The organism is Paenibacillus sp. sgz302164 (genome assembly GCF_056120505.1).
Window position 1 is genome coordinate 1 of the sequence record NZ_JBVYOL010000013.1, and the last position, 230686, is coordinate 230686.

At 52.2% G+C, this 230686-nt stretch carries 190 protein-coding genes, 2 pseudogenes, 10 CRISPR repeat arrays and 1 other annotated feature (1 of these 203 cut by a window edge); of the genes and pseudogenes, 157 read left to right on the forward strand and 35 right to left on the reverse strand.

The genetic code is table 11. The features are described from left to right. Nucleotides 1-428: 428 nt before the first annotated feature. The 7 genes from AC0LWT_RS21205 to AC0LWT_RS21235 are packed head-to-tail and all read left to right on the forward strand — an operon-like array spanning nt 429 to nt 7911. Nucleotides 429-1424 carry a beta-ketoacyl-ACP synthase III gene (locus AC0LWT_RS21205; RefSeq protein WP_474683267.1) on the forward strand — a complete coding sequence of 332 codons (996 nt, stop codon included), beginning with the start codon at nt 429-431 and terminating at the stop codon, nt 1422-1424. Continuing rightward, complete coding sequence (locus AC0LWT_RS21210; protein WP_474683268.1) at nt 1414-2712, forward strand: ATP-grasp domain-containing protein; 1299 nt, start codon at nt 1414-1416, stop codon at nt 2710-2712. Before AC0LWT_RS21205 ends, AC0LWT_RS21210 begins: the two co-directional genes overlap by 11 nt. Further along, on the forward strand, nt 2709-3710 hold the full coding sequence (locus AC0LWT_RS21215; RefSeq protein ID WP_474683269.1) for an NAD-dependent epimerase/dehydratase family protein: 1002 nt from the start codon (nt 2709-2711) through the stop codon (nt 3708-3710). The genes AC0LWT_RS21210 and AC0LWT_RS21215 overlap by 4 nt, the downstream gene beginning before the upstream one ends. After that, complete coding sequence (locus AC0LWT_RS21220; protein WP_474683270.1) at nt 3700-4566, forward strand: MBL fold metallo-hydrolase; 867 nt, start codon at nt 3700-3702, stop codon at nt 4564-4566. The genes AC0LWT_RS21215 and AC0LWT_RS21220 overlap by 11 nt, the downstream gene beginning before the upstream one ends. After that, nucleotides 4566-5915, forward strand: a complete 1350-nt coding sequence (locus AC0LWT_RS21225) for a F390 synthetase-related protein (RefSeq protein WP_474683271.1) — start codon at nt 4566-4568, stop codon at nt 5913-5915. Before AC0LWT_RS21220 ends, AC0LWT_RS21225 begins: the two co-directional genes overlap by 1 nt. After that, complete coding sequence (locus tag AC0LWT_RS21230; protein WP_474683272.1) at nt 5890-7050, forward strand: GNAT family N-acetyltransferase; 1161 nt, start codon at nt 5890-5892, stop codon at nt 7048-7050. The genes AC0LWT_RS21225 and AC0LWT_RS21230 overlap by 26 nt, the downstream gene beginning before the upstream one ends. A gap of 15 nt (nt 7051-7065) precedes the next feature. Then, on the forward strand, nt 7066-7911 hold the full coding sequence (locus tag AC0LWT_RS21235; protein WP_474683273.1) for an SDR family oxidoreductase: 846 nt from the start codon (nt 7066-7068) through the stop codon (nt 7909-7911). Between the two features lie 43 nt (nt 7912-7954). Here AC0LWT_RS21235 and AC0LWT_RS21240 read toward each other — a convergent pair whose 3' ends face one another. Continuing rightward, the gene (locus AC0LWT_RS21240) at nt 7955-8944 is read right to left on the reverse strand and encodes an ABC transporter substrate-binding protein (protein ID WP_474683274.1); all 990 of its coding nucleotides are present in this window, start codon (nt 8942-8944) and stop codon (nt 7955-7957) included. Nucleotides 8945-9097: 153 nt separating this feature from the next. On the opposite strand from AC0LWT_RS21240, the gene AC0LWT_RS21245 reads away from it, so the two are divergent. Further along, on the forward strand, nt 9098-10654 hold the full coding sequence (locus tag AC0LWT_RS21245; RefSeq protein ID WP_474683275.1) for an AraC family transcriptional regulator: 1557 nt from the start codon (nt 9098-9100) through the stop codon (nt 10652-10654). A 385-nt stretch (nt 10655-11039) separates the two neighbouring features. Then, nucleotides 11040-12059, forward strand: coding sequence for an S-layer homology domain-containing protein (locus AC0LWT_RS21250; protein ID WP_474683276.1), 1020 nt, complete (start codon nt 11040-11042; stop codon nt 12057-12059). A gap of 311 nt (nt 12060-12370) precedes the next feature. Here the strand turns inward: AC0LWT_RS21250 and AC0LWT_RS21255 are convergent, their stop codons facing one another. Beyond that, complete coding sequence (locus AC0LWT_RS21255; protein WP_474683277.1) at nt 12371-12529, reverse strand: hypothetical protein; 159 nt, start codon at nt 12527-12529, stop codon at nt 12371-12373. A 551-nt stretch (nt 12530-13080) separates the two neighbouring features. Next, nucleotides 13081-14136 carry a glycoside hydrolase family 53 protein gene (locus AC0LWT_RS21260; RefSeq protein WP_474683278.1) on the reverse strand — a complete coding sequence of 352 codons (1056 nt, stop codon included), beginning with the start codon at nt 14134-14136 and terminating at the stop codon, nt 13081-13083. Between the two features lie 247 nt (nt 14137-14383). Here AC0LWT_RS21260 and AC0LWT_RS21265 point away from each other — a divergent pair, with 247 nt between their 5' ends. After that, nucleotides 14384-18028, forward strand: coding sequence for a glycosyl hydrolase 53 family protein (locus tag AC0LWT_RS21265; RefSeq protein WP_474683279.1), 3645 nt, complete (start codon nt 14384-14386; stop codon nt 18026-18028). A gap of 21 nt (nt 18029-18049) precedes the next feature. Next, complete coding sequence (locus AC0LWT_RS21270) at nt 18050-19018, forward strand: Ig-like domain-containing protein (protein WP_474683280.1); 969 nt, start codon at nt 18050-18052, stop codon at nt 19016-19018. Between the two features lie 147 nt (nt 19019-19165). On the opposite strand, the gene AC0LWT_RS21275 is transcribed toward AC0LWT_RS21270, so the two are convergent. From AC0LWT_RS21275 to AC0LWT_RS21285, 3 genes are all read right to left on the reverse strand, one after another. Continuing rightward, nucleotides 19166-19501, reverse strand: a complete 336-nt coding sequence (locus AC0LWT_RS21275) for a hypothetical protein (RefSeq protein WP_474683281.1) — start codon at nt 19499-19501, stop codon at nt 19166-19168. Nucleotides 19502-19715: 214 nt separating this feature from the next. After that, entirely contained in the window at nt 19716-21527 is a 1812-nt protein-coding gene (locus AC0LWT_RS21280; protein ID WP_474683282.1) for a cache domain-containing sensor histidine kinase, read from the reverse strand. After that, on the reverse strand, nt 21524-23125 hold the full coding sequence (locus AC0LWT_RS21285; protein ID WP_474683283.1) for a response regulator: 1602 nt from the start codon (nt 23123-23125) through the stop codon (nt 21524-21526). The genes AC0LWT_RS21280 and AC0LWT_RS21285 overlap by 4 nt, the downstream gene beginning before the upstream one ends. 207 nt (nt 23126-23332) lie before the next feature. On the opposite strand from AC0LWT_RS21285, the gene AC0LWT_RS21290 reads away from it, so the two are divergent. The 7 genes and pseudogenes from AC0LWT_RS21290 (at nt 23333) to AC0LWT_RS21320 (ending at nt 31418) form a co-directional block, all read left to right on the forward strand. Further along, nucleotides 23333-24259, forward strand: coding sequence for an ABC transporter permease (locus AC0LWT_RS21290; protein ID WP_474683284.1), 927 nt, complete (start codon nt 23333-23335; stop codon nt 24257-24259). A gap of 11 nt (nt 24260-24270) precedes the next feature. Next, nucleotides 24271-25155 (forward strand): carbohydrate ABC transporter permease, encoded by an 885-nt coding sequence (locus AC0LWT_RS21295; RefSeq protein ID WP_474683285.1) that lies wholly within the window; start codon nt 24271-24273, stop codon nt 25153-25155. Nucleotides 25156-25209: 54 nt separating this feature from the next. Next, complete coding sequence (locus AC0LWT_RS21300) at nt 25210-26808, forward strand: ABC transporter substrate-binding protein (protein WP_474683286.1); 1599 nt, start codon at nt 25210-25212, stop codon at nt 26806-26808. Nucleotides 26809-27035: 227 nt separating this feature from the next. Further along, nucleotides 27036-27902 (forward strand): annotated as a pseudogene (locus AC0LWT_RS21305) (extracellular solute-binding protein); the annotation flags it as partial. Between the two features lie 199 nt (nt 27903-28101). Further along, nucleotides 28102-28920, forward strand: a complete 819-nt coding sequence (locus AC0LWT_RS21310) for a polysaccharide deacetylase family protein (protein ID WP_474683287.1) — start codon at nt 28102-28104, stop codon at nt 28918-28920. A gap of 23 nt (nt 28921-28943) precedes the next feature. Continuing rightward, the gene (gene bglB / locus AC0LWT_RS21315; protein ID WP_474683288.1) at nt 28944-29996 is read left to right on the forward strand and encodes a beta-galactosidase BglB; all 1053 of its coding nucleotides are present in this window, start codon (nt 28944-28946) and stop codon (nt 29994-29996) included. Between the two features lie 315 nt (nt 29997-30311). Continuing rightward, nucleotides 30312-31418, forward strand: a complete 1107-nt coding sequence (locus tag AC0LWT_RS21320; protein WP_474683289.1) for a helix-turn-helix domain-containing protein — start codon at nt 30312-30314, stop codon at nt 31416-31418. Nucleotides 31419-31719: 301 nt separating this feature from the next. On the opposite strand, the gene AC0LWT_RS21325 is transcribed toward AC0LWT_RS21320, so the two are convergent. Further along, nucleotides 31720-32604 carry an IS1595 family transposase gene (locus tag AC0LWT_RS21325; protein WP_474683290.1) on the reverse strand — a complete coding sequence of 295 codons (885 nt, stop codon included), beginning with the start codon at nt 32602-32604 and terminating at the stop codon, nt 31720-31722. 593 nt (nt 32605-33197) lie between these two features. After that, complete coding sequence (locus AC0LWT_RS21330) at nt 33198-34064, reverse strand: RraA family protein (RefSeq protein ID WP_474683291.1); 867 nt, start codon at nt 34062-34064, stop codon at nt 33198-33200. Between the two features lie 204 nt (nt 34065-34268). Between AC0LWT_RS21330 and AC0LWT_RS21335 the strand changes: the two genes are divergently transcribed. After that, nucleotides 34269-35243: a mannonate dehydratase gene (locus AC0LWT_RS21335; RefSeq protein ID WP_474683456.1), complete on the forward strand. Its 975-nt coding sequence runs from the start codon at nt 34269-34271 to the stop codon at nt 35241-35243. Nucleotides 35244-35308: 65 nt separating this feature from the next. Here the strand turns inward: AC0LWT_RS21335 and AC0LWT_RS21340 are convergent, their stop codons facing one another. Further along, entirely contained in the window at nt 35309-36205 is an 897-nt protein-coding gene (locus AC0LWT_RS21340) for an AraC family transcriptional regulator (protein WP_474683292.1), read from the reverse strand. Between the two features lie 119 nt (nt 36206-36324). On the opposite strand from AC0LWT_RS21340, the gene AC0LWT_RS21345 reads away from it, so the two are divergent. The 17 genes from AC0LWT_RS21345 (at nt 36325) to AC0LWT_RS21425 (ending at nt 61144) form a co-directional block, all read left to right on the forward strand. Then, nucleotides 36325-38250 carry a glycoside hydrolase family 127 protein gene (locus AC0LWT_RS21345; RefSeq protein ID WP_474683293.1) on the forward strand — a complete coding sequence of 642 codons (1926 nt, stop codon included), beginning with the start codon at nt 36325-36327 and terminating at the stop codon, nt 38248-38250. Between the two features lie 88 nt (nt 38251-38338). Next, nucleotides 38339-39766 (forward strand): ABC transporter substrate-binding protein, encoded by a 1428-nt coding sequence (locus AC0LWT_RS21350; protein ID WP_474683294.1) that lies wholly within the window; start codon nt 38339-38341, stop codon nt 39764-39766. A gap of 144 nt (nt 39767-39910) precedes the next feature. After that, the gene (locus tag AC0LWT_RS21355; RefSeq protein WP_474683295.1) at nt 39911-40825 is read left to right on the forward strand and encodes a carbohydrate ABC transporter permease; all 915 of its coding nucleotides are present in this window, start codon (nt 39911-39913) and stop codon (nt 40823-40825) included. Then, on the forward strand, nt 40825-41655 hold the full coding sequence (locus AC0LWT_RS21360) for a carbohydrate ABC transporter permease (RefSeq protein WP_474683296.1): 831 nt from the start codon (nt 40825-40827) through the stop codon (nt 41653-41655). Before AC0LWT_RS21355 ends, AC0LWT_RS21360 begins: the two co-directional genes overlap by 1 nt. A gap of 256 nt (nt 41656-41911) precedes the next feature. Further along, nucleotides 41912-42676: direct repeats of the CRISPR family, unit length 30 nt; unit sequence GTTTCAATTCCTCATAGGTACGATAAAAAC. Between the two features lie 369 nt (nt 42677-43045). Then, nucleotides 43046-43792, forward strand: a complete 747-nt coding sequence (cas6, locus tag AC0LWT_RS21365; RefSeq protein ID WP_474683297.1) for a CRISPR-associated endoribonuclease Cas6 — start codon at nt 43046-43048, stop codon at nt 43790-43792. Between the two features lie 39 nt (nt 43793-43831). Next, nucleotides 43832-45619 (forward strand): TIGR02556 family CRISPR-associated protein, encoded by a 1788-nt coding sequence (locus AC0LWT_RS21370; protein WP_474683298.1) that lies wholly within the window; start codon nt 43832-43834, stop codon nt 45617-45619. Further along, entirely contained in the window at nt 45609-46589 is a 981-nt protein-coding gene (gene cas7b, locus AC0LWT_RS21375; protein WP_474683299.1) for a type I-B CRISPR-associated protein Cas7/Csh2, read from the forward strand. The genes AC0LWT_RS21370 and cas7b overlap by 11 nt, the downstream gene beginning before the upstream one ends. A gap of 12 nt (nt 46590-46601) precedes the next feature. Next, a complete protein-coding gene (gene cas5b / locus AC0LWT_RS21380) occupies nt 46602-47330 on the forward strand; it encodes a type I-B CRISPR-associated protein Cas5b (RefSeq protein ID WP_474683300.1) in 729 nt (242 codons plus the stop codon). 27 nt (nt 47331-47357) lie between these two features. Beyond that, nucleotides 47358-49784, forward strand: a complete 2427-nt coding sequence (gene cas3, locus AC0LWT_RS21385) for a CRISPR-associated helicase Cas3' (RefSeq protein WP_474683301.1) — start codon at nt 47358-47360, stop codon at nt 49782-49784. 14 nt (nt 49785-49798) lie between these two features. Further along, nucleotides 49799-50323, forward strand: coding sequence for a CRISPR-associated protein Cas4 (gene cas4, locus AC0LWT_RS21390; RefSeq protein ID WP_474683302.1), 525 nt, complete (start codon nt 49799-49801; stop codon nt 50321-50323). A gap of 37 nt (nt 50324-50360) precedes the next feature. After that, nucleotides 50361-51353 carry a type I-B CRISPR-associated endonuclease Cas1b gene (cas1b, locus tag AC0LWT_RS21395; RefSeq protein WP_474683303.1) on the forward strand — a complete coding sequence of 331 codons (993 nt, stop codon included), beginning with the start codon at nt 50361-50363 and terminating at the stop codon, nt 51351-51353. 15 nt (nt 51354-51368) lie between these two features. After that, on the forward strand, nt 51369-51632 hold the full coding sequence (gene cas2 / locus AC0LWT_RS21400; RefSeq protein WP_474683304.1) for a CRISPR-associated endonuclease Cas2: 264 nt from the start codon (nt 51369-51371) through the stop codon (nt 51630-51632). 182 nt (nt 51633-51814) lie between these two features. Next, nucleotides 51815-54582: a CRISPR direct-repeat array (repeat unit 30 nt; unit sequence GTTTATATCGTACCTATGAGGAATTGAAAC). Between the two features lie 569 nt (nt 54583-55151). Continuing rightward, a complete protein-coding gene (locus AC0LWT_RS21405) occupies nt 55152-55418 on the forward strand; it encodes a dsDNA nuclease domain-containing protein (RefSeq protein WP_474683457.1) in 267 nt (88 codons plus the stop codon). Further along, on the forward strand, nt 55399-56892 hold the full coding sequence (locus tag AC0LWT_RS21410) for a PIN-like domain-containing protein (protein ID WP_474683305.1): 1494 nt from the start codon (nt 55399-55401) through the stop codon (nt 56890-56892). The genes AC0LWT_RS21405 and AC0LWT_RS21410 overlap by 20 nt, the downstream gene beginning before the upstream one ends. A 217-nt stretch (nt 56893-57109) precedes the next feature. Continuing rightward, nucleotides 57110-58117: a DUF4238 domain-containing protein gene (locus AC0LWT_RS21415; RefSeq protein ID WP_474683306.1), complete on the forward strand. Its 1008-nt coding sequence runs from the start codon at nt 57110-57112 to the stop codon at nt 58115-58117. 102 nt (nt 58118-58219) lie between these two features. Next, nucleotides 58220-58930 (forward strand): P-loop NTPase family protein, encoded by a 711-nt coding sequence (locus AC0LWT_RS21420; protein WP_474683307.1) that lies wholly within the window; start codon nt 58220-58222, stop codon nt 58928-58930. 533 nt (nt 58931-59463) lie between these two features. Then, a CRISPR array of direct repeats spans nt 59464-60032; the repeat unit is 30 nt; unit sequence GTTTATATCGTACCTATGAGGAATTGAAAC. A gap of 200 nt (nt 60033-60232) precedes the next feature. Continuing rightward, a complete protein-coding gene (locus tag AC0LWT_RS21425; protein WP_474683308.1) occupies nt 60233-61144 on the forward strand; it encodes a restriction endonuclease in 912 nt (303 codons plus the stop codon). A gap of 492 nt (nt 61145-61636) precedes the next feature. Next, a CRISPR array of direct repeats spans nt 61637-62866; the repeat unit is 30 nt; unit sequence GTTTTTATTGTACCTATGAGGAATTGAAAC. Nucleotides 62867-63226: 360 nt separating this feature from the next. On the opposite strand, the gene AC0LWT_RS21430 is transcribed toward AC0LWT_RS21425, so the two are convergent. The 3 genes from AC0LWT_RS21430 to AC0LWT_RS21440 are packed head-to-tail and all read right to left on the reverse strand — an operon-like array spanning nt 63227 to nt 65413. Continuing rightward, the gene (locus AC0LWT_RS21430) at nt 63227-63781 is read right to left on the reverse strand and encodes a DedA family protein (RefSeq protein ID WP_474683458.1); all 555 of its coding nucleotides are present in this window, start codon (nt 63779-63781) and stop codon (nt 63227-63229) included. 59 nt (nt 63782-63840) lie between these two features. Then, nucleotides 63841-64371: a CDP-diacylglycerol--serine O-phosphatidyltransferase gene (gene pssA, locus AC0LWT_RS21435; RefSeq protein WP_474683309.1), complete on the reverse strand. Its 531-nt coding sequence runs from the start codon at nt 64369-64371 to the stop codon at nt 63841-63843. Between the two features lie 16 nt (nt 64372-64387). Further along, nucleotides 64388-65413 (reverse strand): AI-2E family transporter, encoded by a 1026-nt coding sequence (locus AC0LWT_RS21440; protein ID WP_474683310.1) that lies wholly within the window; start codon nt 65411-65413, stop codon nt 64388-64390. 190 nt (nt 65414-65603) lie between these two features. On the opposite strand from AC0LWT_RS21440, the gene AC0LWT_RS21445 reads away from it, so the two are divergent. Then, nucleotides 65604-66284 (forward strand): response regulator transcription factor, encoded by a 681-nt coding sequence (locus AC0LWT_RS21445; protein ID WP_474683311.1) that lies wholly within the window; start codon nt 65604-65606, stop codon nt 66282-66284. Continuing rightward, nucleotides 66281-68032 carry a sensor histidine kinase gene (locus AC0LWT_RS21450; protein WP_474683312.1) on the forward strand — a complete coding sequence of 584 codons (1752 nt, stop codon included), beginning with the start codon at nt 66281-66283 and terminating at the stop codon, nt 68030-68032. Before AC0LWT_RS21445 ends, AC0LWT_RS21450 begins: the two co-directional genes overlap by 4 nt. Nucleotides 68033-68370: 338 nt before the next feature. Further along, nucleotides 68371-69934: a CRISPR direct-repeat array (repeat unit 30 nt; unit sequence GTTTTTATCGTACCTATGAGGAATTGAAAC). A gap of 404 nt (nt 69935-70338) precedes the next feature. After that, nucleotides 70339-71102: direct repeats of the CRISPR family, unit length 30 nt. Between the two features lie 419 nt (nt 71103-71521). Here AC0LWT_RS21450 and AC0LWT_RS21455 read toward each other — a convergent pair. The 3 genes from AC0LWT_RS21455 to AC0LWT_RS21465 all read right to left on the reverse strand — a co-directional run bounded on the left by AC0LWT_RS21455 (nt 71522) and on the right by AC0LWT_RS21465 (nt 75258). After that, nucleotides 71522-71932 (reverse strand): hypothetical protein, encoded by a 411-nt coding sequence (locus tag AC0LWT_RS21455; protein WP_474683313.1) that lies wholly within the window; start codon nt 71930-71932, stop codon nt 71522-71524. A gap of 567 nt (nt 71933-72499) precedes the next feature. Next, nucleotides 72500-74000: direct repeats of the CRISPR family, unit length 30 nt. A 551-nt stretch (nt 74001-74551) separates the two neighbouring features. Continuing rightward, entirely contained in the window at nt 74552-74785 is a 234-nt protein-coding gene (locus AC0LWT_RS21460; RefSeq protein WP_474683314.1) for a hypothetical protein, read from the reverse strand. Between the two features lie 26 nt (nt 74786-74811). After that, nucleotides 74812-75258, reverse strand: coding sequence for a hypothetical protein (locus tag AC0LWT_RS21465; RefSeq protein ID WP_474683315.1), 447 nt, complete (start codon nt 75256-75258; stop codon nt 74812-74814). Between the two features lie 523 nt (nt 75259-75781). Here AC0LWT_RS21465 and AC0LWT_RS21470 point away from each other — a divergent pair. Further along, complete coding sequence (locus AC0LWT_RS21470) at nt 75782-76027, forward strand: hypothetical protein (RefSeq protein WP_474683316.1); 246 nt, start codon at nt 75782-75784, stop codon at nt 76025-76027. A gap of 227 nt (nt 76028-76254) precedes the next feature. Continuing rightward, the gene (locus AC0LWT_RS21475) at nt 76255-77859 is read left to right on the forward strand and encodes a cohesin domain-containing protein (RefSeq protein ID WP_474683317.1); all 1605 of its coding nucleotides are present in this window, start codon (nt 76255-76257) and stop codon (nt 77857-77859) included. A 398-nt stretch (nt 77860-78257) separates the two neighbouring features. On the opposite strand, the gene AC0LWT_RS21480 is transcribed toward AC0LWT_RS21475, so the two are convergent. Continuing rightward, the gene (locus tag AC0LWT_RS21480) at nt 78258-78371 is read right to left on the reverse strand and encodes a putative holin-like toxin (RefSeq protein ID WP_474683459.1); all 114 of its coding nucleotides are present in this window, start codon (nt 78369-78371) and stop codon (nt 78258-78260) included. Nucleotides 78372-79065: 694 nt separating this feature from the next. Then, a CRISPR array of direct repeats spans nt 79066-80635; the repeat unit is 30 nt. 41 nt (nt 80636-80676) lie between these two features. Here AC0LWT_RS21480 and AC0LWT_RS21485 point away from each other — a divergent pair. The 6 genes from AC0LWT_RS21485 (at nt 80677) to AC0LWT_RS21510 (ending at nt 90457) form a co-directional block, all read left to right on the forward strand. Continuing rightward, nucleotides 80677-81192, forward strand: a complete 516-nt coding sequence (locus tag AC0LWT_RS21485; protein WP_474683318.1) for a hypothetical protein — start codon at nt 80677-80679, stop codon at nt 81190-81192. Between the two features lie 581 nt (nt 81193-81773). Then, nucleotides 81774-83264: a CRISPR direct-repeat array (repeat unit 30 nt; unit sequence GTTTATATCGTACCTATGAGGAATTGAAAC). Between the two features lie 640 nt (nt 83265-83904). Then, nucleotides 83905-84340: a CRISPR direct-repeat array (repeat unit 30 nt). A 227-nt stretch (nt 84341-84567) separates the two neighbouring features. Continuing rightward, the gene (locus AC0LWT_RS21490; RefSeq protein WP_474683319.1) at nt 84568-86226 is read left to right on the forward strand and encodes a hypothetical protein; all 1659 of its coding nucleotides are present in this window, start codon (nt 84568-84570) and stop codon (nt 86224-86226) included. A 33-nt stretch (nt 86227-86259) separates the two neighbouring features. Then, entirely contained in the window at nt 86260-87219 is a 960-nt protein-coding gene (locus AC0LWT_RS21495) for an acetylxylan esterase (protein WP_474683320.1), read from the forward strand. A gap of 18 nt (nt 87220-87237) precedes the next feature. Continuing rightward, nucleotides 87238-88191 (forward strand): acetylxylan esterase, encoded by a 954-nt coding sequence (locus AC0LWT_RS21500; protein WP_474683321.1) that lies wholly within the window; start codon nt 87238-87240, stop codon nt 88189-88191. 141 nt (nt 88192-88332) lie between these two features. Then, the gene (locus tag AC0LWT_RS21505; protein ID WP_474683322.1) at nt 88333-89091 is read left to right on the forward strand and encodes a hypothetical protein; all 759 of its coding nucleotides are present in this window, start codon (nt 88333-88335) and stop codon (nt 89089-89091) included. Between the two features lie 724 nt (nt 89092-89815). Further along, nucleotides 89816-90457 carry a hypothetical protein gene (locus AC0LWT_RS21510; RefSeq protein WP_474683323.1) on the forward strand — a complete coding sequence of 214 codons (642 nt, stop codon included), beginning with the start codon at nt 89816-89818 and terminating at the stop codon, nt 90455-90457. Here the strand turns inward: AC0LWT_RS21510 and AC0LWT_RS21515 are convergent. After that, a complete protein-coding gene (locus AC0LWT_RS21515) occupies nt 90404-91081 on the reverse strand; it encodes a DUF1232 domain-containing protein (protein WP_474683324.1) in 678 nt (225 codons plus the stop codon). The two genes, AC0LWT_RS21510 and AC0LWT_RS21515, sit on opposite strands and share 54 nt — an antisense overlap. A 123-nt stretch (nt 91082-91204) precedes the next feature. Between AC0LWT_RS21515 and ytaF the strand changes: the two genes are divergently transcribed. The 6 genes from ytaF to AC0LWT_RS21545 all read left to right on the forward strand — a co-directional run bounded on the left by ytaF (nt 91205) and on the right by AC0LWT_RS21545 (nt 96834). Further along, nucleotides 91205-91846 carry a sporulation membrane protein YtaF gene (ytaF, locus tag AC0LWT_RS21520; RefSeq protein ID WP_474683325.1) on the forward strand — a complete coding sequence of 214 codons (642 nt, stop codon included), beginning with the start codon at nt 91205-91207 and terminating at the stop codon, nt 91844-91846. A gap of 232 nt (nt 91847-92078) precedes the next feature. Continuing rightward, nucleotides 92079-92786: a response regulator transcription factor gene (locus AC0LWT_RS21525; RefSeq protein WP_474683326.1), complete on the forward strand. Its 708-nt coding sequence runs from the start codon at nt 92079-92081 to the stop codon at nt 92784-92786. 4 nt (nt 92787-92790) lie between these two features. Then, a complete protein-coding gene (locus tag AC0LWT_RS21530) occupies nt 92791-94173 on the forward strand; it encodes a sensor histidine kinase (protein ID WP_474683327.1) in 1383 nt (460 codons plus the stop codon). 90 nt (nt 94174-94263) lie between these two features. Beyond that, nucleotides 94264-94818: a hypothetical protein gene (locus AC0LWT_RS21535; RefSeq protein ID WP_474683328.1), complete on the forward strand. Its 555-nt coding sequence runs from the start codon at nt 94264-94266 to the stop codon at nt 94816-94818. A gap of 31 nt (nt 94819-94849) precedes the next feature. Next, nucleotides 94850-95989, forward strand: a complete 1140-nt coding sequence (gene ftsW / locus AC0LWT_RS21540) for a putative lipid II flippase FtsW (protein ID WP_474683329.1) — start codon at nt 94850-94852, stop codon at nt 95987-95989. A 23-nt stretch (nt 95990-96012) separates the two neighbouring features. After that, on the forward strand, nt 96013-96834 hold the full coding sequence (locus AC0LWT_RS21545) for an undecaprenyl-diphosphate phosphatase (protein WP_474683330.1): 822 nt from the start codon (nt 96013-96015) through the stop codon (nt 96832-96834). 92 nt (nt 96835-96926) lie between these two features. Here AC0LWT_RS21545 and AC0LWT_RS21550 read toward each other — a convergent pair whose 3' ends face one another. Beyond that, a complete protein-coding gene (locus tag AC0LWT_RS21550; RefSeq protein WP_474683331.1) occupies nt 96927-97937 on the reverse strand; it encodes a LacI family DNA-binding transcriptional regulator in 1011 nt (336 codons plus the stop codon). Nucleotides 97938-98060: 123 nt separating this feature from the next. Between AC0LWT_RS21550 and fucU the strand changes: the two genes are divergently transcribed. Genes fucU through AC0LWT_RS21570 form a run of 4 tightly spaced genes read left to right on the forward strand, consistent with a single transcriptional unit; the run spans nt 98061 to nt 102502 of the window. Beyond that, a complete protein-coding gene (fucU, locus tag AC0LWT_RS21555; RefSeq protein ID WP_474683332.1) occupies nt 98061-98486 on the forward strand; it encodes an L-fucose mutarotase in 426 nt (141 codons plus the stop codon). A 36-nt stretch (nt 98487-98522) separates the two neighbouring features. After that, on the forward strand, nt 98523-100319 hold the full coding sequence (locus tag AC0LWT_RS21560; protein ID WP_474683333.1) for an L-fucose isomerase: 1797 nt from the start codon (nt 98523-98525) through the stop codon (nt 100317-100319). 14 nt (nt 100320-100333) lie between these two features. Next, entirely contained in the window at nt 100334-101836 is a 1503-nt protein-coding gene (locus tag AC0LWT_RS21565) for a rhamnulokinase (protein ID WP_474683334.1), read from the forward strand. 6 nt (nt 101837-101842) lie between these two features. Continuing rightward, nucleotides 101843-102502 carry a class II aldolase/adducin family protein gene (locus AC0LWT_RS21570; RefSeq protein ID WP_474683335.1) on the forward strand — a complete coding sequence of 220 codons (660 nt, stop codon included), beginning with the start codon at nt 101843-101845 and terminating at the stop codon, nt 102500-102502. A 623-nt stretch (nt 102503-103125) separates the two neighbouring features. Here AC0LWT_RS21570 and AC0LWT_RS21575 read toward each other — a convergent pair. Continuing rightward, entirely contained in the window at nt 103126-103986 is an 861-nt protein-coding gene (locus tag AC0LWT_RS21575) for an AraC family transcriptional regulator (protein ID WP_474683336.1), read from the reverse strand. A 290-nt stretch (nt 103987-104276) separates the two neighbouring features. On the opposite strand from AC0LWT_RS21575, the gene AC0LWT_RS21580 reads away from it, so the two are divergent. The 4 genes and pseudogenes from AC0LWT_RS21580 (at nt 104277) to AC0LWT_RS21595 (ending at nt 108522) form a co-directional block, all read left to right on the forward strand. After that, nucleotides 104277-105461 (forward strand): LLM class flavin-dependent oxidoreductase, encoded by a 1185-nt coding sequence (locus AC0LWT_RS21580; protein ID WP_474683337.1) that lies wholly within the window; start codon nt 104277-104279, stop codon nt 105459-105461. A gap of 36 nt (nt 105462-105497) precedes the next feature. Next, nucleotides 105498-106809: pseudogene (locus AC0LWT_RS21585) on the forward strand (ABC transporter substrate-binding protein). A gap of 1 nt (nt 106810) precedes the next feature. Beyond that, nucleotides 106811-107686: a carbohydrate ABC transporter permease gene (locus AC0LWT_RS21590; RefSeq protein WP_474683460.1), complete on the forward strand. Its 876-nt coding sequence runs from the start codon at nt 106811-106813 to the stop codon at nt 107684-107686. 20 nt (nt 107687-107706) lie between these two features. After that, nucleotides 107707-108522, forward strand: coding sequence for a carbohydrate ABC transporter permease (locus AC0LWT_RS21595; RefSeq protein ID WP_474683338.1), 816 nt, complete (start codon nt 107707-107709; stop codon nt 108520-108522). Between the two features lie 218 nt (nt 108523-108740). Here AC0LWT_RS21595 and AC0LWT_RS21600 read toward each other — a convergent pair whose 3' ends face one another. Next, on the reverse strand, nt 108741-109223 hold the full coding sequence (locus AC0LWT_RS21600; RefSeq protein WP_474683339.1) for a hypothetical protein: 483 nt from the start codon (nt 109221-109223) through the stop codon (nt 108741-108743). Nucleotides 109224-109858: 635 nt separating this feature from the next. On the opposite strand from AC0LWT_RS21600, the gene AC0LWT_RS21605 reads away from it, so the two are divergent. From AC0LWT_RS21605 to AC0LWT_RS21705, 21 genes are all read left to right on the forward strand, one after another. Continuing rightward, complete coding sequence (locus AC0LWT_RS21605) at nt 109859-111187, forward strand: DRTGG domain-containing protein (RefSeq protein ID WP_474683340.1); 1329 nt, start codon at nt 109859-109861, stop codon at nt 111185-111187. Between the two features lie 263 nt (nt 111188-111450). Next, entirely contained in the window at nt 111451-111744 is a 294-nt protein-coding gene (locus AC0LWT_RS21610; RefSeq protein WP_474683341.1) for an HPr family phosphocarrier protein, read from the forward strand. A 31-nt stretch (nt 111745-111775) separates the two neighbouring features. Beyond that, complete coding sequence (locus AC0LWT_RS21615) at nt 111776-112669, forward strand: LysR family transcriptional regulator (RefSeq protein WP_474683342.1); 894 nt, start codon at nt 111776-111778, stop codon at nt 112667-112669. A 47-nt stretch (nt 112670-112716) separates the two neighbouring features. Continuing rightward, nucleotides 112717-114051 carry an LLM class flavin-dependent oxidoreductase gene (locus tag AC0LWT_RS21620; RefSeq protein WP_474683343.1) on the forward strand — a complete coding sequence of 445 codons (1335 nt, stop codon included), beginning with the start codon at nt 112717-112719 and terminating at the stop codon, nt 114049-114051. A 47-nt stretch (nt 114052-114098) separates the two neighbouring features. Beyond that, nucleotides 114099-115754, forward strand: a complete 1656-nt coding sequence (locus tag AC0LWT_RS21625) for an ABC transporter substrate-binding protein (RefSeq protein ID WP_474683344.1) — start codon at nt 114099-114101, stop codon at nt 115752-115754. Nucleotides 115755-115775: 21 nt separating this feature from the next. Beyond that, nucleotides 115776-116702 (forward strand): ABC transporter permease, encoded by a 927-nt coding sequence (locus AC0LWT_RS21630; RefSeq protein WP_474683345.1) that lies wholly within the window; start codon nt 115776-115778, stop codon nt 116700-116702. A gap of 52 nt (nt 116703-116754) precedes the next feature. Next, nucleotides 116755-117648 carry an ABC transporter permease gene (locus AC0LWT_RS21635; RefSeq protein ID WP_474683346.1) on the forward strand — a complete coding sequence of 298 codons (894 nt, stop codon included), beginning with the start codon at nt 116755-116757 and terminating at the stop codon, nt 117646-117648. Nucleotides 117649-117664: 16 nt separating this feature from the next. After that, a complete protein-coding gene (locus AC0LWT_RS21640) occupies nt 117665-119698 on the forward strand; it encodes a dipeptide ABC transporter ATP-binding protein (protein WP_474683347.1) in 2034 nt (677 codons plus the stop codon). 117 nt (nt 119699-119815) lie between these two features. After that, complete coding sequence (locus tag AC0LWT_RS21645; protein ID WP_474683348.1) at nt 119816-120685, forward strand: transporter substrate-binding domain-containing protein; 870 nt, start codon at nt 119816-119818, stop codon at nt 120683-120685. Continuing rightward, entirely contained in the window at nt 120686-121384 is a 699-nt protein-coding gene (locus tag AC0LWT_RS21650) for an amino acid ABC transporter permease (RefSeq protein WP_474683349.1), read from the forward strand. It abuts the gene before it with no gap. 10 nt (nt 121385-121394) lie between these two features. After that, the gene (locus AC0LWT_RS21655; RefSeq protein ID WP_474683461.1) at nt 121395-122105 is read left to right on the forward strand and encodes an amino acid ABC transporter permease; all 711 of its coding nucleotides are present in this window, start codon (nt 121395-121397) and stop codon (nt 122103-122105) included. Beyond that, a complete protein-coding gene (gene solA / locus AC0LWT_RS21660) occupies nt 122102-123253 on the forward strand; it encodes an N-methyl-L-tryptophan oxidase (protein ID WP_474683350.1) in 1152 nt (383 codons plus the stop codon). Before AC0LWT_RS21655 ends, solA begins: the two co-directional genes overlap by 4 nt. Nucleotides 123254-123260: 7 nt before the next feature. After that, nucleotides 123261-124046, forward strand: a complete 786-nt coding sequence (locus tag AC0LWT_RS21665) for a methionine ABC transporter ATP-binding protein (protein ID WP_474683351.1) — start codon at nt 123261-123263, stop codon at nt 124044-124046. Beyond that, complete coding sequence (locus AC0LWT_RS21670) at nt 124043-124711, forward strand: methionine ABC transporter permease (RefSeq protein WP_474683352.1); 669 nt, start codon at nt 124043-124045, stop codon at nt 124709-124711. The genes AC0LWT_RS21665 and AC0LWT_RS21670 overlap by 4 nt, the downstream gene beginning before the upstream one ends. A 31-nt stretch (nt 124712-124742) precedes the next feature. Continuing rightward, the gene (locus tag AC0LWT_RS21675; protein WP_474683353.1) at nt 124743-125636 is read left to right on the forward strand and encodes a MetQ/NlpA family ABC transporter substrate-binding protein; all 894 of its coding nucleotides are present in this window, start codon (nt 124743-124745) and stop codon (nt 125634-125636) included. 21 nt (nt 125637-125657) lie between these two features. Then, the gene (locus tag AC0LWT_RS21680) at nt 125658-126995 is read left to right on the forward strand and encodes an LLM class flavin-dependent oxidoreductase (protein WP_474683354.1); all 1338 of its coding nucleotides are present in this window, start codon (nt 125658-125660) and stop codon (nt 126993-126995) included. Nucleotides 126996-127000: 5 nt separating this feature from the next. Continuing rightward, nucleotides 127001-127219, forward strand: a complete 219-nt coding sequence (locus AC0LWT_RS21685) for a hypothetical protein (protein WP_474683355.1) — start codon at nt 127001-127003, stop codon at nt 127217-127219. A gap of 433 nt (nt 127220-127652) precedes the next feature. Beyond that, nucleotides 127653-127994 carry an ArsR/SmtB family transcription factor gene (locus tag AC0LWT_RS21690; protein WP_474683356.1) on the forward strand — a complete coding sequence of 114 codons (342 nt, stop codon included), beginning with the start codon at nt 127653-127655 and terminating at the stop codon, nt 127992-127994. Continuing rightward, complete coding sequence (locus tag AC0LWT_RS21695) at nt 127972-128610, forward strand: MIP/aquaporin family protein (protein ID WP_474683357.1); 639 nt, start codon at nt 127972-127974, stop codon at nt 128608-128610. The genes AC0LWT_RS21690 and AC0LWT_RS21695 overlap by 23 nt, the downstream gene beginning before the upstream one ends. A 13-nt stretch (nt 128611-128623) precedes the next feature. After that, nucleotides 128624-129046, forward strand: coding sequence for an arsenate reductase (thioredoxin) (gene arsC / locus AC0LWT_RS21700; protein WP_474683358.1), 423 nt, complete (start codon nt 128624-128626; stop codon nt 129044-129046). Nucleotides 129047-129203: 157 nt separating this feature from the next. After that, entirely contained in the window at nt 129204-130364 is a 1161-nt protein-coding gene (locus tag AC0LWT_RS21705) for a DUF2264 domain-containing protein (RefSeq protein ID WP_474683359.1), read from the forward strand. A gap of 224 nt (nt 130365-130588) precedes the next feature. Here the strand turns inward: AC0LWT_RS21705 and AC0LWT_RS21710 are convergent, their stop codons facing one another. The 4 genes from AC0LWT_RS21710 to kduI are packed head-to-tail and all read right to left on the reverse strand — an operon-like array spanning nt 130589 to nt 133829. Then, nucleotides 130589-131428, reverse strand: a complete 840-nt coding sequence (locus AC0LWT_RS21710) for a sugar phosphate isomerase/epimerase family protein (protein ID WP_474683360.1) — start codon at nt 131426-131428, stop codon at nt 130589-130591. Then, complete coding sequence (gene kduD / locus AC0LWT_RS21715) at nt 131429-132181, reverse strand: 2-dehydro-3-deoxy-D-gluconate 5-dehydrogenase KduD (protein WP_474683361.1); 753 nt, start codon at nt 132179-132181, stop codon at nt 131429-131431. 24 nt (nt 132182-132205) lie between these two features. Beyond that, nucleotides 132206-132961, reverse strand: a complete 756-nt coding sequence (locus tag AC0LWT_RS21720; RefSeq protein WP_474683362.1) for a DeoR/GlpR family DNA-binding transcription regulator — start codon at nt 132959-132961, stop codon at nt 132206-132208. A gap of 34 nt (nt 132962-132995) precedes the next feature. Next, nucleotides 132996-133829, reverse strand: coding sequence for a 5-dehydro-4-deoxy-D-glucuronate isomerase (gene kduI / locus AC0LWT_RS21725; protein WP_474683462.1), 834 nt, complete (start codon nt 133827-133829; stop codon nt 132996-132998). A gap of 249 nt (nt 133830-134078) precedes the next feature. On the opposite strand from kduI, the gene AC0LWT_RS21730 reads away from it, so the two are divergent. Further along, nucleotides 134079-134246, forward strand: coding sequence for a hypothetical protein (locus AC0LWT_RS21730; protein ID WP_474683363.1), 168 nt, complete (start codon nt 134079-134081; stop codon nt 134244-134246). A gap of 73 nt (nt 134247-134319) precedes the next feature. Here AC0LWT_RS21730 and AC0LWT_RS21735 read toward each other — a convergent pair whose 3' ends face one another. After that, on the reverse strand, nt 134320-134667 hold the full coding sequence (locus AC0LWT_RS21735) for a YkgJ family cysteine cluster protein (RefSeq protein WP_474683364.1): 348 nt from the start codon (nt 134665-134667) through the stop codon (nt 134320-134322). Nucleotides 134668-134939: 272 nt separating this feature from the next. On the opposite strand from AC0LWT_RS21735, the gene AC0LWT_RS21740 reads away from it, so the two are divergent. The 21 genes from AC0LWT_RS21740 (at nt 134940) to AC0LWT_RS21840 (ending at nt 161969) form a co-directional block, all read left to right on the forward strand. Further along, entirely contained in the window at nt 134940-136148 is a 1209-nt protein-coding gene (locus AC0LWT_RS21740) for an aspartate aminotransferase family protein (RefSeq protein ID WP_474683365.1), read from the forward strand. A 235-nt stretch (nt 136149-136383) separates the two neighbouring features. Beyond that, nucleotides 136384-137280, forward strand: coding sequence for a sugar phosphate isomerase/epimerase family protein (locus AC0LWT_RS21745; protein WP_474683366.1), 897 nt, complete (start codon nt 136384-136386; stop codon nt 137278-137280). Further along, nucleotides 137277-138191, forward strand: a complete 915-nt coding sequence (locus tag AC0LWT_RS21750) for an AraC family transcriptional regulator (RefSeq protein WP_474683367.1) — start codon at nt 137277-137279, stop codon at nt 138189-138191. Before AC0LWT_RS21745 ends, AC0LWT_RS21750 begins: the two co-directional genes overlap by 4 nt. 108 nt (nt 138192-138299) lie before the next feature. Beyond that, the gene (gene melA, locus AC0LWT_RS21755; protein ID WP_474683368.1) at nt 138300-139805 is read left to right on the forward strand and encodes an alpha-glucosidase/alpha-galactosidase; all 1506 of its coding nucleotides are present in this window, start codon (nt 138300-138302) and stop codon (nt 139803-139805) included. Between the two features lie 995 nt (nt 139806-140800). Beyond that, complete coding sequence (locus AC0LWT_RS21760) at nt 140801-141121, forward strand: cupin domain-containing protein (protein WP_474683369.1); 321 nt, start codon at nt 140801-140803, stop codon at nt 141119-141121. Between the two features lie 446 nt (nt 141122-141567). Continuing rightward, complete coding sequence (locus AC0LWT_RS21765; RefSeq protein ID WP_474683370.1) at nt 141568-142344, forward strand: DeoR/GlpR family DNA-binding transcription regulator; 777 nt, start codon at nt 141568-141570, stop codon at nt 142342-142344. A 43-nt stretch (nt 142345-142387) separates the two neighbouring features. Further along, entirely contained in the window at nt 142388-143875 is a 1488-nt protein-coding gene (locus AC0LWT_RS21770) for a sugar ABC transporter ATP-binding protein (protein ID WP_474683371.1), read from the forward strand. A 1083-nt stretch (nt 143876-144958) separates the two neighbouring features. After that, nucleotides 144959-146485, forward strand: coding sequence for a sugar ABC transporter ATP-binding protein (locus AC0LWT_RS21775; RefSeq protein WP_474683372.1), 1527 nt, complete (start codon nt 144959-144961; stop codon nt 146483-146485). A gap of 21 nt (nt 146486-146506) precedes the next feature. Next, nucleotides 146507-147544: an ABC transporter permease gene (locus AC0LWT_RS21780; protein ID WP_474683373.1), complete on the forward strand. Its 1038-nt coding sequence runs from the start codon at nt 146507-146509 to the stop codon at nt 147542-147544. A 1-nt stretch (nt 147545) separates the two neighbouring features. Then, entirely contained in the window at nt 147546-148541 is a 996-nt protein-coding gene (locus AC0LWT_RS21785) for an ABC transporter permease (protein ID WP_474683374.1), read from the forward strand. A gap of 180 nt (nt 148542-148721) precedes the next feature. Continuing rightward, nucleotides 148722-149768: a rhamnose ABC transporter substrate-binding protein gene (rhaS, locus tag AC0LWT_RS21790; protein WP_474683375.1), complete on the forward strand. Its 1047-nt coding sequence runs from the start codon at nt 148722-148724 to the stop codon at nt 149766-149768. A 58-nt stretch (nt 149769-149826) separates the two neighbouring features. Beyond that, nucleotides 149827-150144, forward strand: a complete 318-nt coding sequence (locus tag AC0LWT_RS21795; RefSeq protein ID WP_474683376.1) for a hypothetical protein — start codon at nt 149827-149829, stop codon at nt 150142-150144. Between the two features lie 312 nt (nt 150145-150456). Next, entirely contained in the window at nt 150457-152529 is a 2073-nt protein-coding gene (locus AC0LWT_RS21800) for a beta-galactosidase (protein WP_474683377.1), read from the forward strand. Between the two features lie 151 nt (nt 152530-152680). Further along, entirely contained in the window at nt 152681-152905 is a 225-nt protein-coding gene (locus AC0LWT_RS21805; protein WP_474683378.1) for a hypothetical protein, read from the forward strand. A gap of 281 nt (nt 152906-153186) precedes the next feature. Then, the gene (locus AC0LWT_RS21810; protein ID WP_474683379.1) at nt 153187-154950 is read left to right on the forward strand and encodes a cache domain-containing sensor histidine kinase; all 1764 of its coding nucleotides are present in this window, start codon (nt 153187-153189) and stop codon (nt 154948-154950) included. Nucleotides 154951-154956: 6 nt separating this feature from the next. Next, entirely contained in the window at nt 154957-156504 is a 1548-nt protein-coding gene (locus AC0LWT_RS21815) for a response regulator (protein WP_474683380.1), read from the forward strand. A 116-nt stretch (nt 156505-156620) separates the two neighbouring features. Then, a complete protein-coding gene (locus AC0LWT_RS21820) occupies nt 156621-157958 on the forward strand; it encodes an ABC transporter substrate-binding protein (protein WP_474683381.1) in 1338 nt (445 codons plus the stop codon). Nucleotides 157959-158049: 91 nt separating this feature from the next. Then, nucleotides 158050-158943 (forward strand): carbohydrate ABC transporter permease, encoded by an 894-nt coding sequence (locus tag AC0LWT_RS21825; RefSeq protein ID WP_474683382.1) that lies wholly within the window; start codon nt 158050-158052, stop codon nt 158941-158943. 12 nt (nt 158944-158955) lie between these two features. Next, nucleotides 158956-159801, forward strand: a complete 846-nt coding sequence (locus tag AC0LWT_RS21830; RefSeq protein ID WP_474683383.1) for a carbohydrate ABC transporter permease — start codon at nt 158956-158958, stop codon at nt 159799-159801. A 27-nt stretch (nt 159802-159828) separates the two neighbouring features. After that, nucleotides 159829-160854 (forward strand): glycoside hydrolase family 88/105 protein, encoded by a 1026-nt coding sequence (locus tag AC0LWT_RS21835; RefSeq protein ID WP_474683384.1) that lies wholly within the window; start codon nt 159829-159831, stop codon nt 160852-160854. 8 nt (nt 160855-160862) lie between these two features. Next, nucleotides 160863-161969: a rhamnogalacturonan acetylesterase gene (locus tag AC0LWT_RS21840; RefSeq protein WP_474683385.1), complete on the forward strand. Its 1107-nt coding sequence runs from the start codon at nt 160863-160865 to the stop codon at nt 161967-161969. 101 nt (nt 161970-162070) lie between these two features. On the opposite strand, the gene AC0LWT_RS21845 is transcribed toward AC0LWT_RS21840, so the two are convergent. The 3 genes from AC0LWT_RS21845 to AC0LWT_RS21855 form a co-directional block, all read right to left on the reverse strand. Further along, complete coding sequence (locus tag AC0LWT_RS21845; protein WP_474683386.1) at nt 162071-162424, reverse strand: alpha/beta fold hydrolase; 354 nt, start codon at nt 162422-162424, stop codon at nt 162071-162073. 80 nt (nt 162425-162504) lie between these two features. Then, nucleotides 162505-162843 (reverse strand): alpha/beta hydrolase, encoded by a 339-nt coding sequence (locus AC0LWT_RS21850; protein ID WP_474683387.1) that lies wholly within the window; start codon nt 162841-162843, stop codon nt 162505-162507. Between the two features lie 786 nt (nt 162844-163629). Continuing rightward, the gene (locus AC0LWT_RS21855) at nt 163630-164193 is read right to left on the reverse strand and encodes a nitroreductase family protein (protein WP_474683388.1); all 564 of its coding nucleotides are present in this window, start codon (nt 164191-164193) and stop codon (nt 163630-163632) included. Between the two features lie 159 nt (nt 164194-164352). Between AC0LWT_RS21855 and AC0LWT_RS21860 the strand changes: the two genes are divergently transcribed. After that, entirely contained in the window at nt 164353-164790 is a 438-nt protein-coding gene (locus AC0LWT_RS21860; RefSeq protein WP_474683389.1) for a MarR family winged helix-turn-helix transcriptional regulator, read from the forward strand. Nucleotides 164791-165108: 318 nt separating this feature from the next. On the opposite strand, the gene AC0LWT_RS21865 is transcribed toward AC0LWT_RS21860, so the two are convergent. Then, nucleotides 165109-165315 (reverse strand): DUF1657 domain-containing protein, encoded by a 207-nt coding sequence (locus AC0LWT_RS21865; RefSeq protein WP_474683390.1) that lies wholly within the window; start codon nt 165313-165315, stop codon nt 165109-165111. A gap of 104 nt (nt 165316-165419) precedes the next feature. On the opposite strand from AC0LWT_RS21865, the gene AC0LWT_RS21870 reads away from it, so the two are divergent. The 17 genes from AC0LWT_RS21870 (at nt 165420) to leuS (ending at nt 182801) form a co-directional block, all read left to right on the forward strand. After that, the gene (locus tag AC0LWT_RS21870; RefSeq protein WP_474683391.1) at nt 165420-166322 is read left to right on the forward strand and encodes a DUF421 domain-containing protein; all 903 of its coding nucleotides are present in this window, start codon (nt 165420-165422) and stop codon (nt 166320-166322) included. 27 nt (nt 166323-166349) lie between these two features. Then, nucleotides 166350-166820, forward strand: coding sequence for a stage V sporulation protein AC (gene spoVAC, locus AC0LWT_RS21875; protein ID WP_474683392.1), 471 nt, complete (start codon nt 166350-166352; stop codon nt 166818-166820). A gap of 3 nt (nt 166821-166823) precedes the next feature. Next, complete coding sequence (gene spoVAD, locus AC0LWT_RS21880) at nt 166824-167837, forward strand: stage V sporulation protein AD (RefSeq protein WP_474683393.1); 1014 nt, start codon at nt 166824-166826, stop codon at nt 167835-167837. Between the two features lie 2 nt (nt 167838-167839). After that, complete coding sequence (spoVAE, locus tag AC0LWT_RS21885; RefSeq protein ID WP_474683394.1) at nt 167840-168190, forward strand: stage V sporulation protein AE; 351 nt, start codon at nt 167840-167842, stop codon at nt 168188-168190. Nucleotides 168191-169262: 1072 nt separating this feature from the next. Then, on the forward strand, nt 169263-170222 hold the full coding sequence (locus AC0LWT_RS21890; RefSeq protein ID WP_474683395.1) for an AAA family ATPase: 960 nt from the start codon (nt 169263-169265) through the stop codon (nt 170220-170222). Between the two features lie 5 nt (nt 170223-170227). Further along, on the forward strand, nt 170228-171511 hold the full coding sequence (locus AC0LWT_RS21895; protein WP_474683396.1) for a DUF58 domain-containing protein: 1284 nt from the start codon (nt 170228-170230) through the stop codon (nt 171509-171511). Continuing rightward, nucleotides 171504-173735, forward strand: coding sequence for a DUF4129 domain-containing transglutaminase family protein (locus AC0LWT_RS21900; RefSeq protein ID WP_474683397.1), 2232 nt, complete (start codon nt 171504-171506; stop codon nt 173733-173735). The genes AC0LWT_RS21895 and AC0LWT_RS21900 overlap by 8 nt, the downstream gene beginning before the upstream one ends. Nucleotides 173736-173886: 151 nt before the next feature. Next, a complete protein-coding gene (locus AC0LWT_RS21905) occupies nt 173887-174387 on the forward strand; it encodes a YqeG family HAD IIIA-type phosphatase (RefSeq protein WP_474683398.1) in 501 nt (166 codons plus the stop codon). A gap of 9 nt (nt 174388-174396) precedes the next feature. After that, nucleotides 174397-175512, forward strand: coding sequence for a ribosome biogenesis GTPase YqeH (gene yqeH / locus AC0LWT_RS21910; RefSeq protein ID WP_474683399.1), 1116 nt, complete (start codon nt 174397-174399; stop codon nt 175510-175512). Nucleotides 175513-175537: 25 nt separating this feature from the next. Beyond that, nucleotides 175538-176404 (forward strand): shikimate dehydrogenase, encoded by an 867-nt coding sequence (locus AC0LWT_RS21915; protein WP_474683463.1) that lies wholly within the window; start codon nt 175538-175540, stop codon nt 176402-176404. Between the two features lie 13 nt (nt 176405-176417). Beyond that, nucleotides 176418-176711, forward strand: coding sequence for a ribosome assembly RNA-binding protein YhbY (gene yhbY / locus AC0LWT_RS21920; protein ID WP_474683400.1), 294 nt, complete (start codon nt 176418-176420; stop codon nt 176709-176711). A 12-nt stretch (nt 176712-176723) separates the two neighbouring features. Continuing rightward, nucleotides 176724-177317, forward strand: coding sequence for a nicotinate-nucleotide adenylyltransferase (locus tag AC0LWT_RS21925; protein ID WP_474683401.1), 594 nt, complete (start codon nt 176724-176726; stop codon nt 177315-177317). Beyond that, nucleotides 177301-177879, forward strand: a complete 579-nt coding sequence (gene yqeK, locus AC0LWT_RS21930; protein WP_474683402.1) for a bis(5'-nucleosyl)-tetraphosphatase (symmetrical) YqeK — start codon at nt 177301-177303, stop codon at nt 177877-177879. Before AC0LWT_RS21925 ends, yqeK begins: the two co-directional genes overlap by 17 nt. A gap of 12 nt (nt 177880-177891) precedes the next feature. Next, nucleotides 177892-178239 (forward strand): ribosome silencing factor, encoded by a 348-nt coding sequence (rsfS, locus tag AC0LWT_RS21935; RefSeq protein ID WP_474683403.1) that lies wholly within the window; start codon nt 177892-177894, stop codon nt 178237-178239. Beyond that, a complete protein-coding gene (locus AC0LWT_RS21940; protein ID WP_474683404.1) occupies nt 178236-179123 on the forward strand; it encodes a CvfB family protein in 888 nt (295 codons plus the stop codon). The genes rsfS and AC0LWT_RS21940 overlap by 4 nt, the downstream gene beginning before the upstream one ends. 7 nt (nt 179124-179130) lie before the next feature. Further along, a complete protein-coding gene (locus AC0LWT_RS21945) occupies nt 179131-179892 on the forward strand; it encodes a class I SAM-dependent DNA methyltransferase (RefSeq protein ID WP_474683405.1) in 762 nt (253 codons plus the stop codon). 97 nt (nt 179893-179989) lie between these two features. Next, nucleotides 179990-180242: a binding site (T-box leader), on the forward strand. 99 nt (nt 180243-180341) lie between these two features. Further along, complete coding sequence (leuS, locus tag AC0LWT_RS21950; RefSeq protein WP_474683406.1) at nt 180342-182801, forward strand: leucine--tRNA ligase; 2460 nt, start codon at nt 180342-180344, stop codon at nt 182799-182801. A 40-nt stretch (nt 182802-182841) separates the two neighbouring features. Here the strand turns inward: leuS and comER are convergent, their stop codons facing one another. Beyond that, nucleotides 182842-183672, reverse strand: coding sequence for a late competence protein ComER (gene comER / locus AC0LWT_RS21955; protein WP_474683407.1), 831 nt, complete (start codon nt 183670-183672; stop codon nt 182842-182844). A 155-nt stretch (nt 183673-183827) separates the two neighbouring features. On the opposite strand from comER, the gene AC0LWT_RS21960 reads away from it, so the two are divergent. The 11 genes from AC0LWT_RS21960 to AC0LWT_RS22010 all read left to right on the forward strand — a co-directional run bounded on the left by AC0LWT_RS21960 (nt 183828) and on the right by AC0LWT_RS22010 (nt 196098). After that, nucleotides 183828-184355: a ComEA family DNA-binding protein gene (locus tag AC0LWT_RS21960; protein WP_474683408.1), complete on the forward strand. Its 528-nt coding sequence runs from the start codon at nt 183828-183830 to the stop codon at nt 184353-184355. 69 nt (nt 184356-184424) lie between these two features. Continuing rightward, nucleotides 184425-185717, forward strand: a complete 1293-nt coding sequence (locus AC0LWT_RS21965; RefSeq protein ID WP_474683409.1) for a homocysteine synthase — start codon at nt 184425-184427, stop codon at nt 185715-185717. Between the two features lie 21 nt (nt 185718-185738). Beyond that, nucleotides 185739-186251, forward strand: a complete 513-nt coding sequence (locus AC0LWT_RS21970; protein WP_474683410.1) for a deoxycytidylate deaminase — start codon at nt 185739-185741, stop codon at nt 186249-186251. Between the two features lie 1017 nt (nt 186252-187268). Next, nucleotides 187269-189824: a ComEC/Rec2 family competence protein gene (locus AC0LWT_RS21975; protein WP_474683411.1), complete on the forward strand. Its 2556-nt coding sequence runs from the start codon at nt 187269-187271 to the stop codon at nt 189822-189824. Between the two features lie 115 nt (nt 189825-189939). Continuing rightward, a complete protein-coding gene (gene pxpB, locus AC0LWT_RS21980; RefSeq protein WP_474683412.1) occupies nt 189940-190707 on the forward strand; it encodes a 5-oxoprolinase subunit PxpB in 768 nt (255 codons plus the stop codon). Next, on the forward strand, nt 190704-191714 hold the full coding sequence (locus AC0LWT_RS21985) for a 5-oxoprolinase subunit C family protein (protein WP_474683413.1): 1011 nt from the start codon (nt 190704-190706) through the stop codon (nt 191712-191714). The genes pxpB and AC0LWT_RS21985 overlap by 4 nt, the downstream gene beginning before the upstream one ends. 7 nt (nt 191715-191721) lie before the next feature. Then, complete coding sequence (locus tag AC0LWT_RS21990; protein ID WP_474683414.1) at nt 191722-192495, forward strand: LamB/YcsF family protein; 774 nt, start codon at nt 191722-191724, stop codon at nt 192493-192495. Nucleotides 192496-192685: 190 nt separating this feature from the next. Then, complete coding sequence (locus AC0LWT_RS21995) at nt 192686-193570, forward strand: ABC transporter ATP-binding protein (RefSeq protein WP_474683415.1); 885 nt, start codon at nt 192686-192688, stop codon at nt 193568-193570. 37 nt (nt 193571-193607) lie between these two features. Then, entirely contained in the window at nt 193608-194351 is a 744-nt protein-coding gene (locus tag AC0LWT_RS22000) for an ABC transporter permease (RefSeq protein ID WP_474683416.1), read from the forward strand. A gap of 2 nt (nt 194352-194353) precedes the next feature. Beyond that, nucleotides 194354-195475 carry a sensor histidine kinase gene (locus AC0LWT_RS22005; RefSeq protein WP_474683417.1) on the forward strand — a complete coding sequence of 374 codons (1122 nt, stop codon included), beginning with the start codon at nt 194354-194356 and terminating at the stop codon, nt 195473-195475. Nucleotides 195476-195495: 20 nt separating this feature from the next. Next, on the forward strand, nt 195496-196098 hold the full coding sequence (locus AC0LWT_RS22010) for a response regulator transcription factor (RefSeq protein ID WP_474683418.1): 603 nt from the start codon (nt 195496-195498) through the stop codon (nt 196096-196098). A gap of 2 nt (nt 196099-196100) precedes the next feature. Here AC0LWT_RS22010 and AC0LWT_RS22015 read toward each other — a convergent pair whose 3' ends face one another. From AC0LWT_RS22015 to AC0LWT_RS22025, 3 genes are read right to left on the reverse strand one after another with little or no spacing between them, the layout of a single operon-like run. After that, nucleotides 196101-197222 (reverse strand): Ger(x)C family spore germination protein, encoded by a 1122-nt coding sequence (locus AC0LWT_RS22015; protein ID WP_474683419.1) that lies wholly within the window; start codon nt 197220-197222, stop codon nt 196101-196103. Next, complete coding sequence (locus AC0LWT_RS22020) at nt 197215-198318, reverse strand: GerAB/ArcD/ProY family transporter (RefSeq protein ID WP_474683420.1); 1104 nt, start codon at nt 198316-198318, stop codon at nt 197215-197217. Before AC0LWT_RS22020 ends, AC0LWT_RS22015 begins: the two co-directional genes overlap by 8 nt. Next, nucleotides 198315-199847: a spore germination protein gene (locus AC0LWT_RS22025; protein ID WP_474683421.1), complete on the reverse strand. Its 1533-nt coding sequence runs from the start codon at nt 199845-199847 to the stop codon at nt 198315-198317. The genes AC0LWT_RS22020 and AC0LWT_RS22025 overlap by 4 nt, the downstream gene beginning before the upstream one ends. A gap of 393 nt (nt 199848-200240) precedes the next feature. Between AC0LWT_RS22025 and AC0LWT_RS22030 the strand changes: the two genes are divergently transcribed. The 3 genes from AC0LWT_RS22030 (at nt 200241) to holA (ending at nt 203317) form a co-directional block, all read left to right on the forward strand. Continuing rightward, the gene (locus AC0LWT_RS22030) at nt 200241-200789 is read left to right on the forward strand and encodes an RNA polymerase sigma factor (protein ID WP_474683422.1); all 549 of its coding nucleotides are present in this window, start codon (nt 200241-200243) and stop codon (nt 200787-200789) included. Next, complete coding sequence (locus AC0LWT_RS22035; protein WP_474683423.1) at nt 200786-202033, forward strand: zf-HC2 domain-containing protein; 1248 nt, start codon at nt 200786-200788, stop codon at nt 202031-202033. The genes AC0LWT_RS22030 and AC0LWT_RS22035 overlap by 4 nt, the downstream gene beginning before the upstream one ends. A 264-nt stretch (nt 202034-202297) precedes the next feature. Beyond that, nucleotides 202298-203317, forward strand: a complete 1020-nt coding sequence (gene holA / locus AC0LWT_RS22040; protein WP_474683424.1) for a DNA polymerase III subunit delta — start codon at nt 202298-202300, stop codon at nt 203315-203317. 66 nt (nt 203318-203383) lie between these two features. On the opposite strand, the gene rpsT is transcribed toward holA, so the two are convergent. After that, nucleotides 203384-203656, reverse strand: a complete 273-nt coding sequence (rpsT, locus tag AC0LWT_RS22045; RefSeq protein ID WP_474683425.1) for a 30S ribosomal protein S20 — start codon at nt 203654-203656, stop codon at nt 203384-203386. A gap of 198 nt (nt 203657-203854) precedes the next feature. On the opposite strand from rpsT, the gene gpr reads away from it, so the two are divergent. The 11 genes from gpr to dnaJ all read left to right on the forward strand — a co-directional run bounded on the left by gpr (nt 203855) and on the right by dnaJ (nt 218260). Beyond that, a complete protein-coding gene (gene gpr, locus AC0LWT_RS22050) occupies nt 203855-204853 on the forward strand; it encodes a GPR endopeptidase (protein WP_474683426.1) in 999 nt (332 codons plus the stop codon). A 140-nt stretch (nt 204854-204993) separates the two neighbouring features. Continuing rightward, a complete protein-coding gene (spoIIP, locus tag AC0LWT_RS22055) occupies nt 204994-206214 on the forward strand; it encodes a stage II sporulation protein P (RefSeq protein WP_474683464.1) in 1221 nt (406 codons plus the stop codon). Nucleotides 206215-206247: 33 nt separating this feature from the next. Then, a complete protein-coding gene (locus tag AC0LWT_RS22060) occupies nt 206248-206667 on the forward strand; it encodes a DUF3679 domain-containing protein (protein ID WP_474683427.1) in 420 nt (139 codons plus the stop codon). A gap of 1247 nt (nt 206668-207914) precedes the next feature. Next, a complete protein-coding gene (gene lepA, locus AC0LWT_RS22065; protein WP_474683428.1) occupies nt 207915-209729 on the forward strand; it encodes a translation elongation factor 4 in 1815 nt (604 codons plus the stop codon). A gap of 73 nt (nt 209730-209802) precedes the next feature. Beyond that, entirely contained in the window at nt 209803-210963 is a 1161-nt protein-coding gene (gene hemW, locus AC0LWT_RS22070; RefSeq protein ID WP_474683429.1) for a radical SAM family heme chaperone HemW, read from the forward strand. Between the two features lie 377 nt (nt 210964-211340). Continuing rightward, complete coding sequence (locus AC0LWT_RS22075) at nt 211341-211808, forward strand: N-acetyltransferase (RefSeq protein WP_474683430.1); 468 nt, start codon at nt 211341-211343, stop codon at nt 211806-211808. 105 nt (nt 211809-211913) lie between these two features. Continuing rightward, a complete protein-coding gene (gene hrcA / locus AC0LWT_RS22080) occupies nt 211914-212942 on the forward strand; it encodes a heat-inducible transcriptional repressor HrcA (RefSeq protein WP_474683431.1) in 1029 nt (342 codons plus the stop codon). Nucleotides 212943-212975: 33 nt separating this feature from the next. Then, nucleotides 212976-214517: a TCP-1/cpn60 chaperonin family protein gene (locus AC0LWT_RS22085; RefSeq protein ID WP_474683432.1), complete on the forward strand. Its 1542-nt coding sequence runs from the start codon at nt 212976-212978 to the stop codon at nt 214515-214517. A gap of 50 nt (nt 214518-214567) precedes the next feature. Next, the gene (gene grpE, locus AC0LWT_RS22090; protein WP_474683433.1) at nt 214568-215140 is read left to right on the forward strand and encodes a nucleotide exchange factor GrpE; all 573 of its coding nucleotides are present in this window, start codon (nt 214568-214570) and stop codon (nt 215138-215140) included. A gap of 72 nt (nt 215141-215212) precedes the next feature. Further along, nucleotides 215213-217057: a molecular chaperone DnaK gene (dnaK, locus tag AC0LWT_RS22095; RefSeq protein WP_474683434.1), complete on the forward strand. Its 1845-nt coding sequence runs from the start codon at nt 215213-215215 to the stop codon at nt 217055-217057. Nucleotides 217058-217141: 84 nt separating this feature from the next. Continuing rightward, nucleotides 217142-218260 carry a molecular chaperone DnaJ gene (gene dnaJ, locus AC0LWT_RS22100; RefSeq protein WP_474683435.1) on the forward strand — a complete coding sequence of 373 codons (1119 nt, stop codon included), beginning with the start codon at nt 217142-217144 and terminating at the stop codon, nt 218258-218260. A gap of 786 nt (nt 218261-219046) precedes the next feature. Here the strand turns inward: dnaJ and AC0LWT_RS22105 are convergent. Next, on the reverse strand, nt 219047-219952 hold the full coding sequence (locus AC0LWT_RS22105; RefSeq protein WP_474683436.1) for a cation diffusion facilitator family transporter: 906 nt from the start codon (nt 219950-219952) through the stop codon (nt 219047-219049). Nucleotides 219953-220340: 388 nt separating this feature from the next. Between AC0LWT_RS22105 and AC0LWT_RS22110 the strand changes: the two genes are divergently transcribed. The 11 genes from AC0LWT_RS22110 to AC0LWT_RS22160 all read left to right on the forward strand — a co-directional run. Next, entirely contained in the window at nt 220341-222086 is a 1746-nt protein-coding gene (locus tag AC0LWT_RS22110; RefSeq protein ID WP_474683437.1) for an alkaline phosphatase, read from the forward strand. A 100-nt stretch (nt 222087-222186) separates the two neighbouring features. Next, nucleotides 222187-222864 carry an ABC transporter ATP-binding protein gene (locus AC0LWT_RS22115; RefSeq protein ID WP_474683438.1) on the forward strand — a complete coding sequence of 226 codons (678 nt, stop codon included), beginning with the start codon at nt 222187-222189 and terminating at the stop codon, nt 222862-222864. Next, nucleotides 222861-224066 carry an ABC transporter permease gene (locus tag AC0LWT_RS22120; RefSeq protein WP_474683439.1) on the forward strand — a complete coding sequence of 402 codons (1206 nt, stop codon included), beginning with the start codon at nt 222861-222863 and terminating at the stop codon, nt 224064-224066. The genes AC0LWT_RS22115 and AC0LWT_RS22120 overlap by 4 nt, the downstream gene beginning before the upstream one ends. A 16-nt stretch (nt 224067-224082) precedes the next feature. After that, nucleotides 224083-224889 (forward strand): hypothetical protein, encoded by an 807-nt coding sequence (locus tag AC0LWT_RS22125; RefSeq protein WP_474683440.1) that lies wholly within the window; start codon nt 224083-224085, stop codon nt 224887-224889. A 102-nt stretch (nt 224890-224991) separates the two neighbouring features. Further along, nucleotides 224992-225141 (forward strand): YfhD family protein, encoded by a 150-nt coding sequence (locus tag AC0LWT_RS22130; protein ID WP_474683441.1) that lies wholly within the window; start codon nt 224992-224994, stop codon nt 225139-225141. Continuing rightward, a complete protein-coding gene (locus tag AC0LWT_RS22135; protein ID WP_474683442.1) occupies nt 225141-225512 on the forward strand; it encodes a hypothetical protein in 372 nt (123 codons plus the stop codon). Before AC0LWT_RS22130 ends, AC0LWT_RS22135 begins: the two co-directional genes overlap by 1 nt. Before the next feature lie 145 nt (nt 225513-225657). Next, nucleotides 225658-226632: a 50S ribosomal protein L11 methyltransferase gene (gene prmA, locus AC0LWT_RS22140; protein ID WP_474683443.1), complete on the forward strand. Its 975-nt coding sequence runs from the start codon at nt 225658-225660 to the stop codon at nt 226630-226632. 11 nt (nt 226633-226643) lie between these two features. Then, on the forward strand, nt 226644-227315 hold the full coding sequence (locus AC0LWT_RS22145) for a site-2 protease family protein (RefSeq protein WP_474683444.1): 672 nt from the start codon (nt 226644-226646) through the stop codon (nt 227313-227315). 103 nt (nt 227316-227418) lie between these two features. Beyond that, nucleotides 227419-228186, forward strand: coding sequence for a 16S rRNA (uracil(1498)-N(3))-methyltransferase (locus AC0LWT_RS22150; protein WP_474683445.1), 768 nt, complete (start codon nt 227419-227421; stop codon nt 228184-228186). Between the two features lie 5 nt (nt 228187-228191). Then, nucleotides 228192-229532 carry a tRNA (N(6)-L-threonylcarbamoyladenosine(37)-C(2))-methylthiotransferase MtaB gene (mtaB, locus tag AC0LWT_RS22155; RefSeq protein WP_474683446.1) on the forward strand — a complete coding sequence of 447 codons (1341 nt, stop codon included), beginning with the start codon at nt 228192-228194 and terminating at the stop codon, nt 229530-229532. A gap of 1150 nt (nt 229533-230682) precedes the next feature. Beyond that, nucleotides 230683-230686: the start of an NUDIX hydrolase gene (locus AC0LWT_RS22160; RefSeq protein ID WP_474683465.1), read on the forward strand. The gene runs 425 nt beyond the window's last position; 4 of the gene's 429 nt are visible here — the first part of the coding sequence; it begins with the start codon at nt 230683-230685; its stop codon lies beyond the right edge, outside the window.

Genomic DNA, 230686 nt, shown 5'->3' on the forward strand with positions numbered 1-230686 from the left:
CCATTAGAATAGGTTTTTTTATGCAAAATTTCAACATTAATTTACCTTTTTTGTTAAATAACATTTAAAAAATATGGTTTGTTACATTTGTTTGCAAAGCTAGTGAGCTCAAAGCGGTTTGAGCCGGGAATTCCTGCACAATTGCAGGCTTTTCCTCAAAACGAACCACATATGCGGAAAAAGCCTGCACTTTTGCAGGTTTTTGGCGCATGGCCGGTGACGTATTCGTCATCCGGCTTTTCTGCATCGCTTTTCCTGCAAGTGACTACTCCTGGCGATTATTGCTATGGTACCCGCGGAGGAATTGCCGCCGGTTTTGTCGAAATAAGTTTTGTCGAATTAAGGTACTAGTCGAACTTAGTACTATGAATTATGCTGCGTTCCCTTACAATAGGAACAAGGAGAACGTCACATCGTTGGAGGGCAGCATGATGCTAAAAGTGAAAATAACGGGAACAGGGGTCTATTTGCCGGGGCGCCGGATTACGGCTGCGGAAATGGACCGCAAATTGAACGTTGCACAGGGCTGGGTGAGCAAAAAGACGAATGTGCTGACCCGGCATTTTATCGATAAAGAGACTGCTTCCGAAATGGGAGCGAGGGCGGCGCAGCGGGCGCTTGAAGCTGCCGGACGGGATTTTGCGGAAATCGATTGCCTCGTTTGCGTCAGCGGCACGATGGAACAGCCGATCCCGTGTACGGCTGCTCTGATTCAGAGAGCGATGGGGCAGGAGCAATCGGGTGTGCCTTCGTTCGACATCAATTCCACCTGCCTCAGTTTTGTGGCCGGGCTGGATATCATGTCGTACATGGTTCACGCCGGGCGCTACAAAAGGGTGCTGTTGGTATCGACGGAAGTGGCGTCCAAAGGACTGAACTGGCAGCACAAGGAGAGCGCCGCCCTGTTCGGGGATGGGGCGGCAGCGGCTGTTATCGAACAGGCGGGGTCGGAAGAGCGCTCAGGCATCGTGTTTGCGTCGATGGAGACGTACAGCAGCGGTGCGCATTATTCGGAAATACGCGGCGGCGGAAGCGCCCGGCATGCCAAGGAGTACGGTGAAGAATCCGCAGCGGACTACTTGTTCGACATGAACGGAGAGGCGATTTTCCGGATGGCTTCGAGGCTGCTTCCGGACTTTTTGCGGCGGATTTTGTCCGCAAGCGGCAGCGATATCCGGGATTACCGGCTCGTCATCCCGCACCAGGGCAGCGCGATGGCGATGCGGCTGCTGCGCCGCAAGCTGGGCATAACGGAGGAGCAGCTGATGTACATTACCCCGGACCACGGCAATACGATCGCCGCCTCGATTCCGATGGGGCTGCACGAGGCAATCCGGCAGGGGCGGATCGGGCGCGGCGACCGGGTGCTTTTGCTCGGAACGTCGGCGGGCTTCTCGTTGGGAGGCGTCGATTTTGTGTACTGAAGGGACGCCGGGGCAGCGGCCGGTCCGCAGGGTGCTGATCACGGGGGGCCGGGCTCCGGCCGCCCTGGAACTGGCCCGCTTGCTCGCTGCGGCGGGCTGCGAAGTGTACGCAGCGGAGAGCGCTGCGCATCATTTGTGCCGCGTTTCATCGGCCGTGAAACGAAACTTTGCGGTGCCGAGTCCGGCCCGGCATACGGCCGATTTTATTTCCGCGCTGGAGGACATCGCCCGGCGCGAGGGCATTGATCTGCTGCTTCCGACCTGCGAGGAAGTGTTTTATGTGGCTTCGGCGCGGGAGCGGCTCAGCCGCAGCTGCCGCGTGTTTGCGCCTCCGCTCGGGCAGCTGCGCACCCTGCACAGCAAGTGGGCGTTCATCCGCCGGGCGGAAGCGCTGGGCTTCGCCGTGCCGGAGACACGGCTGCTGCGCACCGCCGGGGAGCTCTCCGATTACGCGGGAGCGGGCGGCGGTGGCGCAGCGGCGGCTTCCGCGTTCCCGGAAGGGTACGTGCTGAAGCCGGAATATTCGCGGTTCGCCGCCAAGGTTCGGATCGTGAAGCCGTCCGGTACCTTCGGCGGTCGTTCGACGTCGGAACAGGCGCAAGCGTCAGCTCGGGCGCAAGCGTCGGCACAAGCACAGATGCCGGCGGCAAACCCGGAGGCGTTCGGCTGCCCCTGGGTGGCGCAGCAGTATATTGCCGGCCGCAGCGTCTGCACGTACAGCGTCGCGCACGAGGGGCGCCTGACCGCCCATGCGGCCTACGGCTCGCAGTACGCTTTCGGCGGCGGCGCGAGCATTTACTTCGAGCCGCTTGCTCATCAGGCGGCGCTGGAGTGGGTTCGCAAGTTTGTGAGCTTGGAAAATTTCAGCGGACAAATCGCTTTTGATTTTATAGAAACGGCGGACGGGCGGTTGTTTCCGATCGAATGCAACCCGCGGACGACCAGCGGCATTCATCTGCTTGCGGCGGAGCCCGGCATGGCGGATGCTTTTGTGCAGCCGGAAGCTTTGCAGGGCCGCATCGTCGAGCCGTCGCCTCACGTGCGGAGGATGCTCGGACTGCCGATGCTGGCTTACGGCTTGTCCGGGCAGAGCGCCTGGCGCAGCCTGCCGGAATGGCTGCGCAAGCTGGCGGCGGCCAAGGACGTCATTTTCAGACGGTCGGATCCGAGGCCGTATCTGGAGCAGCTGCCGATGCTGGCCGATATGCGAAAAATCGCCTCCGCGCAGGGCATTTCGCTCATCGAAGCATCGACATCCGATCTGGAATGGAACGGTGATGAGCTATGAGAGCGTTAGTAACCGGCGGGACCGGTTTTTTGGGGCGGCGTCTGGCTGTCCGGCTTTGCCGGTCGGGTTGGGACGTCACCGCCATGGGAAGAAGGGCGGATGCAGGCCGCGAGCTGGAAGCTCTCGGCATCCGGTTCGCGCAGGCCGATTTGCGCAGCGCAGAGCAGACGGCCGCTGCTTGCGCCGGGCAGGACGCCGTGTTTCACTGCGGCGCTTTATCTGCATCGTGGGGGGCTTACGGGCTTTTTTACGACGCCAACGTCAAAGGGACGGAACATCTGCTTGCCGGCTGCTTCCGGCACGGGGTCGGCCGGTTCATCCACGTATCCACGCCGAGCGTGTACTTCGGCGCGGCTCACAGGATGAACGTCAGCGAGGCCGACCCGCTGCCGGCGCGCCAGGCGAGCGCCTATGCCGCGACGAAGCGGCTTGCGGAAGCCGCCGTGGAACGCGCCTGCGCTGCCGGTCTGCCGGCCGTGATCGTACGGCCGAGGGCGATTTTCGGGCCCGGCGATGCTTCGATCCTGCCCCGGATTATTGCGGCGAACGCCACGAGGGGCGTTCCAATGATTGACGGCGGCCGGGCGCTGATCGACCTCACTTACGTGGACAACGTCGTCGATGCGCTCCTTTTGTGCCAAAGCGCACCGGCCGCCGTGCTTGGCCGTGTCTACAACATCACGAACGGGGAGCCCTTGCCGTTCGCGGAGGCGGCCGCAAGGCTGTTCGCCAAGCTTGGCGTGCCGCTGCGACCGAAAAAGCTGCCGTTCGCAGCCGCCTATGCGGCAGCGGCGGCGATGGAGCTGGCGGCGCTGTGGCTGCCGGGATCGCGCGAGCCGCTGCTGACGCGGGCGATGGCGGGGATGCTCGGCCGCAGCCAGACGCTCGACATCAGCGCGGTGCGCCGCGATTTGGGCTATGTGCCCCGCATCGGCGTGGACGAGGGGCTGGACGCTTTTGCGGCCTGGTGGAAGGAGCGGGAAGGATATGGCAAGTAAGCTGCCGACAACGGCAAAAGTGACGCTGCGGCTGTTCGCTGCCGGCTACTGCAAGCACCCGGAATGGGTGACGATTCGCGGAGGAAAGCCGGGCGTCTGCCGCATTCCGGCGCTGTTCGCGCTGATCGAGCATCCGCGGGCAGGCTTCTTGCTGTGGGACACCGGCTATGCCGAGCGGTTTCTCGCGGAGACGGAACGCCTGCCGAATCGGCTGTACCGGATGACGACGCCGGTCGTGTTTCGCGAGCCGGACAGCGCCGTCAGGCAGCTGCTTGCTTGCGGCGTCCGTCCGGAGCAGGTGAACGGCGTCATCATTTCGCATTTTCATGCCGACCATGTGGCAGGATTGAAAGATTTTCCGCACGCGGCATTTTGGTACGCGCCCGAAGCGTATGATGCCGTGCGGCATCTGCGCGGCATGGCCGCTCTGCGCAGAGCTTTTTTGCCGGGGCTGCTGCCGGACGATTTCTTGCAGCGGTCCCGCTTTATCGAGCGCAGCCGGCAGATCGCGCTGCCGCCCGAGTTCGGATTCCCCAGCGCGATGGACGTGCTCGGCGACGGCAGCTTGCTGGCGGTCGAACTGCCGGGCCACGCCGACGGGCAGCTCGGCCTGTTCCTGTCGACGGAACGGCACGATTATTTGCTCTGCGCGGATGCGGCCTGGTCGAGCCGGGCGTACCGGGAGAACCGCCCGCCGCACCCTTTGACCGGGCTGATCATGCCGGACAAGCGCCAATACGGCGAGAGCTTCGAGCGCTTGGTCCGCCTGCACCGGCAAATTCCCGGGCTTCGCATCGTTCCGTCGCACTGTCCCGAGATTTGGGAAAACTGGATCCAGGGAGGCGTTCCGTTCTAATGCCGACCGATACTCTGCAAATCGCATCTTACTACGCGGCTGCCCGGATGAGACGGCGGTGGACCGACCGCGGCCAGCTCGAACGCTGGCAGGAGGAGAAAGTGCGCCGCCATCTGGAACGGGTGCGGCAAGCGTCGGCGTTTTACCGCGAGCTTTGGGGAGATGCGCCGGTGGCGGAGTGGCGCCGGTTTCCCGTCATCGACAAGCAGATGATGATGGATCATTTCGACGCGCTCAATACGGCGGGCATCCGCAAAGCTTCGGCGTTCGAGCTCGCTCTGGAGGCGGAGCGGACGCGGGAGTTTACGCCGATGATCGGCGGGATTACCGTCGGCCTGTCCTCCGGCACTTCGGGCAGCCGCGGGCTCTTTCTGGTCAGCCGGCGGGAACGGCTGGCATGGGCCGGAACCGTGCTGGCCAAAATCTTGCCCGGCTCGCTGCTCGGCCGTCACCGGATCGCCTTTTTTCTGCGGGCGAACAGCAATTTATACGGCTCGGTGGGCAGCCGCAGGCTGCAGTTCCGGTTTTACGATCTGCTCGATTCCCCGGAAGGGCACCTGGAACGGCTTAACATGCAAAAGCCTACGCTGCTCGTTGCCCCGCCGTCCATGCTGAGGCTGCTCGCCGACGCGAAGCAGGAGGGCCGGCTGCATATCGAGCCGGAGCGTATCGTCTCCGTCGCCGAGGTGCTCGACCCGCTGGACCGGCGAATCATGGAGGCGGCTTTCCGCCAGACGGCGCATCAGGTGTACCAATGCACCGAGGGGTTTTTGGCCGCCACCTGTCCGCATGGAACGCTGCACCTCAACGAAGACGTCGTCTGCGTGCAAAAGGAGTACGTGGACCGCGGACTGCGCAAATTCGTTCCCATCGTGACCGATTTTTCCAGATTCACGCAGCCGATCGTCCGCTATCGTCTTAACGATTTGCTGACGGAGCGGGCGGAGCCGTGTCCTTGCGGCTCGCCCTTGACCGCGATCGAGCGGATCGAGGGCCGGTGCGACGATCTGTTTTATTTGCCCGCCCTGGAGGGGGACCGGCTGGCGCCGGTATTTCCCGATTTTATTTCCCGGAGCATCATCGGTGCATCCGAGCAGGTCAGCGCCTACCGCGCGATTCTCCATGCGCCGGAGCGGCTGGAAATTTCGCTGCAGGTGGACGATGGGCGGGGGGAGACCGAGGCTCGGGTTCAAGCCGCTGTCCGCAGCTCGCTTGAAGCTTTATGCGGCCGCATCGGCTGCCGGATGCCCGAAATCATTTTTTCCAGCTTCCATCATATACCCGGAGACCACAAGCTGCGCCGCGTGGAAAGGAGATTTACGTATGTCGACGGACATCCGCTTTTATGACAAAAACACGATAAAAAGCATGAATTGGCCGGAAACGGAAGACGGCTCATATGCGAAACGGTTTTTGCTCCCGTTCTTCGAGCAGCCGGCTGAAACGCTCATTCCCAACGTGCGGACGAAGCTGCATGCGCTGAAGCTGGACGAACACGTGCTGCCCGTTACCGAGAACGACGGCGAATACGGGAATTCTTACGTATGCTCGCCTTATACGCACTATATCAGCTACGCCAGACAGGAATTGTATTTGCTCAAATCGCGCGCCGCCCGGCTGCTGCTTCCGGCGCTGCTCGGCGGTCTGGGGCTGCTGCTGAAAGCGGGCCGTTTCAACCGGACCGTTCATGTCAACAATTGGCTGCTGTCGACGAACTTATATCCCAACCTGTCCGACAGGCATATCGACGAAGCGGTTGCGCTATTGCTGGACACATTTCCTCGGCATACGCTGGTGTTCCGCTCTTTGAACCGCACGACGAACGGCGCGCTGATGGACGCTTTGCAGTTGCGCGGATTCCGTCTTGTGCCGAGCAGGCAAATTTATTTTCTCCGGCCTTCGGAGGAAGCGGGAACGAACGCGAAAGCGCGCTGGCTCCTGAAGCGGGACTATGGGCTTCTGGAGGCGCATCTCTACGAGGTGTTGGGTCCCGAGCAGTTGTCGGAAAAGGACGTTCCGCGGCTGTCCGCCCTGTACAAGTCGCTTTACCTGGATAAATATTCGTATCATAATCCGCAGTTTGGCGACCGTTTTTTTGCGCTTGCGCTGAAGGAAAAGCTCCTGCAGTTCCATGCGCTGCGCAGCCGGAATACGGGGAGCATCGATGCGGTTTTGGGCTATTTTTGCCGCCATGGCGTCATGACGACTCCGGTGTTCGGCTACGATACGTCGCTGCCGCAGGAGCTCGGGCTGTACCGTATGCTCTCGGCGGTGCTGCTTGACATTGCCCGCCGCAGCGGGCATCTGCTTCATGAAAGCTCCGGCGCGGCGCAGTTCAAACGCAATCGCGGAGCCGTCTCCGACATGGAGTACAGCGCGGTATACGGCGCGCATCTCCCGGCCTACAGGCAGGCCGGATGGGCGTTTCTCCAGAACGTCCTGAACAAAATCGGCGTACCGCTAATGCGAAAATATAAGCTGTAAAGGAGGCTCTGTGCGATGGGAAACGAACCGAAGGTCGCGCTGGTTACCGGAGCGTCAGGGGGCTTCGGGCTGCGAACGTCCGTCGCTCTGGCGGGCAGCGGGTACCGCGTCATCGCGGCCATGCGCAATTTGCAGAAGCGGGAACTGGTGCTTAAGCACGCAGAGCAGGCGGGCATTTCGGCACAAAATCTTGAAATCGTTCGCATGGATGTAACCGATCATGTTGCGGTAGAGGCGGTTGTGGCGGACATTATGCGCACCTATGGGCGCATCGATGTGCTGGTCAACAATGCGGGCTTTGCCGCAGGCGGATTTGTCGAGGATGTGCCGATGGACGTATGGAGGGAGCAAATGGAGACGAATCTGTTCGGTGTCATCGCCGTCGCCAAGTCGGTTCTCCCTTACATGCGGAAGCAGCGATCAGGCGTCATCATCAACGTGAGCAGCGTGAGCGGGCGCTCGGGATATCCGGGCTACGGGCCTTACTGCACGTCCAAATTCGCCGTCGAAGGATTCAGCGAGTCGCTGCGGCTGGAAATGAAGCCTTACGGAGTCGACGTCGTGCTCGTCGAGCCGGGGGCGTACCGGACTGACATTTGGCAAAAAGGGTTTGACGCCATCAGCGCCCCGGAGGAGTCGGCATACCGGAAGCCGCTGCATAAAGTGCTCGAATTTTCGCGCCGGACGGCCGCAACCGCATCCGACCCGGAGGAAGTGGCCGATACGATCGTGCGAATCGCCGGTTCGGCCAAACCGCGGCTGCGGTATCCTCTGGGACGCGGCGTCATCGCCGGCTTGTGGGGCAAAGCGCTGCTGCCGTGGAAATGGTACGAAGCCGTCCTGCTGCGCTTACTCAAATAAAAAACGCGACAGCTGCGCATATCCGCACGGCTGCCGCGTTTCCTCATTTAACCAAATATTTGACGAGATCATCGAGCATGAGATTGGCTGAAATGATGCCGCCGGACGAGTTCCAAATGCCGTCATTCACTTTGTGCACGTTGCCCGCTTTGACCACGTTCAAATTTTTCCAGAGCGCTTCCTCCTGCCATGCTTTCTCGTTCTTCGTCGTTTCGCTTTTGTCGTCTTCCAGCGTGAAGTAGAATAGGACGTCGCCTTCCAGCTCGGGGATGCGCTCTTTCGGAATAATGTCGGCGAACGTATCTTTGTTTTGAACGGCAGGTCGCTTCAGGCCAACGGTTTTCAAAATATTGCCGGCAAACGTATCGTTATAATAAATACGGACTTTATCCCCTACGTAAAAGCGGGCGAGCGAGACTTGCGAGTTCACTTTGTCTCCGAGCTTTTGCTTGACTTCGGCGAGATGCTTGTCAAATTCGGCCAGTTTTTTGCCGCCTTCCTCTTTTTTGTTCAAAGCTTCGGCAAACAGCATGAAGTTGATTTTCCAGTCTGCCTGCAGACGCTCGGACAAGACGGTCGGAGCGATCGCGGACAGCTGATCGTAAATTTTTTCCTGGCGGATCTTGTTGCCGATAATCAGGTCGGGCTTCAGCGATGTGATAAGCTCCAGATTCGGCTGCTGCTCGTCTCCGACGATTTGCACGCCTTGCAGATCGTTTTTCAGGTGCGGGTAGTAGGGCTCAACGCCCCATGCCCGGACCATGCCGACAGGCTTGACGCCGAGAGCCAAAATGTCCTCGACACCGTCGTTGACCAGGACGACGACGCGTTCCGGCTGCTTTTTGATCGTTGTCGTGCCCATGGCATGCTTGACGGTGTATTCCACCGCAGCGGCCGGAGCGGCAGTGGCCGGCGCTGTGGCGGGAGGCGGCGAGCCTGCGGCGGGTTTGCCGCTGCCGCAGCCTGAGAGCGCGAGGGCCAGCGAAAGCAGCAAAGTTGCTGCGATAGATGCAAATTTTGTACGTTGAAACATGGTGTCTGTTCTCCCCTTTTACAATGATAATGAGAATTGTTATCATAAAATAGTGTAAAGTTTGCATGCCGATTCGTCCATGCCTTCAAGTATCCCGGTTTTGCCCGATTGTCACATCGGCTGCCGGATGAATAGAGGAGTTAGCTGCCTGCTATGGAACATACGCTGTATCTGTTTTCATCCGTGCGCACTTACAAAAGGACCGGAGAAGCCGTGGTTCGCCTTCGCCGTGTGCCGTTTCCGATGCTTTGCCTTGTCGTGAGAGGAAAGGCGGAAGTGCTGCTGGACGGCGCCGTCTATGAGGCGGAGCCGTACCGGCTGTTTTTCCTGCATCCGGGCATGTCGGTTGACGCTGCCGTGCTGTCCGACGAGCTGGAGTGCCAGATCGTCTTCATGCGCGCCGTTACGGTTTCCAGGCATAGAGGCGCATGGAATTTAAGCGGCGGCGATGGCGCGGGGCCACCGGAGCATATGCCGCAGGGCTGCATCCCGATCGGCGAAGAGCGGCTGCTGCCGGAGCGGTTTCAGCGGCTGGCCCAATCGGCCATGGAGCGCTCCGGGCTGCGCGATCCGAACTTGCAGCTGCAGGAGCTGCTGCATGTCATCGCGAGGGACGCGGCGGCGCAGAGCGAGGTGCGCACGGGGAACGAAGCAATCGATCGAAGCATCGCTTATATGCACAAGCAATATGAGCGGAAGCTGAGCCGCGATACGCTGGCCCAAATAGCCCGGCTGTCGCCGAATTCCTTTTGCCGCAGCTTCAAAAAAGCGACCGGCGTGTCGCCGACCGACTATGTGAACCAAATCCGGCTGCAGCATGCGAAGCAGCGGCTTAGTTCGGGCGGCTCCGTTAAGGAGGTGTCGGCGTCCGTCGGTTTTGACAGCGAGTATTACTTCAGCCGTCTGTTTAAGCGGCATTCCGGCATTCCGCCTGCCCTTTACATAAAGCGGCATCAGTTGAGAGTCGCCTCCGCTTCACGTTTTGGCTACCATGACAACTTGGCTGCGATTGGCGTCGAGCCTGTTGCAGCGATCGATTGCCATCCATATCCGGGGATGAGCGATGCCGAGCACAGGCGCTTGTGCAGCGTGCAGCTGGAGGAGTTGAAGCGTTCGAAGCCGGAGCTGATCGTGGCGGATTTTTCGCATCAGGCTTTGTACGATACATTCAAAAGTATCGCGCCGACGGTGCTGATGAAGTTCCATATGGATTGGCGCGTCACGCTGCTGAAGCTGGGGGAAATGTTCGACAGGGACAGCGAGGCCCGGCGGACGGTGCGGCAGTTGGAAGAGCGGACCGCCAAGGTGCGGAAAATGCTTGCTCCCGCCTTCCGGGACGAGGGCGTCACCTACATGCAGGTCATTCACTCGCAGTTTCGCGTTCAAGGGACTGCGAACCATCCGCTGAACGATTTGCTGTATGCGGAGCTCGGCTTCAACCCGGGAAGCGGCGTGCCCCGCGGGGCGATGAGGGAGCATTTTACGCCGGAGCATTTTCCCGACCTTGACGCCGATCATTTGTTCATTGAAAAGTTTTCCAGCCATCCGGAGATCGAGGAGACTTTCTCACAAATCCAGCGCCAGTGCCGCTGGCAATCGATCCGCGCTGTCCGGAACGGCCAGGCCCGGTTTATTCCGAATTGGCTGACGATGAGCTGGACGCCGCAGGGCCGGCACCGGATTATCGACGAGCTCGTCTCGGTTTTCTGAAAAAGGGTTGACCCGGCGCCGCCCGACGAGAGTCATGATTCGTTCCCTGCGAAAAGCAGGGAATTGTTTTTTTACAATTATGATGATACAATTTGTATCATCATAAGAGGCGGTTGTGCTGCATTGCGGCAAAAGCAGCACCCAACGCGCGCGAACCCCGGGCGCGCGTTGGGTCGCCGACGCATGGCGGCGGTCAGAACCCCCGGCGTTATTAGGAGCCGCGGAATTAGGAGTTTCGCGCGCGAGGGGCTGTGCGCACGGCTGCCGGCCAGGCGCCGACCGGTCTTTTTGAAAGCGCGTTCAAATCGGACAGGACGCTGCGGGCCTCGCGCTATTTTGATCCGGCAGTATATTTACTTTTACACTCGAAAGGACGGACTAGTACATGTTGAAAAGACTGCTTGTTGTTTGCACCGCGTTGTTTGTATGTATCGTTTTGCTGCCGTTTGCGATTGCGGCCGCAGAAAGTCCCGCGTATTCTTTATCGGTCAGCGGCGATCAGGCCGGTTCCGATATTCGCGTCACGGTTAAAGGGGAGCATATCGAGGATATGTACAGCTATGAAATCAATGTAACATACGATACGAGCAAGCTCCGCTTCAAAAAAGCGGTCAGCTCGGTTACGGGATTTTCCGTTCCGGCGATTGTGAAGGACGGTAAAGTGACTTTTGCGCACACGAAAGTGGGGCCAAAATCGGGCGAAAACGGCTCGGTCGAGTTGGCCGTTTTGACGTTTGAGAGCATCGGCGAGGGGGAAGCGGCCATCAAGCTGACGAGCGTCAAGAACGTCAACAGCCAACTGGCGGCAGCCGACTACACGCCGAAAGTACAGCTAAATGTGAAGCCGCACGTCAGCGACAAGCCGATCACGTTCACCGACATTGCCGGCCATTGGGCAAAGAGCGGCATCGAACGAGCCGCAGGCCTCGGCATTGTGAACGGCTATGCGGACGGCACGTTCCGTCCGGAAGGGCAAGTGACGAGAGCGGAGTTTACGGCGATGCTGGTCAGAGCCGTCGATGTTCCGGTGAACGGCGGGGTAACGCTGGCTTTCGCCGACGTGGACAGCATTCCCGAATGGGGCAAATCGTTCGTGTCGGAAGCGGTGTCGGCGGGCATCGTGACCGGCTACGACGACAACACGTTCCGCTCGGACAAGCTGATTTCCCGCGCCGAAATGGCCGTGATGGTCATGCGCGCAGCCGGCATCCGGGTGCCGGAAGGGGTGAAGTCCTCCTTCGCGGACGCCGATCAAATACCGGATTGGGCCCACGCCTACGTTGCGTCGGCTTTCAAAGAAGGGCTTGTTCACGGCCGTGACGGCAATGCGTTCGTGCCTTTCGATAACGCCACCCGCGCGGAAGCCGTGACGATGATCATCGCGCTGCTCGATCATAAAAAGTAGCCGCGCACCGGCTTCCGCTCCCTGGGGCGTTGCCGACCGGTGCAAAAACCGGCTGCGCCTTCGCACCGCGCTCAGCTCCCAGCGCTGCGCTGCATGACGGCGGTCGGTCAGCCAAGCCGGAACGTGAGCGGCCTAGGAGTCTGGCGGGTGACCCACGTAGAAGGTATATGGATGCAAAATGACAGTCATTATGCCGCGTAAGCGGCAATATATGCAGTCATAATTCACCCGGTATGCACAAAAGTATCTCCGCTCGCCAGACTCCAAGTGCAAAAAACCTGCAAAAGTGCAGTTTTTGCCCGATGGATACGCTAGCCACGACAAATTCCTGCAATTGTGCAGGCTTTACGCCGCAAACATAGGCTCAGACTCATTTTCTCCGAAAATTCCTGCACTTCCGCAGGCTTTTCGCTTAAATGAACCATTTTTAAGGAAAAAGCCTGCACTTTTGCAGGTTTTTTCCTTGCCAAGCCGCCTTGTCCCCCACTTCAACTCCCCAATCCGTGTAGGAGAGGCATAGGTCGGGGAAGAGTGGCTGGCTGTGCCCTACGGTTCCTCTAACCCGGCACTTTATCATTTTTTCGCAGGTTTTCCCACTTCAGCTCCCAAACCAATGTAGGAGAGACATCGATAGGGGAAGAGTAGCTGACTGTGCCTCTCTTGTTCCTCTAACCCGGTACTTTATCAATTTTTCGCAGGTTTCCCCACTTCAGCTCCCCAATCCGATGTAGGAGAGGCATCGGTCGGGGAAGAGCGGCTACGACTCTCCAATGCACGTTGTCTCCACAGCCTGACTTTTGCCGGTTTTTGCGCAGCACGGCCTCGCAACAGCGTAACGCGCGCCGGGGATACGCTCGCGCGTACCACCGAAGCGCCTGAGATACGCTCGCGCGCAGTCGAAGCGCTCGGGGTACGCTTGCATGTACAGCCGAAGCGCCCGAGATTCGCTCGCGCTTGGGCAGCAGAAGCGTGCAAAAAGACTACCCCGAAGCCGGAAACTTCGGGGTAGTCTTTTTTCCGTTCAGTTCTGGAGGAAGCCTTCCAGAGCGGCGGTCGGCTTGCCGTCGCTGCCCCATGCGCCCAATTTGTAGCCGCCGTTGTAATTCGGGAACGCTTCCGGCTCCCAGTAAAAGACGCCCAGCCCTTTGCCGTTTGGCAGCGATTTCGTTTTGCTGACCATATCGGCGACAAAGCTTTTGGCCTCGGCGGGACGGTCGTAGCTCATGCCGATTTCGGAGACCATGATTTCTTTGCCGAATTTGGCAATCATGTCGTTCATGGTCGTCAGCGTCTTGCTCGTTTGGGTCGACCAGTCGCTGTAAGAAGGATAAAGTGACATCGCGATCACGTCAAAGTTGGCGCCATTGTTGATAAGCCCGCTGATGTTCCACTGAAAGACGGCGTTGTCGGCGCCGTTCGCCAGATGGACGACCGTTTTCGTCGAGCTGCTGACGGATTTTACCGCATTGTGGCCGGTGTTGACCAGCCATGCATAATTTTTCATGTTTTTGGACGCTCTGCCGTCCTCCCACAGCATCCCGTCATTCGTTTCGTTGCCCACCTGCACCCATTCCGGCGTGACACCTTTGGCTTGCATCGCGAACATCACATCGCGGGTATAGCTGTACACGTTGTCCATCAACTGCTGAAACGTGAAATTTTTCCAGGCGGCAGGTTTGCTCTGCGCTCCGGGGTCCGCCCAGGTGTCGCTGTAGTGCAGGGTCAGCATGATCCGGAATCCCAGCTTTTTGGCGCGCTCAGCGAGCAGGGCGGCCCGTTCCTTGTTCATGTAACCGTTGCCATAATCGGACGACGGATTGACGAACACGCGGATGCGGACGGAATTGATTTGGTAGTCATCTTTCAAAATTTGTAAAATGTCGCGCTGGACGCCTTTTTTATCCTTCCATACGTAGCCTTGGGCTTCCATGCCCGGAACCCAGCTGATGTCCGCGCCTTTTGCGAAGGCGGCAGCCGCCTCCAGACGGGTCGGGCCGGCGAAGTTCCCCGAACCAGCCGCAAGCAAAGTCAGGCAAATGGCCCAGATGAACATGAGACGAAAGCTTTTTCTCAACATTGCGATTCTCCTCCATTTTGTTCAAATGCAATTCATATCCAAACCGCAAGCGCTTGCAAAACTGTGAGTCTCCTTTCCGCGACCGGGATAGTATACATCCTACTTTTTTCCTGGAGAGATAAAACCGTAGAAAACTATAATAACAGGGAAAATACTATCCACTTCGCCGAAATGGATTGAATTCTGTCATGAAGCGCTTACAATGAGGGGGAGTTTGCACAAAGCCGACAAAAAGGAGGAGAAAAACGTGAAAATCAGAAAGAGGCTGGCCATTGTGCTGATGGCTGCGGCTTTGTTCCAGGCGATGCCGGTTCCCGGTTCATATGCCGCGGTTCAGCCGGAGACGCCGATCCGGGTGAATCCGATCCCGGGGATCAGCCCTGATTTTATCAAGGGTGCGGATATTTCGATGTTAAAGCAGATTGAGGATCACGGGGGCGTCTATTACGACAACGGCGTGCGCAAAGACGCTTTGCAAATTTTCAAAGACCATGGGGTAAACTGGGTTCGCCTGCGCATTTGGAACAATCCGGATGACGCCAGCCGCATCGATAGCGGTGGCGGGGAGGCGATCACGCCGGCCGGAGGCCGCAACGACGAAGCGACGACCATAGCGCTTGCCAAAAGAGCGAAAGAACTGGGCCTCAAGGTGCTGCTCGATTTCCATTACAGCGATTATTGGGCGGACCCCGGCAAGCAGTACAAGCCATATGCGTGGAGGGATTTGTCGGGAACGGCTCTAGAGCAGGCCGTATACGATTATACGAAGCGGGTGATGAGCGATCTCACCGCGCAAAATGCGGCGCCGGACATGGTCCAGATCGGCAATGAGACGAACGGCGGCATGATTTGGCCGGACGGGAAGACGTGGCGGCAAAATGCCGGCGAAACGATCGGCGGCTATGACGGTTTTGCCCGCTTGCTGGAGCAGGGGGCGAAAGCGGTGCGGGACAACGATCCGAACCGGAACGATGCCGACCGGAAGATCAAAATCATGATCCATCTCGCCGACGGCGGGGACAATGAGCTGTACCACCGGGTCTTCGACCAGTTGAAGCAAAGAAATGTCGATTATGACGTCATCGGGTTTTCTTTTTATCCTTATTGGCACGGAACGATGGAGCAGCTGCAAAAAAACATGAACGACATTAGCGCCACGTACAACAAGGAAGTGCTTGTCGCCGAAACGGCTTACGCGTACACGCTGGACAATGCCGACAGACAGAACAACAATTTTGGCGAAAACGAGGAAAATACTGGCGGCTACAAAGCTACCGTGCAGGGACAAGCCTCGGCTGTCCGCGATGTCATGAACGTTGTGGCGCAGGTGCCCGGCGGCAAAGGGCTCGGCGTTTTTTATTGGGAGCCGGACTGGATTCCGGTGAAGGGCGCGGGCTGGACGGAAGGAGCGGACAGCGGCTGGGAAAACCAGGCGATGTTTGATTTTCAGGGCAATGTTTTGCCTTCTCTGGACGTGTTCAACCGCGTTTCCGCCGGCGGCGCAGTCGTTCCGCCTGTGTTAACAGGGCTTCGCCCGGTGAATATGACCGTGACTGTAGGCTCCTCCGCAGCGCTTCCGCTTACGGTAAAAGCCGATTATTCGGACGACTCGGTCAGGAAGCTTCCCGTCGAATGGGAAGCCGTAGATGCGGAGCTGCTGAACAAGCCGGGAACTTTCACCGTGTACGGAACGATTGCGGGTGTTTCCGAAAAAGCGTCTGCCATCGTCACGATAGAAGGCTTAACCAACTATGTGAGCAATCCCGGCTTTGAAACGGGGAATTTTGACGGTTGGACGATTACCGGAGATACGTCCAAATTCAGAGTGAAGAACGAGCCGTCCAACGCCCACAGCGGCGATTACTCCGTTCATTACTATGCCGATCAAGCATTTCAATTTACCGTCTCGCAGACGATTACGGGCTTGAAGAACGGAACTTACACGTTGAGCGCCAGAACGCAGGGCGGCGGCGGGGAAAAAAGCATGCGCCTGTTCGCCTCGGGCTTCGGCGGCTCGACGATGACGGCGGACATTCACAATACAAAATGGCACGATTGGCAGGAGCCTGTTTTGTCCGGAATCGAGGTTACGAACGGGCAAATCACGATCGGCGTCGAGACTGATGCCGAGACGGGAAATTGGGGCAATATCGACGATTTTGTCCTTGTGACGGACCATTCGGCGGCAGCTTTGACGGCACCGGCCCAGGTGACGCCGGGTGCCGAATTTACGGTGCAAGCCGGCGTCAGCGGCCTGGCCTACAAGGTGTACGCACAGGATCTGACGATCAACTACGACAGCGACCGGTTCGAATTCGTGAAGGCGGAAGCTGCGGCCGAGGGCACATCGCTTGTCGACATCGACAGCAGCACGCCGGGCGTGATCAAGCTGTTGGCGGCGTCCGGCAGCGGGCTCGCGGAGCCTGCGAATGTGGCGAAGCTCACTTTTAAGGCGAAAGCGGAGGGAGCGGGCAAAATCGCCATCGGGCACGCGGAGTGGGGCACGGCCCCTCAAGGGCTCGTCATCGTGCCGGCCGCGCTCGGAAGCGCGCTGGTCACCGTAAAGAGCGGGGATACCGGAGGTTCCCCGGGGGACGGCGGCAGCAATGGAGGCAGCGGTGGCAATAGCGGTGGTAACGGTAGCGACAATGGCAGCAACGGTAACAACGACGGCAGTAGCGGTAGCGCTGGAAGCAGCAGTAGCGGCGGCTCGGCGAGTTCGGATAAGCCGGAGCGACGCGCCGACGGCTCGATCAAGCTGAAGCAAACGGCGGTGTATGACGCCGTTCAAAAGAAAGCGGCCGCGTCACTGGACCGCGAAACGATGAAGCAGCTGCTGAGCGAAGCCAAGAGCGTCAGCGGCAAGAAGCGTATTGAGCTGGAAATTTCCCAAGCGGAGGGCGCACAGACATACGCGCAGGAACTTCCTGCGGAGCTGTTGACGTCGGCCGCAGCCGACGTATCGGTCGAGCTGGCAACTCCGCTCGGCAGGATGACCTTGCCGGGCAGCATGCTCCAAGGAGCCGGCGTCGGAAGCGGCAATGTCACCGTCCGGATCGGCCTTGCGGACGCTGCAAAATTCGGCGGCAAGCCCGTATGGGAGCTGACGCTGCTGTCCGCGGACGGGAAAATCGTCCCGTGGCACAATCCTGATGCGCCGGTTGCCGTGTCGCTTCCGTATAAGCCGAGCGCTGAGGAAGCCGGCAGCACGGAACATCTGGTCGTCCGGTATTTGAACGCAGACGGCGAGGCGGTTCCCGTGCCGAATGCGAGATACAACCCGCAAACGCAGGAAATCTCATTTACGACGGCTCATTTCAGTTTTTACACCGTGGCACACGTTCGCCAAACTTTCGCCGATCTGGATAGCGTTCAATGGGCAAAACCGGTGATCGACGTTCTCGCGTCCAAAGGTGTCGTCACAGGCACAGGCGCGCAGAGTTTCTCTCCGCAAGCGCAAGTAACCCGGGCGGATTTCCTCGTGATGCTCGTCCGCGCGCTCGGTCTTTGGGCGAAAGCGGACGCCAATTTCAGCGACGTGCGCCAAGCCGATTACTACTTTGAGGCCGTCAGCATCGCCAAAAAACTCGGAATCGCCGGCGGGGCGGGCGATAACGCATTTCATCCCGGTGAGCTTATTACGCGGCAGGACATGATGACGCTGACGCAGAGAGCGCTTCATGCGGCTAGAGCCGTGCAGGCCGGAACATCCGATGCCGCCGTTTTAAGCAAATTCGAAGATCGCTCATCGATCTCCGCGTATGCCGAGGCGCCGATAGCCGAATTGCTGCGGCAGGGCATCGTGCAAGGCGGCGGTGACCGGATAGCGCCGCAGGACGCGGCAACAAGAGCGGAAGCGGCGGTTCTCATATACCGCGCTATGCACCAATAAAACGAAGAGGAGGAAACCATCGTGCAGGTTCATAAAATGATCGGCGCAGCGGCATTGTTCGCAAGCCTGCTGTTCTCCGCCTTCATGCCGGGCTCGGCGGCGTTGGCCGATGCCCCGGCCAACCTCGTGCAAAACCCCGGCTTTGAAGCCGGGTGGAGCCCGGACCCTTGGGAAGTTGCAGGCGATGCGTCCGCCGTATCCGTAAGCGATGAAGGATCGGGCAATGCGCACACAGGTTCCAAATATTTGAAATATTACAAAGGAACCGGCTTTTCTTTTTCCGTTACGCAAACGGTGTACGGCGTGCCTGACGGCATTTATACGCTGACGGCGGCGGTACAGGGCAACGCAGGGGCCAGCTTGTCGCAAATTTTTGCCAAAGATTACGGAGATATCGAGCTGACGCAAAACTTTGCGAATACCGGATGGGGGCACTGGTCCGAGCCGGCCATCGCGAATTTCAAAGTAACCGGCGGCAAAGTGACAATCGGGATGAGAATCCAGTCCCCCGGCGAACTGTGGGGCGTGCTGGACGATGTCGCGCTGGTCAAAGTCGGGGACATCTCCGCGGAGGCGCCTGTGATCGCTGCGATCACTCCGGTTCAGATCACCTCCATCGTCCATGATTTGCCGCTATTGCCGACCGTCGTCACCGCCGTGTACAGCGACAAAACGGCCAAAAGCCTCCCGGTCGTCTGGGAACCGGTCGATCCGGCCAAGCTTCAACAGCCGGGCAGCTTTGAAGTGCGCGGTTCGGTGCAGGGCACGGACGTTCCTGCAACAGCATCGATTACCGTGACGTACAAATCGATCGATGTAAACAACGATCAAGCCGTGAACGTCGGCGACCTTGCAGTAGCCGTGTACTATAAAGGCTTCCGTTCGGACAATGCCGGCTGGGCCCAGGCCAAAGCGGCCGATGTGAACAACGACGGAACAGTCGATGCGGCGGACATCCAACTGATCGCCCGCAAAATCCGCAATCCGTAAGCATCGCACGGATGCGAAAATAAGCCAAGCGAAGAAGCCTCCAAACCCACTGTTCAAGCGGGGTTGGAGGCTTCAGTCTGCCCGGGAAAGCGGCGGCACTCTGCTGGGCTTGGAGGAACTAGAGGACGCGCTTAAAGTAACCGTGTCCTAACGCGCGCGCTTCTCCTGGCGCGGATAACGCCTTGACCGACCGCCATGATGCAGCGCAACACCACGCGCAGGGAGCTGAGCGGGTGTTGCGCTGCATGTCGTGCGATCAAGAGCCGGTTTGGCAAGACAGGACAGGAGAAAACCTGCATAAGTGCAGTTTTTTCCTGCGGAAATGGCTCGTTTTGGCAAAAAGCCTGCGAAAGTGCAGGAATTTTCGGCGATAATGAACCTGAGCCCCTGTGTGCGGCGAAAAGCCTGCACAATTGCAGGAATTGTTCGCGGCCAGCGCATCAAGGGCACAAATTCATGTATTTTTGCAGGTTTTCTTCGCACCCGCAACCACCCCCTGACAGATTATGGCTATCGGCTCAGGTGTGGCGTGGTGCGGCGCGGGGGGCAACAGTTGGTCAGCCTCCAAACCGCTGCTAAAGTGGAGTTGAGGAACAGCTTGCTAAGCAGTTTTCCCGCCACTTGCGGGAAATGCCTGAGCCGCTTCTTGCTCCGGCAAAAGGATCGCCCCTTAGCTGCCAAGCCAGGGGCGATCCTTTTATTTCACCGGCATCGCTTGCGTCTCGTCTTGTGCGAGCGGCACAATCGGCAGCCGAATCTCAACGGTTGTGCCTTGGCCTGGGCTGTTACGGTAATGGAGCCCGTATTGCTCGCCGTAGTACAGCTTAATGCGGCGGTTAATGTTTTTGATGCCGTAGCCGTCTTTTTTATCGTGAACATCGTTCGCGTTCAAGCGGCTCACAAGCTCGTCCGGCATGCCGACGCCATTGTCCTCGACGCACAGCACCATATCCCCATTGTCCGTATAGGAGTGGATGACAATTTCCCCATGCCGTGAATCGCCCTCCATAATCCCGTGCAAAATGGCGTTTTCCACGATAGGCTGTAGCGTGATCTTGAGCATCGTGCAGTCGTACAAGCTTTCGTCGACATCAATGTGGAACGTAATCGCGTTGCCGTAGCGCTTGTTTTGAATCTCGACGTAAAGCTGCACGTGCTTCAGCTCGTTTTCCACCGAAATGATCTCGTCGCCCTTGTTCAGGCTGATTTTGTAAAACTGGCTGAGCGCCTGCACAATTTCCGGAATATCGGGCACGTTGTGGCGGATCGCCGTCCAATTGATCAAATCGAGCGTGTTGTACAAAAAGTGCGGATTGATTTGCGACTGCAGCGCCTTCAGCTCGGCATTTTTCGCCTCCTGCCCCAGCTTGTACTGCTCGCTTATAAAAAACTTCATCCGCCCGACCATAAAGTTGAAGTTCTCCACAAGCTCCCCGACCTCATCGCGGGTCGTTTCCACTTTGACGGTGTCCAGCTCGCCGCTCTGCACTTTGCGCATTTTGCGGATCACGATGCCGATGCGGTTCGTAATGGAGCTGGAGATGAAATACAGACAAATATTGGCCACAATGACCAGCACGGACATGACGATGATCGTCTGCTGCCGCAGCTTCTTGCTGGTCGAGTACATCTCTTCCAGCGGAACGACGGTGACGAGCTGCCAGTCGGTGCCTTTGATCGTTTTCGCGCCGACGAGCACGCTCTCGCCGCTGCGGGTCAGCGTCTGCCAGGGATCGTCCTGATTGGCGATGCTTTGGGTGACGGGGGCTTCGAGCAGCCACCGCTTCAACTGCCGCTCGTTGGAGCTGACGATTATGGAGCCGCTGGAATTTTGCAAATAAGCGACCCCATTTTGCGTCGTATTCGCCCGTTTCACGATATCTTTCAGCATTTCCTCGCGGATATCGATGCTCAGCACGCCGACATTGTCGTCCAGGGCGCTGAAATTTTTGATGTAGCGGATCGAATGAATCGCTTTCTGCTCGGGATCTCGGAGCGCCGGAACCGCTTCCTCGTCGGAAATCCACTTCATTTTGCCCGTAGCTTGTTTAAGCAGCTGTTCCGTCGGGGAGCCGGCAAACAAGCTGATCGGATAAAACATCGTCTGCTCGTTCGAATAAATCAGCCCGTCTTTAATAAAAAGCCGGATTTTGACGATATCGTCCACCTTTTGAAAGGAGGAAAGATTCAGCGACAAGTTCTGAAAATCGCGCAGCTGATCGGATAGCGTATACGTCGCGACCGGGCGCGACAGCATGTCGTTCATATGGCTGTCGACTACGATGCTGTCGGAAATTTCGATAATTTTGCCCAGCTTGTAGTTTAGGAACGAATCGGTTTGCTCCAGCACCTGTTTGGTCGAGAACAGCACTTCCGAATTGACGGTTTCCGAGCTTTGCTTGTAGGACATATAGGATAAAATGCTGAGCGTGATCATGATGAGCAGCGAATTGAAAATCATCAATTTTTGCTTGAGCTTCAAGTTGCGCAGCAGCTGCCACATGCTCATGAGTATTTCTCCTTGTATTCCGTCGGCGTCATACCCGTCAGTTTTTTGAACGTTTTGGCAAAATAATTGGCATCCTGGAAGCCGACGAGGGCGGCGATTTCATAAAGCTTGCGCTTGCGGTCGCGCAGCAGCTCCTGCGCCCGCTCGATGCGCAATTCGGTTATATACTGGTTGATGGTCGAGCCCGTCTCTTTTTTAAACTGCAGGCTCAAATAGTTCGGCGTCAAATACAGCGCATCGGAAATCGATTTAATCGACAAATCCGGCTCGTCGACATGCTTGAGCACATGCTTTTGAATGCTGAGCGCGATGGAGCCGCCCTGTTCCCTTTGCTCCAAATACCGGAAAAACCGCTCCAACTTGCCCAAGACGTACTGCTCTACCTCAGCCAAAGTATTGAGCTGGACGATGATGTTCCACAAAAACTGCTCCCCGGCGCCCTCCTCCGACAGCGGCACATTTTTTTTGTCCCCTGCCCGGTAAATGGCCAACAGCATTTTGAAGAAAAAGTTTTTGGCGCTGTTGACCAGCGTGTCTTCGTTGTCGGCGATTTCTCCGGCTGCCTGCTTGACAACGGACATCGCCTGTTCCTTCTGCTCGGCCGCAAGGTGGGCGGAGAACTGTTCGATCCAGTGATCGTCGAGCGGGTGGGAGCGCTTGTGCGATTCGAACTCCCGGTAAACGGTCACCTGGTTGTAGCCCAGAAAAAATTGGCGCTGCACCGCGACGATCGCCGTTTGGTAAGACTCCAGCGCGCGGTGGGCGCGGTATACGATTTGCCCGATCCCGATGAACGTCTTCACGGGTTCGTTCAACAAGGCCTGCAGCTCTCCGCGGATGCGGCCGAGCGGGATGACGAGCTGGTTGGCGTCGGCCAGCCGCTTGCTGTACGCGTGAATGACGATATGCTGCAAGTCCTTGAAGCCGCAAAAGCATTCCAACTCGTAGTCGGCGCAAACCGCTTCGATCCGCTCGAAGAGCGTTTTCTTGCTGACTTGCAGCAGGTGCAGGGCGGCGTCCTTCAGCCCGAGCAGCTTGACGACGACCGAGGTGAGCGCCGCCCCGGGCGGTATGTCCTTGCCGGTGAGCAGCAGGGCTTCGTCCAGTTCCTCCGGGGTGAGCGGCTTGCTGGCCAGCTGCAGGGCGAACTCCTCCCGGAGCAAAGTCATGCTCATGCTCAGCTTGTGCTCCATCGTCGATTCCTTCAAGCGGCGGGACTGCTCTTCCTGCAGCAGCGCTGCGGCTTCGCGGATATGCTTTTTGATCTCTTCCAGGTTGACCGGCTTTTCCAAATAATCAAGCGCTTGCAGTTGTATCGCCGATTTTAAATACGCTTTGTCCGCGTAGCTGCTCAAAAAGATGATTTTGCAATGAGGAAGCGCCTCTCTAAGCTTCGTCGCGAACTGAATGCCGTCCATCCGCGGCATCTTCACATCGGTAAGCACGATGTCGGGCTTGTACTGCATGCTGAGCTGGAGCGCTTGCAGGCCGTCCTCGGCGTCTTTGACCATATCGATGCCGAGCTCGCGCCAAGGAATGAAATGCATGAGCCCGTCGCGGGTCATTTTTTCATCATCGACAATAAGTAATTTTAACAACGGTGATGCCCCCTAAAACTGCAGAAAATTTCGGATGATGGTATTCATCATATAGGCTGGTTCTTGTTAAATCAAGCCCGTGTGCGTCAGGCAAACCGTGTTGAATATTCCTTACTTTTATAGTTTTATTCTATTTTTTTCGCGTTCCCGCAGCCCTATGATAGAACTATGAAAAGCACAGACAGCCAGAAAGAGGGGACAATAAGGATGAACGCAATCGGACGGGGATTTTTCGGAGAAATACGCAAAAACAAAGTGAAGTTTTTGATGATTTTGCCCGCTGTCCTGTTTTTCTTTGTCATGGCCTACCTGCCGATGGCGGGGATTGTCATTGCATTTAAACAGTATAACTACACGGAAGGCATTTTCGGCAGCCCTTGGGTCGGGCTGGACAATTTCAAGTACTTTTTCGAATCGGGCCAGCTTTACCGGGTGACGATCAACACGGTTTTGTATAATACGGCCTTTATCATCATCAACAACGGGCTGGAGATTTTGTTTGCGATTATACTCGCAGAGATGGCCGGTAAGCGCCTCCGCAAATTGCTGCAGTCGGCCGTATTTTTGCCTTACTTCATCTCGTGGGTTGTGGTAGGCGCGTTTGTCTACAACTTCTTCAACTACGAATTCGGCTCGGTGAACACGTTTCTCAAATCCATCGGCATGGAACCGATCGACGTGTACTCGAACCCGACGGCCTGGGTGTTTATTCTGATCTTCTTCTCAGCGTGGAAATCCGTCGGATACGGCACCGTCTTTTACCTGGCGGCGATTATGAACATCGACAATGAGACGTACGAAGCCGCCGAGATCGACGGCGCGAACATTTTTCAGCGCATCCGCCTTATTACGCTGCCTGCGCTCGTGCCGACGATCATTATTTTGCTGCTGCTTTCGGTCGGCAATATCGTCAGAGGAGACTTCCAGCTGTTCTTCCAGGTTGTCGGCGACAACGGGCTCGTTTTTGACGCAACGGATGTGATCGACACGTTCGTGGTCCGCTCGCTCCTCAACATTCAGGAATTCGGGATGTCGTCCGCTGCAGGCGTATATCAATCCGTAATCTCGTTCATCATCATTATGACCGTCAATACCATCGTGCGAAAAGTGGAAAAAGATTACGCTTTATTTTAGGGGGGAAACCGATGCGAAAAATACAAGCTGACAGACTATGGTTTAACCTTGTCGGTTATGTGCTCATTGGCAGTTTTGCCATTCTCTGTATTCTACCGTTTATCATGGTGGTGACGGGCTCGTTCACCCCGCAGGAATTGATCGTGACCGACGGATACCGGCTCATTCCGCGATCGTTCTCGCTGGCCGCCTACGATATTTTATTCGAGTCGTCGGGCAAATTGTTCAGAGCCTACGGGGTAACGATCTTCGTTACGGCCGTCGGAACGGCTGTCGGGCTCTTATTGACCGCGATGACCGCCTACGTGCTGAACTGCCAGGATTTCAAGTACCGCAACCATTTCGCGTTTTACTTTTATTTCACGACGTTGTTCAGCGGCGGACTCGTTCCGTGGTATATTCTGATCGTCAAATATTTGCATTTGAAAAATAATCTGCTAGCATTAATTATTCCGCTTCTGCTGAACGTGTTCTATATCCTGATCATGCGCAGTTTCGTCAGCGCGATTCCGGAGGCGATCAAGGAATCCGCCAAAATCGACGGCGCCGGCGATTTCACCATTTTCACGCGGCTTATTTTGCCGCTTCTGCAATCGGCGCTGGCGACCATCGGTCTGTTCATCGCGCTGAATTACTGGAACGACTGGTTCAACACGATGCTTTTCATCGACAACGAAAAACTGTACAACCTGCAATATTTCCTGTACCAAATTTTGAGCAAGCTCGATTTCGTCAGCGCGGCGATGACGCAAGCGGGAATCTCTTTGCCTACGATGCCGACCGATTCCTACAAAATGGCGATGACGCTCGTAGCGACAGGCCCGATCGTACTGCTGTACCCGTTCGTGCAGCGGTATTTCGTCAAAGGCATTACGATCGGCGCGGTCAAAGGATAAAATCGGCTTGCCCGATTTATCATATATACACATAATTGAAAGGGGAAAACAAACATGATAAAGAGCTTGAAATGGAAAGGCCTCGTTGCTGTACCGATGGCACTGTCGCTTGCCCTGGCCGGCTGCTCGTCGCCCAAGACAGCGGAGCCTGGCAAATCGCCGGAGGCCAGCGCGGCGCCGACTGCGGCTTCCGCGGCAGGCTCCCAAAAAGCCGATACGTCCAAAGAAGTGAAGCTGAAAATGTATCTGCTTGGGGACAAGCCCAAAGATTTCGATCTCGTCTACGGCGAAGTCAACAAAATGTTGAAGCAGGACATTAACGCTACGGTGGACGTCAGCTTCCTGTCCTGGGGAGACTGGCAGCAAAAGTACCCGCTGCTGTTTGCATCCGGGGAAGATTTCGACCTGATTTATACCGCCAACTGGGCGCAGTACAACACCCAAGCGACGAAAGGCGGATTTTTGGAAATTACGCAGGATATGCTGAAACAATATGCCCCCAAAACCGCGGCAAGCATTTACCCGGAAGCTTGGGAGCAGGCGAAGCTGAACGGTAAAGTGTACATGCTGCCGATGAATTTTAAAGAAATTCAGGGCGTTATCTCGCTGTTCCGCGGTGACCTGGCCGAGAAATACAACGTGGACGTCAAAGACGCGGCGTCGAACTCGATCAATATGGCGAAGTATTACGAGCCAGTCGCAAAAGGCGAAAAAGGGCTGCTACCGATCAACGGAGCCGGTTTGCAATGGGTTGGTTATCCGATCTACTTGCCTAAGGACAAGATGAAAAACTGGTTCGAAATCGGCGGCACCGGCAACTTCTCCATGTGGTACAATGCTTCGGACAAAGATGTGAAGGCGGTTTCTTTATACGACACGGACTTCTTCACGGAAGGCGTCAAAGTATCTTCCGATTGGGCGGGCAAAGGCTACTGGTCCAAAAGCGCGATGGTCAGCAAAACGACCGACAACGACGCGTTCAAAAACGGCAAAGCGGCAATCGTCAGCGGCAACCTCTCCACAATGAACTCTTTGTACACAACTGTGAACAAAGAACATCCGGACTGGAAAGTCATTGCGGCAGACACCAACTACGGCAATCCGGTCGATTTGAAGCCGTACATCCAGAACGGCGTTGCGATCAACAAAAACTCGAAAAATCCGGAGCGCGCTCTGATGATGCTCGATTTGTTCCGCAACGATCCGCGGTATTTCGACCTGACGTTCTACGGCATCAAAGGCAAGCACTATGACATAGGCGCAGACGGCAAAAGCATCAAGCTGCTGGCCGACAGCCCGAACTATGCTCCTGAAGGCGCATGCCCTTGGGGATGGCGCGAAGACAAGCTCGTCCGCCCGATCGAAGGCGGCATTCCGAACTACAACGAGCTGCGCGACAACATGCTCAAAACAGCTGTAACGGCGCCGCTCCAAGCGTTCAACTTCGACGACAGCAAAGTGAAAAACGAGCTTGCGGCCGTGAACAACATTTTGACGCAATACGTGAAACCGCTGACTTTCGGCGTTGTGAAATCCGATGCGGACGCCGAGATCAAAGACGTCAGAAAACGTCTGGAAGATGCGGGAAGCAAAAAAATCGTAGACGAATTCAATCGTCAAATCGGCGAGTTTTTAGCGGCTCAAAAGAAATAGAAATTTGAGGCGTTGACCTTATGCGCGGCGGGTGCCGCTTGCGGGATATGTTTGATCCGCGGGCGGCACCCGCCGTTTTTTTTCGCGCAATAAACACTGTTTTTTAAACAAAAATAACCGATTTCTGAATTCTTTCCGCTTCCCAAAAGATGGATAATGAAAATGTAAGCGCTATCTGTTTGCATTTAAACAGAACCAGGGGAGGAAATAGAGATGAAAAAAACGTTCTGGGCGTGAATGCGCTCGAAACGACGCTGGACGTGAACACACTGAAAAGCTTGAATATCGACCTGCCGGGTAAAGACTGGACTTGGGACGATTTTGAGGCGTTAGCCGCCAAGGCAAAAGCAGGAGGCAAGCAGGTCGGAGGATTTGCGCAGCGTTACGAAGTTTATTTCCCTTATTATTTGAGATCGCTCGATCAAAAAATGTACAATGCCGACGGAACCGCGCTCGGCTACGCGGATGACAAGCCTTTTATCGATTTCTTCAAACGATATCAACAATGGTATGACGCCGGATACGTGTTCTCGCTCGACAAAGAATCGCAAAAGAAAGGCGTAGCGGAGGAAGATGAAATCCTGCTCGGCCACGCCGTCTCGGGCCACGGCTGATCCAACCAGTTCCTGGCGGTTGCCAACCTCATCAAGGACCGCCCGCTCGAGCTGTACCCGATGCCCGGACGCAACGGCAGCAAAGCGCTGTACCTGAAGCCGAGCATGTATTTCTCCGTGACAAACAGTTCGAAGCAAAAGGAGGAAGCAGCCAAATTCATCAGCTTCTTCGTCAACGATATCGAAGCGAACAAATTGATCAAAGGCGACCGGGGCGTGCCGGTATCTTCGAAAGTGAAGGACGCGCTCAAACCGCTTTTAAGCGCCAATGAAGTGAAAATCTTTGATTATGTCGCCTGGGCTGAGCAAAACAGCAGCCCGATGGACCCTCCGAGCCCTGTAGGCTCGATTGAAGTCGAGAAACTGCTGAAAGCCGCAGGGGAGCAAATTTTGTACAAAAAAATATCCGTCGAAGAGGCGGCGGCAAAGTTCCGCAAAGACGCAAACGCCATTTTGGAGAAAAACAAAAGTTCTAAATAAAGCCACCGCGGTATGAAGCATACGGCTTACCCCTGCTCCCCTGTTCCCCCTAAGAACAGGCGGGGTGCGGGGGCTTTTGCCATCATGCGAAAGCCCGCATCCCTGCACTATTCGGCAATCCGGTCTTGCGCGAAAGCCGAATCAATGGAATAATTTGCAGGAGAAACAATCTCTTTAATAAGAAAAGAGGCGGTGCGAGATGCCCAAAATATTGTTATGTTATCCGAACGGAAAACATAAAGCGCTTACGATGAGCTACGATGACGGCAGAGCGGCCGACCGGAGGCTAGTCGGCATATTTAACCGGAACGGGATCAAGGGGACGTTCCACTTGAATTCGGGGATGTTCGGCGAAGGCGACCGCCTCACGGAGGCCGAGGCTCCTTCGCTGTATCAGGGGCACGAGGTTTCCGCCCATACGCTGACCCATCCGACCATTGCGCGCTGCCCCAAAGAGCAGCTCGTCCATGAAATCATGGAAGACCGCAAAAGACTGGAGCAAACTTTCGGATATACGGTGAGAGGCATGTCTTATCCGAATGGTTCGTTCAACAAGCAAATCAAAGACATGCTCCCGCACCTCGGAATCGAGTACGCCCGAGTCGTGCAAACGACGAAAGACTTTGGCATTCCCGACGATTGGCTGGAGTGGAAGCCGACCTGTCACCATAGAGACAACCTGCTGCCGCTTGCCGAAAGCTTCATAGCTCTGCACAAACAGCAGTATCTGTATTTAATGTACGTATGGGGGCACAGCTATGAATTCGATACAGACAACAACTGGGAGCTGATTGAGCAATTTTGCGGGCTTGCCGGTGACAGAGACGATATTTGGTACGCGACGAACATGGAAATCGTGGATTACTTTCAAGCGTTTCATCGGCTTAAGTTTTCGGCTGCACAGGATTTTGTGTGCAATCCGTCCTCGTCATCCGTATGGCTCAGCGTCGATCAACATATTATGGAAGTGAAGGGCGGCAGTCAAACAAGACTTACGGCAATACCGGTACAAACTTAACGAATAGAGGAGGCACCAAACCTATGCAAACCTTGCAGGCGGAAGAACTGCTCAAGCGAGTATTTGAACGAATGATTTCAGCCAATAAAGACAATTCGAACGACCACATGAATTTCGATACTTGGGAATGGCCTGTCGGCGTGGCTCTGTTCGGACTGTACAAATATTACCGGCACACCGGACGCGAAGCGTATTTGACTTTCATGACCGATTGGTTCGACCGTCACATGCAGGAGGGCCTGCCCAGCAAAAATGTGAACACCGTAGCCCCCTTGCTGACGATGGCGCATATTTACGAAATAAGCCGCAATGAATCATACCTGAATACTTGCCTGGAGTGGACGGATTGGATCATGAACGGCATGCCGAGGACGAAAGAAGGCGGCCTTCAGCATATTACGATACTCGATGCGAACGACAGGCAGCTTTGGGACGATACGCTGTTCATGACCGTGCTGTTTTTAGCGAAAATGGGACAAATCACCGGCAAAAAAGAACTGCAGGAAGAAGCCGAATATCAGTTTTTGCTTCATATCAAATACTTGTATGATACGCCGACAGGCCTCTGGTATCACGGCTGGAACTTTATCGGCAGGCACGCGTACGGCAAGTCGCTGTGGGCCCGCGGGAACTGTTGGTTCACATCCAGCGTTGTGGAGTTCCTTGAGCTGACAGGGCTTGAAGGGGCGCTGAAACGATACTTGCTGGAAACGCTGCACGCCCAAGTCGAGCGGCTGAGCGAGCTGCAGGAGCCGGACGGCATGTGGCATACGCTGCTCATGGACCCGGGTTCCTACGTCGAAACCTCGGCCACAGCCGGTTTTGGTTATGGCATTCTTAAGGGGATCCGCCTCGGCTACCTCCCTGAACGCTTTAAAGAAACGGGCCGCAAAGCGCTCGAAGCCGTCGTTAACCGGATCGGCGAAGACGGAACCGTTACCGGAGTATCATATGGCACAGCGATCGGCATGAACGACGATCATTACAAAGCAATTCCGCTTACACCCACAGCGTATGGCCAGGCACTGGCGATCATGCTGCTGTCCGAAGCGATGGAGCTCTATCCCCAATCATAAGTTTACAAAATTACATGGCTGACGCCCGATTGAATTTAGTGAAATCGGCTGCGATCAGCCATGATGCGTTGTACACAGTTCAGCTTCGAATATCAAACCCCGCTATCAACCCCCCGCCCCGATTTCTTCGGATTCCTCTAAAGTAACAATCAATTTTCTTTGAAGAGTAAACATAACTATAAAAAGTAAACATAACAAAACCTATAATTAAGTTGACTGAATTTCAATTCCATAATAAAATAAATCAGAGAGTAACTGAAAACGGTTTCTTTCTCGTTCGTAAAAATCCAGTTTTTTCGAAAGAGGGATTGGGAGATGTTCGTCTATTCAGACTCCATGAGTGAACGCAGCTTGAATGAAAAACTTTCCGCTCGGGATTTGAGCCATTCTTATATATTTCCCGCCATTGCTTTAGTTGAACTGTCAGAACTCCATAACGTCGAGAACGGTTTGTACAAGGAACTGGAAAAGCTTGCACATTTTCTCAAACTAACCTTGTCTGACAGTAACGACGTTTTTGTTTTTATGGACGGCTTGGACCGGATAGGTATACTATTTTCGTGGCATTCAAAGGGAATGGCCGAACTGCTTCAGGAAAAAATCGTTCAATATCCTACCTGCAAGGTAAATATCGGAGTCGGCAAACCGTCCGATCATCTGGATTGCATCTATGAATCTTATCGGCAAGCTTCGCGTGCCCTGCAGCACATGTTCTACCTCGGGCATGGGAAAGTCGCGTATTACGACGACATCAAAGAGAACCGGCAAGCCTGTGAATACCCGGATGCTCTGGAGAAGGCGCTGTTCACTGCGCTGATGTCCGGGTGCAAAAACTCGGAGCTGCATCAAGAAATCGAAGCTTTTTACAAAACCATCCTTCAAAACGGCACCGTTGTAGTCAATGTAATTTACGAAATATCAATTCGCTTATTAATCGGAATCGAAAAGAGAGCCGCATCGGAATTCGGCAGCGATCTTGACTGCCGCCAATTCGATATCGTTTCAATTGTACGGATGAACACGCTTCAGGAAGTAATCACCCATGTCCGAAAATGCCTCGAACAACTCGGCCATGCCATCTCGCAAAAATACAACAGCGCACACTCCAGCATCATTCAAAAAACGATTCAGAACATGGAAAAATACTGCGAACACGCAACCCTGCACAATATGGCGCAAAAAGTCTACATGACGCCAACTTACCTGAGCCTGCTGTTCAAAATGAACACAGGCAAAACCTTTATCGAACAACTGACAGAAATCCGAATGAACAAAGCCAAACAACTGCTCCGCAACACTTACCTCAAAAACTATGAAGTCGCCGAAAAAGTAGGCTATCAAGACTCCCGTTACTTTAGCCAAATCTTCAAAAAGAAAGTCGGCCTATCCCCAAGCGACTACAGAGAATCGTACCACCGATAAATATTTGCCAAAGCAGCCGACGAAACGGCACAAGAAACACAGCACAAACAGCAAGATCAGACCAGGTTAAGAACCTAAGAAACTTAAAAGCATGGTATGTGGAGGGGAGGAGTGAGACGAGATGATATACTTTCAACCACTGCTTATGACCACTATCCCATCAACTCAGATACAACGCACAAACCAATATTAAAAAACACTACCATGATAGTTGACCCATGATAACTGACTCTCGGATTTTGAATCTCTCTTGAAGCTACTCTAAACCAGTCATTAATCCAATCTAAACTCCCTGTAGGGACTATGATGCGATTTTCGCAACTTGTGAAACTGATGGAGAAGTAGCGAAACATATTCGTGTTAAATGGGGGAATGGCGGCTCGGTACGAATGGAGAGATTCAAACGGTAGCTGAATTCGTCCAGATAGTTTTGCAAGTATTTATGTCCAATTCCATGAAAATTTTTATTGATCCACTTGCCGGCTTGAGCGGCAATGGCTAATAAGGAGCGGAAGCGTTTGGGGCTATAGCGGCCGGTTATGATTTGGACATCGCTAGTTTGAGGTTCTACATGCTTCTTAATAAATGTGGCGTCTTCAGACCGTAAAATAACGCTGTTGTGAATGTTTGCCTCTGAAATCAGCTTCATTTTCAAGTAATTGGATTCTCCGTGCTCGTTAAGCGAAGAGCCGATGAGAAAATAGTGCTCCTGCGGATGCTTCCGAATAGAAGGATTGTACGGTTTTCCGTAGATGGCGGAATTAATCCTTACAATGCCGGACAACAGAGCGGATTGGTCGGCCTCACTAATCATTTTGCGTATTTTGTGGAGGATCAGCCAGGCTGTTTTATATGTAACTTGAATGATTTTTGAGAGTTCTACTGCGTTAATGCCCTGATCGGTGGGGCGGGAAACTAGGAACATAGCAATCAACCATTTGCGCAAATCCGTCCGGCTACCTTCCAGGATCGTGCCTGCAGTAAGCGACGTTTGGTGGCGGCAATGCCGGCATTCGTAAAGCGGGAGCCGCCGTGTGCCTGTCACATAGGCATGTTGGTGTCCGCATCGAGGGCAAACAAACCCGATAGGCCATTTCGTCTGAAACAAATACTCCACACATGCTTCTTCAGTAGCAAAATGCTGACAAAACTGCTCTAAAGACACACTACAGTTCATTTCATCCATCGATTTGCCCCCTCCCAACGACAAAAAAAAGCAAACATATGTTCTTTTTACATGTTACCAAACATTTGTTCTTGTTTCAAGTGGTTGGTGAAAATTTTTAAAAAGTAAAGTTGCGCCACTGAGCAAAAGGGATAGTGGTCGAAAGGGACATCGTTGAGATACGGCATCCTGCGTTTGAATAATTGGGGTTAGTGTCTGATAGGTAAGTCTCCAGGATACAGCCTCTTACGTCTGAGTAATTGGGATAGTGACTGAAAGGAAGAACAGCGGGATACGGCCTTCTATATCTGAGTAAAGGGGATAGTGTTAAGAGGGATGACTATTGGGATATAAGCAAGCCGAATCTGAGTAGTAGGAAAGCGGTCGAAAGGGGATGCCACCGGGGAAAGCGTCTTGTATTTACGTAGCGAAATAGTGAGGGGATGAAAACGAAAATTTAGGAGGGGAAATTTTGCATCGGAGTAATAGGGTGAGTGGTTGAAAGGGTATGTCGCCAGGGGAAGTATTTTGTCTCTGTAGGAGGATGGATAAAAGGTGCGCTCGGGGACATCTAAGAAGGACTGGAGGCTTAAACCTCCGGTCCTTTGTTTGTATTATCTGGCTTCCTCCAGTTCGTTGGTCCACTCTAAGTGCCGGTAGGGGGCGGCGTCTTCGGTTGTTTCGAACCATGTGAGAAAGTCGTTCCAAATGGCGGTTGTCCAGGGGGAGTCGATTTGGGCTGTTGTGTAGGCTCCTTCTTTCAGGCGGACGAAGCCGAATATGTCGCGGACCTGGGATTTTTCCGCTTGGATGAGCGCAGGTTCGGCCAGATGCGGCGGAATAAAGATGACCCCGGACGGAGTGCCCAGCACAACGTCGCCGGGCATGCAGATGGCTCGTCCGATTCTGCAAGGCGTATTTAGGCCGACTAACGATACATCGCCAATGGCCGTAGGATCGCTGCCACGGTAATAGACGTTGATGCCTTCTATTTTTTCGACCTGTTGATTGTCGCGAATGCCTCCCCAAATGACGGCGCCGCCTGTTTTGGTTTTCGCCGCGATTGCCGTGGACAGGTTGCCGCCTACGAATGTTCCTTCGTACACTTTATCGAACATGTCGACGACTGCCACATCGCCTTCCTCCAAAATATCGATGACCCACTGATTGAAAAAACCGCTTCTGCCTTCCTGTTGATGACCGTAGTTCAGCAATGTTTCGTGGAGGTCGGGGCGTTTTGGCACGAGTACGGCTGTCACCGCTCTGCCCGCCATTATTTTGTTCGGATGGATGATTTTAAAATCGCCTTCAAACTGGTAGCGGTAGCCGGCGTTCCAAAGGGGCCCCCATGCTTCCTCCAATGTAATTCTTGTCATCCTGTGCAAAATGTCGTCCGGAACCCGCGGCCGTCCGTTCGGAAATCTGTCGCCTTGCCATAGCGGAGTAAGCTGTTTGATGGTTTCAGGATCGTCGTATTTCATGTTCGCATCCCTCTTTTCTCACGGTTATTATGTCTTATGGTAAAGAAAAATAAGGGATTGTCGACAGTGAATTTTTTACGATCCGGGGGAGTATTTTACAGCGATGAAAAATATCAAACATTATCATAAAATCGTCGCCTGTGCAGGCAAAATCCGCTTTGCTAAAATGGCTGTAGAATTTCATTTGGAAGGGTGCGTGCGGTGATGCAATTAGCGGAGTTTTTTACTTCAAAGCCGAATCGGCTGTGGCATTTGGCTAAACAGATGGGTGTCAATTATGCGGTGGGGCCGCTTCCTGAAGCGGAGCACGGTACGAAACCGTGGGATTTTGTCAATCTTATGCATATGAAAAAGCGGTTCGAGGATTTTGGCATTGAACTGCTCGTGATCGAGTCAGCGCCTCCGACGAATAAAATTAAACTGGGGCTGCCGGGCAGAGACGAGGAAATTGAGGTCATGCAGCAGTTGATTACCCATATGGGCGCGTTAGGTATCCCGGTTCTCTGCTATAATTTTATGGCTCAATTCGGTTGGTTTCGCACTTCGACAACGACCCGCACGCGGGGAGGGGCGCTTGTGTCGAGCTATGATCACGCTTTGATGAAGGACGCTCCGCTTACGGAAGCGGGGATCGTCAGCGAGGAGAAGCTGTGGGACAACCTGAAGTATTATCTGGAGCGGATTGTCCCGGTAGCTGAAAAGGCGAAGGTCAAGCTGGCTCTGCATCCGGACGATCCGCCGATCTCCCCGATCCGCGGCGTATCGCGGATATTGACGAGCGCCGATGCTTTGCAGCGCGCTATCGACCTCGTGCCGAGCGCTTACAGCGGGATTACGCTGTGTCAAGGCACGCTGGCTACGGCCGGTGAGGATATTCCCGCTGTTATCCGCCGATTTTCGGCGCAGGGTAAAGTCTTCTTCGTTCATTTTCGCGATGTGCGGGGCAACGCGGAGCGGTTCGAAGAAACGTTCCATGACGACGGCAAAACGAACATGCTGGAAGCGATGAAGCTGTACTACGAGCTGGGTTACGACGGCCCGGCGAGACCCGATCATGTTCCAACGATGGAAGGGGAGGACAACGCCAATCCCGGTTACGAACTGTTAGGCCGTTTGTATGGCGTAGGCTATATCAAAGGCCTCATGGAAGCGGCGGCTTGCCATGCGCGTCGGAACTAAAATTCACCGGCATCTGCGATTAGGCGGATGCCGGTTTTCTTTTGCCTGAAGGGCCGCCGTTTTGTTCATTCTGCGGGCTGCCCGGTGCATTTTTTTCGATAGTTGAGCGGGGACATGCCTTCTTTGCTGGAAAAGCAGTAGGAAAAGTAAGAGCCATGCTGAAATCCGACTTCTTCCGCGATGCGCGTCATGGACCATTTGGTTTGAATCAGCAGCTTCTTGGCTTGCTCGATGCGATACTGCTGCAAGTAATCCATGGGCGTCATTCCGTATACTTTTAGCATGCATTTGGCCAAATAGTTGGGATGGTAGTTCAAATCTTTTTGCAGTTGGGAATTTGTAATTTTTTGCGTATAGTTTTGGCGGAGATAGAGCTCCACTTTTTCGGCCAGATGGAATGCGGTCACATCCGAGGCTGCGGCAAAATCCCTGTCGATGTGCTGGAAAAAAAGCTGAAAAGCCGTCTGTCTTTTCCAGTTTCTCAAAGACCTCGGTTCTTCGTCGAGCTGGAAAAATTGCTCCAGAATGTCCATCGCTTTCGATGACAGTTTCATAAATTTAGGAATGAAAATCGAACAAACCTCGCTGTGGTTCAAATAAGCCATTTTCTTATGATTGTCGATGAGGGCGGCCTGATTTTCCAGGCAAACGTCCATGCAGCTGCATTCGCTCCAGGCTCCGAATGTCTGAAAATGAATCCAGATGATCTCCGTATCGCTCTCGCACGGCAGCGTGCCGTAATGGCTCGAATCGGGTCTGAGAATGAAAGCTTCCCCTTGCCCGATCGCCCATTCGGTATCCCTTTCTCCCAGATGCAAAGTGCCTTTGGTGACCACGATCAAGTCGAACACTCCGATTTGTTTTCTGCTTATATGGTACTCTCCCTTATGGTAAGAAGCTCTGCCGCAATCGATGAAATAGGGGACCGGCGGTGAGATGAAATGAAGAATCGGTGAGCTCATAGCATACCTCCAAAAGGTTGAAATATTTAAAAATATAGTTGTAAAAGGATATATAAATACTATGTTACTACATGTATCATGATAATAAAAGCGCTTACTTAAAAGGTGGTATTTATAAAATGATTAACGTGCAGATTGCGGACGCATTTTGGTCCGAATATATTCGATTGGTTCGGGAAGTTGTCGTCCCTTATCAGTGGGAAGCGTTGAATGACCGGGTGGAGGGGGCGGAGCCCAGCCATGCGATTCAGAATTTCAAAATAGCCGCCGGACTTGAGCATGGGGAGTACTATGGCATGGTTTTTCAGGACAGCGACGTAGCCAAATGGCTGGAAGCCGTCAGCTACTTGCTGGAAACCGGAAAGGACCCGGAATTGGAGCGCTTGGCGGATGAAGTGATCGAGCTGATCGCCAGCGCCCAGCAGAAGGACGGGTACTTGAACACCTACTTTACGTTGAAAGAGCCTGACGGCAGGTGGACGAACCTGGCGGAATGCCACGAGCTGTACTGCGCAGGGCACATGATCGAGGCGGCGGTCGCTTATTATCAGGCGACAAGGAAACGAAAAATTTTGGACGTCGCCTGCCGGCTGGCCGACTGTATCAATGAAGCGTTCGGTCCGGGGGAAGATCAGATCCATGGCTATGATGGCCATGAAGAAATCGAGCTGGCGCTTGTCAAGCTGTATCGCGTGACAGGGAATGAGAAATATTTGACGCTCAGCAAATATTTTTTGGATGAGCGGGGCCGGGAGCCCGGCTTCTACGCGTGGGAGTTCGAGCGCCGGGGCGGCCAGGTGCATTTTCCGCAGCTGGATATGGCGCACGATCTGTCTTACAGCCAGGCCCATCTGCCGGTCAGGCAGCAAACAACGGCGGAAGGCCACGCTGTCCGCGTCGCGTATTTATGCGCCGGGATGGCGGACGTGGCGGCGGAAACCGGGGACCGGGAGCTGCTGCAGGCATGCCGCATTCTTTGGAACAACATCGTAACGAAGCGCATGTACGTTACGGGAGGGATCGGCTCCATGGCGCACGGGGAGTCTTTTACGCTCGACTACGACTTGCCCGGCGATACGGCTTATGCGGAAACATGCGCCTCGATCGGACTCATTTTTTTCGCGCAAAGAATGCTTGCGATCGAACCGAAAAGCGAATACGCCGATGTGATGGAGCTGGCTTTGTACAATACGGTTCTCGGCGGCATGTCCCGCGACGGGAGGCATTTTTTCTACGTCAATCCGCTTGAAGTGTGGCCTGACGCTTGTGACAAGAACCACAACATGCACCATGTAAAACCGGAGCGCCAGGGCTGGTTCGGATGCGCTTGCTGCCCGCCGAATATCGCGAGGTTGCTCGCTTCGCTGGGGCGTTACATTTACTCGGCCAAAGACAAGACGATTTATACGCATCTTTATATAGGTAGCGAGGCGGAAACCGAAATCGACGGTCAACCGGTCCGCTTGACGCAAACGTCCAAGTTTCCTTGGGACGGAGAGGTCCGGTTTGACATCCAGACGGCACGGCCGGTTCATTTTGACCTGTCCTGCAGGGTGCCTCGTTGGTGCAAAGAAGCGAAGCTTCGAATCAACGGGGAGGAGATTCAAACGGGCGGCCGGCTCGCGGACGGATATTTGCACATAAGCCGGGAGTGGCGCCCGGACGATGTGTTGGAGCTAAGCCTGCCGATGTCCGTCAGCCGGGTGAAAGGCCATCCGCTCATTCGGGATACGATGGGCAAAACGGCTCTGCAGCGCGGTCCGATGGTATACTGCCTGGAAGAAGCCGATAACGGAGCGAATTTGCACCAGATAGTGCTGAACAGCGGCTCCGGTGAAGAGGTGCATTTTGACCGGAATTTGCTTGGCGGCGTTCAAACGATTCAAGTGCCCGCATACAGAGTGCAAGCTGAAAATTGGGGCGGATCGTTGTATGAATACGACGTAAATTTTCAAAAGCAGCCTGTTACCGCAGCGTTCATCCCTTATTTTGCCTGGGCGAACCGGGGGCGGGGAGAGATGGCCGTGTGGGTCCGCGAGCAATAAGTCCGGAATTCTGCCGGAGAAGAGGGATTGTGGCTTCAACCTGAAAAGGTTAAGTATATTCATGGAAACTAATAATGGAGGGGTTCATGTGAAATTCAAAGGATTCATGAAAGCGGGAACCGTAACCTTATTGGCGGCTTCCGTCGCCGCCGGCTGCAGCTCGACGACGAATACGCCGTCGGCTTCAGGAACGGGGGCGTCGGCGGCGCCGTCCGCAGGAGCGCAGACGAAAGCGCCCGACAGCGGCGGGGACAAAGTCACCATCCGCTTTACGGACTGGGCCAACAACGAGGAGGCCAAATCGACGCGGGTCAGCCTGGACGCATTCGAGAAAGCGCATCCAAACATCAAAGTCGACTACCAGAACGTGGCGCTGAGCGAATTTGGCGCCAAATTAAGCGCCATGGCTGCTTCGAATACGCTTCCCGACGTCAGCACGATGTTGGAAGCGCAGGCGCTGAAATATGCCGAGTCCGGCATTTTGATGGATTTGTCCCCGTACTACAAGGACGGGTCGGTTACGCCGAAGATCGAAAGCAACAAATTCGTATCGCCCGACGGCAAGCTGCTGGGCTACAGCGTAGCTAACGAAGTTATTATTTTGCACTATAACAAAGATATGTTCGATGAGGCCAAAATCCCTTATCCTCCGGCAGAGACAGAGAAGGCGTGGACCTGGGATCAAATGCTCGACGTCGCGAAAAAATTGACGAAGGACAAAAACGGGAAGCATCCGGGCGAAGCGGGATTTGACCCGAAAAACATCGTTCAATACGGCATCAACATCAGCAAAAGCGCGGACTTTTTCTGGACACCGTTCGCCATCAGCAACGGCGGCGGCGAAGTGAGCCAGGACGGCAAGGAACTGCTGCTCGACAAGCCGGAAACGATCGAGGCTATACAAAAAATCGCCGATCTGTCCAACGTGGAGCACGTCTCCCCGACAGCGGCCCAATCTTCCGGGCTTCCCGGCGACGTAGGCCAACTGCTGCTGTCCAAAAAAGTAGCCATGGTCACTTCCGGCCAATGGGAGCTGGTCAACATCAATCCGCAGCTGAAAAACGGCTTGAAAAACGGCGTCGGCGTGCTTCCGATCTTTAAAAAGCCGGCGACGACCAATACCGGAACGCCGATCGTCATCTACAAAAACACGAAGCATGCGAAAGAAGCGATCGAGCTGTACAAATGGCTGATGGATACGGAGAAAAACTTGGCGAACATCGACAGCGGCGTATGGATGCCGACGGAGATGAGCTGGTATACCGACCCGGACAAAATCAAGCGCTGGACGCAGTCGCCGGTTCATCCGCCGGAGTACAAAACAGCGGTTATCGACTACGCGCTCAAGGCGACTTATCCGACGCCATGGTTCTTCCTGCCGACGTACAGCCGCATCAGCGATGTGCTGAATCCGGGGCTTGATCCGGTATGGCTGGGCACCAAATCGGCGAAGGACGCGATCGCTGAAATGATGCCGAAAATCAAGCCGATCTTCGAAAGCGGCAAAGCGAACTGATCGCAGCCGGAGCTGGTTATATAAAAAAGCGCCTACAGAGGCAGCGGCAGCCCGATTGCCTCTGTAAGCGATTACGTTGACGGCCCGCAATCGTCAGGCTTTACAGTTGCGGGGGTTGCAGGGGAGAAAGAGGAGGTACCCGGAATGTCTACAGTGAAGTCATCCAGTTTCTGGAGTCTTAAGCGGCAGCAGGCGCTTATCGGTTATGTTTGCATACTGCCCGCCATACTTGGGCTGCTGATTTTTACGTTAGGACCGCTGCTGTACAGCTTGTATTTAAGCTTTACCGACTGGACGATCTTGAAGCCGAAGGAATGGGTCGGCTTGGCCAATTACCGCAACATTTTCACAGAAGATTTGTTTTTCTACGACTCGCTCAAAGCGACAGCCTACTATTCTATCGGTTCCGTCATTGCGTCGATCGTTTTTTGCTTCATCATCGCTCTGTTTTTGAACCAGAATATACGGGGAAGAGCCGCTTTTCGGGCTATTTTCTATTTGCCTTCGATTATTCCGGTTTTGGCCAGCAGCATTATTTGGCTGTGGTTGTACAATCCGGATTTCGGGATTATCAATCATATTTTGAGTTTTGCCGGCATTGAGAAACAGATGTGGGTGAACAGCCCGGATACATCCGTTCTTTCGATGATTATTATTGCAGTGTGGGGCTCCGGGAACGTCATCGTCATCTTTCTCGCCGGATTGCAGGATGTTCCTTCGCACTTGCTCGAGGCTGTGGAAATCGATGGTGGGGGCTGGTGGCACAAGCTCAAATCGGTCACAATTCCGCTCATGTCGCCCATTATTTTCTATAATGTGATTCTCGGTTTCGTGAATTCGATCACGGCGTTCACCCAGGCGTACTCGATGACGCAGGGCGGACCGGAAAATACGACGCTGTTCTATGCGTTCTATATTTACCGTGAAGCGTTTCAACGCCAAAATATGGGCTATGCGTGCGCCTTGGCCTGGGTGCTGTTCGTCATTGTCGCCTTCTTCACGTACCTGCTCTTCAGAACCTCGTCCGGTTGGGTGCACTACGAAGGAGGTAAAAAATAATGACTTACCGCTTGCGAGGAAAAATCGTCACTTACTTCATTCTGGGCCTGCTGTCGTTGATCGTCTTTTTCCCGATGTACTGGATTCTTCGCTCTTCGTTATTGAATTTGCAGGAAATTTTGGAATTTCCGCCGATTTGGGTTCCGCATGCATTCCGCATTGAAAACTATTCCGAGGTGATGGACCGGATTAATTTCGGCCAATATTTTTTAAATACGCTGATCATCATCGTGCCCGTTCTCATCGGGGTCGGCTTGACCAGCAGCATTGCGGCTTTCGGCTTTGCCAGACTGGAATTCCCGCTCAAAAACTTCTGGTTCGGCCTCATCGTCATGACGATTTTGTTGCCCAGCATCGTTACGCTGGTGCCGACCTACATCGGCTGGTCCAAGCTGCAGCTGACCAATTCGTATTGGCCCCTGATCATACCCGCGTTTTTCGGCGGTGGCGCTTTCAACATATTTTTGCTCCGGCAGTTTTTGATGACGATTCCGAAGGAACTGGACGAATCCGCGGTCATTGACGGAGCGGGGTATTTTACCATCTACTCGAAAATCATTCTTCCGCTGATCAAGCCCGCTATCGTCGTTGTCCTGCTGTTCACTTTCGTCGGCGTATGGAACGACTTTTTGGGACAGCTCGTCTATTTGAACGATTCCAACAAATATACGGTGTCTCTGGGCTTATCCACCCTGCGGGGAGCGAACAATACGCCTATGAGCCTACTCATGGCAGGAACCGCGATCATGGTCATGCCGGCGATTATCGTGTACCTGCTCGGACAGCGGTATTTTATCGAAGGCATTGCGACTACGGGAATCAAGGGGTGAGGAGATGGGAGGGGGCTGCTGCGGCAGCTTCTTTTTTGTTGGCTTGAATCTACGGAAGCGATAGCATAACGACGATAAAATTGGGCTGCGATGTGTTCGCGTAAAAGTTGCTGGTTGATACGGTGGCGGAGTGCCGGGAAGTCATTCGGACAGCCGGTGAAACGGGCCGCACTTCGGTGGATTCCGGGATGTGAAGGAGAAAACGTAGCTGCTCGATATGGCGATCCATATGTTCTCTGGATCTCGATATGCCGAAGATTCAATTCCTCATAGGTACGATAAAAACGTGCATGTTGATCTTGTTCACTCTGACGGTTCCGCCGTTTCAATTCCTCATAGGTATGATAAAAACATGGCATACAAGATCATGCTACAAATCTCAAATGAGTTGTTTCAATTCCTCATAGGTACGATAAAAACTCTGAATTTGTATTCAAGGCGATAGTTAGCTTTCCGAGTTTCAATTCCTCATAGGTACGATAAAAACTATATCGCAACCCTCATAAGTACTCCTCCTAGAATTGTTTCAATTCCTCATAGGTACGATAAAAACGCGGGAGAGGCGCGCTGGGAACAATCGGCCGCATCCGGTTTCAATTCCTCATAGGTACGATAAAAACGTCGCCAATATACCGACGTTGCTTCTTCTCATTTTCAGTTTCAATTCCTCATAGGTACGATAAAAACGTTCGCCATTTCCTCAGAGGGACGCGGGAAAGGTACGTGTTTCAATTCCTCATAGGTACGATAAAAACCTGTTCGCGCCAGATCAATAGAAAGACCAAGAGTACGTTTCAATTCCTCATAGGTACGATAAAAACTAAATGTCCCTCCTATTGCAATGCACCTCTATACCTGGTTTCAATTCCTCATAGGTACGATAAAAACTAGCAGTCATCCAAGATCCCCTTGCTTATTTGTGAGTTTCAATTCCTCATAGGTACGATAAAAACTGGGGAATGTCGATTCCGAATAATAACCTTTTCGGGATGTTTCAATTCCTCATAGGTACGATAAAAACCCATAAAACCCCAGTGGAATCAGCATTGCTGGATTGTATCTTAGCCAAGATTGAACTTCGTCACTTTAATTTGAATTACTTAATTCCTTGAAAACATTTAAGTTTGTATTCGGAGCATCTGTCGTCGATCCCCGGGCTTTTTTACGCTACTCATGGTCGACGACAACTTTGTACATTAAAATTATACATCTTTCTCTAAATGGAAAAAACATTTTTTGAACAAATCGAGAAAAGCTCTTATTTGAAAAAAATGTTGAATAATTACAAAGATTATATTATTTTAGAAGTGGAAGAAGGAAAAAATAAGGTTCTATAGAACTATTTGTATAATAATGAGGTTATAAAGACCTGAGACTTAAGGGTGGTGCCATGCGAGTCACTTTAACATTTACTTCCGACCGTCACTTACAGTTGAACTTTCATTATCAGAGCGCGATTATGGGTTTGCTGTATCGGCACATTTCGGATCGTGAATTCCAACAGTTCATCCATGATGAAGGCTATGCTCATCAAGGGAGAGTCTATAAGCAATTCTGTTTTTCGAGAATACAAGGCGCTTTTCGTATTCACAAAGAGACCAAGAAGATTGCTTTTGCCTCTCCTTTTTCTTTTGTCGTGTGTTCGCCGGTAGAACAGTTTTTGCACGATTTAATCAGGACTATTATTCAGACGGAATCGCTTCAACTTGCAGGACAGGAGATCCGTTTTGAATCCGCCAATATTTTGCCAGAGCCGAGGATTGGAAATCAACTTCACATTCGCATGCTCAGCCCTCTCGTCACATACAGTACGTTAACGCATCCGAATGGTTTGAAGCATACGCATTATTACAAACCGACGGAATCGCTTTTTTCAAAAATGGTGGGAGACAATTTGAAAAGAAAGTATTTTTCATACCATGGCATGAATGAGGAGATCAATGAATCTCCTTTCTCGATTCAGGCAGCTCATGTTACGGAAAAAGATAAGACAATATCATATTTTCGCGATACGGTTATCGAGGGCTGGATGGGGACGTATAAATTGGAGGGTCATCCGACATTGCTGCAATGGGCTTATGATACCGGACTCGGATCAAAGAATTCGATGGGGTACGGGTGCGTGGAGGTTGTGTAAAATAGGTGAAATTTGACGAGAAGGCAGGCGAGTGACCATATGATCACAGCGATTCAGACCATTGGTGCTGAACTGTTGGCAAAAGGTTCCGGTGGAGCTGATCCAGCTCTTTTATTGGCGCAAGATCCAAATTCGGGCGGGAACTACCCTCAGATGCTGATTATTGAACTGGAATCCGAAGTTTCTCAGCCGAATCGCTTTCAATTTAAAAGGGTTGATTTAGAAGATACCCGATCACAAGGCTATGAGGCTTATCTGTACCGGAGACGGGCACCGCAAGGGGCCAATTACACCCCAACATGCTTGATTACGGAATTGGAAAAAACATGGCGAGGGCGTGTTGTCGCGTGGTTTAAGTGGATTGAAGGCTTGGAAGGTAAAATACCTCCCGAATCCTATACCTTTTTTCGAGGGATTCAGACTGCGCTGGAGAATGCCGATGAACTAATTTTACAGCAGGCGGCAAAAATCCAGAGCAGTTCCAAAACAGGATTTGGCTTAACGCTAACTATAAACAATCAAAAAATAGGGGAAATTGGTCATTTCAAATCTATACTCATTACTTTAGTTGATGAAAAGGATTTGCAAGTATCGGCTACCGGCAAAACATGCTCTGTATGTGGCGCACAGGGCGTGTCTGTGATTGGTAATTTAAATGTTTTTAGGTTTTATACCCTGGACAAGCCGGGATTTATTAGCGGCAAGTTTAGAGAAGAGCTGGCTTGGCGCAACTATCCGGTTTGCCTTGATTGCAAGAGCTCGGTTGAAGAAGGTAGGCATTATTTGGAGAAACGCATGCGTTTCAGTTTTTATGGACTTAGTTATTTGCTGATTCCCAAATTTCTATTTGCCAGAGAAAGCAACACTTATATCACGAAAATGATCGAGAAGTGGCACCATTCGATTTCCTTAGCAGATAAAGAGATTAGTAAAAGGCTTACGAATGATGAAAATGAGATTTTGGAGCTGCTGGCCCAAGAAACCAATCAGTTGCAATTTGACTTGCTATTTCTACTTTCTCCCTCAGGCAGCAGCGCTGAACGAATCTTGCTGCATTTGGAAGACGTAACAACGTTTCGTTTAAAAGCCCTGTTTGATGCAAAGCAAGAGGTAGAGCAATTATTTTCGTTGTCAGATAAGAGCTTTTATAGTTTTGCTACAATTCGCAGTTTTTTTTCAAAATCCGATGAAGGCAAGCGTAACTATGATCTAAACAAATATTTCCTTGAAGTCGTCAGCCACTGCTTTATGCGGCGCGAAATCGATATTCAATTTTTCTTTCCTTTTTTTATGAAAAAAATTCGCAGTGTCATGTACGACGAAGGGCTAACATTTTCTTATACAGTGCGAAATGCGCTGATGAATTTGTACTTTTTTAAACAACTGGGCTTATTCAAGCCAACGAGGGAGGCTATCATGATTGAAGATCGTTATGCAGGCTTGGTAGGAAAGTATGGAGATTTGGACTCGGCTGCGAAACAAGGCATCTTTTTATTGGGCGGGCTGGCGCAATTGCTGCTGGACATTCAAAATAGGCACAGAAAGGCGACGCCGTTCATCAAGCAGTTTCGTGGATTTAAAATGAATCAAACCGAGATGCTTGGACTCCTGCCCAAAATAATTGAAAAGCTGCATGCCTATGATAGCTACAGCCCTCGCATTAGGGAACTTGTTGAAAGTATTTCCGCAAGATTGCTTCAAAAAGCGGAGCACTGGAAAATGAGTATTGATGAAATAAACTTCTATTTTGTATCAGGTATGGCGCTTTCCAAAGAGTTTGAAGAAATTGTTTACAAGAAAAAGGAGGAGCTTGCTCATGCTCAATAACCGGTCTGAAATTGTTTTTCTGTACGATGCCAGCTGGACGAATCCAAACGGAGACCCTGTCGATGAAAATAAACCGAGATTCGATGAAGAATCCGGACGCAACCTGGTGACCGATGTCCGTATCAAACGGACCATTCGGGACTATTTGAATCAAGTGGAGGGCAAGGAGATCTTTGTTCGGGAAATTGCCAATGAGGAGGGAAATATTCAGGATGGCAAAACGCGCGCATTGGATTTTCTTGTTGATGAAAATGGGGTTAAGCTCGCCAAGACTGCCAAGAAGGACAAAAAAAGCAAGGATTCCAGCGAATTAAGTGATAAGGCGATTATTCAGCGCAATGTGCTCAAAGATTGCATTGATGTTCGTTTATTCGGCGCAACGATTCCGCTGGAAGGGGATTCCATTACGTTAACAGGCCCTGTGCAGTTTAAAATGGCCTCTTCGCTACATCGGGCGAAGCTTGAGTATTTAAAGGGTACAGGAGCATTCGCATCCAAAGAAGGAAGCTTGCAAAAGACGTTCAGGGAAGAATACGTTGTGGCTTATTCGCTTCTGAACGTGTATGGCATCATTAATGAGAATTGCGCTAAGGAAACGAACCTTCAGGAAGAGGATGTTCAATTGCTGCTTCGAGGGTTGTGGAACGGAACCAAGAGCCTCCATTCCCGATCCAAGGTAGGGCAAATGCCCCGAGTGCTGTTCAAGGTGGAATATGCTAAGCAGCATTTCCATATCGGCGAGTTGGATAAGGGAATCAAGTTGCTCGCTGACGAGGGAAAGCTGGATGAAGAAATCCGCGATGTGGAAGAGTACAAGCTGGATTTCACAAGCTGGTTGGACAGAGTAGGCAAATATAAGGAGCACATAGCTAAAATCTCATTTGCTATAGATGATCGTGTGCAATTTGTACATAATCCGGTTGAAGAATTACAAAAAAGAGGAATTACCGTTGAGCCTTTGAGCCTGTAGGGAGGCTATTTCATGGACATTTTATCGTTTGATGTGTATGGGGATTACGGACACTTCAGAAAATTTTATACGACATCCTCACCATTAACCTTCTCTACAATTCCGCCTACGGCTGTATACGGGATGCTGGGAGCTATACTTGGATTGTCCAAAGAGGACAACCACTATTTATCAGTCATCAACAACACGACGACCCGTCTTGCCATTCAAGTGTTAAATCCGGTAAAAAAAGTCCACATAGGCATTAACCATATAAATACGAAAAATCATTTTTGGGCGCCCAAAGCAGGAGTAAATGGAGTAAGGACACAAATTCGTACGGAATTTTTAAAAGCGGCTTCTTTTCGTATCTATGTTCAGATGGAATCCGCGAGCTTATTTGGACAACTCGTTGATATGGTTCGCGAGCATCAGAGTGTGTACACGATTTGCTTGGGACTTAGTGAACTTCTGGCGGATTTTTCCTATCATCGTATGCAGCGGGGGATTTTTAAGCGTGAACCGGAGAAGATTACAACCCATACTGTGCTTCCTGTGTCTCTCATACATAATCAACAAATCAGTATAGAAGCCGGATTGCAAATTTTGAAAGAAAAACAACCTATTCATATGAACGTCAACAGGGAGGTAAGTCAGTATGAAAATTTGTTGTTTGATGCTTCCGGCAAGCCGATTTCAGTTGTCGTCCGGGAACACGTGCTGCTAGCGGAAACGGGAGAACAGATTGTGTTTTGCAACTAAAAAGAGCAGCGAGAGGACTGGAAGACCATGGTTGAAAACGAATGGTTATCCCACCCGGATCAAGCTTGGGAGGACCATATTTCCGGTGTCATGAATTTATGTCACACCTTCGCGGGAGGAATAAGCGCCAACTTAATTCCTCCCGATTTGTTAGCAGGGCTCAGCGCTATAGCGGCGGGATTTCATGATCTAGCCAAAACAACAACTTATTTTCAGCATTATATAAGGGCAAGCGATGCCGAAAAAAGAAAGCTCAGAGGCAAGCCGTTGTATCGGCATTCCATGTTGTCCGCAGTGTGCGCTTTTTATGTGACTGAGCACTACTTGCAGCGAATAGGACAAGCGAATGAATGGTACGCTTCCCTTGTTTTTGTTAGCATTCGCAGGCATCATGGCGATCTTGTCAACCTATACAGCGAATATGAAAAAGACGATGACGAACTGCAGCAAATTAGCGCCCAAGCGGATTCCATAAACTGGGGTCAGCTTGAAGCAGCTATTATACAATTGTTCCGCGATTTGAATAAGCAGGAATTACTGGGCGAAGATTTCAGATTATCTGGCAAACTGGTAAAGGAATGGATACGTGATCTGCCTCGGAAATTTCAGGATAAGCGCCGGCGTTTGACGTGTGAACAGCTGTTACCTGCCAACTTTGAAGCGTTTTTGACTGCGCAAACGCTTTTTTCGTTGTTGATCGACTCAGATAAAAGCCAAGTGGGCATTAATAAGCCTGAATTGTTCTTACAGCGCCACCTGCTTCCGGTCGATGGAGTGGAGCGCTATTTGGCTTCGCTCGATCGTTCGCCATCATCCATGAACGACTTGCGTGATCAAGCATCTCAGGAAGTACTGAGTTGCAAAGTGGATTTGCAAGACCGCATTTATATGCTTACGCTCCCCACAGGACTTGGAAAGACGTTACATTCCTTCATGTTCGCGCTCAAACTGAGAGACCGCATATATACGGAATCTTCCGGCAAAATACTGCCGAGAATTATTTACTCGCTTCCCTTTTTATCGATTATTGATCAAAATTTCAGGGAATTTGAAAAAGTCCTACAACAGTCCGGGCTTATTCTGGATTCCTCCATTTTGCTCAAACATCATCATCTCTCCGAAGTGCTCTACGAGAAGAACACGAAGGCTGCGGAGGATCAGGAATGGAATTTCGACGTTTCAGCAGCTAAATTGCTCATAGAAGGCTGGAATTCGGAAGTAATTGTGACTACGTTCATTCAACTGTTCCACACCCTGATCTCGCATAAAAACGGTGCCCTGCGCAAGTTTCACAGGCTAGCTCATTCGATCGTGCTCATTGATGAATTTCAACATATTCCAGCCAAATACTGGACTTTGCTCAGAGACTTATTTAAATCATTGGCTGAGAAGCTGGACTGCAGATTCGTATTTTTAACGGCGACCAACCCGGAGATTTTCGAATCCCAGGATGTTCGTTATCTTTGCGATCCCAAACGCTATTTTACGAATCTAAATCGTGTGACCCTGACCTCCATGCTGGACCGACCCATGACAATCGAAGCTTTTGCGGGTCAGTTGGACTTACAGCCGGATCGTAGTTACTTGTTCATTGTCAATACCATAAATTGTGCCCAACATCTGTACAACGAGCTTCTGGAGTTTGTTGAGGAGCACGAGATCACGTATCTTTCCACTCATATTTTGCCGTTTGAGCGGTTGAAAAGAATTGACGATATCCGCAAGAAAAAGTATCGGATTGTCGTCAGCACGCAAATGGTGGAAGCAGGCGTAGATATTGATTTTGATGTCGTTTACCGGGATTGGGCACCAATGGATTCGATTAATCAATCTGCCGGACGCTGTAATCGTAACGGCGAGAACAGGGGTCAGGTCTATGTCATGCAGCTTGTAAATAACTCCAATTGTCCCTATGCATCGTTAGTTTATGGGGGCGGTGTGAAGAGGGGGGATCCGAGATTGCATATTACGGAGCAGTTGCTCGCCGAGAATCCGGTTCTTAGTGAAGAGGATTTTTTGAACGTTATTACAGAATATTATCGCTTGGTGAAAAATAAAGTGGATCCCGGTGAATCGCTGAAACATGTGAAAGCGATTATGAATCTGGAGTATACGGGTCAGCCGAGTGATGAAAGTATCCCTATTGAGCATTTTCGATTAATCGAAGAGGATCAACCTAGATTCGACGTGTTTTTTGAATATGATGACGGTGAATCTACCAGGATTTGGGGAGAGTTCGTAAGGATCAACGCCATTCGTGATCCAATCGTTCGCAGAAACGAATTTTTGGGCATTCGCTCTACATTTTACAAGTATGTTATTCCTTTGCCTCGTCATATGAAAAATACACCGCCCGAGGTTGAGGGGATTTTGTTTGTCGGGAAATCGCAAATGAAAGAATACTATCATCCTGTTACGGGTTACCGTAATGAGGATGTCACAATGATCTTCTAAGGGGTGTGATCCCAATGTCCGAAACCGCTTCAGACGAACAACTCATCGAAAGCATTACCGGCACGCTTATCTGGTATTACTATATTTGCCGTCGGGAAGTGTGGTTGATGTCGCGGCAGATTGTGGCCGACCAGCAGGATGAGAACATGGAATGGGGGCGTTATCTGCACGAGCATGCGTATGCCCGGGACAAAAAAGAAGTTGTATGGGATTCCATTAAAATGGATACTTTGTCCAAAAAGCAAGGGGAGCTCGTTGTCGCGGAAGTGAAGAAAACGTCCTCCTATTTGACAAGCGCCAAGATGCAGGTGCTGTTCTATTTATTCAATCTTAAGCTTGCAGGTGTTGATGCAGTTGGCGAACTGCGTTTTCCGGAAGAAAAACGGAGAGAGGCCGTTGAACTGGACGAATCGGCGGAAGCTGAAATTCGTAAAGCGCTTGTACATATTCGAAAAATTATGGATCAAGATAGACCGCCTGCAGCCGAAAAAATCAAATTTTGCCGAAAATGCGCTTATCAGGAATTTTGCTGGGCGTAGTGATGGAGGTTCGTTCTGAGAAAGGGGGATTCGACCATTGAAGAAAACTATTTATATTTTTCAGTCGGGAGAGCTGAAACGCAAAGATAATACACTCTTTTTCGAAAATGATGAAGGCCGGAAATTTATTCCGGTGGAAGATACGCAGGAACTGATGATTTTTGGCGAAATGGATTTGAATAAATCGCTCCTGGAATTTTGCGCTCAGAAGGAGATCACGCTACACTTTTTCAATCATTACGGATACTATTCGGGCAGTTTCTACCCGCGGGAGCATTTGAATTCGGGTTACATGATTCTGAAACAGTCCGAGCACTACATGGACGACGCCAAAAGATATGCCATTGCTTACCAGTTCGTGAAAGGCGCTGCTTCGAATATTTTGCGTGTCTTGAAATATTATCGCGGCCGGGGCAAGGATGTACAGGGGATGATCGATACGATAGAAGCGCTTGTGGCTGGTTCCGTGCAGGCGACGACGATACCGGAATTGATGGCTTACGAAGGCAATATTCGTGAGAGTTACTACAAGAGCTTCGATCTGATTTTGGACAACCCAGACTTCAAATTCAACCAACGGAGCAAGAGGCCGCCTAAAAACGAGTTGAATGCGTTGATCAGCTTTGGAAATTCCATTTTGTATACGCAGGTTTTGAGCGAAACGTATCGGACACATCTAGACCCCAGGATCGGGTATTTGCACACAACGAATTTTCGCCGGTTTACTTTGAATCTGGATGTAGCTGAAATTTTTAAACCTGTACTGGTCGATCGCTTGATTTTTTCGCTTATCGGCAAGAAGCAGTTGACCAAAGCTCATTTTGAAAAGGATACGGGAGGGATATTGTTAACGGAAAAAGGCCGCAAAATTTTTATCGAAGCATGGGATGAAAAATTGAAAACGACGATCAAACATCGTGCTCTCAATAAAGAAGTCAGTTACCGCCGCTTAATGCGCATGGAACTGTACAAATTGCAAAAACATCTGATGGGAGAACAAGACTATGAGCCGTTCGAAGCGCTATGGTAAAGGAGGGGGCCCGATTTGTTCGTTATCATCGTATACGATGTTGGTGAAAAGCGTGTCGCCAAGGCTTTGAAAACATGCCGGAAATATTTGAACTGGGTGCAGAATTCCGTATTGGAAGGAGAAATTTCCGATGTCAACTTGAAAAAGTTAAAAGCCGAGATGGAAAAGCTCATTGATGAAACGGAAGACTCCGTCATCCTTTACACATGGCGAACGCAGAAGTATTCAGACCGCGAAATCATAGGTTTGGAAAAAGGCGGGATTAGTAATATTATATAGAGAAGCGAGAGTCATTTTGTCGTCGACCCTGGATAGCGTAAAAAAGCCGGGGGATCGACGACAAACACGTTTTGCGAAACTCCAGTGTTTATAAAGGTTTTGGGGCTCGGGTCGTAAGATTAGGTAATTTAACCTTGTGGCAAGACATTGCAAAAAGTGGCTATTTTGTTGGGTTTTTGCGGGTTTATATCGTACCTATGAGAAATTGAAACCTATTTTCAAAGAGCAAATTTGCAGCGAACAAAGTCAGTTTATATCGTACCTATGAGAAATTGAAACCCTTGGGATTTGCTTGTCCTTCTTGGTGTCATGGCAGGGTTTATATCGTACCTATGAGGAATTGAAACTGGAATCTGATCGGGCGGATCGTGAACGTTTCGTTGAGTTTATATCGTACCTATGAGGAATTGAAACCTATTTTCATAGAGCAAATTTGCAGCGAACAAAGTAGGTTTATATCGTACCTATGAGGAATTGAAACTAAATTGGGTGATTTTTTTCTATAAAAAATGGTAAGTTTATATCGTACCTATGAGGAATTGAAACTTTTCGTAGCCATTAGCGCCGGGGGGCATCTTCTGGGTTTATATCGTACCTATGAGGAATTGAAACTTGGCTGTCCGATTGCGCTGCTTATTTCGGGGACGATTGTTTATATCGTACCTATGAGGAATTGAAACTTTTTATTCACAGGATCGTTACAGGGGGGAGATTTTGTTTATATCGTACCTATGAGGAATTGAAACTTGCACCGGGGGACAACGAAATGATGGATGCAATCATGGTTTATATCGTACCTATGAGGAATTGAAACTGCTGCACGCAAGGGTGGAAATATCGATGATGGGAGTTTATATCGTACCTATGAGGAATTGAAACTTGGAATGGCGCAGGCACGTTCGTTGAACTTTCTTTTCGTTTATATCGTACCTATGAGGAATTGAAACTGTTTTATGGGTCGTAGTTTGGATGGTATTTAGCATCCGGTTTATATCGTACCTATGAGGAATTGAAACTGCGATGGATGCAAAAGAAACTTTCGGAGCATTAAGTTTATATCGTACCTATGAGGAATTGAAACCGTTGATGGAACCATTAACAAGTACTTGTCCAGCAGCGTTTATATCGTACCTATGAGGAATTGAAACTACATAGGTTGGCCATACATATCAAGGCCATATACAAGTTTATATCGTACCTATGAGGAATTGAAACCTTTATAAATTATGTAAATATTTGCAGGTCGGTATTCAGTTTATATCGTACCTATGAGGAATTGAAACCTTAGAGACGAGACCCGAGGTCTGACGCCGCCGCTGCGTTTATATCGTACCTATGAGGAATTGAAACTGGATACATCAAGACGGTACAGCCGGGGGAACGGTACTAGTTTATATCGTACCTATGAGGAATTGAAACATAGATTGTATTGTGCCGTTGGAAACACTATCAAAGTTTATATCGTACCTATGAGGAATTGAAACTCCAGAAGCACTGGTCAAAGAAAGCCTGAGGGAAAGCGTTTATATCGTACCTATGAGGAATTGAAACCGTAATATCCGTTTATCTTAGCCATGTTCAACCTCCTGGTTTATATCGTACCTATGAGGAATTGAAACTCCAGAAGCACTGGTCAAAGAAAGCCTGAGGGAAAGCGTTTATATCGTACCTATGAGGAATTGAAACCGTAATATCCGTTTATCTTAGCCATGTTCAACCTCCTGGTTTATATCGTACCTATGAGGAATTGAAACAATTCAACTGTCACTGGCCTATCGACTCCTTCATCGGCGTTTATATCGTACCTATGAGGAATTGAAACCAATCACTATTGCTTGTTGAAAAGCTAGACCTGATATTGTTTATATCGTACCTATGAGGAATTGAAACGCCAAGACAACGAACTTTGTGATTTTTCGATCCATGATCGTTTATATCGTACCTATGAGGAATTGAAACCTCGAATCAAAAGAATCTATCGGTACGTAGCTTTTAAAGTTTATATCGTACCTATGAGGAATTGAAACTTGCCATTCTGGTAAACATTGTAACCAGCTACCGCTGTTTATATCGTACCTATGAGGAATTGAAACGGCAATGCAACGGACAGTTTTCCCGGCTCGATCTCGGTTTATATCGTACCTATGAGGAATTGAAACCAACGCTATGCGGGAGGGGAAAACAGTTTTTTCAAAGTTTATATCGTACCTATGAGGAATTGAAACACGCTCGGGTCCATATATCCGCCGTTCGTGAGCTGAGTTTATATCGTACCTATGAGGAATTGAAACTGGACCACATTCACGCTATTCAACAAAGCGATCGCGTTTATATCGTACCTATGAGGAATTGAAACCTTGAAAATTGTACTGTATTCACCTTGACCGCCAAGTTTATATCGTACCTATGAGGAATTGAAACTTCGGAGTGCTCCGCAGTATCTCTGGAGTACTCCGCGTTTATATCGTACCTATGAGGAATTGAAACCGTACTCTTTCGTCGCCTGCGTCGTGCCGCTGCCTTTGTTTATATCGTACCTATGAGGAATTGAAACATATTTCCTCATGAATATCATCAATATTCATTTCAGTTTATATCGTACCTATGAGGAATTGAAACATCACTCCCTTGTAGTGAAGAAGTAAACGAAAATAAAGTTTATATCGTACCTATGAGGAATTGAAACATCATCCAATTCGATACGCCAACAAAAAAATTGGCCGTTTATATCGTACCTATGAGGAATTGAAACCCGAGTCGGCTGACTTGACCGTGAAGACAGATTCGTTTATATCGTACCTATGAGGAATTGAAACTCGATACAAACATCATACAAGAGGATCGCAAAAAAAGTTTATATCGTACCTATGAGGAATTGAAACGCACGTCGGTTTTGTCCCTGATCCGGCTTTCTATATTCGTTTATATCGTACCTATGAGGAATTGAAACCGTTATCTACGCTTGTACCATCAACGCCAAAAAAGAAGGAATGTCCAATGACACAAAATTACCTACATAATCCAATTAGAAAAAGCTTGAGAAATCAGGCTTTTATTTTTTTATGTAGGTACATTTGTGTCAGTAAAAAATGCATAAAAGTGCCTACATTGTAGTAATGTGACACAAAACTACCAACATTGTAGGACTCCGAATCTAAGGCAAGATATCATGGCCAGGATCGGATATTTGATCAAGGGCGCATCAGCATCTTAATATTATCTGTTGTTTTTCTTTCCCCTTGTCGGAAATAAGAAATGAATCTGGTCTCGTTTCATATATTCCCCATAGCAAATAATCAAATTATATCTATATCTACTGTTTGATATTTTATAGTACTGCATTCCAGAATATGGTATGATAATGGCTGTTAAATAATAATGAATTTTTTTGTTCAAAGCAAATGCTTTAATTTATCTAAGGTTTATTTCAGGTCAGTTATGATCACTCATAGATGATTTGGAGGAAGTATATTGATTATTGCTAATTATATGAACTTGCCATACGATCTGTCGGGTTCAATGGCAAAGAATAGATTTAGAAATGAGATATTGTGGGGGCTAAAAAAGGTTTTGGAAATATTTGGTACTCACGAGGAATTTACGGTTGTGTTTGATTATAAATGCGATGTAGAAATACATTTGCAAAATAATTTTGAATTCTATCAATTAAAAACTAGGAACCATGGGACATATAGTGTAAAGAATTTCTACTCTGATACACTGGATTCATGTATATCACTTTGGGATCAAGGCAGGAGGAAGTATAGTGAATCATTGTTCGTTTGAAGATTTTAAAAATTTTTTGGAAAAAGATCCTTTGATAGTTTGTGATACTAATGTTCTACTGAGACCATACAGAATTTCGGCCGAAAGTATGAAGCAGACACTCGAAACATTTCAATCTATTAAAGACTTGCTTTGGATTCCACATCAAGTACATAAAGAATTTCAAAAGCATTGCGAAAAAGAACGAAAAAGCAATTTTAATAAATACAGATCTATAAATGCTTCATTAAAATCCATACTTGAAAGAACAAAAAATAGTGCGGATGGGGAATTTCTTAAATTCTCAGATTTAAAGTACCCAAACATAGAAAAGTTAAAAGAAGAGATGGATAATCTTATCAAAAATATGCAATCCGTATCAGAACAGTATGAAAAAGATATAGTGGAAGAAGTTGAAAAGAACCGTGAAGCTCTGAAAGATGACGGTATTAAGGCTTTGGTTGATGAAGTTATAGCTAAAGGTAATGTTGGAAATCCCTTCACTATGAAAGAAGAACTAGACATTTTTGAAGAAGGGGAGAAGCGCTATAAATACAAATACCCCCCAGGGCATGAGGATTCGGATAAGGACAGAGATGATTCAACTGGTAGAGATAAGTATGGGGATTTACTTATTTGGAAACAAGTGCTTAAACAAGCAAGAGAAACTGGGAGAGATGTCGTTTTTGTATCTCGTGATGTCAAAGAAGATTGGTGGGAGCTAGATAAAGACAAGAAACCAGTTCGCCCGAGACCGGAATTGTTCCGCGAGTTTAGAGAAGAAACGGGAAAGAATTTAATTGTATGCACGGATACAGAGCTATTTGGACATCTTGCGATACTTAAGGAAATTGACAATCGAATTGCAAATATAGAGATGATGGCGGCTGAAATATGTTCTGAAATAGCAGATGTTCAGGATTGGCAACTTATACTCGACGATACTGGTGTATTAACTTCCTATCTAGTCCATAGCGGTGAACTTCAGGATTGGATGGGTGATCCTTTATCGGATGTGGAAGTGCTGGGTGTTAATGGGACCCCTGCACTTGATGTAGAGTCTGTGGACTTTTATGAAAAGGAAGCGTCGTTCCACGGTAGTTTTGTAGCTGATGCAGAAATAAAAGTATATACAACATCATTTGGTGGCCATGAGTATACTTATGGCGAGGGGAATTGTAAGGTTAACGGTTCTTTTTCACTAACATTTAATTTGAATACGGATGATGTCGAAAAACCTATATATAAATTAGAAACTGTCAAATTCGAAGTTGCTGGTTTTGAGGTTGAGGAGTTTGAAGTCAAGCCAAATCACGAAGAAACCTGCATTCATTGTAACCGAGTAGCTTTTTATTATACAAATTCAAGGGATGCGGTTTGTGAGGGTCATAAAGAAAAATATGATTTTTGTTCGAGTTGCGGGACGTTGTATGACCGAGGTACTCTAACAGGTGCGTTGTGCGACAATTGCGAGGATAGGGGATTAGATTTATGAAACCAAGTTCTGATTGAAAAGAGAAACTGGGTATTCAAACGCTCATAATTTCGCGATCGACGCTCCGCGGGGGCAAAGGAACGATTTTCCGTCCGGGATCCTTTGTCGGCAGTGTCCCAGCCGTCTTACGTTGTCGTCGCAGCTTGACTCAGCGGCTGTAAGAGAAGAAACTGAAAAAATGGAATAATTCGAAAAAAATTTAGTGGGTGATTTTTTAATGTCCAAAGTCAAAAATCAACATTTTGTGCCTCAATCGTATCTAAAGCGTTTCTCAGTCAACGATCAGCTTTTCGTTTATGACAAAGTAATTAATAAGACTCCTTATAAGACAAGCATTAGGAATGTTGCTGCAGAATCATATTTTTATGATATCCCTGAAGATGTATTTAATCTGACAAGAGATCAACTTCCTTCAGAGTATCAAGACATTCAATTCGTTGAAAAGGAATTTAGTAAGCTAGAACGAGAGTTTAACTCTCTGCTAAATAACTTATGCGCCAAGTATTTCCTTACTACAGAACCTCATTTCAAAAGGGCATTATCTAGTGAAGATCGTGAGAATTTGTCTATCCATTTGATTATGCAGAACTTACGCACTCGTGACTCCAGAAAACAAGTTGCAGAGATGAACAAAACCATCATGCAGATGCTATTTGATATGGAAATGTACAACGAGGACAGAAATTATAAGCCTGGGGAATATTTCGTAGAGCTCGATCCAGCGCATGCAGCTATCAGTCAATTATCTATCATGTTTGATCCAGCGAAATTAATAGAATTCTCGTCTGTACTCAACTCGCATATTTGGTTTGTTGGCGTAAATCAAACCGACCAGCCATTCTACACATCAGATACTCCTCTGGTTAGAAGATCCCATATGCCTGAAGATATTATGAGTTACAGCGGATTAGGTTCCAAAGGTATAGAACTTGCTTTTCCAGTTTCAGATCAATTAATCATAACGCTGTGTGAGCGTAGCTATCATAGCGTTGTAGAGCCAATTGAAAACTTGTTCTTTCCTATTTACGACCCAGAAGTGATTAAATACTACAATTCCATGCAAATAATCGAATGTGAACGCCAGATATACTGTTCCCAAAATAAATTTTCTCTGGTAGATGAGTATAAGAAAAATAATTCATCAGTTTTAAAGGAAAAGGACTATAGCATACAAGTCAATGGTGGTCCTTTTGGAGGTAAACATCAATATCACCAAAAAAAATGAAATATTCCGAGAGAGGGAAGACTTGACAAAGCAATCTTAATCGCAACAAAGGGAGTATTATGGCCAGTCTGATTAAAAGTGTTAATCTGAAGGAGTTGAAGAATGTTGAGTCTCTATCTTTTTAGACATGAGTTTGGTATGAAATTTGATGAGCTGCGTGATTACTGTAACACCCTTGAAGAGCTATTAGAAAGCAAACTTAAAAAATTTAATCAGATGGTTGATAGGAAAGCAAAAAAAATCCCTGTCGAGGAATTAGACGATTTCTATAGCTATCTATATCATGACGCTCCAGGTGGAGTAGGAGGTTATGAGCTGCAAGATAGGTTCCCACAATTGTTCAGGAAATCTGTGTTCACCAGCTGTTATGCGAGCTTTGAAGTCGAACTGATAAACTTCTGTAAGTATATCAAAAAGACAAAAAATATTAAGCTAGGCTTATATGACTTAAAACACGAGGGTATCACGAAAGCACAAGTATATTTGAAAAGCGTTGCAGGTATCACTTTTCCGGATAGTGATTCGGATGAATGGGGACAAATTACCTGCTACAACCTAATCAGAAATAACATTGTACATAATGACAGTATCCTAGAAGAAAATGATCATAACAAAAAAACAATAGATAAGATAAATGCTTTTGCAAAAAACAATCCTCATTTCACCATTAATGAACAATATGAAATACAACTCAATCGTGAATTTTCTCTTGAGTTCCTTAGAACAACAGAAAGCTTCCTTCGAAAATTATACGGTCCTTCCGCATTTGAATGGTTCTCTGTTGTTGAAGATGAAAAAGACCCGTTTCAATGAAAATCTTAAAAATAAACCTATTATGAACGATTAGTACCTAAAGTCTGATACTCATTTTAATGGATCAGGTAATGGCTAGAGATTGGGTAAATGCAAGTGAACAGAGCTGGCGTAAGCAATGCAAAACTATCGGTGGACAAATGTTGAGTTGGTTTTCCGAAGAATCAGATTTTTGGATTACAACAATGGGTAACGAATTGGTGGAAGATTGACAGTAGCTTCGAATGAAATGTCCAATGACACAAATCTATTAGAAAAAGCTTGAGAAATCAGGCTTTTAATATTTTTATGTAGGTAAATTTGTGTCAGTAAAAAATGTACAAATTCACCTACATTGTAGTATTGTGACTCAAAACTACCTACATTGTAGAATTACAACTCTTAGCAAGGATACACGACAACATCTGAGTCTTGATCAAGTGCGCTGCAGCATCTGATTTTCATTTTGGAGGTAGACTAAACATGATCATTATCTCAGTCAGTTCAACAAATATTTAGCTTTGTTTAAAGAACAAGAAGACAACGCCGCCAACGTTTATATCGTACCTATGAGGAATTGAAACTTTGGTAACAAAATGAATAGGGTGAGAACATGAGCGAGTTTATATCGTACCTATGAGGAATTGAAACACCTTACCGTCTTGCGCAGCCCAGGTGACCATGGCCGGTTTATATCGTACCTATGAGGAATTGAAACCAATGTTACACAGGGCCACCGCGGGCTCGCCTCTCCCCGTTTATATCGTACCTATGAGGAATTGAAACAGAGCTGTCGTTACATTTGAAGATGTCAGATTCGTAGTTTATATCGTACCTATGAGGAATTGAAACACCCCAGATAATAGGCCGGCGTCATTCATTGCGTCGTTTATATCGTACCTATGAGGAATTGAAACCCGCAAGCCACGCTTGGCCCCGTAGTTGTTTGTTCTTGTTTATATCGTACCTATGAGGAATTGAAACTGGTACTCCAAAATGAATTTAATTTCCGGGTACCCGCATTTTGGTTTACATCGTACCTATAAGGAATTGAAACTGAAGTGGAACTTTGAAGATCGAGGCGAATCGCTCCGTTTGTATCGTACCTATAAGGAATTGAAATGCTAGAGCTAATGAAGTCATTGTGCATCAGCACCAAGGTTGTACCAATGTAAGTTCCGCTAGTATGACAAAAAAAGGTCATATACTTTACAGTAAGGCCTCTTTTTTTAATATGAAAGGGCTTAGTTTTGAAAGATAGGCCAAGAGCGTTGCACATGAAACGAAGAATATACAAAATAACGAACTAAAAGGAGCTTTGCAATGCCTATTCCAGATTATCAGACTCTTATGTTGCCTTTACTTAAAGAAATTTCGGATCAAGCCGAACATAAACATAGAGACACAATAAATGCTCTTGCTTTGGAGTTTAATCTTACTGAAGATGAACTGAGTGCTAGATTACCAAGTGGGAAGCAATCTATCTTTGATAATCGCGTTGGATGGTCACGTACTTACCTTATGAAAGCAGGGCTAATTGAATACGTTCGCCGTGGATATTGCAAAATTACTTCTCGTGGATTATCCGTGCTGAATGAGGGCCTTAGTAATATTAATGTAGCTTACCTTAAGCGTTTTCCTGAATTCAACGAATTTCATACGACAAAGGAAACAGAGGTTACTAAGGCTGAAGTAGGAAGAGATATTTTCGAGGAACGGACACCTGCTGAAAATTTGGAATATAGCTATCTGGCAATTCGTACAGAGATTGCTCATGATCTCTTACAGCGTCTGAAGATGGGAAGCCCGCAGTTCTTTGAAAAAGTTGTAGTTGAGCTTCTTGTTAAAATGGGCTACGGTGGTTCCATGGCTGATGCAGGAAAGGCTGTGGGGAAGAGTGGCGATGGTGGAATAGATGGAATGATAAAGGAGGATCGTCTTGGTCTCGATGTCATATATATTCAAGCAAAGCGTTGGGAAGGTTCTGTCGGCCGACCTGAGATTCAGAAATTCGTTGGAGCCCTTCAGATGCATAAAGCACGCAAAGGGGTCTTCATAACGACTTCTGTGTTTACAAAAGAAGCTGAAGAGTATGTCACACTTATAGACAATAAGGTTGTTTTGATTGATGGAAACCAGCTTACACAGTATATGATTGATTATAATTTAGGCGTTTCAACCGTTGCCGTTTATGAGGAAAAGAAGATTGATCTGGATTTCTTCTCTGAAGAGTAATATAAAACCAATTTTAGGGTTAATATGGAAATAACATAAAAAGAGAAGTAAGTTATTTGTCTCCGATTTCTTTGGTTTATATCGTACTCTATCAAAAGAAATAGTATTTTAAATTTAGTACGAAATTGAAGCACCATTTGTACAATCATCTCGTTCAGGCTATTTTAACAATAGGGAGAGCACTCGACCTTGCCATCGTCATGCAAAACATAGATCTTCACGAAAGCTGAATGGGCTGGTAATACGCGATGGTGCGAAAAAAATTCCTCTCGTGGTCTTGGAAATAAGCAGGACTAGTAATATGATAGAAGTAACTAGAGCTTTATTGTCGTCGACCTGCAATAGCGTAAAAAAGCCGGGGGATCGACGACAGAAACTGTTTCGTGGAATCCCAGTGTTTATAAGGAATTTGCGGCTTGAGCCGTGAGGCCAGGCGAAATGATTTTGTGATGGAGTGTTGCAAAAAGTGGCTACTTTGCTGGGTTTTTGCGGGTTTTTATTGTACCTATGAGGAATTGAAAATGCAACGGGTAGCCCTCTCAAATATCGTGTCAAAAGTTTTTATTGTACCTATGAGGAATTGAAACAATCTTTCGTGCTTTGCAACATCAAAGCATCATCCCGGTTTTTATTGTACCTATGAGGAATTGAAACCAATTTGATCATGGATCGAAAAATCACAAAGTTCGTTGTTTTTATTGTACCTATGAGGAATTGAAACCACTATGGGCTGTAGGAGGTATAATTCTATCAGCTAGTTTTTATTGTACCTATGAGGAATTGAAACCACTATGGGCTGTAGGAGGTATAATTCTATCAGCTAGTTTTTATTGTACCTATGAGGAATTGAAACCATCCACTTCGCCAGCAAAATATGGAGGTATACTTGACGTTTTTATTGTACCTATGAGGAATTGAAACTTCAACAATTAGTCGTATTTCTTTCAAAACCGAAACCGTTTTTATTGTACCTATGAGGAATTGAAACTTGAAGCTCAGATGTATTTCATAGCTCATGATGAAAGTTTTTATTGTACCTATGAGGAATTGAAACTCTTGAATCAGCACTAGGCGGCCATAGCGACGTTGCCAGTTTTTATTGTACCTATGAGGAATTGAAACTCTACACTATCAATAGTCGTAATGTGAACCCATCCCCAGCTTTTATTGTACCTATGAGGAATTGAAACGTGATACGTGGTTTGATGATAAGTGGCGTCCTAAGAGTTTTTATTGTACCTATGAGGAATTGAAACAAGACGTTAAGCTGCCTTTTCACATCCCATGGAATAGTTTTTATTGTACCTATGAGGAATTGAAACGTCAAAGTGGAAAATGGTATGCCAATCTTGCGGATAGTTTTTATTGTACCTATGAGGAATTGAAACTTGGAACACATATGCCTCCCATATCATACCGTCCAGTTTTTATTGTACCTATGAGGAATTGAAACCATCCTCCGCTCACAACGCGAATATATCCGGCAAAAAGTTTTTATTGTACCTATGAGGAATTGAAACTAAATCTTGATCCCCTGCTCCCGCAGCAGTTTCTTCGTTTTTATTGTACCTATGAGGAATTGAAACTCGTAAGCCTTGGCTTCTAACACACCTAAAGATGTTGTTTTTATTGTACCTATGAGGAATTGAAACAGCCATTGTTACAACGAGAAAGATGGTAGGCCCGTTTACGTTTTTATTGTACCTATGAGGAATTGAAACTCGTGAAATAATCGTCCGGGTAGAACTGGCGCGTGCTGGTTTTTATTGTACCTTATGAGTAATTGAAACAAGTCTGGTTCCGTGCGATTTTTTTCATAGTGGATAGTTTATACCGTACTACCTATAAGGAATTGAAACCGCACAGGCCGGATGCCACACGAAATCTACAACGCTCGTTTGTATCGTACCTATAAGGAATTGAAACTGTTCTACGGGTTGTAGTTTGGATGGCTTTTTCTATCGTTTGTATTGTACCTATTAGGAATTGAAACAGGCGATAAATGAGCGCCGCGGCTTCGGCACGGTTCAAGTTTATGTCGTCCCTATAAAAGACTTCTCCCCTTATAGCTTCCCCCAATCCCTACCCAGCCCGAGAAGCGGGCACGGTCTCTTTAAACAATCGCAGCAGAGAAGAATGAAAGTTGGAAAAATCGATGGAGGCTCCGACGAAGTAGCCGATTGAGATGAAAATCAGGCACCAGCATAGGGCTCCTGCCCCTGCGTAGAGCATGTATTTTCGCATGCTCATGGCGCTTACTCCTGCCAGGTAGCAGGTTAGGTGGCGTAGGCCGGGAATGTAGTAGCCGATGCAAATAGCCCATGGTCCGTAGCGTTCGAACCAGGTCTCGGTTTTTTCCAGCCTTTTGGTCGTAAGTTTGATCCACTTTCCGTATTTCCAGAGCAGCGGTTTGCCGAATTTTCGCCCGAGGGCGTAGCTGCACAGCATGCCGGACATGGTTCCGATGAAACTGACCGCCACGGACACCGGGAAATGAAGCAGCCCGGCGGAGGCGAGATAGCCGACTAAGGTCATCAGGATTTCGTCGGGGACCGGCAAGCCTATGATGCCCAGAGCCAAACAGAAGAAAATGGCGATGTATCCGTATTGTGTGATCATGTCTTGTAGGAAGTCTATGACGTTCACGCTCCGTTTCTTCGGATAGGCTGCTGATTTGCCGCGGCTGCTTCGTATTTTTACTGATAGGAACTTTTTTGGCTGATTGCGGGTATTTTGATTCGGCTGACCATCAGGCAGCACAGAACGATAACCAGAATCACGGTCATTTCAAGGTGATACAGGGGCGGAGACCAAAGCGCGAATACGGCTAAAATGCAGCCGGCGACCTGGATCGGCAATCCTGTATGATAGCTGCTTGCACAAGCTGAAATGTTGAACCGGGCCAGCCGCAGCGCGCCGCAAATAATAAAGAGAGAAGCGAGCAGCAGTCCGGTGACGGGCATTTTGTGCAAGGTGGCAAGATAAACGGTCAAAGCCGGGGCCGCGCCGAAGGAAATCAGCTCTGCGAGCGAGCGGAATTCTTTGCCGAATTCGTTGGCCAGGCGCAGTCTGTTCACGATGTAACCGTCGAGTCCGGCCAGCGCCGCCGCGAGAATAATGCTGAGCACTGCCTCGGAAGATTTGTCGTGAAACGAGAACAGCATGGACATCATGCCTGCGCTGAGGACGGTCATCGTAAGCAGCGTGGGAATCATTTGGACTGGCATGGAAAATCACTCCTTTTCAATGAAGGCTGGGCGTTGGAAGCGCAGGCTGCCCGGATTTTTGCACATCCAAAATATCAAGCAGAAAAACGAAGGTCGGAATGCCGACGATCAATCCCCAAATTCCGAAAAAATGTTCGGAAAAGAGCAGAACGAGAAAGGTGTAAAATACAGGAAGATGCGTTTTGGACGCCATCAGCCGGGGATTGAGCACGTAAGCTTCCAAAGCATGAATGACCGTGACGGCGATAATCAGGTACAGCACATACGTGAACCCGCCCAGACTGAAAGCAATCATGCTCAGCGGAAAGAGCGATATAAATACGCCGGCCACCGGTATAAGCCCAAGAACAAAAATAAGCAGCGAGAGACCGATCAAATTCGGAAAACCCATCAGCCACAGCGCGAAAGTCGTCAGCAGGCAGTTGAACAGTGCGATCAGCAGTTGGGCTTCGATCACTTTGCCGAACGTTTGCACGAGTTTTTTGCCGAAAAATTCAATCTCCTTGGCGAACCAGCCCAGCTTGCTGGTGTGAAATTGCGCGGTAAAGCGAATGACGTTCTCTTTGCCCAGCAGCAGAAAAAGGCTCATCATCAAAGCCAAAAAGATTTGAAATCCGACATTTCCGATTTTCACCACGATATCGAAGCCTGGCTTAACTATGCTCGGAATGTCGATGCTGTCCAGCCATGTTTTTACGTAGCCGGCCACTTCGTTATCAGGGTTGTAGTACGCATGTTTGACAAGTTCGAACAATTGGGTGATCTGGTGGGCCAGAGCGGGAAAAAATTTGGCGCCTGCAAAAGCCAGAACCGACAGAAGGGCGGCGTATATGACCGCAAGCAGCAATTTGGAGTTGACGGGAACGACTTTGTCGATCCAATACTTGCTGAATTGATGCAGCCGGTTCATCAGGAACGTCAGCAGGAAGGTCAATAAAATAAGGTTCAGCATGCTGCGGATAAAAAATAGAAGAAGGCAAAACAACGCCAATACCGCAAAGCGCTGCACATCTTTTTTTTGCAAAATTGCTATAATATTCATGCGCGACATCCTTTCAGCGTCTCCGTTTCGATCTGTACAAATTCGATTATAGAGATGCGGTGTGTACTTCATGTGTTTTGTAGCAGGCGATTTTTTGTATAATAGTACTGACTGAAAACACACGAAAAACACAACAATCGGTTATTCTTGCTCTATACCGTTTTTTTTGCGCGAAGGAGGCTGCGGCTGCATGGATCGCAAAGTTTTGCTAATCGAAGATGAAAGTTTGATCCGCGAAATCGTGGCCGATTATTTCAAGCGGGAGCAGTGGAGCGTTTATGAGGCCGAGAATGGGCTCCAGGCGCTGGACATATTGGAAAAACTGGATGCCGATCTCGTCATTCTGGATATTCTTATGCCTGAGCTGGACGGCTGGACCGTATGCAAACGGATTCGCGCGCGATCGGCTGTGCCAATCATTATGCTGACCGCCAAATCCGAGGACGACGATAAGATGCTTGGTTTTGAGCTGGGCGCAGACGATTACGTAACGAAACCGTTCAGTCCCAAGGTGCTGGTCGCCCGGGCAGTCAGTCTAATGAAGCGCGTCGAGGGGACTGTCGGAAAAGAAGACCATCTTCTGAGCTTCGGCCGGATTTCGATTAATAGAAGATCGCGTCGCGTCGAGGTGGACGGGCAGGAAATCGAGCTGACGCCCAAAGAATACGAGCTGCTTCTGTATTTGACGAAAAACGAAGGCATCGTGCTTTCCCGCGAAACGATTCTCGATCATATATGGGGCTTCGATTATTTTGGCGACCTGCGCGTCGTCGATACGCATATCAAAAAGCTGCGCGGCAAGCTCGGCGACGAAGCCCGCCATATCCGCACGGTCATTCGGTCCGGGTACAAATTCGAGGAGGAACGATGATAAAACGCGGGGTTACTATGAAGCTGTTTGCCATCACAGCTTTCTTTTTTCTGTTGTTTTATGCCATTGTTTTGCTGGGGCAGCTTAATTTATTTGAAACCTTTTACCAGCATCAGAAAACCGCCACACTGGAAAAAAGGCTCCAGACATTCACCGACAGCTACGCCAAAAAACGCTGGGACGACGACCGCATCTCCCGCGAAATGGCCCTGTTCATCAGCCAAAATAAAGCGCAGCTTGCGATTCTCGGGCCTGAAGGCAATGTGAAGCATGACAATTTGTTTCGCATCGTCATCAAGGACGATCATGGAAATCCGGTTCGGATAGCCCTCTCTTTTTTGCTCAATTCCAATTTGCGGAAGCTGCTGGAGGCGAACTTTCAGCGCGGCGATCGGATCGAGGTGGAGGGATATTATGAGGATACGGTGGAAAAAGATCTTTTTTACCCGGTCATTATCCATAAAGCCGGCTTCAAGGAAATCGGGAGTGTAGATCTAGGCACGAACGAGCCCCTGGAAAAGATTTCAGGAGTCATCACGGACGCGGTGCTGCCCGCTTCCAATCAATGGAATTCGCGGCAGGGCATTTTGTATCTGGCGCTGGAGGACTGGTTCCCGCTTTCGGATGAGCGGAAAGCCGTTTTGCAGAACGGGGGTACGATCCAGGAGGAATGGACGGATACGATCAGCGGCACGCGCAGCGTTGTGGCGATTCAGCCGATTTTGCGCGATGGGAAGGTAAACGAACTGGTTTTTGTGCTCGCCTCCCTGCAGCAGATCAGCGAAGCGTATGATGCCCTGCGTCTGTTTTACATTTACATCGGAATCGGGGGCATCGTGCTCATCCTGCTGCTCTCGCTCGTCTTCACCAAAATAGTGTCCAAACCGCTGCTCTCGCTGAACCAAATCGCGCTGCGTATGGCGAAGCTCGATTTTTCGGTGAAATCGCCAATCCGCAACAACGATGAGATCGGGAGCTTGTCCCACAGCTTGAACAGCTTGTCCGAGAAATTGGACGATACGTTAAAGGAACTGTACGACGCCAATGAGCAGCTGCGGGCGGATATGGAACAAAAACAGCGCATGGAGCAGCTGCAAAAAGAGTTTATTTCCAACGTTTCCCACGAACTAAAAACGCCGCTCAGCATCGTGAAAGGGTACGTGGAGGGCATCCGGGATGGAATCAGCGAAACGAAGCGGGACCGGTATCTTGAAGTGATTTTGGGCGAAACCGATAAAATGGAAGCACTCATCAAAGACATGCTGGAGCTGGCCAAACTGGAATCGAAAACGATCAAGCTGAAAAAGAGCCATTTTTTGCTGAGCGAACAAGTGGAAGATATCGTCGAGAAGCTGTCGAACCATCTTCTTGAAAAGGAGCTTAAGGTGGTCACCGTCACCGTAGGCGAACACGAAGTGCAGGCGGATCAGGTCAAAATGGAGCAGGTGCTGGTCAACCTGCTGATGAACGCGATTCGCCATGCGACAGCCGGCAGCGAGATCGCCGTCCGCATCGAAAGCGAAGGCGAACACATCCGCATGGCGATCGAAAACGAAGGGGAAGCCATCCCGGAAGATCAGCTGGAAACGATATGGGAACGTTTCTACCGGGTCGAACGGTCGCGAAACCGCAAAACCGGCGGAACCGGCCTCGGCCTCGCCATCGTCAAGCAAGTGCTGGACCTCCACGAAAGCCGGTACGGAGCGGAAAACACGGAGCGGGGCGTTCGTTTTTATTTTTATTTGTAGGCTTTGCACACTTGTGGTCGCCGCGGCAGGAGTTCCTCGCGACAAAAAACCGGGGGGACGTTTGCTGCCGTGCGGCGGCAAACATCATAAAGGGAAGTCATGCGGGGAAAGTTTCCCCTAAGGACTTGGAAAAAAGCGGAACAGGTACTATGATAGAGATACCCGGACATTTTTGTCGTCGACCTGCAATAGCGTAAAAAAGCCGGGGGATCGACGACAGGGACGATTTGGGGAATCCCGATGTTTATAAGGGATTTGCCGCCTGAGGCGTGAAGCCAGCCGGGTTAATTTGTGGATGAGGTATTACGAAAAGTGGCTGTGCTGCTGGGTTTTTGTGGGTTTTTATCGTACCTATGAGGAATTGAAACACGGGACGCAGCGCGATTGTAACTGTTTCCCATTGCCGTTTTTATCGTACCTATGAGGAATTGAAACACGCTCATGGAGTAGGCAGGCAGTTGGGCCAGCGGAGTTTTTATCGTACCTATGAGGAATTGAAACGAGATAAATTTTGTAATGTAACGTCAGGTTTCCCAGTTTTTATCGTACCTATGAGGAATTGAAACAGAAGTATAAAAGAATCATTTGGCGACCTGACGTTGAGTTTTTATCGTACCTATGAGGAATTGAAACCGAGATAGAAGGAATTACAATTGCTGCAAATGACGTTTTTATCGTACCTATGAGGAATTGAAACCCATGTTGATCCGGTACGCAAGCCGTTCTGCCCGGGTTTTTATCGTACCTATGAGGAATTGAAACTAATCTTCATTATCTTTTTCGAACAGTCTACTATTGAGTTTTTATCGTACCTATGAGGAATTGAAACTGTATGAATTCAGTTGATCCGTCAATTCGACATCTGTTTTTATCGTACCTATGAGGAATTGAAACAGCGACATTTTACGCCAAAATACCTAGGAAAATATGGTTTTTATCGTACCTATGAGGAATTGAAACTCTAATTCAGTTTCAGGAATTGGATGATAATTTACGTTTTTATCGTACCTATGAGGAATTGAAACACTGATCATTGGGAATGATCGAAAATCTTGGACGTTTCGTTTTTATCGTACCTATGAGGAATTGAAACTACTTTTGGGAATGCATAAAAATATGAATGGTGGTGGAGTTTTTATCGTACCTATGAGGAATTGAAACATAATATGCACTTCATGAAGCGTGCGAAGCTTAAAGGTTTTTATCGTACCTATGAGGAATTGAAACTGCCGTTTCAAGTTCCCCTTCGGCACGATTTTATTGCGTTTTTATCGTACCTATGAGGAATTGAAACTCGATCTGCATTGAATCCCGACTTGTTACTACTCCCACGTTTTTATCGTACCTATGAGGAATTGAAACAAATACGTTTTTGAGCAGCCATGGAATTCGCGTTAAGTTTTTATCGTACCTATGAGGAATTGAAACGATAGAAGCTCATATACCCAAGATGTGTTCTTCCTCGTTTTTATCGTACCTATGAGGAATTGAAACACTAGCAATTTTGGTGTAAGTGTTGTTGTCCAACCAGAGTTTTTATCGTACCTATGAGGAATTGAAACCGGGCAAGATCGAGCTAATTAGCCGTAGGTGGACGCTTGTTTTTATCGTGCCTATGAGGAATTGAAACACGATCTCGACCCAGAGAATCGCCCGAATCAATGGCAAGTTTTTATCGTACCTATGAGGAATTGAAACGGCTGCTGCACAGAATAGACGGCCCGATCCGCACGTTCGTTTTTATCGTACCTATGAGGAATTGAAACATGTATCTTTGGTAGGAAAAACCCCCTGCGCGTTTAAGTTTGTATTGTACCTATGAGGAATTGAAACTCTACTATGGTAATAGGTACGTATTACGGTGGGCGAAGATTTGTATCGTACCTATGAGGAATTGAAACAGCATTTGCACAATCTTGTCGTGCAGGCTATTTTTACAATAGAGAGAGTACTCGATCTTGCCATCGTCAAGCGAAACATGGATCTTCACGAAAGCCGAGTGGGGAGGAAACATGGGGCGGAATTTCTATTGTTATTTGTGAATTTTTCCCGCCATACGGTTGCAAAGCTTCGTTGAAAAGTTCCTCACATGGACTTGGAAAAAAGCGGGACTAGTAATATGATAGAGGTAACAAAGAGCATTTTTGTCGTCGACCTGCAATAGCGTAAAAAAGCCGGGGGATCGACGACAAACATGTTTTGTGGGGATCCAGTGTTAATAAGGGATTTACAGCCTGGGTCGTGAAATCATGGGAATTAACTTTATGATGTGGATTCGTAAAAATGGCTCTATTGGGTTTTTATGGGTTTGTATCGTACCTATAAGGAATTGAAACCGCCATAAACGTTGCTCGGGCTTCGTTGCATCCTCGTTTGTATCGTACCTATAAGGAATTGAAACCTGAACTTCATCAAGGGTAATAATTCCGCTACGCAGTTTGTATCGTACCTATAAGGAATTGAAACAAAAACTGGCTGACGAAGATATGACAGCACTCGGCTGTTTGTATCGTACCTATAAGGAATTGAAACTGAAGTTCTCAACGTCACATCAGTTCTTGATAGCAAAGTTTGTATCGTACCTATAAGGAATTGAAACTCAATCCATTTTTTCCAGACTGACCAATAAATAAGTGTTTGTATCGTACCTATAAGGAATTGAAACCTCAACTTCGCATTGCCCTTGATCCTATCCGCAAGCGGTTTGTATCATACCTATAAGGAATTGAAACCAGAAGCAGCAAGATTCGTAGGAACCTGCGGAGGAGGTTTGTATCGTACCTATAAGGAATTGAAACCAGGATTCAGCACTCGTAATTCTTCAAGTACGTTTGCAGTTTGTATCGTACCTATAAGGAATTGAAACTTTATTGTCCAGTATGTAAGCAAACTCATAATTTACCAAGTTTGTATCGTACCTATAAGGAATTGAAACTTGAATACCGTGCTATCGACGAACCCGGCCGCCTTTTCGTTTGTATCGTACCTATAAGGAATTGAAACTACTTCCCTTCTTTCATTAAGTGAGTAATCGCTTTAGTTTGTATCGTACCTATAAGGAATTGAAACTACATCGTCTCAAGTTTACGCAGTGCTTTCTCTATTGTTTGTATCGTACCTATAAGGATCGTTCATTCTTCGATGAGGAGGGCAGCCTAGTGGAGTTTGTAACGTACCTATAAGGAATTGAAACCTGAATCAAGATAGTCCATGTCGGACAGATTCACCTGTTTGTATCGTACCTATAAGGAATTGAAACACCGCCGTTGTTTTGATCTACTCCCATGAATCCGATAGGTTTGTATTGTATCTTACCTAAGAAGAATTGAAACCATCATATTCGATGCACTTGTTTATCGTCTTTGGTATAAATCGGGGCCTATGCGGCTTCCGGTGTTTCAAGAGTTCGTCATTTAAAGAAGTACTAAAGACTCGGAAACAAAAAGAGGAACTGCCATGAGGCAAGTTCCTTTTAACCGTTCCGTTTCGTTATTCTTCATGCTCTCGTTCGCAGATTACTTCTGTAAACAAGTTTAGTGGAAATAGGGTGGGCACGTCCTTCCCAGGGATCCTCACAAACTCAACAAAATCTTTTCCTACAAGGATTAGTTTCCCTTTTAGGGTTCCGATGTCCTCCGCAGAGGCTGTCAAGTCAAAAGGCTTTGTGATTGTCACGTGATTTCTCAGATCAATAAAAAAGGATGTTTTAAAAACAACATTTGTGGATCCTACCATAAAGGAAGTCGAAGTAATATTTGTTAGCTTTCCTATTGTTTTGGTCAATTGTGGAAATCCCGGTTGGAAAACGGTCACTGTACGACCTACAAGCGGTTGTAGGCGTTGAATCAAAGTAATGTTTTGAGGCGCAGGACAGCCAATAATGCTTATGTCATCAGCCATAAAGAAAATTCTCCTTTCTCTTCATTTTATATCCTATACGGAATTTTCATTTTTTGTGTGGGCTGTTGTTGAGTTATAGGGCAAAATACAAAGAAACAGGGTAGGCCGCGGATCATTCGAGGCTGGGAGCGAGAGGCGCCAAGGTGGATTTTGGGATCGAGTGAGGACGTATTTCACCGATATTCACCTGGATTATGAACGGATACTAGCAGGAAAAAACCTTGATTATCATACGTCACAAAATGTATTTCGTTTGTATAATACCTATAAGGAATTGAAGTTCTAGCGTCCTTGCACAAATGTCGGTAGGGCCTTCGGCTTTTATCATATCTAAGAGGAAAATTTCTCTTTGTACTTGGAAAAAAGCGGAACTGGTACTATGATAGAGATACCCGGGTATTTTTGTCGTCGACCTGCAATAGTGCAAAAAAGCCTGGGGATCGACGACAAATAAGTTTTGTGGAGATTCAGTATTAATAAGGAATTTGCGGCATGGGTCGTGAAACCATGGGAATTAACTTTTTGACGAGGCTTTTTAAAAATGGCTGTATTGCTGGGTTTTTATGGGTATGTATCGTACCTATAAGGAATTGAAACATAGTTCAATGACAGCCGGTGAAGTCGCCAAGGCGCAGTATGTATCGTACCTATAAGGAATTGAAACGCAAACAGCCTTTTAGACTTATACATGCGACCCAAAGTATGTATCGTACCTATAAGGAATTGAAACCCGATTTGGATATTTTCAAGGCCGTTCTGGATATCTTCGTATGTATCGTACCTATAAGGAATTGAAACCTAATTGATGAAGAATAAATAGATGTTGTAAGTATAAGTATGTATCGTACCTATAAGGAATTGAAACCTTTGACCGGAACGGCAATGTGGTGAAGGACTACAGAGTATGTATCGTACCTATAAGGAATTGAAACTGGGGCATAGGGTGAGCGCATGAATATCGATCCACAGTATGTATCGTACCTATAAGGAATTGAAACACTGAAGAAGAGTTACAACAAGCGTTGCAAAAGGCGTATGTATCGTACCTATAAGGAATTGAAACACCACATGAAGGAAATCGGTCTGAGTGACAATACAAGTATGTATCGTACCTATAAGGAATTGAAACTTTTGAAGTCGGTTATAGGACCGTTCGGCCCGGTCAGTATGTATCGTACCTATAAGGAATTGAAACTTATTCGCGCCTCTGCCGCCGTGAGTCGTTTCCACGAGTATGTATCGTACCTATAAGGAATTGAAACAGCTCTATACCGTCGCGAAAGCATGCAGGTTTTTCGTAGGTATGTATCGTACCTATAAGGAATTGAAACTAAACTCAAGGGCTTTAGTTTGGCGCTTTGTTAGCCGTATGTATCGTACCTATAAGGAATTGAAACATCAAATGAATATATCGAAGCTACAGAAGAAGTGCAGCAGTATGTATCGTACCTATAAGGAATTGAAACCTATCTGGTTTCAATCGGAAATCAATGTCATAAAGCCCGTATGTATCGTACCTATAAGGAATTGAAACTTTTCCGAAAGAGGATGCAACGAAGCCGGAGCAACGGTATGTATCGTACCTATAAGGAATTGAAACATATTTTTTCCATTTGGAGACGAGCAGATATGACGAAAGTATGTATCGTACCTATAAGGAATTGAAACCAGCGTCGCGCATGGGTGAACATTGGAGACTGACAGTATGTATCGTACCTATAAGGAATTGAAACTTCGGTTCGCCGCGTAGTTACTTGTCATAATCGTGAGTATGTATCGTATCTATAAGGAATTGAAACCCATGCGACTGCACTTGGTCTGGAATGGTTCAACAGGGTATGTATCGTACCTATAAGGAATTGAAACTTGCATGGAAAAGCCCCAATGTCCAAAATGTAAAGGTGTATGTATCGTACCTATAAGGAATTGAAACCAGCCGAACAGATGCAGCCTGCCGACCTTCTCCAGCTTGTATGTATCGTACCTATAAGGAATTGAAACACCAAATATTTCTCTTCATGCGGAAATCTTCGCGTTTGTATGTATCGTACCTATAAGGAATTGAAACTCTAAATCTTGAGGCAGAAAGGAGGGAAGGAACCGAAACGAGTAAAGGCATCAATGGAATCGGAATAGATTTGGAGCACGACAAATTATGAGGTTCTAGTCATCATCAATGATGAGACGGCGGCAAAGACGTTTGCGGAGCAGTTTGAGCATATGTGGTCGAGTGCAAAAGGGTTTGAGCCCATAGATAAAAAAATAGCTCAGTAGAAAAATCCCTCCGTCGGCCAATCAACGCCAGCGGAGGGATGCTTTGCTTAAAAGACAGTTATCGATCAATTTTCCCGGGAGGTATCCATTTCACAACAATGATACCGAAAACTATAAGAATTGAGATAAGCGAAATGACGCCTTTGTAAGTACCATTTATCAGTAACCAAATACATAAGCCTAAAATCAAAACAATTGCAATTAAATACCAGTAACCAATATACTTTTTGTTATTATTTGTTTTCTTTTTTATTATTAGTGTGATTATAAAAAAGACTGCAACGTAAAAAAACAAGAATAAATAAATAAGTATATTTGCCAATAGCATTTTGCCTCAACAACTTTCTAGTTTGGAGTAGATTCAAAGTAAGTAATTGGAAGCCAATGTAAATTCAATGTTACCCCGTTTCCTCTATCATTGCGTGACATTGAATTTGCAATCATAAATGATCCAACAGACGTAATTACTGCAGCCGCTGAAACAGCAGCACCAGCAGGCGCAGCAACAACGGCTATAGCTGCACCGACAACTGCTACAAGTTGCCATACTTGCCCAGACTGGTTTAAATAATAAATCATATCCTGGGTTTCTTGTTCATTAAATGTTACCGCGACTCCCCACCAATAGGGGTTTGCATAAACATTTGTATGCACTCCTGAGGTAGATGATTTTGTGGATACATTAGCAACAGGTAAACCATTTTCGATTTTTTCAATAATTTTTGTTGAAGTGCTTGGTTTACACTGTCAACAGCATTGGAATAAGACTGATATACCTCGCTACTATACAATGATTTTACTATAGGATCAATGTGATATAAATTGTCTTGACCTAGCTGGATGTACTTCGTAATTGAATCGCCTGTTTTTAAAATATCCTTAGTCAGTGCATCATTTGTGATTGTTATTTTGGGATACTGATTCGGTGAAATACTTTGTTCATCACCTTGCTGATCAGGTATTGTAGATTCAGCGAAAGCAGATATGGGCAAAACACTTGCAAACAACATTGCGGCAGAAGATAAAGCAATAATTGATTTTTTAAGCATCATACTTTAAGGTCACTCTCCTAAACGCTGCCGTAATAAATGGAATTACGATCGCCGCGCAGCAAATCAACCCAATAACATTTTACAGTAATTGTAAATAAAAGTGAATGAATGAATAAATTAAAATGGAATTTGGCTCAAAACCGAATCAGCGCTTATCTAAAGTTTTCTTGGCAGATTTCTGCCTGAAATTTGGGGACGGATTGGGGACGTAATTCACCCGGAACCTCAATAATTCACTCGGATTGTATAGGGACATGTTTCAATTTATGAGGAATTTGAAACTTCTAGGAATGATGTCCGATCCAAATGAGAACGCGTGTTTGTATTTTATCTATGAGGAGTAGTAACATTGTGGTATAATGTTTTGCGAAGCCTTGGTATATAAGGGTTTTTATGATAGGGGTGCCCGTCCCGTTTTCGTTTTGGGGACGAATGGGGACGGTTCCTATATACCTGAAGATGGGCGGCGTTCGGCTACAGCTTTTGTCGTCATTCCTTGTTCCAAGAGGAACGTTGCAGACGTGTGACGCAGTATGCCGCCAAGCTGATTCAGATCATAGAGGCAAGCGAGCTGCAAAAATACGATATCTCGGAGGATGAGGAGACGATGAAATTCGAAGACGATTGGCAATGGAAGCATCGGAGATGCCCTGGACGGTTGTACAAGAAAGGTCTCATTTCCGATTACACCTGGGCGGAAAAGGCGTATAAACGGAAATTGACGCAATCAGAACTTGCATGGCTGAATACAATCATCGTAGCTCGGTAACATGGCGTGGAGGTTTAACCAAGAAAAAATTCCTGAACGTCAAAATCCCCCGTTGGCCTTTTGTGGCTGATGGGGGATTTTTTTTATTTTCATGCAAAAATGTAATTATAATAAAATTATTGGTTATTAACAAACAATAAATACAATATATTCCATGATATGTTTAGACAAGATATGACAATAACTGTATGATCATAATCGAAAATACATTTTAAGGAGAGATCGATTTGAAAAAGCTTTTATCTGTATTACTTTTAGCAATGATAATTTCATTAGCAATTCCTGTTACTTCAGCATTTGCTTATTCAGGCGGTTTGTTAGACGGGAAGGCGCTTAATGTGTCCAATGCGATGAATGATTTTCGTGTGGTACGTACCACCACAGCTCTTACTGATAATGATGAAACCAACTCTTTCCATTTTGATGCAACTTGTTCTAATGGTACATTCGTATGGTATGACTTTCAAAATCCAATAACAATTTCATCTTATAAACTTAAAGGTAGCAAACTTGCGCTTAATTACTACACTCAAGGCAGTACAAGCCGTCAAGGCTTTGTCTACCTAGATGGAACAGGTGTTCAAACAAATATTACACCAATAACGAACGTTTCAAGAGTGGGTTTTGTAATTGCTGGATGTAGTGGTGGAGATGCAAATGAAGTTGATATTTTCGGAAGCCCAGTTCCTTCATCTCCTTCAAATCCAAGCGCTCTAACAGCAATTGACGATGTATCAAAGGTAACACTTAACTGGACTGCAGTTTCCGGCGCAACAACCTACAATGTGAAGCGTTCCACAACACCTGGTGGTCCTTATACAACGATTGCCACAAATGTAACAGGTACCACCTTTACTGACAGCACAGTAACAAACGGAACAACTTACTATTATGTTGTAACAGCTGTAAACGCTGGTGGTGAAAGCAATAATTCTTCTGAAGCATCCGCGACACCTCGAGTTCTAGCTCCAACAGCACCAACAAATCTGACAGCTACTTCCGTACAATCAAGTGTTTATTTGACATGGAGTAAGGTAACCAATGCGACGTATTATATTGTTGAGAGGTCTACTAATGCTGGCGGTCCTTATACTACTATTGCTAGTACTGTAACTAATGCTGTATATTTAGACACAAACTTAAGTAACGGAACATATTATTACGTAGTACAAGCTGTAAATGCAGGTGGTGTAAGTGGCATCTCAAACGAAGTATCCGCAACTATTCAGCTTGATCCGCAGCTTAATATGACCGTTGCTGAAGACAAAGTTAAAGTTGGGCAAGAAGTTATAGCAAATGTGTCTTTGAAAAATGTTAGCAACATATACGCAGAGGATTTTACTATAAAGTACGATAACACTTTGTTCGATTATATTGGATTTGAAGAGATTCCAGGCTATAAAGTGTACAACCAGCCGTCTGATCAAAATGGTACCCTTCGCTTTATTGTATCAAGCCAAGGAAAAAATTACGGCATCAGCAGTGAAACAACGTTCTTTAAGCTAAAATTAAAAGCCAAGGCTGCCGGAACGGGGAAAGTAGACGCAGTCAAATGCAGGATCGCAGACACAACAAGCGAATTTGATTTAGGTGCGGCGAACTGCGGTGAGGATTCGGTAACTGTTGAAGGAGTTAAGGACGTAAACAGAACGGGTGAATATACGCTTCTTGATCTAGCCATTGATGCTGCACACTACGGAGAACTGGCAGCTAACGTAGATCCAACTAAATATGATGCCCAACAGGCAGGCAACGAATATGTAAATGACGATGACCTTGTATTTATCGTGAATCAAATGCTGAACAATTCAAACTACGGACCGAATAAATAATCGAATGCTTCCTTACATGTTGTCGTCTGTTTTAAAGAAGTTCTCTTTTTCATTCACGACCCGTTCATAGTGGTTCCAGCATTGCGAAGTTCCCTACTGGCTATCATTTGATGTAGCGGGATGTGGGGCGGAAGTTCGAAGTCGCTCTCGCCTGGTCAAATCGGGAACGTTTCTAATCTAGCATATATATTAATATATTATGGTATTGATTAATATATTAGTATTGAGTAAAATGGAGTAAAGTAATATTACCTTTGGTATTACCTTCTGATTTCAAGCGTATACTAAAAAAGAGCCGTGTTGCTGCACGGCTCCAAGTGCACAATAGGCCGCTTCAAAGGCGATAAGCTTTTAAAGTAGTCAGTCAGTGAAATAGACCGCCCCCGATAAGGTATGGTCTATTTCTTTTTGTTTTGAGTAAGTGCTATGACGATGGTCACAACTAGCGTCAGAAACGTAATAAGAAGCGAACTAAAGCCAATCGTAATCGTCAGAGCGTCTTTAACCTCCACAGGCATCACCTCCCTTCCGAGAGGCCAGCCGACTGCCCTTGCAAGCCGTTCCATTGTACAGAGATATTATATATCATACATCCCTAACAATCTACTGTTTTTCCTATTATATGAAGAAGAGGTGTTAAGGTGGGTTTTAGGGACGGATTGGGGACGCAATTCACTCGGAACCTCAATAATTCACTCGGATTATGAACGGATACGAACAGGAAAAAAACTTGAAAGTCAAGGGTTTCAAAGATTCATTCGGATTGTATAGGGACATATTTCAATTTATGAGGAATTGAAACATTATTTGTAAAATCTTGTCGTGCAGGCTATTTTTACAATAAGAAAGTACCGATCTTGTCATCGTCAAGCGAAATATGGATCTTCACGAAAGAAGAATGGGTAGGAAACGCGGGGCGGTGTGAAATTTTATTGCTATTTTTAAATTTTGCTGCCATACGGTAGCAAAGCTTCATTGAAAAGTTTCTCACATAGACTTGGAAAAAAACGGGACTAGTAATATGATAGAGTAGAGCATTTTTTGTCGTCGACCTGCAATAGCGTAAAAAAGCCGGGGGATCGACGACAAACATGTTTTGTGGGAATTCAGTGTTAATAAGGGATTTGCGGCTTGGGTCGGGAAACCATGGTAATTAATTTTGCGCTGTGGCTTTGTAAAAATGGCTGTATTGCTGGGTTTTTATGGGTTTGTATCGTACCTATAAGGAATTGAAACCGTCCTTCTGCCTGTAATAATTTCGATACTGGAGGGGTTTGTATCGTACCTATAAGGAATTGAAACCGAATCATTTTACGCAGCACACGAAAGGGTATTTGGATGTTTGTATCGTACCTATAAGGAATTGAAACTCAGTTAGACCCATTCTTCTCGCTGCCCTGCACACGTTGTTTGTATCGTACCTATAAGGAATTGAAACCAATAAAATATAGCCTAACCAATTAATGGTAAAAAAGGTTTGTATCGTACCTATAAGGAATTGAAACACGGGTGACTGATTTATAATTGTATAAAACATCGTAGTTTGTATCGTACCTATAAGGAATTGAAACATATGTGTGTACGTCGCTTTCCAGAGTTGTTGGACCTGTTTGTATCGTACCTATAAGGAATTGAAACTTTTGAGCATGAGCGGAATTTCAAAGCCTCTCTTAAGGTTTGTATCGTACCTATAAGGAATTGAAACCCAAATCAGTCATACCTAGCGTTGGCAAAATTACTCAGTTTGTATCGTACCTATAAGGAATTGAAACTCTGAAACTCGCTTCCGAATATGGCCAGAGTAGCGGCAGTTTGTATCGTACCTATAAGGAATTGAAACTCGGTGGTTCAGCGCGGTGACCATGTTGATGATCGAAGTTTGTATCGTACCTATAAGGAATTGAAACCTGTTAAAAGCCCGGGAGTCATAAACAATATTGCCTCGTTTGTATCGTACCTATAAGGAATTGAAACCCCGCCGTGCTGGACCCGAGAATCAGCGGCTTGCCGGTTTGTATCGTACCTATAAGGAATTGAAACTTGCTTTCCAGAACGGTTTTAGCGCTCTCTGTAAGCTGTTTGTATCGTACCTATAAGGAATTGAAACTATCAGGTTATAATAGTGGTACTTTGAAAGTTTCTCAGTTTGTATCGTACCTATAAGGAATTGAAACTTTAGCTGGCACAAAACGATACTATATTACAAAGACAGTTTGTATCGTACCTATAAGGAATTGAAACTCGAGCGCGTCATTTATTTTATGGAGATATCAATAAGTTTGTATCGTACCTATAAGGAATTGAAACGAAGGCCGCTTGTTGAAGAACACCGCTCCACTGCCGTTTGTATCGTACCTATAAGGAATTGAAACTTTTCAGTGCGGGTTGCAGGTTCAGGAATCGCAATTGGGTTTGTATCGTACCTATAAGGAATTGAAACCACTCAACAATCCAATGGGCCTGATCCCGGATCGTTTTCTGTTTGTATCGTACCTATAAGGAATTGAAACCTCGATGCTACTCCATTTAGGAGACAAATGATCATGTTTGTATCGTACCTATAAGGAATTGAAACTGCTGCGGCAGCATCATGCGACTACTTTCCCAAAGTCGTTTGTATCGTACCTATAAGGAATTGAAACTGAGTGCCGTTCGCTTGAGTCCATCCCGGACACGCTGGTTAGTATCGTACCTATAAGGAATTAATCCCGTCCCTGGAATCCCCATCCGCCAGCCCCATCAATCGTTTGTATCGTACCTATAAGGAATTAATCCATATGGTACTTGGCATTTCTGGCAATAATGGAGGAATAAAATGTGAACAGAAAAAAATGGGTGATTGTAGCTGCCAGTGCAGTATTGGGATTGGTGTTATTTGCTGTTGTAAATAATACGTTTGCTTCGTCAGATGCGTCCGCGAATAAGTATGAACTGATGTCAACATCAACTCACGATAGTGAAAAAATTAAAGAGTTTGGAATGACTTTCAAGGAGGCAATAGTCAAACCTAAGCAGGATGCCAGCCAAGCGGTTAGTTCTGCAAAAGAGCACGCACCAGAATATGCAAAAGAAGCAAAGAAAATTGAAGTGGAATACCATTTGATTACCAATCCCGATTTCAAACTTTTTACTAAAGAAGCTGCTGAAAGCAACCCCAAGTTAGAGAAAGACGGTTATTTATTGGATACACCTTGTTATGTTGTGACCTTTAAAGGAATCAGTAAGCCAGCCAAGTCTTACATAAAAGATCAAACTCCCAAAACTTTCACTGAGTATAGCGTTGTAGTCGATGCAAATACAAATCAAGTATTATATGGTTTTTCATATAGGTAGAAAGTTTGTAGTGAGCGGGGGCGTAGAAACTTCGCTTTTTTTGTTTTGATAAGCTCCCTGTTTTATCAATTCTGTTGTGGGTAGAAGAATCGTAACAACGAGTTTTAGTGCTTTTTGTAGTAAGTCAAAGATGTTTTCGTTGAACCCAATCGCACTGTACATAACAAGGCTCAATTTTTTCAGTGAATCGTACATACGTAACAACGATGAAATCAGGAAGTTGTCTTGTAACTTGAAAGATTTTGGGTGAGATGGATAATGTGGAAGTATTTGTGAAATGCATGCTGGAGTTGCCCTAGTGGGAATCTAAAAAAGGTACCGCCGCGCTTGCTCAAAAGCTTCGATGAAAAAGACCGCCTTAGGGGCTTGGAAAAAAGCGGGGCTAGTAATATGATAGAGGTAGCCAGAGTATTTTTTGTCGTCGACCTACAATAGTGCAAAAAAGCCGGGGGATCGACGACAAACATATTTTGTAAAACTCTCAGTGTTATAAGGGATTTGCGGCTTGGACCGCGAGGCCAGCCGAGTTTACTTTATCATGTGGCATTACAAAAAGTGGCTGTTCTGCTGGGTTTTTATGGGTTTATATCGTACCTATGAGGAATTGAAACATGAATAATTTAGAGCGCCTTTAAAAGTAGTTTTTACCGTTTATATCGTACCTATGAGGAATTGAAACCCACATTTCCCGGTGGACACGGCAGCGGATATTGCGGGTTTATATCGTACCTATGAGGAATTGAAACCTTGGAATCCTACTATCGGTGATGGAATTTCTAGCCGTTTATATCGTACCTATGAGGAATTGAAACATGACGTGTCATATTCGCCTAGATTGTCGGCTCCTGTTTATATCGTACCTATGAGGAATTGAAACTTCGTAGATCGTTTTCCCATTCCTCAAAGGATGAGGAAGTTTATATCGTACCTATGAGGAATTGAAACTTTTGAACGAGAATGGCCTATCTGATCTATCCAATTACGTTTATATCGTACCTATGAGGAATTGAAACCAAAAAGGATGACCCAAAAGGGAAATACAAGGCAGGAGGTTTATATCGTACCTATGAGGAATTGAAACTAGGTACCGGTATTCACGGCAATGTCTGTGGCCGCAGTTTATATCGTACCTATGAGGAATTGAAACTTGGCTCTCGCGCGACGCCCGCAGCCGTTCAAGTGGTTTATATCGTACCTATGAGGAATTGAAACGTATTGTCCATGCCGAGTGAGTACGTACCATTCAGTTTATATCGTACCTATGAGGAATTGAAACCCTCGTGAATATTCTGAAGATGATATCTATGAAGAGGTTTATATCGTACCTATGAGGAATTGAAACGTAGATAATTGCTCAAATTCCCTACATCCCTGACCCGGTTTATATCGTACCTATGAGGAATTGAAACCTTTTGTTCCAGAAGCTCGTATCCCCGATATTCTGGTTTATATCGTACCTATGAGGAATTGAAACATGCCCTCCTAAAATAAGTACCGAAAATATTCAGTTAGTTTATATCGTACCTATGAGGAATTGAAACATCGTATCGATAAGCGCGGAGCCTATTTTCACACTACGTTTATATCGTACCTATGAGGAATTGAAACACCGGATTGGAATATTCTTTCAATTGCTAGACTGTGTTTATATCGTACCTATGAGGAATTGAAACTTGGTATCGAGCTTCTTTTTCTTTCTCCTTTTTTTGGGTTTATATCGTACCTATGAGGAATTGAAACACGCCCATGTTACGAATGATCGGGTTTATGGCCTTTGGTTTATATCGTACCTATGAGGAATTGAAACTGTGATATGATTCATCCGACGTTCCCCGGCACTTCGTTTATATCGTACCTATGAGGAATTGAAACTTAGCGATTATAGGCATGTTCAAATAGGGGAGGGAGGTTTATATCGTACCTATGAGGAATTGAAACACATCATAAACAGTACGTTTTGCTCGGTCCTCAGCTTGTTTATATCGTACCTATGAGGAATTGAAACTCAATCGACTTGCTGCTTTGGAAAGTGCACTTCCTGGTTTATATCGTACCTATGAGGAATTGAAACTACATATGTCCCCCGGCCGTCGGGCCTCTCCCCCCGGTTTGTATCGTGAGGAATTGAAACTCAGGATGGTACTCCGATCGCGGAGAACATGGCCTTCGTTTGTATCGTACCTATGAGGAATTGAAACTTTCGATGAGCACTCAGGTTTCCGGCATCCTGGATACGTTTGTATCGTACCTATGAGGAATTGAAACAAAATCGAAACGTCATACCTTTGTGAGTGGGATTTTAGGGTTAAAAAAACTGAAAGACGAGATGGTGATTGTGATGAGTATGAACCGGGAGAGTTCCGATTCACTGCAATTGGATATCGCAATGCTTGTGGAGGATACTGATCTCATTCGACAAGTTGGACAGAGCCGTGATGATCATGAGCGTGGACGTATATACGCAAAAAAAACGGGACTTGATTATTTACGTACCAAGATCAAGGATTCTGAGCAGGGACAAAACTTATAGTGTTATTGGACCTAAACGGTTTTGGATTAGCTTATGAAATTTATTTATGAGAAGGAGAATGGAGAGGGTGAATGATAAGCGCCCCAAATGGATGATTGAACGACGGTCGAAGGGAAAGAGACGCTGACACGCTTCTGCTAAGAGGCATTTGCAAGGTAATTAAAAGGTAGTTAATGAAGAGGGTTTCTATCGTACCTATAAGGAATTGAAATTTCCAAATCGAAATGGATCAAAAGAAATTTGACGAGGACGTTTCTATCGTACCTATAAGGAATTGAAATCTTTCAAATTTGTCCAGCAGCGCCTTGATCGCCTTCGTTTATATCGTACCTATAAGGAATTGAAATATCTCCAGCTCATTCATGGAAGCCTTTTGGTATGTAAGTTTATATCGTACCTATAAGGAATTGAAACTCTCGCATGATGAGATGGGTATGCGTAATCGCGAGCTCGTTTGTACCGTACCTATAAGGAATTGAAACTCGGTGAGATCGTCGATACCTTTCCCAAGTGACTTGTCCGTTTGCATCGTACCTATAAGGAATTGAAATCACTCCGTTCATGTACGGAGGGAGCACGTTAGCGCGTGCTTATATCGTACCTATAAGGAATTGAAACTCAATTAGATATGTCTTTCTCGTGTGAGTAACCCCGCTTCTGTCCTACCTATAAGGAAACAATCCCCAAAAAATCGGCCCTGCGGCCCGCCGCGTATTTGTCATTGACGCTCGTTTTATTTCCATATAAGATGAATTTAAACGTTTCAACGAGGCTCGAGGCGAGTAGCAGGGCCTTTTTATTTTGGTTGTTTGACCTTTTTTGGATGGATCGAAGGAGTGACGAGGATGTCGCATTATGAGCAGCGAAGAAAAGAGATTATAAGCCGAGTGGCGAAAAAAGCATACGAGCTCCCTGTTTTGGACAGCGGGTTGTGGTTTCATCGTGACGTCCGCGACAATTTTTATTATGCTTCGTATTTGTTTGCGGCGGCTGTGGATGCGGGAGTTCCGGCTGTTTTTGAGCGGGATGCCGCGAAGGCGAAGGCGGGCCGCGTTTTGTTGGAGGTTCTGCAGCTGCAGGACCGGGATCCGCTCAGTGAGACTTACGGGCACTGGCCGCTCAATCTTGATCCTGTTCCCCGGGAAGCGGGAATGAATTCTCTTCCGGTCGAGCTGATGGGCAGTTTGCTCGTTTATTTTTACAAACGGTACGGCCCGGAGCTGCCGCAAGCTTTGCGGACCCAATTGGAGCAGGCTTTGGAGCATGTTTACCGCAGTCATTTTTACCGGAAGCCGCTTGAGCATTATCATCATCATGAGGCGAAGTATACGGCGGCGAAGCTTATTTTTGGCCAGTTGTACGGGGATCGGGAGCTGCTTGAGGATGGTTTCCGCAGTTTGCAGGCGACTTTGGAGCGCATTACGGGCATGGGGATGTCTGAGTACGGCTGTCTTCCCTGGTTTTGGCATTGGGTGCAGGCGTTTACATGTGCGTGGGAGCTAGCCGAAGACGCTGAGATCAAAAAGCAGCTGGCAGCTATGCTCGATTATTTATGGCATGTCCGGTCGCTCTATTACTTGCGGGGGGCCTGGGTCGGGCCGCATTCCCGGGGGCTCGCTCACGATATTCCGCAGGACCGGAACGTGCTGATGGATTATGTGCAGTTTGGGGATTTTGAGCTTCCGGAGGATATGCCGCGGACGGAGTATGCGGGATTTCTTTTTTACGAGGCGCCTTTGCAGGCCCGCAGTACAGCTTTGCAGCGCGGCAATCCGGTCGAAGTGAAGCAAGTCGTTCCCCGTCCGGCGGCAGTTGGCGGAAATCCGCTGCACAGTTACGTATATATAACGGAGCATTACGCGGTGGGCGGCATGTGGGAACGGGCCGAGGAGTTCGATAATGAACAGCATCGCTGGGATGCCGCGTTTCCTTTGCAGGCTGTGGAAGGCGTCAACCGTGCCTATTTTTTCCTTGCGGGCGATGCCGATTCTGCGGAAAGTTTGCGGCACCAAAGCGGGCATACGGAAGTGCTGTTCCATCAAAATACGGCGGCCGTCCTATACACCGTCCCCGATGGCCAAACCGGCCAAGTTATTGGCTGTTTGCCGAAAGGAGAATGGCTGCATGCGGCGAATTCGTTATATGGATTGTGCGGAAATGTGTATCTGGCCGTACATGTCCGGCAGCCCTTCGACAGAATCGAGTCGGCGGACCGCTGGACGGTCACAAGTTCGGCCGGAGCGAACGGGGTCGTGCTGGAGTGTGTGGACGCAGTCGAAGCCAAAAGCCTGGGCATTATGGATGTGACTCATTTTGCTGAAGCGACGGGCAGGAACAAGCCGGATTTTGCTCATGCCGGGCTGGACGGTGCGTTTGCCGGCAATTCGGTCACGTACGTGACGATGAGGGGAGACCGTCTGGAGCTTGCGGTCGGCGCCGATTCGCAAATAACGAGACGGGTCAACGGGGGATTTGTAGATTTTACGGATTATACGGTTATGTGAAGTTGAACAACGATCCAGGAAAAGGGGAAGAATATGCCAGTTTTTGATCTGCCTGTAGAAAAACTATTCACCTATGAAGGACGCAATCCGCGGCCTGACGATTTCGATGCTTACTGGGACAGGGCGATTGCCGAAATGAAAGCGGTTGATCCGCAGGTTGAATTGCGCCCCAGCGAGTTTCAAACTCCTTTTGCAGATTGTTTCGAATTGTACTTCACGGGTGTAAGAGGGGCGCGGGTTCATGCCAAATATATTCGGCCCAAGTTTGCGGAGTCCCCGCATCCGGCTATTTTGCAATTCCACGGATATTGGGGCTCTTCAGGCGATTGGACGGAAAAGCTGGCGTACGCTGCGCTCGGGTTCTCCGTATTCGCTTTGGACTGCCGCGGACAGGGCGGGATTTCGGAGGATGCGGGCGGCGTGAAGGGCACGACGATCAGCGGGCATATTATCCGTGGAATTGACGATTCGTCTGACGATATGCTGTTCCGTCATATTTTTCTTGATACGGCGCAGCTCGCCGGAATCGCGATGGGGATGCCGGAGGTCGATCCGGATCGCGTAGGCGCCAGAGGCGGCTCGCAGGGCGGCGCGCTTACGATCGCTTGCGCGGCGCTGGAACCCCGCATTAAGCGGTTGACGCCGGTGTACCCTTTTCTCAGCGATTACCAGCGGGTGTGGGAAATGGATCTGGCCAAGGATGCGTATGCCGAGCTGAAGGATTACTTCCGCAGGCATGATCCGCAGCATAAGCGCGAGAATGAGATTTTTGCCGAGCTCGGCTATATCGATATTCAGCATCTCGCGAGCCGCATTCAGGGAGAGGTGCTTATGGGCGTCGGTCTCAGCGACACGGTCTGCCCGCCTTCCACGCAGTTTGCGGCTTACAACAAAATAAAAGCGCCGAAGCAAATTGAGCTGTTCCCGGATTTTGGGCATGAGCATTTGCCGGGTTTTAACGATTTGGCGTTTGAATTTATGCAAAAGCTGTAAGCCGGAGGCAAATTCGCCATGAATGCGATTCAAAAAAGAATAGACGAACTCTATAGTTACGTGCCCGATAGGCAGCTCGCTCCTGCGGATTTGGCCGATTTTTGGGAGCGAACGTTGTCCGGCGAAACGGCTCGGGTGCCGTATACGCGAACGGTTGTCCGAACCCCGATGCAGGACGTGGAGGCGTATAAGGTCATTTACGAAGGCGATGCGCATACGCCGATTCATGCCTGGCATCTTGTTCCGTCGAAGGCGCTCGCCGAGCCGGCCCCCTGCTTGGTTATGTTCCACGGATACGGCGGATCGAAAGGCGAGCCCGAGGACTATGCGGCCTGGGTGCTGATGGGCTTCGCGGTGTTTGCCGTCGATGTGCGCGGGCAGAGCGGGGAAACCGGGAATGCACTGGCCAATACATACGGCATGGCAAAAGGGTGGATCACGCAGGGGATTATGGACCCGCATACCTGCTATTACAAAGCGCTGGCTATCGACGGAATCCGCGCAGTGCGCTGCGCCCGGGAGCAGCCCGGCGTCGATCCGGCCAGGATCATCGCGATGGGCGTCAGCCAGGGCGGCGGTCTGGCTTTGCTGACGGCTGCGCTGGAGCCGGGCGTCCATATGGCGGTTGCCGACATACCGAACATGTGCCGCTTCGATTTCGGGCTGCTCAACTCCACAGGATCGCTTACCGAAGCCGCCCAATTCGTCAGCCATAACCCGGAGCGGCTCGCGCCCGTGCTGGCGACGCTCAGCTATTTCGACATCGTTCATCTTGCCGACCGGATCACTGTTCCCGTATGGATGTCCGTCGGATTAAAAGATACCGTCTGCATGCCGGAAACGGTATTCGCCGCCTACAACGCGCTGGCCTCGGCCCACAAGCATTTGCATATCAATCCGTTTCTCGGGCATGAGCTGCCGCGCGGCCATATTCGCCTTGTATATGATTTTTTCCAAAGATCCCGCTGCTGAAGCGGGTTCTTTTTTTTCAGTAACCTTTCAGGGAACATTCAAGGGAGATTAAGCTGCAGTTTCTTTATTGTTCATAAAAGAGGATTATTATTGCAGTTGTAACAGAAAATGAAACAGTGGATTAGAAAGGCGGAGAGTATCATGAAAGCAACAAACAACCATAACGGACTGACTAAGGACGCGAAAAAGAAACGGAAGCAAATCATCGGCTCACTGTTGCTTATAACGGCTTTGCTGAGCGGCTGCTCGACGGCGCAAACGGCGAACTCCGGCTCGGCCCAAGAGGCGGGCGGCAATCAATCGCAGGCTCAATCGACGCAAGCCCCATCGTCTACGCAGACGCCGGATCAGACAGCGCAAAATCAGGTATCGCAAGGCCAGACGCAGAATGCGGCGAAATCGGGCGCGAATCAAAAAGATTTTCAAATGATGAGGACGTTCCGTTCCCTGATCATGATGGATAAGGCGGATGGATTGACCATCACCAAAGATCAGGCGGTGCAAATGATCCCCGTCGTGCAGGAGAGTATTTCGAGCGGCGAATTAACGTCGGATAACAAAACGAAACTGCTCAGCGGGCTTACCGATGCCCAGAAAAAATATTTGGATGACGCCGCTGCAAAAGAGCCTATGAGACAAGGCGGCAATGGAGGGGGAAGCGGAAACGATGGCAAGGGCGGCTCCGGTACGCGTCCTTCATCTGCTCCGGACGCTGCAGGTTCTGCTGCAGGCTCACCTCCTGCTTCGCCTCCGGTTGCGCCATCCGGAGATCAAAAGCCAATGGACGGCGGCGGTCAAATGCCTCAAGGCCAAGGCGGACCGGGAGGAGCAGGCGGCGGCCAAGGCATGCAGCAATCCGGTCAGCAATTACTCGAACTGCTGCAATCGAAAACAAAGTAACCGACGCGATTCCAGCAAAACGAATCGCGTTCCCGAGGAGACCAAACGGTCTCCTTTTTAGGTACGCCCGGCTAATGAGGCGCAGCCGGTCGACCGCCGCCATGAGCTTGCGGTGCGCGTATGTATGAGGTGAGGGACTGCATGACTAGTCGGCTGCTTGGCTCGCACGACCCCGTCCTCCGACGGCCGTCTGCACTCACATGCGAAAGCCTCTCATGCCGCTGGGCGGCACCCATGAAGCCGAAATTAGTACATCGCTAGTTATTTTAAGGTTGGTGCAGGCTGTCGAGAAAAACGTACATGATTGGAGAGGCACATCCTTATTAACGTGTAGAAAACTTGTAACTATCAGATGGTTGATAGAGTGACGGGATAGAGGAACCGGAGGGGGACACCTCTCCTGTACGGGATGAGTAGCTGAAATAGGTGACACCTCTCCTGTACGGGATGAGTAGCTGAAGTAAGTGACACCTCTCCTGTACGGGATGCGTATAGCTGAAGTAGGCGACCCCCCACCTGTTCGAGATAAGTAGCTGAAGTAGTTGACATCTCTCCTGTACGGGATGCGTATAGCTGAAGTAGGCGACCCCTCACCTGTACGGGATGAGTAGCTGGAAGTAGGTGACACCTCACCTGTACGGGATGAGTAGCTGAAATAGTCATGCCTCTCCTCGCAGCTGTCTCCTGACGAGTTACTGTGTTGAAGTGGGGGACACAAGGCGACTTGGCAGGGAAGAAACCTGCGAAAGTGCAGGCTTTTTCTGTAAAAATGGTTCATTTTGGCGAAAAGCCTGCGATTGTGCAGGAATTTTCGAAGAAATTGAGCCAGAGCCCATGTTCGCGGCGAAAAGCCTGCACAATTGCAGGAATATTGCGCAGCCGGCGTATCAACCGAGGAAAGCCTGCACTTTTGCAGGTTTTCTTCGCGCAACAAGGCAAATTGCGCGCCAGGCTCAGGCAAGTGGGTTTCCGGGCAGCTTGCAAAAGTGCAGCATTCTTGACGGAAGCGGCCGGTTCAGAGAGAAGGTCTGCACAATTGCAGGAATATTGCGCAGCCAGCGTATCAACCGAGCAAACCCTGCATTTTTGTTTTTGCAGGTTTTCTTCGCGCAACCGGGCAAATTGTACGCCAGGTTCCGGCATGTGGGTTTCTAAGCAGCCTGCGCAATTGCAGGAATGTCCCCCCGGACGCGAGCATCCGGGAGCGGCTTTCTGCGCGGGGGCCCGTGCCGCACCGCGCGCAGCTCCCGGCGCGCGGTGTTTTCGCTGCATGACGGCGGTCGGTCGCAAGCAAGCGACCGCGCCGTTCGGCTCATTCGTCGGAGTGGCGCTCGCTTTTGGAGTCGTTGAGCCGGTCGAGCACTAATTGCACCGCGATGGCGTCGTCCAAATAGCCCAGAGGAAAGACGTAGTCCGGGATAATGTCGGCCGACAAAACGAAATAAAGCAAGGCGCTGCCGACGATAGCGCGCTTTTCCGGCAAAGTCTCTTCCTCGCAAAAGAGGCGGTACATCTGCTTCAGCTCGTCGATGAACGGTCCGGCGCCGTTGACGCTTGCAACCTTTTCGGGGAAATCTTCGACGATGATTTGTTTTCCTTCCTCCGTCAGGGCATATTTCTCATATTTGCTCAGCTCTTTGCGGACGAGCTCTTCAGTAAACTGGGTGTCGATTAAGTTGGACGACTGCAAAATTTTTTGAATATTGCTTACGGATGCAAAAATATCCGAATGTCGCTCGACCTGCGGGATGCCGATATCGAACCCGGCGGCTTGAAAAAGCTCTGCAGTCGGCACGCCGAGATGGAAAGCGAACGTTTCCAGATGGTCGAGCTTCGCCTTTTGTTTTCCGTTAATAATCCGCGAAATGGTGGCCGTATCGATCCCGGTCAGCGCGCTTAGCTTGCGCATGGAATAGGAACGCGCCTTCAGCAATGAGGTGAGTGTGCTGCCCAGAGACGGCTCCGGTCGTTCCAAATGGTTATCAGTCATCCGATATCCTCACTCCTTTTGAGCGATGTTGAAATAATCTCAACACATTTTGATTTGGAAAAGCACTTTTTTGCAGGTTGATCAATACGCTAACTGTAAACAGTGTTGAGGAGTGGAACGACTATGACAGCAGGGCTTTTGATCTTGGGTTTTGCGATTTCATCGAGTCTGGACAATTTGGGCGTCGGCATTTCTTACGGGGTTCGCGGTATCCGCATCCGGCATATGGCGAACACCGTTATAGCCGTCATTTGTTTTTTGTTCAGTATGACCGGAATTTTGGCCGGCCACTGGCTTTCCCGAATTCTTCCCGGGCTGCTGCCGGTTCTGGTTGGCGCATTTCTTATGATTATTATCGGAATTCGCATCATTTTGCTGGCGGTACCGCGTAAAGGGCAGCGCCTGTCCGAGGATTCCGATGAGGAAGTTTCCGGCGCAAGCTCGATACAAACGATTTTGAAAAATCCCGAAAAGGCGGACATCGATCGATCCGGCGAAATCGGCATCGGCGAGGCAGTGATTCTGGGGGTGGCGCTCTCCGCGAATGCCGTTACGAACGGATTGGGAGCAGGGCTGCTGGGCCTATCTCCGCTGGCTATTTCCATAACGGCCGCAATCGGCAGCTTCGTTACGGTCTGGTTCGGCGTCGCGCTTGGCCGAAAAGTGGCCGGGATTCGCATCGGCAAGTTCACCGTCGGCCAGTTCGGCACGATTTTGAGCGGATTCTTGCTGCTGCTGATTGCTTTCGGCTCCTTTTTCGGCTGATGCGCATAAGAGTGCCCGTATTTATTTATTGTACGTGAGCCCATGCCGGATATGACAGAAGTGCCGCCGAATCTCCGGATTTTCCAAGTGAATATTGACAACGCCAAGTATCGATAGTAATATCCAAGTGTGGTGCATAATGCTCTAATGATAGCTGCCCGGAGCTCTCTCTTTTCAGGGAGAGCTTTTTTGTGTTTATATAGTCCATTTATCGGGTTTGGAGGAGACAGTGATGGAAGCCGTATACCGAAACGAAGTGCTTATCGTTGAAGACGATGACCATATCCGGCGTTTTGTGGCGATTCATTTGGACAGATCCGGGTTTCAGGTCGCCGAAGCCGCATCGGGAGAAATGGCTATGAGAAGCCTTGCCGCAAGCCGGCCCGACGTCGTCGTGCTGGACATCATGCTGCCGGATACGGACGGTTTTGAATTTTGCAAAAAACTAAGAGAAATCGACCCGGACATCGCTATCGTTTTTTTGACTGCAAGGACACAGGATTTGGACAAGATCAAAGGTCTTGAGCTGGGGGCCGACGATTACGTCGTCAAACCTTTTAATCCGCTGGAGCTAGCAGCAAGAATCAAAACGGTATTGCGCCGCACCCGAAAATCGGCGGGACCGCCGCATAGAAAAATACTCCAATCAGGCTCAATCCGGCTTGATCTGGATGCCAACAAGTTATTCAAAGACGGTTGTCCCATTGAAGCGACACCGAAGGAATTTCAAATGCTCAAAGCATTTTTGCAAAACCCCGATAAAGCATTGTCCAGAAATGAGCTGTTGAACCTGATTTGGGGGGAAGATTTTGTGGGCGATACGAAAACCGTCGATGTCCACGTCCGAAAGCTCAGGGAAAAAATTGAAGACGATTGCTCCAGCCCCCGGCTGATCGAAACGGTGTGGGGGCTCGGGTACAGGTGGCGAAAGGAGGTTTGAACGGTTGGGCATCCAAAAAAGGCTTGTAGGCAGTTACCTCGCCGTCATTTTGATTACAGTTGCAATTCTGGAATTTTTTCTGATTGCTTTGGTCAATTATTACTATTATCACAATGTGGAACGCATCCTGTCAAAGCAAGCGGAACTGTCCGCTTCTTTTTTTCATCAATATTTTGCAGGCGAGGATTTAGCGCAGCAATCGGAAAGGCTGCTCAGCGGATTTGCCCACCATTCATCCGCTCAAGTCCAGATTATCGGTTCGTCCGGTCAACTGCTGCAAGACTCAACGGGACAACACATAGGCGAAAATATAATCGGGTACCCGGATGTGAAAGAAGCGTGCAGCGGAAAGGCAGGAACCTGGAGGGGATATGAGCCGTCCACGCATGAAGCGATACTAGCCGTATCGTACCCTTTGCAGACGAAGGATGCTACCGTAGGGGCGGTCAGGTTCGTGACCTCTTTAACCGAAACGGCGGAAGCGGTCAAGCAAATTTCCGCCGTCTTTATTTCCGTCGGTTTTATCGTCGTAGCCATTGTCGCCTTTCTGGGCATCCCCCTGTCGAGAACCATTACCGGCTCCATAACCGAGCTGAAGCTGGCGGCCGAACAAATGGCCGAAGGCGATTTTACCGTCCGGGCCCGCAAACGGTACCGGGACGAGCTGGGGACGCTGGCGGACACATTCAATTCGATGGCGGCAAAAATAGGGCAAAACGAGCAGCTCAAAAACGACTTCATTTCATCGGTATCGCATGAGCTTCGAACGCCGCTGACGTCCATCAAAGGCTGGGTCGTCATCTTGAATTCGACGCCAGGTGAAGACAGGAACATGCTTCAAGAAGGGCTCGAAATTATCGAGACGGAGACGGACAGGTTAACTCGGCTTGTCGACGAATTGCTTGATTTTTCCAAATTGGATAACGGACGAATTTTGCTGCACTGTACCCCGCTCCATATCCCGGAACTGCTGCGGCATTTAGGAAAACAGCTCGCCCCAAGAGCCGCCAGGCAGAGCATCTCGCTGGAAGTGCATGCCGACGATACGCTTCCGCTCATTCAAGCCGACGAAAATCGGTTGAAGCAAGTGCTGATCAACTTGTTGGACAACTCGCTGAAATTTACGGAGCCCGGCGGTGTCATTACAATGCGCGTTTCCTCAGCCCAGGAACAGATCGTCATTACTGTGGAAGATACGGGGGCAGGTATTGCGGAGCACGATTTGGCGAATGTTTTCCAAAAGTTTTACAAAGGAAACCGGCATGCTGCCGGAAGCGGTCTGGGATTATCGATTGCCGATCAGATCGTCCGATTGCATCGCGGGGAAATGAAAATAAGCAGCCGGCCGGGAATGGGAACGAAAGTCGACATTTATCTCCCAAAGTGAAAAGGAAAAATTTTAACTTTTTCATAACCTTTTATGTTCCGCAAAAATATAAAATAAAGTCGTACAATGACAGGCAGGGAGCCAAATAAGATGATGTTTAGCAGACGGATTTGTACATTGCTTGCTGCAGCTTCGCTGTTGTGGATCAGCGGATGCGGGATGCCTGCCGCTCCCGTGGATGTCATTCAATCCCCGGTCTCGGAAGCGAATGCCGCAAAAGACAGTTTCAGTGCGATGCTTCGAACCTTGCTGCCTGACGGAGCCCGGCTGTTAGCCTCGGAACACCCGAATGACCGCGAACGCGTTACATTCGGAGATGTGGACGGAGACGGGATCGATGAAGCTGTGGTCGTATACGAAGAGAACGTCGTTAACGACAAAATACTAAAGGCGGCGTTGTTGAAACAGCGCAATAATGAGTGGCGCATCGTCTGGGATACGAAAGGGTTCGGTTACGGCCTGGATTATGTCGGGTTTTCGGACGTTACGAAAGACGGACGACCCGAGATTATGCTCGGATGGTCCATGGGCGCAGGCGAGAATGGGCTTGATATTTATGAATGGAAAAACAATACATTGGAATTGTGGAGCAAGCAGCGGTATCAGGGAAAGTTGCAATTGGATAAAATCCCCGGAAACATGTGACATATGCCCGGTGAATTAGGGGGTTTGCGAATTGAAAGGCACATTGCGGGGGCGTCCGGATTTTCTGCTTCTATTTTCAACCGTCGTGCTGGTCGGCTTCGGTCTTGTTATGATATTCAGCGCCAGTTCGCCCAAAGCTGCCTTGATGCAAGAGAGCGCCTGGTACTACGCTTCGAAACAAGGTATTTTCGCCGCCGCAGGATTATTCATCATGCTTGTTTGTATGAGCCTTCCTTTTTCAATATGGAAAAAAGCCGGACCTTATATGCTGCTTGTTTCGTTGATCCTGCTTGTGCTCGTATTAATCGGGGGAACGAACATTAACGGCGCGAAAAGATGGTTCGTTATGGGAGGTCTTAATTTTCAACCGACTGAATTTACCAAATTGGCCGTCTGCGTGTACGTATCGGCTTTAATCAGCAGAAAGGGAGAGAAGGTCAAGTCGTTCATAAAAGGGCTGCTCCCCATACTCATTATGGTTAGTCTGGTTCTGATTCTTGTCATGAAGCAGCCTGATTTCGGCACCGCGCTAATTTTGGCTTCTATTGCAGGTACGATTATTGTGGCCGGCGGCATCGCATTGCGCCATCTTTTTGTGCTTGCTCTGGGGCTCGTGCCGGTCTTTGTTTACCTGGCCGGCAGCAAAAGCTATCGGCTGAAGCGGCTCAACTCTTTCTTAAATCCGTTCGATAACCAGTCCGATTCCGGGTATCAGCTCATTCAGTCGCTTTACGCTTTAGGTCATGGCGGGCTTACGGGAACGGGACTCGGGCTAAGCATCCAGAAGCAGTTCTATTTGCCGGAAGCGCACACGGATTTTATTTTTGCCGTTATCGGCGAGGAATTGGGGCTTGTCGGCACGACGCTGCTTTTGATCGTATTTTTTATTTTTTTCTGGCGCTGTTTTATTACCGCAGTTCAAAGCGACGATCCGTTTGGAATTTTGCTGGGTATAGGATTGGTAGCGATGATATTTATTCAATTTTGTCTCAATCTTGGGGCCGTTACAGGCAGTCTGCCGGTTACGGGCGTTCCGCTTCCCTTTATCAGCTATGGCGGCTCGTCCCTGATTTTGTGCATGGCAAGCGTCGGCATTTTGCTAAGCATATCCCGGGATAACAATCGAAGGCGAAGAGAAGCCGGCATGCATTCGCAGGTGACCGCAAGTTAAATACGGGTAAGAGGAGAGGAAGCATGGATTTTTTTCAAACCGTCATTTTTGCTATTATTCAAGGAATTACCGAACTGTTTCCGGTCAGCAGCGTAGCGCATGGAGTCTTGACCCCGTATGTGTTTCGCTGGAATCTGGATCCCGAATTTTTGAAGGAACATTTTTTGCCTTATGTCGTTATGCTGCATTTGGGAACGGCTGTGGCGCTGCTTCTCTTTTTCAGCCGTGACTGGATCCACATGCTGAAATCGTTATTTTCGGGAGGACCTTCCCGGTTCAAAAAGACTCTTTTGCTCGTCATCGTTGGAACGGTGCCTGCAGCCGTAATCGGCCTGCTGCTTGAAAAAACGTTGAGACACCTTTTCAGCAGCGTCACCAGTGCGGCGATTTTTCTTATCGTCAACGGCGTCCTGCTTTATCTCGGAGAGAAAATGTCGGGGAAGGGAAGCAAAGAGATCGAAGATTTGAGCGCAGGACAAGCCTTTGTGATCGGATTGTTCCAGTCGTTAGCGCTTGTTCCCGGTTTTTCGAGATCCGGGTCCAGTATGATTGCCGGCTTTTGGATGGGGCTCAAGCACGAGGCTTCCGCGCGTTTTTCGATGCTTTTGGCGACTCCGGTTATCGTTGGCGCAAGCATATTGGAAGTGCCGAAACTAAAGTCGGGCATGCACGGCCTGCTCGGAATGTCGATCATCGGCGGCATCCTGTCGGGGGTGTTTGCTCTGCTGGCCGTCTGGGCTCTAATGAAATGGGTTAAAAAACATGAAATTCAGGCGATGAGGCCATTTGCTTATTATTGCTGGATCGTGGGAGCAGTCATACTTGTAACGATCTATGCGTTTTGAATTGACTATACGAAGTTCGTCCAAATAAATGAAGCCGCCGGATGATTGAACATGATCCGGCGGCTTTTTCATGCGTGCTGCCGGCCATTCGCTCAAGCCTTCGGGGGGCGGGTCGAAGCGCGGATGAGCATTTCGGACGGAAGCATAATTTTTCGGTTCGCGAGGACGGATTCGTTCTCGATGCGCTCGATCAGCAGCTGCATGCCCATGGAGCCGAACTGATACGCCGGCTGCGATGCGACCGTCAGGAACGGATTGATCGCGTCCGCCCGGCCGAAGTCGTCGAAGCAGCAGACGGAGATGTCGTCCGGCACCCGGAAGCCGCGTTCCCGCAGCGACTTGATCGCGCCGACGGCGAGCAAATTGTTCGCCGCAAATATGGCGGTCGGCGGCGACGGCTGCCTGAGCAGGAAATCGAGCGCGCTTTCGTCCTGAAAATCGCGGTAATTGACATGGACGACGAGCGTCTCGTCCAGCGGAATGCCGTTTAAGGCGTGCGCCTCCTTATAACCGGCGTACCGCAGCCGGGCCGTGGACACGTCCGGCGAGCCGTTAATCAGGGCGATGCGGCGATGCCCCAGCGCGAGCAGGTGCTCGACCAGCTTTCTGGCGCCTTCCTTGCTGTCGCCGAGAACGATGTCCGCTTCGATGCCGGGCACCTCCCGGTCGAGAATGACGAAGGGGATGCGATGTTTTTGCAGCTGCCGCAAATGTTCAAGCGAGCGGTCTCCCGTGGGCGCAAACAGCACGCCGTCGACCCTTGTGGACAAAATCATGTCCACGTAATCTTTTTCTTTGGCGTAATCCTCGTCACTGTTGCCGAACAGCAGCTTGTAGCCCGACCGTTTGGCGGCATCCTCGGCCCCGCGGGCGATCGTCGTATAGAAGGGATTGGTAATATCCGTAATGAGCAGCGATAAAATTTTGGTCTTTTGCAAAACGAGGCTGCGCGCCATCGAATTCGGAATGTAGTTCAGCTCATCCATGACTTTGCGCACCCGTTTTCTCGTCGCTTCGCTAATTCTCCCGGAGTTATTGATAACTCTCGAAACCGTCATGGCGGATACGCCTGCTTTTTCCGCGATATCATAGATTGTAATCAAGTGCAGTCACCTTTCCGTCGCATACTATTCGTCTATTGTATAAAAGAAAACCATTGACAGCAAGCCGTTTCGCTGCTAATTTTGAGTTATCGGTAACATGAATGAATTGAGGAGGCGTCGAATATGTTAAAAGGTATACCTTCCATCCTTTCTCCCGAACTGCTCAAAGTGTTGATGGAGATGGGGCATGGAGACGAAATTGTGATCGCGGACGGGAATTTTCCCGCGGCCAGCCATGCGAAGCGGCTGCTGCGCTGCGACGGCCACGGAGTTCCCGAGCTGCTGGAGGCGATTCTCGCCTTGTTCCCGCTCGATACGTACAGCGAGTACCCGGTAGCGCTCATGCAGGTTGTTCCGGGCGACCAAGTGGAAACGCCGATCTGGGACGCGTACCGGGAGATCATCGGCAGGCACGCGCCGCCGGCTGTGGAGCAGGTGGAGCGCTTCGCGTTCTATGAGCGGGCGAAGCAGGCGTATGCGATTGCGGCTACAAGCGAAAGCGCTTTATATGCGAACATTATTTTGAGAAAAGGCGTTATTTCCGATTGATTAGGATTATCGGTAACTCTAAAGGAGGCTGCAAGTATGGCACATGCAAACCCGGATTACAGATGGAGGCAAGGTTTTCCGAAAATCGGCATCAGGCCGACGATTGACGGCAGAAGAAAAGGGGTGCGCGAATCGCTGGAGGCTCAGACGATGAATATGGCGAAAGCGGTTGCAGCGCTGCTCGGCGAGACGCTGAAATATCCGAACGGCGAGCCTGTGGAATGCGTCATCGCCGATACGTGCATCGGCGGCGTCGCCGAGGCTGCGGCGGCAGCGGAGAAGTTCGCCAGGAGCGGAGTCGGCGTGTCCATCACCGTGACGCCCTGCTGGTGCTACGGCACGGAGACGATGGACATGGACCCGTCGACGCCGAAAGCGATCTGGGGCTTCAACGGCACCGAGCGCCCGGGCGCGGTTTATTTGGCCGCGGTGCTGTCCGGCCATGCGCAGAAAGGCATTCCCGCGTTCGGCATCTATGGCGAGGACGTGCAGGACGCCGGCACGACGGATATTCCGCAGGACGTGCGGGAAAAGCTGATCCGATTTGCCAGGGCGGGCCTTGCGGCCGCGTACATGAAGGGCAAATCGTATTTGTCCGTCGGCTCCGTATCGATGGGCATCGCCGGCTCCATCGTGAACGAGGAGCTGTTCCAGAATTATCTCGGCATGCGCAACGAATATGTCGATATGTCGGAGCTCGTGCGCCGCATCGATGAAGAGATTTTCGACCCGCAGGAGTATGAGCTTGCGCTGAGCTGGGTCAAAGAAAACTGCAAGGAAGGCCCGGACAACAACCCGCCCGAAATTCGCACGACCCGCGAGAAAAAAGACCGCGACTGGGAAACCATCGTGAAAATGACGCTGATCGTCCGCGACCTGATGGCCGGCAATCCGAAGCTGGCGGGGCTTGGGTTCGGCGAAGAGGCGCTCGGACATAACGCGATTTTGTCCGGCTTCCAAGGCCAGCGCCAGTGGACCGACCACTTCCCGAACGGCGACTTTCTCGAAGCGGTGCTGAACACGTCGTTTGACTGGAACGGCAAGCGCGCGCCTTATTTGGTCGCGACGGAAAATGACAGCCTGAACGGCGTGGCGATGCTGTTCGGCCATTTGCTGACGAACACGGCGCAAATTTTCGCCGACGTCAGAACGTACTGGAGTCCCGACGCGGTGAAGCGCGTGACCGGGCATACGCTGACGGGCGCCGCGAAGGACGGCATCCTGCATTTGATCAACTCCGGCCCTGCCGCGCTGGACGGAACGGGCGAGCAGTCGCGGGACGGCAAGCCGGCGATGAAGCCTTACTGGGAAATTACCGACGAGGAAACGGAGCGCTGCCTGCAAGCTACGTCGTGGCGGCCTGCGGCCGTCGAATATTTCCGCGGCGGCGGCTACTCGACGGATTTCCTGACCCGCGGGGGCATGCCTGTGACGATGTCCCGGATCAATCTGGTCAAGGGACTCGGGCCGGTGCTTCAACTGGCGGAAGGCTATACGGTCGAACTGCCGGAGGACGTGCACGACACGCTCGACCTGCGCACCGATTCGACGTGGCCGACGACGTGGTTTGCGCCGATTTTGACCGGCAGCGGCTCGTTCACGGATGTGTACTCGGTGATGGACAACTGGGGCTCGAACCATGGAGCGATCAGCTTCGGGCATATCGGCGCCGATCTGATCACGCTGGCCGCCATTTTGCGCATTCCCGTCTCGATGCACAATGTGGCCGAGAAGCGCATTTTCCGCCCGCGCGTATGGAGCAGCTTCGGCACGCTTGACAAGGAAAGCGCCGATTTCCGGGCTTGCAGCACATTCGGGCCGCTGTACAAATAACGAGGTGAGCTTCGATGGGGAACCAAAGCTTGAATATGCTGGCCGTCGATTTCGGCGCCGGCAGCGGCAGGACGATTTTGGGGCGGTGGGACGGCGCGAAGCTGAGCGTCGAAGACATTCACCGCTTCGCTAATGAGCCGGTACAGCTCGGGGGCAGCCTGTACTGGGATTTTCTCCGGCTTTTTCACGAATGTAAAAAAGGGATTCATGCTTTCAAGCAGCACGCCTCCGGCAGTCCGGCGTCGATCGCCGTAGATACGTGGGGTGTCGATTACGGGTTCGTGGACGGCAAGGGCAGGTTGTTTGGGAACCCTTACCATTACAGGGATGCGCGCAATCAACGGGCGATGGAGGAGCTGCTGCCCGTCCTGCCCGCTGCGGAGCTTTACCGGCGAACAGGCATTCAGCCGTTATCATTTATTACGATTTTTCAGCTGTACGCCTGGTCGAAGGAGCGCTCGCCCGCTGCCCGGGAGGATGGCGTCAAGCTGCTGCTCATGCCGGATTTGTTCCGCTTTTTTTTATCCGGCGAGCGTTCTGCGGAGTACACGATCGCCAGCACGACCGGGCTGCTGGACCCCGTGCGCAGACAATGGGATGAAGAATTGCTGGGGCGGTTGGGGATTCCCGTCTCCCTGCTGGCGCACATCGTGATGCCGGGCACGCCCGAAGGAGCTTTGCGCAAGGAGATCGCCGAAGAATTGCAGCTGACGCCGTTCCCCGTCGTTGCGACCGCTTCCCACGATACGGCGTCGGCCGTCGTGTCGATTCCGTCGCTGCAGGACAGCTACGCTTTTATAAGCTGCGGCACCTGGTCGCTCATGGGCGTGGAAATCGACGAGCCGATTTTAACCGCGGACAGTTTGCGCCTCGGCTTCACCAACGAGGGCGGAGCGGAAGGGAAAATCCGCCTGCTCAAAAACATCATGGGCCTCTGGCTGCTGCAGGAATGCAGAAGGCAGTGGGAGCAGGAGGGCGAGCCGCTCACCTACGCCGAGATGCAGGAAATGGCGAAGCGGGAGCGCGGACGGCAAAGCTACGTCGACCCCGAGGACCCGGTATTTCTCGCCCCGGGCGGCATGTCGGACCGCATCCGCAGCTTTTGCGCGCAAACCGCGCAGACCGTGCCGCAAACGAAGCCCGAGCTGATCCGCTGCGTCGTCGAAAGCTTGGCCATGAAGTTCAGGCAGACGCTGGATGAACTCGAGCTGCTCACCGGCAGGAAGCCGACCTGCATTCATATCGTCGGCGGAGGCATTCAGAACCGCCTGCTTTGCCGGCTAACCGCCGATATTACCGGGAAAACGGTCATCGCGGGTCCGGTTGAAGCTACGGCCATCGGCAACGTCATGATGCAGGCCAAAGCGCACGGCGAGGTGCGCAGCCTGGAGGACATCCGGCAGGTCGTGCTGGATTCGTTTCCTCCGGAGACGTTTGTTCCGCAGCATCAGGATGAGTGGCAGGACGCTTACGAGACTTACAGGCGGGTTATCGAACAGAAAGCGCGAAGGAGCTGAGGCGACATGTCAGAGAGGAAGACGAGAGAAGAACTAACGAAATATGCGCGCAAAAGCGTGGCCAAAGGGCTGGTCGTCGGGCCGGGCGGCAACATCAGCGCAAGGTACGAGGATGTGATGTACCTCTCGCCCAGCGGCTTCGCGCTCGAAGATATCGAACCGGAGCAGTGGGTGCCGGTCAACATTGCGACAGGGGACATTTTGGACGCTTCGTTCCGCCCTTCTTCCGAGGTGCTGCTGCACCTGTTTTGCTACCGGGCGAACCCGGACATCCGGGCGATCGTGCACACGCATCCGGCTTACTGCATTGCCCTGACGCTCGTCGACAACGAGCTGCCGATGCTGTTTCCCGACCAGGCGGCGCTTGTAGGGGATGTCGCTTTTGTCCCCTACGTCGTGCCGACGACGGATAAGCTGGCGAATCTGGTGGCGGCCAAAGCCGACGCCTACTGCGCGATTTTGCTCAACAACCACGGGCTCGTGACAACGGGCAAAAACTTGCGCGAAGCGTACTACCGCACCGAGGTGATGGAAGAGAGCGCGAAGGTGTACCTGATCGCCAAATCGGTCGGTCAGCCGAGACGGTTGACGGAGGAAGAGTACAAGGAAATCCAGGGGCTGGAAAGCGAGGCGTACCGCGTTCAGCTTTTGCAAAATATGAAATAGCTGCGCTTGCGACATTCTGTGAGGGCTAGGGGAGGCTTCTGGGCGCGCGCCTCCCCCGGTTCAGGTCGTGGAGCTGCACAACTGGGCAGGAAGCAGCTTTCGCACCGCGCGCAGCTCCCAGCGCGCGGTGCGAAAGCTGAATGACGGCGGTCGGTCGACCACTTGCTAGGAAGAAAACCTGCGAAAGTGCAGGTTTTTCTTCTGGAATTGGCCCATTTTGGTGAAAAACATGCAAAAGTGCAGGAATTTTCGCTGAAAGTAAGTATAAGTCCATGCGTTCGCTGGAAAAGCCTGCACTTTTGCAGGAATTGTTCGTGGACAGTGATCAAGGCCGCAAATTCATGTATTTTTGCAGGTTTTCTGCGTACAGCCGGACAGTTTAAAGCTATTTCCTCTAACGTGGGGGTTATTCAACAGGCTGACTATCGCATATTTTCCACATATTCCCAATCGAAGGTTAGTGGTGGGGGGAATTGTAAATCGACTAAGTGAGAAATTGAATTAATCGCCTTTTCCGGGCGGTTTTTTGGTTTCAATTTACCGGGCCGGGCCGCCGATCCCAAAAGGTGCCCGGTTTTTTCGCATGCCCCGGCTTTTGCGCGTTCCGTTTACAGCCTCTCCGGTTATTGCCGCTGCCGGTAAAGCTTGGGCGATACGCCGGTGAACTTTTTGAACGCTTTCGAGAACGAGAACAGGTCGGGGTAGCCTACGGACTGCGCGATTTCCGTCAGCGTATAGGCGGTTTGCGCCAGCAGCAGCTTGGCTTCTTCCATTTTCAGCTGCTGGATGTAGCGGATCGGCGTGATGCCGAACGTTTTGGTGAACTGTTTGGTAAAATGCGTGCGCTCCACGCCGACGTACTCGGAGACGCGCTCGACCGTGATGCCTTCCGCGTAATGGATCTGCATGTATTCGAGCCCTTTTTGCACCCAGGACACCGGACGGCTGTCGCCGGCAGCGGCAGGGGAGGCGCGTCCGGCAAGTTCATCGAATACGCGCAGAAACTGAATAAGTCTTGCCATGTCCGAATGGCTGTGTTCCGGGCCGCTGACCAGACGGATAAATTCCCGCATCAGCTCGATCGCTTTCCCGGTGGACATGCCGGAAATGTGCGGCGATTGCGGTCTGAGCCCGGCGCGTTCCAGCAGATGAAGCGCTTGTTGGCCGTCGAAGGCGACAAAAATTTTGCGCAGCGGGTCGTCGGCATCGGTGAAATATTCGTGGGTCACTTGCGGGAACAAGCAAAACACATCGTTTTTGCCGAGCCGGTACGTTTGGTTGTTTTGAATGAACGTGCCCTGGCCGTCCAAGACGAAGATCAGATAATAGTAGGGAGTCGTCCTGGGCCCGATATGATAGTTCGGCTTGGCGATGTTGTGCCCGAGGCGGATCGGCCAGGCGGAGCCGGATTTTTCGAATTCGGAAGGCGTAAAAAAGTAGATTTCCAAATATTCATGATGATCCTCGCGCATTGGGACTCTCATGCGGCACACCTCTTTTTACCATGTTTTCTTTTTCGAATGAGAAACGATTATTTTGATTATACACGATGGAACCCACAAAATGACAAATAAAGAAGAACGCGAAATGACATTGACCTGTGAGGAATATCACTGCTATGATACAAATACGAATAAATCCCACTAAGTTTGTGGGGTATCGACCAGACAGCTGGAGAACCGGCAATGAGCGCTCATTGTCGTTTTTATCGACTTTATATCCAATTAAGTGCATAGGAATAATTAAAATAATCCATTCGACAGGAGAGCCTGAGATGAGCATTCATGACGATATTCAATTCGGCTGGTTTTTGCCGACGTCCGGAGACGGCCGGTACGTGGGTGTCGCCCCCGAGCGGGAAGCGACGATCGATTATTTGATTCAGGTAGCGCAAACGGCGGAACGGTCCGGCTTTGAGTTTGCTTTAATTCCGACGGGGGGCGCTTGTCTGGACGCCTGGGTGGTCGGCTCCGCCGTAATGAGCCATACGCGGACGCTGCGCCCGCTTGTCGCGGTGCGCCCGGGGCTCGTAGCGCCCGTGCTGGCGGCGCGCATGGCGGCGGCGCTGGATGTACTGTCCGGCGGCCGGGCGATGATCAACGTCGTCACCGGCAGCTCGGTGCAGGATCTGGAGGAGCTCGGCGATCCGCTGGCGCATGAACATGACGAGCGGTACGTCCGGGCCGGCGAGTATATGGAGGTCATGCGCCAGGCCTGGACGCATTCCGACGGTCTGGCGGCCTCGGAATTTGCGGAACACGGTGCGGACACCGGCGATGCCCGGGTTGCTCAGGCTCCTTTTCAAGGCAAGTACTACCGCTTTAACCGCCCCGTCAGTTCGCCGCAAACGGTGCAAAAGCCGCATCCGCCCTTTTACCTGGGAGGCAGCTCGCCGATTGCCAAAAGGGCGGCGGTCGAATACGCCGATACGTATCTCATGTGGGGGGAGCCGCACGATTGGATCGGAGAGCAGATCCGCGAAATCGAAGCGATCCGGGCCGCATACCGCGAGGAAAGCGGCATCGACAGACAGCTGCGCTACGGGCTTAGGGCGCAAGTGCTGATTCGCGACACCGAGGAGGAAGCGTGGGCGGCGGCGTGGGAGTCCATCAGCAAAGTGTCGCCGGAGGCGTCGCGCAAGGCGCAGGAGGCTTTCGCCCAAACCGATGCGACGAACCAGCGGAGGCAGAACGAGCTGCGCGAGCTTTCCAAGAACGAACGTTTCGTCGTCGGGCCGAATCTGTGGACGGGCTTGTCGCTCGTCCGCTCGGGCGGAGCCATTCTCATCGTCGGCACCGGCGAGCAGGTGGCTGACCGCTTGATTGAATACGCCGAGCTTGGCGTGTCCACGTTTATTTTGTCCGGCTACCCTCACCTGGAGGAAGCGGAAAACTTCGGCAGGGAAGTGCTGCCGGTATTCCGGGAAAAATGGCGGCAAAAAACCGCGCATCATACGTAAACCGATAACAATGACAAGATCAAGGGGGCATTATCCATGAAACATAGACAGTTTGGCACGACGATCGCTTCGCTTGTGCTTGCGGCCGCTTTAACGGCTTGCGGCAGCGCGGGCACATCGCAGTCATCCCCGGCTGCTGCGGGAGGCAGCGGTTCTCCCGGTCCGGCGGCCGCATCGGCGGCTCCTTCCGGCAAGCCGGTGACGATCAGCTTCATCCATTGGCGCGGCGAGGATGTCAATTCGCTGAACGGCATCATCGACAAGTTCCAGCAGGAAAATCCGAACATCAAGGTTGAGATGCAGACGATGCCTTCCGACCAGTACCAGTCGACCGCGCAGGCCAAATTGGCGGACGGCTCTGTGGGCGACGTATTTACGTCTTTTCCTGGGGCGCAGTTCCAGGCGTTGGCGAAAGCGGGGCTTTTTACGGATTTATCCGGCGAAAAGTGGCTGGCGAGCTTCAACGAACCGCTTGTCGAGGCAGGCAAAAAAGACGGCAAACAGCTTGCAGTGCCGTATCAGCTCGTATACAACGATCCCATCTACAATGTAAAACTGTTTGAAAAATATAACCTGACCCCGCCCAAAGACTGGGAAGGCTTCCTGGCGCTTTGCGAAACGCTCAAATCCAAAGGAATCATCCCGATCGCCTTTGCCGGAGCGGATATCGGACCCGGGCAGTTCATGAACGCGATGGTGATGAACAACGAGCCGAGCACGGACATTTTCACCAAAGTGGAAGCCGGGCAGGCGAAGCTTACGGACGATTGGTGGGTGAAGACGCTCAGCCAGTTTAAGGAACTAAGCGACAAAGGCTACTTCCAGCCTAACGCGCTGGGCACGAAGGATGCGGCTGCCGGCGCGCTGTTCATCCAGGAAAAAGCGGCGATTTTGGCCAGCGGCTCCTATCAGCTTGCGCAAAACAAAAAGCAAAACCCGAATCTGGAGCAAAAGCTGCTCGCTCCGAATCACCGTGCCGGCCGACCAGGCCAAATTTGAAGGCATTCATACGAGCACGTTTATGCTGGCCGTGAACAGCAAATCGAAACACCCGCAGGAAGCGAAGAAGTTCGTGGAATTTTTGAGCAAAAAAGAGATCGCCGGGCAATACGCCAATGAAACCGGGCAAAATGTGACGGTCAAGGACGTTCAATACTCCAGTCCGGAGCTTCAGGTCGCCACCGGGTGGGCCGGCAAAAAAACGCTTTTCCAGCCGCGCTTTACGATTACGAATGCGGACAATCAAAAGGCTGTGACCAATTCCATTCAAGCGGTGCTCGGCGGCAAATCGCCACAAGATGCGGCTAAGGAAGCGCAGGCCATTGTCGATCAGCACATCGGTAAATAAGATGAAGCGGGGCCGTTACACGCTGTGGCTGTTTCTGCTTCCCGGCACACTGCTCTATGCGGCGCTTTTCGCCTGGCCGACAGTTACGGGATTGTTGTACTCCTTCACCGATTGGGACGGCGTGTCGCCGTCCTATCGCCTTGTCGGCCTGAGCAATTATGCGGATACGCTGCACAGCATCGTGTTCCAAAAAGCGCTGCTCAACAACGTCAAATTCATGCTGGCCGTCGTCGTCTGCCAGACCGCGCTTTCGCTGGTTCTTGCGCTGCTGCTCGCGAAAAACGGCAAAATAAACGTGTTTCTCCGGGCTTTGTATTTCTTTCCGGCGATTCTTTCGTCCGTCTCGGTCGGCCTCATCTGGTCTTTTATGTACGATCCCTCGATAGGGCTTATCAATGTGGCGCTGCAGGAGTCGGGGCTCGGCGCATGGAGCCAGAATTGGACGGGAGGCGTTCATATCGCCCTGTACTCGATTGCGGCGGTGCAGGTATGGGCGCATGCGGGGCAGATGATGATCGTATTCGTTGCCGGTCTGCACGGCATCCCGGAGGAGCTGTACGAAGCGGCCCGGATGGACGGCGGCGGCAGGTGGCAGGTGTTCCGCCGTGTCACATGGCCGCTGCTGGCGCCTTCGGCGACGATCGTGGTCGCCTATACAACGATTCAGTCGTTTAAAGCTTTTGACCTCATTTTTACGATGACGGACGGGGGGCCGAACTATGCGACGGAAATTTTGACGACGTATATTTATCACTCCGCGTTTGCCGGTTATGCTTTCGGGCCCGCATCCGCAGGGTCGGTTCTGTTTCTGATTTTGCTGTCCGCGCTGACGGCTTTGCAGTTTAAAGCGCTGCGTGCGGACCGGGTTTCGTATTAAGTGAAGAGGAAGATCCCGCCATGCTCATAAAATGGTTCGGCCGCGCCGTACTGCTCGTCTATGCGGCGCTTATTGCCGCCCCTGTGTACTTCGTATTGATGTCGTCTTTCAAAACGACGCAAAACTTTTTCGCCAAGCCGCTCGGTTGGCCCGCGCCTCTTACTTTGGACAATTTCGCGTCGATGTTCAAGACTCAGCCGCTCGGCCGGTACTTTTTGAACAGCGCTTTCGTGACCTTGGGGACGGTGCTGCTGGAGCTCGTTTTGGCCAGCTTGATCGCGTACGCGATATTCCGGCTCGGCGGCAAAATCGGCACTGCGATTTTCGCCCTGTTCGTGGCCGGACTGATCGTGCCGTCGCAGGTCAACATGCTGCCGATCTACGCGCTGGCCCATAAAATGGGCTGGTCGGACACCTTAGTCGGACTGATCCTCGTTTCCACCGCGATGCTGATGCCTTTATCCGTATTTATGCTGCGCGGATTCATGCAGCTTCTCGGCAAAGAAATAATGGAGGCGGGGAGCATCGACGGGGCGGGCGAATGGACGCTTTACCGGCGCATTGCGCTGCCGCTGTCCGCGCCGTCGCTGGCGGCTACGGCGACATTTCTTTTTGTCATGGTGTGGAACGACCTGCTCATTCCGATGCTGCTGCTGAACGGCAAGTCGAAGCTGACGCTTCCGCTGGCGATGCTGCAGTTCCGGGGCGAGTACGTCACGAACTATCCGATGCTGCTGACGGGAGTCGTCATTACGGCCGCGCCGATGGTCGTTATGTTTTTGCTGCTGCAGCGGCATTTCGTCGCCGGGGTCATGGCCGGGTCGTTAAAAGGATAAAAGCAGGAGATGCACTGCCTCGGGGAGGCGGGGGCGTCTCCTGTTTTTTTGTGTTGTACTGTGCCTGCTTGTTGTCGTGAACACTGTTACGTGTTTTATTTGAGCAGCATTGCGCCTATTTTTTGTCGTGAGCACTGCGCGCGTTTTATTAGAGCAGCTTTATGCCCGTTTTTATTAATATAAAATAAAGTTTGTTAAATAAATGTTGTATAATAATTTTATTTAGTTATATAATATAAACAAATATTGATTAATGTATTATTATAATTGTGAGTGGCGATTGAAGGGAGAGGCAGTTTATGAAAAGTTTGGCGGCGTCGACGGATGCTCGATTTGGGAAATTGGCAGGCAAGCGAATGTTTGACTACTACGGGGAACGGCAGCAAAAGAACACTGACCGCACGGAGCACGACGAATGCGGGGAAACGGCGTTTTATCCGCTTTCTCCGGTCTGTTTGGCTTTGTATGCCGCATTTGAAAGCGATACCATAATAATTGGCGGCGCTAAACAGCGGTACTTTTAACCGAAAGCTAACAAGCAAATCCAACCGTGCACGAAAAACCTGCAAAAGTGCATCTTTTTGCTCCCGGAAGGCCTGATTTCGGAAAATACCTGCAAATGTGCAGGCATTTCGGGACATATTGCGGCTCTGGGCCATCATGGCGGGGAATTCCTGCACAATCGCAGGCTTTTCCGGCAAACGAGCCGCTCTCGTCGAAAAAGCCTGCACTTTTGCAGGCTTTCGTGCCGGAGGCTGCTCTAAGTGAGCCGGCGCGTAGCCAGTTGCCGTTTAACGTGAAGCCGAGCCGCTCAGCGGCCGCTTCGCCAACGCCCGCGCGGGGCCGCAGCATGTGCCGGCGCTCATTTTCAACGGCTGCCGAGGTCGAGCGGCGCCCCGCCAAACGAGTTGCGATCCTGCTTCAGTAAGCGGCAAGGTTTGGCGCAAGTGTAGCGTATAACATTTTACTGGAGGGATAATGATGGAATGCCCGGCTTGTCAAGGTCAAAGTCAAGGTCAAGGTTATGGATATTTGGAGGAGAAAGATGGTTCGGCGGATACACGGCAGCAGCAAGCGGAAATCAAGCCCATTGCATGCGGCAAAGATTTGCTGCTATGGCCGAATATGTGTCCGGCCTGCGGGGGTAGCGGATTTGCGGATGTTTCGTTTTAAAGCGGCGGCAGCGCCTTGGAGTGTGGGGACGGAGTTGCTTTTTGCATATATAACTTCTATTTGTTTCAGCGGACAGACTCCTCGATGACGGGGCGTCTGTCTTTTTTTTATTTCGTGTAATATAATGTTCTCAATGTTATATAACAACCAGCGAGGTGCGGCAATGAGTACGGGGCATTCGGAGCTTCACACAAAGCACGAGCAAATTACCAAATACATTGAGTCGCTGCCTGTCGGCGCGAAAATATCGGTGCGGCAAATTGCGCAGGACCTTGACGTCAGCGAAGGAACCGCTTACAGGGCGATCAAGGATGCGGAAAACGGCGGGCTTGTCAGCACCAAAAGGCGCATCGGCACGATCCGCATGGAAAAGAAAGAGGAGCCGCAGATCGATAAGCTGACGTTCGCGGAGATCGTACGCGTCGTCGAAGGCGTCGTGCTCGGCGGCTCGGCGGGCATCCACAAATCGCTGAACAAGTTCGTGATCGGCGCGATGCAGCTTGAAGCGATGCTGAAATATATCGAAGCAGGCAATTTGCTGATCGTCGGCAATCGCGTGCAGGCGCACATGTGCGCCTTGAGCCAGGGCGCCGGCGTGCTGATTACCGGCGGGTTCGATACGACCCCGGAGGTGAAGCAGCTGGCCGACGAACTGGAACTGCCGATTATCGGGAGTTCCTTCGATACGTTTACGGTTGCGACCATGATCAACCGCGCCATGGAAGACCGGCTGATCAAGAAAAAGATTTTGAGCGTGGAGGACATTGTGCACGTCGACGAACCGGTGTATTCGCTCAGGCCGGAAAACACGGTCAAAGATATGCAAAAGCTGGTGGAGGAAACGACGCACACCCGCTATCCGGTGCTGGACGAAAACCGGGTGCCGATCGGGATGATCACGACCAAGGACATTATGGGAGCGAAGCCGGGCCAAACGGTCGAATCGCTGATGACGCCGAATCCGCTCATGATCAGCCTGAAAACTTCGGTGGCGTCCGCCGGACATATGATGGTGTGGGAGGGCATCGAGCTGCTGCCGGTGATCGATGCGGAGCGCAAAATGATCGGGATCATTTCCCGCAAAGACGTGATGAAGGCAATGCAGTACATGCAGCGCCAGCCGCAGAACGCCGAGACGTTCGAGGTGCAAATATACGCGGGCATCGACGAGCTGCGGGACGAGGAGGGCAAGCTTTATTTTCAAGGCACCGTAACGCCGCAAATGACGAACTACGAAGGCATGGTGTCCGAAGGGATATTGACGACGCTGATGATCAGGGCGGCCTACCGGACGGTGCAGGAGCAGAAAAAGGGCGATCTGATTTTGGACAGCTCATCGAGCTATTTTTTGATCCCGCTGCAAATCGATGACGAAATACGGATCGTGCCGTCGATCATCGAGATGAGCCGTCGCTTTTGCAAGATCGACATGGAGATTGTGGCCAAAGGCGCCCGCGTGGCCAGATCGATGTTCACGGCGCGCATATTGTAGTTTGAAAAACCATTGACAAATCCATCGGTAACAGCCTATAATTTAAACACGAGTAAAAACATCGGAATTATAGGGATCGACCAGAGGAACTGGAGATACTTCACCCGCGAGCGGGTTGAATGTGTCTCTTTTTTGTTTGCAGCGCTCCAGCGCGCAGAACAGCATCCGGATTGGCGAATTAACCTGCCCATGAGCCTGTTCACGCGGTCGCTTATTTTCGAAGAGGGTTATCTCATACGATCTCATCACTTGGAGGTACGAATATGAAAATCGAATGGACATTTACGATGTCCCGCGTATGGACGATCGATCGCGTACTGGATTTTGTCTCGATGGCGAACCGGTATGTTTGCAATATTTATTTGGGCAGAAGCGGAAAAATGCTAAACGCAAAAGGATTACTGGGCGTCGTAACACTCAGCCTGTCGCTAGGCGAGAACGAAGCCGTTCATCTTCACCTGGTGGGCTCCGACGCAGAGGAAGCTTTTGAGCAGCTGGCCGTTTATTTGCAAAATCCCGACCGCTCCCTTTGCGAATTATACCCGCAGAGCTCTTGAACAAGCGCAGGCCGGAAAGGAAGGTGCCGTCATGAATATAGAAAACATCGAGGCTTTCGTTTATGTCATTCATTTTAACAGTTTTAACAAGGCGGCGGACGCTTTGTTTTTATCCCAGCCATCGGTAACGGCGCGCATTCAGTCGCTCGAACGCGAGCTCAACACGCTGCTTTTTGAAAGGGAAGGCAGGAATTTTTCGCTGACGGATAAGGGAAAGCAATTCCTCCCCTACGCGCAGCAAATTCTCCAGACGTACAAAAAGGGCAGGCAGCAGCTGCAAAATTTGCAGGCGGCCCAGAGCGAGCTGCGTATCGGCTGTACCGTCTCCGTCGCCAATTATGTCATACCCGAGATCGTGCCGCTGATCAAGAAAAAGCACCGCCATCTTCAGATCAAGCTGACAACGGCTCCTACGGAAACGATTCTTGAGAAGGTGCTGAACAAGGAAGTCGACATCGGGCTGATCCGCAACGTCACGCATCCGCATTTGGACTGTGCGGCCTATTATGAGGATCCGATTCGCCTGTTTGTCCATCGCGGTCATCCGTTTGCGCAGCGAAAACATGTTTCCGTCGAGGATATCAGCCGCGAGCCGCTTGTACTTTTTGAGTGCGGGTCGCTGGATTGGATGAAAATTCACCGCCTGTTCGCAACGCTCGACCATCCGCCGCTCATCGAATACCAGATCGACAACCTGGAGACCGCCAAAAAGCTCGTGGTCAAAGGGATGGGGATCAGCTTTCTTCCCTTCCTTTGCGTCCGCAAAGAGGTGCAGGAAGGGCTGCTCGTCCCGATCGATCTTCCCGCGCTGTCGGGCGTATCGCTGCGCACGAATCTCATTTCTCTGAAGGAGGCGGAATCCGGCTTTCACTACGCGCTGCTGGAAATCGCCAAGGAGCTTGACTTGAAAGTCAGCGCCTCATAGAACAATTCTATTTTTCGATAGAGGCGAAAAAAGAGGAGGAATATCCCATGTCCAAACAAAGAAAAATCAAATTCGGCGCCATTATTCACGGTGTCGGCGGCAATATGTCCTCATGGAGGCACCCCGATGCCGTCGTTGACGCCAGCGTCAATTTTGCCCATTACAAACAGCAGGCGCAAAAAGCGGAAGCGGGCAAGTTCGATTTGGCGTTCATCGCAGACGGGCTGTACATTAACGAAAAATCGATCCCGCACTTTTTGAACCGGTTCGAGCCGATTACGATTTTGTCCGCGCTCGCCGCCGTCACTTCGCGGATCGGGCTCGTTGGAACGCTTTCGACTTCCTACAGCGAACCGTTTACGGTGACGCGGCAGTTCGCCTCGCTCGATCACATCAGCAGCGGCCGGGCAGGCTGGAACGTAGTGACGTCGCCGCTCGAAGGCTCGGCGCTGAACTACGGCAAGACGCTGGAGGAGCATCCGGCCCACGAGAAACGCTACCGCATTGCGGCGGAATATTTGCAGGTGACCAAAGGGCTGTGGGATTCCTGGGAAGACGACGCATTCGTGCGGGATAAGGAGTCGGGCGTGTTCTTCGATCCCGGCAAGCTGCACCGCTTGAATCATAAAGGCGAATTTTTCTCCGTTCAGGGGCCGCTCAATATCGCGCGTTCCAAGCAGGGACAGCCGGTTATTTTCCAGGCGGGATCTTCGGAACCGGGTAAAAATCTCGCCGCCAAAGAAGCGGACGCGGTCTTTACCGGGCACCCGACGCTGGAAGACGCGCAGCGCTTTTATCAGGACGTAAAAAGCAAAGCAGCCGCTTACGGCCGTTCCGAGGACGATATCGTCATTATGCCGGGAATCAGCCCGATCATCGGACAGACGGAGGAAGAGGCGGAGCGCAAATATCAGGAAGTGGCGAATTTGGTTACGATCAAAGACGCGCTCGACTATTTGGGACGCTTTTTCGATCATCACGATTTTACCCAATATTCGCTGGACGAACCGTTTCCGGAGCTGGGCGATATCGGCAAGAACAGTTTCCGCAGCACGACGGACCGCATTAAGGACAACGCCAAAAAGAACGGCTTGACGCTGCGTCAGGCTGCGCTGCAAGCGGCGACTCCGCGCCCGCTGTTCATCGGTACGCCGGCCAAAGTGGCGGATTTGATCCAGGAATGGTTTGAGGGGCGCGGAGCGGACGGGTTTATCGTCGGCGCCGGCTTCCCGAACGGGCTGAACGATTTTGTCGATGACGTCGTGCCGATTTTGCAGGAGCGTGGCCTTTACCGCACCGAGTACGAAGCCGATACGCTGCGCGGAAATCTGGGTCTGCGCATTCCGGAAAACCGCTACGCCAAAGTGAAGGTTAACCGGTAATCATCGCCGGCGATTTGCTGAATTGAAATAAAAAAGGGGCGTTGAACATGAAAGCAGCGAGGTTAAACAAACGGATACGATTCGGCGCGCTGACGATGGCGCTTGTGTTGGCATTATCGGGATGCGGCTCGGCGAAGAACGGCAGCGGGGCCGCTCCGTCTTCGGGCGGCAAGCAGGACGAGAAGCAGGCGGCCCAGCCCGGAGGCGAGCTGACCTACGCGCTGGCGACTTCGCCGGATACCCTTGACCCGCATCGAAGCGGTCTGGCCGTAGCGGTCCGGGTCATCCGGACGATCTATGACAGTCTGGTCGTGCAGCTGCCCGACAACAGCATCAAGCCTTGGCTTGCGACGGAGTGGACCGTTTCGCCGGACGGCAAAAGCTACACGTTCAAGCTGCGCAAGGACGTGAAATTTCAGGATGGGACGCCGTTCAACGCGGAAGCCGTCAAATTCAGTTTCGACCGGATTCTCGATCCGGCGACGAAAGCGGCGAATGCGGCTGCGCTGCTTAAGCCGTACAAGTCTTCCGAGGTCATCGACGAATACACGGTGAAGTTGAATCTGGAGACGCCGTCCAGAGCGTTTTTGGGCAATTTGAGCCAGGCTTTGCTCGGCATCGTATCGCCGACGGCAGCCAAAAAATACGGCGACCAATTCGGCAAAAATCCGGTAGGAACCGGTCCCTTCAGCTTTGTGAAATGGGATGAGAACGCAGCGATCCAGGTGAAGCGCAACCCTGATTACAAGTGGGCTCCGGAAATTGTCGACAACAAAGGTGCGGCATATCTGGAGCAGATTACATTCAAAATCGTGCCGGAAGAGGCAACCCGCATCGGCAGCGTGCAGAGCAAGCAGGTGCTGGCCGCAGAAACCGTGCCTCCGCAAAATATCGTATCGCTGAAATCCGATCCGAACGTGCAAGTGCTGCAGGTCAATACGGTAGGTCTGCCTTATACGCTTTTCTTTAACCAAAGACGCCCGCCCTGGAACGAGGTGAAGGCGCGGCAAGCCGTCCAGGCTGCCATCGACGTTGACGCCATCGTCAAGACGCTGTATCTCGGCACGTATCCGCGAGCGTGGTCGCCGCTGACGCCAGGTACCTTCGGCTATGACGCTTCTTTGGAAAACTCCGTGAAGCCGGACACGGCCAAGGCGGGCAAGCTGCTCGATGAGCTCGGTTGGGTCAAAGGCGCCGACGGCATCCGCGAAAAAGACGGGAAAAAGCTGACGCTCCATTACGTGGACGGCTCCCCGAACCGCGAGAAGCGCAACGATATCGCGGCCATGATCCAGCAGCAACTGAAACAAGTCGGCATATCCGTAGAAGTGGAAATTACGAAAGATGTCGCAAACGTTGTCTATACGAAGGGGAACTACGATTTTTACGGCAACAGCCAGGTCAATTCCGATCCGAACGCGCTGTACTCTTTTTATCATACGAGCGATCCGAAAGGCCGGGGAAGCATATCGGGGCTTTCCGATCCGGCCGTAGACCAATTACTTGAGCAGGGCGCAGTCGAAACGGATGACAAGAAGCGGGCCGACATTTACAAGCAGATTCAGCAGTATATCATCGATAACGCGGTTATCATTCCGGTGTACGTATTCCCGTATACGGTAGCCGCAGCGAAGTCGGTAAAAGCCTTGAAATTCGATGCTCTCGGCTATCCGCTGTTCAACGATGTCAATCTTCAAAAATAACCGGGCAAGGAGCTGGCGGCTATGACGAGAGCGATTGCGGAACGTTTCCTGGTTTCCTTGTTCGTTATTGCGGGTTCGATGGTGCTCGTGTTCTGTATCCTTTACGTGCTTCCCGGGGACCCGGTTCTGTCGATGATCGATCCCGCTTCCATGACCCCGGAGGCGATTGCCAATCTGCGCCGCCAGTTGGGACTCGACCAGCCTTTTTACGTACAATTCGGCCAATATTTTGCCGCGATCGTCCATGGGGATTTCGGCAAATCGGTCTTGAACAGCGAACCGGTTTTGCCCAAAATTTTGCAGCATTTTCCGGCTACGCTGGCGTTGACTTTAGCGAGTTCGCTCATCTCGGTCATCGTCGGGGTGCTGCTGGGCGTGCTGTCGGCGATCCACCGCAACAAGGCTGTTGACGTGGCGGCCCGCATCGTCGGCTTGTTCGGCATCTCGATGCCGACGTTCTGGTCGGGCATTTTGCTCATACTGATCTTCTCGGTGTACTTGGGATGGTTTCCGGCGATGGGCTCGGACGGCATCGAAACGCTCGTGCTGCCGGCTCTAGCGCTCGGCTTTGTCGGCGCGGGGTTCATCGTCCGGATGGTGCGCAACAGCATGCTCGAAGTGATTCACGAACATTTCATCGTGACGCTGCGCGCCAAAGGGCTGTCGGAGAACATCGTGATGTACCGGCATGCGCTGCGCAATGCGCTGATCCCGGCCATTACGATTATCGGGATTCATATCGGCGATCTGATGGCCGGGACGGTCGTCATCGAAACGGTATTCTCCAGGCAGGGCATCGGCCGAATTCTCGCGGATGCCATTATGGCCAAAGATTTGCCGGTCGTCCAGGGCGTCGTCTTCTTTTCGGCAATTGTTTATGTCATTGTGAATTTGCTCGTTGACGTTTCCTATGCCGTTATCGATCCCCGGGTAAGGCGCAAAGCTTGAAGCGGATTCGGGCATAACGTCGGGCACAACGAATAGAAAGGAGAGCGGACTGATGAAAGAAGTGATTTCCGCAAAAGTAGTCTGGCGGGAAAAGAGGCCGCAGGCTTCCCCACCCCGAATCGTTAGCAAATGGACCGCCGCCGAGGTGTTCGTCTGTCTGGCGGCGCTGGTGTCGCTGTTCATCGTCGGCTGTGCCATAGCTCCGCAGTGGATCGCGCCGTACAAGGCGACCGAGATGTTCGCGGATCATATTCTCAGCCCGCCGAGCACGTCGCATTTGTTCGGAACCGACTATTTCGGCCGGGACGTATTCAGCGTCGTCGTCTACGGCAGCCGCGATTCGCTGTTTATCGGGTTCGCTTCCGTGCTGGTCGGCGGTTTGACGGGAGGCGCGATCGGCGCGCTTTCGGGCTACGTCGGCGGTATCGTCGATACTGTGCTTATGCGGTTTATCGACGTGTTGATGACGATTCCGGGCATACTGCTGGCGCTGGCGATTGCCGCAGCGCTCGGCCCTCATTTGTTCAATATCGTTTTGGCGGTTGCGGTCTCGGCGATTCCCGGATACGCAAGGGTGATGCGCGGTCAAATGATCAGCGTTAAAAACCGCGCCTTCGTGACCGCCTCGCGCTCCATCGGAACTTCCAAAGCGCAAATATTTTTGCGCCATGTGCTGCCGAATGCCTGGTCGCCGATGCTGGTAATGGCGACCATCGGACTCGGGTCCTCCATTTTGGTCGGATCGGGGCTCAGTTTTCTCGGATTAGGCGTGCTGAAGGAAATTCCCGATTGGGGAACGCTGCTTTCGCAAGGAAGAGGCTATTTGACGGTCGCCTGGTGGATGTCGACTTTCCCCGGTCTGACGATTACGTTATTCGTGCTTTCCGTCAACTTGATCGGAGACTGGCTGCGCGATTCCATGGATCCGAAGCAAAGCAGGGCATAGGAAGGGAGACACAGCGATGAAGCAGCTGCTTGATATTCAAGATCTCACGGTCGAGTTCGCCACTAAAAAAGGTTTACTTACGGCCGTTTCCGACGTATCCCTGCATATCGGAGCCGGTGAAACCGTCTGCCTTGTAGGCGAGTCGGGGAGCGGCAAATCCGTCACCTCGAAATCGGTGATGAGGTTGATCGATTACGAGAACGGCGTCATCTCCGGAGGCAGCATCGTGCTTGACGGCGTCGATCTGACCCGGCTGTCGCAGAACGAGCTTCGCGCCTGGCGCGGGAAAAAGATGGCGATGGTGTTTCAGGAGCCAATGGCCGCGTTTGACCCGGTTTTTACGATTGGCAGCCAAATAGCGGAGGTCATCGTCCGGCATAAGCAGGGCAATCGGGAACAGGCATGGGACCGCGCCGTTCATTTGCTGCGCCGGGTCGGCATTCCCGAACCGGAGCTCCGGATGAAGCAGTACCCGGGCGAGCTGTCGGGCGGGATGCTGCAGCGGGCGATGATCGCGATGGCGCTGGCTTGCGGCCCAGAGCTGCTGATCGCGGATGAGCCTACGACCGCTCTGGATGTGACGATCCAGGCGCAAATTCTTCATCTGCTGCAGGAGCTGAAAGCGGAATTCAACATGTCGATTCTGCTCATTACGCACGACATGGGCATTGCGGCCGAGATGGCCGACCGGATTATCGTGATGTATGCGGGGCAAATTGTCGAGCAAGCGACGGTCGGCCAACTGTTCGATGCGCCTCACCATCCTTACACGCGGGGGCTGCTCCGCTCGATTGCGGCGATGGACAGCGACCGCGCAGCAAAGCTGTACTCGATTGAAGGATCGATTCCGAACTTAAGCGATCTGCCCGCAGGCTGCCGGTTTCATCCGCGCTGTCCTTTTGCGACCGACCGCTGCCACAGAGACCGCCCTCCGCTGCAGGAAGTGAACGGCCGTCTGACCGCATGCTGGTACGCCGAAGAGCTGGTGCAGACGGACGGCTGGAAGCAAAGTCCGGCCTTGGCCGTCACCGGCGAAGAGCGTTGCAGCGAGGAAGCTTCCGTTGAGCCGGTCAAGGAGAAGGACGACGAGAACCTGTTCGAGGTTGTCGGGCTGAGCAAATTTTATCCGGTCGGCAAAAGCTTGCTCGGCCGGGCGCGGGCTCATATCCGCGCGGTCGACGATGTGTCCTTCACGATTCGCAAGGGGGAGACGTTCGGGCTCGTAGGCGAGTCCGGCAGCGGCAAGTCGACGCTCGGCCGGGTGCTGCTGCAGCTGGAAAAAGCGACAGGAGGCCGGGTGCTTTTCCAAGGGCAAGATTTGGCGAAGCTTCAGGCCAAGGAACTGCGGGACGCTCGCAAACATATGCAGATCATTTTTCAGGACCCGTACGGCTCGGTGAATCCGCGCTGGAAAGTCGGGGACATTATCGGCGAACCGCTTACGGTGCACGAAATGCTGAGCGCCGGCGAGCAGCGGAGCCGTGTGGAGGAGCTTTTGGAACTGGTCGGTTTGAGCCGCTCTTTGTACGACCGCTATCCGCACGAATTTTCCGGGGGACAGAGACAAAGAATCGGCATCGCCAGAGCGATCGCGCTGAAGCCGCAATTTATTTTGGCGGATGAAGCCGTGTCGGCGCTGGACGTATCGGTGCAGGCGCAGATTGTGAACCTGATGCAGGAATTGCAGCAAAAATTGGGTCTGACGTATGTATTCATCGCCCACGGACTGAACATCGTACGGCACTTGTCCGACCAGATCGGCGTCATGTACCTTGGAAAGCTGGTCGAAATCGCCCCCAGCGAGGAGCTGTTTGCACATCCGGCCCATCCTTACACCCAGGGGCTGCTTTCCTCGATCCCTTTGCCCGACCCGGCCCGCAAACGGGAATATATCGCGATCGAAGGCGAAATTCCGTCCCCCGCCAATCCGCCTTCCGGCTGTCGGTTCCATACCCGCTGCCCGGCGGCGACAGCCAAATGCAAACAAGAGCAGCCCGCGCTCCTGCAAGTGCGGCAAGGCCACTGGGCTGCCTGCCATTATCCTTTGTAAGGCGGTCCCCGGTCCTGCACCGGATTGAAAGCCGGAAACAGTGGGAGCGGTCGTCGCCTTAAAACCAAGTTAGCCAATTGAAATAATTAAATTTAATTTACCGGAGGCAATTGAACAATGAAAAAATTAACCGTACTTGCGTCACTTATCCTTACCGCAGCTTTTGCCGCAGGCTGCGCATCCCAAACGAATACCGCAGGCGGCTCGTCCGGCGCATCTTCTTCATCGCCTGCGGCGCAGGCTGCCGGCAGTCCCGCTTCCACGCAGGCCGCTTCCAAAGGCGTCAAGAAAATCGTGATCGGCACGGGCACCCAGTTCCCGAACATTTGCTTTATCGACGACAAAGGCAACCTGACCGGCTATGACGTAGAACTCGTCAAAGAGATCGACAAACGTTTGCCGGATTACGAATTCGAGTTCAAGACGATGGAATTCAAAAACTTGCTGCTCAGCCTGGAAACGAACAAAATCGATCTGATCGCCCACCAGATGGAAGTCAACGAGGAGAGAAAGCAAAAATTTCTTTTCAATGACGAAGCCTACAACATATTCCCGAACAAAATTGTCGTACATAAAGATAACGACGCCGTAAAATCGATCGACGACCTGAAAGGCAAAAAACTGCTCGTTGGCGCTACCAGCAACGCCGCCGTACTTGCCGAAAAATACAACAAAGAGCACAACACGGGCATCAATATCGTCTACACCGGGGCCGGCGAAGACGCCAAGACGCAAATTAAAGCGGGCCGCGCGGATGCGACGATCAGCACCCAGTTCGCGATCGACTATCAAAACAAAGTGGCCGACGCCCAATTGAAAACGGTCGGAGAGCCGCTTTCCAACTCCAAGGTATACTTCATTCTCCGCAAGGATGAAACCGATTTGAAGGCCAAAGTGGACGAAGCGCTGAAGTCGATCAAAGCGGACGGCACTCTGGCCAAGCTTAGCACGCAGTGGCTGGGCGCTAACTATACAGTGGAGAACTAGATGGGAAAAACGTTTGATATAACGCTTATTTTCGATTTTTTGCCCAAACTGCTCTATTATTTGCCGGTTACCTTGCTGATTCTCGTCGCCTCTCTCGTCGTCGGCGTGCTGATCGGGCTGCTGATCGCGCTGATCCGGTTGTACCGGATTCCCGTGCTCAGCCAGCTTGCGGTCGTATACGTTTCTTTTATCCGGGGGACGCCGATTCTCATTCAGCTGTTCCTGGTGTTCTACGGCTTGCCGGCGCTGCTGCAAATCATAGGCCTCGATATCGCCCGGATGGACCCGATCTATTTCGTCATCATCACCTACGGGCTCAGCATCGGCGCTTCCAAGTCCGAAACGATCCGTGCCGCAGTGCAGTCCGTTGACCGCGGCCAGACGGAGGCGGCCTACGCCATCGGCATGACTGCGCCCCAGTCGTTCGCGCGCATCGTCGTGCCCCAGGCGCTGGTGAACGCCTTCCCGAATTTCGCCAACTCCGTAATCGGGTTTTTGAAAGATACGTCGCTTGCCTTTTCGATCGGCGTCATGGATATGGTAGGCAGGGGGGAAACCCTCGTTTCGGCTACATCCCATACGCTGGAAGTGTATATCAGCCTGACGATCATTTACTATGTGACCGTGCTGATTCTTGAAAAAGTATTTTTCACAGCGGAGTTCAAGCTGCAAAAGCATGAACGGCCGCTCGCCGGATGAGGTGAGGACTATTCACATCGATCTTCTTTTTATTTACACTTCGTTTTTTGAAATTTTAAAAGCATTGCCGCTTACGCTGGTACTGACGATCGTGCCGCTTATTATCGGCTTTTTCATCGGTATCGGGACCGCGTTCATCCGGATTTACAAAGTTCCCGTCATCTGCCGGATCGCCGATTTCTACGTCTCGTTTCTCCGCGGCACGCCGATATTGCTGCACATTCTGGTCATTTTCTGGGGGCTGCCGATGGTCATCGACAAGCTGGCCGCCTCGTTCGGATGGGGCTTCAAATCGGCCTCTATTCCGTCGGTTCTGATCGTGCTGGCGGCGTTTTCCCTGACGGCGGGAGCCTACATGTCGGAAATTATCCGTTCCGGCATTTTGGCGGTGAGCCGCGGTCAAATCGAAGCCGCCTACTCCGTCGGGATGACCACCCGGCAGGCGCTTCGCCGCATCGTGCTGCCGCAGGCGGTCGGCGCCATTTTGCCGAATCTGTGCAACATTTTCGTCGGATTTTTGCATACGTCGTCGCTCGCTTTTACGGTATCGCAAATGGAGCTGCTCGGCAAAGCGAACGTCGTCGCGTCGGTGAGCCTGAAATTTTTGGAAGCTTACATAGCGGCGGCGCTCATTTATTGGGGATTGACACTCATTGTCGAATGGCTGACAGCTTTTTTGGAGAAAAAAGTAACCGCCTACCATCGGGGAGGGGTCGTATGAGCAGCTACGATGTCATTATTGTCGGCGCCGGTTCGATGGGGATGAGCGCCGGTTACCATTTGGCGAAACGGCAGGTCAAGACGCTGCTGATCGATAAATTCGATCCGCCGCACATTGCGGGCAGCCATCATGGCGAGACCCGGCTCATCCGCCACGCCTACACCGGCAGCCGGACTTACACGGCGATGGCGCTGCGGGCCGACCGGCTGTGGCAGGAGCTGGAGGCGGAGAGCGGGCGGACGCTGCTGGTCCGCTCCGGCGTGCTGAACATGGGCCCGCTTGAGCACGGCGGCTTAAGCCAAAAAGTCCGGTCAGCGGAGGAGCATAAGCTGAACGTCGAGCTGCTTCAGCCGGGCGAGATTCGCAAGCGCTGGCCGGGGGTGAACCCTCCCGAGCATTACGTCGGGCTCTACGAGCCGCAGGCCGGGTACTTGCTGAGCGAGGATGGCGTGCGCGCATACCGCGAGCAGGCTTTGCGGTACGGCGCCGATTTGCTCGTCCATACATCGGTGACCGCCATCGATGTAAGCGGCAGCGGCGTTTCCGTGCATACGAACGGCGGCGTGTATTATGCGGATCGCCTGATTCTAAGCCTGGGCGCCTGGTTCGGCGAGCTCGCTTCGCTGCTCGCCCTGCCGATCCGCCCCGTCCGCAAAGCCGTGGCCTGGTTCGAAGCCGACGAATCGCTGTACGGCGCGCAACGTTTCCCCGGCTTTACGTTCGGCGATCCGCGCGGCGGCGGCTTCTACGGCTTTCCGAGCATCGGCGGCTCCGGCGTCAAAATCGGCCGTCATGACGCCGGCCAGCCGTGGCAGCCCGGGGCCCCGTTCGAGCCGTTCGGCCATTACGCCGACGACGAGCGGGATTTGCGCCGGGCGCTGGAAAGCTTCCTGCCGCAGGCGGCAGGCCGCGTCCTGCGCGGCGCGGTGTGCAAATACGAGCTCACGCCCGACGAGCATTTTATCGTGGACCGGCACCCGGAACACCGGCACGTCGTCGTGGCCGGCGGTTTTTCCGGTCACGGGTTTAAATTTTCCAGCGCGGTCGGGGAAATATTGTCCGATCTGGCGACGCAGGGGAAGACGGAAACGGACATTTCGCCGTTTGCCTTATCCCGATTTAGCGCGCTTTCCGCAGATTCGAGGTGAGCCGCAGATGATCACGATCAGCGGTTTGAGCAAGACGTACCGCACGGCAAATACGCAGACGAAAGCTTTGGACGACATTCATTTGCACATCGACAAAGGCGATATTTTCGGCATTATCGGCTTCAGCGGCGCGGGCAAATCGACGCTGATTCGCTGCCTGAACCGTCTGGAGGAGCCCGACGCCGGAATCATCCGCATCGGCGGCAAAACGATTACCGATTTGAACAAAAAGGAGCTTCGCGAGGCGCGAAGGAAAATCGGCATGATTTTTCAACAGTTCAACCTGCTGGATGCCAGAACCGTGTTCCAAAACGTAGCATTCCCGCTGGAAGCGGCCGGCGTTCCGCGAAACCGGATTAGACCGCGGGTGGAAGAAATGCTCGAGCTCGTCCGGCTCGGCGATAAAGCGAATGCGTATCCGGAGCAGCTCAGCGGAGGGCAAAAGCAGCGGGTCGGCATCGCCCGGGCGCTTGCCAATGAACCGGATGTGCTGCTCTGCGACGAGGCGACTTCCGCACTCGATCCGCTGACGACTCATGCGATTCTGGAGCTGCTGCGTGAAATCAACCGCAAGCTGAATCTGACGATCGTCCTGATCACCCATGAGCTGGACGTCCTGCGCCACATTTGCCGGCATATGGCCGTCATCGAGCAAGGCCGGATCGTCGAAACTGGCACCGTCGATACAATTTTTTTCCAGCCGGAGAGCGAGACATCGCGCAGCTTTATCCGCATCATCGACAGCTATCAGGTAAGAAGAGACGCGGCGCCGAAAGCGGGTGCAGCCCGATGAGCGACGATTTGGCCGGTTTGCTGCTTCAAGGACTCGGCGAGACGGTGTACATGGTCGCTTTGTCGACGTTGTTTGCGCTGCTGCTCGGGCTTCCGCTCGGTATTATTTTGGTCGTCACGGAAAAAGGGAACCTGATCCCGTACCCCCGATTTCACAAAGTGCTGAGCACGGCCGTGAATATCGTCCGTTCGTTTCCTTCCATTATTTTGATCGTCGTGCTGCTGCCCTTATCCCGGTTTATAATTGGCACTTCCCTTGGAGCGACGGCGGCGATCGTGCCTTTGTCCATCGGTTCGGCGCCGTTTTTGGCAAGGATTATCGAAAATGCGATCAAGGAAGTCGGGTTCGGTAAAATCGAGGCGGCGCAAGCCGTCGGCGCGACTCCTTATTTTATCGTTACCCGGGTGCTGATCCCCGAATCGCTGCCTGCGCTTGTGCGCGGGGTGACGCTGGCGGTCATTACGATCACGGGCTTTACCGCAGTGGCCGGCGCCATAGGCTCGGGAGGACTGGGCAGTCTTGCGATCCGCTTCGGCTATATGCGGTTTCGCGAGGATATATTGTTTTTGACCGTTTTGCTGCTCGTCGTTTTGGTGCAGGCGATCCAATGGATAGGGGATTACATAGCGAAATCGATCAACCGCAAAAGATACAAATTCGAGTAATTTTATTAAATTTGGAGCAGGAGTGAGCGAAATGAAGCATCGGAAACTAGTATCCGCAGCGTTGATATCTATGATTATGGGGGTCGCTGCCGGCTGCGGCGCGGCGAATCCAGGCGCGGCTCCGGCGAGCCCTCAAGCTGCGGCGGCGACAACGGCGGCGACTGCTGCGACCGCTGCCCCGGCGGCAACGGCTCAGCCGAAGGCCGAAGTCAAGTTGACGATCGGTGCGGCCGCTGTGCCTCATGCGGAAATTTTGAATTTCGTCAAACCGAAGCTGAAGGAGCAGGGCGTCGATCTGGTCGTCAAAGTGCTTGACGATGAAGGGCAGCTCAACCCGTCGCTGGCGGAAAAGCAAATCGATGCCAACTATTTTCAGCATGTTCCTTACCTGGAGTCGATCTCCAAAGAGAAGGGCTACAAATTCACCGTTACGACGAAAGTGCACGTCGAACCGATCGGCTTTTACTCGAACAAGCTGAAATCGCTCGATGAGCTGAAAGAGGGCGCTACGGTTGCGATTCCGAACAATCCTTCCAACGAGTACCGCGCGCTGGTGCTGCTGCAGGTCAAAGGCTTGATCAAGCTGAAAGACGGCCTCACGACTTATTCCGCCACGCCGAAAGATATCGCCGACAATCCGAAAAAGCTGAAATTTTCCGAGGTCGATTCCGCGCAGCTGCCCCGCATTTTGCCTGATGTGGACGGTGCTATCATCAACACAAACCTCGTGCTGGAAGCAAAAATCGACCCGAACTCGGCGCTGTTCCGGGAAGACGCGAACTCGCCTTACGCCAACGTCATCGTAGTTCGTCAAGGCGACGAGAATCGCCCGGAGATCAAAAAGCTGGGCGAAGCGCTGACGGCGCCGGACGTAAAAAAATTCATTCAAGACAAGTACGGAGTCGCCGTCGTACCTGCATTTTAGCCGGGGAGGCGGGTGACGGGCATGGCGGGTACGAGACAAATCAAGTTGTCGGCCTATCTGGTTGGCACAGGCATGCATGTGGCTTCATGGAGGCATCCCTCCGCGCAGCCCGGCGCAAGCATCGACATCGATTATTACAAGCGATTGGCCCGGACTGCGGAGCGGGGCAAGTTCGATATCGCTTTTATCGCCGACAGTTTGGCCATTAACGAACAATCGCATCCGAACATTTTGAACCGGTTCGAACCGATTACCCTCATTACCGCGTTGGCGTCGGCCACTTCCCATATCGGCGTCGTCGCCACGGCTTCGACATCCTACGTGGAGCCGTTTAATCTGGCCCGCATGTTCATGTCGGTCGATCATATCAGCAAGGGCAGAGCGGGGTGGAACATCGTTACCACGAGGGATTTGTCGGGGAATACGGCGCGCAACTTCAGCAGGGAAGAGCATTATGAGCACGACTTCCGTTACAAGCGGGCGGAGGAATTTATCGAGGTGGTGAGAGGGCTCTGGGATTCGTGGGAAGACGACGCTTTTGTGCGGGACCAGGCGGAAGGGACGTTTTTCGCTGCGGAGAAGCTGCACCGGATCGATCATCGCGGCGAGTTTTTTTCGGTGCAGGGGCCGCTTAACATCGCCCGTTCGCGGCAGGGGCATCCTGTGCTCGTGCAGGCGGGATCTTCGGAAGCGGGCCAGCAGTTTGCCGCCCGGGCAGCCGAAGTCGTGTTTTCGCACAAAAACAATTTCGAAGACTCGCAAGCTTTTTATCGGTCTTTTAAAAAGAAAGCGGCCGATCTCGGGCGCAATCCGGACGATATTTACATTTTGCAGGGCATCTCTCCGGTAATCGGGGAGACGGAACAGATCGCCAAGGAAAAATTCGCGTACCTCGATTCCTTGATTACGGAAGAGGCGGGCATCCGCTTTTTGACGGATTATTTGGGCGATTTCGATTTGTCCGGGTACAACCTGGACACCCGCTCCAGGGACATCGGTTTGCACAAGCTGGAACGGGTGCGCTTTGAGTTCAGACGGTTTCAGGACATTATTGCCAAGGAGAACCCGACATTGCGGCAGCTGTACTCCTTGCTTACGGGCTCGTACAGCGACGACCATTTTATCGGGACTCCGGAGAAAATTGCCGACCGGCTGGAAACATGGTTTAACGAGCGGGCTGCGGACGGCTTCATGCTGATGACCCCTCTGCTGCCGGACGGGCTGGACGATTTTGTCGATCATGTCGTTCCGATTTTGCAGGAAAGAGGGCTGTTTCGCACGGAGTACGAGGGAACCACGCTGCGGGATCATTTTCAGCTGCCGAAGCCGGTAAACCGATTTTCGAAAAAAGGAAGGTGACAGCAGTGAGCGATACGTATCGGCTTGCTGGCATTGAGGATGCGGAAGAGGTGCTCGCAGTCATTCGAGACGCCTATGAGTCCATCCGCGAGCTCGGCGTCCAGTTCACCGCAGTAAATGCGGATCTTGGGATGATCACGGACAACATTGCGAACCATTCGTGCCAAATCGCCGTCCTTGGGCGAATAACTTTGACAAATCAGCCTTCCAGTATACCTTTTTAGCAAAACAAACTTCGAATTCCCACACCAATCGCCGGCATTGCGCAAAAAACCTGTAAAAGTACATCTTTTCGCTCCCCGATGACCTGGCTTTGGAAAATGCCTGCAAATGTGCAGGCATTTTTGCTGAATTAGGCGCTCAGCCTCATCTTAGCCGAAAATTCCTGCACAATCGCAGGCTTTTCGTCCAAACGGGCTGTTTCCACCGGAAAAGCCTGCACTTTCGCAGTTTTTTGCGTGCAGCGGTTGTTTTACCAGCTGTTCTCTGATAATAAAGTTATTTAAAATACGGATAGCGTCGCTAAGCTAACTGGCAGTTTAACGTAATAATCAACTTTTTTTGATTTAATGATTGACTGGGTAAGAAAGTGGTGTTACATTCAGTCTGTAGAATAAATCAAAAAAAGTTGATTTAGTGCAAAGAGGTGGTGACTCCATGAAAGAAGTTTCGTTCAAAGACTACGAAGCCAAATTCAAAGCGCTTGCCGATGAAAAGCGACTTCACATCATGTACGAGCTGACGCAGCGCGGAAACACCTGCGTTTGCGATCTCACGGATATTTTCGACATGTCCCAATCCAAGCTATCGTATCACTTGAAGATTCTGCTGGATGCCGGCTTTATTACGCGTGAGACGCGTGGTACGTGGAGCTATTACGAAATTAATCAACAGGAAGTAAGCCATATCCTCTCGGAGGAGCTGTGCTGCATGTTCAAACCAGCTCGAGAAGGCAATAACTGCTGCGGAGTGACCCATGAAAAAGAAACTAATTGCTGAGTTTATCGGCACTTATTTTTTGGTCTTTGCCGGACCCGGAGCCATGGTGATTGACGAGATCACCAATAGTATCACTCATGTCGGAGTTGCCCTCACCTTCGGACTTGTGGTCACGGCTCTGATCTATACGTTTGGTCATATCTCAGGAGCCCATTTTAATCCTGCGGTCACCATCGGGTTTTGGGCGCGAGGGGAAATTTCCGCCAGGGATGGCTTGTACTATGTCGTCACTCAACTCCTTGCAGCGGTCGCGGCGAGTTATACCCTGTTCCTCTTGTTTGGGAATGTTGCTCATTTAGGGGCTACCCTCCCCATTTCAAGCGAGACACAGTCTTTTGTTTTAGAGTTTATTTTGACGTTTGTGCTGATGATCGTCATCTTGGGGTCTGCCGTACACGGTAAAGCGGTAAAAAGCTTTGCCGGCATATCGATTGGCGCTACGGTCGGGCTGATGGCAATGTTTGCAGGTCCGATCAGCGGAGCCTCGATGAACCCTGCACGGTCACTGGGACCGGCTTTTGTGTCCGGCGCAACCGAACATCTATGGTTGTATGTGGCAGCTCCCGTTCTTGGGGCAATAGCCGCTTCCATGATCTATAAAACATTACATGAATAAGGGGATGGATGAATTGGATAAAAAGCTCGTGTATTTTCTTTGTACAGGGAATTCGTGCAGAAGCCAAATCGCTGACGGTTTTTTGAAGTCGATCGGCAGCGACCAATATGAAGTCAAAAGTGCGGGACTGGAGGCGCATGGGCTAAACCCCCGAGCAGTTCAAGTGATGAAGGAAGCCGACATTGATATTTCGGGGCATACGTCTGACGTGATTGACCCCGAGATCCTCAGAGAAGCGGACTACATTATCACGCTCTGTGGTCACGCGAACGATAATTGCCCGGTAATCCATAACGATAAAGCGGAAAGATGGCACTGGGGCTTTGATGACCCGGCGAAAGCGACCGGAACCGAAGAAGAAATCATATCCCAATTCCGCGAAGTTCGTGATTCCATAAAAGATCGAATTGAGCGCTTTGTGAAAGAAGGTAAATGAGCCATGATTAAGCGGATGCACGTAGCGGTGAACTGCATTATCAGAGAACGCCAGCCACTGCGTTTGCAGTTTTTATTTTCCCATTGAAACGTTTCAACCAAGCGTAATATACTTGTTTAGTAGGATATGCACATAGTTGAACATGGGATGGGTGAATATGGGACAGACGTCATACGGATACAATGAGGAACGTAAATATTGGCTGGACACGCTGCGCATGATCGCGGACCCGGTTTTGAAGGCGCTGAGCAAGCAGCAGTTGAAGGAGCTGATGCCGGTTCAGGCGCAAACGGGCGACCGCTCGCGCTATACGTATTTGGAAGCGTTTGGGCGGACGCTTAGCGGTTTGGCGCCTTGGCTTGAAGGCACGGAAGCGGGCGGTGAGGAAGCTGGGCTTCGCGATGCATATGCAGCGGAGGCGAGGCAGGCCATCGATGCGGGAACCGACCCCGGCTCGGCGGATTACATGAATTTTGCGCATGGGGACCAGCCTTTGGTGGATGCCGCTTTTTTGGCGCACGCTTTGCTTCGCGCGCCTCGCGAGCTGGCGGATAAGCTCGATTCGCGGGTGCGGGGCAACGTGATTGAGGCGCTTAAGCAGACGCGCCGCATTCAACCGTATATTTGCAACTGGCTGCTGTTCAGCGCCATGATCGAGGCGGCTTTGTACCGGCTGGGTGCGGACTGGGATGCGATGCGGATCGATTATGCGCTCAGGCAGCATGAACAGTGGTACAAAGGGGATGGCGCTTATGGAGACGGCCCCGATTTTCATTTTGACTATTACAATAGCTTTGTTATTCAGCCTATGATGATGGATATTCTCGACGTGTGTGCGGACCAAGGCCGGGATTGGCCTGCCATCAAGCAATTGCACGAGCAAAGATGCATCCGGTACGCGGACGTGCAGGAGAGGCTGATTGCGCCGGACGGCACGTATCCGCCGATCGGGCGGTCCTTGGCGTACCGGTTCGGCGCTTTTCAGCATTTGGCGCAAATGGCGCTTCAGCACCGTTTGCCGGCTCATTTGAAGCCGGGGCAAGTGCGCAGCGCGTTGACGGCTGTCATTCGGCGGACGCTGGAGGTGCCCGGCAACTTTGACGCGAACGGCTGGCTGACGATCGGCTTTTGCGGAAATCAGCCGGAAGTCGGGGAGCCGTATATTTCTACGGGCAGCCTGTATTTGTGCACGACCGTGTTTGTGCCGCTGGGCCTGCCGGCGGCTGATCCGTTCTGGAGCGCGCCTTCCGAGGCGTGGACGTCGCGCAAAGCGTGGAGCGGCCAGCCGTTCGGCATCGACCAAGCGCTGAAAGGTTGACCGCCGCCATGCGATTTCCGCACCGCGCGCTTGGAGCTGCCTGCGGTGCGAAAAGAGCGGCCCCCAAACCGGGGTTCCACCGACAAAAAAAAGAACCACCCCGAAAGCGGGCAACCGCCGCAGGGATGGTTCTTTTTTCAGTAGATAAGAAAGTATATGTTTTATACTTTTGCTTCGCATCTACCTTGATAAACGCGTTCGTCCCAGAAGGACGACGGAGTCGTTTATCCTTGTTTCATCAAGCCCCGTACATATTGAACCGTTTCATCCACCGTTTCATCCGTCAGCTGTTCCAGCGAAATGTCGATAAACGGCTTGTGCCGGTGCAGTTTTTCAAGAAACGAGGCCGTTCGGAAAATACCGGCTCCCGAGCGTACCTGGCGGAGCTTGCCGTCCTCCTGAACAAGGACGTCTTTCAAATGCGCCAGCACGATGCGGCTGCCAAAACGCTCAAAAGCATAGTCCAAAAAAGCGTCCTGCGAATCGATCGCATCGGGAGGGAGCAGATTGACCGGGTCAAAGACGACGCCGATGTTGCCCGAAGGCACTTCCTCAAGGATGCGGCTCATCTTGTCCGTGCTGGAAAGCGTATGCGTGAACACGGGCTCTAGGCCGATGAACACGCCGCGTTTTTCTGCTTCTTCCGCCAGTTCCTCGACTGTTTGCCGCAAAACCGACCACCCGATCTCCTCGAATCTCTCGGGGTCTTGATCCGCATAAGTGCGCAGGTCGCCGGTTTCCGTCGCGATAATCGATGTGCCGAAATCGCGGGCATAGCGGATGTGCTCCTTGAATCTTTCGATTTCGAGGCGGCGCTGGGCGGCGTCCGGGTGGACCGGATTGATGTAGCAGCCGAGCACCCCGATGCGGATTCCCGCCCGTTCGAAATGCTCGCCCACATAGTTCGCCAGCGCCGGGCTCAGCTTGCCGAGGCTCGTATCGATATCGCCGATAGCTTTGGACAGCGCGAGCTGAACGAAGTCAATCCCGCGTCCTTGGAGCTTGGCCGTCAGTTGTTGCAGCGGCAAATTCCCGACCGAATGCGCAAGAGTTCCGATGCCCATCTATCTCGCCATCCATCCGCCGTCCACGCACAAGACGTGGCCGTTCATATAGTCGGAAGCCGAAGAAGACAAAAATACGACCGGACCTTTCAAATCGTCCGGCGCGCCCCAGCGTCCGGCCGGAATCCGCTCGGTGATCGATTGCGTGCGTTTCTCGTCCTGCAAAATCGGCGCGGTATTGTTGGTCGTCATGTAACCCGGCGCGATGGCGTTGATTTGAATGCCTTTGCCGGCCCATTCGTTGGCCAGCGCTTTGGTAATACCGGCAATCGCATGCTTGCTCGCGGTGTAGCCCGGTACGTTAATGCCGCCCTGATACGTAAGCATCGAGGCGATGTTGATGATTTTGCCGCTGCCGCGCTCCAGCATATGACGGCCTGCCAGTTGGCAGAGGAAGAACGCCGAATTCAAGTTCAGGTCGATAACGTCGTGCCAATCTTGACGGCTGTGCTCGGCAGCCGGCTTGCGGCGGATAATGCCGGCGTTGTTGACGAGAATGTCAATGCCGCCCCAAAAGCCGACTGCGCGGTTCACGACGTCTTCCAGCACTTCTTCGTTGCTCAAATCCGCTGCGATCAGCTCGGCCTGGCCGCCTAATGCGCGAATGGCCGCTACCGTCTGCACGCTTTCGGACGAAGAGACCGCTACGATGCGCGCTCCCGCCTCGGCCAGACCGATCGCCATTGCTTGCCCGAGACCGCCCGAGGCGCCTGTAACGACCGCAGTTTTGCCCGTTAAATCAAAAAGCTTCATATCCGATTTCCCCCAAGCTTCTGCTTATTGATATTCCAATTTCATTCCGGCGCTGCGGAATTGTTCCGCCGTATCGGCAGGAAGCTTGCTGTCCGTCAAAATCATCGAGACGTCCGACAGCTCCGCGAACGTACGCAGCGCGCACTGCCCGAATTTGAAATGGTCGACGACGCTGTAGACCGTATGGCTGGAGTTGATCAGCGCCTTTTTGTAATCGACCAGTTCGCTCGTATAAATGGTAAAACCGTACTGCAAATGAACGCCGGTAGCGGATATAAACGACTTCTGAATGTTCAGCTTGCTGACGTATTCAGCCGCTTCGGAGCCGGCCAGCACGTTGCGGATGCGGGTTCCGCCGGGAACGACAAGCCTGATTTCGTCCTTGCGTACAAGCTCGGAAATAATGTACAGGTCATTCGTCACGACGGTCAGAGGCTGGTTGTCCAGCCGCCTGGCGATTTCCAGCGTCGTGCTGCCGCCGTCCAGGGCGATGATGTCGCCGTGCTGAATGTGCCTGACGGCGATTTCGGCAATTTCCGCCTTCTCGTCGGCGTGTTTGACGAGCGGTTCCTTGGCGGAAAGAATGCCGTGCTGATCGCTTTGCGCCAGCGTCGCTCCGCCGTGAATGCGGATCAGCAGCCCTTTTTCCTCAAGCTTCGCCAAATCTTCGCGGATCGTTTTGCCGGTGACCTCAAGGCGCTCGCTCAGTTGGCTGACGGTCACTTCCTTTTGCGCCAGCAGCATTTCCATGATGATTTCATATCTGCGTAAAGGGTTCATCGGTGTTCATCCGTTCTGAAAGAGAGTGTACCGATTATTTTAAATCTTTCATGGCTACGGCGTCCATGTCTTCAAAAATTTGATTTTCGCCGGCCATGCCCCAAATAAACGTATAATTGCTCGTACCTACGCCGCTGTGAATCGACCAGCTCGGCGAAATGACGGCTTGCTCGTTGCGCATCACGACATGGCGCGTTTCCTGCGGCTCGCCCATCAGATGGAATACGACGCCGTCTTCCGGCATATCGAAGTAAAAATACACTTCGGAGCGGCGGTTGTGCGTGTGGCTCGGCATAGTATTCCACATGTTGCCCGGCTTGAGCAGCGTCATGCCCATAACGAGTTGACAGCTTTGCACGCCGCCTGTATGGATGTAACGGTAGATCGTCCGCTCATTGGAGTTGGTGATGCTGCCGAGATGGTTCGGCGAAGCTTCGTTGATGGCGATTTTCACGGTCGGATGGGTCGTATGCGCCGGAGTGGAGTTGAAGTAAAATTTCGCAGGCTCCGCGCCGTTCTCGCTTTCGAAAAAGATCTCCTTCGCTCCTTTACCGATGTAAAGGCCGTCTTTGGAGTCCATTGCATACGCAGTGCCGTCGACGCGAACGGTTCCACGACCGCCTACGTTAATAATTCCGATTTCGCGGCGCTCCAGGAAGTAGTCTGCGGCCATATCCTTTTTGTTGGCTTCCAGCTGAACCGAACGCTCAACAGGCACGACCCCACCTACGATAAAACGATCCACGTGCGAATAAACCGTCTTCACTTCATCCGGCGCGAACAAGGAATTGATGAGAAATTCTTCCCGCAGGCGGCTGGTGTCAAAAGTTTTAACTTCTCTCGGGTGCGAAGCGTAGCGAATATCCATTTCCATGAAAAAATCTCTCCCTTTAGGTTCAAATGTGTAAAAATAAGTTCATATAGGTTTAAATTACTCCAAATGAACCGATTATTCAAGCGGAAAATCGCCGATCCCGAAAAGCGACCTTCATCGATCCCCATAAGGTGGCTTCGTCTACTCCGAAAAGCAGTCTTCCTTTTATGCATAAAATCAGGCTTGTCGGTGGGAGACTATTATGGATGACAGCAAAATTTTCCACCGAGGAGGCTTCCGAACATGAGCGAACCGAACTATTTTGAGCACGTCTGCCAGGATACGATCCCGACCAAACCCGGAGAAGAGGACGTGACCGCTACGGATATGATCAGCAGTGCGGTTGAGGAAATCGTCGACAACATCGAGCACGCTTTCACCGATGACACGGAAAAGGACGAATGGAAGTGAGAAGTCGCCGTCCCCGCGCAAAAAAAGACGCCTCGTTCCGCTTGCCCGGCGGTTTCGGAGGCGTTCTGCAGCATCATTTGAAATGCTTCCAGAGAAAATCCAGGGTCAACAGCCCAACAGGTTTTTCCTTGAAGCCTTTGTCTTCCTGAGTTGCCAGCTCGGGCTTGCGGTAGCAGATCAGGTGCCGATAATAGCCGAATTTCCGGCACACTTCCGGCCTTGCGGCGTAAATTCCGCATTTGTCCCGGTCCAGATCGTAAAAGATGCACGTTCCGTACAATCTCGGTTGATTTTCAAGGTTGGAGCGGGTTTTGGCCGGCATCGATTTGATATGCTTTTTGATGCGTTTGAACTCCTGCTCGGTGACCGGAACCGGGCCGCAGCACATCCCTTTGCATCCTTGGCAGGGTAAAGTTTCCATAAGCAACCTCCTGTAACGGCGTTCTATTTCCGGAAATTTACATTGACATAAGCGGTAAAATGTGATATAATGAATTTCCGTTTTTGGTGAAAATATTTTAACATAAACTCAACAAAATGAAAAGTCAAATGAATCGGCAATCGATCTCAGGCAAGGACCTGGAATCGGCTGCCGATTTTTGCTGTCGCGGGACAGAAGATCATCCGAAAAAAAGATTTGAATAAAAATACAACAAAATGTATAATAATACGAAATTACGAAGAGGTGATGGCATGAATTCCCAAGTTCAAAGCGAAACGTCAAAACTGTTAAAAGAAGCGGAAGCTTCGCTTCTGTTCACGGCCAAACGGCCGGAGATTGTGTTCGAACGCGGTCAGGGCATGTATCTGTGGGATACGGAGGGCAGGAAGTATCTGGATTTTGTCGGCGGCTGGGCCGTGACCTGTCTGGGGCATTCGCCGGCTGTACTGCAGGAAGCGCTCGCCCGGCAAGCCTCCGTACTGGTGAATACGAGTCCGGCGTACTTGAACAGGCCGATGGTCGAATTCGCCAAGCTGCTGACGGATCACACCTGCTATGACAGAGTGTTTTTTGCCAGCAGCGGGGCGGAAGCGAACGAAAGTGCGGTCAAGCTGGCGAGAAAATACGGCTCCTTGAAGCTGGGAGGGGCTTTTGAGATTGTTACGACGACGAACAGCTTCCACGGACGTACGCTGGCTATGATGTCCGCAACCGGTAAAGCTTACTGGGAGCCGCTGTTCGCGCCAAAGGTGCCGGGCTTCCGGCACGTGCCTCTGAACGACATCGAGGCGTGCCTGCAGGCCGTCGGTCCGAACACTTGCGCGATTATGCTGGAGCTGGTCCAAGGTGAAGGGGGCGTTCACGCCGCCCATCCCGATTATGTGCGGAAGCTGCGCCAAATTTGCGACGAACGCTCGATTTTGCTCATTTTCGACGAAGTTCAAACGGGAGTCGGACGAACCGGCACCATGTTCGCGTACGAACATTACGGGATCGAAGCCGACATCATGACGCTCGGCAAAGGGATCGGGGGCGGCTTCCCGCTTTCGGCGATGCTGACGAAGGAGGCTTACAACTTGTTCGAGCCCGGCGATCAGGGCGGGACTTACACCGGACAGCCGCTGGCGATGGCTGCGGGCCTCGCCGTCTTCAGCGAGGTGATCCGCCTGAATTTGCCGCGAAAAGCGAAGGAGCAAGGGGACTATTTGCAGCAGCGGCTGCACGAAATCGCAGCGAAGCACGGCCTGCGCAACATTCGCGGCAAAGGGCTGCTGGCGGCTTTTGACCTGCCCGAGCCAAAAGGCGCCGAGCTGGTCGCAAATTGCTTGCAGGCCGGCCTGCTCGTCAATTCGCCGCAGCCTGCGACGATTCGTCTTATGCCGCCGTTAATCGTGAGCCGGGAGGACATTGACGAGATGCTGGCTGTTTTGGACCGCGAATTGGATCGTTTACGGGAGTGACAGCTCCGCAACGCGCGATTATCCTCGCATTGTCCGCAGCCCCGCTGCGTAGTATGCTATTCATGAAGAAGCATGAATGAGATAAACCTCTATCGAGGTCTTTCGAAGATGAGCGACCGCGTTTAGAGGTAGGTTTATTCGCCAATAAGAATGTGTTCTGCGCGCTTTAGCGCTGTAAAGAACTTAAACATTCTTATGTTGTAAAAAATGGCTTCAACGTGGAAAGGAGCGGCGCATGACGGGTTGGAATCGGGTCAATGACGGAACGAATGAACCGCCGAAGCTGGCCATCGAGCAATCTTGGTGGGCGATGTCCGGTTTGGGTCAAGACGGCAAGGAGTGGTCGACGGAAGAAAAGGTGGAGCGGATCGCTGAAGCGGGCTTCACGGGCATTTCCGGTTTTGTGCCGGCGCAGGCCGAGGCGGCGAAGTGGCACCGGCTCCTCGACCGGTACAAGCTGAGCTTCAGCGGCCTGGCTTATCCGCTCAAGGCGCAAGATATGGAGGGGCCGCTTCAGGCCGCCAAAGCGTTTGGCCGGGTGCGGTACATGAACATCCAGCTGATGGATGCGTTCGTTGTCGGCGAAGAGGCGCAGCGCTTGCTGGAAGGCGTGCTGGAAGCCTGCGAGCGCGCCGGCATCCCGGGTTTTATCGAGACGCACCGCGGCACGGTTACGCAGGATTTGATCCGCACGGCTCAGTATGTGGAACAACTTCCGCAGCTGCAGCTGACGATCGACCTGTCGCATTACGTCGTGGCCGGGGAAATGACCGGCGGCGGCAGCGAGCGGGCGGAGCGGCTTTTTGACCGGCTGCTGGCGCGAACGGCGGCCATTCATGCACGCGTGTCGAACGGCGAGCAGGTGCAGATCGATATCGGCCCGGATGGCGATCATCCTATGGCCGGCCATTTTGCTCGCTGGTGGAGGAAGGGCATGGAGCAGTGGCTGAAGCGGGCGATGCCCGGCGATGTGCTCCCTTTTGTCACGGAGCTCGGACCTCCGCGCAATTATGCGATAACCCGGATCGACGCTGAGGGACGGGAAGTGGAAATCTCCGACCGCTGGCAGCAAGCGCTGCTCCTGAAGCGGATCGCCGAGGAGCAGTGGCGGCAGGCGCGGAGCCGGCCATGAGCGGCGGCCTTTTTCAGAGCACGATGCTGGAGCGGGATTGCCATCCGCAGGTTATGGCTTACTATTTTAAACAATGGAACGGATTCCATATGCAGTTTCACCGGCACGATGCGATTGAAATCATGTATGCGATCCACGGCGCCTGCGATGTGGAAATTCAAACGAAACGGGAGGCGCACGATAGCGTCAGGCTGAAAAAGGGCGAGTTCATCATTTTGGATGCCAATGTGCCGCACAGGCTGCTGGTGGGCGAAGGCGCGCCCTGCCGGATGCTGAACGCCGAATTCCGCTTCGCCGACCGTAAGGGCGCATTCCCGTCGGTTCGGCAAATGGCGCTTGAAGACGGCGTATTGGCTTCATTTTTGACCGTACAGTCGCCTTATCTGGTGCTCCGCGATCCCGACGACGTGTACCACGTGCTCAAAAGCCTCGTACTGGAGCTTGACAGGCCCGGGGCCAAAAGCGAAACGATGGTGCACCTGCTTATGTCGCAGCTATTGATCCGGATCGCCAGACTGTGGCGGGAAACGTACCGCAGCGGCCAGCAGCAAAGCGACGTCTATGTGAAGCAGAGCATGGAGTATCTTCATCAAAACTACGACCGGGACATTCAGGTCAAAGATATCGCTGCGGCCGTCAGCCTGCATCCCGGCTATTTGCAGCGCATTTTCAAAACCAATACCGGCGTGACGCTGATGGAATATTTGACCTCGATCCGCATGGAAAAAGCAAAGATGCTGCTGCTCGAAACCGACGTGCAGATTGCGGAGATTTGCGATTATGTCGGGGTCGGCAGCCGGCAATATTTTCATATGCTGTTCAAAGCGTACACGAATCGGACGCCTTTGGAGTTCAGGCAGTCGATGGATACGCACATCATGAATTATCCGGAACAAAGTGAGGATTTTTGACAGACGCAGGGGTAAAAAGTGAGGAATTTGATAACGCTTCCGGCGGACGCTTTGCTACAATTGGTTTTGTGTAAGAAACCGAATGTGACAAAGAGAGGATGAAGTCTGATGTCGTTTAAAGTTGCTTTTATCGGGGCGGGAAGTATCGGATTTACCCGTGGTTTGCTGCGGGATTTGCTCGCGGTGCCTGAATTTCACAATATGGAAGTCGCTTTTACGGACATCAATGCGCACAACCTGGAGATGGTGACGGAGCTCTGCCAGCGGGATATTCGCGAGAACGGTTTGGCGATTCAAATCCAGGCGACGACGGACCGCAGGGAAGCTTTGAAAGATGCGAAATATGTATTATGTACGATTCGTGTAGGCGGGCTTGAAGCTTTTGCTACGGACGTGGACATTCCGCTGAAATACGGCATCGACCAATGCGTCGGCGATACGCTGTGCGCGGGCGGCATTATGTACGGACAGCGCGGCATCGCCGAGATGCTGAACATTTGCAAAGATATTCGCGAGACGGCTGCGCCGGACGTGCTGCTGCTCAACTATGCGAACCCGATGGCGATGCTGACTTGGGCGTGCAACAAATACGGCGGCGTGCGCACGATCGGCTTGTGTCACGGCGTGCAGGGCGGGCACTGGCAGATTGCCGAGGCGTTCGGCCTGAAGCAGGAGGAAGTCGATATCATCTGCGCCGGCATTAACCATCAGACGTGGTACATCCAAATCCGCCATAACGGCGAAGATTTGACCGGAAGGCTGCTCGAAGCTTTCGAGAAGCATCCGGATTTCAGCCGCACCGAAAAAGTGCGCATCGATATGCTGCGCCGTTTCGGCTACTACAGCACGGAGTCCAACGGGCACCTGAGCGAATACGTGCCCTGGTACCGCAAGCGGCCGCAGGAAATCGCCGAATGGATCGATCTCGGCAGCTGGATCAACGGGGAAACCGGCGGCTATTTGCGCGTATGCACGGAAGGCCGCAACTGGTTCGAGACCGATTTCCCGAACTGGATGAAAGATCCGGCCCTGGAGTACAAGCCGGAAAAGCGCAGCCACGAGCACGGCTCGTACATCATTGAAGGCCTGGAGACCGGCCGTGTGTACCGCGGGCATTTCAACGTGGTGAACGACGGCGTTATCGCCAACCTGCCGGCCGATGCGGTGATCGAAGCTCCGGGCTACGCGGACCGCAACGGAATTTCGATGCCGCGCATCGGTGATCTGCCGCTGGGGCCTGCGGCCGTATGCAATGCGAGCATCTCCGTACAGCGGCTTGCCGTAGAAGCCGCCGTGCACGGCGACGACAAACTGCTGCGCCAGGCGTTCATGATGGACCCGCTCGTCGGCGCAGTGTGCAATCCGAAGGAGATTTGGCAGCTTGTCGACGAAATGCTCGTCGCGCAGGAGCAGTGGCTGCCGCAGTACGGCAGCGCGATTGCCGAAGCGAAGCGGCGCCTCGCTTCGGGCGATCTGATCCCGACGAGAGACTACGAGGGCGCGGCGCGCCTGAAGGTGAAATCCGTCGAGGAGATGAAGCAGGACCGCGAAGCCGCCAACAAAAACGCCGGCGAATCGGACAAAGGCAAGGACCGCGCAGCGGCGGCGCACTGATCCGTTCGGCTCGGGGCGCACTCGCCTGCGGCCGATTTGAGCGGCTAGCGCGGCGTTGAGCTGCGCTGTGCTGCAGCGCGTTGCGGTAAGCTGAGCCGCGCTGCGCTGCCGCCGGAGCGCTGCTGCCCGGAGTCTGTATTTTAAAGCGGGCATCGGTTATAATGGATGAAACTGAAAAAGGACCTTGCGGTCCTTTTTTTACGCTGCCGAAAGTCGACCGAAAGCTGTCAGGCTGCGAAACACTGCGCGCTGGGAGCTGCGTGCGGTGCGAAGGCCGGGCCCGGTGTTTGGGCGCGGAAACGTGCAGTTTTCAGGCTGCCTGAGAAAGCCGCGACTTTCTATTAGGGCAGCCGGAGGGTAGTCCTGGTTGGGAGCGCAGCTTCCAGGCCAGGACTGGCTAGGCTAGGCTAGCCAGCCCGAAAACCTGCAAAAGTGCAGGCTTTTTCAGCGATTAGGGGGCATTTTGAGGAAAAGCCTGCGATTGTGCAGGAATTTCCGCCGAAAATGGGCCTGAGCTCAAGTATTCGCAAAAAAACCTGCACATTTGCAGGAATATTTCGTTGCCAACGCGTTGATGAGCAAAAACCTGTACGTTTGCAGGAATATTTTGCTGCGTGAGCATCAACGAGCCCAAAACTGCATTTTTGCAGCAATTTTTGCACGCGCTGTGGCGGGTGGGCGTGCTATCTTCTGGTGCATCAGTTTTTTCAATAGTCTGGTTTTTATAGGCTTTTTGCTCAATGCCAATAGCGTGGTCGGCCGGCCGCTGTCGTGCAGCGAAACACCGTGCGCCGGGAGGTACGTGTGGTGGAACTAAGCGGACTCTGCGCGCGAGAGCTTATCAGTAGGCTGACGTCCACGGCGTCATGGGAGATTTTACAGGTTTTCTGCGGGTTTTCTGCACGCGCCGCCAGTGAGCGGGTTTTTCGGCAGTTTTTTCGTATGTCGGGTACAAAGGAAAGTATCGTTTTCTGCACATGAGAGGAGCGACGGAAATGTCGAACATCGGAGTATGGGAACCGGCCGAGCCGGGAGTGAAGCGCTGTATTTTGAAGGCCGAAGGCGGCCTCATGATGATGGAAGTGCATTTTGAGCCGGGGGCGGAAGGGTACGAGCACAGCCATGTGCACGAGCAAATGTCCTACTGCCTGAAAGGTCGGATCGAGTTCAGAATCGACGGCACGGCGACGGTGATCGGGCAGGGGCAGTCCATTTACATACCAAGCGGGGCCAAGCATGGAGTGACGGCACTGGAATCGTCCGCGCTGCTGGATGTGTTCACCCCTGTCCGCGAAGATCTTGTAAAACGCGGTTAAATGCCGGATCGAACCGAACCGTTTAAGTATGGGACTTGACCACCGCCGTGCAGTACTGCAACGTACGCCGTGAGAGGGCACGCCCGGAGAGTTGATCCGAATTTTTGCGCCACCCGCAAATCATACAATGAAAAAACCGGTTTAACCGCCGGTTGCCGCATTCGCTTTTTTGGGCGAACAACATTGTGTGAGTTGGAGTGGCGCTTTTTTACCACATAAGAATGTTTAAAGTTCTTTCCAGCGCTAAAGCGTGAAGAACAGCATTCTTATTGGCGAATAAACCTACCTCTAAACGCGGTCGCTCATCTTCGAAAGACCTCGATAGAGGTTTATCTCATCGCGGCGAACCTGCAGTGTGAACGACCGCTTTTATTGAACGAACGCAATCGATCCGAAATGTGATATAATAGAACATAACATGAACGAAACGTACAAGGAGCTGCACCATGTTTGCTATCGAACGGTTAAATAAAATCAAAGAACTGCTTTACCAGCACAAACGGGTCGATGTGGTCGAGCTTAGCGAGCTTTTTTCCGTGACGGAAGTGACGATCCGCAGAGATTTGGACAAGCTGGAGCAGAGCGGTTTTTTGGTGAAAACATACGGCGGAGCGGTGATCAACGACAAGCTCGGCGCAGCCCGGGAGGCGGCTGTTCTCGAGGCGGATGATAAAACGATTGAAGAAAAGCGGATGATCGGCAAAATTGCCGCACAAATGATCGAGAACGGCGACGCGATCTATCTCAGTCCAGGCACGACTTGTCTGGAAATCGCCCGCAGCCTGAACGATAAGAAGGTGACCGTCGTCACGAACGACATGGTGATCGGCCTCGCCTTGAAAGACGCCGCAGGCGTCAAAGTGATCGTCACCGGCGGGGATCTCGTGCAGGCCGGTTCGACGCTGGTCGGGGGTTTTACGCTGCAGGCGCTCAGCGGCATTTACATCAACAAGGCGTTTGTCGGTGTCAAGGGTGTGCATCGAGATGCCGGGTATACGGTTGGCAGCTACGAGGAAGCGATGATTTTACAGGAAGTGAAAAAAATTTCCAGCGAAATTATCGTCGCAGCCGATTACACGAAATTCAACCGGACCGGGTTTGCCAAGCTCGGCGACTTGACGATGGCCAAAAAGGTCATTACGAACAAGCAGGTGCCGTCCGAGTTCAAAACGTTTTTTTTCGAGCACGCCGTCGCTTTGTATACAACCTTTGAGCTGGAATAAACCGTACTGCACTTGAACCTTTTGAAGAAATGAGGCACGCAGGGTGAACAATTTTTTGGAAATGAAGGGCATTACGAAACGCTTCCACGACAACGTCGTTTTGAACAATGTCGCGTTGAGCGCGGGTGAAGGCCAAGTGCATGCGCTGATCGGCGAAAACGGGGCAGGCAAATCGACTTTGATGAAAATATTGGCCGGGCTGTTCCAGCCGGATTCCGGCGACATTTATATCAATGGCCGGCAGGTGTCGATCCAAAGCCCCAAACAGGCGCAAGAGCTCGGAATCGCCATGATCCACCAGGAAATCCGGCTGTTCCAAGATTTGAACATTGCTGAGAACGTTTTCATACGCAGGGAACCGGTGAAAAAATGGACCCGGCTGATCGATTGGGACAGCGCTTACAAAGAAACCGGTGAATATCTCAAAAAGTTCGAGCTGAATTTCCATGCGCGAACGCTTGTCAGCACGCTCAGCATCGGGCAGCAAAAGCTCGTCGAAATCATCAAGGCCTACTCGCAGCACGCCAAAATTATGATTATGGACGAGCCGACCGCAGCGCTGACGGAGCAGGAAATCGAACTGCTGTTCAACATTATTCGCGAGATGAAAAAGCACGGCATTACGATCATATATATTTCGCACCGGATCGAGGAGCTGCAGCGGATCGCCGACCGGGTTACGGTAATCCGGGACGGTGAAGTCGTCCAGACGTACGGCATCGGCGAAGTCGATCTGAACGGAATCGTCAAAGTGATGGCCGGCAAGGACGTGGCGGACCGCTATCCGAAGCTGAAGGTGAAGCACGGGGATGAAATATTGCGCGTAGAGAACGTCGGTTACAACGGGCGGATCGAGCATATTCATTTTGCCGTGCGGCGAGGCGAAATTATCGGGCTGACCGGACTGAGCGGCTCGGGTCGCAGAACGCTGGCGAAAGTGCTGTTCGGCATATACGGGCCTTTCGAGGGCGCGATCGTGCTGAACGGCAAAACGTTCACTTCCATGACTCCCCACCTGGCCAAAAAGCACGGTCTTTGTTACGTGACCGGGCTGAATTCGGAGGAAGGGCTTATCTCCAATTCGCCGATATCCGAGAACATCACGCTGACGAACTTGAAGCGGGTGTCCCAAGCCGGGTTTTTGAATCGCGAGAAGGAAGCCGAAGCTGCCAAAGATTTGGTGGAACGGCTGGAAATATCGGTCAGCGAGCTGGAAAACGTCGATAATTTAAGCGGCGGCAAGCAAAAAAAGGTCATTTTGGCCAAGTGGCTGTTCGCCAACGCGAAAGTGCTGATCATCGAAGAGCCGACGGCCGGCATCGATATCGGCTCGAAGATGGACATTTACAACATCATGAACGAGCTTGTGCTTGCGGGGGCGTCGATCATTATGATTTCGTCGGACCTGCCGGAAATTATGGGGATGTCCGACCGGATTATGGTCATGTACAACGGGCAAATCCGCAAAATCTTTAACCGCAACGAAGCGACGCAGGAGCATATTTTGTACTATGCCTCGGGCGGCAAATAAAGCGATGAGCGGGAAACACGGCGGAGCGGGCGGGCTGCGGCGTGTTTTTTGTTGTTTCGGGCGCGGCTTGCCAGCCCGCAAGCTCTGCGTTCGCGCGACCGCAGGCGGTCGAACGATTCACCGCCCACCGGCATGCAGCGCAGCACCGTCCGTTGACGGGGTGCTTACTGCCGCGATCAGAAAATTTGCGCAAGTCAGGCTGTTGAGAATCCACCAAAAGTATGACCTAAATGCCCTTCTCAGATTGTTTTAAATCGTCCCCCACATAAAATTTAATCTGAGGGGAAATCCATTGGACTTTCAGTCGTGAGGGGCTGAATGCCTAGGATGAGCGGAAAAGCCTCAGTTTTACAGGCTGCCCGGAAGCCCACACGCCAGAGTTGGTCGCACAATCTGCCTGGTTGCACGAAGAAAACCTGCAAAAGTACAGTTTTTGCTCGATGGATACGTCCGCTGCGAAAAATTCCTGCAATTGTGCAGGCTTTTCGCCGCGAACATGGGCTCAGGTTCATTTTCACGGGATATTCCTGCACAATCGCAGGCTTTTCGCCAAAATGGACCATTTATAAGGAAAAAGCCTGCACTTTTGCAGGCTTTCTTCCTGACAAGCCGTTTTGTGCCCCACTTCAGCGCCACAATTATGTAGGAGTAGCGTGGGTTGGGGAAGAACGGCTATGCCCCTTATCAACTATCTGACATCTGCAGGGATTTTTCACTTTAGGCGTATCAACGAGCAAAAACTTGCGCTTTTGCAGGCACTCTCCGCATTGCCAAGCAGATGTGTTGTCTCCTAGTGTGGGGGTGTTAACAGCCTGCACGCAGTAGACCTGATTCTTTTCATTCTGAGGGTATCGTCTACGGCAGACGTTATGAGAGTTTTGCAGGTTTTCTGCGCATGACCGGTGATTCGCCGGTTCCGGCGAGCGGGGTGGACAATGTTCTTTTAGGGTTGAAACGAACATAAATGATCAAAAATGAAATCAAAAATTCAAAAAAGTTCTATTCATTTCAATTTTATCGTGTTATACTGTGTTTGCGAATACAGATGATGCGCTGAATAAGAAGGATAGGAGCAGGCCGCTTATGTCTGAGTTTATTTTGGAATTGAGAGCGATTACAAAGACGTTTCCGGGGGTTACAGCGCTCGATCAGGTGCAGTTCCAGCTGAGGCCGGGCGAGATCCACGCTTTGATGGGGGAGAACGGCGCCGGCAAGTCGACGTTTATCAAAATCATCACAGGGGTGCATGCCCCGGATGCGGGCGAGATGTACGTGAACGGCGAGAAGGTGCATTTTAACAATCCGAACGATGCACGCAAGCTGGGAATTGCCGCGATTTATCAGCACGTTACCTGTTATCCGGATTTGAGCGTCACGGAAAATATTTTTATGGGACACGAAAAAATTCAAAAAAGCACCAAACGCATCCTGTGGAGCGAGATGCACGAGGAAGCGGGCAGGCTGCTCAAAGAGCTGGGCGCAAGCTTCGACCCGAAAACGCAGATGGGGGCGCTCAGCATTGCGCAGCAGCAAATTGTCGAAATTGCGAAAGCGCTTTCTACGAATGCGAAGATTATCATTATGGACGAACCGACGGCGGCGTTGACCAAACGGGAGAGCGAGGAGCTGTACAAAATTGCCGAAAGGCTGCGGGACCGGGGGACGGCGATTATTTTTATCTCCCACAGGTTTGAAGACATGTACCGGCTGGCGAGCAGGGTGACCGTGTTTCGGGACGCGCAGTATATCGGCTGCTGGGGCATTCACGATATTACGAACGAAGAGCTGATCGTAGCTATGGTAGGCCGGGAAATTACGCAGCTGTTTCCGAAAAAGGAAACGAGGCCCGGCGACGAAGTACTGCGCGTCGAGGGCGCGGGTCGGACCGGATTTTTCGCCGATATCTCTTTTGCGGTTCGGAGGGGCGAGATTGTCGGGTTGACCGGGCTGGTCGGATCGGGGCGAAGCGAGGTGTGCCAGGCGATATTCGGCATTCATGCTTTGGACAGCGGCCGTATATATCTAAAGGGAAAAGAAATGCGGATCAAAAGTCCATTGGAAGCGATGAAATCGGGAATCGGCTATTTGCCGGAGGACCGGCAGCAGCAGGGGCTGGTGCTGGAATGGGAAATCGGGAAAAACATCACGCTTCCGTTTATCGGCAAATTTTCGAAGCAGGGTTGGCTGAATGTGAACAAGGAAGCGGAAACCGCGAAGGCGCTGGCGGAAAAAGTAAGCGTCAAAGCGGGCAGCATCTTCGATCTGGTCAGCTCCCTGTCCGGCGGCAACCAGCAAAAGGTCGTCTTCGCCAAGCTGCTGACGGCGGATCTGGACGTCATCATTCTCGACGAGCCGACCAAGGGCGTCGATGTGGGAGCCAAATCGGCGATATACGAAATCATCGGCGAGCTGGCGGCGCAAGGCTACGGGGTGCTGCTCGTGTCTTCGGAAATGCCGGAAGTGCTCGGCATGTGCGACCGCATCGTCGTGATGCGGGAAGGCCGGGTGACGGCCACGATGGACCGCAAGGATGCGACGCAGGAAGCGATTCTTGAAGCAGCGATGACCGGCAATCCTGCAAATGCATCGATGCGCGCGACAGTCGGATAACGAACAAGAGGTGGGGGCATTATGGCTGAAAGTACGACAGCTAAAACAACGCTAAACGCGAGTCCGGGAAAAAAAGCGTCGATAAGCGCCGGCATAGCTAAATTCAGAGAGCTTGGGCTGCTTGGTTTTATTATTTTGCTGTCCATTGCCGTCCAACTGCGCAATCCGAGCTTTTTAACGTTGGAGAACGTCAATGATCTGGTCAAAAATACCGCGATTTTAAGCATCCTCGCCGTCGGCATGATGCTCGTGATCGTGACGAGAGGAATCGATCTTTCCATCGGCGCAACGCTCGCCCTCTCGGGGATGGTTGCTGCGCTGACGGTAACGTTTTATCCCGGGCTTCATCCGGTATTCGCGATTTTGCTCGGTACGTCCATCGGAGTTGTATGCGGTTTCATGTTAGGTTTTCTCGTAGCCAAAGTGGGTGTGCTGCCGATTATCGCGACGCTAGGCATGATGAACGTGTTCCGAGGATTGACGTATACGGTCAGCGGAGGCAAATGGGTCAGCGCCCACCAGATGCCGGAAAGCTTTAAAGCGATCGCCACGACTTCGGTTTTGGGCGTGAATACGCTCATCGTGATCGCCGTTTTGATCTACATCGTGTTCTATTATTTCATTAACCACACGAGAACCGGACGGCAAATTTACGCTGTGGGGAGCAACCCGGAATCGGCCAAAATCAGCGGCATCAACAATACGAAAATTTTGTGGCTGGTCTATACCGTTATGGGCGCTTTGTCCGGGCTTGCGGGCGTCCTGTGGGTCGCCAAGTTCGCATCGGCCCAGGGCGATACCGCGATGGGATACGAATTAAGCGTCATCGCCGCTTGCGTGCTCGGGGGCGTCAGCATTGCCGGGGGCTCGGGCAAAATCGGCGGACTTTTGCTGGGCGCGATTCTCCTGGGCATTCTCAATAACGCGCTGCCATTGATCAACGTTTCTCCTTTTTGGCAGATGGCGATTCAGGGGACGATCATTCTCATCGCCGTGCTCATTAACGCAGTCGTAAAAAGAGGCGTGGACCGCAACCATCTCATGAGGAGGAAAATTTAACATGGCACAAACCCGCTTGCTGGGCGGCCGCAAACCGCTGCAAATCAAAAGCTTCTTTTTTCAATGGGAATGGCTGCTCGTCCTCATTTTTATTCTGGTCAACGTGATGAACGCTTATTTGTCCCCGTATTATATGAATATCGAAAATTTGCGCGATGCGACGATGAGCTTTCTTGACAAAGCTTTTATCGTGCTGCCGATGGTGCTGATTATGATTCTCGGCGATATCGACATTTCCGTCGCTTCGACGGTTGCGCTGTCATCCGTCGTTATGGCGGACTTGTACCACCGGGGAGTTCCGATGGAACTGGCCATCGTCATTTGCCTGCTGGTCGGGACGCTCTGCGGTTTGGTCAACGGCCTGCTGATCGTCAAATTCAAGGAGCTTTCGTCCGTGATCGTGACGCTGTCGACGATGATTATTTATCGCGGTATCGCTTACATTATTTTGGAAGATCAGGCGAAGGGGCAGTTCCCCGACTGGTTCAGCTTTTTCGGCTGGGAATATATCGCCGGCATTCCGTTTATTTTGATCGCCTTCGCCTTCTTTGCCGTGCTGTACGGTCTGCTGCTGCATAAAACGACGTTCGGCCGCAGAATTTACGCGATGGGCAACAATATGACCGCAAGCCGTTTTTCCGGCGTTCAGGTCGATAAAATCAAAATCATTGTGTTTGCGCTCGCCGGCCTGATGGCTGCGATTACCGCTATTTTCCTCACATCGAGAATGGGCAGCACGCGGCCCAACGTCGCAAACGGCTACGAGCTGGACGTTATCGCCATGGTTGTGCTCGGAGGCATCAGCACGGCAGGCGGCAAAGGGAGGATGATCGGCGCGATTCTCGCCGTATTTTTGATTGGCATGCTCAGCTACGGCCTCGGTTTGGTGAACGTGCCCGCCCAGGCGCTGCTCATCATTATCGGTCTGCTGCTGATTGTTGCCGTGATGGTCCCCAAGCTTAAACCGGCAAAAGGCCGGCTGCGAAAAGCGGCGTAACGTACTGCCGATATCAAACGGTTCAGGCGGAGCGGAAGGCTATTGCGGCCTGCCGGTTAAGCGGCGGGCTTCATTGCCGACGATGCAAATATACAGTACATAGGTATAGTATATTAAGCTTGCGGTGACTTCGGCGGCCTGAACCGATTTGCATATATCCAATTAAAGGGAGGACAAAAAATGAAAAAGCTGGTTTTCACCTGTTTGACCTCGGTTTTGGCTTTATCGCTTATTGCAGGATGCGGGGGTGCGGCACAGCCTGCCGACGGAAGTAAAGGAGCAGGCGCAAGCGGCGGTAAAAAGAAATTCGCCATCGTTTTCAAAAATACGGGGAACCCTTTCGGAGAGAAGCAGATGGAGGGCTTCAAAAACGCGATAACGGAGCTTGGTGGGGAACCGATTCTGAAAGCGCCGGATCAGCCGACCGCCGAAGCCCAGATCAAAATGATCGAGGAGCTCATTTCGCAAAAAGTCGATTCTATCGCCATAGCGGCGAACGATCCGGATGCGCTCCAGCCCGCTTTGAAAAAAGCGATGAACGCGGGCATCAAAGTGCTTTCCCTCGATTCCGCGGTCAATGCGCAAAGCCGGCTCGTGCACGTCAACCAGGCGGACCCCGAGCGGATCGGCCGCGTGCAGGTGCAGGCGATTTCCGAAATGATCGGCGGCAAAGGCGAAATCGCCGTGCTGAGCGCTACCTCGCAAGCGACGAATCAGAATGCCTGGATCGAGTGGATGAAAAAAGAGCTGGAAGATCCGAAATACAAAGATATCAAGCTGGTGAAAGTAGCCTATGGCGACGACTTGCGGGATAAAAGCGTTTCGGAAACCGAGGCGCTGCTCAAATCTTTTCCGAATTTAAAAGGCATTATCGCTCCTACGACCGTAGGTATCGCAGCCGCGGGCAAGGTGTTAACCGACAAAGGGCTGAAAGGTAAAGTGTTCCTGACCGGGCTCGGACTGCCCAGTGAAATGGCCGAATACATCGATAGCGGCGTCTGTCCGTGGATGTATTTGTGGAATCCGGTCGACGTCGGCTATTTGGCCGGATATGCGGCTGACGGGCTTGTGAAGGGAACGCTTACGGGCAAAGTCGGTGAGAAGTTTGTGGCCGGCAGACTCGGAGACAAACAAGTGATCAAAGACGGTGAAGGCACGCAAATCATGTTGGGCGATCCGTTCAAATTCGACGCGAAAAATATCGCCGAGTGGAAAAAGGTGTATTGACCGTAAGCGGCAGCGGAAATTCGCCTAGACGTGGACGGTCAAGGAAGAATACGTCCGGTTGCACCGGCATCCGTGGCCTGCAGGGCTGGCGAAAGCGCCTTGCCAGCCACAGGCGGCCTGCAAAGCCCGCGAAATCGGCTTGCCAGCCACTGGCAGCCTGCAGGTCCGGGTGAAGCGCCCCGCCGGCCACAGGCGTCCTGCAAAGCCTGCGAAATCGGCCAGCCAGCCACAGGCGTCCTGCAAAGCCCGCGTAATCGGCCTGCCAACCATCCGCCGCCAGCAAAAGCCTGCGAAAGTGCAGGCTTTTGTGCCGGAAGCGGCCCGTTTTTGGAAAAAGCCTGCGATTGTGCAGGAATTTCCCGCCATGAAGGCCTGAGCCTTACATTTTGGCGAAAAAAACTGCACATTTGCAGGAATATTCCGAAACCAGCGCATCAAGGAGCAAAAAGATGTACTTTTGCAGGTTTTTTGCGCATGCCGATGATTTTAGCCCTTAGTGCTGGCGCTGCGAAAACTCCATCCGCATGAAAAAAAACATCAAGCATATCGGACGCGCCCCAAAAGATTCTTTTAGCGTAGAATTTTACTGATTATCATAGCTTTATCGGGTAGGCTCGGGCGGGAATTACGTTTATTATGGAGATAGTTTGTCTTTCTAAGCCATTTATTCCCTAATAGAGGTGATAGCATGCCGCAAAAATTCCCGCCCGTCAGCTCCAAACTGCCTGTTTTTATGCATGGAGCGGACTATAATCCCGATCAATGGCAGCACGATCCGAAAGTTTTGGAAGAAGATATCCGCATGATGAAATTAGCCAAATGCAACGTTATGGCGATCGGCATATTCGCCTGGTCGGCCCTTGAGCCGGAAGAAGGCGTGTTCACCTTCGAGTGGCTTGACCGCGTTCTGAATACGTTTGCCGCGAACGGTATTTATGCCTGGCTGGCAACGCCGAGCGGGGCCAGACCGGCCTGGATGGCGGAAAAATACCCGGAGGTGCTGCGCGTCGGCAGCAACCGGGTACGCAATTTGTTCGGCGCCCGCCACAATCATTGCTACACTTCACCGGTTTACCGGGAAAAGGTCGACTTGATGAACACCAAGCTGGCCGATCGGTATGCGTTTCATCCGGCGGTTGTCGGCTGGCATATATCCAATGAGTACGGCGGAGACTGTCACTGCAATTACTGCCAGGACGCGTTCCGCCAGTGGCTGCAGCGCAAATACGGCACGCTGGAAGCTTTGAATGCGGCTTGGTGGACGGCTTTTTGGAGCCACACCTATACGAGCTGGTCGCAGATCGAATCGCCGGCTCCGCATGGGGAAAATCTGGTCCATGCGATGAATCTGGACTGGAAGCGGTTCGTCACCGATCAGACGGTCGACTTTTGCCGCCGGGAGATTGCGCCGCTCAAGGCGAAAAATGCCGATCTGCCCGTCACGACCAACCTTATGGACGCTTACGAAGGCCTTAATTACTGGAAATTCAAAGATGTGCTCGATGTTATTTCCTGGGACGCTTATCCGACCTGGCACGACGCTGCGGATCAAAGCGATCTGGCGGCCTGGTTCGCGCTCAATCACGACATGTTCCGTTCGATCAAAGGCGGCCGGCCCTTCCTGCTGATGGAAAGCACGCCTAGCTTGACGAACTGGCAGCCGGTCAGCAAGCTGAAGCGTCCGGGCATGCATTTGCTCGCTTCGCTGCAGGCGGTAGCCCACGGCTCGGACTCGGTCCAGTATTTTCAGTGGCGCAAAAGCCGCGGAGCGAGCGAAAAGCTGCACGGCGCCGTAATCGATCATGCCGGTCACGAGCATACGCGCGTGTTCCGGGACGTGGCGGAAGTCGGCGGTGCGCTTGAGAAGCTGGCGGAAGTTATCGGAACCGCCGTCCCTGCGGAAGCGGCGATTATTTTCGACTGGGAGAACCGCTGGGCGGTCAAAGACTCGCAAGGTCCGCGCAACAAGGGAGTGAAGTACGAGGAAACGGTTCTCAGCCATTACCGGGCGTTCTGGGATCAGGGCGTTCCTGTAGACATCATCGATATGGACTGTGATCTGGCAAAATACAAGCTGGTTGTTGCGCCGATGCTTTATCTGGTGCGCCCGGGCGTGGGAGAACGGATCGAGCAGTTCGTTCGGAACGGCGGAACGTTCGTCGCCACTTACTGGTCGGGCGTCGTGGATGAGAACGATTTGTGCTTCCTTGGCGGATTTCCGGGCCCGCTTCGCCAAACTTTGGGCATTTGGGCGGAGGAAATGGACGGTCTGCACGATCATGATACGAACAGCATCGTGTTTCAGGAAGGCAATCCGCTGCGGCTGACAGGCACATTTGAAGTGCGTGAATTGTGCGAGCTCATTCATACGGAAGGTGCGGAAGCGCTGGCGGTGTACGGAGACGACTTTTATGCGGGGCGTCCGGCTGTAACCGTCAACCGGCTTGGCAGCGGCAGGGCGTACTATATCGCTGCCCGCGCGGAAGCGTCGTTCAACCGCGCTTTTTACGAGCACGTATTCCGTGAAGCCGGGGTGAAACGCGCGTTGGAGACGGATTTGCCGGAACAAGTAACTGCGCAGGTTCGCACCGACGGGGAGCATGAGTACGTCTTCGTCATGAACTTCGGCAAAACCGGACAGGCAGTCGAACTGGATGCGGCGACGGCGGTATACACCGACCTGCTGTCTGCCGGAGAAGTTCAAGGCAGCTTGACGCTGCCGTCGTACGGCGTCCGTGTTTTAAAAAGAGCCCGCCCATAAGAAGGGCGGCTGGTTACAAGCGCTGCGGCGCTGCGTTTCCGCTTGGCCCAGCTCGGTCCGGCCCTGTTTGGCTCGGCTCGGAGAACACGCCCGCTAGAAACGGTGTCGCCCGGCGGCGCAGAAAAAGCCTGCAAAAGTGCAGGCTTTCTCCGTGAAAACGGCTCGTTTTGGCGAAAAGCCTGCGATTGTGCAGGAATTTTCGGCTAAAACGAGTCTGAGCCCATATTTGCTGCGAAATGCCTGCACAATTGCAGGAATTTTTCGCTGCAAGCGTATCGACGAGCAAAAAACTGCACTTTTGCAGGCTTTCCGCTCATTGCCAATGACGATGGGCCAGTTCAGGCGGGAGGGTGTATCAGCAGTCGAGTTTTCATAGGTTTTGCGGGGTGACATTCAGCACGTCATGAGAGATTTCACAGATTTTACGGCCTGCCGGGCTACCTGGCTGCTGGGCCGCTTCAACGAACGGCGGCGCATCCCGCTTCGTCCATGTTTTGGCTCATCCATACCTATGGCCCCCAATAAGAAGCTGTCCCTTAAGTCATTATAATGACGAAGGGGCGGCATTTTTTTTCGTTTTAAAGGAGAAATCTCCATGCATCGCGAACCAATCTTCTATGATTCGACACACTTACGACAGAAACGTGGTGGTTAGGGATGAAATTCTGGATTCAGAACCGGCTGCTGGAAATTCGGGCTTGGCGCATTACGACAAAGCTGTTTCTTTTGATCACGGTCAGCATGCTGCTCAGTTCGGGCATTTCCTTTGCAGGTCTGCAGGTTGCCTATTCGACTTACGACGAGCAAATTTACCAGAAGTCCTCGCAGGTGCTCAATCTTTCTTCCACGCTCATTGAGAATGAGCTGAGCAAAATCGAGCGGCTTACTTTTAACGTCATGTCGGACGTGCAGATCCAGCAGGATTTGGCGGTTATGAACGGCAACCCTTCCGAGTACGACCGGATTCAGGCGCGCACAAGGCTTGTCGACCGGCTCGTGCAGTATATCAATACGGAGACGTATATCGTGTCGGCCGATATTTTGGATACGGGCAGCGGCAGCTTTTCCAGCGGGAATTTGATAACGTTTTCAAGCGAGCGGCAGAAACAGGTGCTGGATGCGGCGAACCTTCATGTCGGCAGCCTGGGGTGGGTTTTTCCCGATGATGAGGATTACAGCCTGATCGCTTCGAGGCAGATCCGCTCGTTTAATAACCTGGAGATGAAAAAGCTGGGGGTGCTCGTCGTCAGAGTGAACCTGGAAAAAATCGTCGACAGGCATGCCGGCGAGGCGGTGACGAGAGAAGGCGAGATGCTGATCGTCTCGGGCAATAAATTAGTTTATCCGCGCACGTCCGGCATGAGCTCCCTGATCGGCGATTCGAGCCCCGCTGCTTTAAAAGGCTTCCGGATTATCGACGACGGGGGAGAGAAATATTTTGTCTCGCATATTCACTCGGATTATATGGGCTGGACGTATTACAATACGATTCCTTTTCAAAAAATTTTCCACCGCATCATTATGATGAAAAATGTGATGATCGCCGCGTTCATCGTCAGCTTCCTGCTCGTGGCCGGCTTCGGAATCGCCATGGCGAGAAGCATTACGCGGCCGATCGAAAGTCTCATTGCGAGCATGCGCGGCCTGCAAATCGGCGACCTGGAAAATTCGGACTTTCCGCTGAAAGCGCCTCCGGATATGCAGATGGACGAGGTCGGGCTGCTGTATCGCACGTACCGGATGATGATTTTGCGCATTCAGGAGCTGATTAAAGAAAACTACACGAAGCAGCTCATGATCCGAGAGACGGAGTTTCGCTCTTTGCAGGCGCAAATCAATCCGCATTTTTTGTACAATACGCTGGAGTCGATCAACTGGATATCCAAGATGAACGGGCAGACGCAGGTGTCGCAAATGGTGGAAGCGCTGGGCTTTTTGCTGCGTTCTTCGATCAACATGAAGCAGGACATGATTACGGTCGGAGCCGAGCTGGAGCTTGTCCAGCACTATGTGACGATTCAGAAAGTCAGATTCGAGGAACGGCTCGACTTCGGCATGTCGGTTCCGGATGAGCTGAAAAGCTGCGGCATACCGAAGCTGACGCTGCAGCCGCTGATGGAGAACGCGGTAAAGTATGCGCTCGAAGTGAAGCTGGAGCCGTGCGTGATCCGAATTGCTGCCAAAGAAGTCGGCGAAGCGCTGGAAATAACGGTCGAGGACAACGGGCCGGGGATCGATGAGCATTATTTGCAACAAATTATGAACGGTGAAAAGAAGTCGAAAGGAACCGGAGTCGGCCTGAAAAACATCGACGAGCGGATCAAAATCGCTTTCGGGGAGCAATACGGGATCCGGATCGGCAACAGAGAAGAAGGCGGAGCTTGTGTCACTGTTCGAATACCATGTATGAAGAGGGGGTAGCCGTTTATGTATAAAGTTTTGCTTGTTGACGATGAACGCATGATTTTGGAAGGAATTTCTTCGATTGTCGATTGGAGATCTGCGGAGACGCAATTGGCGGGAACGGCGCGCAACGGGATTGAGGCGTATTCGTTCGTAAGCGAGCATGCGCCCGACATCATTATCAGCGACATCCGCATGCCGGGCATGGACGGGCTGGAACTGGTCGCGAAGGTGAAAGAAACGCATCCGCGCATCCGCTTTATTATGCTGTCCGGCTTTGACGAGTTTGAATACGCCCAGGCTGCGATGCAGTATGGGGTCAAGCATTATTTGCTCAAGCCCTGCAACGAGAACGCGATCATTGCTTCGCTAAAAGAAATCGCCGGCGAGTTCAGGCAGGAGGAGAGCAAGGAAGATTTTATCCGCTCGATGAAGGACAATATGCGCAAAGTGCTGCCGCACGTGAAAGAGCAGTTTTTGAAGGAGTTTGTCATGAACAAATCGTATGGCAGCCGCGAATGGGAATATTACAGCGAGCTCTTCGGGCTGCAGATCGGCGGCAAGGTGCGGTTCATCGTTTTTCGGCTGGAGGGCAAATTCGAGTACGAGCATCTGTTTGCGGTGAAAAATATCGCCGAAGATTTGCTGGAAGATTCGCTGCTCAGCTCGACGGTCGGAGAACAGGTGCTGATCGTCGTCAAAGACCGGGAGGATATCGGGCTTTTGCACAAGCAAATCGGCGAAGTCAGCCGTATTTTCAAGATGTACTACAAGCTGGAAACGACGGTGGCTTTGAGCGAGGCCGGCGATATGGCAGATGCGAGACGGTTGTATCTGCAGGCGCTGGAATGTTTGGGGCACCGGTTTTATTTGGGCGAAGGCGGGCTCATTACGATGCGGGATATCCCGGATTCCGCGATGCTGCGGGGCGGCGGTTTCGTCCATGACGAGGACCGCATTTTGTTTCCGGTCCGTACGGGGAACTGGGAGGAGGCGGGCGCGGAAATCGACCGTTTTTTCGACAATTTGCTGAGCTCCCGCATGGATATCCAAACGACGAAATCGTACGTCCTGCAGCTGTATATTTCGATGGCGCGCTTGTGCTCGGAGGAACAAATGGTCGAGTACATGAACCATACGGTCCGGTTCGCGCAAATGGAAACGCTTCAGCAGAGCATCGCTTTTCTCAAATCGATCGCCAAAGAAATTACGCAGCTCAATTACGAGCGCAACCGGACGAAATATTCGGTCATTATTCAAAAAGTGATCGCGATCTTGAACGAGCGGCTCGGCAACCCGGAATTGTCTTTGAATTGGGTGGCGCACCAGATGCTGTACATGAACCCGGACTACCTCGGCAAATTGTTCAAAAAAGAAACAGGGGAAAAATTCTCGAATTATGTCGTTAAATTGCGCGTCGCCAAGGCGATGGATATGATTAAAAATCAGGACGACGTAAAAATTTTTGAGCTTGCCGAGCAGCTTGGATTCGGAGACAATCCCCAGTATTTCAGCCAGGTTTTCAAAAAAATAGCCGGCTGCGCGCCTACCGAGTATAAAAGAGGGTATTAACGAATGATCACTGTTTTTTAAACAAACATGGCGGATTATTGCATTCATCTTGTGTCTTATTTTGTTGATAATAAAGATGCAGAACAGGTACTTAAGTTTGAGGGGGATGAATCAAGATGAAACGTAAAGCGTTTACAACCATCGTATCCGCGGCTATGCTGATCTCGGCAATCGGCTGCAGCAATGGCGGCAATGCAGGCAATGCGGGCGGAAGTCCCGGTGCTGCAGCAACGCAGGCTCCCGCAGCGACGACAGCCGCCAAAGGGGATGTCAAGCTGAGATTTGCCTGGTGGGGAGGTCAGGCGCGGCACGATTATACGCTGAAGCTGATCGAAATGTACCAGCAAAAAAATCCGAATGTAAAAATCGACGCCGAGTACTCCGGGTTTGACGATTATTGGAAAAAGCTCGCTCCGCAAGCGGCGGCTAACCAGCTTCCCGATATTATCCAGATGGACATTTCCTACTTGAGCCAATACGGCGGAAAAGACCAGCTGGAAGATTTGACCGCTTTGACCAAAAGCGGAGTGATCGACACCAGCGCGATGTCGGAGTCGGCCGTCGGTACGGGGAAAGTGAAAGACAAGTTGTACGGCATCCCGACCGGCGTTAATGCGATGGGCGCGATCTACGACGCCGATATGATCAAAAAAGCGGGCGCGACCTTCGATCCGAACAACTGGTCCTGGTCCGATCTGGATCAGCTCGCCAAGAAAATGAAGGAACAGGGCAAGCTGCTCGACCATATGCGGTACGACGTATTTTTCCCTTATTATTTGCGTACGCAAGGCCAGCATTACTTTAACAACGATGGTACCGGACTCGGGTATACGGACAACAAATATTTCATCGATTATTGGACGCAGTACAAAAAATGGTATGACGCAGGCTACATGGATACGCTGGACAAAATAGCGCTTTCCAAAGGAACGCCTGAGGAAAATCCGGTTGCGCTCGGCACAGGCTTTATGACGATGGCTTGGTCGAATCAGTTCATTCCTTTGCAGGGAGCGGCGAAACGGCCTTTGATGATCGGCGGATTGCCGGGGCCGAACAGCAAGGAAGGGCTGTACATGAAGCCGAGCATGCTGCTGTCCGTCGCCAAAAGCTCCAAGCAAAAAGAAGAGGCGGCGAAATTCATCAACTGGTTCCTGAACGATCCGGAAGCGAACAAAATCATTAAAGGCGACCGCGGCATTCCGCTGTCCAGCAAGGTGAAGGAGGCGATGAAGCCTACTTTGAAGCCTGAAGAAGTGCAGGTGTACGACTATGTAGCCTGGGCCGAGAAAAACAGCAGCCCGATGGATCCGCCGGACCCTGCGGGCGCGGCCGAAGTAAGCAAACTGCTCAAAGACGTTCAGGATCAAATGCTGTTCAAAAAAATTACGGTCGAAGAAGGCGCCGCCAAGTTCCAAAAAGAAGCGAACGCCATTCTCGCCAAAAACAAGAAATAAGCTGACATTCATGGATCGGTAGACGTGAACGGGGGGGCGGCCGATGGGCCGCCCTTCCGGCATAAACATAGCGGAGGAGAGGAGTGGTTCGATGAAATCGCTGCTGAAAGAAAACGATCATGTGGTCGGATACGTATTTATTTTACCGTTCATACTGGGCTTCCTGATTTTTACGGTGTATCCCATACTCTCGTCTCTTTATTTCTCATTTACGGAGTATGACCTGCTTTCAACGCCCAGATGGGTCGGCTTCGCGAATTACCAGAAGATGTTTACCGAAGACGACAAAATTATCCAATCGCTCGAAGTTACGCTGACCTACGTGCTGACTTCGGTCCCGGCCCGCTTGATTATCGCGCTGCTCGTAGCGATGCTGCTGAATGTGGCGGCGCGGGGCATCGCCATTTACCGGGCGACGTACTATCTGCCTTCCCTGATCGGCGGCAGCGTGGCCGTTTCGATCATGTGGCGGCAAATTTTCGGGGACAAAGGTCTTGTGAACGCACTGCTCGGCATGGTCGGGATCGAAACGAACATTGCTTGGATCGGGTACCCGGCCACGGCGCTCGGCACACTGATTTTGCTCTCCGTCTGGCAGTTCGGTTCGTCCATGCTCATCTTCCTGGCCGGCCTGAAAAACATTCCGGCAACATACTACGAGGCGGCAAGTGTGGACGGCGCGGGGCCGTTCCGCAAGTTTTTCAACGTCACGCTCCCGCTGCTGAGTCCGATTATTTTGTTCAACCTGATTTTGCAGACGATTTCCGGCTTCCTGACCTTTACGCCCGCCTACATCATTTCCAACGGCGAGGGCGGCCCGCTCGGGCATACGCTGCTGTATTCGCTTTACTTATTCCACCGCGCGTTCGTCTTTTTCGAGATGGGCTATGCGTCCGCGATGGCGTGGGTCATGCTGCTCATTATCGGAATCATTACACTCGTTATTTTCAAAACATCCAAGTATTGGGTTCATTATGAAAACTAGGAGGCGTTTGACATGCGGATTCAATCCCAAAGCTTGAGATCGGTCTTGTATCACGTTTTCGTGTGCGCAATCGCCCTGGTTGCCTTGTATCCGATACTTTGGCTCGTTGCCAGCTCGCTCAAGCCTAACGATGAAATTTATACGACAGCGGGAAGCCTGATTCCGAGCCGCCTTGAATGGAGCAACTATGCTAAGGGCTGGCAAGGCTTTGCGGGCACGACCTTCACCACGTTTATGAAAAACTCGTTTATTATCGTCATCATTTCGACCGTCGGCGCCGTCATTTCCTCGGCATTGGTCGGCTACGGCTTTGCCCGCATCCGCTTTTTCGGCAGTAAGCTGTGGTTCGGCGCGGTCATGCTGACGCTGCTGCTGCCGCAGGACGTCACAATCATTTCGCAATACGTGCTGTTCGCCAAAATCGGCTGGCTGTCCACGTTTAAACCGTTGATCGTTCCTCAGTTTTTCGGAATTCCGTTTTTTATTTTCCTGATCATCCAGTTTATCCGCACGATACCGCCGGAGCTCGACGAGGCCGCCAAAATGGACGGCTGCAGCAAATATGCGATCTTTTATAAAATTATCGTTCCATTGATCGTTCCGGCTCTAGTGACATGCGCCATCTTTTCGTTCTACTGGAGATGGGATGATTTCTATACGCCGCTGCTCTATTTGAATGACCCCAAATTGTATCCGGTTTCGCTTGCGCTTAAATTATTTTTGGACAATGATGCATTGAACAACTGGGGCGGTATGTTCGCGATGTCGACGCTGTCGCTTGTGCCGATTTTCATCGTGTTTGTCGTGTTCCAAAAATATATCGTCGAAGGCATCAGCACAAGCGGGCTCAAAGGATAACCGAAAATGAGAGGAGAAATGACAGAGATGCCAGCACTAGATTTTGATCCGCAACAAATTCGGGAAGTGATTGACCGCGTCGTCCGGCGCACGTTCCGCATGGACTTCAATTGGGATTGGCCGGGTGGCGTAGCCTTTTACGGAGTTACCGAAGCTTATGAAGCGACGGGAAATGAAGAGTATTTGCACATGCTCAAGGAATGGGTCGACGAAAAATTGGAGGATGGGCTGCCGAAGCTGTCGGTCAACGGCATTTCCATCGGCCACTCGCTGCTGACGCTGTACAAGGCGACCGGCGAAGACCGCTACATCGAGATCGCCACGCAGATGGCGGAGTTTTTGAAGCATGACGCGGAGCGGTTCGCGGAAGGCGTGTTCCAGCATACCGTTAACTCGGAGTCGTATAACTTCCCGCAGCAGGCATGGGTGGATACGATGTTTATGGCCGGTTACTTTTTGCTGCGGATCGGCGCGCTGCTGAACCGGGAAGATTATTTGGAAGACGGTCTCAAGCAGTATCACGGCCACGAAAATTATTTGCAGGATATGTCGACGAACTTATACTACCACGGCTGGGACCACATCGCGCAAAATCATATGTCGGGCATGTTTTGGGCCCGCGGCAATTCCTGGGCGGCGATTACGATGGCCCGTGCGCTCGGCATCGTCCACGTGACGCACCCGTCGTTCATGATTATCGAAGGCTCGCTGCGCGACCAATTAAGCGCTCTCGTCCGATTGCAGGATGAAAGCGGCTTGTGGCACACCGTGCTGACAGACCCGACCTCCTACCCGGAAACGTCCGGCTCGGCGGGCATCGCAGCGGCATTGCTCGGAAGCGGAGGGCTGTACAACAAATACATCAACAAGTCGATTCGCGGAATACTGTCGAAAATTTCGGAGGACGGCACGGTGACCGGCGTTTCTGCGGGAACGGCCGTTATGCGCGATATCGACGGCTACAGAGGGGTTCCGTACAAGCGGATTCAGGGCTGGGGCCAAGGGCTCGGACTTGTGTTCCTCTCGTCTTTAATCAACCACAAAGATTGGTAGTGTGAACCATGACCGCTCTATATAAATTTGATTTCGGGCCGGGAACCGTCGAGGAAGGGTATACTCAAGTTCTGGATAGCACACTTTATACGCAGGAACGGGGGTACGGCTTTCTGGATACGACCCGCGTTTACTCGCGCGACAGAGGGAAGCCGGATGCGCTGCGCGGCGACTTTTGCATTCCAGCCGGCGCCGTGTTTGCCGTCGATGTTCCTGACGGCAACTACCGGGTTACCGTAACGATGGGCGACTTGATCACGCCCACCTGCACGGGAATTAAAGCGGGCATGGGCCGGCTGATGCTGGCGAATCTGGAGACGGCGGCGGGCGAGTTTGCCGTCGTTTCCTTTACTGTGCATGTTCAGGACGGCTGCCTGAAGCTGGCTTTTTCCGGCGCGGCCCCGCGGGTCAACGCCATGGAGATCGCGCCCGCGAAGCAGGCGGCAACGCTGTTCCTGGCGGGGGATTCCACCGTCACGGATCAGCCGCCTGAAGGCTATCCCTATGCGGGCTGGGGGCAGATGCTGCCGCTTTTCTTTAAAGCGGACGCTGCCGTCGCGAACTACGCGTACTCCGGCCGAAGCTCGAAAAGCTTTATCGACGAAGGGCGTCTCGATGCGATTTGGCGGCGTATTGCACAGGGCGACTACTTGTTCATTCAATTCGGCCACAACGATCAAAAGCAGGACGAAGAGCGGCATACGTCCCCATTTACGACGTATAAGCAGCATTTGCAGGCGTACATCGACGGTGCGCGGCAGCGGGGGGCGATCCCGGTTCTGGTCACTCCGGTACACCGGCGCTTTTTTGCCGCCGACGGCACCTTGATCGATACGCACGGCGATTACATTACGGCCATGAAGCAGCTCGCCGAAGAAGAGAACGTCCTGCTCATCGATCTTGGGGCCAAAACAAAAGCTTTATATGAAAAGCTTGGCCCCGAGCCATCGAAATCGCTGTTCCTATGGGCGTTTCCCGGCGAATTCCCGAATTTCCGGCGCGGCGCGGAAGACAATACGCATTTCCAGGAACTCGGCGCGATCGAAATCGCCAAGCTCGTAGTCGAATGCATCAGAGAGCAAAACATCCAGCCGCTCGTTCTGTTTTTGCGGTAATCATCCGCGTGCGAATCCGGAGATCTCCACTTTTGTTCGAGGGAACAGGCGGAGGTCTTTTTTTTGTTCCATAATAGTAAAGGGAAGCAAGTGTGTATATGTCAATATGAATTGGACAAAAACGCTGCAGTAGCTTCAAACGCTTCCTCCAAATAAGGCGTAGTCCCGTTCAACGGGTGCGACACGCCGAAGGTATGATCCGCTCCCTGAATTTGCACGAAAGATTGGTGCGGAGCTATGGTGCGATTCGTCCGGAAAGCGCTCAGCAGCCGGTCCGAATCGTCGCCGCCTTGTACGAATAACACGGGGATAGCCAGTTCGGCCAGCACGCTGCGAATATCAAACCGGTCTTCGTTGTTCGCCAGGTCTTCAAAAACGGCGAGCTGCCGGGCGCTCCCACCAGTCGTCTCTCCCTCGGGAAGCTGGGGGCTCGCTCCGCCGTTCCACACGGCCACGGCGCGGATTTCCGGATGCTCGGAGGCAAATACGAGATTGCTGATGCCGGCGCGGCTGTGTCCCCACAGCGCGATTCGGTTCAGATCCGCCTGCCGGATACAAGCTCGGCCAAAACGATGCCGAGGTCGGCAAGTTCCGCGGATATCGTGGATACGGCCGCCAAAAGCTTTTCATCGGCGCCGGATTTCCCGGCATACACGCGGGAGAAATCAAAGCTTACCGTGTAGTAGCCGCGCAGCGAAATTTCCGAAGTGACGCGGGGCCAGAAGCCCCAATCTTTGAATCCTTGAAATCCGTGGCTGGCGATAAGAACCGGTTTGGCCAATCCGTCGTCCAGCAGCTGTACATTCCCCTGTATACGCAGGCCGTCACCAAGCTCAATCTCAAACGCCTCGGAAATAAGCAATGTTTCAACCATCGTCCTGTAAGCCCCCTTCATTGGTCAAATGATGAAAAAAAAGACACACGATCGCTCGGACAAGGCGGGCGATCATTGTGTCTCCGGTGAACCGGTGGCAGGCCATCGATGGGGTATAGATGCGAATTCCAATTGTAAAACTTGGATATAAAAGATGGTATCACCGCAGTCAGGCGCTGTCAAGCGAAACCGTCACCAGGCTGTACATGTGCGAGCCCGCTGTAAACCATCGGATGCATCGAGCTTCAGGTGCCACCCGCGATCCGAGCACCTCGCAACGATGCAAAACATCGTTCGAGCAGAGAATCCGCGCCTAGGTCCGCCTGAGCCGATGTAACCATCGGATGCATCAAGCTCCAGGCTCGGCCCGGGCGTCTGAGGACGAACCCCCGCCGCAGAATGCCTGCAAAAGTACATCTTTTTGCTCCTTACTGCTCCGGATTTGAATTATTCCTGCAAATGTGCAGGTTTTTTCGCTCAAATTCAAGTTTTGGCCCGTCGGGAGCGGGAATTCCTGCACAATTGCAGGTTTTTCCGCCAAACGCCCCGCTATCTTGGGAAAAACCTGCACTTTCGCAGGCTTTTTCGGCTGGCAAGCCGTTGTTTTACGGCGCTGCCCGGCACTTTGCCAAACGGGCTCCGCGGACTCTACTTTAAGCTTGTCCGAACCGGTTGAGCTGATTTTTCATGTTTGTGTATGGGAGGGGGAGACGTGCAGCGCCGATTTCCCGCGTTTAGCGAGCAGCTAACGGCGCCTCAACGGTTTTTATCGCCCGTTACTTTGATTCACAAGTACGTTGTCTTGTCACGGAACGAAGTGCGCGCTGTCGGCGGCGTCTCTGCGGCCGGATAGCCGATGAACAAAGTGCCGACGATTTTTTTGTTGTCGGGCGAGCCGATAAATTGATGCATGCGCTCGTCCCGCACGAGCCCGATGCCCCGCGTCCGCCAGACGAGTCCGAGCCCGAGTTCCTGAGCCGTCAGCCACATGGAATGAATGGCGCATGCCGCCGCATATTCATTATCTTCGGAGGACGCTTCGTCTCCGGGGATCAAGTCGGCCGTTACGACGATGACGAGCGGCGTGTTTTCGAGAACGAGCAGCGATTCTTTGACCAAATGAGGTTTGGTCGGAAACCGCTCCTCGAGAAACTGTTTGGCTATCGTCTCGTACCGGGACTTCGCTTCCCCGCGAATGACATAAAAATGCCACGGCTCCCGCAAGCGGTCGTTAGGCGCCAGAACGGCGGCTTCGAGCAGCGTTTCGATTTTGGAGTCTTCCACCTCGCGGGCTTCGTAGTTGCGGACAGCGCGGCGCTGTTTTAAAGCATGGATGATTTGTGTGGTCATTACGATCCAATCTCTCCCTCTATGAGCTCAACATTTTTCAATATCGGCGTTTCATGTTATTCTAGTATTCTACCATATATCGCCTTCATTGCCGTATTGACTTTCGCGATAACTTTTTGTAAGTTGAATGCATCCTGTGGGAAAGGCAGGTACGTCCTTATGACGCTGAGAACGGAACGACAGTACAACGAAATCATCAGCGATTTTCTGATCAGCATGGGGCAATCCCTTCAACAATACCAATACAGCTTCGCCTGCAGCGCCGATCTTTCCCGCCATGAATTCAACGTACTGTACGTCCTAGGCATGAAAGGTCCGATCGTCGTGAAGGAAATCGCCCAGCAAATACCTGCCGTCAGCCTGAGCACGTTGACCCGTCTGCTGGACAGTCTGGAGCAAAAAGGCTATATCGAGCGCAAGCTCGCTCATTGCGACCGCAGGAGCTTTATCATTTCTCCGACGGAGAAGGCGCAACAACTGCTGGACAATTTTCCGCAGCATTGCAATTGCTTCGTGCAGCGCATCACGCAAGCGCTGACCGTCGAGGAGCAAGCGGCTTTGTCCGAGTTGATTTTGAAAATGAAGTCTCATCTATAAGCTATAAGCGCAGTAAGCTTAACATACAGCCGTCCGCACTCTCGGAACAGAGAGGGGGACGGTTTTTTGCGCTACCGCGGATAGGCGCTTGCACGTCCTCCTTCGATCACGCATACAATGGACTACAGCGATTGAAAACGTGCCATTTTATCGGAATGTGAGGCGGGTTTGATGTCAAAAACGGCGATTGTGCTGATGGTCCTGGTTTTGTTTGTGCTGCTGAGCTTGATTGTGCTGTTATGGATATAAACGCAGAAACAGCCGGCTGCGGACGCAAATGCGCAGTCGGCTGTTTCTTATTTGTCGCGGCACTATATGCTAAAAGCCTTTGTACTGAGGCTCTTCATTCTCCAGCTGTTGAACGCGCGACGAAACTTGGTCGACGATCTGCTGGGTCGATTGTGCGGCAGTTTGAAAAAGCTGCTTAGCCTCTTGGTTTTGCGTGCTGAGTGCAAATGTTTCCAGGCTTGCCTGCGCGCTTTTTAACGAAGCCAGGCAAGTTTTAACTTGAGCTGCTACTGTCAAATTGATCACCTCCCTAAGACGATAAGATACCCAAAACCGCCAGGATTAACATGGAAATAAAATCCATTTTTGAATTCTAATAGAACTTTTCAAAATCGCATATAATGACTTTTGATCGTAACAATCGCAAAAGGGAGGTACGACATGTGCCTGACTGGTTACATATCGTTGTCAGATCGTTAACGTCTTTGTTCACGCTGTTCATTTTCACGAGGATTCTCGGCAAAAAACAAATATCCCAGCTTACATTTTTCGAATATGTGACGGGAATTGCGATCGGCGATTTGGCCGGGGTCACTTCCACGGATATTGAAGCTCACTTCTCGCACGGCATTATCGCCATGGCGGTATGGTCCATTGTCCCGCTGGGGCTCGAACTCCTCACATTGAAAAGCAAAATATTGCGGACATGGTTCGAGGGAAAGGGGACGGTGCTCGTGAAAGACGGCAAAATTTTGGAGGACAATTTGAAAAAGGAACGGTACACCTCCGATGAGCTTCTGGAGCAGCTTCGCACGAAAAGCGTGTTCCGGGTAGCGGACGTCGAATTTGCGATGCTGGAAGCGAGCGGAGATTTGAGTGTACTGTTGAAAAGCGAAAATCAGCCGCTAACGCCTGCGCATCTCGGCATGAAGCTGCCGGTCACCAAGCCCTCGCAGGATGTGATTTCGGACGGCGTCATCATGGACGAGCCTCTGGCGATAGCAGGTAAAAGCAGAGGATGGCTCCATGAAGAGCTGGATAAATTGGGGGTAACGAAAGAAAACGTATTTATCGCCCAGGTGGATACGGACGGCATTTTGACGGTCGATCTTTACGATGACAAGCTAAAGGTGCCTTCGCCGAGCCAGAAGCCGATGCTGCTTGCCACGCTGAAAAAATGCGAAGCCGATTTGGAGCTCTTTTCTTTGACCACGAACCAACAGGCGGCAAAAGAGATGTATGGACATTGCTCGGAGGAGCTTAACCGTGTATTGAAGGAACTGGGACCGCTGCTAAAAAACTAATCGCTGACCTGCAGAAGGAGGAAACGCATGGCAGACAACAAGAAAAAAAATATGACCATGACGCAGCAGGAATACCAAAGGCTGGCCAAGGAAAAGGAGCCCCCCAGACCGGTGCTGCAAAACTGCATCCGCGCTTTCCTGGTAGGCGGCGCGATCTGTCTTATCGGGGAATGCCTGATGCAAATATTTATCCGCTGCGGCTTTACGGAGAAAACGGCGGGCAACCCGACATCGGCTGTCCTTATCATTATCTCCGTTATCTTGACCAGTTTTGGCGTTTACGACAAAATGGCGCAATGGGCGGGAGCGGGTACGGCCGTGCCTGTAACAGGGTTTGCCAACTCGATGTGCTCCGCGGCGATTGAGCATAAGTCCGAAGGACTGGTGCTCGGCGTAGGCAGCAGTATGTTCAAGCTGGCGGGCTCGGTGATCGTGTTCGGAACGGTCGCCGCTTTTTTCGTCGGTCTCGTGCATCTGATTTTGGGCATAGGGGGATGACGTATGCTGAAAGGACATCAGAGCTGGATTTTTGAAAAACGGCCCGTTATCATCGCGACGGCGACCGTTGTCGGACCTGAAGAGGGGCAAGGCCCGATCAGCGAAGATTTCGACATCGTTCACGGCGATTTGACCCTCGGGCAAAAAACGTGGGAAAAGGCGGAGCGGGCTTTGCTGGAAGAAGCCGCGCAGCGGGCTCTCGACTATGCCGGAATTACCGGCGGCCAGGTGCAGTTCTATGTCGGAGGCGATCTGATGAATCAGATCATCTCCAACACGTTTGCCGCGCGCACGCTCGCTATCCCGTATCTGGGCATTTTCGGCGCGTGCTCGACTTCGATGGAGGGGCTGGCGCTGGCCGCCCAACTGATCGACTCCGGCGCCGCGAACCGTGTCATGGCGGGCACCTGCAGCCATAACTGCACGGCGGAGAAGCAGTTCCGCTATCCGACGGAGTACGGCTCGCAGAAGCCGCCGACGGCGCAGTACACGGTGACCGGCGCGGGGGTCGCCGTTCTCGCTCCCAGAGGCGACGGTCCCGTCGTCACCTCGGCTACAATCGGCCGGATCGTCGATATGGGGATCAAGGATCCGTTCAATATGGGAGCGGCCATGGCCCCCGCCGCGGTGGATACGATCCAGGCTCACTTCCGCGACTTGGGCCGGGAGCCCGGGTATTACGACCTGATCGTTACCGGCGATCTGGCATCGGTCGGACTGAACATCGCCAGGGAGCTGTTCGAAAAGCACCATTTTCCGATCGAACAGACCCAATTCGACGATTGCGGGCTCATCATTTACGACCGGGAAAAGCAGTCGGTGCAAGCCGGCGGAAGCGGCTGCGGCTGCTCGGCGACCGTCACGTACGGCCATTTGCTCAAGCGCATCAAGAAAGGCGAGCTGAAGCGGGTGCTTGTCGTGGCGACGGGTGCGCTGTTGTCGCCGCTGTCTTTTCAGCAGGGAGAGAGCATTCCCTGTATCGCGCATGCGGTTTCTATCGAGTCAGGAGGGAGATAGAAATGACTTTTGTATGGGCCTTTATTGTAGGCGGCGCCATCTGCGTATTGGGGCAGCTGCTGATTGATGTCGGCAAGCTGAGTCCCGCTCATACGATGAGCATACTTGTCGTTCTGGGCGCTATCGCGGACGGCTGCGGGATTTATGAGCCTTTGATCAAATTCGCCGGCGCCGGCGCCACGGTGCCGATTACGAGCTTCGGCAATGCGCTTGTGCACGGAGCACTGGAGGAAATGCAGAAAGACGGAGCCATCGGCATCATCACCGGCATTTTTGAAGTGACGAGCGCCGGCATTTCGGCGGCGATTATTTTTTCATTTTTGGCCGCGGTGCTGGTCAAGCCCAAAGGATAAAAAGTTTTGACCGAGAAAAGCCTCACGGATGAAACCGTTGAGGCTTGTTTGGCGTCTAATTACAATAGGAGTCTGGCAGGGGAGCTTAGCGGGGGATATGCACAAAAGTAACTCCACCCACCGGACGAATAACTGCTCCCCCGCCAAACGCATAACTGCTCCGGCCGCCGGTGCAAAATGGTTATTGTTTACAAACAAATTTAGAGAATTTACAAGTATACGCAAGAAAAAGAATCTTGTAAACTGGAATTAAGCCCTTTTACCTAGATTTTCAAGTAATTACGACTAATTCCGCTGGAACAAGCAGCAAAAATCAGACTGCCAGGGAAAACCACGACGCTCTGATTGGGGCAGCCGAATGGAATCCTTGAATGATGGCACAACCCGGGCGAATCCCCGGTCGTTGACGCAACCGAAGGGAATCCTTGATCGATGGCGCAGCCCAGGCAAAGCCTGTTCGATGGCGCAACGCAGGCAAAGCCTTGACCGTTGCGCGTCCGAAGGGAAGCCCTAATCGATGGCACAGCCCAGGCGAATCCCTGATTGTTGGCGCAGCCCAAGCATAGATCTAATCGTTGGCGCGGCCACCCGCACAACCCTAATCGTTAGCGCAAACCACCCACCCGTAAAGCGGCCTCGCAAACCGAAAACCTGCAAAAGTACAGGCTTTTCTACGCATGTGGTCCATTTTTGAGGAAAAGCCTGCAATTGTGCAGGAATTCCCGGTCAAAATGGGCCTGAAGCTCAAGTGCTCGCGAAAAAACTGCACATTTGCAGGAATATTTGTTGGTTAGCGTATCAACGAGCAAAAAACTGCATTTTTGCAGGTTTTCTTCACGCGTGCTGCCAAGCAACTGGGCCGGACCATCTCCTGGCGTGTGAGTCTTACAGCAGTCTGAAAAATAAGCTTTTCATAAAACTTGTTCGTTCTATTTTACAGAAGCATGCTTACGATGTTAGTTTTACTGACGCAGGACTCAGTAATGCTTACAAATTTAGTTTTTCTACCGCAGAATTCAGCTATGCTTACGAAGCTAGCTTTACTGACGTAAAACTCTAGGGAGGATCACACATGGAAACTGTCACGCCACGACACGCAGAAATATTAGCCCGCTTGAAAGCGAATTTGGAAGCCTGCATTCTGGGGAAAACGGAAGAGATCGACCTGCTGCTGACTGCCCTGCTGGCCGGCGGGCATGTGCTTCTCGAGGATGTTCCGGGCACCGGCAAAACCGTGCTCATCAAAGCTTTGGCCCGCTCGATCGAAGGCCAGTTCCGCCGAATTCAATGCAATCCGGATTTATTGCCATCCGATATTACAGGCGTTTCCATATATCATCCCAAAGAGGAGAAGTTTTTGTTCCGGCCGGGCCCGGTTATGACCCATATTTTGCTGGTCGATGAAATCAACCGGGCGACGACCAAGACGCAATCGGCGCTGCTGGAAGCTATGGAAGAACGGCACATTACGGTGGACGGGGACCTGCATGAGCTTCCGTCGCCATTCCTGCTGCTGGCTACGCAAAATCCGATCGATTTTGAAGGCACCTACATGCTGCCGGAAGCGCAGCTCGACCGTTTCATGATTAAGCTCAGCCTCGGCTATCCGAATGAAGCTGCGGAGAAGCGGATGATCGCCACGCAGAGCAAGGCGAATCCGATGGAATCGCTGGAACCCGTCGCGGATACCGCGCAGGTGCTCGATATGCAGGACAAAGTGCGGAACGTGCACATGGATGAAGCGGTAGCCGACTATCTCGTTGCGATCGCGAGGAAAACGAGGGAGCATAAATCCGTATTTTTGGGAGCGAGTCCGCGCGCCACTTTATCGCTTTTGCTCGCCTGCAAAGCTTATGCGTTCATGAACGGAAGAGAATATGTAATCCCTGACGATATTAAATATTTGGCTCCTTACGTTCTCGGGCACAGAATGATACTTCAATCCGAAGCCCGCATGGACGGAGCGACCGTCACCTCTGTTCTGCAATCGATTTTCGAGCAGGTTCGCGTGCCGGTACGATTGGAGAAGTGAGCCGCATGAACAGACTGTTCATAGGGCGGACGGGGGAACGGCCCCGTTTTCCGACAGGCTTGTGGATCGTGACTTTTTGCTTGGCCGGCAGTTTGCTTTTTTTGCTTTTTCAAGGCGGCAAGCTGGCCGCCATGCTTTTTTTAACCGTCTTGATTTTATCCGTATATTTGCTGCTGGGAAATTGGAGCGGAGTGAAGAGAACGCAGGGCTCCCGCAAGCTGGCGGGCTCCGAGCAGCTCGCCGAGCTCGATGCCGGACAAACGCTGCAGGTTGGCATTCATGTGCAAATTCCCGGCTTTTGGCCGATTCCTTATGTGATGATCCGCGATCAACTCATCCGGCAGAACGGGGAAGAAACGGTTTTCGAGGGAACGCTCGTTCCGGACTGGAGACGCAGAGGGGAGCTTGTGTACAGCACGCCTCCTTTGCGGCGCGGGCTGTACCGCTTCGGGCTTACGGAGTGCCTTACGGAAGATATTTTCGGCTTTTTCGAGCATAAAGGACGTCTGGAACTTCAGCAGCAGGTTATCGTTTACCCGCAAACCGTGCCGATCCGTGAATGGGTGCAGTTTCATCAAATGCTCAAAGGGCTGCAGCACCATTCCACGACTACCCGCGCTCACCGCGAAACGACGCAGATCAACGGCGTGCGCGAGTACATTTACGGGGACCGCCTGTCGCGGATTCATTGGGGAGCGACGGCGAAGACCGGAACGTGGAAATCCAAAGAGTTCGAACGGGAATCGCTGCCGAAGACGATCGTTCTGCTCGACCGTTCCAGCCGTGCGTACCGGAATGCCGCCGAATTCGAGCTGGCGGTATCGGTGACCGCTTCTCTGTTCCGCTACGCTTCCAGCCGCGATCTGGCGCTGGGCTTGCTGTCGACCGGGAAGGAAGCCGCTTACTTCGAACCGAGACAAAGCCAGAATCATCACAAGCAAATTATGAATCATCTTGTCGGCATCGAACCAGACGGCTTTTATTCGCTTGGGAACATCGTGAAAGACCGTTCGCGCCAGCTTCCGCCAGGCTGCTTTTTTGTCATCGTTTCGCCGCAGCACGACGCGCCGATGATGCAGCTGCTGCATCAAGTCCATCATTTGCAAATGAACCCTTGCCACATGTGGATTCATACGGCTCCTCCGGCCGCGCCCGCCAAGCAGGCGCCGGGCGAAGGAGAGGCGGCCGATTGGCTCAAACAGGTCCGGTCCCAAGGATATACGGGTTACGAGATCGGCCAACTGGCCGATCTGCCTAACCTGCTGGGGGGAGCGAAGCGGTATGCGTAATTCCCGTTGGAGACGAATATTGCTGACCGATTGGCCGCAGCGGATGACGGCGCTTTTGACCGGGCTTTTCTTGTACCAATACGTATTGTGGATTCAGCTGGAGCAGGTCATCTGGCTGAAAGAAACTGTCGCCCTCGTCAGCGGAACTTTGGTTGTGACCGGGCTGGCGTACTTTGTTCCCGGCTTGCACAAAGTTTGGCGCGGCGTCATCCAATTGCTGCTTATTATCGTTTGGCATGGCTTGTACCTGAATTATCACTTTGTCCCTGTAAAAATCAAGTCTTTGGAAACGTTATGGCAATTTGCGGCTCAAAATACAAGCCAGATCGAGCCCTTTATCTGGTTCGGTTTGGCGGCATGGCTGGCTTATTTGGCGGCGATGCATTTCTTCCAGTCCAGGTTCCGCATCTTTGTGCTAATCGTAGTCAGCGTGCTGTTTTTCGCCGTGCGGGATTCTTTCAGCGTGTTTTATTTGTGGCCGCAAGTCGCGATGGTGCTGTTCTGCGGGCTGTCCTTGCTGGTCATTCAGCATTTCAACGGATTAAAGCACCGCGCACCGGTCATTTGGGAAGCGATCAGCGAGTATCCTTCCTCCATCGGCCTGCCCATCGTGCTGATCGTTGCCGTAACGGTGTTCGTCGGAGCGCTTGCGCCTTCCATCGATCCGCTGCTGACGGATCCGTATACGGCCTGGAAAAAAAGCCGCGGCGAGGCTGTTCCGCTGCTCGGCAAAGGGGTCAGCGTAACGGCGTCGACGGCGGACGCCTCATCCGGCTACAGCCGGGACGATTCGAAATTGGGCGGCGGCTTCCGGTACGATTATTCGCCGGTCATGACCGTCGTCGCTTCCAAACGGACCTATTTCCGCGGGGAAACCAGAGCGTTGTACAACGGATCGGGCTGGGAAATGAGCGATGCGGAGAAAAAGCTCCCGGTCAGCTACGTCAATGCCGGCAATTTGCGGCAGGATCCGCGGTTCAATACGTCGCTGCTGCAGACCAAGGAAGTGACGCAGGACATCGTCATGGAAAAAGAGGAAGCGTACCCGGTGCTGTTCGGCGGCTTTCCGATTCAAAAAGTCGCGGAAATCAACAAAGGCGAAAATCCGTTTCACCTTCTTCTCTGGTCGCCCAGGCAGTCCGAGCTGCGCTTTAACGGCGAGGGCGCTTATCCGAAGGAGTATACAATCGTCAGCCAGCAAGCGATCCTCGACGAGGAAGGTCTGCGCAAGGTGAATGTCGACTATTCGCAGAGGGCGGACTGGAGCGAGTATTTGCAGCTTCCCGCCGACCTTCCCGCCCGCGTCAAGCAGTTGGCCGCCGATATAACGAAACCGGGAAACAATGCCTACGACAAAGCCCGGCTGCTTGAAAAATATTTGAACGAAACGTATCCGTATACGAATACGCCGGACGAAAGCAAAGGCAAAAGCAAAGATTTCACAGACCGCTTCTTATTCGAAATCAAGCAGGGGTACTGCGATTACTACTCGACCGCGATGGCCGTGCTCGCCCGTTCGATCGGCCTGCCTACGCGCTGGGTAAAAGGGTACACCTCCGGCACGGCTCAAATGCCTGACGAGCTGCGCGATTTCGGAGCGATCAGCCAGTATATGCAAAACGTCGATGTGGACGGCGCAGGCACATACACGGTGAGAAATTCCGACGCCCATTCCTGGGTCGAAATTTATTTCGAGGGCTACGGCTGGATTTCGTTCGAGCCTACGTCCGGGTTCAGGCTTCCAAACGTGTATCCCGAGGCGCAGCCTGTGCCGACGGCTACTCCGGCCATCGATACCACTGTCAGCGAAACGCCCGTAGCCGAAAGCAAAGCAAGCTTTCCATGGGTGAAACTGGCCGTAGCGGGAGCCATTCTGCTGGTTGTGCTCGCAGCGGCTGTGTATTTGCTAGTGAAAAAGGGCGTCTTGAAAATAGGGACATCCGACGAAAGGAAGCAGCAGGCCGTCAATTTCAATGAAAAAATTGTTGCGGACTTCGAAAAGCTGCAGCGTTTCAGCAGGCGCAAAGGCTACCGGCGTCAGGAGCATGAGACGATCCGCGAGGCGATTCTCCGCTGGACGGCGCAAAGCACATGGCTGAAGGCGGATCTGGACGCGCTGCTGCATTTGTTCGAGCAGGCGAAATACAGCCAGGCCGCTTCCACGGAGAGCGATTATTTGACTGCCGCTCAAACGATCGCCAGAATCAAAGAACAGATGAAATAATCTGGGAGACTCCTAGCGGGCCACTCGCCAACCTGGCGGGTGGCCTTCATGTGCCGTGAGCGGGGAAACGCTCTACTATTTTTTTGCAACAAATCGGGCACTATGGTATAGTTTCACGTATATGTAGAGGAACTATTTGGAGGGAAATCGTTTGCTGAAAAAGCTCGTGCCCAGACAGTCCGTGAATTCGATTTACGATATAGATTTCGAGCATCTTTGGGGGTTCGGAGTCCGCGGAATTATTACGGATCTTGATAATACGCTCGTAGGGGCGCGGGATCCGCACGCAACTCCGGAGCTGATTGAATGGCTGAAGCGTGTGCAGCAACTCGGTTTTAAAGTGGTCATTGTCTCGAACAATCGCCGCAGCCGCGTTTCGGCTTTTGCCGATCCTATCGGCATCCCCTTTATTTACCAGGCGAAAAAGCCGACGAACGTCTCGTTTCTCAAAGCGATGAAGCTGCTCGGAACGAACGTCAGGCAAACCGCCGTGATCGGCGATCAAATGCTGACCGACGTGCTCGGCGGCAACCGGATGGGGCTCTATACGATTCTCGTAAAGCCGATTTCAATCGGGGATGAAGGCTTTTTCACGAAAATTAACCGCCGCATCGAGAAGTTGGCGTTATCGCTAATGAACAAACAGTCTTAGGGAGGATTCATGAGTCAGGAAGAAATTATGCATTGCGCAGGCTGCGGCGTCGAGCTGCAGATCGAAGAGCCGGCGAAGCTCGGATACGTGCCGGTGGAGGCTTTTCAGAAAGAGCCGATTATTTGCCAGCGCTGTTACCGGATCAAGCATTATAATGAAGCGTCGAGCATGACTTTGCAGCAGGACGATTTTTTGAAGCTGCTTGGCTCGATCGGGCAAAAGAACGCGCTGGTCGTCAATATCGTCGATATATTCGATTTTGAAGGCAGCATGATAAGCGGCTTGTCGCGTTTTGTCGGCAATAATCCGATCGTGCTGGTCGTGAATAAAATAGACCTTTTGCCCAAAGTGACGAACCCGAACAAAATTATTAACTGGGTGCAGCGGCGGGCCAAGGAGCACAGTCTGAAAGTTGTGGAAATCGTGCTTTGCAGCGCTAAAAAAAATATGGGCTTTGACAGGGTGATCGCAGCGGTCCAGCAGCATCGCGGCAACCGGAACATCTATGTCGTCGGCGCGACGAATGTCGGGAAATCGACGCTGATTAACCGCCTGATCGCCGATTACAGCGATTTGGAAGCGGAGCTTACGACTTCGCAATATCCGGGGACAACGCTGGATTTGGTCAAAATTCCGCTGGACGACGGCAAATCCATCATAGATACGCCGGGAATCGTATACACGCACAGGCTGACCGAGGTTATTACAAAACGGGACTTGTCCAAAGTGATGCCGGGCAAGCCGGTGAAGCCGACGGTGTTTCAGCTGAACGACGGACAGACGCTGTTTTTCGGCGCTCTGGCCCGGTTTGATTTTATTCGCGGAGATCACCAATCGTTTACCTGCTATATGTCCAATGCGATCCAGATTCACCGGACGAAGCTGGAGCGCGCCGACGAGCTGTATGCGAACCATAGGGGAGAAATGCTGGTTCCGCCGGTCAAGGAGGATTTGGACGAACTTCCGAAGCTGGTCAAGCATCCGATCCGCATTCCGCGGGGCACGCGCATGGATGTGCTCATTTCCGGGCTCGGCTGGATCAAAGTGAACAGCGACGCCGGAGCGGAATTGGCGGTTCATGCGCCCAAGGGGACGAAAGTTATTGCGCGCGAGTCGCTGATATAGCTTATCGCTTGATGAGGGGGATATGATGGAGAATAACCGGACATTGGACAGCCATACCGTGCTGTATGGCGTTTTTGGGGATCCGATTCGGCATTCGCGTTCGCCGATTATGCTGAACAGAGCTTTTCGTGAGGCTGGGCTCAACGCGGCTTACGCTGCTTTTCACGTTCGTCCGGAGGAACTGAAAGAGGCCGTGTACGGCATCCGGGCGCTCGGCTTTCGCGGCGTGAACGTAACGATACCGCACAAGGTCGAAGTGATGCAGTACTTGGACGAGATCGATGAAGGCGCTAGGGTGATCGGCGCTGTCAATACGATTGTTAACGACGGAGGCCGGCTGGTCGGCTACAATACCGACGGCATCGGCTACGTCCGTTCCTTGAAAGAGGAGACGGGCGTCGATCTTCGGGGCAAGACCGTTATTTTGCTCGGCGCGGGCGGAGCGGCCAGAGGCGTCGGATACGCGCTCGCCAAGGAAGGCGCGGCCCGTATTTTGATCGCGAACCGGACCAAGGAGCGGGCGGTTAGCCTGGCGGCGACGCTCGGCGCGTTCACGCATGCCGTCGGGCTAGGGCTTGACGAGCTCGCTGGGATCGCCGGCGAAGCGGATCTGATCGTCAATACGACCTCGGCGGGGATGCATCCGAACGTCGAGGAGCTGCCGATGCCCGCGGAGCTCATTGCGGAGCGGCATCTGGCCAGCGACCTGATCTACAATCCGCGCATTACCCGCTTCCTTCGCGAAGCGGAAGCGCGAGGAGCCCGCATTCACGGCGGGCTCGGCATGTTTATATATCAAGGGGCTTACGCATTTGAATACTGGACCGGCACGCCTGCTCCCGTCGCAGCGATGAGGCAGGTCGTCGAGCAATCGTTAGCCGAAAAAGAATAGAGGGGCTTTTAGCATGTTAACTGGTAAACAAAAACGTTATTTGCGGTCTTTGGCGCACCACCTGGACCCGATTTTTCAAGTCGGCAAAGGCGGGGTTAACGATCATTTGATCCGCCATATTCAGGAAGCGCTTGAAGTCAGGGAGCTGATCAAAGTGACCGTGCTCAACAACAGCGGGGAGGACCGGGGCGAGGTAGGCACCGAACTGTCGGAGAAATCAGGCGCCGAGCTCGTGCAGGTTATCGGAAAAATTATCGTGCTGTACAAGGAATCGCGGGATCACAAAAAGATCGAGCTGCCCGTTTAAAGAGGTGGGAGCATGCTGGTCGGAATCATGGGAGGCACCTTCGATCCGATTCATACGGGTCATTTGATCGCGGCGGAGCGGGCGAGGGTTGGAGCAGGACTGGACGAAGTGTGGCTGATGCCGGCGAACGTGCCGCCGCATAAGCCGAATGCGCCGGCGGCGACGGCGGAGCAGCGCTGGAGCATGGTATGCCTGGCGGCGGAGGGCAATCCTTTTTTTCGTGCGATTGATGTTGAAATTACGAAAGGCGGCGTATCCTATAGTATCGATACGATCGAACTGCTGTGCGAGCGGCATCCCGAAGCGGAGTTCGCCTACATTGTCGGAGCGGATATGGTCGAATATTTGCCGAGGTGGCACCGCATTGACGATATCGTAAGCCGCATCCGCTTCATTGGTCTGGCAAGACCGGGCTACGAGCTGGATATGGAAGTTCTTCCGCCGCACATCCGGGAGAGGGTTACGATCGCGCCGATGCCGCTGGTGGAAATTTCATCGTCGGCCATCCGGGAAGAAATACGGGCGGGAGGCTCCGTGCGCTACCTCGTTCCGGATGCCGTGCATGCTTACATGGAGGTGAACGGTTTATATGAATCGGAGTCGTGAGCAGCTTATCGAGGCGGTCAAAGAACAGATGCCCGAGAAGCGCTGGCTGCATACGCTGGGCGTCATGGAAACCGCGGTTCGATTGGCCGAGCGGTTCGGCGCCGATCCGGTGAAAGCGGATTTGGCGGCGATTTTGCACGATTATTGCAAATATTGGCCGATTCAGGAGCAGGCGAACATTATCCGGGAAAACGGGCTTCCACAAGACCTGCTCGATTATGACAAGGAACTTTGGCATTCTCACTCAGGCGCTTTTATCGCGCAAACGGAGTTCGGCGTGGACGATGAGGAAGTGCTGGACGCGATCCGTTATCATACGTCCGGCCGGGAGCGGATGACGCTGCTGGACAAAGTGGTTTGCCTGGCCGACTATATCGAGCCGGGGCGCGATTTTCCAGGCGTGCATAATATTCGCGAAATCGCTGAACATAGTCTTGAAAAGGCGCTGGTCGCCGGCTTCGATTCGACGATCGGTTTTCTTTTGACAAAAGGCAAACGGATTTATCCGTTAACGATATTAACCCGCAACAATTTGTTGACGCAAGCAAACAATCAATTATAGGAGGATGATGGAATGAGCATGACCCCAGAAGCAATTATGGCTTTAGTGGTGGAAGCTGCGGAGGATAAAAAGGCGATGAACGTAGTGGCGCTGAATTTGCAGGGCATTTCGCTCGTCGCCGATTACTTCGTCATTTGCCACGGCAATTCGGAGACCCAAGTGCAGGCGATTGCCACCGAAGCCAGAAAAAAAGCGCAGGAGCACGGCGTGCGGATCAGAGGCTATGAAGGAGTCGATACCGCAAGATGGGTGCTGCTGGATCTGGGTGATGTTGTTCTTCACGTATTCCACCGCGATGACCGCGAATATTACAACATCGAGAGATTATGGTCCGACGCCAAGGTTGTGGAACGCGTATGAGCATGAATGCGGGAACGCTAGTCAGCCTTGAGGTCGCGAGAGAAATTCCGCCCAACGGATATTTTTTGACCGACGGCAATCAGGATGTGCTGCTCCCTTACGGAGAGACGGCAGGCCCGGTGAAGCCCGGGGAACGCGTAGAAGTGTTTTTGTTCCACGATACGCAGGACCGCCTGATGGCGACGATGAAACGCCCGCTTCTGCTGCTGGGCGAGGTCGCTCTGCTGGAAGTCGTCGATATCCATCCCCGTTTCGGCTATTTTCTCGAAATGGGGCTTGGGCGGAACTTGCTTCTGCCCTACAAACATGTGCCTGAGCTGGAGACGCTCCGCCCTTTGGTCGGGGACAAGGTGTACGCCACTTTAGCCCACGACCGTCAGGGGCGTCTGATCGCCAAGCTCGCCGCCGAGGAAGACTTGGCGCCGCTGTGCGTGCGCGCTCCTTCCGCCTGGAAGAACCGCTATGTCGACGCCAGAGTGTATAAGCCGCTGCAGATGGGGACGTTCGTCGTCTGCGATGCGGGAGTGCTGGGCTTCGGCATCATCGGCATGATCGCCACGCCGGAGCGGACGCGTCTGCTGCGCGTAGGCGAGCAGGTCAATGTGCGGGTCGTATTCGTCCGCGAGGAGGACGGCCGCGTCAATTTGTCGATGCGTCTGCCGAAGGAAAAAGGGCGCGACGAAGACGCGGAGCGCATCCTCGCCTTTTTGCGCGAGCGGCCGGGCGGCGCGATGCCGTATTCCGACCAGACGGCGGCGGATACGATAGCCGCCCGCTTCGGCATGAGCAAATCGGCTTTCAAGCGGGCGCTTGGCAAGCTGATGAAGGAAGGGCTCATCTATCAGCAGGAAAACTGGACCCATCTGAAACAAGAGGAGACGTAAGAGCAGGATGAGTTACGAAGGGTTTGCTTATACGTACGATCGTTTGATGGAGGACATGCCGTACGGGGATTGGCTTCGTTTTACGAGAGAGGGTTGGAAGCGGTACGGTCTGCATCCGGTCACGGTCGTTGACCTGGGCTGCGGCACGGGCAACCTGGCGATTCCGCTCGCATTGGAAGGATACCGGGTGACGGGCGTCGATCTGTCGGACGACATGCTTGCCGTTGCTCAGCAGAAGGCTGAGCGGCACGGAGCGCTGGCGAGAAACGGCGCGCTGACCTGGGTGCAGCAGGACCTGCGCGAATGGGAGCTGGCCGAGCAGGCGGATGCCGCCATTTCGTTCTGCGACTGCTTGAACTATTTGCTGGAGGAAGAGGATATCATTCAAGCTTTCCGGCAAACGTACCAAGGGTTGAAGCCGGGCGGGCTGTTCCTGTTTGATGTACACACCCCCGAGCAGCTGATCGCTTATGCCGATACGCAGCCTTTTTTTCTGAACGAGGACGATGTTTCCTACATCTGGACGAGCGAGCTGGACGAAAGCCGGATGCAAATCGAGCATGACCTGACCATTTTTGTTCGGGACGGACAAGTCCCCGGCGTCTTCCGCCGCATCGATGAAGTGCATGCTCAGCGTGCCTATCCGTTGTCCTGGATCAAGGAGCAGCTGCTGGCGGCAGGATTCAGCGACGTTCAGGAAGCAGCCGATTTTGCGTGGGAGCCGCCGCGGCGCGGAACGGAGCGGGCTTTTTTCGCGGCGCGCAAATAGGCGGCAGGCGGACATCGCCGGGGCATCGGCCTAATATCGGCCGGCCTACTTGACAGAGCTGCATTTTTTTGCATATAATCATAGCTAATTGGATTGGTTAAAAGCTTTGACGAGGAATAGTAGCTTCCCGCAGCATCTACCAGAGAGCCGGTATCAGGTGAAAGCCGGCAGATGCTAGCCAAGCGAACTCGCCTCCGAGCTGGAAGGTGAACCATCGCATGAGGTCTTTAGGAGACCGGCGGTGCTAGCCGGATCGTCTCACCCGCGTTAAGGGGCAGAGTGAACATGGGCGAAGCACGCCTGATGTTAACTAGGGTGGTACCACGGGAATCAAACCTCCCGTCCCTAGCGATTGCGCTAGCGACGGGAGGTTTTTTGGCGCTTGCGGGAAGTCCCCGACGCGCACTTTAATCATGCCTGCAAAGCATGCAGGCTGGGAGGATTTGGACATGTCGCAGGAGATCAGAGAAACTAGAGAACAGCAAGGCTACAACCCGCTCGCTATCGAGCCCAAATGGCAGCAGTACTGGGATGAGAAGAAGACGTTCAAAGTGCTTGAAAATTCGGACCGACCGAAATTTTACGCCCTTGACATGTTCCCGTATCCGTCGGGAGCGGGGCTGCACGTCGGGCATCCGGAAGGCTATACGGCGACGGATATCGTCTCCCGCTTCAAGCGGATGAGAGGCTACAACGTCCTGCATCCGATGGGCTGGGACGCGTTCGGCCTGCCGGCCGAGCAGTACGCTTTGGACACGGGGAACGACCCGCGCGAGTTCACGAACAAGAACATCGACACGTTCCGCCGTCAAATCAAATCGCTCGGCTTTTCTTACGATTGGGACCGCGAGATCAGCACGACCGATCCGGAGTATTACAAATGGACACAGTGGATTTTTATCCAGCTGTACAAAAAAGGGCTCGCCTACGTCGACGAAGTTCCGGTCAACTGGTGTCCGGCGCTCGGTACGGTGCTGGCGAACGAAGAAGTGATCGACGGGCTCAGCGAACGCGGCAGCCATCCGGTTATCCGCAAGCCGATGCGCCAGTGGATTTTGAAAATTACCGAGTATGCGGAGCGCCTGCTCGAAGACCTGGAGGAGCTTGACTGGTCGGAAAGCATCAAGGACATGCAGCGCAACTGGATCGGCAAATCCAAGGGCGCCGAAGTGCAGTTCGCGATCGATGGGCATGACAACCGCAGCCTGACCGTTTTTACGACGCGTCCCGATACGCTGTTCGGCGCCACTTACTGCGTACTTGCGCCTGAGCATGAGCTTGTGGCGGCGATTACGACTGCGGAGCAAGAAGCCGCAATCAAAGAATATCAGGACAAGGCGGCGCGCAAAAGCGATCTGGAGCGCACGGACTTGGCCAAGGACAAAACCGGCGTATTCACGGGCGCTTATGCGATCAATCCGGTTAACGGCGCGAAGGTGCCGATCTGGATTGCCGACTACGTGCTCGGCGGCTACGGCACAGGCGCGATTATGGCCGTTCCGGGCCATGACCAACGCGACTGGGAATTCGCGAAGCAATTCGGACTGCCGATCATTGAAGTCGTACAGGGCGGCGATGTGCAGAAGGAAGCGTATGCCGGCGACGGCGCGCACGTCAATTCCGAGCTGCTGAACGGCCTGAACAACGAGCAGGCGATCGGCCGGATGATCGAATGGCTGGAGCAAAACGGCAAAGGCCGCGGCAAAGTTACTTACAGGCTGAGAGACTGGCTGTTCAGCCGTCAAAGATATTGGGGAGAGCCGATCCCGATTCTCCATCTCGAAGACGGCACAATGAAACCGGTGCCGGAGGACCAGCTTCCGCTGCTGCTTCCGGAAGTGGACGAAATCAAACCGTCCGGAACGGGCGAATCGCCGCTGGCGAACGTCGCGGAGTGGGTCAACACGATCGATCCCGAGACAGGCATGAAAGCCCGCCGCGAGACGAATACGATGCCGCAGTGGGCCGGCAGCTGCTGGTACTACCTGCGCTTCATCGATCCGCGAAATGACAAGGAGCTGTGCTCCCACGACAAGCAGCAGCAATGGCTGCCGGTCGACTTGTACATCGGCGGCGCCGAGCACGCGGTTCTTCACCTTCTGTATGCCCGTTTCTGGCATAAAGTGCTGTACGACCTCGGGGTTGTCCATACGAAGGAGCCGTTCCACAAGCTCGTCAACCAAGGCATGATTCTCGGCGAAAATATGGAGAAAATGAGCAAATCCCGCGGCAATGTCGTCAATCCGGACGATATCGTCGGTGAATTCGGCGCGGATACGCTGCGCATGTACGAAATGTTCATGGGGCCGCTCGAAGCGACGAAGCCGTGGAACACGACGGGCGTCGAAGGAATTTACCGCTTCCTGAACCGCGTTTGGAGATTGTTCGTGGACGAGAACGGCAGCGTTCATCCGAAAATCAGCGCCGAGGAAACGCTTGGCAGCGATACGTTCAAGCGCACATGGCACCGCACGATCAAAAAAATAACCGAGGACTACGAAGCCCTGCGGTTCAATACGGCGATCAGCCAGTTGATGATTTTCGTCAACGAGGCTTATAAGACCGAGCGTCTGCCGCTCGAAGCGATGCAAAACTTTGTTCAAATGCTGTCCCCGATCGCACCGCACTTGGCGGAAGAGCTTTGGGAGAAGCTTGGCGGCGGCGAGTCCATCACCTATGTGCCATGGCCTTCCTACGACGAAGCTTGGACAGTTGACAACGAAGTTGAAATCGTTGTTCAGGTCAACGGCAAAATTGTCGACCGCGTGCTGATTTCCAAGGATACGGAAGAAGCGGCTATGCAGCAATTGGCGATGGATCTTGACAAAGTCAAAGAAACGACCGCCGGCAAAACCGTTCGCAAAGTCATCGTCGTTAAAGGAAAACTCGTCAATATCGTTGCAGGTTAACGGAGGAATGATTCCTCATTAGAAGCGGCCCTCGGGAAGGTTACGGCTCAATTGCAAACAGCAGCTCGGCCTTCTCGAGGTCTTCTTTATATTTGGCGTGCGTCGCGCGAATCATCTGAGTGAACATGCCGGACAAATCCGTGGAGTCCATAATACGCAAACCTTCCTCGGTGATGCCCCCAGGTACGGATACGCGTTTTTGCAAGCCTGCAGGGTCAAAGCCTCCCGTCGTCAGCAGCTTTCCGGTGCCCAGCGCCATTTCGCTGGCAAGGAGCGTTGCTTCTTCTTTGGAAATTCCGGTTTCCTCTACGGCGGCATCAATGAAAGCTTGGATGAAATACGATAGAAATGCGGGACCGCAGCTGGATATATCCGAAGAAATCCGCGTATAGTCTTCAGACACCCGTATAGGGGAACTGATGTGCGCCAGCACATTTTCAAGCCATTCCTTATCCTCGGGCTGCATCCGGTTGCCGTGAATGCACAAGGTCACCCCGCTGAGCACGTAATTCGTAATGCTTGGGATAATTTTGCTGATTTTTGCCGGCAGATTGCTTTCCAGATGCCGCAAGAGAACCGGGCTCGTAATAGAAACGACAAAATGGGACGGAAGCACGTCCTCTTTGATTTCATCGATAACCTTTTTGTACTCTCCAGGCTTAATGCACAAAAAAATGACTTCGCTTTGCTGTACGACTTCTTTATTAGAACGGGCGATCTGAAGCCCCGGATACGTCTCCGCCAGCCGATCCGCTTTGCTTGCCGTGCGGTTCGCCGCAATGATTTGTTCCGGATTAAATGCGCCGGAATGAATAAATGCTTCTATCAATATGCTTCCCATACTCCCAGTACCGATGAATCCTGCCTTCATCTAGAAATCCCTCCCGGAAAAAGTTCAGTCACCCTGGTATCCATGTTGCTTGTCACAAAGTTGGATAGAGCTGGGCACATGCCAATTAAGGCGTTATGATGTTTTTTCATGTATATGCTTGCAAACAACCAATGATACCGGAAAGGGGAGAATTCGTGGGTTTATTTGGCAAAAAGGGCGTTATAATCACTCTATCTTCCATTTCTATAGTTTTACTGGCATATACGATATGGCAGTTTGCGATTGGGGGCCGTTCCGCGATTCAAACGAATTTTGTTCCTGTCAACGATCAAATGAAGGAACTGCTTGCCCAAACGGCGCCAAGCCCCGCACCGCGCAGCAGCACGCCGCCATCTTCACCTGCGCCAACGCCTGTTCCATCGTCACCTGCCTTATCTTCCCCGGCTGCCGGCCCGACCTTGGAGCCGAAGCCCGATGCTGCATATCCTTCGCCTTCCGCGGCTCCCGCTGCTGCAAAAAACGGCTTGTTAGACCTGAATTCGGCTACGCTGGAGCAATTGGACGAACTGCCGGGCATCGGAGCCAGCAAAGCGAAAGCGATTCTGGAATACAGGGAGAAAAAGGGGCGGTTTCAAAAAGTCGAGGAACTGGCTGAAGTTAAAGGCATCGGCAAAAAGATGCTTGAAAAATTGAAACCCTACGTCTATGCGGGAAAACTATAGCAATCTTTTCATTTGTCGAATAGTGTGCGAAAATAATAAGGGAAAGATTACCTAAAAGGGGATGACTCAATGTCTAACGAACGCAAATTAAGTATCGAAACGCTTGCCGTGCATGCAGGACAAGAACTGGACCCGACAACGATGTCGCGCGCAGTCCCGCTGTACCAAACTACATCCTATGGTTTCCGCGATACGGAGCATGCCGCGAATTTGTTTGCGCTTAAAGAATTTGGCAACATTTATACGCGTTTGATGAATCCGACCACCGATGTATTCGAAAAGCGGGTCGCTGCGCTGGAAGGCGCGCCTGCGGCGCTTGCGACTGCCTCGGGTCAGGCAGCTATTACATACTCCATCCTGAATATTGCCGGTGCCGGAGATGAAATCGTTTCCGCATCGAGCTTGTACGGAGGCACTTATAATTTATTTTCCACGACATTGTCGAAACTGGGCATCAAGGTCAATTTTGTAGATCCCGGCAATCCCGAAAATTTCCGGGCGGCGATTACAGACCGGACAAAGGCTCTTTACGCGGAAACGATCGGTAATCCGAAAGGCGACGTACTGGATATCGAAGCGGTAGCCGCAATCGCGCATGAGCACGGAATTCCTCTGATTGTGGACAATACGTTCCCAAGCCCTTATTTGCTTCGCCCGATCGAGCACGGTGCAGACATCGTCGTTCACTCGGCTACGAAGTTTATCGGCGGCCACGGCACATCGATCGGCGGCGTTATCGTGGACGGAGGCAAATTCGACTGGCAGGCAAGCGGCAAATTCCCCGGATTGACGGAACCCGACCCAAGTTATCATGGTGTCGTCTATACGGCGGCAGTCGGCCCTATCGCTTATATTATCAAGGCACGCGTGCAATTGCTGCGGGATATGGGAGCCGCGATTTCGCCGTTTAACTCGTTCATGCTGCTGCAAGGTCTTGAAACGCTGCATCTGCGCATGGAGCGCCACAGCTCCAATGCTTTGAAGGTCGCGGAGTTTTTGGAGAATAACGATGCTGTCGAGTGGGTTAACTATGCCGGCCTCAAGAGCCATCCATCTTACGAACTGGCGCAAAAATATTTGCCTAAAGGCCAGGGAGCGATTCTCACGTTCGGCATTAAGGGCGGCCTGGAAGCCGGGCGGAAGGTCATTAATGCCGTGAAGCTGTTTTCGCATTTGGCGAATGTCGGCGATTCCAAGTCGCTGATCATTCATCCGGCCAGCACGACGCATCAGCAGCTCGGTGAGGAAGAGCAAGTTTCGGCCGGCGTTTCGCCGGGCATGATCCGGCTTTCCATCGGTACGGAAGCCATCGACGATATACTCTACGATTTGGATCAAGCGATCAAAGCGAGCCAAGCGTAAAAAGGAGACGAGACAAGGCCAATGAGCACCCGCAAGGATTGGGACACTTATTTTATGGATATCGCGTATATGGCATCGACCCGTTCCCAATGCAGCCGCAGGCATGTAGGCGCTGTGCTGGTTCAGGGCAAAAAGCTGCTCGGAACAGCCTATAACGGGGCTCCGATGGGGGTACCCGATTGCAGCGAAGCCGGCTGCATGCTCGTTGAGGAAATCGAACTGAAAGTGGTCGGCGAGAAGGAGGAAATGGTCCGCAAGCAGCGCTGCATCCGCACGATTCATGCCGAGCAGAACTTGCTCCTCTTTACCGACAGGGAAGACCGTGAGGGCTCGACCGTATACGTAACCGATCAGCCGTGCTGGACTTGCGCGAACATGCTCGCCAACAGCGGAGTGACGGAAATCGTGTTTCATCGCGGTTACCCGAAAGACAGCGAGAAAGTAAGCGGCCTGATGCAAGCCAGAGGCATCGCTTTTCGGGGAATGGAAAGCTACGAGCCTCCGCAGGGTACTCTGTCCGAAGTTGTGAATTAAAGATTTGAAATGGCAAAAAAGAGAAAGCATCTCTTTTCGCAGCCGACGTTACGTCGCGCGGAAGGAGGTGCTTTTTTTTGTTGGAACCGTTCCGGTCTGCGCCTCCTATGCGCACTCTCCCTTTGGCTCAGGAAGGAGCCCGGGGAGCTGCCGATTGCGAATGGCCCCCGTTATGCAATGCTATACCGCGCTTGGGAGAACTTCGCTCAGGCGATTGAAGGTGCTATAGGAATGAGTGCAGCATTACGGTCTGAACCGCCTGTCTTTACGTCCCAATGTGGGCGGCAATACGGAACCGTCTGCTTTCCCAGTCAGACGTGGTGATGTCCATTGGAGTGGGGTAAAGGCGAATCAACCGAGCCATACTTGCCCAGCACTTCTTATGGACGCTATCCCTTTTACTCAGAAGAGGCTCGAGGCTCGGTAGGTATGATTAAGTGCGACGGCTATGTTGCGTTGGGAGCTCGCGTGCGGGCAGCAAAGTGCTGTTCCGCTGAAACGAGGTAAAAGCTGATACCCGTGGATTCGACCACCTGTCGTGCACGCCTAGCGTGGGGCATTGAGGTACTGCAAGAGTACTATTCTGCTAGAAAGAGGCGAAAGCGAATCCATGTGGATTCGACAACCCGCTGTGCAGCACCCAGCGTGGGGCATTGCGGTACTCATGGCGGGGAGGGGCGGGTTAGGTAATGCCGATAGCTGCCCAATCCACAACCATGAGCGAAGGGGATAGCGATCATAAGACGAAGCGCGTTGATACTTTGTAGTCGGCCGCCGTCACGATTGCGCCAGGCGGCCACGATCAGGCCGCGATCGGGTCGCGTTACGCGGCAGATCAAGCTAACTGAACGTTTCATTGGCGGAAAGTCCTGTTCTACGGAATATGAAGCCAACGGATTTACGAAACGATCGATTATTCGGCTGAAGCTGCGTACATTTGTCGATGAAGCGTCATGTACCCCCTGAGCCGCAGGGATAGCGGCCATAAATCATTTGAAAAATAGGAGTGATGTCCGCATGAATCGCCCGGTTGTTCTAGGATGCTGTCTGTGGATAACCGGCTATGTGCTCGCGATGTACGCGAAGCTGCCTTGGTTATCCTTGACCGCCTGCCTGCTGCTGTTGTGTGCGGCAGCAGGGGTGTTTGCGCTCCGGCTGCCTGGACGGCTGCCGGTGTGTGCGTTTTTGCTGGTCGGAGCAGCCATGGGCTACTTCCATTGGACCGACCAGCGCAATGTGTCCGCCCTGCTTCAGCAAGGGCTGAAGCAGGAGCAAATCGACGGCAGCGAGGTCACGCTGCGCGGCCGCATCGCCAGCCCTGTCTCCGTCGACGGCGACAGGGCCAGCTTTACCGTGGAAGCGGAGGATATCCGCTTCCAGGGCACGGACGCTTTCCCGCTGGGCGGGGAAAGCGTGCAGGTTTCGCTGCGCCTGCTCCGGCAGGAGCAGCAGGCGCAGGCGGCGAGCTGGCGGCGCGGCGACGCCTTGGCGCTGCACGGGACGCTGCGCAGCCCGTCCGTGGAACGCAACTTCGGCGGCTTCGACTACCGCCGGTATTTGCGCCTTCACCGCATCCATTGGCTGCTTACAGCCAAAGGAGCGGATCAGGCGCAGGTCGAGCCTGCCAAGCTGCGCTTTAGCGTCGTCCAGTTGCTGCGCCTCAACGACGATTTGCGCGACGCCCTGGGCAGGCGTATGGATCTTATTTTCCCTGCGGCTGAGGCAGGGTTTATGAAAAGCATGCTGATCGGCATGCTGGACGATCTTGATCCTGACCGCTTCCAGCAGTTTTCGGAGCTCGGTCTGACGCATATTTTGGCGATTTCGGGGCTAAATGTCGCTATTTTTCTCGGCGTCTGCATCTGGATCATGAAAAAAATGCGTTTGACAAAAGAAACGTATTTGCTGATCGCAATGCTGCTCATGCCTTTCTATATTCTAGTTACGGGTGCTTCGCCTTCGATTGTACGGGCAGGCCTGATGGCGATTGTCGCTTTGTATGCGGTCAGGCGCGGAATCGTAAAGGATGCGCTGCATATTACGGCGATCGTTGCCTGGTTCATGCTGCTTGTCAATCCTTACTATTTGCTTGATGTCAGCTTTCAGCTCTCCTTTCTGGTGACGATCGGACTTATTGTCGGCGTTCAAAGAGTCAACCTTTTGCTGGAAAAGTTCATTACATCCGGCGCTCTCAGAAATACGATGTCTATTACGATCGTGTCGCAGCTTATTTCTTTTCCGATCTCGATTTATTATTTCAACCAGTTCTCGCTGCTGTCCTGGGTCGCAAATGCTTTCCTTGTTCCCGTCATCAGCATGGTGGTTTTTCCGGCAGGAATCGTGGCCCTTGCGTCCGGGCTCGTATACTTGCCGGCAGGCCAAGGAATCGGTTGGCTGCTTTCGTGGCTGAATAAAGGCGTGTTTTGGATTACGGATGAGCTGCAGCAGTTTCGCCAGTTCAAAATGATTTGGCCGACTCCGAGCATGGCTTGGATTGCGGCATTTTACGGGTTGCTTATCGTGACGTATTTGCTTCTTCACGAACGAAGAAAGCTGAGCGGCGAAGATCCCGGCTTCTCATTGAACCCGGCGGCCGCCTCAGACGGAAAGAAGATCCGGTTAACTCTGTGTCTTGCTCTAAGTACAGCCGGCCTTGTGTTGCTGCTCTATATGGGCTATACGCCCGAGCGGTTCAACCGGTCAGGACTTGTGCAATTTATCGATGTGGGGCAGGGGGATAGCATTTTGATCCGCACTCCTTACGGCCGTCATCTGCTGATTGACGGAGGCGGCACGTTGAGTTTCCGCAAACCCGGGGAGGAGTGGAAGGAGCGGAAAGATCCGTATGAGGTCGGCAAAAAGCTGCTCGTTCCGCTGCTCAAAAAACGCGGCGTACACAAGCTTGACCTGCTTGTTCTGACACATGAGGACGCGGATCATAGCGGAGGTTTGCAGGCGGTCATCGAGCAGGTTCCGGTGCGCAATTTTTTGTTTAACGGTACGGTGAAGCCTAATGCCGGGATAACAAAGCTTTTTGCAACGGCTATGGATCGCCGCATTCCGCTGCTGACGGCAGAGCAGAGTTCCTGGATGCAGATTGACCCGGATACGAGCCTGCACATTTTGCATCCTTTTTCGGGAACCGGGCAAGAGGTGCAGACGGCAGCGGAGCAGAACGGCCATTCTATTGTTTTTTTGCTGGACATGCAGGGTACCCGCTGGCTGTTCACAGGCGATATGGAAAAAGAGACGGAGCGCGCCATTCTCGCACGTGTGGCGGGCGGAGCTGCGGCGGCGGGGGCATCGGCGGCGAAAGAACAGCCTGTCGATGTGCTGAAAGTGGCGCATCACGGCAGCAAAACCTCGACTATGGAAGAGTGGCTAGCTTATTGGCGGCCGGGCACAGCGGTCATTTCCGTCGGCGCGCAAAACAGCTACGGCCACCCGTCGCCCGCCGTTACGGAGCGGCTGCTGCAGCACGGGGCCAGGGTGCTGCGAACAGACACGATGGGGGAGGTTCAACTGGAAGTGAGAGATGGGGCAATATTCGCCAGAACGAGATTTCAGCAGTAAACGGCGCTTCAGCAGGGCAAAGGGAGGGTACATCTTGTATCTTTTTGGCCCAATTCATATAATGAAAGGGTAAATTTTAGTGCGGATGGGACAAACGTCATAAGAGGTGATCAGCATGTCCGAAATGCGATTGAATGACGGGGCGGATGTGGAGTTGTCGCCGCTCGGAGATAAGGCGGTTCTTGTCCGGTTGGGCGACAGCATTGACCGGCAAACGCACGATAAAGTTCAAGCCTTGAGCTTGCTCCTGAATCGGCAGCCATTTCCAGGCTTGGTCGAGATCGTGCCTGCTTTTGCGACGGTAGCCGTATTCTATGAACCTATGAAGGTGTGCGATCCGCATACGGGAGAGAGCTCGCGGCCCGGGCGCGGCGGCGCACGTTCGCCGTATGAATTGGTGTGCGGCGTGTTGAGGCGGATGGCTGCGAATCTGGACGGACAAGCTGCGGAATCGCCAAGAGTGATTCATATCCCCGTATGCTACGGAGGGGAGCTGGGTCCCGATCTGGCGGATGTCGCCGGGCATAACGGACTCGCCGTGGAGGAAGTGATAGAGATTCATTCCGCACAGGAATATTTGGTGCACATGATCGGGTTTGCTCCTGGATTCCCTTATTTGGGAGGCATGTCCGAACGCATTGCTGCGCCGAGGCGAAGCACGCCGAGATTCATGATTGAAGCGGGAACGGTCGGTATCGGGGGAAAGCAGACGGGCATTTATCCCGTACCGACTCCGGGGGGCTGGCAATTAATCGGCCGGACGCCGGTAGCGCTGTTTCGCCCGAACGACGAGAATCCCAGCCTGCTGCGAGCGGGAGACCGGGTTCGCTTTCAGCCGATCAGCTACGCGGATTTTGTCGAGTGGAAGGAGGGATTGCGATGAGTATCCATATTCTGCTCCCGGGTCTGCTTACTACGATTCAGGATAAAGGGAGATTCGGTTTTCAACAGCAGGGCGTTATTGTCGGCGGGGCGATGGACGGCTTTGCACTGCGGGCTGCGAATCTGGCGGTGGGCAACGAGGAAGGGGCCGCGGCATTGGAAGTTACTTTGCTGGGGCCGAAGCTCAGGTTTGACCGGGAATCGGTCATCGCTATATGCGGCGCAGATTTGTCTCCCGCAATGAACGGGGTGCCTGTCCCCCAGTGGCGCCCCGTTTTTATACAAGCCGGCGGCATACTTGAATTCGGGGCCTGCAAGTCGGGCGTCCGCGCGTACATAGCCGCAGCGGGCGGATTCGACGTGCCTTTGGTGATGCGCAGCCGCAGCACGTATCTTCGGGCCGGACTTGGGGGCTGCGAGGGCCGGGCGTTAAAAGCCGGCGATGTGCTGCATCCGGATCGGCCAACCGATTCGTCTCTTCTTTTGATAAAGCGATTATCAAAAGAAGGTTCTTCGCAGCCTTACCGGGCGGCGGATTGGTGCATAGGCCATGACGTGCGGCCCGCTTACGCGAAAAACCCGGTTGTTCGTTTCGTCCGGGGGAGCGATTACGGGCATTTCACCGAGGAAAGCCGGCACCTTCTGGTCTCGGGCCAGTTTCAAGTGTCCCCGCAATCGGATCGGATGGGTTATCGGCTGGAGGGAATAAAGTTGGGCTTGCAGGAAGCTTTGGAGCCGATTTCCGAAGCCGTCACGGCGGGGACGATTCAGGTGCCGCCCGGCGGAAATCCGATTATTCTTATGGCCGACCGTCAAACGATCGGCGGTTATCCGAAAATAGCGCAAATTGCCGAGGTCGATCTGCCGCTTCTTGCGCAAGTGCAGCCTGGCTCGGCCATTCGATTTTGCGAAATATCCCGGCAGGAGTCCGAGGAGCTTTATATCGGGCAGGAGCTGCAAATCCGGAAATTGACCAGAGCTATTGAAATCAGGCTGAGGGAGATGTGATAAAAAGATGAGGACTGCGGTCGATTTGAACTGCGACCTAGGAGAAAGCTTCGGAGCTTATACGCTGGGCCGGGATGGAGAGCTGCTGTCGCTTGTTACTTCGGCCAATATTGCGTGCGGGTTTCATGCAGGCGATCCCGGCACGATGAGAACTACAGTGAAACTTGCTCTTGAACGGGGCGTAGCGATAGGGGCGCATCCGGGCTTGCCGGATCTGGTCGGTTTCGGCCGCCGGGAAATGAACATATCTACGCGGGAAGCTTGCGATATGACGGTTTATCAGATCGGCGCCCTGGACGCTTTTGTGAGAGCGGAAGGCGGTACCATGCAGCATGTAAAGCCGCATGGGGCCTTGTACAATATGGCCGCGCGCGACATGAAGCTGGCCGAGGCTATTGCCGAAGCCGTCTATCGGGTCAATCCCGAGCTGATTTTGTTCGGTCTCTCGGGCAGCCGGCTTATCGAGGCGGGGAACAAAATCGGCTTGCGTACCGCCAGCGAGGTTTTTGCCGACAGGACTTACCGGCAGGATGGATCGCTTACACCGCGCAATGAGCCGGAAGCCGTCATTGAAGACCCTGCTCAGGCCATGAAGCAATTGCTGCAAATGGTCAAAGCAGGGAAAGTGACTTCCAGGGAAGGCGTCGGCGTGCCCATTGCTGCCGAGACGGTGTGCGTTCATGGGGACGGCGAACAGGCTTTGCTGTTCGTCCGACAAATCCGCGAGCTGTTAGCGGCGGAAGGCATTGCTCTGAGCGCAGTCGGCGGAAGCCGACACTGACCCCGGGATTCGAGGGGCAAATAAAAGATTGCACATTCAGCCACTTGCCGAAGTGGCTTTTTGATTTGGACATCGTTGTGGTTACGAAAATGACATTTGTCATATCAGATTGATGATATTCGTGAATTACGCATCGGAGCCGTGCGCGGTATGATACATACATGACAACAACAATTACGAGGTGAACATAATGAAATCGATCATTGAATTGGAACATGTCTGTAAAGAGTTCAAAGGAAAGCGGGCTGTCGACAACTTGTCCCTTACTGTCGAGGAAGGCAGCGTAGTGGCGCTGCTCGGACCGAACGGCGCTGGCAAGACGACGACGGTTTCGATGATTCTCGGGCTTTTGCAGCCGACGCAGGGCACGATTCGCCTGCTGAACGGAAATCCGCGGGACCGGGCGGTTCGGGATCGGATGGGTGCGATGCTGCAGGAAGTGAATGTCATCGAAGGGCTGACCGTCGCCGAGACGATCGAGCTGTTCCGGCATTATTATTCCAGGCCGATGTCGCTGGAAAAGCTGCTGAGCGTCTCGGGTCTGGAATCCGAGCGGAACAAGCGGGCCTCGTCGTTGTCCGGCGGGCAAAAGCGGCGGCTCGGCTTTGCGCTGGCGCTGGCCGGCGATCCGGCCGTGCTCTTTTTGGATGAGCCGACCGTCGGGATGGACATTACTTCGCGGCAGCAATTTTGGGAAACCGTCCGCGAGATGGCAGCCAGAGGAAAGACGATCATATTGACGACCCATTACCTGGAAGAAGCCGACAGCATCGCCGACCGGATCGTCGTCATCAATGGCGGCAAGCTGGTTGCCGACGGAACTCCGGCTGAAATCAAGGCTTCGACGAATCAAAAGACGATCTTTTTTACCGCCGGTCCAAAGCTCGATCCGGAGTCGCTGCAATCCATTCCGATGATTTCGAAGGTGACGTGGAGCGGACGAAAGGTGAAAATTACGAGCCCTGACACGGATCAGGTCATTATTGCGCTCATTCAGCGTCAGTTGGACATCAAAGATATCGAAATTCATACGGGCGGCTTGGAAGATGCCTTCCAGTTTTTGGTTCAAGCCTAAGCGGAAAACGAGTATACCAAAGGAGATGCAAAACATAATGATGAGAGCGATGATTGCCCAATGCAAGGCCGAACTGTTAAGGACGGTTCGCAATAAGCGGTTTTTCGTATTTTCGATGATTATGCCGGCCGTGTTTTATTTCATTTTCTCTTCAACGATAGGGGACAATGTTAATGTAGGCGGAGTCGCGTGGAAAGCTTACTATTTGATGTCGATGACCGTGTTCGGCGTTGTCGGGGCGTGCGTCAACACGCTGAGCATTAAATTCGCCCAGGAAAGAACGCAGGGCTGGGTCAAAATGATCGAGATTACGCCGCTGCCGTCGAGCGCTTACGTGCTATCCAAAATTGTGTCCCAATCGATCATTAATCTGTCCACGATCGTTTTCATGTTTATTTTGGGCGCCGCGTTGAAAGGGGTCGATCTGACGCTGGCGCAGTGGATCGGCTGCGGGCTCTGGATTTGGCTTGGCGCGCTGCCTTTCATGGCTCTGGGAACGCTGATCGGCACGCTGAAAAGCGTAGAGGTTACCCAAGTAGTCGCGCAAATCGTCTTTATGGGCACTTCGCTGCTGGGCGGCTTATGGATGCCGACGCAAAGCATGCCTGCGATACTGCAAAATATTGCTCTCGCTTCGCCGACTTACCGGTTCGGCCAAGGGGCGTGGAACATTATTGCGGGAATCGCTCCCAGTCTGAATGGCATGCTCATTCTTGCGGCGTACCTGATCCTGTTTGTGATATTATCTTCATATATAATCAAAAAGCAGAAAGCGGTCTGAGCATGAATTCTACCGGTTTTTCCCGCAAAAAAACGTTTGAAAGCTTTTGGCTGTTATGGTCTTTGTATTTGATCTTTCCGACTATGACTTTACTGAACAAGCCGGTTCCGCAAATGTGGATCGGCTTCGCTTTGCTGGCCTGTTTTGTCGGTCTGCTGATCATGTCCGTGAGAAACGCCGCGCACAGAATCTTTTATTTGCCGCCGGTTTTTACGATCCTCGTTATATTTTCATTAAACTACAGTCCTTATCTCGTCTATATGTTTTTTTATACCGCGCCGTTGATCGGCATGCTGCCTACGCGGAAGCAATTTATGACCATGTTCGCGTTGATGATAGCGGCAATCGGAGTGACTTGCCTGCTGGCTTTCGGCAAGCAGCACGAAGACGAACTTATGTATTTGCTTCCTTCGCTGCTTGTGCTGCTTGTGCTTCCGTTCGGCATCCGCTCCAGAATGAAGTCGAATGAGCTCAAGGCAAAGCTGAATCTGGCCCATGAGGAAATCACGCGCCTGGCGATGGTCGAGGAAAGGCAGCGCATATCCCGCGATCTTCACGATACGCTGGGGCATACGCTTTCGCTCATTACATTAAAAAGCGAGCTGGCGGAGAAATTAATTCCGACCCAGCCTGCACGTGCCGTTCAAGAGGTCAGGGACATACAATTGACTTCACGCGCGGCGCTCAAGCAGGTCCGCGAGCTTGTATCGGGAATGAACGCCTTGTCGATCGACGAAGAGCTTCGGCAGGCAAGACAAATGTTATCCGCCGCATCCGTGCAGCTCGACATTATCGGAGACGTGAAGCAATGGGACGCTCCTCCTCTGGTTCAAAACATATTGGCGATGTGTCTGAAAGAAGCGATCACCAACGTAGTCAAGCACAGCGGCGCGCGGCGGTGCCGCATCGCTTTTCAGGCCGCCCCCGGATATTGGGAAATGACCGTCGCCGATGACGGCTGCAGCGAGAGCCGTCGCGGAGATCGGCCTCCTTCTTCCGGCCGGGGACTGCTGGGGATTAAGGAGCGGCTGGAATTAATCGAAGGGACGATGTCGTTCCAAATGGATGCGGACAAAGGGACGCAATTGACCGCCAAAGTTCCGCGCATTATTAAGCATCAATGATCCGAAGGGAGCAGAAACAGATGAGAGTTATCGTTGCCGAAGACCAGGGCATGCTTCGCGGTGCGCTGAGCGCACTGCTCGATCTGGAAGCCGACATCGAAGTGGTCGGGCAGGCGGAAAACGGGGAGCAGGCGCTGCAGCTGATTCAAACGGTCGAACCGGATATTTGCATTATGGATATCGAAATGCCGAAGATGACCGGGTTGGATGTTGCCGAAAAATTAAAGGAACTCCGGCATCCTTGCCGCGTCGTCATCTTGACGACGTTTTCCCGCTCCGGATATTTCAGGCGGGCGATGAAGGCCGGCGTACACGGCTTTTTGCTCAAAGACGCCCCTATCGGCGAACTGGGCGAGGCGCTGCGCAAGGTGCATGCGGGCGGGCGCGCCGTCAGTCCCGAGCTGGCGTTGTCGGTTTGGGAAGCCGCCAATCCGCTGTCCGAAAGGGAACGGGAAATATTAAAGCTGATTGCGCAGGGCTTGTCGGCGGACGAAATGGCCAAGCGGCTGTTTTTGTCAGGGGGCACGATCCGCAATTACGTTTCGGAAATTATGCAAAAGCTGGATGCCAAAAACCGCATCGATGCGATCAGCATCGCCGAAAAAAACGGCTGGCTGGACTAAAATCATTTCATAGGTCCGGTATCTTTGATCGTTGCCTTAACAGCTACGCGAATGTCCGCCTTGGCCAGCTCTGCGCCCCAGTTTTGCGCCACCTTCTCAAATTCGGCAAATGAATTCGCCCGTGCATACAGCCCTAGACCGATCGGATCGATCTTGTGGGCTTGAATTTTTTTAATCAACCGTTCAAACCGCTTTTCCAACTGCTTTGTAATGAGTGCCTCCAGTTTTTTTTCATTTTTTTGCACATCAAAAGGGAACATTCGTTCCCTGATACCAATGAACATACGAACTTTAATATCGTAGTGAAACTTGTTCCCGCTGTACGATGTTCGAATGCTCGTTTTGATCCGGCTGGCCTCGAAACCTAATTTATTCGTAGAAAACGGGTCCTGCAGGGGAGCGCCGGGAATGGTCACCGTCATGTTGACCGGGGCTTTCGCTTCTTTTTGCAGTATTCGCAACAATTTCGTTTCCACGGCATTCAACGTGAGTACATATTTTCCTTTGTTGTCCAGCAGTGCCGTGCCTTTTAACCGGATTTCTTTTCTTTTGTCCAGTGCAACTTCGGACATGCTGGGGGTAAGCCCGGTATCGCTTATTTGCCGGCGCAGCTCCATAAGAGTCGTGGATACGGTCTCCGATCTGGCGCTCTTGGTATCGACCATTCCGCGAAGCAGCATTGGCGTGTACGGCTGGTCTTTCGGATTCAAATAAATAATTTTGGAGACCGGCCCGTCCACAGCGATCATTCTAGGTGTCAGCTGATTTTTCGTATCGCGGAAAAACACATCAAGGAGCGGGAACCAGTCTTCACGCTCGAGGATGCGCTTGCCGATCAGTATCGTCAACACCTTTTTGCCGACGATAGATCCCGCCGATTTCTCCTCCATTTTGCTTCTCGCCTCGCGAATCGTATCCACTTCGACGCTTCTCTCCTGCGTTTTCTTTTTTGCGCTTTTACTGTATACGGGCGAACTCATATAGAAAATCACATGTTTATCCGGAGTCAGATCGATGCCAAGCGAGAAGTTATTCGTAACATTTTCCAAATCCACGCGATCGCTGCAACCGGTGGCGGCAAGGAGTGCGGCGATAAGCCCGGCACGCAGAAGATGTCTAATCATTGTTCCTCCTCCGGCGAAAGCGATCATACAGCCACAAGTAAAGAAGCATGCACACGGGAAACACATATTCTACGCCCAAGCCGAGCTGGCCAAGCAGGGCATTCAACTTCGTGCTCTGCGGAAAGGTCGGCATGAAGAAATACGTGCCCACGGCAAGCAGCAGCCACAGCGCCCGCAGGTGGTTGGTGTGATCCGATTTTCCGAGCAGCCAGCTTGTGCAGTAGACGATAATGAACATCGGAGGTATCCATGCCATCGTAAAAATGATCAAATAGAAGACGATAAAGATCATTTCGATTCGTTCAACAAACTTGAATTCTATAGTCTTCAGGGCGAAGATCCCAGGTTCGCTGTATTTTGCTATGTCATTCGGGCTGAAATAGACGAAGCAGACGATCGTGACCAGCAGGTAGGCGAGCGTAGCTAACGAATTGGCGATCGTCAAGCCGAGTGCAGCCCTCCTTTTGTTTTGCAAATACGGATAGAAAATAAAGGTAGCCGCAAAACCCAAGAAATAATATATCGTATCCGGTACCGCAGCAATAACGGGCTGCCATCCTTTCTTGAACAAAGGAAACAAATGGAGCCAATGGGCGTTTTTCAGCGGAAGCAGGTAAACGAGCGGTATCCATAAGGTGAGAAGCAGCACGGTTTCGGCGAATCTGCCTGTTATGCGAAGACCGCCGCGCACGACATTATACGTGGGAATGAGCAGCAAAATCATAATCAAATACTCGGGAGTTTGCGGCAAAAGCCACTCTTTCGTAATCAAAACCGCATACACAATACATGTATAGCTGAAATAGAAGAAGTAAAGCGCAAGCAGAACTGCCCCCGTTCTGCCAGCCCATTTGCCAAAGTAATGCGTCAGCAGGTCAAGCAAAGTCCCGTCGGGATATTTTTTCATCACCTGGACGACAACCAGGCTGGAAACCGTGGTAATGACCCAACAGGCAAAGAGCGTCATCCAGCCGTCTGTGCTCGCCTTCTCGGCCAACACCCGCGGTATGGATATGAAGCCGACGCTGATCACCATGCTCGCTTGGATGCAAATAAATTGCACGAGCGTAATCTCGTTGCGGACGCATTTGTTCATCCCGGATCACCGTCCGAACGACTCGGCTTTTTTCTCCGCGATTGTATCGCCTTTGTTCCGGAAGGGCGTCTTCTCATTAGCCAAAGGGGCAGCCGGACAGCCGTATCTTTCCAATCGGCGGGACGCGCCGGCGCGAACGGATTGGTGTAAGGAGTGCCGAGCGACTCCAGCGAAATCAGATGGCTGATCATCGTCAGCATTCCGATCAAGATGCCGACGAGGCCGAACATGGAAGCTGCGATCATCATTCCGAAGCGGGTAAGCCGGATGGCGGCGACCATATCGTAGTTGGGCAAAATGAACGATGCAATAGCCGTGAAAGCGACGACAATCACCATGACACTGCTGATTAGCCCTGCCTGTACGATGGCCTGCCCGATGACGATGCCGCCGACGATGCCGACCGTTTGCCCGACCGGCGCAGGGAGGCGGACTCCCGCCTCGCGGATCATTTCGAGGGTGAGCTCCATCAGAACGGCTTCAAAGAACGGCGGAAAGGGAACCCGGCCCCTGTATTCGCCGATCGACAGCAGCAGCTTAACTGGAATAATCTCAAAATTATAGGAAATAACGGAAATATAAAAGGCCGGCAAAAGAATCGCAACGAAAAAAGCGAACATCCGCAGCAGCCGAATAAAGGTGGCGATTGACCAGCGCGTGCTGTAGTCGTCAACGGCTTGAAAGAACGACATAAAAACGACGGGCGCAATGAGCACGCTTGGAGAACGGTCCAGCACAACGGCGAATCTGCCCTGCAAAATGTGCGAGGCGGCGGAATCCGGTCTTTCCGTTGTAATAAATTGCGGGAACAGGGAGCGGGGATTGTCTTCGATCATCTCGGCCAGCTCGCCGGTGTTGATCACAGTGTCTACATCCAGACTTTGTATGCGGCTCTCCAACACTTGCAAAACTTCCGGATTTGCGACATCAGCCAAATATAAAATCGATGCGGAAGTTTGCCCTCGTTGTCCTACCGTCAGTTCCTTTATTTTCAATTCCCGGTCCGGAATGTAGCGGCGGATTAATGCGATGTTTTGCATGCCTGTCTCCACAAAACCTTGGTGGGCTCCGGACAGGGAAGCCTCAAGCTGCGGATCGACAATCGCGCGCTGCGGCCATCCCTGCGTATCCAAGGCATAGGCTTCGGTCCGCCCGTCGACAAAAAGCACGCTTTTGCCGTGAAAAATGGCCGCCTGCACATGCGACCATACGGAGAGGGACTGGACTTGTCCGACCAAGGTCGTAAAATCGCTGTTTGCGACGCCCGTTTCATGTTGAAGCGGCTGAAGCACATTGTTATTGATCGAGCTTTTGTCCACGAGCCCATTCAGATAAACGAGCGCTGCCGCCTCACCGGTCTGTCTGATCGTAAGCCGGCGGATATTCAGGTCCGGCGTCTTCGTGAACAAGGTTTGTATGTCCGCAATATGCTGCGACAATGACGCGGTCAAGTGTTCGTTCAAGAGCGGACTGCACTGCTTTTTGGCCGAGCGGTACTTTGTGCTTCCGAACCAACTGGTAAATTGCATCGATCGTCACCTCGCCAAAGCATCATGCTGGAATCTCTGCCATACGCAGCAACAGCCGCACAGGCAGTTGATCGTATTTTTACCGTTTATAGAAAATTCTAACCGCGTTTTCTCGGTACTACATAAACATAGTACTATGCCTTCTGCAGGAATTCCTTACAATGGAAGTAATTCTAGTCTATAATAATCGGGAGGAGCTGCGTGTTTCCATGAATTCTCTTTAACCTAATTCTGCTTTGCCTCGTCTAATATACGGATCAAGGATATTTTTTTGTTTTTTGCGCTATTTTTGTTATTTCGATAGTGACTTTTGGTAAAATGTTTTTTATTCTATAGATTGCAACCTTCTGAGCTAAGCATACGTCTGTAAGGTTGCAAGAGGGAGGGATCCCAGTGGTAGCACCCGAACTGGTAAGAAACGCTCAAGCCGGTGACCGTGATGCTCTCATAACCCTATTGCGAGAAATTGAATCTCACGTCTATCGAACCGCTTACTATATTCTTGGCAATGAACAGGATGCGCTCGACGCTTCGCAGGAGGCGTTGATCCGAATTTATACCAAAATTCATTCATACGAGGAAAAAGCGTTATTCAAGACGTGGGTACAGCGGATTGTGACCAACATCTGCATAGATAAATTCCGCAAAGCGAAGCCTACGGTATCCATTGATGAGCATGAGATGATTTTTACAGCAGAGCACAATGTAGAACAGGAAATTTTAACCGGTTATTTGGCAAAAGATATTCGAGAAGCGATTGACAAGCTTCCCGAGCACCATCGATCTGTAGTTGTGCTTCGCTATTTGCAAGACTTTTCGTATCATGAGATTGCAGAATCGTTGAACTTGCCGCTGAATACGGTGAAGTCTTATTTGTTTCGAGCCAGGCAGCAACTGCAAACTTTACTCCAAGATTATCAGAAAGGAGGTGTTCGGGGATGAATTGTCAAGAGGTGATGGAGCTTATGCAAAGACATCTGGATGGAGATTTGAATGCTCAGGAGGAAGAGGAGCTGCATGTCCACCTGATGCATTGTTTGGAATGCGCGGAAATGTTCGAACGGCTGCGAAGTTTGTCCGATGAGCTGACCCAGCTGCCCAAGGTGCTTCCGCCCTACAGCCTGGTTGATGCCATACTGCCGCAGTTGAACGAAATACGGTTGCAGGCAGAAGCTTCCATTGCCGATACAACAATGGTTGCCGTTCAGCCGGCAAGCCATTCATCCGTTTCCGGGCACCCTCAACGACAACCTCGGAGACGCGCGTTCGGATCGCAAATTTCATGGAAGTTGGCTGGCGGTATTGTCGCTGCCGGTTTAATTATCGGATTTTTTGTTTTCCAGACAGGCAAGCCTTCATATGACCAGGCGGACGCGCTTCTTCAGCCGCAGGCCAAGAAGGAGTCGAAATCCACAGCAGCGCAAACAGCCGCATCGGCGGATAACAGCACCGGCGCCGGCGGCGAAGCAAAGCGGAACGTGTTGTCCGTTCCAGAGCCGACCGCTTCCATATTTCCGGCACAGCAGGAGTCTAAAGCTTTCGGGCCGACAAGCACCCCGGGTGCGGTGAGTGCGGGCAGTGCCGCCAAGCTGGAGCCCCCGGCTATGCTTGATCAGCGTTCGGATTCCAAAGACGATAAAGCTTCGGCTGCATCTTCCAAAATGGGACCGATAGCGACCGATCCCGAGCCTTTGGGCCATCAGGCTGCGCCCGCTTCTTCGCCAAGCAGTAAGCAGCCGCCTGCCGCAAATCAGACGCCGGCTGCTTCGCAGGAGTCCGCCGCTGCTGACCGGGCGCCGGTGCCGACGGAGACGCCCCAGGCCGCAAACAAGCTGAAAACGGAGGGTCCTTCATCTTCCCCTGCTCCTACGTCTTCAGAGCCGCCGGCAGATCCGAATGTAAGCAATCAGGCCGGAATGCGCGGATTTCTGATGGCCGAACCGCAAGCTTTCAAATCTGTCACGGGAACGTATGAGGCTGTCGTGAAAGATCAGCAGGTTGTCGTTCGGGACGCTGCGTCCAAGGAAACCGTCTTTACGTCCAAACAAAAATGGCCGTCGTCGGATGAAATTGTTTTCGTTGAATGGTCCAAAGACAACAAGCTTACGTATCAGGTGTCCACGGGCGACGGGAAGACGCAGACGTTCGTCATCGACGTTTCGGCCAAATCGGAGAAATCCAAATAATTTTTTTAACACGATGCACCAAACGTTAACGTTCAGCGTATTTTATCGTAAAGAGAGTTTAAGAGAGCGAACCTCGGGTTCGGTCACTCGGCCAAAGGTTTCTAGAGCCTTTGCGCCGGTGTTTAAATAGATGCTGTTTCCGGGAGAAGGAGACTGCTTCCGGTACAAATTCTTCCTGTTGCTCGGCAAAGGGATTGCGTCAACATCTTCGGATTTTGACGCAATCCCTTTGTTGTTGGTAAGATAGTCAAGAGGTGGATGCACATGGATGCGAAAAAGGCGTTGAAAGAAATTCAAGCAGGCCGCACCGCGCCGGTTTATTTATGCTACGGACCTGAGAAATATAGAATGCGCGAGTTTATTCAATATTTGTCGGACGCGCTGATTGAGCCCGAGCACAGGGAATTTGCCGTAAGCAAATTCGACCTCGGGGAAACCGGTTTGTCTTTCGTGCTGGAAGATGCCGAGACGCTGCCGTTTATGGTGCCCAAGAAGCTGATTATCGCAACCAATGCGGTATTTTTCACCGGGGCAAGAGACAACAGCAAGGCGGAGCACAACCTGGAACGTTTGATCGAATATTTAAAGTCGCCTGTCGACCATTCCGTCATCGTGTTTACCGTAGACGCGGACAAGCTGGATGAGCGCAAAAAAGTGGTCAAATCGCTGAAGGAGCGCGATGCGGCGATCCCTTTCTTGTCGCTGACCGCGGAAGAGCTGCAGCAGTGGGTAGTAAGGCAGGCCCAGAAGCTGGGCTTTTCGTTCGCGTCCGGCGCAGCCGACCAGCTGATTTTGTATACCGGCGGTAATCTCCAGGCGCTGTCTGCCGAAATCGAGAAAATATATTTATACATCGGTTCCGGAGGCACGGCGACCGGGGAGACGATCGATCAGCTTGTCGCCCGCAGCACCGAGCAGAACGTATTTATTTTGATCGAAGATATCGTACAGCTCCGGCTGGAACGCGCCTTTGTCATTCTTGAAGAGCTGCTCAAGCAGCGTGAAGAGCCGATCAAAATCGCCGCGCTTATTGCCAGGCAGTTCCGGATTATGCTGCAGGTAAAAGAGCTTGGCAAGCAGGGGTATTCCCAGCAGCAGATGGCTTCCCAAGTCGGCCTGCATCCGTATGCGGTAAAAATCGCGGAAGGCCAGGCGAGAAAATACGAGACGGACAAGCTTTGTCTCATTTTATCGCAGCTCGCCGACCTCGATTTTCAAATGAAGAGCGGCCGCATCGACAAGGTGCTCGGTTTGGAAATGTTTTTGCTCCGCCTGGCGGCGTGAGCGGCTGACAACAAAAAAGTCCAGTCCCCGCGAGGGAAACTGGACTTTTGCTTGTATGTGCTGGGATTACGCTTGAGCCGAAAGAGCGTTCAGCTTTTTAGCCAGACGGGACTTCTTGCGGTTAGCGGCATTTTTATGGATTAAACCTTTAGAAGCTGCTTTGTCCAATTTCTTAGAAGCATTGATCAGCGCTTCTTTGGCAGTTTCTACATTATTGCTAGCAGCAGTGGTTTCGAAAGCTTTCACAGCGGTGCGCAGAGCGGACCTTTGGGAAGCGTTGCGAAGACGGCGCTTTTCGCTAACTTTTACTCGTTTGATAGCGGATTTAATGTTTGGCATGAAATTCACCTCCTACTTCACAAAACACGTTCAACGATACATTTTCATGTTTGCTGACAACTTTAAGTATTCTACCATGCTAAATCTGAAAATGCAATAGCTGGTATTGTTCAATGAGCTTTCTTTTTTGCATAACGGCCGCGTCTTCGTCGCACAATAATTTTACTTGCCGACAGAGAAGAGGGAGAGCATTCACTTATGGACTTAAACATCTACTCATCGCATACCGACCTGGCTCTGGACGCCAGAGACATGGCACAAGCAGCGCGACAGGGGCAAAATATTCCGGGCATTGAAACGGAGTCCGAACGGGAGAACGGAATCAGAGTGACGAAGATTCACGTCATGGACGAGCAGGGCTCGCAAGCGCTCGGCAAACTTCCCGGTCATTACATAACGATCGAAGTGCCTGCGCTGCGGCAAAAGGACAGCGATCTTCAGGACCGGGTTGCGACCAAGTTCGCCCAGGAATTCGAGCGCTTCCTGAAAGATATCGGGATCGCTGCGGACGCCAAAGCGCTGATCATCGGTCTCGGCAACTGGAATGTTACGCCCGATGCGCTGGGGCCGCTCGTTGTGGAGAATGTGATGGTGACCCGCCATTATTTTGAGCTTTACCCGAACGACGTAACGCCCGGCTACCGGGCTGTGAGCGCCGTGGCCCCCGGCGTACTCGGCACTACGGGCATTGAAAGCGGCGATATCGTACAGGGAATTGTCGACAGATCCCGTCCGGACGTCATTATCGCCATCGATGCGCTCGCTTCGCGGTCGCTGGAGCGGGTGAATACGACGATCCAGATCGCCGACACCGGCATACATCCGGGATCGGGCATCGGGAATAAGCGCAAAGGGCTGACGAAAGAGGTGCTGGGCGTTCCCGTAATCGCGATCGGCGTGCCGACCGTCGTCTACGCTTCGACGATCGTGAACAACACCTTCGATATGATGCGCAAACACTTTGGCGAGCGGACGAGCAACACCGGGCAAATTCTCGGGCTGCTCGACGGGATGCAGGAGGAAGAGAGACTGATGCTCGTCAGAGAGGTGCTCAATCCGGTCGGTCACGACCTGCTCGTAACGCCGAAGGAGATCGACGAGTTCATCGAGGACATCGCCAACATCATCGCCAGCGGCCTTAACGCCGCGCTGCACGACGCTGTCAGCGCCGAGAACGTCTCGGCTTACACGCATTAAAGGCATATGCTTTTTTACGGGAGCTCCTGAACAGGGGTTCTTTCTATTTTGTCTATCAAAAATTTTCTATCGTCTCGGGTTCTACGCGGGCAGGCCTGTTTCATAGATTAAAGTAAGATAGATTAGGAGGAATCGCTGTGATGAAATGGACATCCGCCACACTCAATCTTAGCCGCATCCGCAAAACGTACCAGAGCGCCAACACGCTGGGGAGGACTTTTTTCCTGCTCGGCCTGGCCACCCTAGCCATTTTCGTTCTCATAGGGCTCGGAAGCTACCTGCAAACGCGGGTGATGACCGCCTCCCCCGTCTCATCCATGAAAGGACTTGCCGCATCGGTCACCAATCAGTTTTTTATCGACATGTTGGGCATGGAAGTGCCGCATCTGAACAAAAACAACAAAAAATTTACGTTTTCCCAACATAACGTATTCAATTTCGCTTTTCGCCTCGTGACCGATATTAATCCGCATGATCCGAAAAGCTTGATGGCCCGCGAGCTGCCGGGCATGGATACGGACAGAACGACGGTGCTGGTCGCGGGCAGCGCGGCCAACCCCAGCGAGCCGTTCCATGCGAACCCGCCTGCAGATGTTTTTGCAAAGGCAGAACAGACGTCGCTTCCCGCCGCCCCTGATGCGTCAACGGCTCCAAGCCCTATGCCGACTGCAGTTTCCGGCGCCACGCCGCCGAAATTGGCAGGCAAAAATGTCGCTTTTGTTTATCAAACGCACAGCAACGAATCGTTCCTGCCCGAGCTCAAAGGCATTACAGACCCTGACGAAGCCTACAGCGACAAGATCGGCGTCATTAACGTCGGCAGTCGGCTGGCGCAAAACCTGGAAAAAGACGGCATCGGCGCGGTCCACTCGGATACCGTTTATCCGAACACGGTGAAAGGTTTCAAGTACCCGTACTCTTATAAATATTCGCTGAAAACGCTGCAGGAAGCAGCGGCCGCGCATCCGGACCTGCAATATTTTTTCGACATTCACCGCGACTCGGCCGTCCGCAAAAATACGACGGTCACGATCGACGGGAAAGACTACGCTCAGGTTTACTTTATTATCGGCGGCAAAAACCCGGAATGGAAAAAGAACGAGGAGTTCGCAAACGCCATCCATCAGGCGCTGGAATCGAAGCATCCGGGAGTATCGAAGGGCATCCATGCGAAGGAAGCCAACGAGGGCAACGGCCTGTACAACCAGAACTTCTCGCCGAGCAGCATCCTGATCGAGGTCGGCGGACCTTACAATACGCTTGAAGAGTGCTACCGGACAACCGACTGGCTGGCGGACGCCATATCGGAAGTCATTCTGAATGCGAAAAAAGTGGACGCCTCGGCGCCGAAACCATTATGAGCCGCTTGGGCCGGAGGGAAGGGGACGATGAGGATGAAACATTTTTACCTGAAAGTGGCGCTGCTGGGACTGCTGCTGTTGTTCTGCATCTTGTTCGGGGTTAGCCTGGCCACCAGCGGCGTCGAACAGATCCAGGGGCCGCTGACGCTCGCCACGGCAAACGTGCAGGAGGCCGCGGCCAAGCCGAAGGAGAAGGCGGCCGTTCCTTCGCCAAGTCCAGCCCCGGCCAAGGCGGACAGCGGCGCGAAAGCGAAAACGTCGGCCGCCAACGCCAAGGAAAGCCCGGCGAAGGACAAGGAGCAGGCCGATCCCGTCGCCGACCATGACAACGCGCTGAACCGCGTCGGCAACAAGCTCGGCGACCTGCTGCAAATTACCGCCCACCACGGGATCAAGGCGTTCGTTTCGCTATTCGACGGCGTGCTCGGCAAAGGGGAAGGGAAACAAAGCTGAAGAGGCTTCGCACCACGTGCAGCTAGCTCCCAGCGCGCGGTGTTGCGCTGCATGACGGCAGGTAGGTCGACCGCTCCGCCGTCATGCAGCGGCCGGGCCGTCCGCAAAAACCTGCGATGTGTGCCGAACCTGTGGTGTGTGCAAAACCTGTGATGCGTGCCGAACCTGTGGCATGTGCAAAACCTGTAATGTGCAGAGCCTGTGGTGTGTGTAAAACCTGTGATGTGTGCCGAACCTGTGGTATGTACAAAACCTGCGATGTGGTGCGGAACCTGTGGTATGTGCAAAACCTGCGATGTGTGCGGAACCTGTGGTATGTGCAAAACCTGCAATGTGTGCCGAACCTGTGGTATGTGCAAAACCTGTGAAAATCAGGCTGCTCCCGAACTCCATACGCCAGAGTCCAGTTGTACAATCTGCCTGGTTGCGCGAAGAAAACCTGCAAAAGTAGAGTTTTTGCTCGGTTGATACGCTGGAGACGAAAAATTCCTGCGAAAGTGCAGGCTTTTCGCCAAGAACATGGGCTCAGATTCATTTTCGTTGAAAATTCCTGCACAATTGCAGGCTTTTCACCAAAATGAACTACTTTTACAGAAAAAAACTGCACTTTCGCAGGTTTTCTCCCTGCCAAGCCACCCGTATCCCCATTTCAGCACCGCAACCCGTGCAAGAGAGGCGTGGGTTGGGGAAGAGCGTTAACTCGCCACTTTATCAACAATCTACGTGTTTATACAGATGCGCTCTTTCTAATGTGCATTATTTCAAAAATATGGGAAATGCAGGTTTTGGCTAGCAGATAATGCTTGTTAGGAAAAATTCCTGCAAATCTACAGTTTTTTCAGTTAACATGCTGCTCTCGACTCCCACTGACGGATAGTTCCCGCACAATCGCAGGCTCTTCTCAAAAACGGGCTATTTCCTGGGCAAAAGTCTGTACAATCGGGTACAATCGCAGGTTTTCTACATGGCGCCGGGATACACACTCACGATGCCGGAGGTACTGACGCATGACACCGGCGGTGTGCACGCATGCTACCATCGATGTTCACGCATGCCGACGAAACACACTCATGTTCCCGACAATACGTACGCAAGCAACTGTTTATGCTCACGCACGATGTAGGCGATACGCGAGCGGCAGGCTCCGGAACGCGGAGTTTTTCCGCAGTATTCTAGCAGCACATTGCTGTACATTCCCACAACTGCTATAATGAAAATTATTTGCATGTTGGGGGTTAGTCGTAAGAATGACGGACATTCGGGCCAGACAAAAGAAAATTCGCAACTTTTCGATCATTGCACATATCGACCATGGAAAGTCGACGCTTGCCGACCGGATATTGGAATATACAGGCGCGCTCTCTTCGAGGGAAATGCAGGAGCAGGTGCTCGACCAGATGGATCTGGAGCGGGAACGCGGCATTACGATCAAGCTGCAGGCGGTGCGGCTCAGCTACCGCGCGGATGACGGCGAGGAATATATCCTTAACCTGATCGATACGCCGGGACACGTCGATTTTACATACGAGGTGTCCCGTAGTTTGGCGGCCTGCGAAGGGGCGCTGCTTGTCGTGGACGCCGCGCAGGGCATCGAAGCGCAAACGCTCGCCAACGTGTATCTGGCGCTCGACAACAATCTCGAAATCTTGCCTGTTATTAATAAAATCGATTTGCCAAGCGCCGATCCGGAAAAAGTGAAGCAGGAAATCGAGGACGTGATCGGACTTGACGCCAGCGAAGCGGTGCTCGCCTCCGCGAAAGCCGGTATCGGCATCAAGGAAATTCTCGAGCAGGTATGCCAAAAAGTTCCGGCACCGCAGGGTGACCCGGACAATCCGCTGAAGGCGCTGATTTTCGACTCGCATTACGATGCCTACAAAGGCGTAATCGTGTACGTGAGGGTTGTGGACGGCTCGATCAGGGCCGGTTCCAAAATCAAGATGATGGCGACGAACAAAACGTTCGAGGTCATCGAGGTAGGCGCGTTCAAGCCGCGCATGTCCATCGTCGACTCGCTCGACGTGGGCGACGTAGGCTTTATCGTAGCCGGCATCAAAAACGTAGGCGACACGCGCGTCGGGGATACCGTGACGGAAGCGGGGCGGCCTGCGCTTGAGCCTCTGCCGGGTTACCGCCGCATCAACCCGATGGTCTTTTGCGGATTGTATCCGATCGAAACGTCGGATTACAACGATCTGCGCGAGGCGCTGCAAAAGCTGGAGCTGAACGACGCCTCGCTGCGCTTCGAGCCGGAAACATCCTCGGCGCTCGGATTCGGCTTCCGCTGCGGCTTTCTGGGCCTGCTGCACATGGAAATTATCCAGGAGCGGATCGAGCGGGAATTCAACATTCCGCTCATTACGACCGCGCCGAGCGTAATTTACCGCATCACGCTGACCAACGGCGAAGTGATGGACATCGACAACCCGTCCAACTACCCGGATCAGCAGCGCATCGACTTCGTCGAGGAGCCTTACGTGAAAGCTTCCGTCATCGTTCCCAATGATTATGTCGGAACCATTATGGAGCTTTGCCAGGGCAAGCGCGGCGAATACCTGAACATGGAATATTTGGATGCCAACCGCGTCACGCTGACCTATGACATCCCGCTGTCGGAAATCGTCTACGATTTCTTCGACCAGCTGAAATCCAGAACGAAAGGCTATGCGTCGTTCGACTACGAGCTCACCGGCTACAAAAAATCCAGTCTTGTGAAGATGGACATTTTGCTGAACGGCGAGCAGGTTGACGCGCTATCCTTTATCGTGCATCGCGACGGCGCCTACAACCGCGGCAAAATCATCTGCGACAAGCTCAAGGAGCTGATCCCGCGACAAATGTTCGAGGTGCCGATTCAAGCGGCGATCGGACAAAAAATTGTCGCCCGCGAAACCGTGAAGGCGATGCGCAAAAACGTTCTCGCCAAATGTTACGGCGGCGACATTTCCCGGAAAAGAAAGCTGCTGGAGAAGCAGAAGGAAGGGAAAAAGCGCATGAAGCAGGTCGGCAGCGTCGAAGTACCGCAGGAAGCGTTCATGGCCGTATTGAAAATCGACGAGTAAAAGATGATAAGCCGGGGACAGCTGCGAACTGTCCCTTGGCTTTTTTCGCAAAGAAAAGAAAGGAACGGTTGCGATGCAAGTCATTCAAAAAGCCCAAGCGGCCCCGGCGGCCGTTTATATTCATATCCCTTTTTGCACGAACAAATGCCATTATTGCGACTTCAATTCTTATGTGCTGAAAGGCCAGCCGGTCATGGAGTATCTCGACGCCCTGGAGCGGGAGATGGAGCAGACGGTGCAGCGGCAGCCGATCGGCAGGGTAGAGACGATTTTCGTCGGCGGGGGCACTCCGACCGTCCTGCTGCCCGATCAGATGGAACGTTTTCTGCGCATGGTGCGCACTTATTTTCCCGCAGACAGCGGCGAGGTCGAGTTCACGATGGAAGCGAACCCCGGCACGACGGACGAAGACAAGCTGGCTGTCATGAAAGAAGGCGGCGTCAACCGCATCAGCTTTGGCGTGCAGTCCTTCAACAACGATCTGCTCGCGGCAATCGGGCGGATTCATAATACGGACGACGTCTACCGCAGCCTGGACAACGCGAAAAAGCTGGGCTTCCGCAATTTGTCCATCGACCTGATGTTCGGCTTGCCGAAGCAAACGGTGGAGATCATGCAGGCAACGCTAAAAGAGGCGCTGGCGCTAAATTTGCAGCACTATTCGATCTACAGCCTCAAAGTGGAGGAAAATACATTGTTCCACACGCTGTACCACAAAAATCAGCTTCCGCTGCCGAGCGAAGAGGAAGAAGTGGACATGTACTTGCTGATCATGCAAACATTGACGGAGGCCGGTTACGGGCAGTACGAGATCAGCAATTTTGCCAAGCCGGGCTACGAAAGCAGGCACAATTCAATGTATTGGCGCAACCGCAGCTATTACGGTCTTGGTGCAGGCGCGCACGGATACATGAACGGGCAAAGGCACGTCAATGTGAAAGGCATCCAGCCTTACATCGACGCAACCCGAACGGGCCTGCCGATTATGGAACAGTTCGAGGTGACGCGGCAGGAAGCGATGGAAGACTTCATGATGGTCGGACTCCGCATGATGGAGGGCGTAACAAACGCCGATTTCACACGCCAGTTCGGCGTGACGATCGAATCCGAGTTCGGCCCGACGCTGGATAAATGGCTCCAGCGCAAACTGCTGGAACAAACGGCAGACGGATACCGCTTGTCAAAGGAAGGCATCCTGCTGGGCAATGAGGTTTTTGGCTCTTTCTTGTCGTGAGGTAACGTAGTAGTAGCAGTTTTGAGACGGGAAGCGCGTCACGCCGCCAGGCGCTAAGACCGCTTCCCTCCTCACTCTAGCTGAAAGCGTGTACCTGAAAGGTACGAAAGCGATCCAACCGCTCCCGAAGCTCACAAACGCAGACGTTCCTCTTTCCCGCAAATCGCCGTCGTCCAGGTGACGGAACCCCTGGGGTCTCCCTTTCAGGGAGATTTAGAGGGTGCCTTGCCTAGATTTAGAGGGTAAAAAAAGTCTTGTGCAAATATACGAATTACTGTATATTTATACATAAATCCACGGGCGCTCCGCGGTGCAGCCGCTTCCTCGCGCCGGCGTGGGTTTTATGTATTTTTTGTGTGTGAATGGTGGGATATAGGATGACGACGACAGTTACGGTGAGAAAAGCTTCTATAGAGGATATAGAAAAGCTTTACGATATTATACAAGGGTATGCGAAGCAGGGAATCATGCTCCCAAGAACGAGGCAGATGCTTGAAGAACAGATCGAGACGTTCGTCGTGGCGGAATTTGACGGCAAGCTGATCGGCTGCGGCTCCTTGACCAGACTAGGCCCCGATCTGGTGGAGATTCGCTCGCTCGGCATTACGCAAGGTTACAAGGGACAAGGCATCGGCGGCAAATTGGTCGATTTTCTCGTAGAAGAAGCGCGGAACCAGCACATCGTAAAAGTGATGGCTTTGACCTACGAGGTCGCTTTTTTTCAAAAAAACGGCTTTACCGTCGTGCCAAAGGAAATTTTTCCGGAGAAGGTATGGAAGGATTGCATTCATTGCAAAAAGCAGTACTGCTGCGATGAAATCGCCGTGCTGAAACGATTGGATTGACTTGACAACAGACCTTAGGGTCTGTTATTTTTGTATTAGGATTTAGCACTCACTCAGCAAGAGTGCTAACGACATCGAGAGTGCGATTAGCAGGGAGGGGTTTGGATGTTATCTGAGCGTCAACGAATGATTTTGAGTACGATCATTGATGATTATGTTCGCTCGGCAGAGCCGATCGGATCGCGGAGCATTTCCAAGCGGGGGAACGTCGGATTCAGTCCGGCTACGATCCGCAATGAAATGTCGGATCTGGAGGAAATGGGCTTTTTGGAGCAGCCTCATACATCGGCAGGACGTATTCCCTCTCACAAAGGCTATCGCTACTATGTCGACCATCTGCTTCAGCAAGGTACGCTGAACGCGCATGAGCTGGATGCGATGAAGCTGGTATTCGCCCAACGCATCCAGGAGATGGAGGATGTCATCCAGCACGTTGCGGGCATGCTGTCCAGCCTTACCAATTACACATCCATCGTTCTTGGACCCGAGGTGTTCAGCACGACGCTCAAGCATCTTCAAATCGTGCCGCTTACCGATACGACGGCGGTAGCTATTATCGTCACGAATACGGGACATGTCGAGAACAAGACCGTCACGATTCCCGATGGGGTTCCGATGTCGGAAATCGAGAAAGTCGTTAACCTTTTGAACGCCAGGCTGAAAGATGTGCCGCTGCTGCAATTCAAGTCCAAGCTATATAATGAAATTTCCACAGAGCTGAGCAAATATGTGAATGGCTACGAGGAGCTGCTATCCGTTGTGGAGAGCGTGCTTCAGAACGATGAGAAGGACCGCGTTTTTCTAAGCGGCATGACCAATATGTTGATCCAGCCCGAGTTCAAGGACGTCGATAAGGTGAAGAGCATTCTCGACCTGCTCGAAGAAGCGCCGACCTTGATCAAGTTGTTTGCGCCGTCGAGCGGGGGCATTGAAGTCAAGATCGGCACCGAGAACAGCCTTGAAGCGATTAACGATTGCAGCTTGATTACCGCGTCTTACTCGATTGGCGACAAGCCGATCGGCACGATCGGCATTTTGGGGCCTACCCGGATGGAGTACGGCAGGGTCATTAATTTGCTCAACCATTTATCCAGACACCTTGAAGTTGTACTGGGCCGATGGTACGGTAAATAAGATGCTAACGTTTGAAAGAAGGTGCCTGCAGGGATGAGTGGAAACAAGCAGGTCCACAGCGATGGGGAAGACCGCTACTCCACGCTCATGAACAATGCGTCGGCCGTTCGGGCCATATGTTCGGCTGTCGAAGGCACATTAGGCCCCAAAGGGCTGGATACGATGCTCGTAGGGGCGCATGGGGAAGTCATTATTACGAATGACGGCGTGACGATCCTGGAGAAAATGGATGTTACGCATCCCGCGGCCAGGCTGATGATCCAGGTCGCCCAAAGCCAGCAAAAGCAAATCGGCGACGGGACGACGACAGCGACCGTGCTCGCCGGCGCTTTGGTCAGCGAAGGCGTCGCGCAAGTGACGCGCGGCGTGCCGGTCGCCAAAGTCGTGAGCGGCATGCAGCACGGCATCGAGCTGGCCGTCCGCAGCTTTCGCGAGCGGCGCAGGGAAATATCCGGACTGGGCGACGACGCGCTCGTCCGGATCGCCTATACGGCAGGCCGCGAACAGGCCGATTTGGCCAGACTGATCGTGGACGCCGCGGAGGCGGTCGGCGAGGCGAAACTGCGCGATGAAGGCTACTGTTTCGCCGATAGCGTGCTGGCGCATGAAGATGCGGGGAGCGAAGTGTGGCCCGGCATCGTCTTGAGTCAAAAGCCGATGAACGTGCATATGGATACAGAATTAAGAGATATATCCGTTCTCGTGCTCCAGGACGCTTTGGAGCCGGAGGCGGTCAGCGAGGAATCGCTGGTGACCGAAGCGGGCTATCAGCGGTACATGTCGCTGAGAGAGCAGTTCCGCAGCAGCCTGGACCTGCTGCCGGAACTCGGGGTCGGCCTGATCGCGGCCGACCGGGGGGTGGACCCGGAGGCGGAGCAGTTTTGCTCCGACCACGGCATTCTCGTGCTGCAGCGGCTGTCCCGCAGGGACCTGCAGCAGCTGAGCGAGCACACCGGCGCCCGGCCGGTGAGGCGCACGGCGCTGCGCAAGAGCGCGCGCGAGCTTGAGGCCGCGCTCGGCCGCGCAGGCTACGCCGCGTACGACGAGCGGCTTGCGCGCGTGCGCGTCGGCCGCGGCGGCGGCGAGCAGCGCGTGACGGTCGTCGTCGGCGCGGCGACGCGCGAAGCCGCCCGCGAGCGCGCGCGCATCGCGAAGGACGCCGCCTCGGCGGTCCAAGCCGCCGTGCGCGGCGGGTACTTGCCCGGCGGCGGCGCCGCGGAGCTGGCGGTCGCGCGCGATCTGGAGCGCCGCCGCGAAACGATGCGCGGCATGGAGGCGTTCGGCGTTGACGCGGTAGCGGGAGCGCTGCGCAAGCCGCTGTCGCAGATTGTCGTCAACGCGGGCTACAACCCGCTGGAGAAGGTCGAGGAGCTAAAGGCGGCGCAGATTGCGCGCGATTCCGACAGCCTCGGCATCGACTGCGACAGCGGCCAGGTGACGGATTTCATCGAGGCGGGCGTCGTCGACCCCGCGGAAGTGAAAATCCACGCGCTGCAAGCAGCCGGAGAAGTAGCTGCGGCGGTGCTGCGCATTCATACCGTAATCAAAATGAAACAGCCTTTTGAAGAGGCTTGAAGATGGGTACACTTACGGTAAGAAGCAGTTTTTTAAGGAGGTGAAGGACATTGAGTACAGGAGAGAAGCAAGCAGAGCAGGAAGTGAATGCTACATACGCAGCCGAAGAAGCGCAAAACGGCCAACAGGAAGAAGCGGTAGAGCAGGGAGCTTCGGCAGAAGCTGCCGAACAGCCTGATGAGTTGGCACAGCTGCGTGTGCAAGCCGAAGAAAACTATCAGCGGTTTTTGCGCGTTCAAGCAGACTTCGATAATTTCCGCCGCCGTGCAAGAACGGAGAAAGAAGATTTTGCGAAGTACGCTTCGCTTAAATTAATCGAACAACTGCTGCCGGTAGTTGATAACTTCGAGCGCGCGCTTTCTTCAAGCAAGGAAACGAAAGATTTTGACTCGCTGGTAAAAGGATTGGAAATGACTTTCCGTCAAATCGACCAAGTGCTTGCCCAAGAAGGCTTACAGCCGATTGAATCGGTCGGACAACCGTTTAACCCGGAATTCCATCAGGCGGTTATGCAAGTTGAATCCGATGAGCACGAGGAAGGCATCGTTGTGGAGGAACTGCAAAAAGGCTATATGCTGAAAGAAAAAGTCATCCGTCCGGCGATGGTTAAAGTTAGCGTGTAATCGATCTTATTCTTCGATTCGAATAGATGGCAGTATGACAAAGCATGAATACAATCAAAGGAGGCAACTCTCATGAGTAAAGTAATTGGTATTGACTTAGGTACGACAAACTCTTGCGTAGCCGTAATGGAAGGCGGAGAGGCTGTCGTCATCCCTAACGCCGAAGGAAACCGTACAACCCCGTCGGTCGTAGGCTTCAAAAAAGATGGGGAACGGGTAGTGGGCGAAACGGCGAAACGCCAGGCGATCACGAATCCGGACAAAACGGTTATTTCCATCAAGCGCCATATGGGTACGAACCATAAGGAAATCATCGACGGCAAAGAATTCACGCCGCAGGAAATTTCCGCGATCATTCTGCAAAAGCTGAAAGCCGATGCGGAGGCCTATCTGGGCTCGACTGTAACTCAAGCGGTTATTACGGTGCCTGCTTATTTCAACGACAGCCAGCGCCAAGCGACTAAAGACGCCGGTAAAATCGCAGGTCTTGAAGTTCTGCGGATCGTCAACGAACCTACGGCGGCGGCGCTTGCTTACGGTTTGGAAAAAACGGAAGATCAAACGATTCTCGTATACGACCTTGGCGGCGGTACGTTTGACGTATCCATCCTGGAGCTTGGCGACGGCTTCTTCGAAGTAAAAGCGACCAGCGGGGACAACCGTCTGGGCGGCGACGATTTTGACCAAGTGATCATCGATTACCTCGTAGCCGAGTTCAAAAAAGAGCAGGGCATCGACCTGAGCAAAGACAAAGCGGCGGTTCAACGTTTGAAAGATGCGGCCGAGAAAGCGAAAAAAGAACTTTCCGGCGTTCTGACCACGACGATCTCCCTTCCGTTCATTACGGTAGTCGACGGCGTGCCTCAGCACTTGGAGCTGAACTTGACCCGCGCGAAATTCGAAGAACTTTCTGCGCCGCTTGTCGAAAGAACGCTTGGACCGACTCGCCAGGCGCTTAGCGATGCGGGCTTGACTTCAAGCGGCATCGATAAAGTCGTTCTCGTCGGCGGTTCCACCCGTATTCCGGCGGTCGTCGAAGCAATCAAAAAACTGATTGGCAAAGAGCCTCATAAAGGTGTTAACCCGGATGAAGTCGTTGCTCTCGGCGCAGCCGTTCAGGCCGGCGTATTGACCGGTGACGTCAAAGACGTCGTTCTTCTGGACGTTACTCCGCTGTCCCTCGGCATCGAGACGGCAGGCGGCGTGTTCACGAAAATGATCGACCGCAATACGACGATTCCGACGACAAAATCGCAGGTGTTCTCCACTTACGCGGACAGCCAGACGAGCGTAGAAATTCACGTTCTTCAGGGCGAGCGTTCGATGGCGGCGGACAACAAAACGCTGGGCCGCTTTATGCTTGGCGATATTCCTCCGGCTCCGCGCGGCATCCCGCAAATCGAAGTCAGCTTCGATATCGATGCCAACGGTATCGTGAACGTATCTGCGCTCGATAAAGGAACAGGAAAAAGCCAAAAAATTACGATCACTTCCTCCAGCGGCTTGAGCGATGAAGAAGTGGAAAAAATGATGAAAGACGCGGAAGCGCACGCGGAAGAAGACCGCAAGCGCAAAGAGCTTGTCGAAGCCCGCAACCAGGCGGACCAACTCGTATACTCCGTGGACAAAACGATCAAAGACCTCGGCGACAAAGTAGACCAGGGCGAAATCGACAAAGCGAACGCTGCGAAAGAAAAAGTAACGGCGGCGCTCTCCGGCAACGATCTGGAAGAGATCAAGAAGGCGACCGAAGAGCTGACGGAAATTATTCAACAGCTTTCCGTGAAGCTGTATGAGCAAGCGGCAGCGAATCAGGGAGCGGCCGAAGGCGGCGCGGCGGCAGGTGCAGGCGAGAACGCCAAAGCACGCGATAATGTGGTTGATGCCGACTATGAAGTCGTAGACGACAAGAAGTAAGATGGACGGGTGAAGTCAAAGCCGGCTGGGGAGCTCCAGCGGCTTTGACTTTCCGTTTGTAGTCTTGAACATGGGAGTGGAACGATGAGCAAACGCGATTATTATGAGGTGCTTGGGGTAGAGAAGGATGCTTCGACAGAAGACATCAAGAAGGCCTACCGTAAAGCGGCCCGTCAATATCACCCTGACGTCAATAAATCTCCGGACGCCGAGGAAAAGTTCAAAGAAGCCAAGGAAGCCTACGATGTTCTAAGCGACGATCAGAAAAAAGCGCAGTACGACCGTTTCGGCCACGTTGATCCGAATCAGGGCATGGGCGGTATGGGTGGCGCCGACTTTGGCGGCTTCGGCGATATTTTCGATATGTTTTTTGGCGGCGGCGGAGGAGGCAGACGCAATCCGAACGCACCGCAGCGGGGCAACGATCTGCAGTATACGATGACGATCGAATTCAAGGAAGCGGTGTTCGGCAAAGAAACGGACATCCATATTCCGCGTACGGAAACGTGCGACACTTGCCACGGCTCTGGCGCCAAAGCGGGCACGAAGCCGGAAACGTGCGGCGTATGTCACGGCAGCGGGCAGCAGGAGGTTGTGCAAAATACGGCGTTCGGCCGGATCGTCAACCGACGGGTGTGCTCCGCTTGTAACGGGCAGGGCCGCATCATTAAGGACAAGTGCGGCACTTGCCATGGTTCAGGCAAAGTGAAGAAGCAGCGCACGATTCATATCAAAATTCCTGCGGGCGTAGACGACGGCGCGCAGCTGCGCGTTACCGGCGAAGGGGAGTCCGGCACCCGCGGCGGTCCGTCCGGCGATCTTTACGTGGTGATCCGCGTGAAGTCCCACGAATTTTTCGAGCGCGAAGGCGACGACATCTACTGCGAGGTACCGCTCACGTTCATGCAGGCGGCGCTCGGCGACGAGATCGAAATTCCGACCTTGACCGAGAAGGTCAAGCTGAAAATTCCCGCCGGGACGCAGACCGACACCCATTTCCGCCTCAAAGGAAAAGGGGTCCCGCGCTTGCGCGGCTACGGCCAGGGCGACCAGCACGTGAAAGTCGTCGTCGTCACACCGACGAACTTGAGCGAGGAGCAGAAGGACCTGCTGCGCCAATTCGGCAAGCAGAGCGGCGAGCATACGCACGAGCAGAGCGAGTCGATTTTCGAGCGCATGAAAAGAGCCTTTTTGGGCGATTAAACAAAAAAGCACTCCGCTAGCGGATGCGACGGCCGGGAAGTTCAGCCGAAGCGCCACTTAAGCGGAGTGCTTTTTTTAGTCAGCCGAAGGCTGCCTGCCGTCCCCGGCGGCGCTGCCGAAGCGGCCTGCCAGGTCTGTCAGCTCCGTCAGGCCCGTCGGCCCGCGAAAACTGCGAAAATCGAGTGTCGGACGAGAAAGTCGCGACACTTTGCCAGGGCTGGCTTCCGGAGGGAGGGCATGACTTTGAGCACGGCCAATCGGCAGACTTCGCGCTCGGCCGAGCGACGTGACCGCAGCCATAGCTGCTGGTTTCGCCCGCCCGCGAGCTTAAAAAGCCTGCGAAAATGGTAGGCTTTTTCTGTGCATGAGGCCCATTTTGGGGAAAAGCCTGCAATTGTGCAGGAATTCCCGACAAAAATGGGCCTATAGCTCGAACAGCAGCTAAAAAACCTGCACATTTGCAGGAATTTTCAGCTGCTGAGCGTATTCACGTGCAAAAACCTGCACATTTGCAGGCTTTCTCTGCGTTGCCAGGCAGAAGTGCTTATCTCTGGGCACGCGAGTTTTCAACAGCCTGACAATTGCAGGAGTATCTCGCCGCAGGTACACCCACGAGTAATGGTCGACCGACCGCCGTCATGCGGCGCAACACCGCGCGTTGGGAGCTGCGCGCGGTGCGATTCTGTGCGGTGCCATCCACGGCGGCGTGGGAGTTTCGCAGGCTTTTCACGCGCTAGTGACGGAGACGAGTCAAGCGGGCGTTCTAGAGCCGCCCGCCCGCTTGGTTTAGCGGACGACTTCTTCCGCGCGGTCGATTTTTATCGGATCGGATATAGGTTCGATATGAATGTGAACGTGTTCCACCCGATGTTTGTCCTTCATCCGGTGTTCGATCACTTCCGTGATCGTATGGCTTTCTTTGACGCTCAGCTTTTCGTCCACCAGAATCGTTACGTCCAGCAGAATGAATGCACCGTGCGCTCTTGCCCTTATGTCTTTGACGGTCTGGACGCCGGCAATTTTTTTAATCGTTTTGGCGAAATCGGCCAGCTGCTTTTCATCGAACCCGTCGGATAAGGAGTGGATCGCTTCGCGGAAAATATCGACCGCCGTCTTTATGATGATGACGCCGACGATCGTCGCGGTCAAAGGATCAAGCCAGCCGAGCCCGAACTGCGAACCGACGATGCCGACGAAGGCGCCGAAGCTGACGAACGCGTCGGAGCGGTTATCCTGGGCGGCGGCCATAACGGCGCTGCTGTTCGTCCGCTTGGCCAGCTTGAAGTTGTACGCGTACACGCCGAACATGAAGATGCCGGAAGCGAGCGCCGTCCAGGCGGATATCATGCCCGGAACCGGGGGCGAGTCCGCAAAGCACGATTTGATGGCGCTGACCAGCACTTCGATGCCGACGATGGCCATAATAAAAGACGCGATCAGCGTGGAGATCGTTTCCGCGCGGAAATGTCCGTATTTATGGTTTTGATCAGGGGGCTTTCGCGATATTTTCAGCCCGATCAGCACGGCCACCGATGCGACGATGTCCGTCGTATTGTTCAATCCGTCCGCTTGAAGCGCTTCGGAATTTGCATAATAGCCGACAGCCAGCTTGCAAGCCGATAAAAAGACATAGGCCCCAATGCTCAGCCATGCCCCTTTTTCCCCCTCTTGCAAACTATTGTAAATATCCATAACTTCAATCTCCCCCACAATTTAATGACTCACTCATCATAAAGGATGCCGATCGTGTGGGTCTAGAGAAACAGTCTTGGCGGCTGCGAAATTCATTCACATGGTAAAATACTTTTTGGACAGCTAAACAAAGTTGGCCGGATCAAACTTTGCCATACGTTCGGCGGTTGTACCGGGCAGGACGGTGATTTTTCTCATTGTTGGCGGATCGTAAACGGCTTGTCAGCGGATCGCTCACAGCGAGAACCGGACGGTACCCATGCTTGTTTTTACATTCTCTTAATCTTTGATAAAACTTTTAATGCTGTGAAAACATAGAGTTGAACCTCCTAAAATCAACGGGGATTATGCTGAAGAAGTTGAATACATTTTTTTGGAGGGAATTCATTTGAAAAAGGGCTTGAAACAAATCATCGGTTCCACCTTAACGCTCTCCCTGGTTTCCATCAGCGTCTACGGTTCCGCATTTGCGGCTGATACGGCTGCTCCGGCGAAGACGCAGGAAGCTGCAGCTCCAGCAGCGCCATCCAAAAACTTGATCGTGCTGATCGGCGATGGCATGGGTCCGGCTGAGGTTACGGCCGCGCGGTATTATTCCAAAAAGTTTTTAAATAAAGACCGTTTGGAACTTGACGGCGGCTACTATGTCGGCAAAGCCACTACATACTCGGTTGCAGGCCCTTACACGTCGGAATCCGGAGCGGTAACGGACTCGGCTGCGGCAGGAACTGCATTTTCCACCGGCAACAAAACATACAACAACGCGATCAGCGTATCGAACGGCGATGTGGCGAAACCTTTTGCTTCCGTGATCGAAGCGGCTATGAAGCAGGGCAAAGCAACCGGACTTGTTACGACAGATAGCATTACAGGCGCTACGCCGGCAGTTTGGGCTTCCCATGTGCGCCAGCGCAGCAACCAAAACGCGATTGCCAGCCAATATTTGAACAGCGGCGTGAACGTATTGTTCGGCGGCGGCAAAGTGAACTTCGTGACGAAGGATGAAAAAGGCAAGCGGACGGACAAAAATATTATTCCTGATTTCGAAGCCAAGGGCTACAAAACGGCTTTCGACAAAAAAGGTCTGGACGCCATTCCGGCGACGGCCGGCAAAGCGCTCGGCATTTTTGCCCCGGTTGAAATCCCTTACGTGCTTGACCGCGACACTGCGACGACGCCTGACCTGCCGGAAATGGCTAAAAAAGCGATCGACATTCTTTCCCAAAACAAAAACGGCTTTGTGCTCATGGTAGAAGCGGGACGTATCGACCATGCCGGACATGCGAACGACCTTCCTGCCAACATCCAGGAAATGCTTGAACTGGACGCTACTTTCAAAGCGCTTGTCGACTATGCGAAAAAAGACGGCAACACCTCGGTCGTCGTTACGGCTGACCATGAAACCGGCGGATTGTCGCTGGCGATCAACAACGTGTACGAGTTGAATGTGGATTTGTTCAATAAAGAGAAGCATTCCTACGAGTATTTGGACGGCCTGCTCAAAAAAGCGGAAACTGCCGACGATATCCGTAAAATCGTTGCCGACAACACAGGCTTCACGGATCTGTCGGACGATGAAGTAGCGCTGATCCTTAAAGGCGACGGTTCTTCTTACGGTCGTGCCGGAGGTTACAACGCAGTCGTTTCGAAACGTCTTGCTGTAGGTTGGACTGGTCATGGACATACTGGTGTAGACGTTGGCGTATGGGCTTACGGTCCGATCGCTTCGCTCGTCAAAGGCGACGTGGACAATACCGATATCGCGAAAAGCGGAGCGAAAGTAATCGGTGCGGATCTGACTGCAGCAACGAAAGAACTGCAAGACAAATTTATGTACCCGCTGTTCAAAGTTACCCGCGACAACCAAACGCTGTTCGTGGCAAAATCGCTTGCCGAAGAGCTGGGCATTACTGTCGCATGGGATGAAGCTACCAAAACAATAACATTAACAAAAGACAGCAAAAAATATTCCGTCCTCGCAGCGACTGGCGAAATTTCGGAAAACGGCGCAAGCATCGGCCTTTCGGGCAATGTCGACAACGGCAAGCTGTACCTGCCGCTTGACGTATTCAACAAGCTGACAGGCAAAAGCTATACGTGGGACGCTTTCAACGAGCGCATCGTGAAAAACTAAGTTTTCCGCAAGACAGGAAAGGAGCGGACAGGGGGAAGCTAGGGCCTCTGTCCTCTTTCTTTTGTATCGCAAACGAAATCAAGCTTAAGGGGTGAACCGAATGATCGAGATGAAAGAAGTCAGCAAACATTTTACGGCAGGCGGTACCCGATATCCCGTTTTGCAGGTGAAGCATTGGCAGGTGACCCAGGGGGAGCGCATCGCATTGATCGGTCCGAGCGGAAGCGGGAAGAGCACGCTGCTCCATCTGCTCAGCGGCGTTATGACGCCGGATGACGGCGAAATTACGATAGACGGCGAGCCGATTCATTCGTTTTCCGAATCGAAGCGCGATCAGTTCAGAGCCCGGAAGGTCGGCTACGTTTTTCAGGACTTTCACCTGATCTCATCGTTATCCATCAAGCAAAATGTCGAGCTGATCGTTCCGAAGGAGTGGAGCGCCAAGCAGCGGCGCGAGCAGCTTGACGCATGGTTTGAACGGGTGGGGCTGCAAGACCGCCGGCACCATCTGCCTTCCCAGCTGTCCCGCGGGCAGCAGCAGCGGGCTGCGATCGTAAGAGCTTTGGCGGCCAAGCCGGCGCTCGTGCTGGCCGACGAGCCGACCGGCAGTCTGGATTGGGAGACGGCGCGGGATGTCATGTCGCTGCTGCTTGACATATGCGGCTCGGAGAAGCTGACTTTGCTGACCGTGACCCATGATCTGCATTTGGCGGAGCTGTTTCCGAAGCGGGTTCACATTCACGAGTTGAATCAACTTCATAGAGGAGAAGCGGTATGAGCCTGTTTTCATTGCTTTGGAGCAATATTATACATCGTAAAATGCTGTCGCTTCTGACGGTATTGTCCGTGGCGATCACCGTAGCGCTGATCGTTTTCCTGCTGCTGTGCAGCGCCGGCGTGGAACAGGGAGCCGAGAAGGGATACGGTCCTTTCGAAGTGACGATCGGGGCAAAGGGCAGCGCGTCCCAGCTGGCTTTGAACACGTATTATCATATCGGCGCTCCGACGGGAAATGTCCCGTTTTCTTTGCTGGAGGACGTTCGTAAAGACGGGCAAGTGGACACCGCGTTTGCCATGACGACCGGGGATAACTACAACGGCTTCCCGATCGTCGGGATGGAACAGGGTTATTTTACGACCCGATACGGCGACAAGCAAATGGCTTTCGGCAGACTGTACGGCAAGCTGGGCGAAGCCGTGATCGGATCGCATGCCGCGCAAGCGATGAATCTCCGTGTAGGCGATAAGTTTCAAGGCGCGCATGGCTTGATCCAGGGGGAAGCGGACCATGATGAGGACGGCGGGGAAGAGCACGATCATCACAGTTTTTCCTACACGGTTGTGGGCATTTTGCCGCCTTTAATGACATCGGACGACCGGGCGGTTTTCACGACGCTTGATTACGCCTGGGCCGTTCATCACACGGAGTCCGCCGAGCATAAGGAAATCACCGCAATACTCGTCAAGCCCAAAACGCTGCTCGGCGCGCAAAATATCAAAACCAAATACGGGCAAATGAGCAACATACAGGCCGTATATACAAGCAAAGCGGTCGCGGATGTAGTGAATGTAGTGGACAAAGGGACGCAGGCGCTTAGCGTCGTAACCGTGATCTGCGTCCTGCTGGCCGCAGTTTCGATTTTGCTTTCGCTGATTGCTGCGGTCAACGAGCGGAGAAAAGACGTCGGTCTGCTCCGGCTGATCGGCAAGTCCAGACAGTTTATTTGGTGCTCGCTTATCGGCGAAGGCTTGCTGCTGACGGCGATAGGCCTGGTGCTCGGGCTCGTGATCGGCCATGTCGGCGGTTACATCAGCCGCGATGCCGTATTTGAATTCACAGGACTGCAAATTCAATCCTGGAATCTGCTTCCAGGGGAATGGCTGCTTGCAGCCGGCGCTTTGCTGATCGGCGTTTTGGCTTCCGCGGGTCCGGCGCTGCAAGCTTACCGTGTCGATCCCCTGCAGCTTTTCAGGTCGTGAGGTGATCGCTATGAAAATGAAACATTCAGTTATCGCATTGAGCTTGCTCACGATGGTTGCGGCAGGCTGCGGACAAAAAAATGCGCAGCCTGCGGGCGAATCGTTTGCCAGCGGCGCTGCGGCTGCCGCCGGCGTGAACAGCGCAGCCGTCACACCGGCGTCGGCCTCGCCGACGCCGACGCCGACGCCCGCGGCCGCGGCGGCCCCTGCGGCGCCGGCGGAAACCGCGGCTGCCGCATCGACCGTGGCGCCGTCGGCTTCCCCGGCGGCTGCTGCATCACAGCCGCCAAGCGCGTCGCCCGCGGCGGCTGCAGCAGCGGCCTCGCCGAGCGTTCCCCCGGCGGCTTCGCCAAGCGCAGCGCCCGCGACCTCGCCGGCGCCGACGCCCGCGCCCACGGCCTCCGAGCCGAAGCAGGAAGCCGCTCCCGGCGAGGCTCCCAAGCAGGCGGGCACAGCGTCCAACGAGATCAATTGGACGCAGTTTTTTGACAACGACAAGCAGGACCGGCCGTCGGAGCATTTTTGGGACATGAACGGCAAAACGGTGCAAATCAAAGGGTTTATGGGCGAAGTGCTGTCTTTTGAGAAGCACTGGTTTCTGCTCATTCCGAAGCCTGGGGCGGAGTGCCCTTTCGACAACGGCGACGAAACGTACTGGAATAAAATTATGATCGTCTACGTGCCTGACGACGTGAAGCTGAGGTACACGTCCGGACCGCTGCTAATTACAGGGAAGCTGGACGTAGGAGTTAAGCTGGACGAATCCGGTTATAAAACGATGTTTCGTTTGTACAATGCCTCTTTCGAAAAGATCAAGGAGTAGCTGCGTTTGCGTGCGGCTGAGGATCGTTCCGAGCATAATAACGTTTTTGCCTGCGAACAATAAAACGGGATAAAATCTTGGAGCGATCAGGAGGCTGAAGCGATGAACGACAACAAACGGCAATCGGAAACAAGCAGCTTGCCCGTTGCGAAAAATGAAGACGTTGAATTCTCGGCCGAGCAGGCCGACGCAGACGACGTAGAGGCTGTGGAACGGGCAGAAGCGGCGGATTACAGACAGGAACATTCGTAATGGCGGAGAAAAACATTTTGGCTTATTTCCGCTCGGAGGAACAGGCTAACGCCGTTCAGGCGAAGCTTAAAGCGCTGCGGGCCATCGACGTACAGGTCGATCAATTCGGCCGCTATCCGGGCTACGGGCTGCTCTCCGTGCACAATCCGTATGCGGGAGACTTCGGCAGCCTGGGACGGCTGACTCAAGCCGCCGATATTTCTACGCCGGACGAAGGAATTTTGATTGCCGCCGATCCGGCTGCGAGCGGAATGAGCGACGGGGGCGGAGGCGGCGTGACGGGATTTAATTTTATCGTGGCGGCCGTAGTCGACGATGCCGTTTACGAGCAATCGCTGCGCGTCATCGAATCCGCGGGAGGACTGGTTTAAAACAAAAACATCTGCTTGACGGGCGCTGCGGCGCACGCAGGCGGATGTTTTTTGCTTTTTGAAAGGCGTTATTTTACCCGGAAGGCGAAGTATAGTACAATAGTCATTATGAATTTTAGGCAACTTGACAGGAGGAGCAGTACACATGCGTTGGCACGAAATTACCGTACATACGACGGAAGAAGCAATAGAAATGATTTCGAACTTTATTCACGAACTCGGCGCCGGGGGCGTATCTATTGAGGAATCCGGCACGTTGAACAAACAAAGGGATACTTCGCTCGGACAGTGGTACGAACTGCCGCTGAACGACATTCCGGAAGGAAGAGCGGTGATCAAAGGATATTTTGCTCAAGGGACGGAGATGGATGCGATTCTGGAGCAGCTGCGGGCTTCGGTCGAACAGCTTCGCGAATACGACATCGATACCGGAAACCCGTCTTACGAAATGCGCGAAGTCGACGACGAAGATTGGGCGAACGCCTGGAAGCAGTATTTCAAGCCGATTCGCGTATCGGACCGCTTGACGATCAAGCCGACCTGGGAAGAGTATGCAGGCGGACCGGACGAGCTTATCCTGGAGCTTGACCCCGGAATGGCGTTCGGCACCGGCACGCATGCGACGACTGCGCTCTGCCTGAGAACGCTGGAGAAAGTCGTGCAGCCCGGCGACGACGTGATCGACGTAGGAACCGGCTCGGGCATTTTATCCATTGCCGCCGCCAAATTGGGCGCGAGACATGTGCTCGCCGTCGATCTGGACCCCGTTGCGGTGTCAAGCGCAACCGAAAATGCGAAGCTGAACAGGCTTGAGAACGATATAACCGTCAAGCTGAGCGATTTGCTGGGCGTGCTCAAAGCAAGCGAAACCGGCGCTTCTTCCGAGCTGGGGGTTGCGATTCCGGTGCAAGTTGTGGTCGCGAACATTTTGGCGGAAATTATTTTGCTGTTCGTTGGCGATGTATACGAGGTGCTTCAGCCTGGCGGCTATTACGTAGCTTCGGGCATCATTACAAGCAAGGAAGCGGATGTGGAGAAAGCGCTGGTCGCTGCGGGCTTTGCGATCGTAGATAAAAGCTACGATTCCGATTGGGTAGTGATTACGGCGAGAAAGCTGTAGGTGCGTCATACATGGGAGGATTATTGTTTTATAATTGGGACGTGCTGCCGTTCGTCATTTTAGTATTGATTTTATCTTTTACGCTTCATGAATTCGCGCATGCGTACAGCGCTTATAAACTGGGGGATTCGACGGCTTATCAATTCGGCAGAGTTACGCTGAATCCGATGGCGCATCTGGATTTGTTCGGCACGATCATGCTGCTGATCGCCGGGTTCGGCTGGGCCAAGCCCGTGCCGGTCAACCGCGGGAATTTCAAAAATCCCCGTCTGATGGGCATTATCGTGACGGCCGCCGGGCCGCTCAGCAATTTGATTTTAGTATTTATCGCTTACGCGCTGTTGAGCTTTGTCGGCTATTATCACTGGCTTGACGGTCTGTCCGGGGGAACCCAGAAAGCGATCGTAATCTTTTTGAATCTGATGGTCAACATTAATTTAACGCTGTTCCTGTTCAACCTGATCCCGATTCCGCCGCTGGACGGCTACCGGATCATTCAGGATTTGGTCAATTTGCGGTACAGCGAAGGCTTGCAAAAGTTTGAACAATGGGCTTACATTATTTTCCTTTTGGTCGTATTTATCAGACCGCTGAGGCAGGTTACGCTTGATCCTTACCTCGGCTTGGGAGATCATATTCTTAGGCTGTTCGAATACCCAATCGCGTGGATGCTAGGCATTTGAGTAAAAAGCCGCCTGTAGATTTTCCGCTCGAAAACAGGTATGATGGTGTGTGGACGTTTCATTAGAAAAATGAATTTATTGCAGATAGAGAGGCTTCGAATTTATGCAGCGTTATTTTCTTCCGCCCCGCCAATTTCAGCCGGGTTCCGATACGGTGACGATCGAGGGCGACGATGCGCACCATTTGCAGCGTGTTATGAGGGCCGAGATCGGGGACAAGGTCATTTGCAGCAACGGCAAAGACCGCGAGGCGATCGTCCGCATCACTGCGCTGGATAAGGCGGCGGTGACCGCGGAAGTGGTGGAGGAGCTGCCGATGGACGCCGAGCCGGCCGTTGAGGTATGGGTTGCGCAGAGCTTGCCGAAAGGCGACAAGATGGAGACGGTTATTCAAAAAGGGACCGAGATCGGGGCAGCCCGGTTTCTTCCTTTTTTATCGGAACGCACGGTTGTCCAGTATGACGCCAAAAAAGAAGCCAAGCGCACCGAGCGTTGGCAGAAGATCGCCAAGGAAGCGGCCGAGCAGGCGCACCGCAACCGCGTGCCGGAGGTAGAGGCGGTGCTGAGCTGGAAGCAGCTGCTGCAGTGCGCCCGGGAAGCGGATGCCGCCTGGATCTGCTACGAAAAAGAGGACGGGCAGCAGTTGAAACCTGCGCTGCAAGAAGCAGCCGCCTCCGGCAAGCTCGGCCCGGGCAAGCGGGTACTGCTTGCGGTAGGTCCCGAGGGCGGGTTTACGGAGCAGGAAATCCGGCAGGCGGAAGAGGCGGGATTTCGTTCCGTGTCGCTCGGATCGCGCATTTTACGCACGGAGACAGCGGCAATGGTAGGTCTTGCGTGTCTTTTCTATGAAACCGGAGAGATGGGAGGATAAGCATCATGGCAACAGTAGCGTTTCATACATTGGGATGTAAAGTAAATTTCTATGATACGGAAGCCATTTGGCAGCTGTTCAAAAACGAAGGCTATGAGCAGGTCGATTTCGAACAAACGGCCGATGTGTACGTCATCAATACATGTACGGTCACCAATACGGGCGACAAAAAAAGCCGGCAGATGATCCGGAGGGCGATTCGCCGCAACCCGGAAGCGATCGTCGCGGTAACGGGCTGCTACGCGCAGACGTCCCCCGCCGAAATTATGGCGATCCCGGGCGTAGATATGGTCATCGGCACCCAGGACCGGGATAAAATTATCCCGCTGGTCAAGCAGTTTGAAGGGGAGCGCATGCCGATTAACGCGGTGCGCAACATTATGAAAACACGCCAGTTCGAGGAACTGGACGTGCCGGATTTTGCAGACCGCACGCGGGCTTTTTTGAAAATCCAGGAAGGCTGCAACAATTTCTGCACCTTTTGCATTATCCCGTGGTCGCGCGGCCTGATGCGCAGCCGTGAACCGCAGAGCGTAATCCAGCAGGCGAGAACGCTGGTCGAGGCGGGCTACAAAGAAATCGTACTGACCGGCATCCATACCGGCGGCTACGGCGAAGATATCGAGGATTACAGTCTCGCGAAGCTGCTGTGGGATCTCGACAAAGTGGACGGTCTGAAACGCATCCGCATCAGCTCCATCGAAGCCAGCCAAATCACCGACGAAGTGATCGAGGTGCTGCAGGCGTCCGACAAAATGTGCCGCCATCTGCACATTCCGCTGCAAGCCGGCGACGATCAGGTGCTCGCACGGATGCGCAGAAAATATACGACGGCCGAATTCGCCGGCAAAATCGAGCGGCTTCATGCGATCATGCCGGACGTAGCCATCACAACGGACGTCATCGTCGGCTTCCCGGGGGAAACCGAAGAAATGTTCCGTAACGGTTACAAGTTCATGGAGCAGATGCAATTTTCGGAAATGCACGTATTTCCGTATTCCAAGCGAACAGGCACGCCTGCCGCGCGGATGGAAGATCAGATCGACGAAGAAATCAAAAATGCGCGCGTGCACGAGCTGATCGATCTTTCGGAGAAAATGCAGCTGGCCTACGCGCAAAAATTCGTCGGCCAAGTGCTGGAAGTCATTCCCGAGCGTTCCTATAAAGGAGCTCCTGACAGCGGCTTGCTGATGGGGTACTCCGACAACTATTTGAACCTCGTTTTTGAAGGGACCGACAGCCTGATCGGAGAAGTGTGCCGCGTTCAAGTTGCCGAAGCCGGAGTCAACGAAAGCAAAGGACGGATCGTCCGCCTGGCCGAGCATGCGCAGGCAGTGAGTTTGTAAAGGGCTGACCTTTCAGCGGCGAAAGCCGCCGGAGGGTCAGCTTTCTCGCGAAAAAACGATGCCAAAAGCATCGTTCCAACCGGCGCACCGGGCCAGAACGCGCGCAAAGATGCGCAGCATTGTTACGGCAGGCATGGGCCCGAGCCGGAGCCGGAGCGCCATGTGCAGCGGTGTGAAACATCGTTGGAGCAGGGGCTGGGTCGGCTCGTCGCCTCCCCAATAACGATATGAAACATCGTTAAAGCAGGGGACCGAGTAGGGGCGGCCATGTGTAGCGGTGCAAAACATCGTTGCAGCAAGAGCACGGACAGCCCGTTTCCGTGCAGCGCTTCATAGCATACCGCAGAGCCGAACCTTCGCTTGACGCTGCAAAGAAACGTCTGCAAAAATTGCCGGCTAAGATGCTGCTGGCCATGCGCGGAGTGGTTGACCGACCGTCGTCATGCAGCGCAACACCGTGTGCTGGGAGCTGTGCGCGGCGCACAGAAAACCTGCAAAAGTGCATCTTTTTACCGTCGGATGCCCCGGTTTCGGAATATTCCTGCAAAAATGCAGGTTTTTTTGCGAATTTGTAGGCTCTGGCTCCTCGTGACCGGAAATTCCTGCACAATCGCAGGCTTTTCAGCGAAACGAGCCGTTTCCGTCGAAAAAGCCTGCACTTTTGCAGTTTTAAGTGCCGGCAAGAAGAAACTTGCCGGCTAAGACATTGCTTGCCACGCGCGGAGTGGTTGACCGACCGTCGTCATGCGGCGCAACACCGCGCGCAGCTCCCAAGCAAGCGGTGTTGCATTCGCTGGTGCAAGCTGGTCCGCTAATGGCCGCGCGGTTTTGGGACGGCCCCGGCGGGTGACATGCGCAGCGCACGGCGGCTTACAGCAAGAACTACAACGCCGTGGGCTTTCGTTCCATAACAGCGGGGAAGCGCGGGGGCGGGGCTGTATGCGGTTTAAGAGGCGCGGTCCGCTCACCGATACGCAATTTCCGCGAAAAGACGCCTCATTCCCGCTTGCAAAGTGATTGTGGAGGCGTCTTTCATCCATTTTGGGGCCAGCCAGGCTCATTTGCTGACGTTTTTGGGCGGTCGGTCGACTACATGCACGCGGTCCCTTTTTACGCATAAAATTCTCAAGTTCACACTGGAGGTTAAATGATGA

Bases quoted from the DNA above. Each gene is read 5' to 3' on its own strand.
- AC0LWT_RS21570 (WP_474683335.1), top strand. From the start codon at position 101,843: ATGTCAGAGAGGAAGACGAGAGAAGAACTAACGAAATATGCGCGCAAA.
- cas6 (WP_474683297.1), top strand. From the start codon at position 43,046: ATGCGAGTCACTTTAACATTTACTTCCGACCGTCACTTACAGTTGAAC.
- AC0LWT_RS21610 (WP_474683341.1), top strand. From the start codon at position 111,451: ATGAAAATCGAATGGACATTTACGATGTCCCGCGTATGGACGATCGAT.
- AC0LWT_RS22105 (WP_474683436.1), bottom strand. From the start codon at position 219,952: ATGGATATTTACAATAGTTTGCAAGAGGGGGAAAAAGGGGCATGGCTG.
- AC0LWT_RS21295 (WP_474683285.1), top strand. From the start codon at position 24,271: ATGCGAAAAATACAAGCTGACAGACTATGGTTTAACCTTGTCGGTTAT.
- AC0LWT_RS21830 (WP_474683383.1), top strand. From the start codon at position 158,956: ATGCGGATTCAATCCCAAAGCTTGAGATCGGTCTTGTATCACGTTTTC.
- AC0LWT_RS21710 (WP_474683360.1), bottom strand. From the start codon at position 131,428: ATGGGCATCGGAACTCTTGCGCATTCGGTCGGGAATTTGCCGCTGCAA.
- AC0LWT_RS21500 (WP_474683321.1), top strand. From the start codon at position 87,238: ATGAATGCGATTCAAAAAAGAATAGACGAACTCTATAGTTACGTGCCC.
- AC0LWT_RS22075 (WP_474683430.1), top strand. From the start codon at position 211,341: ATGACGACGACAGTTACGGTGAGAAAAGCTTCTATAGAGGATATAGAA.
- AC0LWT_RS21665 (WP_474683351.1), top strand. From the start codon at position 123,261: ATGATCACGATCAGCGGTTTGAGCAAGACGTACCGCACGGCAAATACG.
- AC0LWT_RS21835 (WP_474683384.1), top strand. From the start codon at position 159,829: ATGCCAGCACTAGATTTTGATCCGCAACAAATTCGGGAAGTGATTGAC.
- AC0LWT_RS21780 (WP_474683373.1), top strand. From the start codon at position 146,507: ATGGCTGAAAGTACGACAGCTAAAACAACGCTAAACGCGAGTCCGGGA.
- AC0LWT_RS21925 (WP_474683401.1), top strand. From the start codon at position 176,724: ATGCTGGTCGGAATCATGGGAGGCACCTTCGATCCGATTCATACGGGT.
- yhbY (WP_474683400.1), top strand. From the start codon at position 176,418: ATGTTAACTGGTAAACAAAAACGTTATTTGCGGTCTTTGGCGCACCAC.
- AC0LWT_RS21745 (WP_474683366.1), top strand. From the start codon at position 136,384: ATGACGGGTTGGAATCGGGTCAATGACGGAACGAATGAACCGCCGAAG.
- prmA (WP_474683443.1), top strand. From the start codon at position 225,658: ATGCGTTGGCACGAAATTACCGTACATACGACGGAAGAAGCAATAGAA.
- AC0LWT_RS21590 (WP_474683460.1), top strand. From the start codon at position 106,811: ATGAAGCGGGGCCGTTACACGCTGTGGCTGTTTCTGCTTCCCGGCACA.
- AC0LWT_RS21250 (WP_474683276.1), top strand. From the start codon at position 11,040: ATGTTGAAAAGACTGCTTGTTGTTTGCACCGCGTTGTTTGTATGTATC.
- hemW (WP_474683429.1), top strand. From the start codon at position 209,803: ATGCAAGTCATTCAAAAAGCCCAAGCGGCCCCGGCGGCCGTTTATATT.
- AC0LWT_RS22025 (WP_474683421.1), bottom strand. From the start codon at position 199,847: ATGCAATTTACCAGTTGGTTCGGAAGCACAAAGTACCGCTCGGCCAAA.
- AC0LWT_RS21460 (WP_474683314.1), bottom strand. From the start codon at position 74,785: ATGATTTATTATTTAAACCAGTCTGGGCAAGTATGGCAACTTGTAGCA.
- AC0LWT_RS21340 (WP_474683292.1), bottom strand. From the start codon at position 36,205: ATGAGCTCACCGATTCTTCATTTCATCTCACCGCCGGTCCCCTATTTC.
- AC0LWT_RS21325 (WP_474683290.1), bottom strand. From the start codon at position 32,604: ATGGATGAAATGAACTGTAGTGTGTCTTTAGAGCAGTTTTGTCAGCAT.
- AC0LWT_RS21985 (WP_474683413.1), top strand. From the start codon at position 190,704: ATGAGTATCCATATTCTGCTCCCGGGTCTGCTTACTACGATTCAGGAT.
- AC0LWT_RS21850 (WP_474683387.1), bottom strand. From the start codon at position 162,843: ATGGTTGAAACATTGCTTATTTCCGAGGCGTTTGAGATTGAGCTTGGT.
- AC0LWT_RS21970 (WP_474683410.1), top strand. From the start codon at position 185,739: ATGAGCACCCGCAAGGATTGGGACACTTATTTTATGGATATCGCGTAT.
- AC0LWT_RS21595 (WP_474683338.1), top strand. From the start codon at position 107,707: ATGCTCATAAAATGGTTCGGCCGCGCCGTACTGCTCGTCTATGCGGCG.
- AC0LWT_RS21915 (WP_474683463.1), top strand. From the start codon at position 175,538: ATGGAGAATAACCGGACATTGGACAGCCATACCGTGCTGTATGGCGTT.
- AC0LWT_RS21335 (WP_474683456.1), top strand. From the start codon at position 34,269: ATGCAATTAGCGGAGTTTTTTACTTCAAAGCCGAATCGGCTGTGGCAT.
- AC0LWT_RS22010 (WP_474683418.1), top strand. From the start codon at position 195,496: ATGAGAGTTATCGTTGCCGAAGACCAGGGCATGCTTCGCGGTGCGCTG.
- AC0LWT_RS21620 (WP_474683343.1), top strand. From the start codon at position 112,717: ATGTCCAAACAAAGAAAAATCAAATTCGGCGCCATTATTCACGGTGTC.
- AC0LWT_RS21615 (WP_474683342.1), top strand. From the start codon at position 111,776: ATGAATATAGAAAACATCGAGGCTTTCGTTTATGTCATTCATTTTAAC.
- AC0LWT_RS21205 (WP_474683267.1), top strand. From the start codon at position 429: ATGATGCTAAAAGTGAAAATAACGGGAACAGGGGTCTATTTGCCGGGG.
- kduD (WP_474683361.1), bottom strand. From the start codon at position 132,181: ATGAAGCTTTTTGATTTAACGGGCAAAACTGCGGTCGTTACAGGCGCC.
- solA (WP_474683350.1), top strand. From the start codon at position 122,102: ATGAGCAGCTACGATGTCATTATTGTCGGCGCCGGTTCGATGGGGATG.
- bglB (WP_474683288.1), top strand. From the start codon at position 28,944: ATGCAAACCTTGCAGGCGGAAGAACTGCTCAAGCGAGTATTTGAACGA.
- holA (WP_474683424.1), top strand. From the start codon at position 202,298: ATGGATGCGAAAAAGGCGTTGAAAGAAATTCAAGCAGGCCGCACCGCG.
- melA (WP_474683368.1), top strand. From the start codon at position 138,300: ATGTCGTTTAAAGTTGCTTTTATCGGGGCGGGAAGTATCGGATTTACC.
- rhaS (WP_474683375.1), top strand. From the start codon at position 148,722: ATGAAAAAGCTGGTTTTCACCTGTTTGACCTCGGTTTTGGCTTTATCG.
- AC0LWT_RS21635 (WP_474683346.1), top strand. From the start codon at position 116,755: ATGAAAGAAGTGATTTCCGCAAAAGTAGTCTGGCGGGAAAAGAGGCCG.
- AC0LWT_RS22000 (WP_474683416.1), top strand. From the start codon at position 193,608: ATGATGAGAGCGATGATTGCCCAATGCAAGGCCGAACTGTTAAGGACG.
- AC0LWT_RS21330 (WP_474683291.1), bottom strand. From the start codon at position 34,064: ATGAAATACGACGATCCTGAAACCATCAAACAGCTTACTCCGCTATGG.
- AC0LWT_RS21625 (WP_474683344.1), top strand. From the start codon at position 114,099: ATGAAAGCAGCGAGGTTAAACAAACGGATACGATTCGGCGCGCTGACG.
- AC0LWT_RS21890 (WP_474683395.1), top strand. From the start codon at position 169,263: ATGGAAACTGTCACGCCACGACACGCAGAAATATTAGCCCGCTTGAAA.
- AC0LWT_RS21220 (WP_474683270.1), top strand. From the start codon at position 3,700: ATGGCAAGTAAGCTGCCGACAACGGCAAAAGTGACGCTGCGGCTGTTC.
- AC0LWT_RS21515 (WP_474683324.1), bottom strand. From the start codon at position 91,081: ATGACTGATAACCATTTGGAACGACCGGAGCCGTCTCTGGGCAGCACA.
- comER (WP_474683407.1), bottom strand. From the start codon at position 183,672: ATGAAGGCAGGATTCATCGGTACTGGGAGTATGGGAAGCATATTGATA.
- cas3 (WP_474683301.1), top strand. From the start codon at position 47,358: ATGGTTGAAAACGAATGGTTATCCCACCCGGATCAAGCTTGGGAGGAC.
- AC0LWT_RS21310 (WP_474683287.1), top strand. From the start codon at position 28,102: ATGCCCAAAATATTGTTATGTTATCCGAACGGAAAACATAAAGCGCTT.
- AC0LWT_RS21690 (WP_474683356.1), top strand. From the start codon at position 127,653: ATGAAAGAAGTTTCGTTCAAAGACTACGAAGCCAAATTCAAAGCGCTT.
- AC0LWT_RS22135 (WP_474683442.1), top strand. From the start codon at position 225,141: ATGGCGGAGAAAAACATTTTGGCTTATTTCCGCTCGGAGGAACAGGCT.
- AC0LWT_RS21355 (WP_474683295.1), top strand. From the start codon at position 39,911: ATGTCTACAGTGAAGTCATCCAGTTTCTGGAGTCTTAAGCGGCAGCAG.
- AC0LWT_RS21735 (WP_474683364.1), bottom strand. From the start codon at position 134,667: ATGGAAACTTTACCCTGCCAAGGATGCAAAGGGATGTGCTGCGGCCCG.
- AC0LWT_RS22060 (WP_474683427.1), top strand. From the start codon at position 206,248: ATGAAACATTTTTACCTGAAAGTGGCGCTGCTGGGACTGCTGCTGTTG.
- AC0LWT_RS21670 (WP_474683352.1), top strand. From the start codon at position 124,043: ATGAGCGACGATTTGGCCGGTTTGCTGCTTCAAGGACTCGGCGAGACG.
- AC0LWT_RS21225 (WP_474683271.1), top strand. From the start codon at position 4,566: ATGCCGACCGATACTCTGCAAATCGCATCTTACTACGCGGCTGCCCGG.
- AC0LWT_RS21525 (WP_474683326.1), top strand. From the start codon at position 92,079: ATGGAAGCCGTATACCGAAACGAAGTGCTTATCGTTGAAGACGATGAC.
- AC0LWT_RS22130 (WP_474683441.1), top strand. From the start codon at position 224,992: ATGAACGACAACAAACGGCAATCGGAAACAAGCAGCTTGCCCGTTGCG.
- AC0LWT_RS21245 (WP_474683275.1), top strand. From the start codon at position 9,098: ATGGAACATACGCTGTATCTGTTTTCATCCGTGCGCACTTACAAAAGG.
- AC0LWT_RS21680 (WP_474683354.1), top strand. From the start codon at position 125,658: ATGGCGGGTACGAGACAAATCAAGTTGTCGGCCTATCTGGTTGGCACA.
- AC0LWT_RS21280 (WP_474683282.1), bottom strand. From the start codon at position 21,527: ATGAGCATGTGGCAGCTGCTGCGCAACTTGAAGCTCAAGCAAAAATTG.
- spoVAD (WP_474683393.1), top strand. From the start codon at position 166,824: ATGCTGAAAGGACATCAGAGCTGGATTTTTGAAAAACGGCCCGTTATC.
- AC0LWT_RS21455 (WP_474683313.1), bottom strand. From the start codon at position 71,932: ATGGCTGATGACATAAGCATTATTGGCTGTCCTGCGCCTCAAAACATT.
- yqeH (WP_474683399.1), top strand. From the start codon at position 174,397: ATGAGTCAGGAAGAAATTATGCATTGCGCAGGCTGCGGCGTCGAGCTG.
- AC0LWT_RS21415 (WP_474683306.1), top strand. From the start codon at position 57,110: ATGTCCAAAGTCAAAAATCAACATTTTGTGCCTCAATCGTATCTAAAG.
- AC0LWT_RS21440 (WP_474683310.1), bottom strand. From the start codon at position 65,413: ATGAATATTATAGCAATTTTGCAAAAAAAAGATGTGCAGCGCTTTGCG.
- AC0LWT_RS21360 (WP_474683296.1), top strand. From the start codon at position 40,825: ATGACTTACCGCTTGCGAGGAAAAATCGTCACTTACTTCATTCTGGGC.
- AC0LWT_RS21425 (WP_474683308.1), top strand. From the start codon at position 60,233: ATGCCTATTCCAGATTATCAGACTCTTATGTTGCCTTTACTTAAAGAA.
- AC0LWT_RS21785 (WP_474683374.1), top strand. From the start codon at position 147,546: ATGGCACAAACCCGCTTGCTGGGCGGCCGCAAACCGCTGCAAATCAAA.
- AC0LWT_RS22020 (WP_474683420.1), bottom strand. From the start codon at position 198,318: ATGAACAAATGCGTCCGCAACGAGATTACGCTCGTGCAATTTATTTGC.
- AC0LWT_RS21975 (WP_474683411.1), top strand. From the start codon at position 187,269: ATGAATCGCCCGGTTGTTCTAGGATGCTGTCTGTGGATAACCGGCTAT.
- rsfS (WP_474683403.1), top strand. From the start codon at position 177,892: ATGAGCATGACCCCAGAAGCAATTATGGCTTTAGTGGTGGAAGCTGCG.
- AC0LWT_RS21605 (WP_474683340.1), top strand. From the start codon at position 109,859: ATGAGTACGGGGCATTCGGAGCTTCACACAAAGCACGAGCAAATTACC.
- mtaB (WP_474683446.1), top strand. From the start codon at position 228,192: ATGGCAACAGTAGCGTTTCATACATTGGGATGTAAAGTAAATTTCTAT.
- AC0LWT_RS21945 (WP_474683405.1), top strand. From the start codon at position 179,131: ATGAGTTACGAAGGGTTTGCTTATACGTACGATCGTTTGATGGAGGAC.
- AC0LWT_RS21645 (WP_474683348.1), top strand. From the start codon at position 119,816: ATGAAAAAATTAACCGTACTTGCGTCACTTATCCTTACCGCAGCTTTT.
- AC0LWT_RS21760 (WP_474683369.1), top strand. From the start codon at position 140,801: ATGTCGAACATCGGAGTATGGGAACCGGCCGAGCCGGGAGTGAAGCGC.
- dnaJ (WP_474683435.1), top strand. From the start codon at position 217,142: ATGAGCAAACGCGATTATTATGAGGTGCTTGGGGTAGAGAAGGATGCT.
- AC0LWT_RS21895 (WP_474683396.1), top strand. From the start codon at position 170,228: ATGAACAGACTGTTCATAGGGCGGACGGGGGAACGGCCCCGTTTTCCG.
- AC0LWT_RS22145 (WP_474683444.1), top strand. From the start codon at position 226,644: ATGGGAGGATTATTGTTTTATAATTGGGACGTGCTGCCGTTCGTCATT.
- AC0LWT_RS22035 (WP_474683423.1), top strand. From the start codon at position 200,786: ATGAATTGTCAAGAGGTGATGGAGCTTATGCAAAGACATCTGGATGGA.
- AC0LWT_RS21565 (WP_474683334.1), top strand. From the start codon at position 100,334: ATGGGGAACCAAAGCTTGAATATGCTGGCCGTCGATTTCGGCGCCGGC.
- AC0LWT_RS21840 (WP_474683385.1), top strand. From the start codon at position 160,863: ATGACCGCTCTATATAAATTTGATTTCGGGCCGGGAACCGTCGAGGAA.
- AC0LWT_RS22150 (WP_474683445.1), top strand. From the start codon at position 227,419: ATGCAGCGTTATTTTCTTCCGCCCCGCCAATTTCAGCCGGGTTCCGAT.
- AC0LWT_RS21630 (WP_474683345.1), top strand. From the start codon at position 115,776: ATGACGAGAGCGATTGCGGAACGTTTCCTGGTTTCCTTGTTCGTTATT.
- AC0LWT_RS21640 (WP_474683347.1), top strand. From the start codon at position 117,665: ATGAAGCAGCTGCTTGATATTCAAGATCTCACGGTCGAGTTCGCCACT.
- AC0LWT_RS21855 (WP_474683388.1), bottom strand. From the start codon at position 164,193: ATGACCACACAAATCATCCATGCTTTAAAACAGCGCCGCGCTGTCCGC.
- AC0LWT_RS22125 (WP_474683440.1), top strand. From the start codon at position 224,083: ATGAAACATTCAGTTATCGCATTGAGCTTGCTCACGATGGTTGCGGCA.
- AC0LWT_RS21965 (WP_474683409.1), top strand. From the start codon at position 184,425: ATGTCTAACGAACGCAAATTAAGTATCGAAACGCTTGCCGTGCATGCA.
- AC0LWT_RS21810 (WP_474683379.1), top strand. From the start codon at position 153,187: ATGAAATTCTGGATTCAGAACCGGCTGCTGGAAATTCGGGCTTGGCGC.
- lepA (WP_474683428.1), top strand. From the start codon at position 207,915: ATGACGGACATTCGGGCCAGACAAAAGAAAATTCGCAACTTTTCGATC.
- AC0LWT_RS21290 (WP_474683284.1), top strand. From the start codon at position 23,333: ATGAACGCAATCGGACGGGGATTTTTCGGAGAAATACGCAAAAACAAA.
- AC0LWT_RS21575 (WP_474683336.1), bottom strand. From the start codon at position 103,986: ATGAGAGTCCCAATGCGCGAGGATCATCATGAATATTTGGAAATCTAC.
- AC0LWT_RS21580 (WP_474683337.1), top strand. From the start codon at position 104,277: ATGAGCATTCATGACGATATTCAATTCGGCTGGTTTTTGCCGACGTCC.
- AC0LWT_RS21860 (WP_474683389.1), top strand. From the start codon at position 164,353: ATGACGCTGAGAACGGAACGACAGTACAACGAAATCATCAGCGATTTT.
- AC0LWT_RS21240 (WP_474683274.1), bottom strand. From the start codon at position 8,944: ATGTTTCAACGTACAAAATTTGCATCTATCGCAGCAACTTTGCTGCTT.
- cas5b (WP_474683300.1), top strand. From the start codon at position 46,602: ATGGACATTTTATCGTTTGATGTGTATGGGGATTACGGACACTTCAGA.
- AC0LWT_RS21345 (WP_474683293.1), top strand. From the start codon at position 36,325: ATGATTAACGTGCAGATTGCGGACGCATTTTGGTCCGAATATATTCGA.
- AC0LWT_RS21405 (WP_474683457.1), top strand. From the start codon at position 55,152: ATGGCAAAGAATAGATTTAGAAATGAGATATTGTGGGGGCTAAAAAAG.
- AC0LWT_RS22115 (WP_474683438.1), top strand. From the start codon at position 222,187: ATGATCGAGATGAAAGAAGTCAGCAAACATTTTACGGCAGGCGGTACC.
- pssA (WP_474683309.1), bottom strand. From the start codon at position 64,371: ATGCCAGTCCAAATGATTCCCACGCTGCTTACGATGACCGTCCTCAGC.
- AC0LWT_RS21730 (WP_474683363.1), top strand. From the start codon at position 134,079: ATGAGCGAACCGAACTATTTTGAGCACGTCTGCCAGGATACGATCCCG.
- gpr (WP_474683426.1), top strand. From the start codon at position 203,855: ATGGACTTAAACATCTACTCATCGCATACCGACCTGGCTCTGGACGCC.
- AC0LWT_RS22005 (WP_474683417.1), top strand. From the start codon at position 194,354: ATGAATTCTACCGGTTTTTCCCGCAAAAAAACGTTTGAAAGCTTTTGG.
- spoVAC (WP_474683392.1), top strand. From the start codon at position 166,350: ATGGCAGACAACAAGAAAAAAAATATGACCATGACGCAGCAGGAATAC.
- pxpB (WP_474683412.1), top strand. From the start codon at position 189,940: ATGTCCGAAATGCGATTGAATGACGGGGCGGATGTGGAGTTGTCGCCG.
- AC0LWT_RS21800 (WP_474683377.1), top strand. From the start codon at position 150,457: ATGCCGCAAAAATTCCCGCCCGTCAGCTCCAAACTGCCTGTTTTTATG.
- AC0LWT_RS21465 (WP_474683315.1), bottom strand. From the start codon at position 75,258: ATGATGCTTAAAAAATCAATTATTGCTTTATCTTCTGCCGCAATGTTG.
- AC0LWT_RS21260 (WP_474683278.1), bottom strand. From the start codon at position 14,136: ATGTTGAGAAAAAGCTTTCGTCTCATGTTCATCTGGGCCATTTGCCTG.
- AC0LWT_RS21535 (WP_474683328.1), top strand. From the start codon at position 94,264: ATGATGTTTAGCAGACGGATTTGTACATTGCTTGCTGCAGCTTCGCTG.
- cas7b (WP_474683299.1), top strand. From the start codon at position 45,609: ATGCTCAATAACCGGTCTGAAATTGTTTTTCTGTACGATGCCAGCTGG.
- AC0LWT_RS21815 (WP_474683380.1), top strand. From the start codon at position 154,957: ATGTATAAAGTTTTGCTTGTTGACGATGAACGCATGATTTTGGAAGGA.
- AC0LWT_RS21750 (WP_474683367.1), top strand. From the start codon at position 137,277: ATGAGCGGCGGCCTTTTTCAGAGCACGATGCTGGAGCGGGATTGCCAT.
- spoIIP (WP_474683464.1), top strand. From the start codon at position 204,994: ATGAAATGGACATCCGCCACACTCAATCTTAGCCGCATCCGCAAAACG.
- fucU (WP_474683332.1), top strand. From the start codon at position 98,061: ATGTTAAAAGGTATACCTTCCATCCTTTCTCCCGAACTGCTCAAAGTG.
- AC0LWT_RS21990 (WP_474683414.1), top strand. From the start codon at position 191,722: ATGAGGACTGCGGTCGATTTGAACTGCGACCTAGGAGAAAGCTTCGGA.
- AC0LWT_RS21870 (WP_474683391.1), top strand. From the start codon at position 165,420: ATGACTTTTGATCGTAACAATCGCAAAAGGGAGGTACGACATGTGCCT.
- rpsT (WP_474683425.1), bottom strand. From the start codon at position 203,656: ATGCCAAACATTAAATCCGCTATCAAACGAGTAAAAGTTAGCGAAAAG.
- AC0LWT_RS21300 (WP_474683286.1), top strand. From the start codon at position 25,210: ATGATAAAGAGCTTGAAATGGAAAGGCCTCGTTGCTGTACCGATGGCA.
- dnaK (WP_474683434.1), top strand. From the start codon at position 215,213: ATGAGTAAAGTAATTGGTATTGACTTAGGTACGACAAACTCTTGCGTA.
- AC0LWT_RS21675 (WP_474683353.1), top strand. From the start codon at position 124,743: ATGAAGCATCGGAAACTAGTATCCGCAGCGTTGATATCTATGATTATG.
- AC0LWT_RS21650 (WP_474683349.1), top strand. From the start codon at position 120,686: ATGGGAAAAACGTTTGATATAACGCTTATTTTCGATTTTTTGCCCAAA.
- AC0LWT_RS21695 (WP_474683357.1), top strand. From the start codon at position 127,972: ATGAAAAAGAAACTAATTGCTGAGTTTATCGGCACTTATTTTTTGGTC.
- AC0LWT_RS21900 (WP_474683397.1), top strand. From the start codon at position 171,504: ATGCGTAATTCCCGTTGGAGACGAATATTGCTGACCGATTGGCCGCAG.
- AC0LWT_RS21490 (WP_474683319.1), top strand. From the start codon at position 84,568: ATGTCGCATTATGAGCAGCGAAGAAAAGAGATTATAAGCCGAGTGGCG.
- AC0LWT_RS21370 (WP_474683298.1), top strand. From the start codon at position 43,832: ATGATCACAGCGATTCAGACCATTGGTGCTGAACTGTTGGCAAAAGGT.
- AC0LWT_RS22120 (WP_474683439.1), top strand. From the start codon at position 222,861: ATGAGCCTGTTTTCATTGCTTTGGAGCAATATTATACATCGTAAAATG.
- AC0LWT_RS21995 (WP_474683415.1), top strand. From the start codon at position 192,686: ATGAAATCGATCATTGAATTGGAACATGTCTGTAAAGAGTTCAAAGGA.
- kduI (WP_474683462.1), bottom strand. From the start codon at position 133,829: ATGGATATTCGCTACGCTTCGCACCCGAGAGAAGTTAAAACTTTTGAC.
- AC0LWT_RS21495 (WP_474683320.1), top strand. From the start codon at position 86,260: ATGCCAGTTTTTGATCTGCCTGTAGAAAAACTATTCACCTATGAAGGA.
- AC0LWT_RS21545 (WP_474683330.1), top strand. From the start codon at position 96,013: ATGGATTTTTTTCAAACCGTCATTTTTGCTATTATTCAAGGAATTACC.
- AC0LWT_RS21705 (WP_474683359.1), top strand. From the start codon at position 129,204: ATGGGACAGACGTCATACGGATACAATGAGGAACGTAAATATTGGCTG.
- AC0LWT_RS22085 (WP_474683432.1), top strand. From the start codon at position 212,976: ATGAGTGGAAACAAGCAGGTCCACAGCGATGGGGAAGACCGCTACTCC.
- AC0LWT_RS21420 (WP_474683307.1), top strand. From the start codon at position 58,220: ATGTTGAGTCTCTATCTTTTTAGACATGAGTTTGGTATGAAATTTGAT.
- spoVAE (WP_474683394.1), top strand. From the start codon at position 167,840: ATGACTTTTGTATGGGCCTTTATTGTAGGCGGCGCCATCTGCGTATTG.
- AC0LWT_RS21720 (WP_474683362.1), bottom strand. From the start codon at position 132,961: ATGAACCCTTTACGCAGATATGAAATCATCATGGAAATGCTGCTGGCG.
- AC0LWT_RS21320 (WP_474683289.1), top strand. From the start codon at position 30,312: ATGTTCGTCTATTCAGACTCCATGAGTGAACGCAGCTTGAATGAAAAA.
- ytaF (WP_474683325.1), top strand. From the start codon at position 91,205: ATGACAGCAGGGCTTTTGATCTTGGGTTTTGCGATTTCATCGAGTCTG.
- AC0LWT_RS21560 (WP_474683333.1), top strand. From the start codon at position 98,523: ATGGCACATGCAAACCCGGATTACAGATGGAGGCAAGGTTTTCCGAAA.
- leuS (WP_474683406.1), top strand. From the start codon at position 180,342: ATGTCGCAGGAGATCAGAGAAACTAGAGAACAGCAAGGCTACAACCCG.
- AC0LWT_RS22015 (WP_474683419.1), bottom strand. From the start codon at position 197,222: ATGATTAGACATCTTCTGCGTGCCGGGCTTATCGCCGCACTCCTTGCC.
- yqeK (WP_474683402.1), top strand. From the start codon at position 177,301: ATGAATCGGAGTCGTGAGCAGCTTATCGAGGCGGTCAAAGAACAGATG.
- AC0LWT_RS21450 (WP_474683312.1), top strand. From the start codon at position 66,281: ATGATAAAACGCGGGGTTACTATGAAGCTGTTTGCCATCACAGCTTTC.
- AC0LWT_RS21235 (WP_474683273.1), top strand. From the start codon at position 7,066: ATGGGAAACGAACCGAAGGTCGCGCTGGTTACCGGAGCGTCAGGGGGC.
- hrcA (WP_474683431.1), top strand. From the start codon at position 211,914: ATGTTATCTGAGCGTCAACGAATGATTTTGAGTACGATCATTGATGAT.
- AC0LWT_RS21825 (WP_474683382.1), top strand. From the start codon at position 158,050: ATGAAATCGCTGCTGAAAGAAAACGATCATGTGGTCGGATACGTATTT.
- cas4 (WP_474683302.1), top strand. From the start codon at position 49,799: ATGTCCGAAACCGCTTCAGACGAACAACTCATCGAAAGCATTACCGGC.
- AC0LWT_RS21215 (WP_474683269.1), top strand. From the start codon at position 2,709: ATGAGAGCGTTAGTAACCGGCGGGACCGGTTTTTTGGGGCGGCGTCTG.
- AC0LWT_RS21765 (WP_474683370.1), top strand. From the start codon at position 141,568: ATGTTTGCTATCGAACGGTTAAATAAAATCAAAGAACTGCTTTACCAG.
- AC0LWT_RS21230 (WP_474683272.1), top strand. From the start codon at position 5,890: ATGTCGACGGACATCCGCTTTTATGACAAAAACACGATAAAAAGCATG.
- AC0LWT_RS21775 (WP_474683372.1), top strand. From the start codon at position 144,959: ATGTCTGAGTTTATTTTGGAATTGAGAGCGATTACAAAGACGTTTCCG.
- AC0LWT_RS21740 (WP_474683365.1), top strand. From the start codon at position 134,940: ATGAATTCCCAAGTTCAAAGCGAAACGTCAAAACTGTTAAAAGAAGCG.
- AC0LWT_RS21940 (WP_474683404.1), top strand. From the start codon at position 178,236: ATGAGCATGAATGCGGGAACGCTAGTCAGCCTTGAGGTCGCGAGAGAA.
- AC0LWT_RS21505 (WP_474683322.1), top strand. From the start codon at position 88,333: ATGAAAGCAACAAACAACCATAACGGACTGACTAAGGACGCGAAAAAG.
- AC0LWT_RS21820 (WP_474683381.1), top strand. From the start codon at position 156,621: ATGAAACGTAAAGCGTTTACAACCATCGTATCCGCGGCTATGCTGATC.
- AC0LWT_RS21445 (WP_474683311.1), top strand. From the start codon at position 65,604: ATGGATCGCAAAGTTTTGCTAATCGAAGATGAAAGTTTGATCCGCGAA.